Annotated in this window: 220 protein-coding genes and 8 pseudogenes (2 of these 228 running past the window's edge); 123 read left to right on the forward strand and 105 right to left on the reverse strand. The window is 59.2% G+C overall.

All coding sequences use genetic code 11. The features are described 5' to 3' along the window. A protein-coding gene (locus QA644_RS30595; RefSeq protein WP_239603112.1) for an ABC transporter substrate-binding protein crosses the window boundary here: on the reverse strand, positions 1-910 show its 5' portion. Its footprint begins 95 nt before the window's first position; the window shows 910 of its 1,005 coding nt (coding positions 1-910); its start codon is at positions 908-910; the stop codon falls past the left edge of the window. Positions 911-1,061: 151 nt separating this feature from the next. Between QA644_RS30595 and QA644_RS30600 the strand changes: the two genes are divergently transcribed. Next, positions 1,062-1,757, forward strand: a complete 696-nt coding sequence (locus QA644_RS30600; RefSeq protein WP_283072881.1) for a GntR family transcriptional regulator — start codon at positions 1,062-1,064, stop codon at positions 1,755-1,757. A 157-nt stretch (positions 1,758-1,914) separates the two neighbouring features. Here QA644_RS30600 and QA644_RS30605 read toward each other — a convergent pair whose 3' ends face one another. From QA644_RS30605 to QA644_RS30650, 10 genes are all read right to left on the reverse strand, one after another. Next, complete coding sequence (locus QA644_RS30605; protein WP_283072882.1) at positions 1,915-2,988, reverse strand: ABC transporter ATP-binding protein; 1,074 nt, start codon at positions 2,986-2,988, stop codon at positions 1,915-1,917. Then, on the reverse strand, positions 2,985-3,785 hold the full coding sequence (locus QA644_RS30610) for an ABC transporter permease (RefSeq protein ID WP_283072883.1): 801 nt from the start codon (positions 3,783-3,785) through the stop codon (positions 2,985-2,987). The genes QA644_RS30605 and QA644_RS30610 overlap by 4 nt, the downstream gene beginning before the upstream one ends. Position 3,786: 1 nt before the next feature. Beyond that, positions 3,787-4,659 carry an ABC transporter permease gene (locus QA644_RS30615; protein ID WP_283072884.1) on the reverse strand — a complete coding sequence of 291 codons (873 nt, stop codon included), beginning with the start codon at positions 4,657-4,659 and terminating at the stop codon, positions 3,787-3,789. A 117-nt stretch (positions 4,660-4,776) separates the two neighbouring features. Further along, positions 4,777-5,787, reverse strand: a complete 1,011-nt coding sequence (locus QA644_RS30620) for a polyamine ABC transporter substrate-binding protein (RefSeq protein ID WP_283072885.1) — start codon at positions 5,785-5,787, stop codon at positions 4,777-4,779. 39 nt (positions 5,788-5,826) lie between these two features. Then, positions 5,827-6,159, reverse strand: coding sequence for an NIPSNAP family protein (locus tag QA644_RS30625; RefSeq protein WP_194730655.1), 333 nt, complete (start codon positions 6,157-6,159; stop codon positions 5,827-5,829). A 5-nt stretch (positions 6,160-6,164) separates the two neighbouring features. Further along, entirely contained in the window at positions 6,165-7,628 is a 1,464-nt protein-coding gene (locus QA644_RS30630; protein WP_283072886.1) for an aldehyde dehydrogenase, read from the reverse strand. A 5-nt stretch (positions 7,629-7,633) separates the two neighbouring features. Next, positions 7,634-8,674: an LLM class flavin-dependent oxidoreductase gene (locus tag QA644_RS30635; protein WP_283072887.1), complete on the reverse strand. Its 1,041-nt coding sequence runs from the start codon at positions 8,672-8,674 to the stop codon at positions 7,634-7,636. Then, the gene (locus QA644_RS30640) at positions 8,671-9,606 is read right to left on the reverse strand and encodes a flavin reductase family protein (protein ID WP_239603097.1); all 936 of its coding nucleotides are present in this window, start codon (positions 9,604-9,606) and stop codon (positions 8,671-8,673) included. Before QA644_RS30640 ends, QA644_RS30635 begins: the two co-directional genes overlap by 4 nt. Next, positions 9,603-10,400, reverse strand: a complete 798-nt coding sequence (locus QA644_RS30645; protein WP_283072888.1) for an alpha/beta fold hydrolase — start codon at positions 10,398-10,400, stop codon at positions 9,603-9,605. The genes QA644_RS30640 and QA644_RS30645 overlap by 4 nt, the downstream gene beginning before the upstream one ends. Before the next feature lie 57 nt (positions 10,401-10,457). Then, positions 10,458-11,057, reverse strand: coding sequence for an amino acid synthesis family protein (locus QA644_RS30650; protein WP_283072889.1), 600 nt, complete (start codon positions 11,055-11,057; stop codon positions 10,458-10,460). Positions 11,058-11,430: 373 nt separating this feature from the next. On the opposite strand from QA644_RS30650, the pseudogene QA644_RS30655 reads away from it, so the two are divergent. After that, positions 11,431-11,616: pseudogene (locus QA644_RS30655) on the forward strand (addiction module antidote protein, HigA family); the annotation flags it as partial. A 57-nt stretch (positions 11,617-11,673) separates the two neighbouring features. On the opposite strand, the gene QA644_RS30660 reads toward QA644_RS30655, so the two are convergent. The 8 genes from QA644_RS30660 to QA644_RS30695 form a co-directional block, all read right to left on the reverse strand. Further along, positions 11,674-12,369, reverse strand: a complete 696-nt coding sequence (locus QA644_RS30660; protein WP_283072890.1) for a GntR family transcriptional regulator — start codon at positions 12,367-12,369, stop codon at positions 11,674-11,676. A gap of 142 nt (positions 12,370-12,511) precedes the next feature. Then, entirely contained in the window at positions 12,512-13,396 is an 885-nt protein-coding gene (purU, locus tag QA644_RS30665) for a formyltetrahydrofolate deformylase (RefSeq protein WP_074072547.1), read from the reverse strand. Positions 13,397-13,476: 80 nt separating this feature from the next. After that, positions 13,477-14,784, reverse strand: coding sequence for a type III glutamate--ammonia ligase (glnT, locus tag QA644_RS30670; RefSeq protein WP_283072891.1), 1,308 nt, complete (start codon positions 14,782-14,784; stop codon positions 13,477-13,479). Between the two features lie 81 nt (positions 14,785-14,865). Continuing rightward, a complete protein-coding gene (locus QA644_RS30675; protein ID WP_283072892.1) occupies positions 14,866-16,194 on the reverse strand; it encodes an FMN-binding glutamate synthase family protein in 1,329 nt (442 codons plus the stop codon). Positions 16,195-16,208: 14 nt separating this feature from the next. Further along, positions 16,209-16,895: a GXGXG domain-containing protein gene (locus tag QA644_RS30680; protein ID WP_239603091.1), complete on the reverse strand. Its 687-nt coding sequence runs from the start codon at positions 16,893-16,895 to the stop codon at positions 16,209-16,211. A 39-nt stretch (positions 16,896-16,934) separates the two neighbouring features. Beyond that, positions 16,935-17,840 (reverse strand): glutamine amidotransferase family protein, encoded by a 906-nt coding sequence (locus QA644_RS30685; protein WP_283072893.1) that lies wholly within the window; start codon positions 17,838-17,840, stop codon positions 16,935-16,937. Positions 17,841-17,935: 95 nt separating this feature from the next. Next, entirely contained in the window at positions 17,936-18,598 is a 663-nt protein-coding gene (locus tag QA644_RS30690) for an XRE family transcriptional regulator (RefSeq protein ID WP_074072553.1), read from the reverse strand. 223 nt (positions 18,599-18,821) lie between these two features. Then, positions 18,822-19,781 (reverse strand): GlxA family transcriptional regulator, encoded by a 960-nt coding sequence (locus QA644_RS30695; protein WP_283072894.1) that lies wholly within the window; start codon positions 19,779-19,781, stop codon positions 18,822-18,824. A 97-nt stretch (positions 19,782-19,878) separates the two neighbouring features. Here QA644_RS30695 and QA644_RS30700 point away from each other — a divergent pair, with 97 nt between their 5' ends. The 4 genes from QA644_RS30700 to QA644_RS30715 are packed head-to-tail and all read left to right on the forward strand — an operon-like array spanning position 19,879 to position 24,918. Then, entirely contained in the window at positions 19,879-21,129 is a 1,251-nt protein-coding gene (locus tag QA644_RS30700; protein WP_283072895.1) for a sarcosine oxidase subunit beta family protein, read from the forward strand. A 24-nt stretch (positions 21,130-21,153) separates the two neighbouring features. After that, complete coding sequence (locus QA644_RS30705) at positions 21,154-21,432, forward strand: sarcosine oxidase subunit delta (RefSeq protein WP_194730642.1); 279 nt, start codon at positions 21,154-21,156, stop codon at positions 21,430-21,432. Next, positions 21,429-24,392, forward strand: coding sequence for a sarcosine oxidase subunit alpha (locus QA644_RS30710; RefSeq protein WP_283072896.1), 2,964 nt, complete (start codon positions 21,429-21,431; stop codon positions 24,390-24,392). Before QA644_RS30705 ends, QA644_RS30710 begins: the two co-directional genes overlap by 4 nt. Further along, positions 24,385-24,918 (forward strand): sarcosine oxidase subunit gamma, encoded by a 534-nt coding sequence (locus QA644_RS30715; protein ID WP_283072897.1) that lies wholly within the window; start codon positions 24,385-24,387, stop codon positions 24,916-24,918. Before QA644_RS30710 ends, QA644_RS30715 begins: the two co-directional genes overlap by 8 nt. Positions 24,919-25,020: 102 nt before the next feature. On the opposite strand, the gene QA644_RS30720 is transcribed toward QA644_RS30715, so the two are convergent. From QA644_RS30720 to QA644_RS30785, 14 genes are all read right to left on the reverse strand, one after another. Then, positions 25,021-25,779, reverse strand: a complete 759-nt coding sequence (locus tag QA644_RS30720) for a hypothetical protein (protein WP_283072898.1) — start codon at positions 25,777-25,779, stop codon at positions 25,021-25,023. A 955-nt stretch (positions 25,780-26,734) separates the two neighbouring features. Then, positions 26,735-28,375, reverse strand: coding sequence for a phosphoethanolamine--lipid A transferase (locus QA644_RS30725; RefSeq protein ID WP_283072899.1), 1,641 nt, complete (start codon positions 28,373-28,375; stop codon positions 26,735-26,737). 380 nt (positions 28,376-28,755) lie between these two features. Beyond that, positions 28,756-29,484, reverse strand: a complete 729-nt coding sequence (locus QA644_RS30730; protein ID WP_194730638.1) for an SDR family oxidoreductase — start codon at positions 29,482-29,484, stop codon at positions 28,756-28,758. A 53-nt stretch (positions 29,485-29,537) separates the two neighbouring features. After that, positions 29,538-30,554 (reverse strand): carbohydrate kinase family protein, encoded by a 1,017-nt coding sequence (locus QA644_RS30735; protein WP_283072900.1) that lies wholly within the window; start codon positions 30,552-30,554, stop codon positions 29,538-29,540. 20 nt (positions 30,555-30,574) lie between these two features. Further along, a complete protein-coding gene (locus QA644_RS30740) occupies positions 30,575-31,558 on the reverse strand; it encodes a hypothetical protein (protein ID WP_283072901.1) in 984 nt (327 codons plus the stop codon). A gap of 80 nt (positions 31,559-31,638) precedes the next feature. Then, positions 31,639-32,364, reverse strand: a complete 726-nt coding sequence (locus QA644_RS30745) for an SDR family oxidoreductase (protein WP_239603075.1) — start codon at positions 32,362-32,364, stop codon at positions 31,639-31,641. 12 nt (positions 32,365-32,376) lie between these two features. After that, positions 32,377-33,147, reverse strand: coding sequence for a glucose 1-dehydrogenase (locus QA644_RS30750; RefSeq protein ID WP_283072902.1), 771 nt, complete (start codon positions 33,145-33,147; stop codon positions 32,377-32,379). Between the two features lie 24 nt (positions 33,148-33,171). Further along, positions 33,172-34,233: a sn-glycerol-3-phosphate ABC transporter ATP-binding protein UgpC gene (ugpC, locus tag QA644_RS30755; protein WP_283072903.1), complete on the reverse strand. Its 1,062-nt coding sequence runs from the start codon at positions 34,231-34,233 to the stop codon at positions 33,172-33,174. A gap of 10 nt (positions 34,234-34,243) precedes the next feature. Further along, complete coding sequence (locus QA644_RS30760) at positions 34,244-35,287, reverse strand: NAD(P)-dependent alcohol dehydrogenase (protein WP_092585804.1); 1,044 nt, start codon at positions 35,285-35,287, stop codon at positions 34,244-34,246. A 28-nt stretch (positions 35,288-35,315) separates the two neighbouring features. Then, entirely contained in the window at positions 35,316-35,555 is a 240-nt protein-coding gene (locus tag QA644_RS30765; protein ID WP_283072904.1) for a DUF2160 family membrane protein, read from the reverse strand. 4 nt (positions 35,556-35,559) lie between these two features. After that, positions 35,560-36,396, reverse strand: a complete 837-nt coding sequence (locus tag QA644_RS30770; RefSeq protein ID WP_283072905.1) for a carbohydrate ABC transporter permease — start codon at positions 36,394-36,396, stop codon at positions 35,560-35,562. Next, positions 36,396-37,277 (reverse strand): sugar ABC transporter permease, encoded by an 882-nt coding sequence (locus QA644_RS30775; protein WP_183927052.1) that lies wholly within the window; start codon positions 37,275-37,277, stop codon positions 36,396-36,398. The genes QA644_RS30770 and QA644_RS30775 overlap by 1 nt, the downstream gene beginning before the upstream one ends. Before the next feature lie 112 nt (positions 37,278-37,389). Next, positions 37,390-38,823, reverse strand: a complete 1,434-nt coding sequence (locus QA644_RS30780) for an extracellular solute-binding protein (protein ID WP_239603064.1) — start codon at positions 38,821-38,823, stop codon at positions 37,390-37,392. A gap of 238 nt (positions 38,824-39,061) precedes the next feature. After that, entirely contained in the window at positions 39,062-40,015 is a 954-nt protein-coding gene (locus QA644_RS30785) for an AraC family transcriptional regulator (protein ID WP_074072574.1), read from the reverse strand. 408 nt (positions 40,016-40,423) lie between these two features. On the opposite strand from QA644_RS30785, the gene QA644_RS30790 reads away from it, so the two are divergent. The 4 genes from QA644_RS30790 (at position 40,424) to QA644_RS30805 (ending at position 44,855) form a co-directional block, all read left to right on the forward strand. Further along, positions 40,424-41,308 carry a sugar phosphate isomerase/epimerase gene (locus QA644_RS30790; protein ID WP_283072906.1) on the forward strand — a complete coding sequence of 295 codons (885 nt, stop codon included), beginning with the start codon at positions 40,424-40,426 and terminating at the stop codon, positions 41,306-41,308. 102 nt (positions 41,309-41,410) lie between these two features. Further along, a complete protein-coding gene (locus QA644_RS30795; protein ID WP_283072907.1) occupies positions 41,411-42,604 on the forward strand; it encodes an ROK family transcriptional regulator in 1,194 nt (397 codons plus the stop codon). Beyond that, the gene (locus tag QA644_RS30800) at positions 42,601-43,584 is read left to right on the forward strand and encodes a sugar kinase (protein ID WP_283072908.1); all 984 of its coding nucleotides are present in this window, start codon (positions 42,601-42,603) and stop codon (positions 43,582-43,584) included. The genes QA644_RS30795 and QA644_RS30800 overlap by 4 nt, the downstream gene beginning before the upstream one ends. Beyond that, a complete protein-coding gene (locus QA644_RS30805; protein ID WP_283072909.1) occupies positions 43,581-44,855 on the forward strand; it encodes a D-tagatose-bisphosphate aldolase, class II, non-catalytic subunit in 1,275 nt (424 codons plus the stop codon). Before QA644_RS30800 ends, QA644_RS30805 begins: the two co-directional genes overlap by 4 nt. Positions 44,856-45,089: 234 nt before the next feature. Here the strand turns inward: QA644_RS30805 and QA644_RS30810 are convergent, their stop codons facing one another. From QA644_RS30810 to QA644_RS30820, 3 genes are all read right to left on the reverse strand, one after another. Next, positions 45,090-45,998: a hypothetical protein gene (locus tag QA644_RS30810; RefSeq protein ID WP_283072910.1), complete on the reverse strand. Its 909-nt coding sequence runs from the start codon at positions 45,996-45,998 to the stop codon at positions 45,090-45,092. A gap of 388 nt (positions 45,999-46,386) precedes the next feature. Then, positions 46,387-46,497: a hypothetical protein gene (locus QA644_RS30815; protein ID WP_283072911.1), complete on the reverse strand. Its 111-nt coding sequence runs from the start codon at positions 46,495-46,497 to the stop codon at positions 46,387-46,389. A 263-nt stretch (positions 46,498-46,760) separates the two neighbouring features. Beyond that, positions 46,761-47,147, reverse strand: a complete 387-nt coding sequence (locus tag QA644_RS30820; RefSeq protein ID WP_283072912.1) for a low affinity iron permease family protein — start codon at positions 47,145-47,147, stop codon at positions 46,761-46,763. A gap of 476 nt (positions 47,148-47,623) precedes the next feature. Here QA644_RS30820 and QA644_RS30825 point away from each other — a divergent pair, with 476 nt between their 5' ends. From QA644_RS30825 to QA644_RS30835, 3 genes are all read left to right on the forward strand, one after another. Next, a complete protein-coding gene (locus QA644_RS30825) occupies positions 47,624-47,833 on the forward strand; it encodes a hypothetical protein (protein WP_283072913.1) in 210 nt (69 codons plus the stop codon). A 320-nt stretch (positions 47,834-48,153) separates the two neighbouring features. Beyond that, on the forward strand, positions 48,154-48,402 hold the full coding sequence (locus QA644_RS30830; RefSeq protein ID WP_283072914.1) for a hypothetical protein: 249 nt from the start codon (positions 48,154-48,156) through the stop codon (positions 48,400-48,402). Positions 48,403-48,413: 11 nt separating this feature from the next. Beyond that, the gene (locus tag QA644_RS30835) at positions 48,414-48,743 is read left to right on the forward strand and encodes a hypothetical protein (RefSeq protein WP_283072915.1); all 330 of its coding nucleotides are present in this window, start codon (positions 48,414-48,416) and stop codon (positions 48,741-48,743) included. Between the two features lie 540 nt (positions 48,744-49,283). Here QA644_RS30835 and QA644_RS30840 read toward each other — a convergent pair. Next, positions 49,284-49,490: a CsbD family protein gene (locus QA644_RS30840; RefSeq protein ID WP_283072916.1), complete on the reverse strand. Its 207-nt coding sequence runs from the start codon at positions 49,488-49,490 to the stop codon at positions 49,284-49,286. A gap of 263 nt (positions 49,491-49,753) precedes the next feature. Between QA644_RS30840 and QA644_RS30845 the strand changes: the two genes are divergently transcribed. The 9 genes and pseudogenes from QA644_RS30845 (at position 49,754) to QA644_RS30885 (ending at position 55,975) form a co-directional block, all read left to right on the forward strand. Next, positions 49,754-50,686, forward strand: a complete 933-nt coding sequence (locus QA644_RS30845) for a LysR family transcriptional regulator (RefSeq protein WP_283072917.1) — start codon at positions 49,754-49,756, stop codon at positions 50,684-50,686. Between the two features lie 144 nt (positions 50,687-50,830). Further along, positions 50,831-51,544: an SDR family oxidoreductase gene (locus tag QA644_RS30850; RefSeq protein ID WP_283072918.1), complete on the forward strand. Its 714-nt coding sequence runs from the start codon at positions 50,831-50,833 to the stop codon at positions 51,542-51,544. A 21-nt stretch (positions 51,545-51,565) separates the two neighbouring features. After that, positions 51,566-51,805 (forward strand): 4-oxalocrotonate tautomerase family protein, encoded by a 240-nt coding sequence (locus tag QA644_RS30855; protein WP_022712703.1) that lies wholly within the window; start codon positions 51,566-51,568, stop codon positions 51,803-51,805. Between the two features lie 146 nt (positions 51,806-51,951). Then, positions 51,952-52,272, forward strand: a pseudogene (locus QA644_RS30860) (hypothetical protein). Between the two features lie 161 nt (positions 52,273-52,433). Then, on the forward strand, positions 52,434-52,835 hold the full coding sequence (locus QA644_RS30865) for a cupin domain-containing protein (RefSeq protein WP_283072919.1): 402 nt from the start codon (positions 52,434-52,436) through the stop codon (positions 52,833-52,835). Positions 52,836-53,071: 236 nt separating this feature from the next. Continuing rightward, positions 53,072-53,461, forward strand: a complete 390-nt coding sequence (locus QA644_RS30870) for a transposase (protein WP_283069102.1) — start codon at positions 53,072-53,074, stop codon at positions 53,459-53,461. Next, on the forward strand, positions 53,458-53,811 hold the full coding sequence (tnpB, locus tag QA644_RS30875; RefSeq protein ID WP_283069103.1) for an IS66 family insertion sequence element accessory protein TnpB: 354 nt from the start codon (positions 53,458-53,460) through the stop codon (positions 53,809-53,811). Before QA644_RS30870 ends, tnpB begins: the two co-directional genes overlap by 4 nt. Before the next feature lie 68 nt (positions 53,812-53,879). Next, positions 53,880-55,436: pseudogene (locus tag QA644_RS30880) on the forward strand (IS66 family transposase). A 95-nt stretch (positions 55,437-55,531) separates the two neighbouring features. Continuing rightward, entirely contained in the window at positions 55,532-55,975 is a 444-nt protein-coding gene (locus QA644_RS30885; protein ID WP_283069105.1) for a VOC family protein, read from the forward strand. 123 nt (positions 55,976-56,098) lie between these two features. On the opposite strand, the gene QA644_RS30890 is transcribed toward QA644_RS30885, so the two are convergent. From QA644_RS30890 to QA644_RS30900, 3 genes are all read right to left on the reverse strand, one after another. Beyond that, positions 56,099-56,386 carry a hypothetical protein gene (locus QA644_RS30890; protein WP_026616981.1) on the reverse strand — a complete coding sequence of 96 codons (288 nt, stop codon included), beginning with the start codon at positions 56,384-56,386 and terminating at the stop codon, positions 56,099-56,101. Positions 56,387-56,922: 536 nt separating this feature from the next. After that, entirely contained in the window at positions 56,923-58,134 is a 1,212-nt protein-coding gene (locus QA644_RS30895; protein WP_283072920.1) for an IS110 family transposase, read from the reverse strand. Between the two features lie 1,046 nt (positions 58,135-59,180). Continuing rightward, positions 59,181-59,618 carry a response regulator gene (locus QA644_RS30900; RefSeq protein ID WP_239603042.1) on the reverse strand — a complete coding sequence of 146 codons (438 nt, stop codon included), beginning with the start codon at positions 59,616-59,618 and terminating at the stop codon, positions 59,181-59,183. 408 nt (positions 59,619-60,026) lie between these two features. Here QA644_RS30900 and QA644_RS30905 point away from each other — a divergent pair, with 408 nt between their 5' ends. Then, the gene (locus QA644_RS30905) at positions 60,027-61,238 is read left to right on the forward strand and encodes a glycosyltransferase family 4 protein (protein ID WP_283072921.1); all 1,212 of its coding nucleotides are present in this window, start codon (positions 60,027-60,029) and stop codon (positions 61,236-61,238) included. Between the two features lie 8 nt (positions 61,239-61,246). After that, on the forward strand, positions 61,247-62,224 hold the full coding sequence (locus QA644_RS30910; RefSeq protein WP_283072922.1) for an NAD-dependent epimerase/dehydratase family protein: 978 nt from the start codon (positions 61,247-61,249) through the stop codon (positions 62,222-62,224). A gap of 115 nt (positions 62,225-62,339) precedes the next feature. On the opposite strand, the gene aac(6') is transcribed toward QA644_RS30910, so the two are convergent. After that, positions 62,340-62,792 carry an aminoglycoside 6'-N-acetyltransferase gene (aac(6'), locus tag QA644_RS30915; protein WP_239603036.1) on the reverse strand — a complete coding sequence of 151 codons (453 nt, stop codon included), beginning with the start codon at positions 62,790-62,792 and terminating at the stop codon, positions 62,340-62,342. A gap of 219 nt (positions 62,793-63,011) precedes the next feature. On the opposite strand from aac(6'), the gene QA644_RS30920 reads away from it, so the two are divergent. From QA644_RS30920 to QA644_RS30955, 8 genes are all read left to right on the forward strand, one after another. After that, entirely contained in the window at positions 63,012-63,200 is a 189-nt protein-coding gene (locus QA644_RS30920; RefSeq protein ID WP_283072923.1) for a hypothetical protein, read from the forward strand. A 99-nt stretch (positions 63,201-63,299) separates the two neighbouring features. Continuing rightward, positions 63,300-64,181, forward strand: coding sequence for a dihydrodipicolinate synthase family protein (locus QA644_RS30925; protein ID WP_283072924.1), 882 nt, complete (start codon positions 63,300-63,302; stop codon positions 64,179-64,181). A 23-nt stretch (positions 64,182-64,204) separates the two neighbouring features. Then, positions 64,205-64,864 carry a GntR family transcriptional regulator gene (locus QA644_RS30930; RefSeq protein ID WP_194730616.1) on the forward strand — a complete coding sequence of 220 codons (660 nt, stop codon included), beginning with the start codon at positions 64,205-64,207 and terminating at the stop codon, positions 64,862-64,864. 51 nt (positions 64,865-64,915) lie between these two features. Beyond that, entirely contained in the window at positions 64,916-66,247 is a 1,332-nt protein-coding gene (locus QA644_RS30935; RefSeq protein ID WP_283072925.1) for a sugar ABC transporter substrate-binding protein, read from the forward strand. Further along, positions 66,247-67,182 (forward strand): sugar ABC transporter permease, encoded by a 936-nt coding sequence (locus QA644_RS30940; protein ID WP_194731888.1) that lies wholly within the window; start codon positions 66,247-66,249, stop codon positions 67,180-67,182. The genes QA644_RS30935 and QA644_RS30940 overlap by 1 nt, the downstream gene beginning before the upstream one ends. Next, positions 67,182-68,003, forward strand: a complete 822-nt coding sequence (locus tag QA644_RS30945) for a carbohydrate ABC transporter permease (RefSeq protein WP_022712712.1) — start codon at positions 67,182-67,184, stop codon at positions 68,001-68,003. The genes QA644_RS30940 and QA644_RS30945 overlap by 1 nt, the downstream gene beginning before the upstream one ends. Positions 68,004-68,115: 112 nt before the next feature. Next, on the forward strand, positions 68,116-68,982 hold the full coding sequence (locus QA644_RS30950; protein ID WP_283072926.1) for a PfkB family carbohydrate kinase: 867 nt from the start codon (positions 68,116-68,118) through the stop codon (positions 68,980-68,982). A gap of 320 nt (positions 68,983-69,302) precedes the next feature. After that, complete coding sequence (locus QA644_RS30955; protein WP_283072927.1) at positions 69,303-69,749, forward strand: GNAT family N-acetyltransferase; 447 nt, start codon at positions 69,303-69,305, stop codon at positions 69,747-69,749. 45 nt (positions 69,750-69,794) lie between these two features. Here QA644_RS30955 and QA644_RS30960 read toward each other — a convergent pair whose 3' ends face one another. The 6 genes from QA644_RS30960 to QA644_RS30985 form a co-directional block, all read right to left on the reverse strand. Beyond that, the gene (locus QA644_RS30960; RefSeq protein WP_194730612.1) at positions 69,795-70,052 is read right to left on the reverse strand and encodes a hypothetical protein; all 258 of its coding nucleotides are present in this window, start codon (positions 70,050-70,052) and stop codon (positions 69,795-69,797) included. Between the two features lie 103 nt (positions 70,053-70,155). Next, positions 70,156-70,854 (reverse strand): TfuA-like protein, encoded by a 699-nt coding sequence (locus QA644_RS30965; protein ID WP_283072928.1) that lies wholly within the window; start codon positions 70,852-70,854, stop codon positions 70,156-70,158. After that, positions 70,851-72,005 carry a YcaO-like family protein gene (locus QA644_RS30970; protein WP_283074059.1) on the reverse strand — a complete coding sequence of 385 codons (1,155 nt, stop codon included), beginning with the start codon at positions 72,003-72,005 and terminating at the stop codon, positions 70,851-70,853. The genes QA644_RS30965 and QA644_RS30970 overlap by 4 nt, the downstream gene beginning before the upstream one ends. 48 nt (positions 72,006-72,053) lie before the next feature. Beyond that, positions 72,054-72,272, reverse strand: coding sequence for a hypothetical protein (locus QA644_RS30975; RefSeq protein ID WP_283072929.1), 219 nt, complete (start codon positions 72,270-72,272; stop codon positions 72,054-72,056). A gap of 23 nt (positions 72,273-72,295) precedes the next feature. Beyond that, positions 72,296-74,140 (reverse strand): peptide antibiotic resistance protein, encoded by a 1,845-nt coding sequence (locus tag QA644_RS30980; protein WP_283072930.1) that lies wholly within the window; start codon positions 74,138-74,140, stop codon positions 72,296-72,298. 8 nt (positions 74,141-74,148) lie between these two features. Continuing rightward, positions 74,149-74,592 (reverse strand): helix-turn-helix transcriptional regulator, encoded by a 444-nt coding sequence (locus QA644_RS30985; RefSeq protein WP_283072931.1) that lies wholly within the window; start codon positions 74,590-74,592, stop codon positions 74,149-74,151. 402 nt (positions 74,593-74,994) lie between these two features. On the opposite strand from QA644_RS30985, the gene QA644_RS30990 reads away from it, so the two are divergent. Beyond that, positions 74,995-75,192, forward strand: a complete 198-nt coding sequence (locus tag QA644_RS30990) for a hypothetical protein (RefSeq protein ID WP_022712721.1) — start codon at positions 74,995-74,997, stop codon at positions 75,190-75,192. 67 nt (positions 75,193-75,259) lie between these two features. Here QA644_RS30990 and QA644_RS30995 read toward each other — a convergent pair whose 3' ends face one another. The 5 genes from QA644_RS30995 to QA644_RS31015 form a co-directional block, all read right to left on the reverse strand. Beyond that, a complete protein-coding gene (locus QA644_RS30995; RefSeq protein WP_283072932.1) occupies positions 75,260-75,550 on the reverse strand; it encodes an acylphosphatase in 291 nt (96 codons plus the stop codon). A 92-nt stretch (positions 75,551-75,642) separates the two neighbouring features. Beyond that, a complete protein-coding gene (locus QA644_RS31000; RefSeq protein ID WP_283072933.1) occupies positions 75,643-77,385 on the reverse strand; it encodes a TRAP transporter large permease subunit in 1,743 nt (580 codons plus the stop codon). Next, positions 77,382-78,089: a TRAP transporter small permease subunit gene (locus QA644_RS31005; protein WP_283072934.1), complete on the reverse strand. Its 708-nt coding sequence runs from the start codon at positions 78,087-78,089 to the stop codon at positions 77,382-77,384. The genes QA644_RS31000 and QA644_RS31005 overlap by 4 nt, the downstream gene beginning before the upstream one ends. Before the next feature lie 37 nt (positions 78,090-78,126). After that, entirely contained in the window at positions 78,127-79,269 is a 1,143-nt protein-coding gene (locus QA644_RS31010) for a TRAP transporter substrate-binding protein (RefSeq protein ID WP_283072935.1), read from the reverse strand. A 236-nt stretch (positions 79,270-79,505) separates the two neighbouring features. Next, positions 79,506-80,429, reverse strand: coding sequence for a DMT family transporter (locus QA644_RS31015; protein WP_283072936.1), 924 nt, complete (start codon positions 80,427-80,429; stop codon positions 79,506-79,508). A 111-nt stretch (positions 80,430-80,540) separates the two neighbouring features. Between QA644_RS31015 and QA644_RS31020 the strand changes: the two genes are divergently transcribed. After that, the gene (locus QA644_RS31020) at positions 80,541-81,416 is read left to right on the forward strand and encodes a LysR substrate-binding domain-containing protein (RefSeq protein WP_239603014.1); all 876 of its coding nucleotides are present in this window, start codon (positions 80,541-80,543) and stop codon (positions 81,414-81,416) included. Here QA644_RS31020 and QA644_RS31025 read toward each other — a convergent pair. Next, the gene (locus QA644_RS31025; protein WP_239603012.1) at positions 81,391-82,383 is read right to left on the reverse strand and encodes a GlxA family transcriptional regulator; all 993 of its coding nucleotides are present in this window, start codon (positions 82,381-82,383) and stop codon (positions 81,391-81,393) included. The genes QA644_RS31020 and QA644_RS31025 overlap by 26 nt on opposite strands. 101 nt (positions 82,384-82,484) lie before the next feature. Here QA644_RS31025 and QA644_RS31030 point away from each other — a divergent pair, with 101 nt between their 5' ends. The 10 genes from QA644_RS31030 (at position 82,485) to QA644_RS31075 (ending at position 96,215) form a co-directional block, all read left to right on the forward strand. Beyond that, positions 82,485-83,387: a 3-keto-5-aminohexanoate cleavage protein gene (locus QA644_RS31030; RefSeq protein WP_194730601.1), complete on the forward strand. Its 903-nt coding sequence runs from the start codon at positions 82,485-82,487 to the stop codon at positions 83,385-83,387. Between the two features lie 7 nt (positions 83,388-83,394). Beyond that, the gene (locus QA644_RS31035; RefSeq protein WP_283072937.1) at positions 83,395-84,897 is read left to right on the forward strand and encodes a carnitine 3-dehydrogenase; all 1,503 of its coding nucleotides are present in this window, start codon (positions 83,395-83,397) and stop codon (positions 84,895-84,897) included. Then, positions 84,894-86,054, forward strand: a complete 1,161-nt coding sequence (locus tag QA644_RS31040) for an acyl-CoA dehydrogenase family protein (protein WP_074072610.1) — start codon at positions 84,894-84,896, stop codon at positions 86,052-86,054. Before QA644_RS31035 ends, QA644_RS31040 begins: the two co-directional genes overlap by 4 nt. Before the next feature lie 4 nt (positions 86,055-86,058). Beyond that, the gene (locus QA644_RS31045) at positions 86,059-88,113 is read left to right on the forward strand and encodes an acetate--CoA ligase family protein (protein WP_283072938.1); all 2,055 of its coding nucleotides are present in this window, start codon (positions 86,059-86,061) and stop codon (positions 88,111-88,113) included. A 6-nt stretch (positions 88,114-88,119) separates the two neighbouring features. Continuing rightward, entirely contained in the window at positions 88,120-88,902 is a 783-nt protein-coding gene (locus QA644_RS31050) for a carnitinyl-CoA dehydratase (RefSeq protein WP_283072939.1), read from the forward strand. 121 nt (positions 88,903-89,023) lie between these two features. Then, positions 89,024-90,613, forward strand: a complete 1,590-nt coding sequence (locus tag QA644_RS31055) for an ABC transporter substrate-binding protein (RefSeq protein ID WP_283072940.1) — start codon at positions 89,024-89,026, stop codon at positions 90,611-90,613. 96 nt (positions 90,614-90,709) lie between these two features. Beyond that, on the forward strand, positions 90,710-91,717 hold the full coding sequence (locus QA644_RS31060) for an ABC transporter permease (RefSeq protein WP_283072941.1): 1,008 nt from the start codon (positions 90,710-90,712) through the stop codon (positions 91,715-91,717). Beyond that, positions 91,714-92,541, forward strand: a complete 828-nt coding sequence (locus QA644_RS31065; protein ID WP_283072942.1) for an ABC transporter permease — start codon at positions 91,714-91,716, stop codon at positions 92,539-92,541. The genes QA644_RS31060 and QA644_RS31065 overlap by 4 nt, the downstream gene beginning before the upstream one ends. Continuing rightward, the gene (locus tag QA644_RS31070) at positions 92,534-94,165 is read left to right on the forward strand and encodes an ABC transporter ATP-binding protein (RefSeq protein ID WP_283072943.1); all 1,632 of its coding nucleotides are present in this window, start codon (positions 92,534-92,536) and stop codon (positions 94,163-94,165) included. Before QA644_RS31065 ends, QA644_RS31070 begins: the two co-directional genes overlap by 8 nt. A gap of 46 nt (positions 94,166-94,211) precedes the next feature. Then, positions 94,212-96,215 carry a CocE/NonD family hydrolase gene (locus tag QA644_RS31075; RefSeq protein WP_283072944.1) on the forward strand — a complete coding sequence of 668 codons (2,004 nt, stop codon included), beginning with the start codon at positions 94,212-94,214 and terminating at the stop codon, positions 96,213-96,215. A 2-nt stretch (positions 96,216-96,217) separates the two neighbouring features. Here the strand turns inward: QA644_RS31075 and QA644_RS31080 are convergent, their stop codons facing one another. Together QA644_RS31080 and QA644_RS31085 are read right to left on the reverse strand one after the other, a co-directional pair. Next, positions 96,218-97,114 (reverse strand): alpha/beta hydrolase, encoded by an 897-nt coding sequence (locus QA644_RS31080; protein ID WP_283072945.1) that lies wholly within the window; start codon positions 97,112-97,114, stop codon positions 96,218-96,220. Positions 97,115-97,205: 91 nt separating this feature from the next. Next, positions 97,206-97,682 carry an Lrp/AsnC family transcriptional regulator gene (locus QA644_RS31085; protein WP_194730591.1) on the reverse strand — a complete coding sequence of 159 codons (477 nt, stop codon included), beginning with the start codon at positions 97,680-97,682 and terminating at the stop codon, positions 97,206-97,208. 102 nt (positions 97,683-97,784) lie between these two features. On the opposite strand from QA644_RS31085, the gene QA644_RS31090 reads away from it, so the two are divergent. Beyond that, positions 97,785-98,330 carry an alpha/beta hydrolase gene (locus tag QA644_RS31090; RefSeq protein WP_283072946.1) on the forward strand — a complete coding sequence of 182 codons (546 nt, stop codon included), beginning with the start codon at positions 97,785-97,787 and terminating at the stop codon, positions 98,328-98,330. Between the two features lie 88 nt (positions 98,331-98,418). Here the strand turns inward: QA644_RS31090 and QA644_RS31095 are convergent, their stop codons facing one another. After that, positions 98,419-99,123, reverse strand: coding sequence for a transcriptional regulator NanR (locus QA644_RS31095; protein WP_074072620.1), 705 nt, complete (start codon positions 99,121-99,123; stop codon positions 98,419-98,421). A 176-nt stretch (positions 99,124-99,299) separates the two neighbouring features. Between QA644_RS31095 and oiaX the strand changes: the two genes are divergently transcribed. From oiaX to QA644_RS31195, 20 genes and pseudogenes are all read left to right on the forward strand, one after another. After that, positions 99,300-100,556 (forward strand): 3-oxo-isoapionate-4-phosphate decarboxylase OiaX, encoded by a 1,257-nt coding sequence (oiaX, locus tag QA644_RS31100; protein ID WP_283074060.1) that lies wholly within the window; start codon positions 99,300-99,302, stop codon positions 100,554-100,556. A gap of 5 nt (positions 100,557-100,561) precedes the next feature. Continuing rightward, positions 100,562-101,899 (forward strand): four-carbon acid sugar kinase family protein, encoded by a 1,338-nt coding sequence (locus QA644_RS31105; RefSeq protein WP_283072947.1) that lies wholly within the window; start codon positions 100,562-100,564, stop codon positions 101,897-101,899. A 339-nt stretch (positions 101,900-102,238) separates the two neighbouring features. Then, positions 102,239-103,066, forward strand: coding sequence for a phosphogluconate dehydrogenase C-terminal domain-containing protein (locus QA644_RS31110; RefSeq protein ID WP_283072948.1), 828 nt, complete (start codon positions 102,239-102,241; stop codon positions 103,064-103,066). Between the two features lie 82 nt (positions 103,067-103,148). Then, on the forward strand, positions 103,149-104,090 hold the full coding sequence (locus QA644_RS31115) for a D-ribose ABC transporter substrate-binding protein (protein WP_074072624.1): 942 nt from the start codon (positions 103,149-103,151) through the stop codon (positions 104,088-104,090). Between the two features lie 75 nt (positions 104,091-104,165). Next, positions 104,166-104,810, forward strand: coding sequence for a DUF2291 domain-containing protein (locus QA644_RS31120; RefSeq protein WP_283072949.1), 645 nt, complete (start codon positions 104,166-104,168; stop codon positions 104,808-104,810). Further along, positions 104,807-106,357 (forward strand): sugar ABC transporter ATP-binding protein, encoded by a 1,551-nt coding sequence (locus QA644_RS31125; protein WP_283072950.1) that lies wholly within the window; start codon positions 104,807-104,809, stop codon positions 106,355-106,357. The genes QA644_RS31120 and QA644_RS31125 overlap by 4 nt, the downstream gene beginning before the upstream one ends. Beyond that, positions 106,354-107,418, forward strand: coding sequence for an ABC transporter permease (locus QA644_RS31130; RefSeq protein ID WP_074072626.1), 1,065 nt, complete (start codon positions 106,354-106,356; stop codon positions 107,416-107,418). The genes QA644_RS31125 and QA644_RS31130 overlap by 4 nt, the downstream gene beginning before the upstream one ends. Before the next feature lies 1 nt (position 107,419). After that, a complete protein-coding gene (locus tag QA644_RS31135; RefSeq protein WP_194730585.1) occupies positions 107,420-108,454 on the forward strand; it encodes a Gfo/Idh/MocA family oxidoreductase in 1,035 nt (344 codons plus the stop codon). After that, positions 108,451-110,316, forward strand: a complete 1,866-nt coding sequence (locus QA644_RS31140; RefSeq protein ID WP_283072951.1) for a hypothetical protein — start codon at positions 108,451-108,453, stop codon at positions 110,314-110,316. Before QA644_RS31135 ends, QA644_RS31140 begins: the two co-directional genes overlap by 4 nt. A 56-nt stretch (positions 110,317-110,372) precedes the next feature. After that, entirely contained in the window at positions 110,373-111,377 is a 1,005-nt protein-coding gene (locus QA644_RS31145; RefSeq protein WP_074072629.1) for a dihydroxyacetone kinase subunit DhaK, read from the forward strand. A gap of 3 nt (positions 111,378-111,380) precedes the next feature. Then, the gene (dhaL, locus tag QA644_RS31150) at positions 111,381-112,028 is read left to right on the forward strand and encodes a dihydroxyacetone kinase subunit DhaL (RefSeq protein ID WP_283072952.1); all 648 of its coding nucleotides are present in this window, start codon (positions 111,381-111,383) and stop codon (positions 112,026-112,028) included. Positions 112,029-112,154: 126 nt separating this feature from the next. Beyond that, positions 112,155-112,690 (forward strand): annotated as a pseudogene (locus QA644_RS31155) (TOBE domain-containing protein); the annotation flags it as partial. A 283-nt stretch (positions 112,691-112,973) separates the two neighbouring features. Beyond that, positions 112,974-114,029 carry an AraC family transcriptional regulator gene (locus tag QA644_RS31160; RefSeq protein WP_283072953.1) on the forward strand — a complete coding sequence of 352 codons (1,056 nt, stop codon included), beginning with the start codon at positions 112,974-112,976 and terminating at the stop codon, positions 114,027-114,029. A 228-nt stretch (positions 114,030-114,257) separates the two neighbouring features. Continuing rightward, positions 114,258-115,811, forward strand: a complete 1,554-nt coding sequence (locus QA644_RS31165; protein ID WP_283074061.1) for a DUF1254 domain-containing protein — start codon at positions 114,258-114,260, stop codon at positions 115,809-115,811. A 55-nt stretch (positions 115,812-115,866) separates the two neighbouring features. Further along, positions 115,867-116,415 (forward strand): alpha/beta hydrolase, encoded by a 549-nt coding sequence (locus tag QA644_RS31170; protein WP_283072954.1) that lies wholly within the window; start codon positions 115,867-115,869, stop codon positions 116,413-116,415. Between the two features lie 182 nt (positions 116,416-116,597). After that, positions 116,598-118,217 carry a DUF1254 domain-containing protein gene (locus tag QA644_RS31175; protein ID WP_283072955.1) on the forward strand — a complete coding sequence of 540 codons (1,620 nt, stop codon included), beginning with the start codon at positions 116,598-116,600 and terminating at the stop codon, positions 118,215-118,217. Positions 118,218-118,327: 110 nt separating this feature from the next. Then, complete coding sequence (locus tag QA644_RS31180; RefSeq protein ID WP_283074062.1) at positions 118,328-119,107, forward strand: transporter; 780 nt, start codon at positions 118,328-118,330, stop codon at positions 119,105-119,107. 73 nt (positions 119,108-119,180) lie between these two features. Beyond that, complete coding sequence (locus tag QA644_RS31185) at positions 119,181-119,987, forward strand: DUF2092 domain-containing protein (protein WP_283072956.1); 807 nt, start codon at positions 119,181-119,183, stop codon at positions 119,985-119,987. Positions 119,988-120,049: 62 nt separating this feature from the next. Next, positions 120,050-120,274, forward strand: a complete 225-nt coding sequence (locus QA644_RS31190) for a hypothetical protein (RefSeq protein WP_283074063.1) — start codon at positions 120,050-120,052, stop codon at positions 120,272-120,274. Between the two features lie 62 nt (positions 120,275-120,336). Then, positions 120,337-120,792: pseudogene (locus QA644_RS31195) on the forward strand (alpha/beta hydrolase); the annotation flags it as partial. Positions 120,793-121,130: 338 nt separating this feature from the next. Here QA644_RS31195 and QA644_RS31200 read toward each other — a convergent pair. The 5 genes from QA644_RS31200 to QA644_RS31220 all read right to left on the reverse strand — a co-directional run bounded on the left by QA644_RS31200 (position 121,131) and on the right by QA644_RS31220 (position 126,322). After that, complete coding sequence (locus QA644_RS31200) at positions 121,131-122,249, reverse strand: site-2 protease family protein (RefSeq protein ID WP_074072631.1); 1,119 nt, start codon at positions 122,247-122,249, stop codon at positions 121,131-121,133. Positions 122,250-122,252: 3 nt separating this feature from the next. After that, entirely contained in the window at positions 122,253-123,038 is a 786-nt protein-coding gene (locus QA644_RS31205) for a slipin family protein (RefSeq protein ID WP_194730581.1), read from the reverse strand. 28 nt (positions 123,039-123,066) lie between these two features. Further along, positions 123,067-124,425, reverse strand: a complete 1,359-nt coding sequence (locus QA644_RS31210) for a nodulation protein NfeD (protein WP_283072957.1) — start codon at positions 124,423-124,425, stop codon at positions 123,067-123,069. 1,217 nt (positions 124,426-125,642) lie between these two features. Beyond that, positions 125,643-126,065, reverse strand: coding sequence for a DUF2243 domain-containing protein (locus QA644_RS31215; protein WP_335727779.1), 423 nt, complete (start codon positions 126,063-126,065; stop codon positions 125,643-125,645). A 50-nt stretch (positions 126,066-126,115) separates the two neighbouring features. Next, positions 126,116-126,322: a hypothetical protein gene (locus tag QA644_RS31220; RefSeq protein ID WP_074072635.1), complete on the reverse strand. Its 207-nt coding sequence runs from the start codon at positions 126,320-126,322 to the stop codon at positions 126,116-126,118. A gap of 541 nt (positions 126,323-126,863) precedes the next feature. On the opposite strand from QA644_RS31220, the gene QA644_RS31225 reads away from it, so the two are divergent. Further along, entirely contained in the window at positions 126,864-127,214 is a 351-nt protein-coding gene (locus tag QA644_RS31225) for an antitoxin Xre/MbcA/ParS toxin-binding domain-containing protein (RefSeq protein ID WP_074072636.1), read from the forward strand. A 9-nt stretch (positions 127,215-127,223) separates the two neighbouring features. After that, entirely contained in the window at positions 127,224-127,727 is a 504-nt protein-coding gene (locus QA644_RS31230) for an RES domain-containing protein (protein WP_194730576.1), read from the forward strand. Positions 127,728-128,187: 460 nt separating this feature from the next. On the opposite strand, the gene QA644_RS31235 is transcribed toward QA644_RS31230, so the two are convergent. Continuing rightward, a complete protein-coding gene (locus QA644_RS31235) occupies positions 128,188-129,477 on the reverse strand; it encodes an ABC transporter substrate-binding protein (protein ID WP_194730574.1) in 1,290 nt (429 codons plus the stop codon). Positions 129,478-129,603: 126 nt separating this feature from the next. Here QA644_RS31235 and QA644_RS31240 point away from each other — a divergent pair, with 126 nt between their 5' ends. From QA644_RS31240 to QA644_RS31265, 6 genes are read left to right on the forward strand one after another with little or no spacing between them, the layout of a single operon-like run. Beyond that, positions 129,604-132,174, forward strand: coding sequence for a hypothetical protein (locus QA644_RS31240; protein WP_283072958.1), 2,571 nt, complete (start codon positions 129,604-129,606; stop codon positions 132,172-132,174). Between the two features lie 14 nt (positions 132,175-132,188). Then, a complete protein-coding gene (locus tag QA644_RS31245) occupies positions 132,189-133,283 on the forward strand; it encodes a glycoside hydrolase family 88 protein (protein ID WP_283072959.1) in 1,095 nt (364 codons plus the stop codon). Then, complete coding sequence (locus tag QA644_RS31250) at positions 133,280-134,644, forward strand: glycoside hydrolase family 28 protein (RefSeq protein ID WP_283072960.1); 1,365 nt, start codon at positions 133,280-133,282, stop codon at positions 134,642-134,644. The genes QA644_RS31245 and QA644_RS31250 overlap by 4 nt, the downstream gene beginning before the upstream one ends. Continuing rightward, positions 134,632-135,738, forward strand: coding sequence for a sn-glycerol-3-phosphate ABC transporter ATP-binding protein UgpC (ugpC, locus tag QA644_RS31255; protein WP_283072961.1), 1,107 nt, complete (start codon positions 134,632-134,634; stop codon positions 135,736-135,738). Before QA644_RS31250 ends, ugpC (QA644_RS31255) begins: the two co-directional genes overlap by 13 nt. A gap of 1 nt (position 135,739) precedes the next feature. After that, positions 135,740-136,735, forward strand: a complete 996-nt coding sequence (locus QA644_RS31260) for a sugar ABC transporter permease (RefSeq protein ID WP_283072962.1) — start codon at positions 135,740-135,742, stop codon at positions 136,733-136,735. Positions 136,736-136,748: 13 nt separating this feature from the next. Next, positions 136,749-137,795 (forward strand): carbohydrate ABC transporter permease, encoded by a 1,047-nt coding sequence (locus QA644_RS31265; RefSeq protein ID WP_194731884.1) that lies wholly within the window; start codon positions 136,749-136,751, stop codon positions 137,793-137,795. Between the two features lie 6 nt (positions 137,796-137,801). Here the strand turns inward: QA644_RS31265 and QA644_RS31270 are convergent, their stop codons facing one another. The 7 genes from QA644_RS31270 to QA644_RS31300 form a co-directional block, all read right to left on the reverse strand. Then, positions 137,802-138,839: a LacI family DNA-binding transcriptional regulator gene (locus tag QA644_RS31270; protein WP_074072645.1), complete on the reverse strand. Its 1,038-nt coding sequence runs from the start codon at positions 138,837-138,839 to the stop codon at positions 137,802-137,804. 177 nt (positions 138,840-139,016) lie between these two features. After that, complete coding sequence (locus QA644_RS31275) at positions 139,017-139,847, reverse strand: inositol monophosphatase (RefSeq protein WP_283072963.1); 831 nt, start codon at positions 139,845-139,847, stop codon at positions 139,017-139,019. Next, a complete protein-coding gene (locus QA644_RS31280) occupies positions 139,844-140,671 on the reverse strand; it encodes a glycerophosphodiester phosphodiesterase family protein (protein WP_283072964.1) in 828 nt (275 codons plus the stop codon). Before QA644_RS31280 ends, QA644_RS31275 begins: the two co-directional genes overlap by 4 nt. 15 nt (positions 140,672-140,686) lie before the next feature. Beyond that, positions 140,687-141,790 (reverse strand): sn-glycerol-3-phosphate ABC transporter ATP-binding protein UgpC, encoded by a 1,104-nt coding sequence (gene ugpC / locus QA644_RS31285; protein WP_283072965.1) that lies wholly within the window; start codon positions 141,788-141,790, stop codon positions 140,687-140,689. 2 nt (positions 141,791-141,792) lie between these two features. After that, positions 141,793-142,710: an ABC transporter permease subunit gene (locus QA644_RS31290; RefSeq protein ID WP_283072966.1), complete on the reverse strand. Its 918-nt coding sequence runs from the start codon at positions 142,708-142,710 to the stop codon at positions 141,793-141,795. 3 nt (positions 142,711-142,713) lie between these two features. Beyond that, a complete protein-coding gene (locus tag QA644_RS31295; protein WP_283072967.1) occupies positions 142,714-143,604 on the reverse strand; it encodes a sugar ABC transporter permease in 891 nt (296 codons plus the stop codon). Between the two features lie 62 nt (positions 143,605-143,666). Continuing rightward, entirely contained in the window at positions 143,667-144,974 is a 1,308-nt protein-coding gene (locus QA644_RS31300) for an extracellular solute-binding protein (protein WP_239602952.1), read from the reverse strand. 218 nt (positions 144,975-145,192) lie between these two features. Here QA644_RS31300 and QA644_RS31305 point away from each other — a divergent pair, with 218 nt between their 5' ends. After that, the gene (locus QA644_RS31305; RefSeq protein WP_283072968.1) at positions 145,193-146,347 is read left to right on the forward strand and encodes an ROK family transcriptional regulator; all 1,155 of its coding nucleotides are present in this window, start codon (positions 145,193-145,195) and stop codon (positions 146,345-146,347) included. Positions 146,348-146,366: 19 nt separating this feature from the next. Here the strand turns inward: QA644_RS31305 and QA644_RS31310 are convergent, their stop codons facing one another. After that, positions 146,367-147,425, reverse strand: a complete 1,059-nt coding sequence (locus QA644_RS31310; protein WP_283074064.1) for a D-TA family PLP-dependent enzyme — start codon at positions 147,423-147,425, stop codon at positions 146,367-146,369. Positions 147,426-147,633: 208 nt separating this feature from the next. Here QA644_RS31310 and QA644_RS31315 point away from each other — a divergent pair, with 208 nt between their 5' ends. From QA644_RS31315 to QA644_RS31345, 7 genes are all read left to right on the forward strand, one after another. Then, entirely contained in the window at positions 147,634-148,476 is an 843-nt protein-coding gene (locus tag QA644_RS31315) for a transporter substrate-binding domain-containing protein (protein WP_283072969.1), read from the forward strand. 57 nt (positions 148,477-148,533) lie between these two features. Continuing rightward, on the forward strand, positions 148,534-149,196 hold the full coding sequence (locus QA644_RS31320) for an amino acid ABC transporter permease (RefSeq protein WP_194730562.1): 663 nt from the start codon (positions 148,534-148,536) through the stop codon (positions 149,194-149,196). A 6-nt stretch (positions 149,197-149,202) separates the two neighbouring features. After that, a complete protein-coding gene (locus tag QA644_RS31325; RefSeq protein WP_283072970.1) occupies positions 149,203-149,862 on the forward strand; it encodes an amino acid ABC transporter permease in 660 nt (219 codons plus the stop codon). 13 nt (positions 149,863-149,875) lie between these two features. Beyond that, positions 149,876-150,646: an amino acid ABC transporter ATP-binding protein gene (locus tag QA644_RS31330; protein ID WP_283072971.1), complete on the forward strand. Its 771-nt coding sequence runs from the start codon at positions 149,876-149,878 to the stop codon at positions 150,644-150,646. A gap of 12 nt (positions 150,647-150,658) precedes the next feature. Further along, complete coding sequence (locus QA644_RS31335; protein ID WP_074072657.1) at positions 150,659-151,048, forward strand: RidA family protein; 390 nt, start codon at positions 150,659-150,661, stop codon at positions 151,046-151,048. 20 nt (positions 151,049-151,068) lie between these two features. Further along, positions 151,069-151,878, forward strand: coding sequence for an IclR family transcriptional regulator (locus QA644_RS31340; protein WP_283072972.1), 810 nt, complete (start codon positions 151,069-151,071; stop codon positions 151,876-151,878). 232 nt (positions 151,879-152,110) lie between these two features. Then, positions 152,111-152,509 carry a hypothetical protein gene (locus QA644_RS31345; protein WP_283072973.1) on the forward strand — a complete coding sequence of 133 codons (399 nt, stop codon included), beginning with the start codon at positions 152,111-152,113 and terminating at the stop codon, positions 152,507-152,509. Between the two features lie 93 nt (positions 152,510-152,602). Here the strand turns inward: QA644_RS31345 and QA644_RS31350 are convergent, their stop codons facing one another. From QA644_RS31350 to QA644_RS31375, 6 genes are all read right to left on the reverse strand, one after another. After that, positions 152,603-153,277 (reverse strand): 4-carboxy-4-hydroxy-2-oxoadipate aldolase/oxaloacetate decarboxylase, encoded by a 675-nt coding sequence (locus QA644_RS31350; RefSeq protein WP_283072974.1) that lies wholly within the window; start codon positions 153,275-153,277, stop codon positions 152,603-152,605. A gap of 100 nt (positions 153,278-153,377) precedes the next feature. Further along, entirely contained in the window at positions 153,378-154,208 is an 831-nt protein-coding gene (locus QA644_RS31355; protein WP_283072975.1) for an ABC transporter substrate-binding protein, read from the reverse strand. A gap of 29 nt (positions 154,209-154,237) precedes the next feature. Then, positions 154,238-155,005, reverse strand: coding sequence for an amino acid ABC transporter ATP-binding protein (locus QA644_RS31360; RefSeq protein WP_074072661.1), 768 nt, complete (start codon positions 155,003-155,005; stop codon positions 154,238-154,240). Next, positions 155,002-155,760, reverse strand: coding sequence for an amino acid ABC transporter permease (locus tag QA644_RS31365; protein ID WP_283072976.1), 759 nt, complete (start codon positions 155,758-155,760; stop codon positions 155,002-155,004). Before QA644_RS31365 ends, QA644_RS31360 begins: the two co-directional genes overlap by 4 nt. Continuing rightward, positions 155,757-156,464 (reverse strand): amino acid ABC transporter permease, encoded by a 708-nt coding sequence (locus QA644_RS31370; protein WP_283072977.1) that lies wholly within the window; start codon positions 156,462-156,464, stop codon positions 155,757-155,759. The genes QA644_RS31365 and QA644_RS31370 overlap by 4 nt, the downstream gene beginning before the upstream one ends. Beyond that, positions 156,461-157,243 carry an SDR family oxidoreductase gene (locus tag QA644_RS31375; protein WP_283072978.1) on the reverse strand — a complete coding sequence of 261 codons (783 nt, stop codon included), beginning with the start codon at positions 157,241-157,243 and terminating at the stop codon, positions 156,461-156,463. The genes QA644_RS31370 and QA644_RS31375 overlap by 4 nt, the downstream gene beginning before the upstream one ends. Positions 157,244-157,483: 240 nt before the next feature. On the opposite strand from QA644_RS31375, the gene nac reads away from it, so the two are divergent. Beyond that, positions 157,484-158,389 (forward strand): nitrogen assimilation transcriptional regulator NAC, encoded by a 906-nt coding sequence (nac, locus tag QA644_RS31380; RefSeq protein WP_194730551.1) that lies wholly within the window; start codon positions 157,484-157,486, stop codon positions 158,387-158,389. A 63-nt stretch (positions 158,390-158,452) separates the two neighbouring features. Here the strand turns inward: nac and QA644_RS31385 are convergent, their stop codons facing one another. From QA644_RS31385 to QA644_RS31415, 7 genes are read right to left on the reverse strand one after another with little or no spacing between them, the layout of a single operon-like run. Then, entirely contained in the window at positions 158,453-159,664 is a 1,212-nt protein-coding gene (locus QA644_RS31385) for a pyridoxal phosphate-dependent aminotransferase (protein ID WP_283072979.1), read from the reverse strand. 39 nt (positions 159,665-159,703) lie between these two features. Continuing rightward, the gene (locus tag QA644_RS31390) at positions 159,704-160,471 is read right to left on the reverse strand and encodes a 5-oxoprolinase subunit PxpA (RefSeq protein ID WP_283072980.1); all 768 of its coding nucleotides are present in this window, start codon (positions 160,469-160,471) and stop codon (positions 159,704-159,706) included. A 31-nt stretch (positions 160,472-160,502) separates the two neighbouring features. Further along, the gene (locus tag QA644_RS31395; protein ID WP_283072981.1) at positions 160,503-161,498 is read right to left on the reverse strand and encodes a biotin-dependent carboxyltransferase family protein; all 996 of its coding nucleotides are present in this window, start codon (positions 161,496-161,498) and stop codon (positions 160,503-160,505) included. After that, on the reverse strand, positions 161,495-162,202 hold the full coding sequence (gene pxpB / locus QA644_RS31400; RefSeq protein WP_283072982.1) for a 5-oxoprolinase subunit PxpB: 708 nt from the start codon (positions 162,200-162,202) through the stop codon (positions 161,495-161,497). Before pxpB ends, QA644_RS31395 begins: the two co-directional genes overlap by 4 nt. Then, the gene (locus QA644_RS31405; protein ID WP_194730546.1) at positions 162,199-162,627 is read right to left on the reverse strand and encodes an acetyl-CoA carboxylase; all 429 of its coding nucleotides are present in this window, start codon (positions 162,625-162,627) and stop codon (positions 162,199-162,201) included. Before QA644_RS31405 ends, pxpB begins: the two co-directional genes overlap by 4 nt. Then, on the reverse strand, positions 162,624-164,015 hold the full coding sequence (gene accC / locus QA644_RS31410) for an acetyl-CoA carboxylase biotin carboxylase subunit (RefSeq protein WP_283072983.1): 1,392 nt from the start codon (positions 164,013-164,015) through the stop codon (positions 162,624-162,626). Before accC ends, QA644_RS31405 begins: the two co-directional genes overlap by 4 nt. Beyond that, positions 164,015-164,458 carry an acetyl-CoA carboxylase biotin carboxyl carrier protein subunit gene (locus QA644_RS31415; RefSeq protein ID WP_283072984.1) on the reverse strand — a complete coding sequence of 148 codons (444 nt, stop codon included), beginning with the start codon at positions 164,456-164,458 and terminating at the stop codon, positions 164,015-164,017. The genes accC and QA644_RS31415 overlap by 1 nt, the downstream gene beginning before the upstream one ends. Before the next feature lie 671 nt (positions 164,459-165,129). Here QA644_RS31415 and QA644_RS31420 point away from each other — a divergent pair. Both QA644_RS31420 and QA644_RS31425 read left to right on the forward strand, forming a co-directional pair. Further along, positions 165,130-165,330: a type II toxin-antitoxin system VapB family antitoxin gene (locus QA644_RS31420; protein ID WP_028739294.1), complete on the forward strand. Its 201-nt coding sequence runs from the start codon at positions 165,130-165,132 to the stop codon at positions 165,328-165,330. Next, positions 165,327-165,710, forward strand: a complete 384-nt coding sequence (locus QA644_RS31425) for a type II toxin-antitoxin system VapC family toxin (protein WP_283072985.1) — start codon at positions 165,327-165,329, stop codon at positions 165,708-165,710. Before QA644_RS31420 ends, QA644_RS31425 begins: the two co-directional genes overlap by 4 nt. A 123-nt stretch (positions 165,711-165,833) precedes the next feature. Here QA644_RS31425 and QA644_RS31430 read toward each other — a convergent pair whose 3' ends face one another. After that, positions 165,834-166,331 carry a GNAT family N-acetyltransferase gene (locus QA644_RS31430; protein WP_283072986.1) on the reverse strand — a complete coding sequence of 166 codons (498 nt, stop codon included), beginning with the start codon at positions 166,329-166,331 and terminating at the stop codon, positions 165,834-165,836. Continuing rightward, positions 166,328-166,624 carry a DUF1778 domain-containing protein gene (locus QA644_RS31435; protein WP_194730542.1) on the reverse strand — a complete coding sequence of 99 codons (297 nt, stop codon included), beginning with the start codon at positions 166,622-166,624 and terminating at the stop codon, positions 166,328-166,330. Before QA644_RS31435 ends, QA644_RS31430 begins: the two co-directional genes overlap by 4 nt. Positions 166,625-167,069: 445 nt before the next feature. Between QA644_RS31435 and QA644_RS31440 the strand changes: the two genes are divergently transcribed. Beyond that, positions 167,070-167,483, forward strand: coding sequence for a VOC family protein (locus QA644_RS31440; RefSeq protein WP_283072987.1), 414 nt, complete (start codon positions 167,070-167,072; stop codon positions 167,481-167,483). On the opposite strand, the gene istB is transcribed toward QA644_RS31440, so the two are convergent. After that, the gene (gene istB / locus QA644_RS31445; RefSeq protein ID WP_283072988.1) at positions 167,477-168,277 is read right to left on the reverse strand and encodes an IS21-like element ISSme2 family helper ATPase IstB; all 801 of its coding nucleotides are present in this window, start codon (positions 168,275-168,277) and stop codon (positions 167,477-167,479) included. The two genes, QA644_RS31440 and istB, sit on opposite strands and share 7 nt — an antisense overlap. Beyond that, positions 168,277-169,563, reverse strand: coding sequence for an IS21 family transposase (istA, locus tag QA644_RS31450; RefSeq protein WP_283072989.1), 1,287 nt, complete (start codon positions 169,561-169,563; stop codon positions 168,277-168,279). The genes istB and istA overlap by 1 nt, the downstream gene beginning before the upstream one ends. A 665-nt stretch (positions 169,564-170,228) precedes the next feature. Here istA and QA644_RS31455 point away from each other — a divergent pair. After that, positions 170,229-170,966, forward strand: coding sequence for a hypothetical protein (locus tag QA644_RS31455; protein ID WP_349254146.1), 738 nt, complete (start codon positions 170,229-170,231; stop codon positions 170,964-170,966). A 50-nt stretch (positions 170,967-171,016) separates the two neighbouring features. Here QA644_RS31455 and QA644_RS31460 read toward each other — a convergent pair whose 3' ends face one another. Continuing rightward, positions 171,017-171,229 carry a hypothetical protein gene (locus tag QA644_RS31460; RefSeq protein ID WP_194730540.1) on the reverse strand — a complete coding sequence of 71 codons (213 nt, stop codon included), beginning with the start codon at positions 171,227-171,229 and terminating at the stop codon, positions 171,017-171,019. Between the two features lie 179 nt (positions 171,230-171,408). Continuing rightward, the gene (locus QA644_RS31465; RefSeq protein WP_283072991.1) at positions 171,409-171,894 is read right to left on the reverse strand and encodes an AAA family ATPase; all 486 of its coding nucleotides are present in this window, start codon (positions 171,892-171,894) and stop codon (positions 171,409-171,411) included. Between the two features lie 266 nt (positions 171,895-172,160). Between QA644_RS31465 and tauA the strand changes: the two genes are divergently transcribed. The 3 genes from tauA (at position 172,161) to QA644_RS31480 (ending at position 174,878) form a co-directional block, all read left to right on the forward strand. Then, positions 172,161-173,177: a taurine ABC transporter substrate-binding protein gene (gene tauA / locus QA644_RS31470; RefSeq protein ID WP_283072992.1), complete on the forward strand. Its 1,017-nt coding sequence runs from the start codon at positions 172,161-172,163 to the stop codon at positions 173,175-173,177. 61 nt (positions 173,178-173,238) lie between these two features. Continuing rightward, on the forward strand, positions 173,239-174,027 hold the full coding sequence (locus QA644_RS31475; protein ID WP_194730537.1) for an ABC transporter ATP-binding protein: 789 nt from the start codon (positions 173,239-173,241) through the stop codon (positions 174,025-174,027). A gap of 65 nt (positions 174,028-174,092) precedes the next feature. Beyond that, positions 174,093-174,878 (forward strand): ABC transporter permease subunit, encoded by a 786-nt coding sequence (locus tag QA644_RS31480; RefSeq protein WP_349254147.1) that lies wholly within the window; start codon positions 174,093-174,095, stop codon positions 174,876-174,878. A gap of 381 nt (positions 174,879-175,259) precedes the next feature. On the opposite strand, the pseudogene QA644_RS31485 reads toward QA644_RS31480, so the two are convergent. Continuing rightward, a pseudogene (locus QA644_RS31485) lies at positions 175,260-175,406 on the reverse strand (IS110 family transposase); the annotation flags it as partial. A gap of 154 nt (positions 175,407-175,560) precedes the next feature. On the opposite strand from QA644_RS31485, the gene QA644_RS31490 reads away from it, so the two are divergent. Then, positions 175,561-175,794 (forward strand): hypothetical protein, encoded by a 234-nt coding sequence (locus QA644_RS31490; protein ID WP_283072994.1) that lies wholly within the window; start codon positions 175,561-175,563, stop codon positions 175,792-175,794. Positions 175,795-175,943: 149 nt separating this feature from the next. After that, positions 175,944-176,048, forward strand: a pseudogene (locus QA644_RS31495) (DNA polymerase IV); the annotation flags it as partial. Between the two features lie 630 nt (positions 176,049-176,678). Here the strand turns inward: QA644_RS31495 and QA644_RS31500 are convergent. The 3 genes from QA644_RS31500 to QA644_RS31510 all read right to left on the reverse strand — a co-directional run bounded on the left by QA644_RS31500 (position 176,679) and on the right by QA644_RS31510 (position 178,280). After that, positions 176,679-177,260: a BA14K family protein gene (locus QA644_RS31500; protein ID WP_283072995.1), complete on the reverse strand. Its 582-nt coding sequence runs from the start codon at positions 177,258-177,260 to the stop codon at positions 176,679-176,681. Continuing rightward, positions 177,257-177,421 (reverse strand): hypothetical protein, encoded by a 165-nt coding sequence (locus QA644_RS31505; RefSeq protein WP_194730532.1) that lies wholly within the window; start codon positions 177,419-177,421, stop codon positions 177,257-177,259. The genes QA644_RS31500 and QA644_RS31505 overlap by 4 nt, the downstream gene beginning before the upstream one ends. A 454-nt stretch (positions 177,422-177,875) precedes the next feature. After that, entirely contained in the window at positions 177,876-178,280 is a 405-nt protein-coding gene (locus QA644_RS31510; RefSeq protein WP_283072996.1) for a response regulator, read from the reverse strand. A 277-nt stretch (positions 178,281-178,557) separates the two neighbouring features. Here QA644_RS31510 and QA644_RS31515 point away from each other — a divergent pair, with 277 nt between their 5' ends. Then, positions 178,558-179,232, forward strand: a complete 675-nt coding sequence (locus QA644_RS31515) for an HAD family hydrolase (protein ID WP_283072997.1) — start codon at positions 178,558-178,560, stop codon at positions 179,230-179,232. Between the two features lie 351 nt (positions 179,233-179,583). Here QA644_RS31515 and QA644_RS31520 read toward each other — a convergent pair whose 3' ends face one another. The 3 genes from QA644_RS31520 to QA644_RS31530 all read right to left on the reverse strand — a co-directional run bounded on the left by QA644_RS31520 (position 179,584) and on the right by QA644_RS31530 (position 185,649). After that, complete coding sequence (locus QA644_RS31520) at positions 179,584-180,771, reverse strand: IS701 family transposase (protein WP_283072998.1); 1,188 nt, start codon at positions 180,769-180,771, stop codon at positions 179,584-179,586. Positions 180,772-180,849: 78 nt separating this feature from the next. Beyond that, positions 180,850-181,802 (reverse strand): IS630 family transposase gene (locus QA644_RS31525; protein WP_283072999.1). Its coding sequence is split into 2 segments (ribosomal slippage): positions 180,850-181,457 and positions 181,457-181,802, totalling 954 coding nucleotides; the frame shifts between segments, so codons are not numbered across the junction. 967 nt (positions 181,803-182,769) lie between these two features. Next, the gene (locus QA644_RS31530; RefSeq protein WP_283073000.1) at positions 182,770-185,649 is read right to left on the reverse strand and encodes an AAA family ATPase; all 2,880 of its coding nucleotides are present in this window, start codon (positions 185,647-185,649) and stop codon (positions 182,770-182,772) included. 752 nt (positions 185,650-186,401) lie between these two features. Between QA644_RS31530 and QA644_RS31535 the strand changes: the two genes are divergently transcribed. The 3 genes from QA644_RS31535 (at position 186,402) to QA644_RS31545 (ending at position 188,759) form a co-directional block, all read left to right on the forward strand. After that, complete coding sequence (locus tag QA644_RS31535; protein WP_283073001.1) at positions 186,402-187,007, forward strand: glutathione S-transferase N-terminal domain-containing protein; 606 nt, start codon at positions 186,402-186,404, stop codon at positions 187,005-187,007. A gap of 91 nt (positions 187,008-187,098) precedes the next feature. Then, positions 187,099-187,962, forward strand: a complete 864-nt coding sequence (locus QA644_RS31540) for an alpha/beta hydrolase (protein WP_283073002.1) — start codon at positions 187,099-187,101, stop codon at positions 187,960-187,962. Positions 187,963-187,988: 26 nt separating this feature from the next. After that, on the forward strand, positions 187,989-188,759 hold the full coding sequence (locus QA644_RS31545; protein WP_283074065.1) for a class I SAM-dependent methyltransferase: 771 nt from the start codon (positions 187,989-187,991) through the stop codon (positions 188,757-188,759). 88 nt (positions 188,760-188,847) lie between these two features. Here the strand turns inward: QA644_RS31545 and QA644_RS31550 are convergent, their stop codons facing one another. Further along, on the reverse strand, positions 188,848-189,438 hold the full coding sequence (locus tag QA644_RS31550; protein ID WP_283073003.1) for a CGNR zinc finger domain-containing protein: 591 nt from the start codon (positions 189,436-189,438) through the stop codon (positions 188,848-188,850). 119 nt (positions 189,439-189,557) lie between these two features. On the opposite strand from QA644_RS31550, the gene QA644_RS31555 reads away from it, so the two are divergent. From QA644_RS31555 to QA644_RS31570, 4 genes are all read left to right on the forward strand, one after another. Then, positions 189,558-190,448, forward strand: coding sequence for an alpha/beta hydrolase (locus QA644_RS31555; protein WP_283074066.1), 891 nt, complete (start codon positions 189,558-189,560; stop codon positions 190,446-190,448). Positions 190,449-190,667: 219 nt separating this feature from the next. Beyond that, on the forward strand, positions 190,668-191,000 hold the full coding sequence (locus QA644_RS31560) for a YciI family protein (protein WP_283073004.1): 333 nt from the start codon (positions 190,668-190,670) through the stop codon (positions 190,998-191,000). A 46-nt stretch (positions 191,001-191,046) separates the two neighbouring features. Then, positions 191,047-191,907 (forward strand): NAD(P)H-binding protein, encoded by an 861-nt coding sequence (locus QA644_RS31565; protein WP_283073005.1) that lies wholly within the window; start codon positions 191,047-191,049, stop codon positions 191,905-191,907. 355 nt (positions 191,908-192,262) lie between these two features. Continuing rightward, positions 192,263-192,637, forward strand: coding sequence for a VOC family protein (locus tag QA644_RS31570; protein ID WP_283073006.1), 375 nt, complete (start codon positions 192,263-192,265; stop codon positions 192,635-192,637). 153 nt (positions 192,638-192,790) lie between these two features. On the opposite strand, the gene QA644_RS31575 is transcribed toward QA644_RS31570, so the two are convergent. Next, a complete protein-coding gene (locus tag QA644_RS31575) occupies positions 192,791-193,015 on the reverse strand; it encodes a hypothetical protein (RefSeq protein WP_283073007.1) in 225 nt (74 codons plus the stop codon). Between the two features lie 109 nt (positions 193,016-193,124). Here QA644_RS31575 and QA644_RS31580 point away from each other — a divergent pair, with 109 nt between their 5' ends. After that, positions 193,125-195,722, forward strand: a complete 2,598-nt coding sequence (locus QA644_RS31580) for an AMP-binding protein (RefSeq protein WP_283073008.1) — start codon at positions 193,125-193,127, stop codon at positions 195,720-195,722. 79 nt (positions 195,723-195,801) lie between these two features. After that, a protein-coding gene (locus QA644_RS31585; protein ID WP_283073009.1) for an IS630 family transposase occupies positions 195,802-196,756 on the forward strand; the annotation gives its coding sequence in 2 pieces (ribosomal slippage) (positions 195,802-196,137 and positions 196,139-196,756; 954 coding nt in all). A gap of 171 nt (positions 196,757-196,927) precedes the next feature. Here the strand turns inward: QA644_RS31585 and QA644_RS31590 are convergent. Continuing rightward, the gene (locus tag QA644_RS31590) at positions 196,928-197,458 is read right to left on the reverse strand and encodes an AAA family ATPase (protein ID WP_283074067.1); all 531 of its coding nucleotides are present in this window, start codon (positions 197,456-197,458) and stop codon (positions 196,928-196,930) included. Positions 197,459-198,079: 621 nt separating this feature from the next. Here QA644_RS31590 and QA644_RS31595 point away from each other — a divergent pair. Then, entirely contained in the window at positions 198,080-199,051 is a 972-nt protein-coding gene (locus QA644_RS31595; protein ID WP_283073010.1) for an acyltransferase, read from the forward strand. Positions 199,052-199,921: 870 nt separating this feature from the next. On the opposite strand, the gene QA644_RS31600 is transcribed toward QA644_RS31595, so the two are convergent. After that, a complete protein-coding gene (locus QA644_RS31600; RefSeq protein ID WP_239602878.1) occupies positions 199,922-200,143 on the reverse strand; it encodes a hypothetical protein in 222 nt (73 codons plus the stop codon). A 532-nt stretch (positions 200,144-200,675) separates the two neighbouring features. Between QA644_RS31600 and QA644_RS31605 the strand changes: the two genes are divergently transcribed. From QA644_RS31605 to QA644_RS31635, 7 genes and pseudogenes are all read left to right on the forward strand, one after another. Continuing rightward, complete coding sequence (locus tag QA644_RS31605; RefSeq protein ID WP_239602873.1) at positions 200,676-200,906, forward strand: hypothetical protein; 231 nt, start codon at positions 200,676-200,678, stop codon at positions 200,904-200,906. Positions 200,907-201,257: 351 nt separating this feature from the next. Further along, positions 201,258-201,839, forward strand: coding sequence for a dienelactone hydrolase family protein (locus QA644_RS31610; protein ID WP_283073011.1), 582 nt, complete (start codon positions 201,258-201,260; stop codon positions 201,837-201,839). Between the two features lie 750 nt (positions 201,840-202,589). Beyond that, on the forward strand, positions 202,590-202,808 hold the full coding sequence (locus tag QA644_RS31615) for a hypothetical protein (protein WP_283073012.1): 219 nt from the start codon (positions 202,590-202,592) through the stop codon (positions 202,806-202,808). 440 nt (positions 202,809-203,248) lie between these two features. Further along, positions 203,249-203,458 carry a hypothetical protein gene (locus QA644_RS31620; protein WP_283073013.1) on the forward strand — a complete coding sequence of 70 codons (210 nt, stop codon included), beginning with the start codon at positions 203,249-203,251 and terminating at the stop codon, positions 203,456-203,458. Then, positions 203,454-204,047: pseudogene (locus QA644_RS31625) on the forward strand (exodeoxyribonuclease III); the annotation flags it as partial. The gene QA644_RS31620 and the pseudogene QA644_RS31625, both read left to right, overlap by 5 nt. A gap of 157 nt (positions 204,048-204,204) precedes the next feature. Then, positions 204,205-204,690 carry a VOC family protein gene (locus QA644_RS31630; protein WP_283072226.1) on the forward strand — a complete coding sequence of 162 codons (486 nt, stop codon included), beginning with the start codon at positions 204,205-204,207 and terminating at the stop codon, positions 204,688-204,690. Beyond that, complete coding sequence (locus QA644_RS31635) at positions 204,687-204,908, forward strand: DUF4287 domain-containing protein (protein WP_092587333.1); 222 nt, start codon at positions 204,687-204,689, stop codon at positions 204,906-204,908. Before QA644_RS31630 ends, QA644_RS31635 begins: the two co-directional genes overlap by 4 nt. Positions 204,909-205,108: 200 nt before the next feature. On the opposite strand, the gene QA644_RS31640 is transcribed toward QA644_RS31635, so the two are convergent. Both QA644_RS31640 and QA644_RS31645 read right to left on the reverse strand, forming a co-directional pair. Then, entirely contained in the window at positions 205,109-206,263 is a 1,155-nt protein-coding gene (locus QA644_RS31640; protein WP_074072696.1) for a sulfite oxidase, read from the reverse strand. Positions 206,264-206,379: 116 nt separating this feature from the next. After that, positions 206,380-206,868: a cupin domain-containing protein gene (locus tag QA644_RS31645; protein WP_283073014.1), complete on the reverse strand. Its 489-nt coding sequence runs from the start codon at positions 206,866-206,868 to the stop codon at positions 206,380-206,382. A 674-nt stretch (positions 206,869-207,542) separates the two neighbouring features. On the opposite strand from QA644_RS31645, the gene QA644_RS31650 reads away from it, so the two are divergent. The 14 genes from QA644_RS31650 to QA644_RS35270 all read left to right on the forward strand — a co-directional run bounded on the left by QA644_RS31650 (position 207,543) and on the right by QA644_RS35270 (position 224,468). After that, on the forward strand, positions 207,543-208,112 hold the full coding sequence (locus tag QA644_RS31650; protein WP_194730515.1) for a TetR/AcrR family transcriptional regulator: 570 nt from the start codon (positions 207,543-207,545) through the stop codon (positions 208,110-208,112). Positions 208,113-208,124: 12 nt separating this feature from the next. Beyond that, on the forward strand, positions 208,125-208,727 hold the full coding sequence (locus tag QA644_RS31655; RefSeq protein ID WP_283073015.1) for a DsbA family protein: 603 nt from the start codon (positions 208,125-208,127) through the stop codon (positions 208,725-208,727). A gap of 79 nt (positions 208,728-208,806) precedes the next feature. Next, a complete protein-coding gene (gene sseA, locus QA644_RS31660; RefSeq protein ID WP_283073016.1) occupies positions 208,807-209,685 on the forward strand; it encodes a 3-mercaptopyruvate sulfurtransferase in 879 nt (292 codons plus the stop codon). Next, entirely contained in the window at positions 209,682-211,058 is a 1,377-nt protein-coding gene (locus tag QA644_RS31665; protein ID WP_283073017.1) for an FAD-linked oxidase C-terminal domain-containing protein, read from the forward strand. Before sseA ends, QA644_RS31665 begins: the two co-directional genes overlap by 4 nt. Before the next feature lie 44 nt (positions 211,059-211,102). Next, positions 211,103-213,436 carry a molybdopterin guanine dinucleotide-containing S/N-oxide reductase gene (locus tag QA644_RS31670; protein ID WP_283073018.1) on the forward strand — a complete coding sequence of 778 codons (2,334 nt, stop codon included), beginning with the start codon at positions 211,103-211,105 and terminating at the stop codon, positions 213,434-213,436. A gap of 572 nt (positions 213,437-214,008) precedes the next feature. Beyond that, positions 214,009-215,661: an ABC transporter substrate-binding protein gene (locus QA644_RS31675; protein WP_283073019.1), complete on the forward strand. Its 1,653-nt coding sequence runs from the start codon at positions 214,009-214,011 to the stop codon at positions 215,659-215,661. A 25-nt stretch (positions 215,662-215,686) separates the two neighbouring features. Next, positions 215,687-216,691 carry an ABC transporter permease gene (locus QA644_RS31680; protein ID WP_283073020.1) on the forward strand — a complete coding sequence of 335 codons (1,005 nt, stop codon included), beginning with the start codon at positions 215,687-215,689 and terminating at the stop codon, positions 216,689-216,691. Further along, positions 216,691-217,539: an ABC transporter permease gene (locus QA644_RS31685; RefSeq protein ID WP_283073021.1), complete on the forward strand. Its 849-nt coding sequence runs from the start codon at positions 216,691-216,693 to the stop codon at positions 217,537-217,539. The genes QA644_RS31680 and QA644_RS31685 overlap by 1 nt, the downstream gene beginning before the upstream one ends. Beyond that, a complete protein-coding gene (locus QA644_RS31690; RefSeq protein WP_283073022.1) occupies positions 217,518-219,245 on the forward strand; it encodes an ABC transporter ATP-binding protein in 1,728 nt (575 codons plus the stop codon). Before QA644_RS31685 ends, QA644_RS31690 begins: the two co-directional genes overlap by 22 nt. Beyond that, positions 219,242-220,324 carry an LLM class flavin-dependent oxidoreductase gene (locus tag QA644_RS31695; RefSeq protein WP_283073023.1) on the forward strand — a complete coding sequence of 361 codons (1,083 nt, stop codon included), beginning with the start codon at positions 219,242-219,244 and terminating at the stop codon, positions 220,322-220,324. The genes QA644_RS31690 and QA644_RS31695 overlap by 4 nt, the downstream gene beginning before the upstream one ends. 315 nt (positions 220,325-220,639) lie before the next feature. Beyond that, positions 220,640-221,743 carry an LLM class flavin-dependent oxidoreductase gene (locus tag QA644_RS31700; RefSeq protein ID WP_283073024.1) on the forward strand — a complete coding sequence of 368 codons (1,104 nt, stop codon included), beginning with the start codon at positions 220,640-220,642 and terminating at the stop codon, positions 221,741-221,743. Between the two features lie 117 nt (positions 221,744-221,860). Continuing rightward, a complete protein-coding gene (locus QA644_RS31705; RefSeq protein WP_283073025.1) occupies positions 221,861-223,042 on the forward strand; it encodes an acyl-CoA dehydrogenase family protein in 1,182 nt (393 codons plus the stop codon). Positions 223,043-223,179: 137 nt separating this feature from the next. Beyond that, positions 223,180-223,740: an FMN reductase gene (gene msuE, locus QA644_RS31710; protein WP_283073026.1), complete on the forward strand. Its 561-nt coding sequence runs from the start codon at positions 223,180-223,182 to the stop codon at positions 223,738-223,740. A 416-nt stretch (positions 223,741-224,156) separates the two neighbouring features. Beyond that, the gene (locus QA644_RS35270) at positions 224,157-224,468 is read left to right on the forward strand and encodes a hypothetical protein (protein WP_349254128.1); all 312 of its coding nucleotides are present in this window, start codon (positions 224,157-224,159) and stop codon (positions 224,466-224,468) included. Positions 224,469-224,618: 150 nt separating this feature from the next. On the opposite strand, the gene QA644_RS31720 is transcribed toward QA644_RS35270, so the two are convergent. The 3 genes from QA644_RS31720 to QA644_RS31730 form a co-directional block, all read right to left on the reverse strand. Continuing rightward, entirely contained in the window at positions 224,619-225,767 is a 1,149-nt protein-coding gene (locus QA644_RS31720; RefSeq protein ID WP_283073027.1) for a hypothetical protein, read from the reverse strand. A 14-nt stretch (positions 225,768-225,781) separates the two neighbouring features. Then, positions 225,782-227,218, reverse strand: a complete 1,437-nt coding sequence (locus QA644_RS31725) for an MBOAT family protein (protein WP_283073028.1) — start codon at positions 227,216-227,218, stop codon at positions 225,782-225,784. A 235-nt stretch (positions 227,219-227,453) separates the two neighbouring features. Continuing rightward, on the reverse strand, positions 227,454-227,879 hold the final stretch of the coding sequence (locus tag QA644_RS31730; protein WP_239602864.1) for an AGE family epimerase/isomerase. Its footprint extends 765 nt past the window's final position; the window shows 426 of its 1,191 coding nt (coding positions 766-1,191); the start codon falls outside the window, past its right edge; the stop codon is at positions 227,454-227,456.

The raw sequence follows: 227,879 nt of genomic DNA on the forward strand, positions 1-227,879 counted from the left end.
CGAACTTCATCGTCCCCTGCGGCTCGGTTCGGTAGTCGTCGATGAAACCCGGCTCGTTCATGATCGCCATGAGATCGTCGATCGACGTCTTGTCTCCGGTGATGGTCTTGTAGGCTTCGAGGGCGCCCTTTGGATCGTTCTTGATGTAGGCCACTGCTTGCTTGGTTGCCTCACGCACGGCCTTGATGATGACGGGATTGCTTTCAGCAAACCCGGTCGTCGTGAAGAACGTCGCCTGAGTGAGGGAACCTCCGATGATTTCGCGCGAGTCCGTGACGCGATGCACGCCCTTCTGCTTTAGCTCGATGTACTGGAAGGGCGGTGCTGAGAAATGGTTCTTGACTTCGTGATTGGGATTGGCGATGGCCGCGACCGCGTCCGGATGGCCAAGCTGTACGGTATTGCTGTCAAGCTTGCGGACCTGGTCTTCGCCGTACTTTGCGGCGGCGGCCATCTGCAGCAGAATCGCCTGCGTCGAGACGCCGACGGTCGGAACGGCGATCTTGTCGCTCGGGCCGATATCATCAAGTGATTTGATCTTGGGATCATTGGAGACCATGATGACCGGCTGCGCGGAACTCGGAATGATGCCTTTTACGCGGCCCTTTGTACGATCCCAAAGCAGAAGAAGATTACCCGACCCCGTGTTGACGATGTCGACATTGCCTGCGAGCAATGCATCGGTCTGCGCTCCACCGCCGCTGAAGGTTCGCCATTCGATCGTGAGGCCGTCCAGCCCCTCCTTCGCAGCCTGTTTCTCAATGAGCTTTTGCGTTTCCATGACGTGGCTCGCAAGATACAGAATCCCCGGCTGCCGTGTAATGGAGATCGCAGTCTTTTCCTGAGCCGAAGCCGGAAGCGTGGTCGCGAAAAAAGCTGCGATCGCGGCAGCACCCAAAAGTCTCAACATCCTATCCTCCCACTGTAAGTCCCAAACGTACGAAAGTGCCTCCCAGCACCGGCAGAGTGAAACACTAAAATATCAGTTGGTCAACTATGTTAATATATTAGTTTGAGATCAAGATTCTTACCGGCTATAATGCGCGTCAAAGTGAGGTTTCATGGACGCTCTGAACGATCTTTCCCCGACAATTGCGCTCAAACGCACCTCGACCTCGCGCCAGCTCTACGACGTGCTGCGCGGTCGCATCATCTCGCTCGATCTGCCCCCGGGCATGCATCTGTCGCGCAGCGAGATCGCCTTGGCCTACGGCGTCAGCCAGACACCGGTGCGTGACGCTCTGCAAATGCTGGAGGCCGAGGGCCTCGTGGTGGTTTATCCGCAGTCCCGCACGGAAGTCACGCGCATCGATTTGCGCCAGGCGCGCGAGACGCAGTTCCTGCGGCTCTCTCTTGAATTGGAAGTCATTCGGTCTCTGACGGAAACCCAGCCCGAAGCCGTCATCAAACAAGCCGATCGTCTGGTGGCCCTTCAAGAAACGGCGCTCAACGTGGATCATGACCTCGAACGCTTCGCGCTTCTCGATCGCCAGTTCCACCAAACCATGTTCGAAGGTGCGGGCGTTGCGGATCTCTGGGTGCTGGTCCAGTCGCGATCCGGGCATATTGATCGGCTTCGTAAGCTCAACTTGATGGATCCCGGCAAAGCCGGCACGATCTTGTGTTCGCATCGGGAAATAATGGACAATGTGCGAGACGGAGACGTCCCGCGGGCACAGGAAGCCGTACGCCGCCATCTTACAGGCACGCTCGCCACCGTCGACGCAATTCGCGAGGCCCATACTCACTTCTTTTGAGAGGTAGCCCTTCCTGTGGAAGGAGATGTTGGTCTGGGCCTTTAAGGGTCAGACCAACACAAGCTTAGATTGCTCGATACCGAAAGATCACTGTCGAACGACGCGTCGAGACTTCCCTGGAGAGAGCGAACGATCATCGGGCTTCATGTCGGAAACCTCAACAGAACACGTGCGCGGCGCCGGGGTCGAATTCAAGATGAACCCGGTCCCCAGGGCTCAGGCCGGCGATTGCCTCGTGCCCAAAAGGCAGTCGCACCGACAAGGCTTCACCGGCGGCCGTAGCCGTTGCCACATGGACATTATTGCCGAGGAAGGTGATGTCCCTGACTGTTGCACTGAGACCGTTTCCGCCATCATGACGCGATAGCCGAATGCGTTCCGGCCTCAGCATGAGAGCCCCCTTCCCGTTGGAAACCGCCTTGCCATGGACCGGGATCCGGTCAAAAACCGCGGCGCCCAGTGAGATCGTCGCCTTTCCGTCTGCGCATGACAACAGATCGCAGGAAATGAAGTCGCTGTCGCCGATGAATTCAGCGACAAAACGCGTACGCGGGTTGGCATAGAGTTGCGGCCCAGTGCCAATTTGATCGATGATGCCCTTAGAGAATACCGCAATGCGATCGGACAGCCGCAGCGCTTCTTCCTGGTCATGGGTCACGTATAGGATCGTCACTTCCGTTTGCTGGTGGATCCTGCGTATTTCGTGCTGAATTTCCTCCCGCAGCTTCTTGTCCAGGGCCGCGAGCGGCTCGTCCATCAGAAGTACCGGAGGATCGTAGGCAAGCGCCCTGGCGAGGGCGACACGTTGCTGCTGGCCGCCGGACATCTGTACGGGCTTGCGATCCTCGTATCCTTCAAGTCTAACGAGACGCAGCATCTCCTTCACCTTGGTGTCGACCTCGGCCTTGGACTTGCGCCTGACCTTCAGTGGAAAGGCAATGTTTTCACCAACGGTCAGATGCGGAAACAACGTGTAGCGCTGAAAGACCATTCCGATGTTGCGCTTGTGCGAAGGGGTTTCCAGCAGGGTCTTGCCGTCAAGCGTGATGTCGCCTTTTGTCGGAGTTTCAAAACCCGCCAGGATGTAAAGCGTCGTGCTCTTTCCCGACCCCGACGGTCCCAAGAAGGTCAGAAACTCACCGCGCTGAACGTGCAGGTTGACATCGTGAACCGCGACAACAGGACCGTACTCCTTGCGGATACCTTTGATCTGAAGGAAAGCGTCATTCATGATTTCAGTACCTTGCGTGCGAGAGCGACAAGCGCCATCAAGAGGATCGTCAAAAGGATGAGAAGCGTCGACGCGGCAGCCACGACCGGCGTAAGATCCTGCCTGAGCGTGGCCCATACTTTTACCGGCAGGGTCTGTAGCGTTGGGCTCGCCATGAAGATCGCCACAACCACCTCGTCCCAGGATGTCAGGAACGAAAAGACAGCGGCGGAAAATATCCCGTGGCTGATTGCAGGCAGCGTTACTCGGATCCTCGCCTCAAGCGGCGAGGCGCCGCAAAGTATCGCCGCGTCCTCGATGGACTTATCGAAACCTTCAAGCGCACTGGAAATGGACAGAATGGAGAACGGAAGAGCAAGGACGAGATGAGAGATCACGAAGCCCGCCAAGGTTCCACCGAGGCCCACCCTTAGAAAGAATGCGTAGAGTGCGACGGCAAGAACGACGACGGGAAGGATCATCGGCGTCAGGAAAAGCGCCTTGAGCGCGTCACGGAACAGGAACGTTCCTCGAACCAACCCGAACGACGTCACAAGACCGAGCAGAACGGAAAGCACGGTGACGATCGATGCAATCTTAAAGCTCGTCCAGGCCGATTCCAGCCACCGGGGATCGGCCAGAAGTTCCCGGTACCATTGCAGCGTCCAGCCAGGAGGCGGAAAGATCAGCCACTGCGAGGATCCAAAGGAAAGGGCCGCGATAAAGAAGATCGGCAGCAGCAAAAATGCCGCCGCCAGGACGGTGATCGTCAAAAGCGCGTATTTCCACCAGCCGAGACGATCGAAGTTAAGCAGCATGTCAGCGCCCTCCGGTGTTCTGGCTGCCGAAGAAACGCAGCTGAACGACATAGAGCGAAAGCGTTACAACGAGGAGTACCAGGGCAGCCGCTCCCCCCATGCCCCAATTGACCAGCGACTGGACGAACTGGGCAATCAGCTCGGCCAGCATCATGTTCGCCGTACCGCCGAGAAGCGAGGGGGTAACGAAATAGCCAAGCGACATGACGAAAACCATGAGGGCACCGGCAGCCATGCCCGGCACGGCCAGCGGCAGGAGAACGCGCGTGAGACATTGCCACCGGCTGGCACCGCAAAGGGCAGCCGCCTGCAGGATTGCCGGGTCGATCTTCTTGATCACGCCGTAGAGCGGCAGGATGATGAAGGGCAGCATGATATAGGTCATGCCGATCGTCACACCTGTCAGATTGTTGACGAGCGGCAACGGCTGATTGATCAGCCCCATGCCCATCAGCATCTTGTTGATGAGACCCGTCCGTTGCAAAAGCACCATCCAGGCATAGGTCCGCGCCAAGAGATTTGTCCACATCGACAGGAGCAGGACCGCAAAAATCACCGATGCCAGCCTTCCAGGCATGATTGCCAGCGCCCAGGCAACGGGAAAGCCGATCAAGAGCGATATAGCGGTCACCAACCCTGATACGATGAAGGTATTGGCGAAAATCTTGAGATAGGTTGCAGATCCAAGCAGCTCAGCATAGTTGCCGAAGCCGGGAACCGGTTCCAATACACTTCGCAGCAACAGTGCCGCCACCGGCACGATGAAGAAAATGGCGACGAAGGCGAGAGCCGGAACGACCCCGCTGAAACCTGTTGGCCTGAGCGCTCTTGGCACCGGCGCACTCACGCTGGAAGCATCACTATAGGTCGACATGACAGTCCTTCCTGCCGAACGTTCAGACAAGCGCCGCAGGTCCCGGGGCCGACCGAGCACGCTGCCCTTTTAGCACGGCGGGCATGGGCTCGCCGTGCGTTGCGCTGCATTTTCAGCCTATTTTGCCTGCCATGCGTACCACCGCTCGCCGATAGCATCCCGGTTTTCTGCCCAGTAGCTCATGTCCGCATTGACCTGGCTGGCCGTTTGCTGATCCGGCAGTGTCTTGGCCGTCTCGGGATCCATCAACTTGGCCGATTCCAGATTGATCGGCGCGTATCCAGTGGCTTTTGCAAGCGCTGCCTGCGGTTCTGCCGAGGTTGCCAACGCGATGAACTTCATGGCTGCCTCAAGATTCGGAGCGCCTTTCGGAACGACAAGCGAATCCGCGGCGGTAATATTCTGCTCCCAGGAGGTTTCGGCGTTAACGCCGCTTTTGGCGAGCGCTGTCATGCGGCCGTTCCAGAGGCTTCCGAACGGTGCTTCGGCGGATGCCAAAAGCTGCTGCGACTGGGCGCCGCCTGACCACCAGATAATCTCCGACTTGATCGTATCGAGCTTCTTGAATGCGCGATCGAGGTCAAGCGGATAGAGCTTGTCGGCGGCAACACCGTCAGCCAGGAGCGCCGCCTCAATCACACCGGGCGCCGACCATTTATAGAAGGTGCGCTTGCCTGGAAACTTCGCCGTGTCGAACAGATCGGCCCAGGTCTTCGGGCAAGCGGCAACCGCATCCGCATTGCAGCCGATCACAAAGGAATAGTAGAAGCTGCCGACGGAATAATCCGTTACGAAACGCGGATCGAGCTTGGACTTGTCGATGACGGAGAAATCCAGCTTCTCAAGCAGTCCGTTTTTGCCTGCCTGCGCGGCATAGTCACCTTCGACATCGACGACGTCCCAGGTTACCTGGTTCGCCTCGACCATGGCCTTCAGCTTGCCGTAATCAGTGGGGCCATCCTGCACCACTTGCAGTCCGGTCTTTTCCGTATATGGGTTCGCCCAGGCTGCCTTTTGCGCGTCCTGCGTCGTTCCTCCCCAGCTTGAGAAGACGAGCGTTTCGGCTTTTGCGGGAATGGCTACTGCCATGATTGCCGCCAAGGCCGCGAATGCAAATGTGTGTTTCATGTTCCCTTTTCCTTGTTTTGGAGTGTCTTATGCGCATTCCTATGCCGGCAGTCCGTCCCCGCTTTTTGGAGAGAAGCTGGTTGCCTTCATAATCTTGTTTTCCGCCACTTCGATCAGATCGCGAATCTTCGGCAGAAAGGCCTGCCACCGAGGGTCAGCCATAAGGCGCATGCGCCTTGCCTCACGGTCGTCCAGGCTCGAGAACGCCCAGATGTGGACAATCTCGTTGATGGTGCCTATCTCCGAATAGAAATAACCGACGAGGTTGCCGAGATGGCTCTTTTGAATGGCTATCCCCTCCTCTTCTACAACCTTCAGATATTGCGGGATCGCACCGTTCTTCAGTCTGTAAGTCCGGATCTCGTAAAACATCGCCGTCACCGCATTACGAAAGGATCAGGGATCGGGTCGTCCGACGTCCTCAGCCAGATCGTTTTTGTCCGGGTGTAGTCGAGCGCTGCGGCCATGCCGCCTTCCCTGCCATGCCCTGATAGACCGAACCCGCCAAATGGCGCGATCGGCGAGACGGCGCGATAGGTGTTGACCCAGACGATGCCGGCGCGAATACCCTTCATCAGGCGATGAGCGCGCGTCAGGTTTTGGGTGAAGACGCCAGAGGCAAGCCCATAATGCGTATCGTTCGCAAGCGCGAGCGCTTCGGATTCTGTTTCGAACGAGACGACGGATAGAACCGGACCGAAGAATTCGTTGACCAGCGAAGGGGAATTGACGCCATCGCAATCAAGAATTGTCGGCGGGAAGTAGTAGCCTTCACCGCCGGGCCTATGGCCACCGGTGACAAGGCGGGCGCCGCTTTGAAGGGACTTGTCGAGGAGCGCTGCTATGTGCTCCTGCTGGCGCCGCGTTGCAAGCGGACCGACCTCGGTCGCCATGTCCAACGGAGCACCGATACGGATCGCCTCTGCCTTGCCCTTCAAGAGGGTCAGGAACTCATCCTTGATAGACCGCTCGACAATCAGGCGCGAACCGGCGACACAGCTTTGGCCGGTCGCAGCAAAGATACCCGCGACCTGAGCATTGGCAGCACTCTCAAGGTCGGCGTCGGCGAAAACGATGAAGGGTGACTTGCCGCCCAGTTCGAGTGACGTGGAGGCAAGGTTCTCCGCCGAGTTTCGCACGATATGACGCGCCGTTTCGGGGCCACCGGTGAAGGCAACATGCGCGACCTTAGGATGGCGACTAAGTGCTGCCCCGCAGGACGCGCCAAAGCCGGTGATGATATTGACGACGCCCGCAGGAAAGCCTGCCTCGTGAATGAGGCGCGCAAATTCCAGAAGCGGCGCTGGCCCGTCTTCCGAGGCCTTGACGACCATCGTGCAGCCGGCCGCAAGAGCCGGCCCGATCTTGACCGCAGACAAGAACAGCTGGCTATTCCAGGGCACGACCATCGCAACGACGCCGATCGGCTCACGGCGAAGCCAGACATCCATGTCAGGTTTGTCGATGGGAAGATAGGATCCTTCAATCTTGTCGGCGATGCCGGCGTAATAGCGGTAATAGTCCGCGACATAGGCGATCTGCGCCGACGTTTCCCGGATGATCTTTCCGGTGTCGCGAGTCTCGAGCTCTGCCAGCTTCTGTGCGTTGGCTGCGACCAGATCAGCGAGCCGGTAGATGAGCTTGCCGCGTTGCGTGGCCGTCATCTTTGACCAGGCCCCGTTATAGAGTGCCTGTTCAGCGGCGTTGACCGCCCGATCCACATCACCCTCGCGCGCTTCCGGCAAGTCAGCCCATTCCTTCCCGGTGGCCGGATCAACGCTTGGGAAGCGTGCTTCACCGTCTAGGAATTGACCATCGATATAATACTGGAAACGCTGCATAGGCTTCACTCCGCAAATGCCGGCATCACTTCGGCGATAAAGCGCTGAAGCGATGCTTTCTTGCGCTCGAAGCTCATGCCCGTATCGATCCAGAAGGAATATTCGTCATAACCCATGGCCTCATAGGTCTGGAGGCGCGAGATTACGGCTTGTGGACTTCCGACAACGTTGTTGGTGCGCATGACGGCGTCCGACAGCATGGCGTTTGAGTTGATTTCAGCTTCGGGAATTCGCTCAATGAGACCTTGCGTGACCGGCTTCTCGTTCTTGAACCACGCGAAGAAGTAGTTGTAGTAGAGGCTGAGCTCATGAGCCGCCTGCGCGATGTCTGCGTCCGACGAACCGACATAGGTATGACGCAGCAGCATGATCTTGGGCCGCTCGATCGTCGGATGCTTCGCGCAAGCGTCATTGAACCGCCCCATCAGCGCTTCCACCTCGTCATCACCCTGCCAAAGCGGGGTGACCTGGACGTTACAGCCGTTGGCAACGGCGAATTCGTGGGAATTCGGATCACGGGCTGCGACCCAGATCGGCGGATTGGGCTTTTGCAGCGGTTTCGGCGCCGACGTGGTTGACGGAAACTTGTAGAACTCGCCGTCGTGGGCGTAGTCGCCCTTCCAAATACCTTTGACAGCCGGAATGAGCTCGCGCATGCGCTGGCCGGCGGCCCAGGCATCCAGACCGGGAAGCAGACGCTCGTACTCGAACGAATAAGCGCCACGGGCAATTCCGATATCGAGCCTGCCGTCGCAGATGATGTCGGTCATGGCCGCCTCGCCGGCAAGCTTGATCGGATGCCAGAATGGTGCGATCACCGTTCCTGTGCCTAATCTCACTCGCGCCGTCCGACGCGCCAGGTCGGCGATGGTCACGAAGGGGTTGGGCGCGATGGTGAAATCCATGCCGTGATGCTCGCCCGTCCAAATCGCATGCATGCCACCTTTGTCAGCGATCTCGCAGAGAGCCACGAACTCGTCATAAAGGCCTTTGTGGCTCTGGCTTGCGTCGAGGCGTTCCATGTGGACGAAGAGAGAAAACTTCATGCCTGTGCCACCTTCGCTGCAACCGGGCGGACCGTACCAACAGTCTCATCACCGAAATAAACCCCGAAATTGCCGATCGAACTCTCCAGCGCAAAACGCGCGATGATATCGGCCGTCGAACTTGTCTTGAATTGCTCGGCAGTGAGTGTTTTGGGCTTCAGGAAGCGTCCAGCGGCCGGAGCGCCTTCCGATGCAAAGGCACGGTAGACAATGTGCTGCTTTCCCTCGCTCTTGTCTTCATAGACCGAATACAGGAAACCGATCGTAACCTTCAGCCCGGTCAGATCTTCAAGATAATCTCGCAGAATTTCGGTCGGGCTGCCTTCCTTGCCGTCGCAGCCCGGCAGCGAAAGCATGTCATCGCCGAGAAGGAGAACATCGCCGTCGCGCTCCAGAACGGCACCGAGCTCAATATTGCCTTCCGCTGCGGCCGAAACGGCCCGGCTTGTAAGGATTGGGGTGAAGTAACCGCCGCGGGCATAGCCCAATCCGTTGCGGCCGGTATTCTCGAAGGCCGTGATGCGCCCCATCAGGATGACGTGGTCGCCAGCTTCCACCATCTTCTCCATGGCGCACTCGAACCACGCCGCGACATTCGCGAATATTGGACTGCCGGCCTTGCCTTCAGACCATTCGACTGCGGCGAAACGGTCCTCGACTGGCCGCGCAAAGGTGTTCGACACATCTTTCTGACTTTCCGAGAGGACGTTGATTGCAAAGTGCTTCGCACCCGTCATCGTCGCATAGTTGCGTGAGGTCTTTGCCAAGCAGACCAGCAGAAGAGGCGGATCAAGGGAGACCGATGTAAATGAGTTTGCCGTAAAGCCGATCGGCCGGTCGTCGCAATCGCGGGTGGTCACGACCGTTACCCCGGTCGGAAAAGCGCCGAAGGCGTCTCTCAGTGCGCGTGGATCGATGGATTCTGGCGTCATCTCGGCTCCTCCTCTCGATGTTCAAGCCATTCCGCAAGCAGCCTATTCACGGTATGAGGCGCGGTGAGATTGACCATGTGCCGATGGCCGTCGACGATACGAGCCCAGCCATTTTGGGTGATCGCCGCCATTTGCGTCGCCATTTCCGGCGTCGAATTGGGATCGTCAGAGCCTGTCAAGAACAAAGCTGGGCAGCGAACATCTCGCCAGCGGTCCGCATAGGTATCGTCGCCGCCGGCAAAGGCGCAATAGGCGATGGCGTAACCCTCGGGATCGACCATGCCCAGCCAGCCACGCGTGAGATCGCGCGCGGAAAGGCTATTGTCATCGTCGCCGAACCACCGTTTCAGCGGGCCATCGCGGTCGACGCCATTGGCGCGGATCGCAGCTGCGCGAGACACGACCGCTGCTTTCGCCTCGGGATTGCGGCGATAGACGCCGTTAAGATATGCGACCCGCCGGATCCGCCTGCCGAAGGTAGCAGCAGCCCCACCGGAGATCAGAGCTCCCATGGAGTGGCCGGCGACATTGGCGGCATCGATGTTCAACTCGTCGAGAAACCGGTCGAACCAGGCAACGAAGTCTTCAAGTTTGCTTCCGGTCGGCAGCTTGGCGCTTTCTCCGTGTCCAGGCATGTCGACGGCGATGACACGATGCGTCTTTGCAAACAACGCGATCTGCGGGGCCCAAGCCTCGACCCGCATGCCGACGCCATGGATCAGAACCAACGGTTCGCCTTCACCGGCCTCGAAGTATGAGACGCCGTTGATGGTGTGCTGGCGCTGGAACTGCATCGATGCCTCTTCCGACAATCTGGAGTGTCTCGTTTGCATGACGCCAGCTGATCTTTCTCAAACGCCTGCAGGATTGGTGACGTCGTGGCCCAGATCCTTGAGGTCTTGATAGCGGTCGCCGATGCGATGATGCGGACGCCCCCCGACGGACGCACCCAGTGCTACGACGATCTCGTCGGCGGCCGGGGCATCGGGAATGGCTGTCTGAATGGTCAGGTAATGCGAACGGCGGCCCTCGTCGTTTTTGTCCATCAGCGGGATCATGATCGGCGCATTGGCCGGGCCACGGGTATTGCAGAAGGCAAGATAAGACTTGGCGCCGACGGCATTGCGGTAGTGATTGCCAAAACGCAGTGTGTGGATCAGCGCTGAAGCGTGTTCGATTTCGCCGTCGAGACCGACGACCGCGGCCTTGCCATAACCTTCGACGGCTTCGCCCGAACCAACGGCTTCGATGATCATGCGGGTCAGCAATTCTCCGAGCACAGGGGCGCCCGCATGGATCTCCGGCTTGAGGTCCTCGACAAAGCCTTTGCCTGCCCATGGATTCTTAACCACCGCGAAAGCCGAATACAGTTTCAGCGGCAGCGGCGCGGTTTTTCCGCCTTCGATCAAGGTAGTTTCAACTTGCAACAGCGTCTTGCGAATCTGGATCATGCGACGTCCTCAGCAACATATGGTGTTATGGTATGCCATAATATTAATTCGTCAATAGCCTTGTTCGAACAAGCGGCTGCGGCGCCTTCTTCAATCGATTTTGTATTTCGATCAGGTACTTAGAGAATTCTTGCTCGATCCCGACGCCATATGCGGGTTCACAGAGGCGAGCCACTCCGCCTAGTTTAGAGCCGAATGCTCCTCGGCGCGTCTGCATCCGATCTCGAAAGGCGCTTGTTTCGCGAACTCCACATGATTGACAATGAGAGCTTCGGTCGGGGACATGAGGGTCCCGCCGAGCAGTCAATTCGAGACGTTCAAGGCCGATCTCGACCCATAGCTGTCGATGAGGTGACAAAGTGGTGCGTAAACGCTTTGCAACAATCGCCGCACGGTGACGGCTCCGACCTCGCTCATTCTGACGCGTGTTCGGCAATAGTCCTGATTTTTGGAGTCCTGATTTTTGAACCTGCAGCGCCGCACCGATTTGTGGGAGGCGATGTACTCTGCGCGTGAGATTGAGCCAATCGAACGCGTCAAAACTCATGCTTCCGCAGCGTGCGTAAGCAGCGGCGCCCGGCAAAGACCGCTGTGCTTCACGTCGACGACGAAGATGTCAGGCAGCCGGCGATTGGGCAGAAATCACGGCCTCGGCGATGGCTGCCGCACTTGTTACGTGGTCCATCGCAGCACGATAGGCGCCTTCACCATCGCCCCGCCTGATCGCCTCGATGATCCGCTCCATCTGTGCGGGACCCTCGACGTTGCGGTTATCCGTCTTGATCGTCATCGAGCGGAGATGATTGATCCTGACAGTCAGAAGATTGACAATACCCCAGGCAACGTGGCGATCGACCTTGCTGAAGAGTACCTGGTAAAAGGCCGAGGTACTGGCCAGGACGCCCGGCATGTCTTTTTCGCGGTAGCACTGGCGAATATCGTAGAGCGCCCCCTCGAGCGCTTCAACGATTGTAGAATCGTGACGCTCGGCGCACAGGCGCGCCGCCATACCCTCTAGTGCTCCGCGTATTTCATAGATTTGTCGCGCTTCATCAGCATCGAGCCGGGCTACGATCGGGCCCTTGTTCGGAAGATTTGCAACAAGGCCTTCCGACTCAAGATGCCGTAGCACCTCGCGAACAATCGTTCGGCTTACGCCAAGCTGGGCGCAGAGATCTCGCTCCACCAGACGATCACCGGGCTTGAAATGACCGCTGTCGATCGCCTCGCGAACCTTGTCCAGCGCCAGTTCGCGCAGGGTTTTCGCGGGCCGTTCCACTTTGATCGTCGAATCTTTCAAACCAACCACCATTGTCCGCCCCCGTCATGATATGCCATGCTCGCCGGCCTCGCCTGAGTATAAGCCGGCCACACCATATTATGGCGTACCAAATACTTATCGACAGGGTCGGACGATTGCAACTGGCGGCGCAGTTATTCGCGCACGCTGCATTTTACCCCATGCGCTCGGACGCGTAGCTCCCCGGGCTTGGCGGAAAGACGATGGTGCGGTTGCCGTTGATGAAGGTGCGGCGATGGATATGCGCGTGTATGGCGCGCGCCAGAACCTGCGCCTCGACGTCGCGGCCGAGCGAGACATAGTCTTCAGGGCTCTGGGCATGGGTGACGCGCACCGTGTCCTGTTCGATGATAGGGCCTTCATCGAGGTCTGCGGTGACATAATGAGCCGTCGCGCCGATCAGCTTTACGCCGCGACCGTAGGCCTGCTTGTACGGGTTGGCGCCCTTGAAGCTCGGCAGGAAGGAGTGGTGGATATTGATGATCTTGCCTGACATCTCGATGCACATGCGATCAGAGAGGATCTGCATGTAGCGTGCGAGCACGATGAGTTCGGTGCCGGTTCCTTCCACGAGGTCCATGATCCTGGCTTCCGCCTGCGGCTTGTTCTCCTTGGTCACCGGAATATGGTGGAACGGTATATCATGATTGACCACTACTTTCTGGTAGTCGAAATGGTTGGAGACGACGCCGACGATATCGATCGGCAGTGCGCCAATTTTCCAGCGATAGAGAAGATCGTTGAGGCAATGGCCAAAGCGCGAGACCATCAGCATGACCTTCATGCGCCGCGAGCCATCGTGGACCTCAGCTTCCATCCGAAACTTTGCGGCGATCGGCTTTAGACCTTCGGCAAGCTCCGCAAGACCGAGGCCCTCTTCCGACAGGAAGCTGACACGCATGAAGAAGAGACCGGTATCGAGGTCGTCAAATTGCGACGAGTCGACGATGTTGCAGCCGGCGTCCGCCAGGTAACCGGACAAGGCGGCCACGATGCCGCGCGTTGATTTGCAGGTGACCGTCAGGATGAATTGCGTCATGGCAGGCTCTCTTGCAGCGATGTCAAAAAGACACCCGTGCGCAGCGCGGTGGAAGGCCGCGAAGGGCAGCGGGGAAAATATCAGACGTCGAGGGTCGTTTCATGCTCCCAGGCGGTAAACTGCGAGCAATAGGTGTTCCACTCGCCCTGCTTTAGCTTCAGATAGGCCGCCGAGAACTCCGTGCCGAGGGCGGCTTGCAGCTCGGTGTCTTTCTCGTACTCGCGAAGTGCATCCAACAGGTTGAGCGGTAGTTTGGGGGCATCGGTTACAGTATGTCCGTCGCGGTACATGTCGATATCGTGATGCGGCCCCGGATCGGCGTTGCTGCGAAGGCCAGAAAGTCCCGCCGCGATGATGATTGCCTGCAGCAGATAGGGATTGACCGCACCGTCGGGCAGCCGCAACTCGAAGCGGCCGGGGCCGGGCACGCGCACCATATGGGTGCGGTTGTTGCCGGTCCAAGTCACCGTGTTCGGCGCCCAGGTCGCACCGGAGATCGTCCGCGGCGCGTTGATGCGCTTATAGGAATTGACGGTCGGATTGGTCACCGCGGCCAGCGCCGAGGCATGTTTCATGATGCCTCCGAGGAAGGTCTTGCCCTTGGCGGAAAGACCAAACGGCATTGCTTTGTCGGCAAACGCATTGTTTCTACCCTCGAGGTCCCAGACGGAGATATGGGCATGGCAGCCGTTGCCAGTCAGGCCCTTGAAGGGCTTCGGCATGAATGTGGCGCGAAGACCGTGTTTCTCGGCAACCGACTTCACCATGAATTTGAAGAAGGAATGCTTGTCTGCCGTCCGCAGCGCATCGTCATATTCCCAATTCATCTCGAACTGGCCGTTGGCATCCTCATGATCGTTCTGATAGGGCTTCCAGCCCAGTTTCAGCATGCAGTCGCAGATCTCGGCGATGACGTCGTAGCGGCGCATGACAGCCTGCTGGTCATAGCAGGGCTTTTCGGCATTATCGAACTCGTCGGAAATCTTCGAACCATCTGGCGAGATCAGGAAGAATTCCGGCTCGACACCGGTCTTGACGCGCAGGCCCGCCCTTTCAGCTTCGCCAATCAGTCTCTTGAGGAGAACCCGGGGAGCCTGCTCGACCGGTTGGTCTTCCATGACGCAGTCGGCTGCGACCCAGGCCACATCTTTTTTCCAGGGGAGCTGGATGACCGAGGATGCGTCCGGAATGGCGAAAAGATCGGGATGGGCAGGCGTCAGATCGAGCCAGGTGGCAAAACCCGCAAAACCGGCGCCGTCTTTTTGCATGTCTGCGATCGCTTCGGCCGGCACCAGCTTGGCGCGCTGGCCTCCAAACAGATCGGTAAAGCTGATCATGAAATATTTGATGCCGTTGTCCGCGGCATATCTCGAGAGATCCAGTGTCATGTCATTCCCCTTTTTGTATTCAGACACTCAACGGAAACGAGCCGCATCCTCCCAAATGCGGCTCGCTATTTTGATGCGGTTTCACAAACCTCCCTTGCCCGGATACCAGCTCGTCCCAGCGAGCGGGATCTGCGCCATGGCAGCCGCTTCCATGGTCAGCGCGCAAAGATCTTCCGGCTCCAGGTTGTGCAGGTGGTTCTTGCCGCAGGCACGAGCGATGGTCTGGGCTTCAAGCGTCATGACCTTCAGATAGTTGGCGAGGCGGCGGCCCGCGGCGATCGGATCCAGGCGAGCCGCCAGTTCCGGATCCTGTGTCGTAATACCAGCCGGGTCCCTGCCTTCGTGCCAGTCATCATACGCGCCGGCTGTGGTACCGAGCTTTCGGTATTCGTCTTCCCATCTCGGGTCGTTGTCACCCAGTGCAACCAGCGCCGCCGTACCGATGGCAACGGCATCGGCACCGAGTGCCAGAGCCTTTGCGACGTCCGCACCGGAACGGATACCGCCCGATACGATCAGTTGCACCTTGCGATGCATTCCCAGATCCTGCAGGGCTTGGACTGCGGGGCGGATACAGGCCAGAATCGGCATGCCGACATGCTCGATGAAAACGTCCTGCGTGGCCGCAGTGCCGCCCTGCATGCCGTCGAGGACGACGACATCCGCGCCGGCCTTCACCGCCAAAGCCGTATCGTAATAGGGGCGCGCGCCGCCGACCTTCACATAGATGGGCTTTTCCCAGTCGGTGATCTCGCGCAGTTCCATGATCTTGATCTCAAGGTCGTCCGGGCCGGTCCAGTCTGGATGGCGGCACGCCGAACGCTGGTCTATGCCCTTGGGAAGGTTGCGCATGTTGGCGACGCGATCGGAGATCTTCTGGCCAAGCAGCATGCCGCCGCCGCCGGGCTTTGCGCCTTGGCCGACAACCACTTCGATGGCATCGGCGCGACGCAGATCCTTGGGATTCATGCCGTAACGCGACGGCAGATACTGGTAGACCAATATCTGTGAATGGCCGCGCTCTTCATCGGTCATCCCGCCGTCTCCAGTGGTGGTGGAGGTCCCGGCAATCGTCGCACCGCGTCCGAGCGCTTCCTTGGCATTGCCGGACAGGGCGCCGAAGCTCATGCCGGCAATGGTGATCGGCGTCTTCAGGTGAATGGGCTTCTTGGCGAAGCGCGTGCCGAGGACAACCGACGTGTCGCACTTCTCGCGGTAACCTTCGAGCGGATAGCGCGAAATCGACGCGCCGAGAAACAGCAGATCATCGAAATGCGGAACCTTCCGTTTGGTGCCTGCGCCACGAATATCGTAGATCCCGGTCGCCGCAGCGCGGCGGATTTCCGCCAGCGTATAATCGTCGAAGGTCGCGGACTTGCGCGGCGGGGTATAGGGGTTGTGATAGCTCATGATGGTCCCTCGCCTTAATACGCGTCGGCGTTGTCGATATTGAAATTGTAGAGATTGCGGGCCGAGCCGTAACGCTTGAATTCCTCGGGCCTCACTCCGGTCACGCCCGCCTTTTCGAGGAGTTCGGCCAGCTTCGTCAGATGCTCGGGCCGCAGCTCCTTTTCGATGCAGTCGGCACCCAGGCTCTTGACCGAGCCGCGCACGAAAAGCTTCGCCTCGTAGAGCGAATCGCCCAGCGCATCGCCGGCATCGCCGAGCACCACCAGATGGCCGGATTGTCCCATGAAGGCGGACATGTGGCCGATATTGCCATGAACGACAATGTCGATGCCTTTCATCGAAATGCCGCAGCGCGACGCTGCATTGCCCTTGATGACCAGTAGGCCGCCACGGCCCGTTGCGCCCGCATACTGGGAAGCGTCGCCTTCGATCACGACTGTGCCCGACATCATGTTTTCCGCCACGCCCGGGCCTGCCGAACCATGAACGGTAACGGCTCCGCCGTCGTTCATCCCGGCGCAGTAATAGCCGACGGACCCCTTCACATCGACCGTGACAGGCGTATCGATGCCAACGGCAACCGAATGGCTGCCGCGCGGATTGACGACCTCGAAGGAAAGATCGTTCGAACCCTGCTGGATGCTGTGCAGGGCGCTGTTGAGTTCACGCAAAGGGGTGATGGCGAGATCAATGACAGGCATGTTTTCAATAACCCTTGGAGAATGCGCAGGAGGTGCCGCTCAGGCGGCTTTCTGGTGATCCCAGAAATAGACGGTTGCAGGCTCAGGCTCCCAGACGCGCGCCGTTTCGATGCCCGGCAGGTTGACGAGCGCCCGGTATTCGGAACCGAAAGCGACGTACTGGTCCGTTTCGGCCATGACAGCGGGCTTGCAGGCAATCGGATCGCGCACGACGCCGAAGCCGGATTTGGTGCCGACCACGAAGGTGAAGAAGCCGTCGAGGTCGTCGAGCGCACCGGTCAGCGCCTGCCCAAGATCCTTGCCCTTGGCCATTTCGGAGGTGAGGTAGGCAGCTGCAACTTCCGAGTCGTTCTGGGTTTCGAAGGTCATGCCCTCCCGCACCAGCTCGCGGCGCAGGTTGTTGTGGTTCGACAGCGAACCGTTGTGCACCAGGCATTGATCGGAACCGGTCGAAAACGGGTGTGCACCAAGGGTCGTGACAGCCGATTCCGTCGCCATGCGTGTATGGCCGATGCCGTGCGAGCCGCCCATGGAGCGGACGCTGAAACGGGCAACAACATCCTTCGGCAGGCCGGTTTCCTTGTAAATCTCGACGCTGTCGCCGGAGCCCATGATACGCACATCGGGCCGCAGCGCGGTTAGAAGCGGCCGGATCGCCATAAGTTTGTCCGCAGCGATCGCGATGACGGCATGGGTGCTCTTGATGCTGACGTTCGCCGGTATTCCGGCTTCTGCCAAATCATTTTCAAGGCCGGCGAAATCCGCCTCCGGCTTGGCCGACTGGATCGTCACCTTCGCTTTTCCCTCGGCAGCCGAGCCGTAGATTGCGATTCCGGCAGAGTCCGGACCGCGATCCGTCATGGTGATTAACATTTCCGAGAGCAGCTGCCCCAGCTGGGGCTCGAGGCTCCGGTCTTTGAGAAACAGTCCAACAATGCCGCACATGACCTGGCAACCTCCGTTCGTGTCTGAACGAGTGCTACCAGAGGGTTTGGCGATAATCAACTATGAAGAATAATTTTTTCTTTTAAGGCAATAAACTAGTCGCTGACGGCCTTCTGCTGCGGATAGGAAATGATCGAGAGATAGCGGCAGGGGAGCTTGACGAGTTCCTCCGGCCCATGTGGCGCATCCGCGTCGAAGAACAGGCTGTCGCCGGGTTGCATCCGGTAAAGGGCGTCTGAATGGCGGTAGACCACCTCCCCCTCCAGGAGATAGAGAAACTCCATTCCGTCGTGCTGGAAGGTGGGAAAGACGTCGGATTCGACAGTCAGCGTGATCAGATAGGGCTCGACCGTGACGCCGCTGGTATTATTGTCTATATGGCCGAGCAGGCTGTATTGATGTCCGGCGCGCGTGCCGCGACGCTCGATATTCACCCCTTCACCCGCCTTGACGAAGGTTGCACTCCGTGGCTCCTCGAAGCGGCGAAAGAAGGCGGTAATCGGAACGCCGAGCGCCCTGGAGAGCGTTTGCAGTGTCGTCAGCGACGGCGAAATATTGCCGTTTTCGATCTTCGACAGCATACCGAGCGAAATGCCCGTCGCCGCAGACAGGTCGGTGACGGTGATGCCGAGCTTCTTGCGGAAATTGCGGACCTCGTGTCCGATCGCCATCTCGAGATTGTTGACGCGCGGTTCGCGAACCGCGTGCGGATTCTGATCCAGCGCTACGGCGTTTTCGATCTGTGTCTTGGAAGGCATGATGTCTCCGGAGAAAGCAATATTTATCTTCTCAGGAAATCTTTCACGATTCAAAGGAAAAACCCACGCCCTTTTTCAATGCGCATGCGACAGGCCCATGGTTGGATGCGTTCCAAAAACAGGCCGGACTTACAGAGAAAGACGCGGTCGGGTGGGTGTCGGACATTTCGGAGCCGACAGCTTGGGACTGACCGCAATATGCGCGAACCAGTCTCCTGTTGTCCTACCGCCGCGCATCCGTCGGGTTTTCACCGAATGTCGCTTTGAACGATCTGGAGAAATGGCCGGGACTCGAAAAGCCGGTGGCAAAGGCGATCTCCGAAATCGACAGCGGGCTTTGCTCCAGCAGCCGGCGGCTGTGCCGCAAGCGGATCTGCCGGTAAGTGTCGAGGAAGGTCATGCCGCGATGCTTGAGAAAGAGGCGATCGAGATGGCGCGCGCTGATACCGACAAGGCTTGCCATCTCTGCACGGCTGAGCGGATTTTCGATCGCAGTCTCCATTTTCTCCAGCACGGCGAGAAGCGCCGGGTGATTGGTCCCGAAGCGGTTGGCGGCCGATGCCCGCTGCGGATCGCTCGGCTCGGCAACGGCAGTATGCAGGTACCAATCGCTCACTCGGCGGGCAAAATCGGTGCCCATCCGCTCGGAAATCACGGCGTGCATCATGTCGAGCGGTGCCACCCCTCCGCCACAGGTCACGCGTGCACCATCGATGACGAACCGCGCCTGGCGCGGGGAAAGATGCGGGAATGCCTCTTTCAGAACGGGGGCATGTTCCCAGTGGATCGTAAAATCGGTGTTGTCGAGCAGGCCCGCCGATGCCAGCACGTAGGAGCCGCTCGATATGCCGCCGATCCGCACGCCATTGCGCGCGAACTTCCTCAGCGGCGCATGCAGGGAGGCACTTGCGTACCAGTCTTGCGGATCGCCGCCGGCACAGACATAGATCGTATGACAGGTGCCGCCGGCCTCCGAAAGGCTGTTGCAACTGATCGTCAGGCCGGACGAACTGCGGACCGGAAGACCATCTGCCGATAACGGGATCGCTTCGTAAAGGGCACTTCCGGCAATCAGGTTTGCCGCCCGCAACGGCTCGGTCGCCGAGGCGTAGGACATCAGCGCGAAATTCGGCACGAGGACGAAGCCGATCCGCTGAAGGTTCTTCTGGTCGCCAGCGCTCATGTCCTAAAATTACATCATAATGTCCCAAGGATGCAACGCCGGATCACTTCCCCATGCTATGAGACCGGCAACAGGTCTTTCTTGGAAAGCGGCATCGATGCGCTACTCGGCACTGTCCATCTTCTTAAACGGGCTTTTCGGCAACAGGAACTGGGCGCCCGCCTGGCGGCAGCCCGAGCCTAAGCCGCATTACGACGTGATCATTGTCGGCGGTGGCGGACACGGCCTTGCTACGGCCTACTACCTCGCCAAAGAATTCGGCATCACCAATGTGGCGGTGCTGGAGAAGAATTATGTCGGTTCCGGCAATGTCGGCCGCAATACGACGATCATCCGCTCCAACTACCTGCTGGCGGGCAACAATCCGTTCTACGAGCTTTCCATGAAGCTGTGGGAGGGGCTCGAGCGGGATTTCAACTTCAACGCCATGGTGTCGCAGCGCGGCGTGCTCAATCTTTTCCACTCCGATGGGCAGCGCGACGCCTATACCCGCCGCGGCAACGCCATGCGGCTGCATGGCGTCGACGCCGAGCTTCTCGACCGCGCTTCGGTCAAGAAGATGCTGCCCTTTCTCGACTACGACAATGCCCGTTTCCCGATCCAGGGCGGCCTGCTGCAGAAGCGCGGCGGCACCGTTCGCCATGACGCGGTCGCCTGGGGCTATGCGCGCGGCGCCGATCAGCGCGGCGTTGACATCATCCAAGGCTGCGAGGTGACCGGCATCCGGCAAAGCAACGGGCAGGTCATCGGCGTCGAAACCAGTCGCGGCTTCATCGGCTGCGGCAAGCTGGCGCTCGCAGCAGCCGGCAATTCTTCGCAGGTCGCCCGGATGGCTGGCCTGAAGCTGCCGCTCGAAAGCCATGTGCTTCAAGCCTTCGTCTCGGAAGGCCTGAAGCCTTTCATCGACGGAGTGGTCACCTTCGGCGCCGGACACTTCTACGTCTCGCAATCCGACAAGGGCGGCCTCGTCTTTGGCGGCGACATCGACGGCTACAATTCCTATGCCCAGCGCGGCAATCTGGCGACGGTCGAACATGTGGCGGAAGCCGGAAAGGCGATGATCCCGGCGCTGTCGCGCCTCCGGGTGCTGCGCTCCTGGGGCGGCATCATGGACATGTCGATGGACGGTTCGCCGATCATCGACCGGACCCATGTCGACAATCTCTACCTGAATGCCGGCTGGTGTTACGGCGGTTTCAAGGCGACCCCGGCGTCGGGCTTTTGCTTTGCCCATCTTCTCGCCCGCGGCGTGCCCCAGGAGACGGCGACGGCCTTCCGGCTCGACCGCTTTCAGCGCGGCTATCTCATCGACGAAAAAGGCCAGGGCGCCCAGCCCAACCTTCATTGATTTCGCGGATCAAGGACATTCGAAATGGCAAGTCTCGTGCCCTGCCCGCATTGCGGGCGAAGACCCAAAGAGGAATTCACCATCAAGGGCGCTGCCCTTGCGCGACCGACGCCCGATGCCGGTCCTGACGATTGGTTCGACTACGTCTATCTGCGCGACAATCCCCGCGGCGCCTACGAGGAATATTGGCATCACACGTCCGGCTGCCGGCGGTGGCTGGTCGTCGCCCGCGATACGGTGACCCATGAGATCGCCGCATGCCGCGACGCTGCGTCTGGCGAGAAGGAAGGTACAGGCGCATGACATCCTACCGTTTGCCGAAGGGCGGGCTGATCGACCGCTCCAAGTCGCTGTCTTTTACCTTCGACGGCAAGGCGATGCAGGGCCTTGAGGGCGACAGCCTCGCCTCTGCACTGCTTGCCAACGGCCGCCAGTTCGTCGGCCGGAGTTTCAAATATCACCGACCACGCGGCATCCTGACTGCAGGCGCAGCCGAGCCGAATGCGCTGATGACCATCGGCCGCGGCGGCCGCACCGAGCCGAACACGCGCGCCACCATGCAGGAACTCTATGCCGGCCTCGAAGCGAGAAGCCAAAACCGCTGGCCGTCGCTCGACGTCGACATCGGCGCGCTGAACAGCCTTCTGTCGCCCTTCCTCGGCGCCGGTTTCTACTACAAGACCTTCATGTGGCCTGCCTCGTTCTGGGAAAAGATCTACGAACCCTTCATCCGCAAGGCCGCCGGACTGGGCAAGGCAAAATATGAAACCGATCCGGACGCCTATGATAAGTGCTGGGCACATTGCGACCTGCTCGTCATCGGTGCCGGGCCGGCGGGGCTGGCTGCCGCCATCAGTGCCGGCCGTGCCGGCGCCCGCGTCATTCTCATCGACGAGCACTTGGTTGCCGGCGGCGCGCTTTTGAGCGAGACCGCATCGATCGGCAGCAAGGCGGCTGCCGATTTCGCAGCCGACTGCATCGGCGAACTCGAATCCTTGCCGAATGTCACCCTTCTGACCCGCACCACCGTCTTCGGCTGGTATGACGGCAATGTCTTCGGCGCCGTCGAGCGGGTGCAAAAGCATGTGTCCGAACCGCAGCCCAACGCACCTGTGGAACGTCTCTGGCGCATTGTCGCCAAGCGCAGCGTTCTGGCGACGGGAGCGGAAGAGCGTCCGGTCGTGTTCGGCGGCAACGACATTCCGGGCGTGATGATGGCGAGCGCCATGCGCCACTACCTTAACCGTTATGCTGTTGCCCCCGGCAAGGCGACAGCGATCTTCACCACCAATGACAGCGGCTATGCACTGGCCCGCGATCTCGAAGCGCACGGCATTCAGCTTGCCGCCATCGTCGACAGCCGCGAGGACGGCGGCAGCGGCTACTTTGGCCCGGCGCGCATCATCAGGGGTGCCGTGGTATCGGATGCCAAGGGCGGCAAGGCGTTGAACGCAATCGATATCCGCTCAAAGGGCCGCACGGAACGGCTGAATGTTGATGCCCTGGCCATGGCAGGCGGTTTCAGCCCGATCATCCACCTTGCCTGCCATCGCGGCGGCAAACCGGTCTGGTCGGATGACAATGCAGCCTTCCTCGCACCGGGCAATCTGAACGGGATGGCACTCGCCGGCTCCGTTTGCGCCGTTGGCGGCCTCGCCGCCTGCCTTGCGGACGGCGCGCGGCAGGGCGCGACCATGGCAGAAGGGCTTGGCTTCAAGGCGGCAGCCGCTGAGTTCGGCGCGGTGGAGAACGATATCCTCGCCCCGCCTGAAAGGGCGATCTGGTCCATAACCGGCGTCAAGGGCAAGGCCTTCGTCGATTTCCAGAATGACGTGCATCGCAAGGATCTCTGCCTTGCCGTCAGCGAGGGTTATGGCCATGTTGAGCTTGCCAAGCGCTACACCACCAATGGCATGGCGACGGATCAGGGCAAGCTTTCCAATATCAATGCCATCGGGCTTCTGGCTGAAGCGCGCGGCGTCTCGCCGGCAGACGTCGGCACGACGACTTTCCGGCCATTCTATACGCCTGTCTCCTTCGGGGCGTTGACAGGCGCCTATCACGGACATCATTTCCAGCCGGTGCGCAAATCGCCGCTGCACGGCTGGGCGGAAAAGAACGGCGCCGTCTTCGTCGAGACCGGTCTGTGGTATCGCTCCTCCTGGTTCGCGCGAAAGGGCGAACATACATGGCGCGAAAGCGTCGACCGAGAAGTGCTGAACGTGCGGCGGAATGCGGGGCTGTGTGACGTCTCAATGCTCGGCAAGATCGAGATCTGCGGCAAAGACGCGGCACAATTTCTGAACCGGATCTATTCCAATGGCTTCTTGAATTTACCGGTCGGCAAGGCCCGCTATGGCCTGATGCTGCGCGAGGACGGCATGATCTACGACGACGGCACGACGAGCCGCCTTGAAGAAGACCGCTTCTTCATGACGACGACGACGGCCTATGCCGCAGGTGTCATGAACCACCTGGAGTTCTGCGCGCAGGCGCTGTGGCCGGATCTCGACGTTCGCCTCGCATCGGTCACCGACCAGTGGGCGCAGATGGCGATCGCCGGGCCAAAAGCCCGCTCTATTCTCCAGAAGATCGTCGACGACGACATCGCCGACATTGCCTTCCCCTTTCTCGCAGCGAAAGATATCTCACTTTTCAACGGCACGCTTCACGGCCGCCTCTTCCGGATTTCCTTCTCGGGCGAACTTGCCTATGAGCTTGCGGTGCCGGCCGGTTACGGCGAAAGCGTTGCCGATGCCCTGATGGACGCCGGGAAAGGCGATGGCATCATGCCCTATGGCGTCGAAGCGCTCGGCGTCATGCGCATCGAAAAGGGCCATGTCACCCACAACGAGATCAACGGCACCGTCGTTCCGGCCGATCTCGGTTTTGCAAAAATGGTTTCGTCGGTAAAGGTCGATTTCATCGGCAAGGCCATGGTGGGGCGCGACGGCCTTGCGGCCGGCGACCGGCCGCGCCTAGTTGGTGTTGTGCCGCTCGATCCCAACCAATCCTTCCGCACGGGTTCCCACATCCTCACCAAGGATGCGGCTGCAACGCTCGAAAACGACCAGGGCTACGTCACTTCAAGCGCGTTTTCACCTCATGTCGGATCGACCATCGGTCTTGCCCTCGTCAAGCGCGGATCCGAGCGGCACGGCGAAGAGGTGGTGGTTTGGAACGGCCTGCGCAACGAATTCACCCCCGCGCGCCTGTGCAATCCGGTTTTCTTCGATCCGCAGAACGAGAGGCTCCATGTCTGATTTCCGCCCGACCCTTCGCCCGGCGCTCGGCGCCAAACCGGTGATCTCTTCTACTGCCGTCAACCTCTCTCCGCTTCCCGAAGGCGTCATCATTCATGTGCTGGCCCAGCCCGGCGAACGCGATTTCGCGTCCTTCCTCGACGGCCTCGCCGAAGGGGCCACCCTCGCCGTCCGTTCTGTTTCGCCCGGACAGTGGTTCATCGTTGGCGAAGAACCGATGGCATATCAGGACATGAAGGATCTGTTCGACGGGCTCGGACCGCGCGCAACCGGCGTCGACCAGAGCCATGGACGCGTGCGCATCCGGATCAGCGGCAAGTTGGCCAGGCGCGTCCTTTCGAAAGGCACGGCGGTCGATCTTGCGCCCGGCTCATTCCCCGTCGGACAATCCGCAACGACGTTGGTCGGCCATATCGCGGCCCATATCACCTGTGTCGATGCCGACACATTCGAGATTATCGTCCTGCGAGGATTTGCCGAAAGCCTGTGGGACGACCTCGCGCGCATGAGCGCAGAGTTTGGCTGAGCGCAGGTTTGTCGGGAATGCCAAAGGAAGGCATGGCCTACCAGCACCATGCAAACTCCGTTTGAGGCTTCGCCATGGCGGCCGGCAATCAACATCGTCGGCTCAGTCACCCCCTCCACATCCACCTCCACTACATCCGCAGTCACCGTCCCCGAAAGATGATCCTCCGCTTCCGCCTCCACCACACCCGCTTGCGTTTTGCCTGTCCCTTCGAGGCCGGCGGACGGGAAGCAACATCGTGAGAGCAAAGAAGGCGGCGATGCCGGCGAGCACGGGCGCCACCGAAGAAAAGCTTCCTTCAAAACTCCATCCCGCAAACAGCACCAGAATGGCAAGCCAGCCAACGATACCGAGATGGCTCCTGGTGACGCTCAGGGATCGCCACCAACTGCTGCGGCGAGATCGCCGGGCGTCTTTGAAGCGGATCTGCTCGTCCGGCCAGATGTCGAGGGGCGGCGTCATGTTGAACTCCTCCCGATATCGCACCTGCGTGCGTCGGTAGCAGTTGCGATATTTGGCACTTTCAACAGCGCCACCCTCGGTCGGGTCGTGATGGATCGCTCTCCCCAACACGTCACGGCAGAAGTCGATCCAATAGTCGCGCGTATAGATGAGATGCAGGTGCCACACCTCATCGACTTCTTGCGAAGGCGTCAGCGTCTCCTCCGATACGCACATCAGATAGATAAACCTCTTGTATTCTTGAATGACGCGTTGCGTAAATTCGGATGACCAACCAGTTTCGCGCGCAAGCCTGGCCGAGAAGGGCATGCTGACGCCGGGTTGATCGAGGCTGTAAGTTTCAAGGCGGTTCCAGAGATTGGGATCGCTCGTTCTGCTCATGCTGTCCTCATCAGCCATGGTTCGACGACAGAATTATAGCACATCCGTGGATGCACCTGGGTCGGAAGCTGTCGAGGTCTGGCTCCTATCGTATGCGGCAAGGCTCGTTGTCAGATCAACATGCCGGGGCCACACGTCACGCCCTCCTGGAGCTGTCGCTCGACAGGTTCCCAGGAGTTCGGACCTTAGTCCAAGTTGACGGCATTTCAATCGCGGCTAAATTGCCTTGGGCGGAAATGACCGGGGGCGGTTTAAGTGCTGGGGGTATCATTCAAGGAAAGTGACCTGCGCTTGATGTCGGGCGCGGTCCAAGCATGGTACAGACATTTTGGCTTGGCACCAGAGCCGAGATGCTCTGCCTTGCTGTGCAGTTCGGTGATTGATCTCTTCAACCAGGGTCATGGTTCCGTCGAAGATCTGACAGCCCTCTTAATCGCACTTTACGATGGACCGAAATCCATGGAGCGCTCCACGACATCTACCAAAGCTCACTAGCACTTGCTGGCGACCGTCGGTTCGCTCGCGGACAGATCGAAGAGCTTTCGGACCGAGCCAGACGATGTCGTCGCCGTTCCGTCCGAAAGCATGCCCGTTCTCCTGACGCAGGACGAAATCGATTTATTCGTGACGGCTTCACGGCAACCGGCAAGGAGGGTGTAACGCCAGCGGTCCAATGAGCGATGATGCTGCCATTTTAACGGCTCACTGGAAAGGATGGAACTTTTCATCCTCCTCAATGTTTGCTGCAGTGGATGACGTGGCGCGTTCTCCTCCCTTACGCGAGTCGCGTGATCTAAGTGCTACGGGAGATGGTCCCTCCCTCTCCAAGCACACCCAAGTGGACAAGGGCTCGTCTTCCTCCACGACTTGAGGCGAGCCCTTGTCGCATTGCGGTTCTGCCAAATGATCACGAGCCCCGAACCGTTACGCTACGCGCTTGATCCGGATCTCCCTCTTGCCCGGCCATGGAAACCTACCTTGCATCAGCGAGGTTGGTGCCTGGTCGACGACATTTCGCGAATATGTCGAGTGCGGGATCATAAACCTTTGTCGACACGTCCATGAGACCGAGAACACTGTGAAACAAGTTGTCATGGGAGTTGGGGAGCGCTGCATTCCGATCCAGGCATCCCATGTCAAACCCACCCGAGCGCTGCAGGTCATCCGCGATCCAAACGAGGAATGGGACATGGGTTTGCTGCGACGGCGCGAACACATATGGCGCGCCATGCAAATAAAGGCCGTGCTCGCCAAGCGATTCGCCGTGATCTGAAAGGTAGATGACCGATCCGGCAATCGTCGAGGTGCGCGCCTTCAGTCTATCGATCACCTGCGACACGATGTGATCGGTATAGAGGATCGTATTATCATAGGCGTTCTTGATTTCCTGCGCTGAGCAAGCGCCGAAGTCATTTGCCCGGCAATCTGGTAAAAAGTGCCTGAAATCGTTTGGATATCTCGAGAAATAGGCCGGGCCGTGGCTTCCCAGCTGATGCAGGATCAAAACACTATCGCCCTTGACGGTGCTAAGCCACGAATCCATGCGATCGAGAAGAATGGCGTCCAGGCATTCGCCGTCCTTGCAAAACCTGGGGTCGGCAGAACTCGGGAGGAATTGGTAAGCGACGCGGTCGGTCACGTGATAACTGCCGGTATCATTGTCAAACCACGACACTGATACGTTTGCATGGGTTAGGACATCGAGCACGTTCTCTGTCTCAAGGCCCTTGCGATGTGTGTAGGCGCGGCGCGGATAGACCGAAAACATGCACGGTATCGAGACGGCCGTGGACGTGCCGCAGCTCGTCGTGTTTGGAAAGTAGACGACGCCGCGCTCGCGGAGCTCCGGGTTCGTATCCCTGCCATATCCGCCTAGCGAAAAATCGTCTGCCCGAGCGGTTTCTCCTGCAACGATGACCGTCACTCGCGGCTTTGGCCTCACCCCGGTGCGATGTGCGTCCACTCCCAGTGGGTGCGCGGTAACCTCGGCGTTCTGGGTCGCGTCTATTATGAACCGAACGGCGCTCGATATCGGAAAGAAGGGATTGAGTGGATCGAGGATGTCCCGGTGCGCCCGGCCGACCCCGGCAAAGGTTCGATAGTCGCAGGCGGCCGCCAGAGCTAAGATCCCGATGCATCCGACGATTATTGCGCTGTTGTGCGCCAGTTTCGCCAAGAATGGCCGATGCGCGACCCTTACCCAGACAACGACCAGCGATGGAAGGATTCCGGTCATAAGCAGATGGGTGGCGAAGCGCAAGGTTAAGAGGTGCCCCGCTTCAGCACCCGTTGAGACGGCGGCGTTTCGGATCATCTCGCGATCAACGACCACACCGAACTGATCGGTGAACCAGGACGCCGCAGACGCGGTTAGGATAAAGAAGATCAAAAATATCCTGGTTACATATTTCGCAGAAAAGGCCGTGATTATGGCCATGCTCATCGCCGAGATGCCGACGGCAAAAAGAATGAAGGCAAAGTGATCCTTTGCCAAATAACCGAACGCCTTGGTCCAGAATGTCCAGTTCGTGACAAGAAGCAGATACAGGGACGTGACAGCGCAAATTGTCACGCTTCCGACCGTGGGCCGATAGCAATGCAAGACTTTGTTCATCCTAATGCATCCAAAGCGCTCGATGTCCCGGCGCGGCGCAAAAGATTGGAACTTCCGGGCTAAGGATTTCAGGCATGGGCGCTCCAGAGTGGGTAGCGCCTAGGTGGCTGAAGAACCTGACAGAGACCTGAACGGACGTCAGGCGACGGCATTGCCGACGCCGGTCTCCTCCTCAGCGCCCGCCGCGTGCGACGTTTCAACGACGTGTTCGATCCGTTGAGCGATGCACTGGGGCATATCCGCCGTAGCGCGCATCATCGCCAGCAACATTCGAAAGCCCATGGATGGGATTGGAAATCAACCCCAGTCCCGGTTCGAGCTTCAGCATCCTGCGCCTGGTATCATCGCGCGAACTATCTGGCCAAAGATCGACTGCGCAGTCAGATATCGAAATTGGTCGGCAGCACAACGACATCGCGAATTGTGACATTTCGCGGCCTGGTCAGCATGAAGATGATGGCATCGGCCACCTCCGACGGTTCGATGAGGCTTCCGGATTCCTTCGCCTTTTGGAGATTTTCTTCTGGCCAGTCGGCAAGCAGCGCGCTGATCACCGGTCCGGGCGAAACCGAGCCCACGCGGATGCCCTTCTTGTTGACCTGGCGCCGCACGGTCTGAACGAAGCAGGTCATGGCCCATTTCGAAGCCGAATAGACGGGCTCCCATGGAACGGGATAATGCCCCGCCACTGAACTTGTGACGATAATGTCTCCCGAGCCGCGCGCGATCATGTGCGGCAGAACATCATGGACGTTCTTCATGACTGCGTTGACGTTGAGGTTGAGCATTCGGTCAATAACGGCGGTGTCGGCCTCGATCAGGTCACCCCCGATGTAGGTGCCTGCATTGGCGTGAAAAATATCGAGCTGGCCGGTCAGTTTCTCGATAGACGGCATCAGGCTCGCGCAACTGGCGGGATCGAGAAGATCGATCACCAGGGGGATTACGACATTACCGAGCTCGTCGCAAACTGCGTCCAGAGCCTTCTGGTCGCGATCGACGAGCACCACGCGCGCGCCCTCCGCAACCATCGCCCTCGTGCTCGCCAGTCCGATGCCGGAGGCCGCACCCGTAACTGCCGCCACCATACCTTCCAATTGCTTGACCATGCTCGTCTCCTTCTGCGTCAGATCACATTCTGCAAATCCAGCGGCCACCTCACTCAATGGCTTCCCCACTGGCTTGCCGTTTCGAGGCATTGCTTCCACTCAACGACACCGTCAGTCGTGCCCGCGCTCCGCAGCGAACAGGCGGCCGCCGCATGGCCGAGCCAAAGACAGTCCTTGATTGCCCAGTCTTCGTGCAGGCCGTACATGAAGCCTGCCGCGAAGGCATCGCCCGCACCGTTCGGTCCGACAATCGCATTGCGAGGTATCTTGACGGAGGGCACGAAGATCTTCTCTCCTGACCGCGTGACGGTGATCGCGCCTTCCGGAAAGTGGACGGTGATAAGCCGCATCGCGCCCTGCTTGAGAATGACGGCCGAGGCCGCCGCGCACGCATCAACGTCAGTCCTGCCGTCCCGAGTGGTTTCCATCTCTGCAAGCGCCCCGATCTCTTTGTCGTTGACAATGAGCGTATCGAGATGCGGTAGGCAGGGCAGGATCAGGCCGCGCAGACGTTCCGGCGTGACCGTGCAAAGTTCGAGATTGGTCTCAAGACGAGCGGCGCGAGCGGCTTTGAGCACTGTCACCCAGCCGTTGGCATTGTCGCCCCAGGGTGCATCCATCGTGGGATGGATGCCGGGAAGTCCGAGATGCAAGAAGCGCGCGGTGGTTCCAGAAAAATCGAAATGATCCGGCGAAAGCAGCGCCGAAACGCCGATCTCGGAAATATGTGTGCGCAGTCCACTTGCCTGCGAGATGAAGGCCTCGGTCGTATGGGTGCTCGCCTGGTCGCTGACATGCATCTGCCGATGGTCGAGACCAGCTCGCTCGGCTTCGGCGATGAGCTTTCGGCCGGCCTCGTCGTTGCCCACCAATCCAATGGTTTCGACCGGGATTGCCGGGTCGAGCCTCTTGATGTCGATGGCAAGATTGCAGGCCGGGCCGCCGCCGCGTTCCTCGAGCCCCCAGGCGATACCGACGCTGTCTTCCCTTGGCCATGCGTCTATCCTGCGATTTCGGTCGAGGCACCAGGTCCCGCCGGCGATGAAGCCGCGCCTGCTCGTTCCGGCCACGCTCTCCTCCCTTGGCGGTGTCAATTCATCAAAACCTTTTCGGTGACGACCGTGTCGTCGGAGAGTGTCCGCATCGGCTGCTGACCGCTTGCCTGCAGTGCGCCGTGATAGGCCCTGACCGCCTCCTCTGGTCTGAGATCACCATCTGCTACGGCACGCATGAATTTCACCATGGCGAGCGGGTCTTCGGCGAGATTGATCTTGCGACCGAAAAGCGCCACGCGGGCGCCGTATTTCTCCGCCTGGTGGATGAGTTCGAACGTGTCGCGCGCAGTACCCGCCCCGCCGCCTAGCACGCCGACGATCAGGCTCGGGTCGTAGGACGTGAGCTCCTCCAGCGCCTTCGGGCCATTGAACGGAATCTTCAGGAATTGCGGCCGCTGCGCACGTGTCAGCCCGGCCAGCGCCCGGCATATGCAATCATTTACGAAATGTGGTTGGAGGTCAGGGGAAATACCGGTGTCGACGTTCGGATTGAAGACTTCCAGGAAATAGTTGAAGCCGTGGTCGTGCGCGTCCTCTACGAAATCCAGGAAGGCGAGCAGCGAATTGTAGTCCGCGTCGAGATCGTTGTTGAAGGTGATCGAATAGAGGCCGAGATCGGTATGGCGCCGGTTGACCGACAGAGAAGCAGTGCGATAGGGCCGTGACGGCTGAGAGGCATAGGTCGCGCCGCGCCCCACCCAGATATCCGTCGCATCATTGGCGCGAATGGCGGGTTTTACATTGCTGCCTGCGTAAACACCGCTTTCCGTCAGCAGTTCGAGATTGGAGGCGGAGGTCAGCATGATATCGACGATGTCCTGGGTGACCACGGCCTTGATCTGGTCGAGGAATTCCGCCCGCGTCCGGTAGCGCGTGTAGGAGCAGTCCTTCTCGAGCTTCGGGCCGCAGGATGGAATGCTCGGCCCCATGTCGCCATCCTTCGCGTCCGCGATGATGAAATCCGTTCGCTTGTAGTTGCCGGCCCTGATCTTGGCGATTTTTGCGTCAAAGCGTGTCATGCGCTGATCCTTGAAAATCTGAGGCCGCCAGACCGGCGGCGGGAAGGTTCACAATTTGAGGCATCTGCCTCGCAAAACCGTCAGGCGATCATGTAACCACCATCCACAGGCATCGACAGGCCGTTGACCATTGCTGCCTCGTCAGAGAGCAGGAAAAGAATGACCTCGGCAATGTCTTCGGGTTCGGCGAAACGGCCGACCGGAATGCGATTGAGCATGCCGGCTGCCTTTTTTGGATCGCTCCAGGCCTTGATGGCCATGGGGGTGAGCGTCACGGTGGGATGCACGCCGTTGACGCGGATGCCCTTCGGCGCAAGTTCCTTGGCCATTACCCGGGTCAGCCCGTCGAGAGCGGACTTGGAAGCGCAATAGGCCGCGTGATCGGGAATACCGACAAAGGCGGCGACGCTCGATACGTTGACGATTGCGCCTTTCCGGCTGTTCTTCACCATGTCGCGGGCGTATTCCTGGGAAATGATCATCGGTGCCCTCGTATTGACGGCATAGAGCAGATCGAAGTTCTCGACCTTGAGATCGAGAAAGGACTCAAGCTCGGTCGTGCCCGCACAGTTAATCAGAAAATCGGCCGGTAGGGCCTCAAGGGCTGCAGCGCGCGTCGCGTCCGGATCGGCAAGATCGACCGCGATTGGGATACATCCGATTTCATTCTTCAGATCCTCAAGATCGGCCGCCGAGCGCGATAGCGCGGTCACCTTGGCCCCACGCTGCGCCAGCATGACGGCAGTCGCCCGGCCGATGCCCTTGCCGGCGCCGGTCACCACCACATGCCTGTTTGAAAAATCCATCGCCAATACCTCCTACCAGCAAGTGAAGCCGCCGTCAGCCTTGACGGTCGCGCCAGTGATCAGGCTCGATGCGTCGCAGGCGAGAAAATGCACCACCGACGCAATCTCATGGGGCTGGCCCATCCGGCCCATCGGCGTGTCACGGATCCAGATGTCCATCATCTTCTTGTCGACCACAGTCTTCGTCATTTCGGTTTCGATATAGGTTGGTGCGACGGCGTTGACGCGAACGCCACGGTCGGCCCATTCCACGGCGAGTGAGGCGGTCAGATGGTGGACGGCGGCCTTTGAAGCGTTGTAATAAGTCTGCAGCTGTGGACGGTTGACGATATAGCCGGACATCGAACCGATATTGACGATTGCACCACGGCCGGCCTTCAGCATGTAGCGGCCGAAGGCGCGATTGCACCAGAAGACGCCGTTGTAGTTCACGTCGTTGACATTGAGCCAGAGTTCGTCCGGCGTATCCTCTGCGGCCGTACCGGTCCGGGCAATGCCTGCGTTGGCGACCAGCGCGTCGATGCGACCGTACTTTGCGAAGATATCCGCAGCGGCTTTGTCGACGGCTGCGGAATGAGTGACATCGAGGACCAGCGCATCGGCTTCGACACTCTTGCCGGCCAAGGCCTGCCGGCCCGATTCGGCGAGCGCTTCGTCGCGATCGATGATGACGATTCGGGCGCCTGCCTCGGCAAGCGCTTCGGCGCAGGCAAGGCCAATACCGCGTCCGCCGCCGGTCACCACAGCGGTTTGGCCATCCATCCGGAATTTCTCGAAGAACATGTCTTGCTCCGTGGCTATGCAGAATTAGAAACGCCGGCCGCTCTTGGCATCAAACAGATGCACCCGGGCCGGGTCGATCCGCAGCGAGATAGCCGCGCCCGGCAGCGCGGCGATGCGGTCGCGGACGGCCGCCATGATGGCATCGCCGCCGAGATGTGCAAAGATCTGTGTTTCCGAGCCGGTGGGTTCGAGAACCGAGATCGCCGCAGCCATTCCGTCGGGCCGCACATCGATATGTTCTGGACGGATGCCGTAGATGACAGGCTCGCCGTGGCTCGGCGTGCCCTCTGGCACCGGCAGCACGGTGCCCTTGTTGCTGACAAAGGCCAGCCGGCCGCTTTCCATCGACAATCTGCCGGGAACGAAATTCATCGACGGCGAGCCGATGAAACCTGCCACGAAGACATTGGCCGGGCGATCATAGAGATCGAGCGGCGCGCCGATCTGCTCCACCCGTCCGTCGCGCATCACGACGATCTTGTCGGCCATGGTCATGGCCTCGATCTGGTCATGCGTCACATAGATGGTGGTCGTCTTCAGCCGTTGGTGAAGTTCCTTGATCTCGACGCGCATGGTCACGCGCAGCTTGGCGTCGAGATTGGAAAGCGGCTCGTCGAACAGGAAGACCTGCGGATCACGGACGATCGCGCGTCCCATGGCGACGCGCTGGCGCTGGCCGCCCGAGAGCTGCTTCGGGTAGCGATCAAGCAGTTTGCCGAGATCGAGGATTTCGGCCGCCCTGCGGACCTTCGCTTCGATCTCGCTCCTCGGCGCGCCCTTGAGCTTGAGAGGAAAGCCCATATTGTCGGCCACGGTCTTGTGCGGATAGAGCGCGTAGTTCTGAAACACCATGGCGATGTCACGGTCCTTGGGAAGGACGTCGTTGACGACCCTGCCGCCGATGGCGACCGTGCCGCCGGAGATCGTTTCAAGCCCTGCGATCATCCGCAGCAGGGTGGACTTGCCGCAGCCCGACGGCCCGACCAGCACGACGAATTCGCCATCGGCAATGTCTATGCCGACACCGTGGATGACCGGCAGCGCACCATAATTCTTTGTAACGTTCTTGACGGTGACGTGAGCCATATGAGTTCCTCTATTGCGGCAGTGCGATCTGCATCTTGACTTCGCCCTTCGCAGCGGAAGCCGCGATCTCGAAAGCCCGAACGCTTTCGTCGAAATCGAACGTACGGGTGATGAGCGGTTTCACGTCGATCGCCCCCGATGACAGCATGGCCACGCAGCGCGGAAAGACATGGGCATAGCGGAAGACATGCTCCACGCGCGCCTCGCGCACCATGGCCTTGCCGACATCGTAGTGGATCGGATGGACCTGCGAACCGATGAAGACCACACGACCGCCGGGTGCCAGCGGGTCGAATACGCCCTCGGCACCTCCGGGATGGCCCGAGCACTCGAAAACGATCTCCACGCCCCAGCCGCCGGTGGCGGCAAGGATTTCCCTGGCCAGTTCCTGCCGCGCAACGTTGACCGGTGAGATTGGACCGAGCTTGGCGGCAAGCTCCAGCTTGGCGTCATCGATGTCGCTCACGAACACCCGTGCGCAGCCGGCCGCGACAGCCGACAGCGCTGTCACCAGGCCGATCGGACCAGCGCCGATCACCAACGCTATGTCGCCCGGCCTGACCTGCGCCTTGGTGGCCGCATGCACACCCACTGCCAGCGGTTCGACCATGGCGGCTTCGGCGAAGGAAACGTTGTCGGGCAGCTTGTAGGAGAAATCGGCCGGATGGACGACCGTCGGCCTGAGTACGCCATGGATGGGCGGCGTCGCCCAGAAGCGGACTGCCGGATCAATATTGTAGAGGCCAAGGCGCGTCGCGCGGCTATTGGGATCGGGAATGCCCGGCTCCATGCAGACCCGATCGCCCACCTTGAGCGACGTGACCTCGGCACCGGTCTCGATCACGGTGCCGGACGCCTCGTGGCCGAGGATCATCGGTGCTTTCACCTGGAATACGCCGGTGCCGCCATGTGTATAGTAATGCACGTCGGAGCCGCAGATGCCCACGGTGTGGAGCTTGATGCGCACGTCGCGTGGGCCGAGCACCTCGTCACGCTCGATCGGGAAATCGCGCAGCGACAGCTTCATCTTCTCTTCCAGTACCAGCGCTTTCATTGTCTCTGTCCTATTGTCTCAAGAAGCATCAGCCGCGCCATACGATCAGGACCCCGAGCGCGATGGCCAGGACGTGGCAGACCGTCAGCGGAATTGATTGTTCGAGGAACCGCATCCAGAAGAGTTCGAGCGCGACGAACAGGTAGATGCCGACGAAGACGCGGTCGAACCAGTTGGTGATGATCGGCAGAAAGCCTGTCCGCTCGGATTTGCGGCCCGCCACTTCCGGTTCGGCATCGATCTGTCCGGGGTCAAATGGCTCTTGCATCGCTCTACTCCTTGACTGCGCCGAAGGTGAGACCTGCCACGATATGCCGCTGGACCACTGCGAATATGACGAGGGCGGGGATGAGCGTGATCACGGCGATCGCCGCCATCGCCCCCCATTCCGTTCCCGTTGTCGTCACATATTCCGAAAGGCCTGTGGTGATGGTGCGCGCGTTGAAGCTGGTCAGGGTCGCGGCAAGCAGGAACTCGTTCCAGGCGAAGACCCAGGTGAGGATCAGCGTGACGGCAAGGCCAGGCCGTGAAAGCGGGAAGATGACTTCGTGGATAACCTGCCACGTCGAGGCACCATCGACGGTCGCGGCCTCATCGAGTTCCTTGGGAATTCCGTCGATGGTGGGCCTCAGCGTCCAGATCGCGAAAGGCAGGTTGAACGTGCAATAGAGCAGGATCATGCCGATCTTCGTGTCGTAAAGCTTCCAGTCGCCGAACGTGATGATCTGGGTGAAGAGCAGGAAGAACGGCAAAAGGAACACCGCCGCCGGGGCCATGCGGTTGGTGATCGTCCAGAAGAAGATGTTCTCCTTGCCTGCGAGGTCGAAGCGCGAGAGCGCATAGCAAGCCATGAAGGCCAGCACCGTGACCAGCACGGCGTTGCCGCTGGATATGATCATCGAATTGAGCATGTAGCCGCGCAGCGTCTCATTGCCCAAGACGTTGACGTAATTCTTCCAGTAGATCACGTCGAGAAACAGGCTCGGCGTCGTGAAGAGATCGACCGCCGGCTTCACCGAAATGACGAAAAGCCAATAGATCGGGAAAAGCGTCAGCAGGCTCAGCAACAGCCAAAGCGCCACGTAAAGAAGGGGATTGCGGCCCTGCATCAGAATGTCCTCTTCCGTTCGCGTCGAGCCACGAGGGCGACATAGAGCAGCCAGCACATCACCAGGGTGAGGTAAAGGACGATCACCGAGATCGCGGCGCCATAGCCGTAGTCGGTTTTTGGGAAGACGATCTTCCAGATGTGCAGCCCGACATAACGGGTTGCGGCTCCCGGCCCGCCCGAGGTCAGCATCCAGACTTCATCGACAGTGCGCAGCGCATCCATCAGGCGGATAAAGACCGTTGCGAGAATTGCCGGTCGGATCATCGGCAGTGTGACGTGCCAGAAGATCTGGCGGCGGTTGGCGCCATCAATCTGCGCCTGTTCGAACGGCTCTTTCGGCAGGGCGAGCAGTGCGGCAAGCAGTGTCAGCGTCACCAGCGGCGTCCAGTGCCAGATGTCCATGATGACGGTCAGGGTGAAAGCGGTGGTGGCGTCGCGGCCGATGTTGAGATCGTATCCGAACCAGTTTCTCAGGAGATAGGGGATGATGCCGATGCTGGGCGTCGTCATCAGGCGCCAGACCGAGCCGACGACGATGGGCGCGACGATCAGGGGCAGTGTGTGGATCGTGCGGAAGAAGCCTCGTCCAGGAAATTCCCTCATGAAGAGCTGGGCGAGGAGATAGCCCAGCGCGATCTCGCTCAGCACCGCGAAGAATGCGAATTTCATGGTAAAGGCGATGGAGGTCAGGAATTCGGCGTCGAAGACAAGGCGGCGGAAATTGTTGGCGCCGTTGTAGATCATGTCGGGGCTGGCGCCGAACGGGTTCCACTGGTGGAATGCCACGTAAAGCACGTAGATGAAGGGTATGATGCCGAAGATGCCGAGGATCGCGATCGTCGGGGCGAGCATCAGCCAGCCGACAGTGTTTGAACGCATGAATTCCGTGCTCCCGAAAGATATCCGTGCAGATCAACAGCCTGCACTAACGGCAACTGCGCCCGGGTGGCGGTCCTGGGAGAGGCCACCCGGACGCAGGCTCTTGTCGGTGTTATTTGCGATAGCCGAGATTCTTCAGCTCTGCTTCGGCCGCCGCCGCCATCTGGTCGAGGCCTTCATCCGGACCTACTTCGCCTAAGAGGATCTTGTAGAAGATCGGCGCCGTGGCTTCACGCACCTGCGCATGGAAGGGGAAAGGCGGCGCGCCGGCGAAGAGCTTTCCCTGGTCCTTGAGCATGGTGTAGTAGCCATTCAGCTTCTTATCCATGTCGAGGACCTTGGGATCGTCATAGGTCGCCGTATTGGTGATGCGGGGTGCGGCAATCGCCCAATCGGGCTGGACCGAGTCCTGGCCGATGAACTGCAGGAAGAGCAAGGTCGCTTCCTTGTTCTTCGACGTCACCGGCAAGCCGAAGGCACCGCCGTCATAGTAGCCGAGATAGCCTTTGCCGCCCTCGACCTCCTTGAGGACGTCGGGTTCGGTGGGCGGAAGCGCGACGCCGACATTGCCGACCACCTTGGACTTTTCTGCATCCGACGCGATCCAGGCGGCGTTCTCGCCATAAACCAGGCCCTGTGCGACGCGGCCGGCGGCGAATGTCGTCCCGACTTCCGTCCAGGTTGAAGCAGCAGATTCAGGCGGAGCGATGTCCCGCAGATGCAGCCAGTATTTGATGGCGGCCTTGGCCTTGTCGCCATTCATCTGGCCGCCATTCTCGACGGAGGCCGCATAGTTGTTATTGGCGTCGATACCCCAGTTGTAGACGCCGAATGTCGGAGCGATCGACTCGAAGAATTCGTACCAGGAGGCCGCGTGACCGGTGTGCGCCTGGGCCGTCGTTCCCCAGAGCTCCATCCCGTTGTCCTTGCCGTACTTGGTGAAGAACTCGGCAATCTGCGTATATTCCTCATGGGTCTTGGCCGGAGCCAGATCCTTGCCGGTCTCCTTCTTGAAAGCTTCCTGGATTTTTGGATCATTGAAGAGGTCGGTGCGATAGAGATAGACCTTGATGAAGGCTTCCATCGGAATACCGAAGAGATCGCCGTCGGCGTTCTTGAAGTAGTTGGCGAATGTCGTGAAATGGGTTTCATCGAATTCCGGCGCCTTCAGTGACGGATCGTCCTTCAGCGATTTCGAAATGTCGGTCAGGAAGCTGCGCGCCAGATAGGCATAGATGATGTCCTGCTCGATATAGACCATGTCATAGATGCCGGTCTTGGCTTCCATGTCCTTGATGGCCTTGTCGTACATCTGGTCCCAGGAGGTGGTCTCGATCTGGACCTTGATGCCGGTCTTTTTCTCGAATTCCGGCGCAAGCACGTCCTTGATGTAGTTGGACGGCGGCGTGCTTTCGGTCACGCCGTGCAGGACGACACCCTTGTATTTTGCGCCGGCATCCGACCAGAAATCGGCCCTTGCGGGTATTACGCTCGTAAGAACACCGATCGCAAGCGCAGCGATTCCAATTCCACTTTTCCTGATCATAATTCCTCCTCCTTGTGCCTTTGCACCACTTGCGGGCGCTGGCCGGCAAGTACGTTCTCACGACCGACAGGTGTCGGCTCCTCCCAGGTTCCGGCAGCACGGCTCCTCCCGGCTTCCAGATACGGTTCGCCTTCATAGGATCGCGACCTCTGGGCTGCTTTCCCGGCTTCGTTCCTATTGGCGTAAGAAGAGCTTAGTGCGCGGTCTTTTGCTCCGCCACGCGTGGTTTGCCGGCGACCTATACTTTTTCGCCGACTGCCATGGCCGCCGAATAGGCACGAATTTCCCGGAAGGGATCGCTTCGCGCTTGCGTTCCGATCTTGTGTGCGTTGCGCCGGTAATCCGAGGGCGTGCGCCCGCAGATCTTGAAGAACTGCCTGTTGAAATTGGCAATGTTGTTGAACCCGACCTCAAAGCAGATCTCGGTGATCGGCCGATAGGTCTGGGTAAGCAACGAGCAGGCGGCATAGATGCGCGCAAGGATGACGTAGCGCGCGAAGGTATGACCGGTCTGGCGCTTGAAAAAGCGCGAGAAGGCCTGCGGCTCGAGACCGCAGACCTTTGCGACCGAGGCCAGATCGATGTCGTCGCTGTAGTGCTCCAGCACATAGCGCATGGCGACGTCCAGCTCATGGGGCAGTTCCATCTGCGAAGAGGCCGGCGCGAGCCGCGACAGCCTGCGCCGCTCGGCGGGATTGCGTGCCAGTGCGATCATCAGCTGCAGGAAGAGCACGACACGCTCGGCGCCATGGGCGGAGCCCATCTGCGCAAGCAGCCGCCGGCCTTCAAGCGCCGTGGCGCCCAAGAATTGCACGCCGTAGACCGCGTCCTCATAAAGCGGCTTTATCGTGCCGAGCTCAGGACAAAATGAGCCGACGCGATCGGCCCATTCGGGGGTAAACTGGATCAGCACGTCGCGGTTGCGGATCAGCTTGCCGGGCTCGATATCGCTGACCCAATTGTGCGGCACGTTCGGACCAGTCAGCACCAGGCAGCCAGGCTCGAACTCGCCGATATAGTCGCCCACCATCATGACGCCCGAAGTCGTGCGGGTGAGATGCAGTTCGTATTCAGGATGATAGTGCCACTTCGCTCGGAAATAAGGGTAGTCATGCATGTTCCAGCGAAAGGATTCTGCTGGCGGGCAGATGATCATCTCGAAATCGGGTACGATCCGCAAATCGGCTTTCATGGAAATAACCTCCTCCCGACAGGCAGGTCGTGGTTCCCCAGGCGCCTATGTCGGCATGCACGCCAAAAGAGCGTTTCGTCGTTCGGCTCCCTTGGCCAGTCGCAGCTTAAGAGCAAGCGAGCCATTGGTTCCCCCTGCACGTCGGCCTTCCGTTGGCGCTGGTTTGCGCCTTATATGTTGCCTGAAAAAACAAATTAGTTCATTTGGGAAAGCTGTCAACACCAATCTCATAAGCCCAAGTTCCCAAATAACTGCAGGCCACTATTGAGGCATTTGCACGCCGAAAAAAGCATTTGCTCATTTTGACATCGAATGCTCGATCGTCCTCGATCTGGAAATCCGCTTGACAGACGCAACTGAAGCTTTATTTGTTGCGCAATGCAACATACTTTTTGATAGGGGGAGAAGATGGGCCGGTTAGGTATTCATTCTTTCGTGTGGACGGGCGGACAAACCCAGTCGATGCTTGAGGAAGCAATGGAGAAATCCGCCTCCTGCGGTTACAACCTCATTGAGTTCGCCTACCTGCGCCCGGAGAAATTCGATCTCGATGCACTCGCCAAGCGGGCTGCGGCGCTGAAACTCGATATTGCTGTCACCATGGGCCTTCCGGTCAGCCACGACGTGTCGAGCGAAGATGCGCAGGCGGTTCGAGCGGGCGAAGGCATGCTGGCCGACGCCGTGCGCGCCGTGCGCGACATAGGCGGGAGCAAGCTCGGCGGCATCCTTTATTCCGCCCACGCGAAATACGCCCGGATGCCGACCAAAAAGGGATGGGACAGCAGCGTCGCGGCCATCGCCAAGACGGCTGGCCTTGCCCAGTCTGCAGGGATCGACCTTGTTCTTGAAGTGGTGAACCGTTTCGAGACCAATCTTCTCAACACCACCGCCCAGGGTCTCGCCTTCATCGAGCAGGTAGGCTCAAAACATGTGCGGCTGCACCTCGACACGTTCCATATGAACATCGAGGAAGCGAACCCGGCGGCGGCCATCCGGCTTGCGGGCGATCAGATCGGCTATTTTCATATCGGCGAAAGCAATCGCGGCTATCTCGGCGACGGCGTCATCAATTTCGATCTCATGTTCGATGCATTGCTCGACATCGACTACGAGCGCGACATCACCTTCGAATCCTTTTCGAGCGCTGTCGTCGATGAAGGTCTGTCGCTTGCCTGCGCGATCTGGCGCGACACCTGGACCGAAAACATGCCGCTCGCGCAACATGCAAAGCGATTCATCGACCTCAAGATGGACGAAGCGAAACGCCGTCGCGCGACCGTTGCGCGGCCGTGACGGCGAAAGATGGGGGAAAGGTGAAGTCCGGTAGATACCGGGCGTTTGCGGCCCAGTCATGATGTGTCAGTGGTCGGACAAGAGAGGCAAGGAGAATCGCCCGTGAATGAAGTGGGTCCAATCGCGTCTCCGAGCGGGATCCGCCAGCGCAATGAACTCGCGGCGATGCGGGCGCTCTATCGCCACGGCCGCTTGAGCCGGGCGGAGCTTGCGCGCATTCTAGGGCTCAATCGCTCCTCGTCCGGCCATATCATCGCCGGACTAACCGCCGAGGGCCTCGTCCGCGAGGTGGGAACCGCCGAGCAGGCCCAGACGACCCACGCGGGGCGGCCGGGCATCATGCTCGAACTTATGCCCGAAGCCGCCTTTTTTCTCGGCATCGAGATCGGCGTCGAACATATCACGGTGGTTGAGGTCGATCTCGCCTGCCGCATCGTCAACAACCGAATGGAGCCATTCGACGGCCCATCCGTCGATGTCGAGACTGCGGTCTCGCGCGCGATCGCGATCGCCTTCGACACATTGCCGGCCGAACACCGCAGCCGCTGCGAGGGCCTCGGCGTCGCCGTGCCGGCGCAAATGGACCGAAAGGGGCTGATCAACACGGCTCCCCTGCTCGGCTGGCAGAACATACAGCTTGCCGATCTCGTGCGTGCGGCCGTGCCGGCACAAATGCCGGTCATGGTGGAGAATGACGCAAACGCCTTCGCGACCGGCGCGAGCTACGGCGCTCGGGAGGTCCATTCGGGGGTCACGCTCTATCTCGTCATGGAAAGCGGCGTGGGCGGCGGCATCGTCGTCGACGGGACCGTGCTTCGCGGCGCGCGGGGACTTGCCGGCGAAATCGGGCATCTGCGCGTCGATGGTGCCGATGCGCCCGGCCGCAGCCTGGAAAGCGTCCTCGGTCTGGAGTGCATCCTGAGCATCTATCGTTCCGTCTCGACGCAGCCGGAACCGAACTTCGCGACTTTTCTGGCCGATGTGCGCGACCGCGTTCCCGGCGCCGTCGCCATAGCAGAAGACTGGGCGCGTGCGCTGGCTTACGGCCTGATTCAGGCCTGCAGGATCATCGATGCCGACAGGGTCGTCCTTGGCGGTTCGGTCGCCGCGCTCTATCCGTTGATGGCGGCGCGCGTCCTGCATCACATTCGCTCCATGCAGGAGGAGAGCTTTCCGCTGCCCTTGATCGAAACAAATGGCGATGAGACGGTGGGGCCGGCCTTCGGCGCTGCCTGCATGCTTCACCAGCGCTATCTCCTGACCGACAGCGCGCGCCCTGCCGAGGATGCTGCATGACACCGACAGGCTTAGCCCCTGATGCCCTTGGACCAACGATAACGATCGGCGAGATCCTCGTCGAGATCATGGCAACGGATCGCGGCACGGGCTTTCTCGAGCCGATCACTCTCATCGGCCCCTACCCCAGCGGGGCTCCGGCAATCTTCATCGATCAATGCGCCAGAATAGGCGGTTCGGCCGGCATCATCGCCTGCGTGGGCGACGACGACTTCGGCCGCGTCAATGTCGCACGGCTGCGCGCGGACGGCGCCGATGTCTCGGCTATTTCGACCAGCCCAGAGTTTCCAACCGGCACCGCCTTCGTGCGCTACCGGAATGACGGTTCGCGCGATTTCGTGTTCAACATAGCAAGATCCGCCGCCGCCCAGATCGACCTTACCGCCGCGGCGCGCGCGCTCATTGCCCGATCGGGCCACCTGCATGTCATGGGAACCGCGTTTGCTATACCCGGCGCCATCGAGATTATCGAACACGCGATTGCGGCGATCAAGGCTCGCGGCGGCAGCATCTCCTTCGACCCGAACGTCCGCAAGGAGTTGCTCGGGCAATCCGAAACCCGCGCCCGCTTCGCAAGGCTTGTCGATATCGCCGACCTGATCCTCCCGTCTGGAGAAGAGCTGTTCGTCGCGGCTGGCGTCGAGGGTGAAAGTGAGGCGGTCCATGCGCTCTTCGCCCGTAACGCCAGCGAAGTGGCACTCAAGCGCGGCGCAAAGGGCTCGACCGTCTTCACACGGGAAGGCCGACGCATCGACTGCCCGGCCTTCGCAGTCGAAGAAATCGATCCGACCGGCGCCGGAGACTGCTTCGGTGGCGCCTATGTCGCGTGCCGCCGGCTCGGTATGCCAATCGAACAGGCGCTCACCTATGCCAATGCGGCCGGCGCCCGCAATGTCACGGCCAAGGGGCCGATGGAGGGGGCCGGCACCCGCGCCGAACTTGACGCCTTCATCGCCATGACACCGGGGCACAGCCCATGACATTCGTACTCGCCAACCTAGCGTGCAGCCGACGCACGGGCGGCATGGCCGGCATCACTTCCGTTTGCTCGGCTCATCCCATCGTGATGCGCGCGGCCCTTCGACATGCCGTGGCGTGCGATGGTCCGGTATTGATCGAGGCGACCTGCAATCAGGTCAATCAGTTCGGTGGGTACACGGGCTTGAAGCCCCGTGATTTTGTGGCGCTGGTGGAAAAGATCGCCGGCGAAGAGCGCCTGCCGCGAGACAAGGTCATCCTCGGAGGCGATCATCTTGGCCCCAATCCATGGCGCGCAGAACCTGCCGAGGTCGCCATGACCAAAGCGGAAGACATGATCGCCGCCTATGTCGAGGCTGGCTTCCGCAAGCTCCATCTCGATACGTCCATGGGCTGCGCGGGTGAACCGGTCGCGCTCGACGACGCGACGACAGCCGGACGGGCCGTGAGGCTGGCGGCCGTGGCGGAACGGTGCGCGGCCTCTTTACGCGGTGAGCCACCGGTCTATGTCATCGGAACCGAAGTGCCGCCGCCTGGCGGCGCGCATCATGTGATCACCACGCTCGAACCGACGGGCGTCGACGCGGCGCGCAAGACGATTGCGCTGCACCGGACGCGGTTTGACGAAGCGGGCCTCGGCAAGGCCTTCGACCGCGTGCTGGCGCTTGTCGTCCAGCCTGGAGTCGAGTTCGGCAATGAAAACGTCATTGCCTACGACCGGGCGAAAGCACAAACCCTTTCCGCGCTGCTCGACGAGGAGCCCGCGCTTGTCTACGAGGCGCATTCGACTGACTATCAGGGCGCGGAAGCGCTCCGCGAACTCGTCGAGGACGGCTTCGCCATCCTCAAGGTCGGGCCGGAATTGACCTTCGCACTTCGGGAAGCACTCTACGGACTTGACCTGATCGCAAGCGACTCCATCCCCGGTTATCCGAGCCGAAACCTCATGGCCGTGATGGACGCGCTGATGAGGAAGAACCCCGGCCACTGGAAAGGCCACTATCAGGGTTCGCAGGCTAAGCAGCATATCCTGCGACACTACTCCTATTCCGATCGTATTCGCTACTACTGGAACCACCCCGCGGCCGAGGATGCCGTCTCGCGGCTCACGCAAGCACTCGACGGCCGGATCATCCCGGCACCTCTTTTCCGGCAGCATCTGCCCACTTTGGTGAGGTACGCTGGAAAACCCCTTGAACCGCAGGAGTTGCTGATCGACGCGGTGCGGGCAGTTCTCGACGAATACCAAAGCGCTCATCAGCCGGGTCGATAACAACACGCATCGCAATCAACGACGACCCCACCCTAGCGCAACGTTGCGATTGACAGACCAAGCGGTAAGCTCGCAACGAGAAACAAGTGCTTCGTCAGCGAGACGACACCTGCCGACGAGGTCGTCGGCGCCACGGTGATCCTGACGCTATGGTCTCGTCCCCGACTTCTGCCTCAAAGCTGCCGGAGGTCCGGGACTGCAGAGCATTTACAGGACATGCGGCGGATGTCGGTTTCACATGCGATTTAGAATTACGTCTTCTTCCTCGTCTCGCTGTCGGCCTCCGAGTGCTGCGGCAGCAGAGGCAATGAAAGCGCCTATCAGGAGAGACAGAGCGCCGAGCATCGCAGTCGTTGCCGCTGCCTCACGTGCCTCGTCTGCAGCTCTTTGGGCAGCGATCTTGGCATCCTCCACACGCTTTAAGATGGCGTCAACGCGCGTCTTGGCATCGGCCTCCGAAAGACCCGCGTGCGATGCCACGATCGTTGCGAGATAGTTTTTGTCCTCATCTGGGATCCCGCCTTGAGCGGCGCCTTGAAGAAGGATTCTCGAGACTTCAGCCGTGGCTGCACCCTGGTCGGTCGTGGCCTGCGCGCGGTTTCGGTCTGGTCGAAGCAAAGCATCGGTGAAATAGGACGCCGAGAGATCGGTCGCCGGCGACTGTGATGATCCTGCTGCGACAGCGCCAGCAAGACTTGCGTTGGTCGCCGCTTGGCCGACTGCCTGCGCGCCGGCCCCAGCAAGCGAGGTCAAAGATGACGTCAGGAAACCCACCACGAAAATCGTGGCAACCGCCCAACTGATCAAACCATGAGCGGTGTCCCGGAAGAAGACCTCGTCGGTGTGAACAGCCGCCCATCTCGTGCGGAGCCGGCCCGTGAGGTAGCCCCCTAACGCTGCCGACAACCACTGCACGACCACCAGCCAAATCGCGGCCGTCACGCCAATGGCCTCTGCCGAAGCGCTCTGTCCCGTCCAAGGTGACACCATCGTCAGCCCAACACCAGATCCGAGAAGCAAAAGGATCAGGGTAACGCCTGTGGCGGCAAAAGCACCACCGAGGATCGGTCCCCACGACATCGCGGACTTGGACGATTCGACAGGAGTGGCCGCGACGTCTGGACCTGTCATGGACATGGACATGGACACCCCCTATCGCATGAAGAGAACAAGGAGAATGACGATTGGCAGTGGAATGCCGAGAAGCCAAAGAAGAATACCGCGACCCATGGCGTTGCCTCCGATCTTGAGGTTTTGAAGTTATTGCAGAGACTTAACGCTGACGCCTGTTCAATGTTCCGGCGGTCTAACGACCGACCTGCGCTAAATCCTGTCCGTACCGGCAACAGTTCGTGGCCTGGTTTTATCAGTCGATCGTTGCGAACCCGCCGGAGCATGAACGTTTGCATGTGTGAGGCTGCGCCGCTCGGATCCCGGACGATTGAGGCAGGACCGATCCCGGCAAAATGGAATTATGCAGAACTCGTGTGCAACCAATGCTGGCCGGCAGTCTGCGGGGCCGCGACTAGGGTCACCCTCCCACAACCGGGGCGTCCTCGTCCCTCTCCAGCCGTTCCACACCAATCATGTGGTTTCGCGCGCCACTCGACCTGATGAGTTCATCGACTTTCGTGTGAAGCACCCGCGTGTCGCGGTTCTGGGAATGCTGGAAAAGAACGAGGATGTTCCCAGCATATTTGTTGCCAGGAGCGATTGCTTGGTTGGACCCGTCGCCAAACCGAAAATAACCCAGATTGCGATAACTGCGGCAACGGCCATCAGGGCAAGCCTGCTTCCGACGATACGGAGTGATCCGACAGGCGACCAACGAGCTGATGAGCTACTGGGGTGCGCACGATCGCTTTCCTCACCAGACTGGTCAGGCGCGACGCCTGGAGTGTCCTGCTAAACTGCCGTCTTCTCCTCCGCCTTTTGATCGACGCATTCGGCTTTTTCCGCCAGCGTCTTGCTCATTGCTCGAAGCTCGTTCTCGCCGAGTTTTTCAATTCCGACGAACTTATTCTGCGCCTGGGATGTCAAGATGAGTTCATCGAGCTTCGCCTGAAGAGCTTTCCCGTCGCGATTTTGCGAGTTCTGCAGCACGAAGACCATCAGGAAAGTGATTATGGTGGTGGATGTGTTGATGACGAGCTGCCACGTCTCCGAGAAGTTGAAGAACGGGCCGGATATCGCCCAAATCAGAACCAAAGATCCCGCAAGAATGAAGGTCCCCGGTCGGCCGGAAAGGTCGGCCACTCCTGCTGCGAACTTGGAAAAAAACCTGGACGCCATTTGCTACCTCCGCGCTGATCGTTCCCATTAACGGCCGGGAAGCGTAGCGGTTCCTCTGCGCATCGACGTCGGTCCTCTGGCGGGTACGCATGAATATGTCGGCAGTGTTCCTTTTTTGCAGGCGGAAATGTTCACGGCCCGAGGACGAGCTGCAATGCGGCTCACTGTCGGTTGTTGATTGGGGCCTGAAAAGTTGGGCAGCTGCATACCCCCAGATCCGCACTTGGTAGTTCCCGCGCTGACACTCGGGGTTGACGCATCTAGCGCAAACTCTAGCTGCAGTCCGGGCGCATCAACATCGAGAGGATGGCAAGTGCTCCAGCAAGAACGCATGGACCGTGCGAAGCGCACGACGCAGACCGCGAAGAATATCATCGACGAAGAACGTCGCCTTCGTGTCGCGAAGAGCAAACGCCTTCGCGCAGCTCGAATGGCAACACCCCGAGAAAAAACCATCTTTAACAGGGGAGATGAAAATGCCTCAGCTAGATAGAATTCCAGTCATTCCGCTCCACGATGAACATGTCGTCACAGCAAGAGAGGCGCTCGAAGGGCTTTATCTGAAACTTCAGCAGGAGGCCGAAGTGCGCCTGGTTGCCGCAGCACTCCGTGCAGGCTGGTCCGCCGAGGAAGCGATAGATGCCATCGACGACCTTCGGAAGGAAGACGTGCAGGTCGTGAATTGACGCGGCGAGGTTTGTCGCAATGATACCGGCAGATCAGGGTAAGCCCCTCGAGGAAGGGTCGATGGCCAGCGTCATCGGCAATTTTGCCGCATTGTTCGGTTGTTTTGAAGTGGCGCTCCCTCCATTGCACATGCAGGTAGAGGAACTTTTTTATCGCTCTGGTAGTTGAAGCCACCGACCGCGTTAAAATGCTGCAGACTGGAAGGCAACATCTCCTGCAGCACGTGCGGCCAAGGGCTCGCCTCTTCCTTCTTTGGAGGCGAGCCCATGACGACTCCTCCCAGGTAGCCGCTCCTTTTGGCTGGATATCATCGACGAAAGTGGCATTCCTCGCCAAGCCGATGCGCGCCAGCATTCACCGCTTGCCGGGTAGGAGCCGTGAAGCCGAAGATTGGGAATATCCGACGTCGCGGTCAGCCGCCGCCGGTCCTTCGCACCACCTGCTGATCGCCATTATCCCGGACGGCACGCGCTATGATCAGGACTTTTCAAGCCTTGCCGCCCGATCTCCCGTCAGTCAGGGAAAATACCGTGGGAACCTCGAGTGTGCTGCCTCAAAACAACAATAGGAGGAAGCGTCATGAAACTCACTTCGTTTGCTCTGATTGCCGTTGGCATGGCAGCTTTGACATCCCAACCGAGCTTTGCCGACTGCGTGGACATAACCGGGTCCACAACGACGGAGGGTCGTAGCGGCATCGCCAAAGATGGTACTCATGCTCCGATGGAAGGCAGTGAAACCACGCAAGCGCAAAAGAACAAGGCTGGCGCCAATGCACCTCAGAAAGAGGGTGGAACACTGCCGTTGGCCAAGAACCCCAATCTTGCGACGTCTGAACAGGACGTGGTGGCACAGCAGCATGGCGATAAAACCGCTGCTGCGAAGGCTCAGCAAGACAAGTGCGATTAATCAGGCGAACTACATCGTAGATGTGAGGAGGCATTCGCCTGCTAGGGCACCTGGCCGCCCAAAGTCTGCGACGGAACCACAAAGCGTGATTGGCGAGCTGCTCTGTCCTTCGAGATTTTTGGTGTGCAGGATCGAAAGGGCGTAGCTCCGGTGCTTCGGGCATGGACCTAAGCTCCTGCCGCGAGGTGCGGGCAGCTTGGTTGGAGGGCTTTGGCGATTGCCGTTCTGATCTTCTTGATGTTCTGGGCGGTTGCGACCATGAGCTCTGGCATCGGACCCGGATGCGACTTACCGCGGTGCCCATGAGGCCGCCTGGCATCGGGGAAGGAGCGTTCGAACGTCTCCTTTCGTCAGTATATCTCGCCTTGCCCCAACTGCTGAGCCGATGAGCAGTGATCGTTCGGCACCAGCTCATCGAACGGCGCCATCTCGACCGTCTAGTCGGGAGGTTTCTTCACCATGTCCCAGTGAACACAAACCCCCGGCACAGCCAGGGGTTTGTCTTAAGTCTGACCCAGCGTTTACCCGGTTTTTTGTTTCTTAGTGCCATGTCTGGTTTTCATACCAATCATCGACGTCTTGATGGACGCGGTCGCGGGCCATGCCGTAGCGCTCCTGGATCTTTCCCTCCAGCTGCTCGCGCTTGCCGGCGATCTGATCAAGGTCGTCGTCTGTGAGCTTGCCCCATTGTTCCTTGATCTTGCCCTTCAACTGTTTCCAATTACCCTCGACGCGATTCCAATCCATAGTGTTTCCTCCTTTTGTTGTGCCGAGAAAACGGCCCGTGGCATGTTTTGTTCCGAGCAGCCGCGCCACCTGACGACGCAGACAGCGCGGTCGCGCCGGCACTTAATGCCTTTCACAAAGCCGTCGATGACGGCTGCAATGCTGTAACTCCGCCTGTGGTTGACCCGGAGGCTTGTTTAGGTCCGTCGCATGTTTACTTCCTGCTATTTTCGGGTGAACACTTACTGATTGGCCTTCACTATCCCGGAGATCGGCAGAATAAAATGGACCGTATCGATGCAATGAAAGTGTTCGTCACCGCGATCGACGAAGGCAGTCTGGCAGGTGCCGCCCGGCGGCTGAAGCGATCACCGACTGCGGTCAGCCGGGCGCTGAGCTTCCTGGAAGCCCATGTCGGCGTTGAACTGCTGCATCGAACGACCCGCACCCTCAAGCTGAGCGACGCGGGTCAGCGTTACGCCGCAGCCTGCCGGCGGGTCCTCGTCGATCTCGAGGAGGCTGACATGTTCGCCGGCGGTGAGCGTTCCGCCCCTCGTGGGATGCTGACGATTTCGGCGCCGCCAATCGTCGGAGAAGAAGTCGTGCATCCCATTGTGGACGAATTCCTTGACCTACACCCGGCCGTCTCAGTTCGGCTTCTGCTGCTGGATCGGTTCGTCAATCTGGTGGACGAAGGTGTCGACATTGCCCTGCGCATCGGCCATCTCGCCGATTCATCACACATCTCCACCCGGCTCGGCGGCGATGTGCGGCGCGTAGTCGTTGCATCCCCTCACTATCTAGCCACTCATCCCCGCGTCGAAGAACCCGCAGATCTCACGAAGCACAAAATCGTCGCCTTTGCCAATTTCGGTCTCGACTCGTGGAGCTTCACGCCGGCACAGGGCTCATCCATTCCCCGGACAGTCCAGTTCACGCCGAGGTGCATCGTCAACAGCGTGCGGGCTGCAGCCGCTTCGGCCGCTGCCGGGCGCGGTTTGACCAGGCTCTATTCGTATCATGTCGCAGACTATGTGAGGGACGGCCGGCTGACGACCGTGCTCGCAGATGCCGAGCACCCGCCGCTGCCGGTTCATCTCCTCGCACCACAGGGCCGCATGCCCGTCCCGAAGGTCCGCGCCTTTGTCGATTTCGCCACGCCGCGACTGCGCTCGGAATTTGCACGCTTGGCATCGCAGGCAGGTACGCTCGGCTGATTATGCCGATTTCCGGAGGAGTGTCACGCAAACACCGGCAATTCTCTCGGAGCCCGGATGGATCTAAATCAATTGCACCAACGCCGAGGGCGAAGGGCCGGCGCAGATGAAGCGCCCGCTGCAATTGAAAAAGGATCCACGTCCATGAGTACTGAACGAAAAGTCGTCATCATCACCGGGGCATCACAAGGGATTGGCGCTGAATTGGTTCGCGCCTACCGCGACCGGAACTTCCGTGTCATCGCCACGTCCCGCTCGATCAAGCCCAGCACGGACCCGGATGTTCACGCCGTGCCCGGCGACATCAGTCAGCCGGCGACTGCCGAACGGATCGTGCGCGAAGGGATTGAGCGCTTTGGCCGCATCGATTCCCTGGTAAACAATGCCGGCGTCTTCCTCGCCAAGCCCTTCATCGAAATGACCCAGGAAGACTATGACCACAACCTCGGTGTCAATGTGGCCGGCTTCTTTCACATTACCCAGCGCGCAGCCGCCTGGATGCTGAAGCAGGGTTCGGGCCATATCGTCAGCATCACCACGAGCCTTGCCGATCAGCCAATGGTCGGGATGCCCTCGGCGCTCGCCTCCTTGACCAAGGGCGGCCTGAACGCCGTGACCCGGTCTCTGGCGATGGAGTTCTCGAAGAGCGGCGTTCGCGTCAACGCGGTGTCTCCAGGCGTGATCAAGACGCCCATGCATCCGGTGGAGACGCACTCGGCGCTCGCCGAATTGCATCCAGTTGGCCGAATGGGTGAAATCCGCGACATCATCGATGCCGTCCTTTATCTCGAAACCGCTGGTTTCGTGACCGGCGAAATCCTCCACGTCGACGGCGGCCAGAACGCCGGCCGCTGGTGAACTTCTCGAAGGGAGATCACAATGCCTATCGTCACCGTACAGGTTACCCGCGAGGGGACCACTCCTGACCGCAATTCGGTCACCGCCGAGGAAAAGGCCGCCATTATCAAGGGCGTCAGCGAGGTGCTGCTCAACGTGCTGAACAAACCCCTTGAGTCGACCTACGTTGTGATTGAGGAGGTCGATCTCGACAATTGGGGCTGGGGTGGCCTTCCGACCGTACAGTATCGCGGCATGCGTGCCGCGGCAGCAAAATCCTAAGCCGCCGGCAGGAAGCTTCGCACGCGAGGGTCGGGCTTTCGCCCAGGAACTCACGACACGATTGAGATCGCTGCGTTCGTCAATCTGATGATCTACAAAGGGCGCGTGCGAGACGCCGCCCTTTTGCAAACAAAACGAAAAATACCATGACACTCGTATCCAACAGCGAGAGACCGCAAAAGGTCGATCTGAAGCTCGAGGTCGTCATCACTGCTGTTTCGACGTCGAGCGCGCAAAGGATTTCTACGGCAGCCTCGGCTGGAGGCTCGACGCCGACTTTGTTGTTGATGACACCTCGACGGACGTTATGAGATTCCCGTCACCGGCCGACCTCACGAGCGCCTTGCGTCGTGCGATAGGTCGCCCACGGCGCCTACGAAAAGCAGCTCGGCCACAGGCGGGGACTAGCTTACCTGTACGCCGAATACATGGTCCGGGAGCAAGCCGGCGAGCCGTTGCCGTCATGAAGAATGGCGCTGCAGTCCCTCGACATGAAAGCCCTTTATTCCTCTACATGGCGTTACAAAAGCGCAGCCCCGCGGACACATCGACGATACATGCTCTCGGTCAAATTGGCGGTGCCGTCCTCGAAGGTGACGGCTTGGTCTCAGCACGAAAGGATGACCATATGAAAACGATCAAACTCGTAGCAGCTGCCCTGCTGATCGCCGGGAGCGGAGTGACGCTGCACATGGCGCAGGCTCAACAACTGGGAATTCAGCGCACCGATCTTCTGCAGCACGATCTCGACGTGCCCGGACGCGAGCTTGTTCAGGTGCGCGTCGACTTCGAGCCTGGCGCAGTTGCCGCTAAGCATTCTCATCCCGGCGAAGAGATCGCCTATGTCCTTAAAGGCTCGCTGGAATACCAGCTCGGGGATGGGAGGCCCGTCACGCTCAAGGCCGGCGAAACTTTGTTCATTCCCGCCGGAGTGGCCCACACGGCGAAAAACGTCGGCAGCGGCAAGGCCTCGGAACTCGCCACATATATTGTCAAGAAAGGGACCCCACTCGTCGTACCGGTCAAGTAGATTTCAGATGCGGCTCAGCGCACTGTCGATGTCCGGAACGGATGCCCATTCCTCCGGGAAGCAGAACCGAGCCGCATTGGTCTCCCCGCCCCGGCTGCATCAATCACATACCGGGTCGTGGCTTCAATATGGTTTCTGCAAGCAAGGCCGTCGGTAACCGATGTTCCGACCCCACATTGCCGGTATTCGCCTGATCTGGGATGGGCTTCCATGGAAGAGCGACAAGGAGTTTCTCCATGGAGACTACGTTGGAGGTTCTCACGACGCGGCGGGGCCGACGTGAGGCTCATCGCCAATGGCCGGACGAGGTCAAGGCCAGGATTGTTTCGGAGAGCTTGCGACCGGGCGTGACGGTGAACGAAGTCGCGGAACGCTACGGCCTGAAGGCAAACCATCTGTCGTCCTGGCGAACTCTGGCGCGGCAGGGCAAGCTGGTTTTGCCGGAGCCGGAAGAAGCAGTCGAATTCGCGGCCATGGTTATCGAGACGCCCGTGCCGGAGCCGCTGGCTGCCAAGGCGGTTTCCCGCGCTGAGGTTATCGTCGGTCCGGTCACGATCCGCCTTGAAGAAGGTGCGTCTGCTGCCCGGATCGCAGCCATCGCGCGTGCCTTGGCGGCGACGACATGATCTTCCCATCGAACCGCGTGCGGATCATGGTGGCGACCAAACCGGTCGACTTCCGCAAGGGTCACGACGGATTGGCAGCGCTTGTGAAGAACGAGCTGCGCAGGGACCCGTTCACCGGAACGGTCTTCGTGTTCCGGTCTCGCAAGGCGGACCGGCTGAAGCTGATCTACTGGGATGGCTCTGGTATCGTGCTGGCCTACAAGAGGTTGGAAGAGCACACCTTCACCTGGCCCGGCATCAAGGATGGCCTGATGACGCTGAGCCACGCCCAGTTCGAAGCCCTGTTTGCGGGTCTCGATTGGCGGCGGGTTCGTGCGGTCGAGGCGAGAGCACCGGAAGCCATCGAATAGCTGCGGCACGATGACTCGCACGACAGATTCCGAAGGCAAGATCGGTCGGGATTTGATAGGTTCCGGCCATGCTGGACGCCGCCGATCTTCCCGATGATGTTGCCACCCTGAAGGCGTTGCTGGTCGCGGCGCGGGCACGCGAGGCAGGCAAAGACGCCCAGATTGCCCGCAAGGATGAGCGGATCGAACGGCTTGAGAAGCTGGTCGCGGCCTTCAAACAGGCAGCCTTCGGGCGCAAGTCCGAGAAGACTGATCCCGACCAGTTCGATCTGGCGCTGGAAGACCTGGAAACGGCCATGGCAGCGATCCATGCCGAAGAAGAGGCGGACGCTTCTGCCGGGAACAGGGTCACCAGGCCACGCGCGACCAATCGCGGCTCTCTTCCAAAACATCTTCCTCGTGTCGAAGAGGTGATCGAGCCGGAAAGCCTGATCTGCGCCTGCGGCGGTTGCTTGCATTGCATCGGCGAAGATGTCTCAGAGCGGTTGGACGTGGTCCCGGCGCAGTTCCGCGTCATCGTCACCCGTCGCCCCAAATATGCCTGCCGTGCCTGCACCGACGGCGTCGTTCAGGCCCCGGCTCCAGCACGGCTGATCCAGGCAGGGCTGCCGACGGAAGCTACCGTCGCCCATGTGCTGGTCTCCAAATATGCCGATCATCTACCGCTCTATCGGCAGGCCCAGATCATGAGCCGCCAGGGCGTCGATCTCGACCGCTCGACTCTTGCCGATTGGGTCGGCCGGGCAGCGTTCGAATTGCGTCCCGTCTTCGACGCGCTGATTGCCAACCTGAGGCGCTCGTCCAAGCTCTTCATGAACGAGACCCGTGCTCCGGTGCTTGATCCCGGCTCGCGCAAAACCAAGACCGGATACTTCTGGGCGCTGGCGCGAGATGATCGCTCATGGGGCGGCGGTGCTCCACCAGGTGTGGCCTTCACCTACGCTCCCGGTCGCGGGGGCATTCATGCCGAACGGCTATTGCAGGGCTTCTCCGGCATCCTGCAGGTCGATGGCTACGCCGGATACAACAGGCTGATTGCACCAGACCGGATTGGCCCGGACATTCGGCTTGCCTATTGTTGGGCCCACGCTCGCCGCAAGCTCGTGGAGATCACCCGCAACGGAGCAGCACCTATTGCCGAGGACGGCGTCAAACGGATCGGCGAACTGTATCGGATCGAAGCCGAATTGCGCGGCCTTCACCCGGAGGCTCGCCTCGCCAGGCGATAGGAACGATCTGCCCCGCTGATCGCCGACATGCAGGCCTGGCTCGTCCATCAACGTTCGCGCGTCGCGGCCAAGTCCCCGCTCGGTGAGGCTTTGGCCTACATCGCCAAATACTGGGATGGTCTCAAGCTGTTCCTGACCGACGGTCGCATCGAGATCGACAACAACAGCGTCGAGCGGACCATCCGGCCTATCGCCCTCAACCGCAAGAATGCGCTCTTTGCCGGGCACGACACTGGGGCCGAGAACTGGGCAACCATCGCCTCGCTCGTAGAGACCTGCAAACTCAATGCCGTCGATCCGCTGGCCTACCTGACCGCCGTGCTCACTGCCATCGTCAACGGCCACAAGCAGAGCCGGATTGGTGAGCTTTTGCCATGGAATTACCCGGCGGAGTAGATGTGCCCAAAGGCCTGAGTCGACACAAAGGCGACTTCTTCCGTTGCCCTCGACCAATCGATATGGTCGCCTCATAGACGAGGATGACGAACGCCATGACACTTGCTCACATCAACTTGGTAGCTCGCGATGCAGAAGCGCTCGCAGCGTTCTACATAAACGTCATGAAATGCGAATTGCTTCGCGCACCCAAAATGTTGTCCGGGGAAATCGTTTCGCGAGGAAATGGCCTTCCGAACTCTGAGATATACACGATCTGGCTCAAATTCCCCGAACTTGAACGCCCATTTCTGGAAATACACGAGCATACGGTTACCCATCATCGTGATCAGCCAAGGGTCAACGAACCAGGCTTCGGCCACCTATCATTCCAAATGGAGGATATAAGCGACGCACTTTCGAAGATTCTTCAAGCTGGGGGCTCGCAGATCGGCAACATCACGGATTTTGGGACACCAGAGAAGCCATATCTGATCGCGTACGCACGCGATCCAGAGGGAAACGTCCTTGAGCTTGAGCAAACGAGCACTGGCCGCTAATGGCTGCATGGTCGCCATCCCCGTCATGTCCTACAGCACTCGGCACTGCAAAACGCAGCTCGGTCAAAGTGTAAGCTCGACACCTACTGCGCGCCGTGTCCGGCCGGAGGCTCAGCCTACCTCTCAAGTGAGCCCGCGTGGCGCGAAGAAGCAGCGGATCGTCATATGCGGGGCGGACGTGCAAATGTGATACTGGCTGTCTTCGCTCTCCAAAACCCGGTTCTTGGGGATGAAGTATCTTGTCTTGGACCCGGTGCGGATGTTGAAGTTGCCGCCCGGCAGCGGCTCGACATAGCGCGGGCTGATGACCCGGCAGTCCTTGTTGTCGCAGCATTCGTAGCCGGTGACCGGATCATGGTGGCCGGAATACCAGTTATGGGCGACAGCGAGAGCGATGAGGACGAGCTTCATGTCTGCTTGACCTTCTCGGTGCCGAGGGCCCAACGCTCAACTTCGAAAAGACCCCACGGTATGACAATAGCGGACGTTTGCGAGTGCTCCAAGCGTTGCCGATTAACGACGGACCGCGGCGCTCGCCAATGGCCTTCTGATACAACCGCTCGATCTTGTGACCGGTCGACCAAAGCTGTTCGCGACCGATGCCTTCGGAAGCGCCTAAGCCGGATCGTCAGATTGGATCGTCTCCCTATCGTCCGCGCCGACGAAGGTGGACTGATGTCCGTTGTCAACGCTTTGGGCATGAGGAAGCTACCGCTCTCGCGAACGGTCCTCTCATGATGATCGCGCATGGGTGGAGGCGGAACTGAAGGACGTCGGTGATCAAGCTCTGATGCGCGGGTTGGCTACCGCATTCCCGATTGTGCGTGCGGGGCTGTTCCTATCTTACTGCGGGCGTCGGTCGATGCCGGCCACAAAGCGGTGACGGATATTCCCCTGCCGTTGTCCCGCCTCCGCCCATGCGCGAGGTGCAAGTTCGCTGCAGTGACCTATGTTCTGATCGCCTGCGCCTCCCTTGCAACAGCCCACATGAAGCCGGCCAGTTCACGGGCAATTGCAGTGCAAACCACCGTCGTTCGTTTTCCCCGTGCGGCCAGCAAGCGATATCGAGCCGTCAATCGGCTCTGAGCTTTCCACGCGATTTCTCGCACTCTCGGCGGGGCTTCCTCCAAGCGATACAGCTTCCTTACGCCCAGCTTCGGCGGATGGCGATACGTCCACGCACTCTCAACAAGCATGTGTCGAACTCGACCGTTGCCAGCCTTCGTTATTCCGCCTCGTCTCACGGTTTCACCCGTGGATCGCTCGCCAGGAACGAGACCGAGATAGCCCATCAATTGGCGTGGGCTTTCAAATCGGGTTACGTCACCGACCTCCGTGGCGAAGGTGACGGCGACAATTAGATCGACACCACGCAGGGTCTGCAGCGCTCGAACGACCGGGGCGAGAGACCAGTTCGGGACAAATTCCTCGATCACTTTCTCCAGTCGTTCGGCACGCTCCTTCGAAGTGCGCACTGCCTCGACCATTTCCTGCAGTGCTATCTGATGTGCCGGATGATCAAACTGCTGCTCCTGCAGCCAGCGCAGATACCGCATCGTCCAGCCTTTCTTGCGCGGATAGATGCGACCATGCTTGAGCATGAAGGCGCTTACCTGTTGCCGGTGAACCCGTAATGTCTCGATAGCGGCAGAGCGGGCGCGAACGAGATCTCGCATAGCTTCGTGACCTTCGTCGGGAACCCAAACGGCCGTGAGCTCGCCGGCCCTCAATAGCCGGGCGAGCGCAAGCGCGTCTCGACGGTTCGTCTTAACCCGGTCACCAGGCTTCCTCGGGATCAGCGACGGAGCGACAACCATGCAGTCATGGCCAAGCGACTTGATGAGCCGGTGAAGGCCGTAACCGGTGGGGCCGGCCTCGTAGCAGAAATGCACGTGATCAAACTTCGCGACTATTCGCTGGATAATGCGGCGCATGCTGGCATCCGATGCATCAATCTCGCCGAAATAGCGAACTTCTCCGTCCCGGCCGGATTCAGCAATTGCAATCGCATTCTTCAGTTTGGCGACATCGATTCCGACAAAAGCTTCTCTATAATCTGCCACGGCTCGTCCTCCTGTCGTGAGGATCGGCTCGGCCCTTCCGAGCAACCCTCGGAAGACCAGTGTAGGGCGAGCCACCTCAGCCACGAAGACGGACATACGGTCTTACGGCCGTCGGGCGCAGCAATCCGGATTTCCCGGGGATGCTTGACTTCGCTCCGCGTCCCCGCGGCGCCCTGCAGGACGGTAGTAGGCGAGATTGGCCAGTTGGATATTACTGGCTGTCGCCGTCACCGCAACGGCAGGCTTTTTCTTGGATGGATCCGACTTTGAAGTCACTCGGCTACGAGTGCGTAAGATCGCACGGGGTCCCGCATCCCGTTAGCCTTACCGTGCTTCATTCTTTGAGCTGCTTGAGCAGTCTAGTCAATGAGGAGGAGTAAGAACAAGGCCGCCTGCCCGAAGCTGCCGGCTAAGCAATCGCGGGTTGCTCAATGCTGCCTTTGTCCCTATATAGAAACAGCTGCCGCGTGTACCTATTCCTCCCGGTGCCGCCAGCTGTTCCCCTCTGGAGGTTCACACCTTCACATCTCATGGGCCGCAACTACCAGCGGCCCATTTTTTTGCGGCAGTCCCGCTCCATTACCGGCCAGCCTCCAGCAAGCCATTTACTCTTGAGGTGTCGTTTTTGCTCCGCGAGGAAACTGCCCGAGCGGGGTCGGCCGAGTAACGAACGGTGTTTCCGCAAGCCGAACAGGTCCTTCAAGCGAGCCGTTGTCCCCCTTGCCACTCTGTTGGGCGGATACCCCAGTTCATGCGATGCGACAAGGGCTCGTCCCGGAGGGTCTGGGGGTCGAGGCGAGCCCCGTCGCATCTCGCGCCGCAGGAGGTTAATCTACGGCACGTCGGAAGCTTGAGCGGACTGCCGCTGCGGAAGCAGTGGCGTATCCGTCCAAGGCGAAAAATGCCAGATAGCCGCGCCATGGCGATCCCGGAAATAAGGTGCTCCAACCACCTGCGGCAAACTCCAGTGCGACCGCGTAGAAAAATGCCCCGCAAGCGGCGGGGCATTGAGAAATGCGAAATCGCCGCAGAGTGGACGACTAAGCCTAGTTTAGCTTGGAGGGGCTTGCCGTCAACTTGGACTAAGGTCCCAACTCGGCGCAAGGCACTCTCGCTGTACTTGGATTCAGCTGGCCGCGTCATCATAAACCGGTGGTCCGGTTGGTGCCCTTTTTCAACGGGAGCCGCGTAGGTCGACCCTTGCGGGCGGAGTGTTCAAACGACCCGATAGCAGCCCGCGAGAGAGCGGCGATCAGTCTGTCGGGCTCACATGGCTTATAAAGCAGCTGGCCTGCGGAGAAGGCGGGTTCGCTCTCGATCGCCGCATCTGGTTCGCCAGAATAGAGAATGAAGGGGACACTGCGCTCTGCAAGGGTCTTCACCGCAAACGAGCAGACTCCATCGCTGAGACGCGGATCGACGATGGCGATATTCGGGGTGTTGACACCCAGCCACCCGATAGCCTCGGCACAGGTCGACAGGGTGACGACCTTGTCGGCGCCGTTTTCCTGGAGGAGCTTCTCGATGTCGAGAGCGATGATCGGCTCGTCCTCAAGAAGCAGAACAGTTCCAATTGTCATCTTTGCACCCTTTGCTCTCGCAATTGTGCGCTATCAAATAGCGTACATCCGACACGGCTCGGAGTCACTTCACATTGTGAAGCGCCGAATGCGGCGCGCAGTCACAACTTACGTGTCATGTCATTCAGGCTTGCGTCTACGCAACGTTGCTTTTGTCCACCGCTGGCCGCCAGCAATACCCGGTCGGCGCGTTGAAGAAACTTCCAACGGAGGTGATTACTTTATGTGGGTCGCGCACCAGCAGATTGTTTTTAAATAGCAATCCCGCCGGCACTCTTTCCGGACTAATGCCATTGGGTGAATTGCAATCGGGCGTGATACATCGCCTCATTGAAAGCGGGGATTTTGTATTTCCTTTGCCGATGCTGGTCCCCGCTTGGCCCCTGCGTAAATTTGGGCGATTCGACCATGCGTCTCATTGTTGTGAACGACGTTTCCGTTGTCCGAGGTGGAGCCACGAAAGTCGCGATCCAGTGTCTGCAGGCTTGTGTGCAAGCCGCCGTGGATTGCACTTTCTTCGTCGGCGACGACGGGACCGGCCTGGAAGAGTCCGGTCTGCGCGTACCCGCGATCGCGCTTGGCGAGAAGCCGCTTCGAGATGGGCCTGTTATCGCGAATGTCTTCGACCGTCACTTCAACAAGCGGGCATACGAGGCGCTGGCTACGCTGTTGGGCCAATCCCGCGAAGAGACCGTCGTTCATGTGCACGGCTGGAACCAGATCCTATCGCCTTCGATCTTCCATGCATTGGCCGAGAGCCCGGCCCGCGTCATTATAACAGCCCACGACTTTTTCCTGAACTGCCCGAATGGCGGCCGCCTCAATTACAAGAGCGGCGAAATCTGCCCCGTCAAACCGATGTCATTCGAGTGCCTGGCAACCAACTGCGATAAGCGAAACTATCTGCACAAGCTCTGGCGCTTCCGCCGCATGCTGGGGCAGATTGGCGTGGGCGACGCCTTCTGGGAGCGCATCGAGGTGATCCTCGCGCATGAGAAGATGGAAGCCTATTTGACCCCCGGGCCAATCAGGAACTTCCAGACCTTGCGCACTCCCACCGAGCCTCTCACGTGGCGGCCGACGGAACCTTGGCGGCGCCAACGCATCATGTTCCTCGGCCGCATGACCTGGGAAAAGGGCGTGCGTACGCTGGGCGAAGCGCTGCGCATGACCGGTCAGGCAGCAACGCTGATCGGCCGCGGGCCGCTTCTCGAAGAAATGCAGGTGACGCTTCCCCATTGCTGGGTACCCGGCTGGCTCGATGATGCAACCGTGTCCGAGCTTGCCGACCAGGCACGGATATTCGTGATGCCGTCTCGGATGCCGGAGCCTTACGGGCTGGTGGCCGCCGAGGCGATCATGAGCGGAATCCCGGTAATCATAAGCAGCAACGCCCTCATGGCTGACGAGGTTGAGCAAAACGGCGCAGGGCTGGTGTTCAAGAGCGGCGATGCCGCCTCACTCGCCGAAGCGTTGTTGAAGGTCAAGAGCGACAGCCTTGTGCAAAAGCTCGCCGAAGGCGCCCGCGCCTTTGGCAAGAAGATTGCGCCCAGCCGCCCAGAATGGGAACGCCGGATGATCGCGATCTATACAGGGGGGCCTGCATTTCTTGCTGCTTAGGGGGGATCATGACGCGTGCACTCGTAACTGGCGGATGCGGCTTTGTCGGCCGGCATCTCTGTGACCGGCTTTTGGCCGAGGGCTTCGATGTGGTCTGCGTCGATTTGATGAAACCGGGAACGGGCGCAAGGCCACCGGTTTCAAGCCAGCGCCTGCATCGTCAGTTCACCTTGAATGAGCAGGATTGCCGGGCATTTTTCGAAAGCGCTGACGAACATTTCGACTATGTGTTTCACCTCGCGGCGCTCGTCGGTGGGCGCATGACGCTCGAGAACCAGACGCTGCTCGTTGCCGAAGATCTCGCCGTCGACGCAGCGCTCTGGCGGTGGGCAGGCGAATGCCGCCCCGGAACCGTCGTCTATTTCAGCTCCAGTGCGGCCTATCCCGTGGCGTTGCAGACTGAGGCGATGCAGACGAGGCTCTCCGAAGACATGATCTCTTTCGAGCGCCCGCTCGGCGTGCCCGACCTCAGCTACGGCTGGACCAAGCTCACCGGCGAGTACTTGATGAAGCTCTATGTCGAGCGCTATGGCGGCCGGGCCGTTGCCTACCGGCCATTCAGCGGCTACGGCGAGGACCAGGACCTCGCCTATCCCTTCCCCGCCATCTGCAGCAGGCTTCTCAAGGAGCGCGGCGCGCCGGAGGTCTCCGTCTGGGGGAGCGGACACCAATGCCGCGACTTCATCCACATTTCCGATTGCGTCGATTTCATCTGGGAAACGATGGACGCGCTGCCGTCAGGCGCAAGCCTCAACCTCTCGACGGGCAAGGCAACCTCTTTCATTGCGCTTGCCGAGCTTGTCAGCCGCGAGCTCGGCTGGGCACCGCAGGTGCGAGGAACGGCAAACCGTCCAGAGGGCGTATTCTTCCGCTGCGGCGACGTTGCGCTTCAAAAGTCGTTCGGACTCACGCCGAAGATCGGTATCGAGGAAGGCGTGCAGCGCTGCCTTGAGCATCACCACCGCCTCGAAGGTGCCTGCGTGTGACCCCAGCCCCTAACTGAAATGTGGAATACTTTCTGTAGCAAATATCTATCGCGAAACTCCAACTTTTGCGAGTGAGTTTCGCGACAAGCCATCCTCGTGGAAGGGCAACACCGGCCTACAGTGGCTTTCGGAAGAACACGACGCGCTGTGTCTCCTCAAATCCTAAAGCGGTATGGAGCGCATGGCTGGCTGAATTCTCAAGCAGCGCGTCAGAGCCAAACTCAACACACCCAAGCGACTTCCCCCAATCGGCAACGGCATTGCAAAGCAATCGTGCGATACCCTTTCGCCTGTCAACGGGCCGGACATAAATCCCTTCGAGGAATAGAACGGGCGAGCTGCTGCATCCATTCACATAATCATGTCGCAAAGTGGCCTCAGCAAACCCGACAGCTTCATTCGCAGCATTTCGAGCGATGAACGCGACGGCTTCTCCACTTTCTGAAAGAAACGCCCGGCCCAACTCAGCTCGATGATCTTCGAGCGAGTGATGCGGCCACAGCGCAACGCGAAGCTCCGCCCACGACTCAACATCTTTTATGGTCCCAATCTCAATAATCGATTCCATATTGCGGTTCCCTTCTTGTCGCAAAAAATCCCAATTAAAGCGACAGTTTTGCGACAGGTGAGTGCGCAGAATGCTTCACGAAGATAATTCCAGCAAGATAAACCGCCCCAAACACCCATGCCACAAGGGGATTCGGCACCAGTATCTACTTGGATTCCACATTTCGGTTAGGGGCTGGGCGTGTGACCCCGAACCTTATTGCGCAGGCGGGAAACTGACATGAACCTGCAGGCTTGGCAGAATGCAGTTGTCCGCTGTTTCGAAAAGCGCACTGACGGCCGCGCAGCTGAAGGATATCGGCGTCAGGTCACAAGAGGCCCGGGCCGAAGCGTCGAAATCCTGGTTTTGGCAGTAGCGTTCCCGGAACGCCTCACCCATGACGCTGCCTCGAAGCAGACCGCTCTCTGATAGGCCATAGCTCTCCAGAGGCGAGATTCCCACTTGCTCGGCTATAACTAACATGTTAGTCAATCTATACTGAATAGTCAGATCGCGGGATGTAGGTTCGTGGGGCGTTTTGGATTATCGGTCGCGCTGGCGACACCTTTCGACGGCGACGATAACATTGCAGTTTCCGCGATGATCGCTCAGGCAAAGCGCAGCCTTGCGGCCGGCTGCTCCAGCGTCACGCTGTTTGGGACGACCGGCGAAGGATCGTCGATCGGCAGCGCTGAGCGCCAGAGGGTGCTTGCGGCATTCATCGAGGCCGGTATTGATCCCTCCCAAATCGTCGTGGGCGTCCTGGTCGATGCCGCCGAGGATGCTGCCGCCCAGACGGGCTATACCCTGTCCATGGGTGTCCGAAACATTCTCCTCGCCCCGCCTTGCTATTTCAAGAATGTCAGCGACGAAGGCATTTTCCGCTGGTTTTGTGCGGTATTCCGCATTCTCGGGGACCAGGCCCGCGACATCATCGTCTATAACATTCCCTCCGTCACGATGGTGCCCTTGAGCGTTGCGCTGATCGGCCGCCTGCGTCAGGCGTTTCCCGGAATTGTAACGGGCGTCAAGGATTCCTCCGGCGATTGGGCCTTTACCGAAAAGCTGCTCGAGGCCCATCACGATCTCATCATCCTGATCGGCGATGAGCGTCATCTGGCACAAGGCACGCGCCTGGGCGGCCAGGGCGCAATCTCCGGCATGGCGAATTTCATCGCCCCCGAGATCAAGCGGATGGCCGAAGAGGGAAAGGATGATGCGCGCGTGGTCGCTTTCGTAGCCGAGCTGCTGAAGTATCCCGTGACCCCCGCCGTAAAGGTGATGATCGCACATCTGAGCGACGATGAAATGTGGCTTGCGGTCCGCCCGCCGCTCGTTTCAATATCCGGCGAAGGATGCAGCAAGCTTGCCCTCGCCTTTGACGCCCTGTTTCAAAAAAAGGCCGCTTAATCGTCATGTACGAAGGGGGATCCATGGATGGACTGGACGAACAGCCGACGTTGCGGGAAAGAGCTTATGAGAGCTTTACTCGACATCTGCTGGCGCGCGATGTCCGCCCTGGTCAGTTCGTCTCCCAACGCCGTCTCGTCGAACTGACAGGACTGACGCTCGGCGCAATTCGTGAACTCATTCCAAGACTCGAAGCCGAAGGCCTCATCAAGACGGTGCCGCAGCGCGGCCTGCAGATTGCTCATATCGATCTCAACCTGATCCGCGAAGCCTTTCAGCTTCGCGTGTTCCTGGAGAAGGAGGCGGTTGCGCTTTTTACGCGGTCGGCCTCCGACGAAACGATCGCGGGCCTCCTGAAAATGCACCGGGACATCGCCGACGCCATCAATGGCGGCAACAATTCGCATGAACTTGAGCTTCACGCCCAGGCTGTGGACTGGGGAATGCATGACGCCTTCATCGACGCGCTCGGCAACACCATCATCTCGAATGTCTACCGGGTGAATTCAATCAAGATGCGCCTTATAAGCCAGGAACGCTTTCGTATCGACGGCCGTGTCGGGCCGGTCATGGGAGAACATCTGAAGGTTCTCGAAGCCATCGAGCGACGGTCTGCGGAAGATGCGGTCAGCGCGCTCGTCGCACATATCCATCACGCGAGGGACCGCGCACTCAGATTATAGGCAAAGCAAGCCGGCGGTGAGGAGATCTCCGGCAAGAAGAGGAGGAATGGCATGTCATCTTCAATTTGGAATCCAACTCGCCGGGGCTTTCTGGCTGGTTCTGCCGCTCTCGGCGCCGCCGGCTTTCTTGGCGTCCGGGCGGCTTCGGCCGCCGTTGACTGGAAACGGTTTTCCGGCACGACGCTCGAAGTCAATCTCGTCAAGAGCCCACGCAGTGAAATCATCCTCAAATATCTCGGCGAGTTCGAAGAGCTGACCGGTATAAAGGTCAATGCCGAGGCGACGCCCGAACAGCAGCAGCGCCAGAAGACGACGATCGAACTCAGCTCCGGAATGCCGAGCTTCGACGTTGTTCACATGAGCTATCATGTGCAGAAACGACAGTTCGAAAAGGGTGGCTGGCTTGCCGATATAAGCGGATTTCTCAAGGATCCGTCCCTTACCGATCCGTCTCTGGTCGAGGGCGACTTCGCCGATGCGGGCCTGCAGTTCGCCAAGGATTCCGACGGCCTCCTGCGCTCCCTGCCCTTCTCCGTCGACTACTGGATTGTCTACTGGAACAAGCAGCTCTTCGAGAAGAAAGGCCTTTCGTACCCGGCAACCTTCGAAGAGATGGCGAACGCCGCAGAGGCCCTGACCGACGCGTCGAGCAACACTTACGGCTTCGTTGCCCGCGGACTGAAAAACGCCAATGTCCCCGTCTGGACGGCCCTCATGCTCGGTTATGGCATGACCCCCCTCGGGCCCGACGGCAAACTGCGCACCACCTCCGACGAGGCCATCCAGGCGGCAACGCTCTACCAGCGTCTGATGACCAAGGCAGCGCCTGTCGGCGTCTCCGGATTCAATTGGGCAGAAGCGCAATCGGCATTCCTGCAGGGCAAGATCGGCATGTGGCTCGATGGCGTCGGCTTTGCACCGCCGATCGAAAACCCGGAAAAATCCCGCGTCGTCGGCCAGGTGGGTTACGGGATCATGCCGAAGGGCCCGAAAGCGCAGGCAGCCGCAACATTTGGCGACGGTATCGGCGTAACGGCAGCAAGCAAGAACAAGGAAGCGGCCTACCTCTTCTGCCAATGGGTGGTTTCCCATGACATGGGTGCCCGGCTTCTGCAGGCCGGTGCCGGCGTTCCCTTCCGCCCCTCTATCCTTGAAGATCCCAAGGTCCGCGAAGGCGTCACCATGCCGAGCGCATGGGTCGACGCGGTCGTCGGCTCCGGCAAGATTTCGAAGCTCGCCCTGCCGGTCATCATCCCGGTCACTGAATTCCGGGACATCTATGGCGTCGGCCTGACGAACATGATCGGCGGCGCAGATCCGGCCGCCGAACTCAAGTCCGCCACGGCCCAGTTCGAGCCGGTGCTGGCGCGAAGCGAGGGATGATGTCTTCGGTGAGCATTGAAGCCGCCAAAGCGACGGCAACCAGTGCGAGGAGCAAGCCCAGTGGGCTTGCCCCGAACTACTGGCCCTTCGTCGTTCCAGCCCTGATCGTGATCGCGGCCGTCATCGTTTTTCCATGGGTTTTCACCCTGTGGATGAGCGTAAACAGCTGGACGCTTGGCCAGGCACAGGCCTTTTCAGGCTGGGACAACTATCTCCGTCTCGCGACCGACACGCGTTTTTGGGATTCTCTTTGGCATACCGTCCTTTATACGGTGCTTGCGGTGATCGGACCTCTGTTTCTCGGAACGCTCGCCGCCCTCATCTTTGACGCGCAGTTCCCGTTGCGCGGACTCCTGCGCGGCATATTCGTCATGCCGATGATGGCGACGCCTGTTGCCATCGCGCTCGTCTGGACGATGATGTTTCATCCGCAGCTCGGCGTCCTCAATTATCTTCTCTCATTGGTGGGAATTGGGCCTCAGGAATGGATCTACAATCAGACGAGCGTCATTCCCTCGCTGGTTCTGGTGGAAACCTGGCAGTGGACGCCGCTGATCATGCTGATCGTGCTTGGCGGTCTTGCGGCTCTGCCGCGCGAGCCGTATGAAAGCGCGGAAATCGATGGTGCCAATGCCTGGCAGAAGTTCCGTTATCTCACGCTGCCGATGATTGCGCCCTTCCTGATGGTCGGCGTCATCATCCGCAGCATCGATGCCGTAAAGAGCTTCGACATCATCTATGCGATGACGCAAGGCGGACCGGGCACGGCCTCGGAGACGATCAATATCTATCTCTACAATACGGCCTTTTCCTATTACGACATCGGTTACGGATCTGCGATGGCCGTCGTCTTCTTCGTCGTCATCGTCGCGCTCTCCTTCGTTTTAATGATGGTGCGCGCGCGGACGAACTGGTCAAACACGGAGACACGCTGATGAAGCGCAAGACGCTCGATCGCATCGGTCTTTTCTTCGTCGCGCTGGTGATGGTCTCGCCGGTCATCCTCTTCTTTCTGTGGATGATCTCGCTGTCCCTGAAATACGAAATCGACAATGGAGCCTATCCGCCGATCTTCATCCCAGAGCGATTTGCCTGGTCGAACTACGTCAAAGTCTTCGAGGAAAACAATTTCTTCCTGTATTTCTGGAATTCCATTCTTGTGACGGGGGCGGCGACATTTCTGGCGCTTTTGATTGGCGTGCCGGCAGGCTATGGCATTGCCCGGCTCAAAGCCGAGCGTTCGGCAATGGTCATCATGATCGCGCGAATGACACCCGGGCTTTCCTTTCTGATCCCGCTCTTCTTGCTGTTCCAATGGCTGGATCTCCTCGGCACACTCTGGCCACAGATCATCATCCATCTCGTGGTGACTGTGCCGATCGTCGTCTGGATCATGATCGGCTATTTCGAAACGACGCCGATGGAGCTCGAAGAGGCGGCAAGTATCGACGGGGCAACGCCATGGCAGGTCTTCCGCCTGGTGGCGCTGCCGATCGCCAAGCCCGGCATTGTCGTCGCCTTCATCCTCTCCGTCATCTTCTCGTGGAACAATTTCGTGTTCGGTATCGTGCTCGCGAGCCGCGAAACCCGGACGTTGCCGGTGGCAGTCTACAACATGCTTTCCTTCGAGCAGGTCAGTTGGGGACCGCTTGCGGCGGCAGCTCTGATCGTCACGCTGCCGGTGCTGGTGCTGACAATGTTTGCCCAGAAGCAGATCGTTGCTGGTTTGACGGCGGGCGCCGTCAAAGGCAGCTGATGGCGGGCATGCTGTTTTGACGAGGGAGAGGGTTTCAAAGGCAAAGGACCGACAGCCGCACGTCTTGTGCGTCGGCGCAGCTGTGCTGGATACGCTGTTTCGCGTTCGTAAAATGCCGACGGGACAAGGCAAGGTTCTGCCATATGACATGCTGCAGATCGCCGAGGGTATGGCCTCGAGCGCGGCTTACGCTGTTGTCAGGCTTGGGGGCAAGGCAAGCCTGTGGGGTGCTGTTGGGGATGACGAAACAGGCAAGCGCATTATCGCGGATCTCTCTCTAGCCGGCATCGACATAAGCGGAATGCATATCGTGCAAGGCGCGAGATCTGCAGTTTCGACCATCCTGGTTGACGACGACGGCGAGCGCCTCATTGTCCCCTTTTACGACCCCGAACTGCATCGCTCCGTCAAACACATTTCGACAACTGAAATCGCCATTTTCGACGCCGTTTTAGTTGACGTTCGATGGCCAGAGCTTGCTCTCAAGGTCCTGGAAACGGCGCAGAGCCTCGGCAAGCCGGCGATCTTGGATGGCGACGTCGCCGCCGATGGGGTCATCGAGCGGCTGGGGCCGGCAGCGAGCCACATCATCTTTTCGCGCCCTGCAGCAGGCAAGCTGGCAGCGACGGAAGATTGTGCTGCGGCCATTGGCGTGCTCAAGCAGCGTTTCCCGCTGGCATTTATCAGCGTCACGGCGGGTGAAAACGGCGCCTATTGGTATGACGATGTCAACGATTGCGTGATGCATATGACCGCGCGACCCGCCAAAACAGTCGATACGCTTGCGGCGGGCGACATCTTCCACGGCGCGTTTGCCTTTGCCGTCGCACAGCAATTGCAAATCGAAGATGCCATGCGCATGTCATCGGCGGCGGCGGCACTTAAGTGTCAGGTCTTCGGCGGACGCACGGGTGCACCCGACAGCGATCAGCTTGCCGCCTGTCTGGCACAGTGGACGCCGCAGATCTCGCGGGTGTAACTGCGCTTGGAGCGCTGGTTCAGCCGCCATGAAACAGCGTCCTTCCGAATTCACTTCTTTAAATTGTGTATTGTCATTACTATTCCCTCACTGAGGGTGTCACGATAAAGTCACGACATCTTTGTGCAAGCCTGTGCTTAGTTCTCTCGGAGGCGCCATGGAGCGGATCCAACGCAAACAGGATCGCCGATGGAGCGCATCATTTCGCGGTTTGGAGAACATTGCAGGAAATGAGATTGCAGGCAGCCTTGATGCTCTCCAAGCAGGATTTAGTCGACGAGCAGGTTTCTTCTCTGCGAGCGTTTCAATAGCAGGTGCGGATGCCCATCGAATTCAGACGAATAACGCATGTCGAAGCGGCGCAAAGCGCAGCTATTATGGTGCAGGCTTACGCCGAGCCGCCTTGGAATGAAGCGTGGTCGATAGAGAATGCAGCTTGGCGTCTGGATGAACTGGCCGCAACACCTGGCTGCCTTGGTGTGGCAGCGTTCGAGGCGAAAGAAGCCATCGGATTCGCCTTTGCCCTTCCGCATACCTCGGTGATCGGCCGCGGCCTGCACCTTGCTGAAATAGCCGTATTGCCCAAGCATCAAGGAAAGGGAGTTGGCTCGGGTCTGCTGGGCCGCCTCCAAATCGAAGCCCGAACTATGGGTTATCTGCAGATCTGGCTCGTTTCCCAGCAGAGCGGCCGTGTTGCGGACTATTACACGGGTAATGGGTATGAGCCGTCGAACAGGCTTGGCGTTTATTCCAAACGACTTCGCTAGCTGCGATGATGAAGCAATGAGCCATGGCCGAGCTTGTCGGCCGGGCTAGTGCTTGTGCAGATTAATGGCGTCCACCGACAGTGTCAGGTCGGGCAGCCCCGTTTCAGCGCCATCCCCGATCTCGCGGGTAACGGCCTTCAGGGCCAGGTCGAGCCAATGCGTCGCGTTGACAAGCTCAACGTCCTGCGCCGCGTATCTTGCGTAAGTGATCATTCGGGCGAGCGCGATGAGCTCATCCAATTCCTCAATGGATCTTGCATTGTGGCTTGAGCCATCTGGATTACCTGCAGAAGTGGCGCTCATCTCGATCTCCAAAATCTCTGGAGAACATATTGGGGATGACGGCGAAGAGCCCGTGAAAAACGCGTGACACAATCCGTAATTGCACTGAGCGGCGCATACGCTGTTAAATGGGCGAAACAAATGTCTCGTTCATATGCCAGGTAATCTCTCTATCAAGGGGGAAGTCACTGATGGTGCGAACAGCTTCCAGAAGAGCAAGAGCATCAATCCGTTTCTGATCGACGGCGTTTGAGACCAGCAGCGAAAGCAACTCCCGCGGTGCCGCAATGTTGGCCGTGCCACAATTGGCGACGATCGATTGCCAGGTCCGTTCCTTGAAGAAGATTCGAGCAGCATTCTCTTCAAGCCTTACCCGCATTGCAGATGCAAGTTGCTTTTCGCTTTCCAATTTGTCGAGCGTTGCCCTGACATTCACGAGCGGCACCGTCAGGGATTTGTATCCATATTCCATTGGGCCGTGGAGCAAAGCGACGTCAGCGTCATCGACGGTCGCGCCCTTCTCGTATTCACGGAAGATCCGGCCGATGCCAATCATTCCAAAGAGCTGGCATTCTGCAGCGCGCAGTGCTCCCATGCTGGCCGCGCCTAATACAGCCACATTCTGCGATAGCGCGTAGAGGATCTCCTTGTGCCAGACCGGCGCCGTATATTCGAACCCCCCGTCGATTAGCCCGATGACACTCGCGCCACGCCTCACGGCGGCAAGAACATCGCCCTGAACCGCAGGTGGGCAGACGAAGGCCTCATCTCCAGCGAAGGATGCCGCATCTGGAAGGCTCGGACCGACAAAGATCACCTTCATGACATGATAGCCTTTGAAACCGCCCGATTTCCAAAGCGGCGTGCGCGCCCGCCCTCCGGATTTTCAAGGGCAGGGATAAAGATTTTCGCGACGCTAAAAGGAAGTGCGGGATCGCTGAGGGCCAGGACGATGACTTGATCTATTTGCTTTTTGCGCAAGGCACTCAGTGTATAGTCGAGATGTTGAGCGAGAGATTGCGGATACGCCGGCGCAATCGTCGCCGGCATCGCCGGAACGGCCTGGAAAAGAGTGCGCGTCTGCAACGGGAGAGGTGCAAGGAAGGTTTCGGGCAAAATGTCGTCCCGTGCACCGCTGATATAGGTCAACCGGGATTGAGCTGCTTCGGTTACAGCCCGTATGGCCGCCCGAACGGGCGATGGATGAGCGCCGCTTCCTGCCGTCACTTCGACAAAACGGACATTTGCGTCGTCATGAATATCGCCTGGGCCTAAAATTGCGGTGAAGCACGGAACGGCGATATCGCTCATCATGTCGAAGAGCCGAAGTACCAACCCGGCCGTTTCGATCTTTTCGATCAATTGATCCAAGGCCGCGTCCTTAAGACCGCGTGGATCGATGCAACGCGAGTGGCGGTCTCTGTCATTGCCTATCCGCCAAAGGACATAGGCATCCCGTTCTATGCGCTCGAGCATGCCATGTAGCATTGCCTCCTCGAGCGTGTTTCCGGACGCCAAGCCATCGGAGGACATCCAGAAGCGGCAATCGCGTGTCCGGTCGAGGATCGCAGCCTCGAAAGGGATATAGATCTCGGTCCCCGACAAGAGTTCCCTGCCGAGCGCCCATTCGATCTCTTCGTCATTGCCTATGTCGTTCTTGTGGCGACCGATCAGACAGTTCAGCTTTTCGACCCTGTAGCCGGATTCTTGAAGGTGACGCGCGCTTGCCTGGACAGTATCGACGGAAGGATTGCCGGCAACGGCCCGTTCCAGGGCCTCCATGACGGCCGATACCTTCGCATCGTCGTCGCTCAGGCCCTTGCCTTGGGCGACGACGATCGAGCGGGCGTTGGGAGAATAGGCACACCAGACGGGTATCCCGATGCGATCGAGACCGGTGTGACGTGCGACACGGGTAACGCCGAAGTCAACCAGTAACGGCGCGACACGCGTGAGCGTCTCTGACGGCACGATGGTCCGGTCGGAATATGAAAGGACTTGAGCGGCTGTCAGAGCAGCATCTCAACCGTCGACGTGACCGGAAAACACCGTTTGCGCCGAAGAAACCGCGATGGCGAAGTCCACCTTCTTCACAAAGGTGCCTCCTGTCTTGCGGACATCCGAAACAACTTGTGCCAGCTCTCCAACCGGCGATCCAAGCGGCTTCACCGTGCCTGCGTCAAGATCCGCAATCCAGAGATCCGCTTGTCCTGCAACACCGAATACGACAGCTTTTTCCATGAATTTTCTCCATAAGGGTTGTTTTAAAATCCGGCCTTTAAAAGGCCTTCCCGATAAAGGTCCTTCTGCCATTGTTCCTTGAAAGGAACGACGGAGAGCCATTTCTCGACATCGAAAACAGGATTCAGTGCTTCGGCGCGTTGCCGGTAAAACTGTGCCCGCTTTCGATCGCCGATCATCGCACAGCTCGCCGCCGCGATCCGGTGAGCCGGTGCTTTGTCTTTCATTGCCTCCACGTAATCGATTGCGTCTTCATACTGCTCAAGAAAGTAACATGCCCCTGCGGCGCACCAGAGATAAGCGTCGGGCGATATCGGGTTGAGCGAGATCGCCTTTTTGATCTTCGACAGCGCGTCCCCCGGGCGAGACGCATGTACGAGCGTGTCAGCATGGCTATAGATGACGTCGGCAAAATGCGGACTCAATTCCTCCGCCAGGCTGAGGGCGGAAACGCTGTGATCGACGTCGCCGAGATAAAGCTTGGCGACCCCCAATTCTCGATGTCCGCCGGCAAATATCGAATCCCCTTCGATGGCCTTCTCAGCGCTCGTTTCCGCAAGGCGCAGCAGCTCTTCGTTTCCCTGCGCGGTCACAAGCCACTCGCTCGTATAGGTGCGGGCAAGACCGGCAAATGCTGGCGAGAAGTTGGGATTGTACCGAAGGGCCTCCTTGAAGGCGCCACGTGCCTTGCGGATATGAGGCAACGTCAGTTTGCCCATCAAGCTCGCGCCAACGAGATAGGAATGATACGCTTGAGGATCGGCCTCGATGTTCAATCTGGCCTGCTCGTTCTTCGCCAGCTCCCGCACAAGGGAAAAGGTCAGCCTCTGAGCAATGAGCCGCCTTTGTGTCGGCAGTGCATCCGATGTCATCGTAAAGCGCGTTGCCCAGATGACCTCGTCGGTGGGAAAATAGATAAGCTGGGCATAGAGCCCCTCAGCCGAAAGCCGCGTTTCAAGGAGATAAGAGATCGAATGCCGCGTAACGACCTGGGCTTTGTCGGAGTCGCGACGAATTTGCTCGGCCGTGTGCGGTGCGACAATAGAAATGTTGCGAAGCGCGCAAAGCTCGATGGTGACGTCTTCGATCAGGGCGTTGGCAATAGCGAGCCCGGCAACATGTCCCTGTGGGATTGGCGGAAGCAGCACGACTCGAGGAAGGACTGACGACGAAGGCTTGCCAGGCTCGATGCGAACGAGCGCGTCTTGCGGGCTCGACGGCAGGGCGTCGATTTTTAGCCTGCTTGCCTTTTCACGCCTATCCCCGTCAGCCAGACTGGTTCCAGATAGTTGGCGAAGCATTTCCCTGATTTCTTCATCGCCCGGATCTTTCTCCAGAAGATAAAGGCCCGCGGTGGATATTGCCCGGACATCATCGTTGCTTTGGGCATGTGGCAGGGCGTCAAAGAGCACTTCGCGCAGCTTCAATCTGTGATTCCGACGCTCTCCCGTGATCCAGTTGTCGATCGACCTGGTTGAAGGTTTCACGCTTGCCATGAAATCCCGCTGAAGCAGGTCGCTGATCGCTCTCAATCGCGCCAACGGGGACATTGCGCTGTCGAGAGCCTGAAGATCGACGGCAAGAGCCTCCGTGCGAAGCCGGATCGAACTGGAGGTGATCTGAAGCAGCGCCGCGTTCGTATCGTCGTCGATCTGTCGAATACGTGAGATCAATTTGCGCAGGTTAAGTCCCGACAGCTCGGCCTCCGCGTCGGCCCACAGAAACTCCGAGAGCTCATGACGGCTCAGTTCATGGGTCTTGCGGCTGAAGAGATAGGCGACCATCACCAGGCCTTTGGCCGGATAGCGAATGGCGTTGCCATTCGCATCGGTCAGTCGCAGATCGCCAAATGTCTGCAGATACAGCATCAAAGTGTTTATCCTCGCTCGGGCTCTATCTGACTGGAACTGTCGCGATGGTTCTCGACCGGGTTTGCAGAGCCAAGGCTCCTGGTAAGGGCAAGCAATTTTTGACGGACGTTAGGATCTTCGATTGCCAGAAATGCCCTGCTGAGTGCCACTCCCTCCTTCGACGTCATAAACAGCGTGACATCATCCGTCTCGCGCCGCGGCTCGACATCGGGTGACGCGCTCGCATTGTTTTCGAAAAAGTACCCGACGGGGACTCTGAGAATTTCCGCAATCCTCTGGAGCCTGCTGGCACCAATTCGGTTCATACCCTTCTCGTATTTTTGCACCTGCTGAAATGTAATACCCAAGGCTTCCGCTAAACTGCCCTGGCTCAAGCCAAGAACCTTGCGCCGGAGCCGCAGACGCCCGCCTACATATACATCAATAGCATTTGGAGATTTCGCCTTCATGGGGCCCCTCATGGCTCATGCGACGTGCATCATGATGCATTCCGTCAAAAATGCAACTAAAGGTGATCTTTTATCGAACGATATTCTTGGTGTCCCACCACGGATCGTCTTAATGTTATGCAACCAAGTCTAACTGGTTTCAATTTAAGGTACCTGACTTGGGAATAAACCTGCGACGAGTCCCGGGGGCAGCGTGTTTTAGCATGAAATACTATACTGCTATTTAAAATTGTGTCACGTCGATTTCACGCATCCCCGGCAATTTTTACAGTTATGCTTCCTCCGTCAATATTGGGGGCTTTCGGCCGATCGTGGCGAGCAATCGCAGTGTCAGCGAGCTTTTCTATTGGGTCGATGCGTCGTCGGTGATCACCACCGCTAAGGATCGGAGTTATGAGAACTATGGAATTACCTTCTATACAGGTCAATCATGCCGATCGTCTTTTTGCCTGCCGGCAGAAGATCGAAGAGGCCGTGCACGAGATCATTTTCAGCGAGAGGCTAATGGAGTTTTCGGCAGCAGAGATCGCCATGGCGGTCGCTGATATAGCCGACGATTATATCCTGACGATTGCCAAGCAGAAATCGGCAACGCACTAGCCGGGCTTGTCATCGGATCCAGCGTTTGACGTCTGGGGCGCCATAACAAATGCCTCTCCGAAGGCCGTCAGCCTGAGCTCGTGATTCGGAAGTCCGATGGCGCCTCATCCAAGGAGGCCTGTTCGGTCACGACACTGGAAACGGACGCGCCGACGGGTCCGTTCCAAAACTGTTTCAACATTGCGGAAACCGCCGCATCCTGTCCGGCGATCAACGCGGTCACAGATCCGTCATCTTCGTTTCGCACCCAGCCGGTCAAGCCGAACCGCTGTGCCTGGGTCTTTGTCCATATGCGGAAGCTGACGCCCTGGACCCTTCCCGATATGTGCACGAGCGTCGCCTTGCGATCATCCGTCATGACCACCTCCCTCAATGCCTTTTCGTGAATGTGAAGTGCATGAAAGGAAATGCAAGCACCTTCTGTGCACGCAGTACGGCGCAAAGCATCTTTCAGCCGTAGAGATAGTTCGGAAGCCAAAGTGCCATTCCCGGCCAAACATACATGATGACCATGCAAAGGATGACGATCAGCATGTAGGGCATCATACCTGCGAAGATCTGGTTGAGCGTGACGTGCGGCGGTGAAACGCCCTTGAGATAGTAAGCCGACATCGCCACCGGCGGCGACAGGAAGGCTGCCTGCAGATTGACGAAGACGAGGACGCCCCAAAGGATGGGGTCGATATCGAAGTGTCTCAGCATCGGCAGGAAGATCGGCACGAAGATAATGATGATCTCGGTCCATTCCAGCGGCCAACCAAGAATGAAGATGATCGCCTGCGACAGGATCATGAACTTCACCGGTGTCAACTCAAGCGCCAGCACCCATTCTTCGATCAGCGCCTGCCCTCCCAGGATGGCGAAAACGGCGGAGAAAAGCGCGGAGCCGACGAAGAGCCAACAGACCATCGCCGTCGTCTTCGCCGTCAGGAATACTGCCTCCTTGGTGCGTTTCCAGTTGAGCGTTCTGGCCTGGAATGCCAACAGGAAGGCGCCGGCCGCGCCGACTGCGGCAGACTCGGTTGCCGTCGTGATACCGAACAGGATGACGGCGAGCACGACGATAGTGAGGACCGCAAGCGGCATGACGGAGGACACCAGAAGCTTTATCACCTGAAGCCGCTCCGCACCCATGTTGTAGTAGTAGCGGGAAAGGGCCGCAGCAGCGATTGCTGCAACGAGTGCGAACGACACGTAGAAGCTCGTCGCCGGGCCATTGACCATGGCAGCGCTCGCATCCGCCGCAGGCGCTCCGAGCTGCTCCAGCCCTTCCGGGGCTTCCGCCTCGCCTAAGGCCTGCGGATGGATAACAACATACCACCACACCAGCAGCAGCGTGAATGCAGTCAAGGAGAAGGGCACGAGGGCTGCACAGAAATTCTTGAGGAGCGTCCAGTAGGTGAGCCGTCCCTCAGCCGTTTCGAGTGCCATCGCCTTCGATGGCGAGGTCAATGCACGCAGAAGACCGAGCATCATGTTTTGCGAATAGGCCGCCTGAAGACTGCGCATCCAGCTTGCCACCGGAACCCGCGTCTGCTCCTCCGGCAAGGCGGGCGCGACTTTCGGGTTGATCGCCGCCCAGGTGAGAATATAGGCGAGATAGAGGAACGCGAGGAAGAAACCTGGAAACATCGTCGCAGCGTAGAGCTTGACCACGGACTGCCCGGCAACCGCCGCATAGACAATGATCATCACCGAGGGCGGGATCAGGATGCCCAGCGTACCGCCCGCGGTTATGACGCCGGAGGCAAGCTTCACGTCATAGCCCGCTCGCAACATCGGGCTCATGGCGATCACCCCCATCAGCACGACGACGGCGCCGACGAGACCGCTCGCAATCCCCCAGAACGTGCACACGATCAGGGTTGCCACGGCAAGCGACGCAGGGACGCGCCGGAACGACAGCTGGATGCTGTAGAACATCTTGTCGACCAGCGCGCCGCGCTCCATCACGTAGCCCATCAATACGAAGAGCGGGATGGAGATCAAGACGTCGTTGGTCATTGCTCCGTAGGTGCGCTGAACCATCAGGTCGAAGACGCGATTGTCGATCCAGTGCTCGGCGGGATTATAGAAGGCGTAGAAGCCGAAGAGCATGCCGAGCCCCATCAGCGTGAAGGCGGTCGGGAACCCCATCATGATGACGACCACGATGAGAAGCAGCATCATCAGCCCGAGGAACGGATCGCTCACGTTTCGATATCTCCCCCCATTCCCCGTTGACGCGCGGCCCTGTCTAGGTCGTGGGCGCGCTCGATGGCTGCCTCGCGCGTCTTTGCGTCTACGTGCTCGCTTTGCGCAAGCTGCTCGGCAACAACGTCAATCTCCTCCACGTCCTTGAGCCGGGCCGGCCACGCGCCGGTCCTCAGGCAGACGATGCAGCGAAGGATTTCGGCAAGCCCCTGCAGCATGACGAGCGCGCCCGCCACCGGAATGACCGTCTTGAAGTAATAGATCGGCGGGCCTTCTGCGGTCACCGTCGAATGCTCGCCGATCCGCCAGGAAAGCGCCGCATAGTCATAGCCGGCGTAAACAAGGGCGGCGACGCCAGGCAGGAAGAAGAGGACGTAAAGGACGAGATCGAGACCAGCCTGGATCCGGGGCCTTAGCGAGCTATAAAGGAAATCGCCGCGCACATGCGCATTCTGCGCCAGCGCGTAGGCTCCGGCGAGCATGAACAGGGTACCATAGAACATGTTGCTGGCGTCGAAGATCCACGCCGTGGGCATGTTCAGGATGTAACGCTTGAACACCTCGATGCAAACCAGCGTCATCAGGCCGATGATGAGCCAGGCCGAAGCTTTTCCGACCCACACGCTGACGGCATCCACCCTGAGCAGAAAATGCTGAACGTTCACGCGTGCCCCCGGGAAAGAGCATATCCTCACTGCAAGCATCACCGGGGCTCCTGCCCGGTGATGCTTGAATCATACGTCAGAGTTCCTTTGCCACCCCGTTTGGTCCGAAGTAGTGATCAAAGGCGAGCCGCCGGCCGACGACGGTGTCCTGCTCCCATCGCGTTGCCCGCTCTGCGAAGGCGATCTGCGATTGAAGAATCTCCTTGAACAGCGGGTTTTCGCCGGCCTTCTTCTTCACCACCTCGTCGTAGACCTCCAGTTGCCTTTTCAGGATCGCCTCAGGAGTCTTATAGAACTTCACCTTGTCGGTCGTCTGCATCTCGACATAGTCTTTCGAATAGCGGTCGATCGCCTTCCAGGCCATGTCCTGAGACGCCGCCTCGACGGCATTGATGATGATTGCCTTCATCTGTTCGGGCAGGCCGTCATACTTGGTCTTGTTGAACATGATTTCGAATTGCTCGGCATTCTGGTGATAGCCTTGCAGCATGCAGATCTTCGAAACGTCTGGAAAACCGAGGACCCGGTCGGATGAGGCATTGTTGAACTCGGCCGCATCAAGCAGCCCGCGGTCGAGCGCCGCAACGATTTCTCCAGCGGGCAGCGCGTTGACCGCGGCCCCAAGAGCCGTGAAGACGTCGATCGAAATGCCGACGGTGCGGAACTTCAGGCCCTGGATATCCTCGATTTTGGCGACCGGCTTCTTGAACCAGCCGAGCGGTTGTGTCGGCATTGGGCCATAGGGGAACGAGACGACGTTCGCGCCGATCGATTCGTAAAGCTTGGCGAGCAGCTCCTTGCCGCCGCCATATTTATGCCAGGCAAGCAGCATGTTGGCATCCATCGCAAAGCCTGGACCCGAGCCCCAGAGCGCCAGCGCCGTCTGTTTGCCGTAATGATAGACAAGCACGCCGTGGCCGCCGTCGAGCGTCCCCTGGGAGACCGCATCGAGCAGGCCGAAGGCCGGCACAACGGCACCCGCCGGCAATACCTCGATCTTGAGATCACCGCCGGTCATGTCGTTGACCTTCTGTGCAAAATCGAGTGCGAACTCGTGAAAGATATCCTTGGAAGGCCAGGTGCTCTGCCAGCGCATGTTGACCGGCCCCTGCGCCTTGACGACGCTTGGCGCCGCCATCATCGCCGCGCCGGCCATGGCTGCGCCGCTTAGGAATTTACGGCGCGACGTTTTCCCCTCGACCTGGGTTCTGCGTTTCATTTCTTCCTCCCGAAAGCATGGGCTTTCTCGCCCTTTGATGGGCGGGATGAGGAAAGGGCATGCCGTGTCCGCCCGCATCCCGCTCATGATCTAGGTTCTTAACTTCAGATGATACTCCTCAACGAGCCCCAAGCAAAGATTGCAAAAATGGACACTTGAGCATTTCCTTAAATCCGCACGACTCATCGAAGGAAAACAGGCGATCGGGAAGGTGGTTTGTGAATATTCGCCCAATTCTAGAAAGGAGAATTCTCAGCCTTTGCGAGCATCCGGCGGCAACGGCGGAAGTCGATGATCGTATGCCAGAGCACGGCAGCCAGGATGATTGCACCGCCCAAGAACGTGGCGGCCGGCGGTTGTTCGGCAAAGAACAGCCAGACCCAGAAAGGTGTCAGAACGATTTCCATGGTGCCGAGAAGGGCAGCTTCCGCCGGCGCCATACGTCGTGCACCCGCAAGGAACAGAACCAGCGCAATGGAGAAATTCGTAGCCCCGAATGCCGCAAGCACGACCCAGTTGTGAAGATCAAGGGAACCGATCGAACCAAAAGGTGCAAAGAGGATAAGGGTGAGAAACGCACTGACGATAGTCGGGGGAAGGCTTGGCACATCGGGGTTGATGCGGGGAATGATGATGACAAGGGCAAATGAGACGGTCATTCCGAGCGCCAGAAGGTCGCCAGTTCCTGTGCCGCCGCCGATTGAAGAGGCCACGATGACCGCCACTCCCGAGAAACAGACGCCTCCGGCAACGAGGGTTCGCCTTGCGACTTTCTCCTTCAGGATCAGCCAGCCGAAGAGGGCGGCAATGAAGGGGGCGGTGGCGTAGATCATCGTGACGTTCGCAACGCTGGTCATATAGAGTGCGCCGATGAAGCAGGCCTGACTGAAGGTCTGACATCCAATCATCGCAAGACCCGAGGGATGGAAGACCGAGCGCCATTGACGGCTGGAAAAGCCGCCTTCCAGGAAGAGGCTCGGAACCAGGAGAAAAAGACCGCCGAAAAGCGAGCGCCAGGCGATCGTCGTCCACACATCGACAGTCAAGAGCCGCGAATAGAGGCCACTGGCGCTCCAGGCAAGAGTTGCGGCGACCACAAGAGCAATGCCTTTTTCGTGCTCGCTGAGCGCGAAGGAACGTGCCTGAAGATGGATGGTCATGCGGGCTGCCTTGGGACAAGACTGAAGCGACACGATCTGTGTGCGCCCGTAATTGACATCAGGCAAACGAATAGTAGAGATGTCTGCCATCGGATTTCTTTGTGGCTGCCCATGCGTGAACCAATTGAAAGCGACCTGCTGAGGACCTTTCTGGTTGTGACCGAAACGTCGAACTTTTCGGCCGCCGCCCAGCGCATCGGCCGAACCCAGTCGGCTGTCAGCGCTCAGGTGAAACGACTAGAGGACACGATCGGCGAAACGCTTTTCGAAAGAGGCGCGCGCGGCGTTGCTCTGACAGGCGCTGGAACGCAGCTCCTTCCCTATGCCCGACGGGTGATCGACCTTCTGAACGAGGCAACGGCGACGATCCGGACCAAGCCGCTGGACGGGCCTGTTCGCATCGGTATCCCCGAAGAATATAGTCAGACCGTATTGCCGGCCGCACTTGCTGCATTCTCCGTGCGCCACCCGGCCGTCGAGGTGACGATCTCTTGCGATTACACATCCCATAATCTCGCAGCGCTCGAACGCGACGAACTGGACCTCGCCGTCGTCTTCGACTGGAGCAATCAGATCAACGGCGAGGTACTTTGCATCGACCCTACGGTTTGGGTGACCTCGCTGGTGCATCGGTTACACGACGCCGATCCGCTGCCGATCGCAATTTACAGAAATTCAACCTGGTGCCGCGATTTTGCACTTCGTTCGCTGGAGCAGCACGGCCGCAGATATCGCATTGCCTTCATTGCCGATACGAGTTCCGGACTGAAGAACGCGGTCGCCGCCGGGCTTGCGGTGACCACGCTCTCCCGCAGCAACATCCCGCCCGGATGCCGGGAACTGACGAGTGCTGATGGCTTTCCGCTGGTCGATTCATCCCGGGTCGTATTGCGCCGCAGCCGGCATCATTCCACCGCGGCGATCCAGGAACTGGCCGAAAGGGTGCGGGAGGCCTTCCAGCCTATGGCCGCTCTTGCGCCAACATGATGCGACGGCGAAGGCGTCGCCGGGTGTCGGAGGGGCTCTCGGAGAAGCTTGCCCGGTAGCTCCGGGCAAAGGCGGAAGCCGAATTGAAGCCGGTTGCGGCAGCGATATCGGCAAAAGATGCCTTGGTCTCGATCACCTTGCGACGGGCAGCATTCAACCGCAACGCCAGATAGTGCACATGCGGCGGCGCCCCAATGCTCTCCTGAAAGAGCCCCTGCAGGTGGCGCGGGCTGATGCCGACGCGGCGCGCAAGCCTGGCCAGAACCAAAGGCTGCTCGATGTTGTCTTCCATCAACCGGATCGCGTGAGCGACACGCGGATCGCGCATCCGCAAACTGACAGTCGATGGAGAAAGCTCGTGCTCGGAATGGAAATTTGCTTGTTCGTAGCTGAAGAGCCGGCTCACCTCCAGCGCCAGCGAATAACCTTGCCGCTGCCGGATCACCTCGAGCATCAGATCGACGGTCGGCAATGAGCCGGCAGTGGTCAGCCGCTTGCCATCGATGACGAAGCGGTCCCTTGAGGCACGAACTTGCGGGTAGGCGAGTGCGAAATCTTCGAAATCCTCCCAATGGATAGTCGCAGAATACCCATCAAGAAGGCTTGCTTCGGCAAGCAGCCACGTGCCGGATTCGATGCCGGCAATCATCCTTCGGTAGCGAGCAGCCTGCGAAAGCTGCATCTTCAGGGCCGGAGTGGCACTTTGCCGCCAGTTGTAGCTCGCAAGCACGAAGAGTGGCGCCGTATCGGCCGAAGCCTTGAAGGGCGCGCAGGCGGGAACCGGGATGTCGCTGGTGGTAGGAGCCGGATCGCCATCCGGGGTCAATAGACGCCAGCGATAGATCTCGCTGCCGGCAATGCGGTTGGCGCCTCGCAACGGCTCGATCACCGAGGCGATCAGGATCAGGTTCGTTTCCGGCAATATCAGAAGGTCTATATCGAGCCGTTCTGTCGATCGCGTCAGCATTGACCCTCCACGATTTCCAAAACTGTATCACCTAGTTCCGTTAATGCAAAGCAATGGCCGGAGCTTTGCCGCGTAATGGTTTCAATACGAGGGAGAACAAAATGCCTCTTGTGATGAACCGCGATGTCTTCATCACCTGTGCCGTGACCGGCGCCGGCGATACGGTCTCGAAATCCAGCCACGTTCCCGTTACTCCCAAGCAGATCGCGGATTCCGCGATCGACGCCGCCAAGGCTGGGGCGGCAGTCGTTCACTGCCATGTCCGCGATCCGGACACCGGTGCCGCAAGCCGGCGCAACGACCTCTACAGGGAAGTCACCGATCGCATCCGCTCCGCCGAGATCGATGTCGTGCTCAATCTGACGGCCGGCATGGGCGGCGACCTGATTTTCGGCAATGTCGAAACGCCTCTGCCCCTCAACCCAAAAGGGACCGACATGGCGGGCGCCAGCGAGCGTGTCAGCCATGTCGGCGAATGCCTGCCGGAAATCTGCACGCTCGACTGCGGTACCATGAACTTCAGTCTCGGCGACTATGTCATGACCAATACGCCAGGCATGCTGCGCGCGATGGCGAAGAAGATGACCGATCTCGGTGTGCGGCCAGAAATCGAGGCGTTCGATACCGGCCATCTCTGGTTCGCCAAACAGCTTGCCGAAGAACGCCTGATCGAGGACCCGGTGCTGATCCAGCTCTGCATGGGTATCCCGTGGGGGGCGCCGGACGATCTCAATACCTTCATGGCGATGGTCAACAACGTGCCGCAGAGCTGGACCTTTTCGGCCTTCTCGATCGGCCGCAACGCCATGGCCTATCCGGCAGCGGCTATTCTCGCCGGCGGAAACGTCCGTGTCGGCCTGGAGGACAATCTCTATGCCGGCAAGGGCACGCTTGCCACCAATGCCCAGCTTGTCGAAAAGGCAGTCCAGGTGGTCGAAGGCATGGGCGCGCGCATCATCGGACCGGAAGAGGTCCGAAAGAAGCTGAAACTGACGAAGCGCTGAGGGCCGGATGATCAAGATCAACAAGGCAGCCTGCATAGGCGGCGGCGTCATCGGCGGCGGATGGATTGCTCGCTTCCTTCTGGCCGGTATCGACGTTGACGTCTTCGATCCACATCCTGACGCGCGCCGCATCATCGGCGAGGTCCTCACCAATGCCGAACGGGCCTATGCGATGCTGACAGGCGCACCGCTGCCAAAACGCGGCAAGTTGACCTTCTGCGGCAGCTTGGAAGAAGCCGTCGTCGATGCCGACTGGATCCAGGAAAGCGTGCCCGAACGGCTCGACTTGAAGCGTAGCGTGTTAGCCCAGATCGACGCGGCAGCGCGACCGGATGCCTTAATTGGCTCCTCGACGTCGGGCCTGCTGCCGACCGATCTTCAGCAGGACATGCAGTATCCGGAACGCCTCTTCGTCGCCCATCCCTATAATCCGGTCTATCTCCTGCCGCTGGTCGAGATCGTCGGCGGCGAGAAGACGGCGATGGCGACGATCAAGGCCGCGATGGAAAAATTGCCGCCGATTGGCATGAAGGGCGTTCACATCGCCAAGGAGATCGAGGCTTTTGTCGGCGACCGCCTTCTCGAGGCGCTCTGGCGCGAAGCCCTCTGGTTGATCCATGACGATATCTGCACAGTCGAGACGCTTGACGACGTGATCCGCTATTCCTTCGGCCTGCGCTGGGCACAGATGGGTCTCTTCGAGACCTATCGGATTGCAGGTGGCGAGGCTGGCATGCGCCACTTCCTCCAACAGTTCGGTCCCTGCCTCGCATGGCCCTGGACGAAGCTCACCAATGTGGTCGATCTTGACGACGCGCTCGTCGAAAAGATCGGCCAGCAGTCCGATGAGCAGGCAGCCGGCCGTTCCATTCGTGAGCTCGAACGAATTCGCGACGAGAATCTCGTCGGTATCCTTCAGGCCCTGAAGGGGTCCAATGGCGGCAAGGGCTGGGGTGCTGGAAAGCTGCTTAAGGATTTCGAGCACTCGCTTTGGGCAGCGAGCGGAAAGACGAAGGCATCATCGGATCTCTCGCAACCGCTGCGACTGGTCGAAACCAAGGTCAGCCCCGCCTGGGTCGACTATAATGGCCATATGACCGAGCACCGCTACCTGCAGGTTTTCGGCGACACTTCGGATGCCCTCTTGCGCCTCATCGGTGTTGATCTCGCTTATGTTGAGGCGGGGCAAAGCTATTATACGGTGGAGACCCATATCCGCCATCTCGGAGAGGCCAAGCTCGGTCAGGCGATCCACGCAACCTGTCAGGTGCTTTGCGTCGATGAAAAGCGGTTGCAGCTGTTCCACACGATCCATGACACGGCGGCTGGCGAGGCGATTGCGACCGCCGAGCACATGTTGCTGCATGTCGACACAAGGGCCGGCAAAGCGATACCCGCCGCATCTGGAGTGCTTGAGAAAGCCGGGTCCATCGCCGCTGCCCATGCGGCTCTCCCCCGTCCTGAAGGAGCCGGCCGCCACGTCGGTCAGAAGCGTTGGGGTTCGTCATGAATTTTGCTCTCAACGAAGAACAGGAGATGATCGTCAAAACGGTCCGCGGCTTCGTCGAAACGGAAATCTATCCGCACGAAAACGCCGTCGAGCGCACCGGCGTCGTCGCGCCTGAACTTGGCCAGGCGATCCGGCGCAAGTGTATCGAACTCGGCTTTTACGCCTGCAATTTCCCTGAAGAGGTTGGCGGCGCCGGGCTCGACCATACCACTTTTACTCTGGTGGAGCGGGAGCTTGGCCGCGGCTCGATGGCCCTGACGGTCTTCTTCGGTCGTCCCTCGGGTATTCTCATGGCCTGCGAAGGTGACCAACGGGACCGGTATCTGCTGCCGGCTGTGCGCGGCGAGCGGATCGACGCGCTTGCAATTACTGAGCCGGATGCCGGCTCGGACATGCGCGGCATGAAGTGTGCGGCCCGCCGCCATGGGAGCGATTTCATTCTCAATGGCACGAAGCATTTCATCTCGCATGCCGACGTCGCCGATTTCGTCATCGTCTTTGCCGCCACCGGCGAGGAGGCGACACAGAAGGGAACGAAGAAGAAAATTACGGCCTTCCTCGTCGACCGCGGCACGCCGGGCTTCGAGATCCTCAAGGGATATGATTCCATATCGCACCGCGGCTACCACAATTGCATCTTGAACTTCACCGATTGCCGGCTTCCCGAGAGCCAGGTGCTGGGCGGGATCCATCGCGGTTTCGATATTGCCAATGAATGGCTCTACGGCACGCGACTGACAGTTGCCGCCACCTGCGTCGGACGGGCCCGGCGCGTCTTCGACATGGCCCTTCCCTACGCTGCCGAGCGCAGGCAGTTCGGCAAGCCGATCGGGGCCAATCAGGGCGTTTCTTTCAAGCTCGCGGATATGATCACCGAGATCGATGCGGCCGATTGGCTGACGCTTGCTGCAGCCTGGCGGCTCGATCAAGGTATTGGCGCCAACCGCGAGATCGCCTCGGCAAAGCTCTACGCTTCAGAAATGCTTGCGCGCGTAACTGACGAGGCGATCCAGATCTTCGGCGGGATGGGTCTGATGGACGATCTGCCGATTGCCCGTTTCTGGCGGGATGCGCGGGTCGAGCGCATCTGGGACGGCACTTCCGAGATCCAGCGCCACATCATCAGCCGTGAGCTGCTGCGGCCATTCGGAGCATGAAACGATGACCCAGCGCTCGCTCGACCGCCTGCTCAGACCTCAAACGATCGCTGTCTTCGGCGGTCGCGAGGCGCATCGGGTTATCGAGCAGTGCGACCGAATGGGGTTCGGTGGAGACGTCTGGCCCGTCCATCCAAAACTCGAAGAGGTTCATGGACGGCGCTGTTATCGTTCGATCCTGGAACTGCCCGCCGCGCCAGATGCCGCTTTCGTCGGCGTCAACAGGATGCTGACACTCGACATCGTCAGAGATCTTGCTGCAAGAGGAGCAGGCGGTGCGGTCTGTTACGCATCGGGCTTTAGCGAGGCGGCCGGCGAATTGGCCGACGGTGCCGATCTTCAAAGGCGCCTGCTGGACGCGGCGGGCGACATGCCGATCCTTGGGCCGAACTGCTATGGTTTGATCAACGGTCTTGATGGCGCATTGCTCTGGCCCGACCAGCATGGGATGCAACGTGTCGACCGCGGCGTTGCAATCCTTACCCAGTCCTCAAATATCGCGCTCAACCTGACCATGCAGACGCGCGGCCTGCCCATCGCCTATCTGGTCACGGTCGGCAACCAGGCGCAGACGTCACTTTCAGACGTCGCCTACGCGCTGCTCGAGGACCCTCGCGTCACCGCAGTCGGGCTTCACGTAGAGGGTTTCGGAAACCTGCCGGCGCTCCAGGAGCTCGCGCTACGAGCACGCGAGCTGAAAAAGCCGGTCGTTGCGCTAAAGGTCGGGAAATCCGAGCAGGCGAAACGAGCGACGGTTTCTCATACGGCCTCGCTTTCCGGCAGCGACGCGGTCTGCGATGCCGTTCTTGGCCGTCTGGGGATCGGCCGTGTCGGCTCATTACCGGAGTTGCTGGAAACGCTAAAACTCCTGCATGTTGCCGGACCGCTTACCGGCAATGCGATTTCCTCGATGAGCTGTTCAGGTGGTGAAGCGTCGCTGATGGCGGATGCCGCCGTCGGTCGCGCCGTAGAATTTCGCACCTTGCGGCCTGGGCAGCTGGCGCCCCTTCGCCTCGCGCTCGGGCAAATGGTCACCCTTTCCAATCCCTTGGACTACCATACGTTTGCGTGGGGCGATCTCGGTCGCCAGACGGACGCTTTTACGGCAATGTTTGAGGGCGGCTATGCGCTCAACCTCGTCGTGCTTGATTTCCCGCGGACCGACCGATGCGATGCTGCCGACTGGACGACGACGGTCGATGCGATCGTTGCCGCTTCAGCCTCCACCGGTGGGCTTGCAGGCGTTGTCGCGACGCTGCCCGAAAACATGCCTGAAGATCGTGCCGTCAGCCTGATGAAGAGAGGCGTCGTACCTTTTTGCGGCATTTTCGAAACGCTTGCAGCAACCGAAATCGCAAGCCGCATCGGTCGGGAATGGAGCGTTCCACCAGAGCTACGCCTTCTCGACGTGCCACAAGTCGAAGGCGAGATCGAAACGTTGGATGAGGCCGATGCAAAGGCAGCGCTCTCGGCCTTTGGCGTTCCCGTCCCTGCCGGTTTCGTTGCGAATTCTCCGCAAGAGGCGATGGAGGGCTCGGACGAGCTCGGCTATCCCGTCGTGCTCAAGGGGCTCGCCATTGAGCACAAGACCGAGGCGGGTGCTGTGGCGCTCAACTTAAAGGACGCAACGGCGGTATTCGACGCAGCCACATCGATGAACGGCACCAAGGCATTCCTGGTCGAAAAGATGGTGGAGCACAGCGTCGCAGAGCTGATCATTGGAGCAGCACGCGATCCTGTCTTCGGATTGACACTCACAGTCGGTTCGGGCGGAATTTTGGTGGAATTGCTTGACGATTCCGCCATTTTGTCGCTTCCAACGACCAGAACGGCGATAACGGAGACGATTTCGCGTCTGAGGATCGGAAAATTGATCAACGGCTATCGTGGCCGTCCAAAAGGCGACCTCGAAGCGGTTGTCTTCGCTGTCGCAGCAGCGGCAGATTATGTCGTAAAGAATGCCGCGCGTCTGGAGGAACTGGACATTAATCCATTGATGGTTCTTCCTGAAAACAAGGGCGTTGTCGCAGTCGACGCCCTTATACGGCGAAGGAGGTAGCAGAAGTTGAGCAGCTCCATTCGCACGAGACGCGACGGCGGCATTTTCGAGGTCATCATAGACCGGCCGAAAGCGAACGCCATCGATCTTGCAACGAGCCGCGAGATGGGCGTTCTTTTCCGCGACTTTCGAGACGATTCAGCCCTGCGAGTAGCAATCATTTCCGGAGCCGGCGAAAAATTCTTTTCCGCAGGCTGGGATCTCAAGGCGGCAGCGGCAGGCGATGCCGTCGATGGCGACTACGGCATCGGAGGCTTCGGCGGGATGCAGGAACTGCGCGATCTTAACAAGCCGATCATCTGTGCTGTCAACGGCATCTGTTGCGGCGGCGGACTGGAGATTGCCCTTTCGGCGGATTTGATCGTCGCGGCTGAACATGCGACCTTCGCGCTGCCGGAAATCCGCTCGGGAACGGTTGCGGATGCAGCTTCCGTCAAGCTTCCCAAGCGCATCCCCTACCATATCGCAATGGACATGCTTCTGACGGGACGCTGGCTCGACGTCCACGAGGCCCATCGCTGGGGCTTCGTAAACGAGGTCGTCGCGGCCGGCAAATTGATGGACCGTGCATGGGAAATTGGCCGGCTGCTCGAAAGCGGACCGCCGCTTGTCTATGCCGCAATCAAGGAAATCGTGCGCGAAGCGGAGGGAACAACGTTTCAGACTGCCATGAACAAGATCACGAAACGGCAGCTGGCAACCGTCGATACCCTCTATTCGAGCGAAGACCAATTGGAAGGCGCGCGGGCTTTCGCGGAGAAGCGAACCCCAATGTGGAAAGGAAAGTGACGAGGCGGCGGCAACCGCCATTTTTCCCGCATGATCTCGGGCGGCGCAGGCGGAAGAGGAAACCGCATGCCGCCAATTGCCCGAAAGTTCTGTCAACGCATCAAGAAGAAGGAACAGGGGAATGAACGGCTATACGAAATATCTCACAAGTCGCGTAACTGCCGGTGGACTGAGCCGCCGTGAATTCATCGGACGTGCCATGGCAGCAGGCATCACGCTGGCGGTTGCCGATAAACTCTTTACTGAAAGCGCACAGGCGGCGGAGCCGAAGCGTGGCGGTCATCTGAAGCTCGGCCTCGAAGGTGGGGCGGCAACCGATTCCAAGGATCCGGCAAAATTCCTGTCGCAGTTCATGTTCTGCGTCGGCCGCTGCTGGGGCGATATGCTCGTTGAATCCGATCCGCTGACGGGGGCTGCAGTCCCTGCGCTTGCCGAATCCTGGGAGCCGTCGAAGGATGCGGGGACCTGGACCTTCAAGATCCGCAAGGGCGTCAAATTCCACGACGGCAAGGAAATGACAATCGACGACGTCGTCGCGACGCTGAAGCGCCACACGGACGCCAAGTCCGAATCCGGCGCCCTTGGCGTGCTGGGATCGATCAAGGACATCAAGGCGGATGGCGGCAATCTCGTATTGACGCTGAGCGAAGGCAATGCCGATATGCCACTTTTGCTCACCGACTATCACCTGGTGATCCAGCCCAATGGCGGCAATGACGATCCGCTCGCCTCGATCGGCACCGGCCCCTACCGGCTCACGAGCTTCGAACCGGGTGTTCGCGCAACTTTCGAGAAGAACAAGGAGGACTGGCGTTCCGACCGCGGTTATGTCGATTCTATCGAAATCATCGGCATGAATGATGCTACCGCCCGTATCGCAGCGCTGTCATCCGGCCAGGTGCACTACATCAATCGCGTCGATCCGAAGACGGTCGATCTTTTGAAGCGCGCACCGAACGTGGAGATTCTGTCCACCTCCGGCCGCGGCCACTACGTCTTCATCATGCATTGCGATACCGCGCCGTTCGACAACAATGACCTGCGCCTTGCCCTGAAATACGCCATGGATCGTGAAGCCATGGTCAAGAAGATCCTTGGCGGTTATGGCAAGGTCGGCAACGATTTCCCGATCAACAATACCTATGCGCTGTTTCCCGAGGGCATCGAGCAACGTGCGTATGATCCCGACAAGGCGGCATTCCATTACAAGAAGTCCGGTCACAGCGGCTCTGTGCTGTTGCGCACCTCCGAGGTGGCCTTCCCGGGTGGAGTCGATGCGGCCGTTCTCTATCAGGAAAGCTGCAAGAAGGCGGGCATCGAGATCGAGGTCAAGCGCGAGCCCGGCGACGGTTATTGGACCAACGTCTGGAACGTCCAGCCCTTCTCGACGTCCTATTGGGGCGGGCGGCCGACGCAGGACCAGATGTATTCCACCGCCTATCTGTCGACAGCCGACTGGAACGACACACGCTTCAAGCGACCGGATTTCGACAAGCTGCTGTTACAGGCGCGCGCCGAACTCGATGAGACCAAGCGCAAGGACATGTACCGGACGATGGCGATGATGGTGCGTGACGAAGGCGGGCTCATCCTGCCGATGTTCAACGACTTCGTGAATGCTTCCACCAAGCAGGTAAAAGGCTATGTTCACGATATCGGCAACGACATGTCGAACGGTTACGTCGCGACCCGCGTCTGGCTGGACGCCTAGCACGTGAAGGGGTTAACGCCCCTCATCTCTAACGCAGCCAGGACCGTGGGAATGCACCCCACGGTCCTCCCGACGTTTCAGCACGAGGCCTTTGCCATGTCCAATCCTTTGTCAGGTCACATCTTGCCCGGCCTGAGGTTCAAGCAGCGTTTTCCTCTGCTTGCCCTTATTCTCGAGCGCTTCGTGCTCAGCATCATCCTGCTCTTTGCCGTCTCCGTCGTGATCTTCGGAGGCCTGGAAGCACTGCCCGGCGATTTCGCGACAACCTATCTCGGCCAGTCCGCAACCCCTCAAGCCGTCGCCAATATCCGTCAGGAACTCGGGCTGAACCGTCCGGTAACGACGCGCTATTTCGAATGGCTCGGAGATGCCCTACGGGGTGACTTCGGCTCGTCGTGGGCCAGTAAAAATTCCGTCGGCGAGCAGATCGGCAAGCGTCTTGGCAATTCACTCTTCCTTGCGGGCTTCGCTGCGGTCATCTCGGTACCGCTTGCCGTCGGTTTCGGTATGCTCGCCGTCCATTTCCGCAACCGTCTGCCGGACAAGATCATCAACATCATCTCGCTGGCGGCGATTTCGCTGCCTGAATTCTTCATCGGCTATCTCCTGATCCTTTTCTTCGCCGTCAAACTCGGTGTCGCGACCTTTCCAGCGACCGTCTATGAAAGCATGGGCCTCGTCGACCGACTGAAGGCGATCGCCCTGCCCACGGCAACCCTCGTTCTCGTCGTCCTGGCGCATATGATGCGAATGACGCGCGCTGCCATCCTTTCCGTTATGTCTTCAGCCTATATGGAAACTGCCGAGCTCAAGGGGCTCGGTGCCTTCCGATCAATCGTCAAGCACGCAGCCCCCAACGCGCTGGCGCCGATCATCAATGTGGTGGCGCTCAACCTTGCCTATCTCGTCGTCGGCGTCGTAGTTGTCGAGGTCGTCTTCGTCTATCCCGGCATGGGTCAGTATATGGTCGACGCTGTCACGGTTCGCGACATGCCGGTCGTGCAGGCCTGCGGTCTCATCTTCGCTGCCGTCTATATCTTCCTGAACATGGTGGCCGACATCCTCGCCATCATCGCCAATCCGCGACTGAGGCACCCGCGATGAGATTGCGAAATGTTCCCATCACGGCCTGGATCGGTATGTTCGGCATTGCAGCCGCCTTCATCTGCGCGATCTTTGCGCCCTTGCTTGCCCCCTATGGCGAAACGGAAGTGGTCGGCAACGTCTGGCAGATAGCCGATGGCGAGTATTTCTTTGGGCTCGACAATCTCGGACGCGACATCCTCTCACGTCTGATCTTTGGCGCCCGCACGACGCTGTTTGTCGCCCTTGCCGCGACGATCATCTCCTTTTCGCTCGGCATCATCTTGAGCTTCACAGCGGCCGTCTCGCGCGGATGGATCGATATGGTCTTCTCACGATTCAACGATCTGATGATGTCGATCCCGACGCTGATCTTCGCGCTCGTCGTTCTCGCCGTGTTGCCACAAAACCTGATCGTGCTGATTCTCGTGATGGCGATTCTCGATTCCACCCGCGTTTACCGTCTCGGTCGGGCGGTCGCGCTCGATGTCGCCGTCATGGAGTTCGTCGAAGCCGCGAAACTGCGCGGCGAAGGCAAGACCTGGATCATCTTCCGCGAGATCCTGCCAAATACGCTGACACCACTGCTTGCCGAATTTGGCTTGCGCTTCGCCTTCTCGATCCTGTTCTTGTCGACGCTTTCTTTCCTCGGTCTCGGCATTCAGCCGCCAGCCGCCGACTGGGGCGGCATGGTCAAGGATAACAAGGACGGCATCATCTTCGGAATTTCCGCAGCCCTTGTTCCCGGTTCGGCGATCGCAGCCCTTGCCGTTTGCGTCAATCTCGTGGTGGACTGGCTGTTGAAACGTACGTCCAGCCTCAAGGGAGGGCGCGGCGATGCCTGAGCTTCTTTGCGTCCGCAATCTGAAAATCGAAGCGACCAGCTATCCCCCCGGCGAGCCGCCGAAGCGCGTGACGATCGTCGATGACGTGTCCTTCGACCTGAAAAGGGGCAAGGTTCTTGGCCTCATCGGCGAATCCGGCGCAGGCAAATCGACGATCGGGCTTTCTGCCCTGGCCTATGGTCGAGGCGGTGCCGAAATTACAGGCGGCGAGGTTCGTCTCGACGGCCAGAATATTCTCGCACTCAACAGGGACGGTATCCGCCGGATCCGCGGTGCGCGCGTCTGCTATGTCGCGCAGTCGGCGGCAGCCGCTTTCAATCCCGCACACCGGCTTGGCGATCAGGTCATCGAGGCCTCGGTGAAACATGGGCTCATGACCAAAGAGGAAGCGAAGGAAAGGGCAACGTACCTGTTTCGGGTGCTTGGCCTGCCGAACCCCGAGACCTTTGGAGATCGCTTTCCCCATCAGGTCTCCGGCGGCCAGCTGCAGCGCGCCATGACGGCCATGGCGCTCTGCCCCAATCCCGAACTCATCGTCTTTGACGAGCCGACGACAGCGCTTGACGTCACGACCCAGATCGATGTCCTTGCCGCTATCAAGCATGCGATCGAAAAGACACGCACGGCAGCACTCTATATCACCCACGACCTCGCCGTGGTTGCTCAGATTTCCGACGACATCATGGTGCTGCGCTACGGAAAGCAGGTTGAGTATGGCAGCGTGCAGCAGATCATCGAGGCGCCGCGGCAAGAGTATACGCGTGCCCTCGTCAATGTGCGTCAGGCTGTTCGAGAAGAAGCACCCGACCAGTCCGATACGCTCTTGAAGGTCGACCATGTCAGCGCTGAATATTCCAACGGCTTCAAGGTACTGCACGATGTCTCGCTGCATGTTCCTAGGGGCCAGACGCTTGCCGTCGTCGGCGAATCCGGTTCCGGAAAGTCGACGCTTGCGCGCGTCATCACCGGTCTTCTGCCGCCGAGCGAGGGCAAGGTGTTTTTCAACGGCAATCCTTTGACGTCGAATGTCAAAAGTCGCTCGCATGACGATCTGAGGCGCATCCAGCTAATCTACCAGATGGCCGACACGGCGATGAACCCGCGCCAGACCGTGCGCGACATCATCGGCCGGCCACTTACGTTCTATTACGGCCTGCGCGGGGCAGCCAAGACCGCTCGGGTCAAGGAACTGCTCGATCAGATCGAGATGGGCAACGGCTTCATCGATCGCTACCCGGCGGAGCTTTCAGGGGGGCAGAAGCAACGTGTCGCCATTGCGCGGGCACTTGCCGCAAAACCGCAACTCATTCTCTGTGACGAACCCACTTCAGCGCTCGATCCACTGGTCGCAGAAGGCATCTTGAACCTTCTTCTGCGGCTGCAGGAAGATACGCAGCTTTCCTACATCTTCATCACCCACGATATCGCCATCGTGCGGGCGATCGCCGACAGCGTTGCAGTGATGCATCGCGGCAAGCTCGTCCGCTTCGGACCAAAATCCAAGGTGCTCTCCCCGCCATTCGACGACTATACCGATCTCTTGCTCAAATCCGTACCCGAGATGGAGATCGGCTGGCTTGAGCGGGTGCTCACCACACGTAGGATGGAGAGCGCCGGCAACTGAATTCCCATCGGTTCGCTATTCCTCCGCATTTGCTGACCAGGACACCATGACCGAACGCGGCTTCACGACCATCGAAAACCATTGGATCGCCCTGAAAGACGGTACGCAGCTTGCAGCGCGCATCTGGATGCCTGACGACGCGGTGGCCGATCCCGTCCCGGCGGTCTTCGAGTTCTTGCCTTACCGCAAGCGCGACGGAACCAGCCTTCGTGATGAATCGACCTATCCCGTCTTCGCCGCTGCGGGGATTGCAGGGGTGCGCGTCGACATCAGAGGGTCAGGCGAATCCGACGATGTCATTGACGGCGAATATACCGAGCTCGAACTCGCCAACGCCTGCGAACTGATCGCCTGGATCGCTGCTCAGCCCTGGTCCAACGGTTCTGTCGGCATGATGGGTATCTCCTGGGGCGGTTTCAACAGTCTTCAGGTCGCAGCCCTTCGCCCGCCGGCTCTTAAAGCGATCATCTCCATCGCTTCGACGGTCGATCGTTTTAACGATGACATCCATTACAAAAACGGATGCCATCTTTCGGCTCAGCTTTCCTGGGCTGCAACCATGCTCGGTTATCAATCACGCCCGCCGGACCCTGCAATCGTCGGCGACCGCTGGAAGGAAATGTGGCTGCAGCGCCTTAAGCGCGAACCCTTCTTCATGGAAGAGTGGCTCAAGCATCAGCGCAAGGATGACTTCTGGCGTCATGGCTCGATTTCGGAAGATTTTTCCCGCGTCGACATTCCCGTACTTGTCATCGCCGGTTGGGCCGATGGCTACCGCAATACGCCGCTGATGGCGGTGGAAGGTCTTGGCGGCAAGGCGAAGGCGCTCATCGGGCCTTGGGTTCACAAATACCCGCATTTCGCCTGGCCAAAGCCACGCACCGACTTTCACGGGGAGGCAATCACCTGGTGGAACCGCTGGCTGCGTGGCGACAAAAACGGCGCCGATGCGCTGCCGCAGGTGCGCGCCTATATCCTCGACGCCATCCGGCCGGCACCGCGCCGCGATTTCGACCCCGGCTTCTGGATCGCCAAGGATGTCTGGGAGCCGCCGAAGATGCAGTGCTTTTATGTCGAGCAGTTCGGCCGGCTGACTGAGGGGATGCCGATCCCCCAGGCGCCGGAGCATCGCCTCTATCTCCGTTCACCGCTCGATACCGGCACTGCGTCGGGCGAATATTTCACGCTGAAGCCGGATGCGGAGATGGCTCTCGACCAGCGCGGCGACGATGCGGGGTCTCTCGTTTTCGAGACCGTGCCGATTGCCGAAGACCATGACTATCTCGGCCGGCCGGAACTCACTCTCTCTCTTCGCTCAGAGGCGGCGACCGCCAATCTTTGCGTGCGCCTTGTCGATGTTCATCCCGATGGGACAGCGACACGCATCTCCTTCGGCGTGCTCAACCTTGCTCATCGCGACAGCAATGCCGCGCCGGAACCGCTGAAGACGGGAGAACGGACCCCGGTGCGCATCGTCCTTGATGCCTGCGGCTATCGCGTCCGCCTCGGTCACCGCATCCGCCTTTCACTCTCGACTGCCTATTGGCCGCTGATACTGCCGCCTCCGGAAGACGCTGGCGTGAGCATCGATATAGCCTCGATCGGCCTTGCGCTTCCCAAACTCGGCGACCATCAACAGATCGAGATGAAGGCGCCTGAGCATCCTGATCCTCTGCCGAAGTATATCGAGCACGCTCCTGCTGCCACGAAAAGACAGGTCGTCCGTGATCTGTGCGGCAATTTTACCCATTATCAGATCCATGAGGACACCGGTCTTTTCGAGCATCCCGAGACTGGGCTTTCGACACGGCAGCTGAGGCAAGAAGTCTGGTCGATCGCACCCGACGATCCTCTCTCGATGACCGGCACTTCCACGTGGACATGCGACATGCAGCGCCCCGGCTGGTCTATCCGCACCGTGTCGACGGCCAGGATCTCCTGCACTAAGACGAGTTGGATGATCAGCGCCGTTGTCACGGCCTATGAAGGCGAGACTCAGGTCTTTGAAAAGATCTTCGCAGAAAAGCAGATCCCGCGGGACCTGATGTAATGTCATGGTCCAGCAAAACGGCTGGCGGCCTCGCACACTGCCCGAAAGCCGATGCGAGCTCCATCGCTCATATGACGCGCTCTTAGCCAGGCGTGCACCAATTGCGGCTCTTCGCGGAACCAGACCTCCACACCGGCCTTCGCAAGCTTGGCCGCGTAGTGGCGGCCATCGTCGCGCAGCGGATCGAAATGAGCGACGGTGATGAAGGCGGGCGGCAGCTCCGCAAATGAGGCGGCGGCAAGGGGTTCGGCAACGGGATCGCCTGGCGGAGCCTTCAGGCTTGCGCGGTAATAGGCGACGTCCGACGTTTTCAACCCCGGTGCATTTTCCATTTCACTGTAGGACCCGGATACAAGATCTCCACCAAGCGTCGGATAGATCAGCACCTGGCCAGCAATGCCGAGCAATCGCTGCTGCTGCGCTCTGATCGCCAATCCAGCGGCAAGATTGCCGCCAGCACTGTCGCCGATCAGCACGACCTGCCTGCCTGAGACGAGCAGGTGTTTCAACACGTCGAAACAATCATCCGTTTGCGCCGGCCATCGATATTCGGGCGCAAGGCGATAATCGACCGAAATGAGCTCGGCACCGGCAAAATCGGCAATCTCGGCGCAGATCGCGTGATGGCTCTCAAGCGATCCCACGACAAAGCCGCCGCCATGCAGATAAAGCAGGACAGTTTCTGTCCTGATCGCCTTCGGCCGATAATGCCGTGTTGCTATCCTGTCGAGAACGAGGGCGTCCTCAGTCGTCAGTCCCTGCGGCAGGGGCTGGTCGAAACGCGCACAAAGAGCATCGTACCATTGCCTTTGCCGGGAAATGGGAGCAGCCACCGCATCAGCGGGATAGAAGCTGTCACAAATTGCAAGGAACTGCAGAATCCCTGTCTCTGTCGGCATCGGATGATGCACAGGCGTACCTCTTTTTGGTCGACGTTGCGTCCGTTTTTTTCCTCGTAAAATCCGCTGGGTCGGCTTTGTTCTGGAATTCCTAAACCTGCTGGATCAGCGTGCGCCCGATGAATTTCGGCGGCTCACCGCGCAAAACGAGGGACGTTGTTACGGCCCCGAACCTCGCGATCGAATCCACGATCGTCTCGAGGTCTCCCGGTGACGGGACCAGAACCTTCAAGAAAAAGCAGTCCTCTCCCGTCAGCCGCAGCACTTCTATGACATGCGGCATTTCGGAAAATTGCTTCAAACATGCACGGATGTGCTCGTGCGTCGTGCGAAGGCGCACGACCGCCATCATTCCCAATCCTAGTCGGGTGGCATCGATACGTGCTCCGTATCCGGCGATGATGCCACGTTCTTCCAGCCGCTTTACCCTCTCCGACGTCGCCGGTTGAGACAATCCAATCTTGCGCCCAAGTTCCGAAATCGCAATCCGTCCGTCCTCCTGCAATGCTTCAATGATGGCGATATCGGTCGGATCGAGCAGGAAGCGGCCGTTTTGGGCAGGTGTCATGCTTTGACCTTTAGTTCATCGGAAATCGGATGTGTTTTCCGATGATTGCCTATTCCAGAGACAGATGGAAGACGCCATCTTCCCGACGTGAAAGGAGAAAGCATGGCCGACATTATCATTCTGCCCGGTATTGGAGGATCAGGGGAGACACATTGGCAAACGCATTGGGAGCGGACAAATCCCCGAGCGACCCGTTTTCAACCGAAGAGCTGGGATAGGCCGGATTTACCGGACTGGGCTGCAGCGCTGGAGCGAACCGTCGCCGCCACGAAAAATGCGCCGCTGCTGGTGGCGCACAGCCTGGCGTGCCTTCTGGTCGTCCATTGGCAGCGCGTTTCTTCTCTTCCCGTAGCAGGCGCCTTCCTTGTGGCGGTGCCCGATCCGCAGTCCGATGCCTATCCGCCGGAGGCTGCCGGTTTCACCGACCCGCCGGAAGGCAAGCTCCGTTTTCCCTCTCTCGTCATTGCAAGTTCCGACGATCCTTATGGCAAGATTGAATATGCCCGCATGCGGGCGGCCGAATGGGGCAGCCACATTGTCGAGGTCGGAGCACTCGGCCATATCAACGGCCGCAGTGGGCTTGAGGACTGGCCGAGTGGGCTAACCCTGTTCCAGGCCTTTGCCGAAAGCATTTCCAAGGGAGCATGAGCAAGCGACTGCTGCCGATCGGCGGCTCGAACGAACCGTCATCCGGAAAGCCACTCGGTATCCGTAGTGATAAAGCCGCGTGAGTGAACTACTTCGTGTAGAGCGCCCGCGAGCGTTCGAGATGCTTCAGAACCGCTGCCTCGGCACCATCGGCGTCGTTTGCGGCAAGCCGCTCAAGAATTTCCTCGTGCTCGACCAGTGTAAGCTTTTCCTTGCCGGTCCAGATGAGCATTTCGGTGTGATATTCCTTCAGCCATGCGAGCATTGCCTCACTCACTGCGACGAATATCGGATTGCCGGAAATCTGAGCGATGCGCGTATGAAACTGCATATCCGCGGCGATGAATTCTTCTGCGTGTCCCAATGCGCGGCGCTGGCGGTCGATAATGTCGCGAAGCGCGTCGACGTCGCTCTGCTTGGTACGTTGGGCGGCCTCCCGCGCCATGCCCCGTTCGAAGAAAATTCGGGCGCTCTTCAGATGCTCCAGAGAATCGGCCGACTGGGACAGCATGATCTTCGCTGTCAAATCGACCTGACGGAAGATCGATTGAGCCGTCAGTTGCAGTACCTTGGCTCGTTCACCATGGGAAATGTTCACGAGCCCCTTATTGGCAAGTGACTGCATCGCTTCGCGGATTGCAGGACGACCAACGCCAAAGCGCTCCATGAGAACGCGTTCGGACGGCATTTCATCGCCAGGCTGAAGTTCGCCTGACGTAATCATCCGCTCGAGTCGATCGAACACTTCGTCGGACAGTTTCCGGCGGACGATTTGTTCGATGGGTTGTGTCATAAGATCTCGCTGGCTCAAAATGTCTCCTCCTACCATCTTCCATGCCGAGAACAAAGCTCAGCCCGAAATGCGCGTATCGAAAGATTCCACTTTTCATCGATTGGAATACTGATTATACCAGATCATAAGTTGACGCCATGACAATCTTTCGTGGCGACAGGAGCAACCTGCACGTCATGATGATTACGCTGACCTACCGCATCGAGACGCCTGGGAGCGTCGAATCAATGGCGGACAAGATCGCAAGCGACCAGTCGACCGGAACCTTCGTGCCCGTTCCGGGTGAAACCGAGGAGCTGAAATCGCGTGTCGCCGCCCGAGTGCTGGCGATCCGCCGCCTCGGCGATGCAGGCCGTCCAACATGGCCGGAGGTTGGTCCCGGCACTCTGCTCCACCGCGCCGATGTCGACATCGCCTTTCCGCTGGACGCGATCGGCACAGATCTTTCGGCCCTGATGACCATCGCGATCGGCGGCGTCTATTCCATCAAGGGCATGACCGGCATTCGCATCGTCGACATGAAGCTGCCGGACGCCTTCAAGGGTGCCCATCCGGGACCGCAGTTCGGCATTCCCGGAAGTCGCCGCCTGACCGGGGTAGAGGCCCGTCCGATCATCGGAACGATCGTCAAGCCGGCCCTTGGCCTGCGGCCGCATGAAACGGCGGAGCTTGTCGGCGAACTCATTAAGTCCGGCGTCGACTTCATCAAGGATGACGAGAAGCTGATGAGCCCTTCCTATTCGCCGCTCGAGGAGCGTGTCGCAGCGATCATGCCGCGCATTCTGGACCACGAACAAAAGACCGGCAAGAAGGTCATGTATGCGTTCGGCATCTCGCATGCCGACCCCGACGAAATGATGCGCAACCACGACATCGTCGCCAAGGCCGGCGGCAACTGCGCCGTCGTCAACATCAACTCGATCGGCTTCGGCGGTATGAGTTTTCTTCGAAAGCGTTCCAATCTGGTGCTGCATGCGCATCGCAACGGTTGGGACCTGCTGACGCGCGACCCTGGCGCCGGCATGGACTTCAAGGTCTATCAGCAATTTTGGCGACTGCTCGGCGTCGACCAGTTCCAGATCAACGGCATCCGGGTAAAATACTGGGAACCGGACGAAAGCTTCATCGCATCGTTCAAGGCCGTCACCACGCCGCTCTTCGACGCCTCCGACTGCCCGCTTCCGGTTGCTGGATCCGGTCAGTGGGGAGGACAGGCCCCGGAGACCTACCAACGAACCGGCCGTACCACCGACCTTCTCTACCTTTGCGGCGGCGGCATCGTCAGTCATCCCGGCGGACCGGCCGCCGGCGTTCGGGCAGTCCAGCAGGCCTGGCAGGCCGCAGTCGCCGGCATACCATTGGAGGCCTACGCTAAGGATCATCCGGAGCTTGCGGCTTCCATTGCAAAGTTCAGCGACGGAAAAGGCGCCTGATCGCGATGGACAAGCTTCTCGTCAGCTACTACGGCGATGACTTTACCGGCTCCACCGATGTCATGGAGGCCTTGGCGTCGAACGGCATTGCGACTGCGCTCTTTCTCGACATCCCTACGCCCGAAATTCTCGCCCGCTTCAAGGGTTGCCAGGCGATCGGTATTGCGGGAACAAGCCGCAGCGAGACACCCGCATGGATGCAACAGCACCTGACGCCCGCTTTCGAATGGCTGAAGTCGCTGGGCGCCGAGATATGCCACTACAAGGTCTGCTCGACCTTCGATTCCAGTGCTGAGATCGGCAGCATCGGCAAGGCGATCGAAATCGGCCGGACGACGTTCGCTCAGTCCATTGTGCCTGTCATCGTTGGTGCGCCGCAATTGAAGCGTTATACCGCCTTCGGCAACCTCTTTGCCGCCTACCAGGGCCGTATCTATCGCATCGACCGGCACCCGGTGATGCGCTGCCATCCGGTAACTCCGATGGATGAGGCCGACCTTGCCGTCCACCTGGCAAAGCAGACCCGCGTTCCCGTTGCAGTCGCCGACCTTGTTGCGCTCACATCCGCAAACGCCGACGCGCGTATCGACGAACTCGCGTCGATTTCAGATGGGATTGTGCTCATCGATGTCGAATCCAAGGCGACGCAGGTGGCTGCAGGTAAACAGCTACTCCGTCTTACCAGCAAATCCTCGAGTTTCGTTGCCGGCTCGTCGGGGGTCGAATACGCGCTTCTCAGTGCCTGGCGGCGAAACGGCATTATCGGCGAAAGCAGCATCGAGTTTGCCGATGTCGGCCCGGTTGACCGCCTCGCCGTCGTCTCCGGCAGCGTATCTCCGACGACCGAGCGTCAAATCCGAAATGCGGTCCATGACGGCTTTGAAAGCATTGCACTCGACCCTCTTGCACTGGTGTCGGAGGATAGCGAACGCTCGGCGGATGAGGCGGTACAGGCCGGCACCCGAAAGCTGAAGGAGGGAAAGAGCATCATTTTCTATACCGCCCTTGGCCCATCGGCGGACGTTGGCGTCCACATCGACATGGTCCCGGGCGCTCGTCACAAGCTCGGAAGCGTGCTCGGCTCGGTCTTGCGCCGTTTGATCGAGAGCGAAAGGCTTTCGCGTGCCGTCATTGCCGGTGGCGATACCTCCAGTCATGCACTCAGGCAGTTGAAGATCGACGCTCTGACGACGCTGCTTCCGCTTCCCCACACACCGGGTTCTCCGCTTTGCCTGGCGCATGGCAGCTACGAGCCGACGAATGGCCTGCAGATCGCTCTTAAGGGCGGCCAGGTTGGATCCGACGGCTATTTCGCGCAGATCCGCGATGGAAGGAAGAACTGAGTTAACATCTTCCCCCGCGTGAAAGCGGGGGATTTCCGATGAACAAGACCGTCGACGAAGCGCTCGCCTTCGCGCATCCTTCGCGGATGCCGACCGTGAACGTGACATTCGCATCCAGCGGTCCGTCATCCCTTCCTTCATCGCCATTCGCAAAGTCGGCGCTGGCGAAATCTTGCGCCAATGATGTTGAAGAACAGCCAACGCGAGCATTTCGGGAAGACGGGCGATTGATCGGCTTGACGAAGAAAACCATGCATCGTGATCTTTATTAGTGATATAGTGATTGACTCATCATACCAGCATGTGATCCTATCGGACTGAGAAAAGGTGAGGTAAATTATGACTAGAATTGCCCTATTCGGCGCAGGCGGAAAAATGGGATATCGGCTTGCCAAGAATCTCAAGGGTTCGCGTTTCGACGTGCGCCATGTCGAGGTTAGCGACGCCGGCAAAGTCCGACTGAAGAATGACCTCAACCTCGAATGCATGCCGGTCGATGCCGCCCTTGATGGCGCGGAAGTGGTCATCCTTGCCGTGCCGGACACGGCGATCGGAAAAGTCGCGGCAGGCATCGTCGACAAGCTCAAGCCCGCCACCATGGTCGTGGCCCTGGACGCTGCGGCTCCCTTTGCCGGTCATCTGCCAAAGCGCGACGATCTCACCTATTTTGTCACCCATCCCTGCCATCCGCCAATCTTCAATGACGAGACGGAGATGCAGGCGAAGAAGGACCATTTCGGGGGGTTGTTCGCCAAGCAGCACATTGTTTCGGCGCTGATGCAAGGACCAGAAAGCGCATACCCGCTCGGCGAGGAGATCGCCAAGGTCATCTGGGCGCCCGTCATGCGCTCGCACCGGGTCACGGTCGACCAACTTGCAATGCTCGAACCTGGCTTGTCGGAAACCGTCTGCGCATCGCTCCTCGTCGTCATGCGACAGGCCATGGACGAATGCGTCGCGCGCGGCGTGCCTGAGGAAGCGGCCCGCGACTTCCTGCTCGGGCATATGAACGTGCTTGGCGCGGTCATCTTCAAGGAAGTTGACGGCGTGTTTTCGGATGCCTGCAACAAGGCGATCGAGTTCGGCATCCCTGCGCTGATGCGCGAAGATTGGAAGAAGGTATTCGAACCACAGGAGATCGCCGAAAGCATCCGGCGTATCACCTGAACTGACCTGGGGAGGCAACGCCTCCCCTCAACCGCCCCAAGGGAGACGGGGCGCTATTCACATTCACACCCGGGAGGAGAAAATGAGACTAACACGTAAATTGACAATTGCGGCCTTCGCCGGCGCAATGGCGCTCGCAACGGCCATTCCGGCATATTCGGCCGACCTTATCGCCATCATCACGCCGGCCCATGACAATCCCTTCTTCAAGGCCGAAGCCGTCGGTGCTGAGGCCAAGGCGAAGGAACTTGGCTACGAAGCGCTCGTCATGACGCATGACGATGACGCCAACAAGCAGTCCGAAATGATCGACACCGCAATCGGAAGGGGCGCCAAGGCCATCATCCTCGATAATGCCGGTGCAGACGCCTCTGTCGCGGCCGTCAAGAAGGCCAAGGATGCGGGCATCCCCTCTTTCCTGATTGACCGCGAAATCAATGCGACGGGGGTCGCCGTTGCCCAGATCGTTTCCAACAACTACCAGGGTGCCCAGCTTGGTGCGCAGGAGTTCGTCAAGTTGATGGGTGAAAAGGGCAATTATGTCGAGCTAGTGGGCAAGGAGTCCGACACCAATGCCGGCATCCGCTCCCAGGGATACCATGACGTTATCGACGACTATCCGGACCTGAAACTGGTCGCCAAGCAGTCGGCGAACTGGAGCCAGACCGAAGCCTATTCGAAGATGGAGACAATCCTCCAGGCCAATCCCGACATCAAGGGCGTGATTTCGGGCAACGACACGATGGCCATGGGCGCGATCGCAGCCCTCCAGGCTGCCGGTCGCAAGGACGTGATCGTCGTCGGCTTTGACGGTTCCAACGATGTCCGCGACTCCATCAAATCCGGCGGCATCAAGGCGACCGTCCTGCAGCCGGCCTATGCCCAGGCGCAATTGGCCGTCGAACAGGCAGACGCCTACATCAAGAACAAGACGACACCCAAAGAAGAAAAGCAGCTCATGGACTGCGTTCTCGTTAACGCCGACAATGCTGACAAGCTCGAGACCTTCGCGCTCACGAACTAACCGCAGCCGTGTCTTGCAGAGGGCGCAGCACTGCGCCCTCTGCAGTGCATATTGTATGACGTCGAGGTTCATTGCATGTTGAGAATGAAGGGCGCTCTGCTCGCTGCAGTCGTGGCGGCGGCCTTGCCCGGTTGCAAGATCATCAAGACACCGACCGCAGAGGAAAAGGCGGCGGCAGCGGCCAAGACCGCCTTCGACCCGAATGCAAAGGTCGAGGCAATCTGGCAGCCCCAGGTCGTACCCTATTTCGAGAAGCGCGCAGGCGAGCTGAAAGAAGTCTTGCAGCTGGCCACCTCCAGCCCAGACCAGGCAGGAGAGAGATATGGCAACCCGCGCAAGCAGAGCAGCTCGCCGTGGACCTATGCGGTGAAATTCACCGGCAAGGTCATTGCGGCCGACACGGCATCGCGTGCAGCAACGCTCGATGTCGACGCCGATGGCGACGGAAAAGCCGATGCAAAGGTCCAGATCGGGCCGGCTCTACGCGGCACGGCGTTGCGCGACACGCTCGACTTCGTCAATTTCAACGAATTCAAGAACCAGATCGAGTGGGCGCAGTTTGGCAAGGCGTTCAACGAGAAGGCCAATACCGCCTTCCTGTCCGCTATCTTCCGCGACGGCCTAGCCGGCAAAACAGTGACCGTCATCGGGGCCTTCCCTCTGCCAAACAGCGGACAGCTTCCACTTGTTACGCCTTGCCAACTGACGGTGGCATCATGACGGCGATCGCCACACCGAAGGACGACATTATCCTGCGCCTCGACGACGTGTCGAAGGTCTATTCCGGCATCGTCGCGGTCAAGCGCGCCAATCTCGAGCTGCACCGAGGTGCCGTTAACGTCCTGGTCGGCGAAAACGGCGCGGGCAAATCGACGCTCATGAAGATTATCGCCGGGGTCGAGCGCCCGACACTCGGCCGCATCATCCTGGATGGTGAGCCGGTCTCGTTCGCCAGCCCGGCCGATGCGCAAGCCTACGGAATCGGCATGATCTTTCAAGAGCTCAATCTCTTCGCCAACATGTCGGTCGCGGAGAACATCTTCGCCACTCGCGAGATCACACGCGGCCTGTTCGGCATCGACCACAAGGCACAGGCCGCGAAAGCCAATGAATTTCTGAAGCGTCTGGATGCCGGAATCGAGGCCGAAGCGATGGTCGAGGATCTGCCGATTGGCCAGCAGCAGCTCGTCGAAATCGCCAAGGCGATGTCGCTGAATGCACGCATCCTGATCATGGACGAACCAACCTCTGCCCTCTCGGCCGCCGAAGTCGAAGTCCTCTTTAAGGTGATTGCGGAGTTGAAGGCTCAGGGGGTGGCGATCGTCTACATTTCACACCGGCTTGAAGAGCTGATGCGCATCGGCGATTACATCACGGTGCTGCGCGACGGCCAGATTACCGGCCAGGCGATGGTTCGCGATATCGATACACGCTGGATCGTGCGCTCCATGATCGGCTCTGATGCTAAGGATTTCGCAAAATCGGCAGATCACGCCGTCGGAGACGAGGTCTTCCGTGCCGAAAACATCAGCCTGCCGCGACCGACGGGCGGGCTTGCGGTCGACAATGTCTCGCTTTCCGTCAAAGCGGGCGAAATTCTCGGCATCTATGGTCTCATGGGCGCCGGGCGCAGCGAATTCTTCGAATGCGTGATCGGACGTCACCTGCACTCGACGGGCAAGATCTTCATCGAAGGCAAGGAAGTACGCGCCCGCGATACCACCAGGCGTATCCGCCGCGGGCTTGCGCTCATTCCGGAAGACCGGCAGCGGGAGGGACTGGTCCAGGTGCTCTCCATCGCCTCCAACCTGACCTTGGCAAGCCTTGGTCGCTTTACCCGCCTCTTCCATATCGACAGCGGCGCCGAGAAGAACGCCATTCGCGATGCGATCCGGGACCTCTCGATCAAGGCGCCCAACCCGGATTTTGAAGTGACCTCGATGTCGGGCGGCAACCAGCAGAAGGTGGTCATCGGCAAGGCGCTGATGACCAACCCAAAAGTGCTTTTGATGGACGAGCCAAGCCGCGGCATCGATGTAGGCGCCAAGGCCGATGTCTTCCGTACCATGCGCCGGCTGGCGGCAAACGGGCTCGCCATTCTGTTTTCGACTTCTGACCTCGAAGAGGTCATGGCGCTTTCCGATCGCATCGCGGTCTTGAGCAACGGCCAACTGGTGGCCGTTTTCGATCGCAGCGAGGCAAAGGAAGAAGCCATTGTCCAGGCTTCAGCCAAGGGACATGGACATCAAGGGAAACACGCGTCATGACGGCCGCTACTTCATCCACCTCATCGCCGGCGAGCGCGAACGGCTCTTTCCTCCTGACGCTGATGAAGCTCAGAACCTTCATCGCGCTCTTCGCCGTCATCGTGTTCTTCGCGATCTTCGCACCGAACTTCACCTCGACTGCGAACATGATCCTGATGTCAAAACACGTCGCGCTCAATGCCTTCCTGGCGATGGGCATGACGTTCGTCATCATCACCGGCGGCATCGACCTGTCGGTCGGATCGATCGTCGGGCTTTGCGGCATGGTCGCCGGCGGTTTGATCCTTTACGGCATCGAGCTGCCAATCGGCTACACCATCTATTTCAACCTGTTCGAGATCGTTTTGATCACGCTCTCGATTGGCCTGATCATCGGGCTGATCAACGGGCTGCTCATTACGAAGCTCAATGTTGCCCCGTTCATTGCGACGCTCGGCACCCTGTATATCGCCCGCGGTCTCGCGCTGCTTTCCTCAGACGGTCAGACCTTTCCGAACCTTGTCGGCCGGCCTGAATATGCCACGACCGGCTTCGACTTCTTTGGCGCAGGTCGGGTGCTCGGCTTGCCGGTATCGATCTGGATCCTCATCGCGCTCGCCTTGCTTGCAGCTTATGTCGCGCGCTCGACGCCGATCGGCCGTCATATCTTCGCCGTCGGTGGCAACGAGCGCGCAGCGCGCATGTCGGGGATCCGCGTCGATCTCGTGAAGATCTTCGTTTATATGTTCTCCGGCCTTTGCGCGGCCATCGTCGGCGTCATCATCTCATCGGAACTTATGGCCTCGCACCCGGCGACGGGTGAGAGCTTCGAACTCAACGCGATCGCTGCAGCGGTTCTTGGCGGAACATCGATGTCGGGCGGCCGCGGGACGATCGGCGGAACGATTATTGGCGCCTTCGTCATAGGCATCCTGTCGGACGGGCTGGTGATGATGGGAGTCTCGTCCTTCTGGCAGATGGTCATCAAGGGACTGGTGATTATCATTGCCGTGGTTGTCGATCAGGCCCAGCGTCGACTGCAGCAACGCGTTACTCTCATGCAGATGGCAAAGGCGGGTTGAAATGACCGAATTGAAAGGTGCATTGATCGGCTGCGGCTTTTTCGCGATCAACCAGATGCACGCATGGAACGATGTCGAAGGCGCCAGGATCGTCGCGATCTGTGACCGCGATCCGGCAAGGTTGAGGGTCGTCGGAGATCAGTTCGGCATCGATCGTCGCTATAGCGATGCCGAAGCACTGTTTGCAGACGGCGGTTTCGATTTCGTCGATATTGCCACGACGGTAGAGAGCCACCGCGCCCTGGTGGAAATGGCGGCCCGGCACAAGGTGCCGGCCATCTGCCAGAAGCCGTTTGCCAAGACGCTGTCGGATGCAAAGATCATGGTCGAGACGTGCCGCAATGCCGGCGTTGCGCTGATGGTGCACGAGAATTTCCGCTGGCAGACGCCGATCCAGGCGGTTCGAAAGGCGCTGGAGGCGGGCGCAATCGGCACACCCTTCTGGGGACGTTTCTCCTTCCGTTCCGGCTATGACGTCTTCTCGGGACAGCCGTATCTGGCAGAAGGTGAGCGGTTCATCATCGAGGACCTCGGCATCCATGCACTCGACATTGCGCGCTACATCCTCGGCGACGTCTCGGCAGTCACGGCCCGCACGACGCGGATCAACCCCAAGATCAAGGGCGAGGACGTCGCGACTATCCTGCTTGACCACAAAAACGGCGCCACATCGGTCGTCGACGTCAGCTATGCCACGAAACTTTCGACCGAACCGTTCCCCGAGACGTTGGTCGAGCTTGATGGATCCGAGGGCACGATCCGGCTCACCCAAGGTTACGGCCTCAAAGTGACCAACGCGCAGGGCACCACCACCACGAACGTGTCTCCGAAGCTGCTGCCATGGGCGTCACGGCCCTGGCATAACATTCAGGAGAGCGTGTACGCGATCCAGCAGCACTGGGTCGACCAGTTGAAGCGCGGCATGGAACACTCGACCTCCGGCGCCGACAATCTGAGGACATTCGCACTCGTCGAGGGAGCCTATGAAAGCGCGGCGAAGGGTCAGACGATCGATGTCGGAGCGATGCTGCAATGACGGTCGATCCATTTCTGCTCTACGGCACCCGCCTCGTCGAACCGAAGCCGGTCCGACTGCGTGCCGGAAAACTGGAGGCCGATCTTGCCAATGGCAGCCTCCGCACCATTACCTATGACGGAAGCGAGGTGCTGAGAGCAATCTCCTACCTTGTGCGCGACCGGGACTGGGGCACCTTGAGCCCGGAGATCTCCGACCTCAAGATCAGCCAGAAGGACGATCGTTTCGAGGTCGGCTACCGGGCTCTGTGCGACGGACCGCAGCACACGACGCTCGTCATCGACGTTCGCATCGTTGGAAGCACCGACCGGCTCGACTTCGAGGCCGAAGCTGTCTCGGAAACAGGCTTCGAGACCAACCGTTGCGGCTTCTGTATCCTGCATCCGATCGTTGGAATAGCCGGAACGCGGGCTGCCGTCGAGCACGTCGACGGCAGGATCGTCGCGACAAGGTTTCCTGATTTGATCGAGCCGTGGCAACCGTTCAAGGAGATGCGCGCCATCAGCCATGACGTCATGCCTGCCGTCAAGGCCGAATGCAGGATGGAGGGCGACAGCTTTGAAATGGAAGACCAGAGAAACTGGTCGGATGCCTCATTCAAGACTTACGTCAGACCACTCGCCCTTCCGTGGCCTTATGCAATTCCAAAAAATCAGCCCGTCCGGCAGAAAGCATCGCTCATCATCAGGGATGGCCGCCGCGGCCAACGCCCCTCGGCTGCGGCCTTCGGCAAAACTATAAAACTCAACCTCGGGGCGCGGACCGGTACCATGCCGGCAATCGGTCTAATCATTACACCCGAGGAAGCCGATGCGACGCTGTCGGCAAAGACGATACTATCGGAAATCGCTCCCCAGGAACTCCTCTTCCATTTCGATCCTGGTTCTGGACATGGCGTCGAAGCACTCAACCGGTTCGCCGCAATCGCCGCCATTCACCGCGGACGCTCGACGCTGGAGATCGCACTTCCCTGCAAGCAATCCCCATTCTTCGAGGCGGCCGAGGTTGCCCGACAGATGCAGTCGGCGGAATTCAAACCGGATGCGATCATGATCTCGCCCTCGGTCGACCGGCAATCAACACCGCCCGGCAGCAAATGGCCCGACTGCCCACCTCTTGAAGAGGTCTACGCGGGAGCCCGCTCGGCCTTTTCGGGCATTCGCATCGGCGGCGGCATGCTGAGCTATTTTACTGAACTCAACCGCAAACAGGTACCGGACGGACCCCTTGACTTCATCAGCCACTGCACCAACCCCATCGTGCATGCGGCCGACGATCTCAGCGTCATGCAGTCATTGGAGGCCCTGCCTTTCATCACGCGCTCCGTGCGTGCCATCTACGGCCGGAAGCCCTACCGGATCGGCCCGTCGACCATCGCAATGCGACAGAACCCCTATGGCAGCCGCACGATGGATAATCCGTCGGGTGCACGCATCCCCATGGCCAACCGCGACCCGCGCCATAACGGACGTTTCGCGGAGGCCTTTGCACTTGGTTACGCCATCCGAGTGCTGGATGCCGATCTCGAATGCCTGACGCTATCGGCGTTGACCGGTCCGTTTGGTTTGATCGCCGGTCCGACTGAACCGATCCAGGAAGGTGGCCGGCGCCCGCTGTTCAATACGGTGCGGACGCTGTCTGCATTGGCTGGTTCATCCTGGCAGGAGTGCCTGTCCTCCTCCCCCGCCGAGGTCCTGGCATTTGTCGTTAACGGCACCAGAGCGGCAAGGCTTCACATTGTCAACCTGACGGGCAGCGAACAAACCATCGATCGTGGCGCGTGCACGACAGTGTCAGGAGATGCGAGCGCAATCCTTCAACTCGCCCCGCTCGCGACAACGGTCTTGCCACTTGCGGATTGACCTTCAGCGTCGCAACTGCATCTATGACATCGTGCCTGGATCAGGGGAGGATCGGCGTGAAGACCAAGAAGCTTATCAATTCCGGTGCAAACGTCGTCGATGAGATGCTGCAAGGTGTCCTGGCGGCTCATCCGGACCATCTTTATGCGGCCGAGGACATGCCACGGGCGATCATTGCCAAAAACGGGCCTCGCAAAGGCAAGGTCGGGCTGGTCATCGGCGGCGGATCCGGGCACGAACCGACATTCCTCGGTTTTGTCGGCAAGGGGCTCGCAGACGCTGCTGCTGTAGGCAATGTATTCGCATCGCCGCCGCCCGATCCCATTATCGCGTCCGCCAAAGCCGTCGACGGCGGTGCCGGTGTTCTTTTCATGTATGGCAATTATGCCGGCGACGTCATGAACTTCGATATGGCCGCCGAAATGCTTGCCCTGGACGACATAGAAGTGCGGACCGTTCTGACGACGGACGACGTTGCCTCGGCCCCTTCGGATCAAATGCACAAGCGACGCGGCGTGGCGGGCAACGTTTTCATATTCAAGGCCGCTGGTGCGGCATGCGATCTTCTGTATTCCCTCGACGACGTCGAGCGCGCCGCCCGGCACGCCAATTCGCGGACCTACACGATGGGCGTCGCGCTCTCGCCGTGCTCGCTGCCTCAGACGCTCAGACCGAACTTCCTGATCGGCGAAGACGAGATGGAGATCGGGATGGGAATTCACGGAGAGCCCGGCGTGGCTCGCGGGCCGCTGAAAACGGCCGACGAGGTGACCGACGAACTCATGGACAGCATTCTTCGGGAGATGAATGCCAGTCCCGGCGATCGTGTCGCAGTCCTGGTCAACTCTTTGGGTTCGACTCCGATGATGGAACTCTACATCATGATGCGTCGCGTGAAGTCCCGGCTTGATGATACCGGACTTGTCATCCACACGTCACTCGTCGGAAATTACTGCACGTCGCTTGAGATGGCCGGCGCGTCGATCACCGTCATGCACCTCGATGGGGAGCTTCAGCGCTTGATCGACCACCCCTGCGATTGCGCCATGTTTACGAGGTGAACGATGGCGATCACAACCAGGGATCTTCAGCACCTGTTTGCGCTCATCGCCGAGGAGATGGCAAATAACCGCGACCGTCTTTGCGAGTTGGACGGTGTCATCGGCGATGGGGACCATGGCCTCGCGATGGACACTGGTTGCCAGGCAGTCGCGAAGGCCGTTGGCGAACTCGACTCCACCCAGACTGCGCCGACGCCTGTGTTCAACACCGCCGCCAAGGCATTTTTGAACGCGGTCGGCGCTTCCTCGGGGCCTTTGTATGCCACGGCATTCATGCGCGCCGGAACTGCCGCGAAGGAAAAGCAGGCATTGAGCGACGACGACTTCCTATCTGTTGTCGCGGCGATGGTTCAAGGCATCCATGAGCGCGGCAAGGCAGAGCTCGGCGAGAAAACAATGATGGACGCCTGGGGGCCGGCGGCCAACGCTGCGCTGGATGCCCGGCGTCAAGGAGCTTCCCTTTCCCAATGCTTGGCGGCGGCCGTTCAAGCGGCGCGCGAAGGCTGTGAGGCGACGAGCGGCATGATCGCCGGCAAGGGTCGCGCGGCCCGGCTGGGTGATCGGGCGGTGGGACACGTCGACCCGGGCGCGGCGTCGGCCGTCATTATGATTGAAGCGATGGCGCGGTTCGCGGCTACGCGTGATGGTTAGCTCATCATTCCAATTGACATCTGCAAATAAGAGGGCGGCTGTTTGATTACAGGCTGACCCGCCCTCCGAGGACATCGAGTAGGATGTCCGTGTTCTGAGGAATAAGGAGCTGATCCATAATCAACAGCTTTGCACCAGCGCCTGAAGACCACGATCGTCTACGTCACTCACGATCAGATCGAAGCCATGACCATGGCCGACAAGATCGTCGTGCTTGAAGGTGGCCGCGTCGAACAGATCAGCAGCCCGCTTGAGCTCTACGACAGGCCCGCAACATCTTTGTTGCAGGCTTCCTGGGTTCCCCGCGATGAATTTTCTCGAGGGAACCCTGCAGGAGACCGGAGGTCCTGCATTGTCGCGATCTGGTGGTTCACGCGTGAAGCTGTCGCAGGCCCCGGCCAGCTCTGCACATCGATCTCTAACGTTGGGCATTCGCCCGGAGGACATCGCCTTGGGCGGTGAGAACGGCGTGGACGCGGTGGTCAAGGTCGTCGAACCTACGGGGTCGGAAACGCATGTCGCGGTAGAGATCGAAGGCAAGGAACTGACCTGGGTCGTCCGCCAACGCGTGGAGCTAATTCCGGAACAGCACGTGAAGCTGTCTTTCGTCGGCCAAGGTCCATTTCTTCGACAGGCAGACCCAGCAGCGCCTTGAAGCTTAGGCCCGGTTAATCGGCGGCGGCCTACTGCAAATAGACCTAAATCGCAGGGCAAGAGGTCATCTCGCGGGGTGTGCTCGTCTCCCGCACGAACTCAGACTTGCCGGGGACTCGGATCGAAGCCTGCGCAGACGGCCGAAGCGAAAGCCGTCTGCTGCTGCACGAACCATCAATCTCCCCGATCGTCTCGCGGTATATTAACAAACGGTCATATTCGTCGTATATTGCATGCACTGAACTTTCTGATTGCGCCTTTTCTCAAGTGACATTGTAAGGTGTGCAGTATATGCCGGCCACATTTGGTACGCCCCTGGTTCGCGGCAGCGCGTACCTTCCCTTCGTGGAGTTCATGGAAAAAATCGGTGCGCCGGTCGAGCGCGTGCTCGAAAAGGCGCTCGTCCCGGCCCTTGTGCAAAGAGATCCGGAAGCGCCCGTTCCCGTTCAATTGGCCCACTCGTTTCTGGACAGAAGTGCTCGCGCCGTGGGCTTGCCCGATTTTGGCTTCGCCGTTGGCGAGCAGGCGCGGATTGAAAGCCTGGGCGCCTTCGGAAGGAGCCTGCGACGGTCATTGACCCTTCACGATGCGCTCGGCAAGCTCCACTCGAAATTCCCGCTCTACAGTTCGGCTGAACGCATCTGGTGGTCCCGCACCGGGAACGACGTGCACATCTTTCATGCCTATACTTGCGAGACGGCAGCCGGCAGCCGATACGCGCAGCAGTGCGCGCTGCTGCTCTTGCGGGATCTCGTGCGGCTGACCGCCGGACCTTCCTGGCAGCCGGGTGAAGTGCTCTCGCCCAATCCGGCCCTTGACCTCGGGCCGGTGCGGAAGGTCTTTGACGGCGCACGTCTAAGGCAGTCGGAATTTACGGGTATTGTCTTTCCGGCGGAACTTTTGAACCGGCCCATGCGCTGGTTCTGGTCCGGAAACGAGTGTGGCGACAACTACGATCAGACGGCCTTCGAGTCCTCGGCGCCTGCGGGCGATTTTGCGGGTTCGATCAAGCAGGTGATATCGGCGCTGATGAACCAGGGGCGCTGTCAGCTCAGTGATGTTGCCGAGGCTGTGGGCCTGCATCCCCGCACCCTGCAACGGTACCTGTCCGAATCCCAGGAGGAATATTCAGATCTCCTGGCCGAGGTTCGCTTCGAGACCGCATTGAGGTTGATGTCTGATCCGAGCGTTCGGGTGATCGATGTCGCCTATGAGCTTGGCTACACCGACCCGGCGAATTTCACGCGGGCGTTTCGCCACTGGACCGGGCTCAAGCCCTCGGAGTTCCGTCGATCGCAAGCTCCTCAGAGGAAGTCCGGCAGCCGCACGAATACCGGCCATTCCTGAATTTTTATTTTGTCGCGAAATGACAGGACGGACAACAACCTGGAGCATAGCATTGAGCCAATTTCTGGCAGCTTGAAGGCGGGCGAGCTGGCACACGCATGACTGCGGCCGCGGCCGACGTCAGCTATCGGGGGATGGGAACAGCCAAAAAAGGGGGGAAATGCAATGAAGAGACCGTCCATTGTCACCGGGTTCGCAGCATTCCTTGTGGCACAAACCGGTATTGCCATGGCCCAGGTTCCCGACGACGTTCTGCGGTCGCTTTCCGCGCCGGATAAGGTCGAGACGCACCTTGGAGCGCTTGAGTTCAAGGACGGGGCACCGAGCAAGGAAACTATCGAGAAGGTCCGCGACACGCTGGACTTCACGCGCGCCCTCGACGCCTATCTCAACAGCTACAGCGGGGCCTCCGCCTATGCAATCCGCGAAGGTTTCAGAAGCATCGGCGCGGAGGACAACTCGATCGTCATCTTCTCCGACCTGATGGATTCGAATTCGCTCTTTCTCACCGCCAACGCCGATACGATCTATACCGTCGGGACGCTCGACCTGACGAAGGGCCCGCTGGTGGTCGAAGTTCCACCCAAGGCGCTCGGCACGATCAACGACATGTGGTTCGGCTGGGTGATCGACATCGGCTTTCCGGGTCCTGACCGCGGCGAAGGGGGCAGGTATCTGTTCTTGCCGCCAGGCTATGACGGCCCGCTTCCCGACAGTGGCTTCCATGTCGGCCGCTCGAAAACAAATCATCTTCTTTATGCCGTTCGCGCCTTTATGGAGAAAAGCGATCCAAAGCCGAGCGTCGACCTGATCAAGAAGAACCTCAAAATCTATCCTTACACGCCCGGCGGATACGGTACCAGCATCGCCACGGCCTTCGAAGGCAAGGTCAGGCTCGCAACCAATCCGCCCCCTCCCGAAACGAAGTTCGTCGAGGGCAGCGGCAAGGCGTTCAACACCATCCCGCCGAGCGACTATTCCTTTTTCGAAATGGTCGACAAGCTGGTTCAGATGGAGCCGGCCGGCTCGTTCAGTCCCGAACTCTCGGGTCAATTGGCCGCCATCGGCATCGTGAAGGGAAAGCCTTTCAATCCCGACGAGCGGATGAAGAAGATACTCGCCGAAGCGGCCGCCATGGGCAACGCTGCTGGCCGGACGCTGAACTGGCGCTCGAACGAATATCCCGGTTGGGCATACTATCCGGATTCAGGATGGTCCAACATGCTGTGGCAGGGGGGCTACACCTTTGAAACGCCACCGCCGAGCATCACCAAGGAGGGCTTCTTCGATCCGGTGCCGTCAACCGGCGCGCGCACGCTCGATTCCAGGGCCGCGTTTTACTACGCCTACACGATGGATTCCCCCGGAATGATCATGCGACTTCCCAATGTCGGGTCGCAGTATCTCATGGGCTTCGTGGATGCCGACAAGAACTATTTCGACGGCGCCAAGACCTACAAGGTGACGTTGCCGCCGAACATTCCGGAGGCGAATTTCTGGTCGTTCACGGTTTACGACAACCAGACCCGCTCGATGCTGCAGACGCCGCAGAAATATCCGCGTGCCGGGAGCCAGACTTATCCCTCGCCTGCCGCCGAAGCCGCCGCGGACGGCACGACTACCGTCTGGTTTAGCCCCGAGCAGCCGGAAGGAGTGCCGCGCGGCAACTGGATCCAGACCATGCCCGGCAAGGGATGGTGGACGATCCTTCGCCTCTACAGCCCGCTGGAGCCTTTCTTCGACAAGTCATGGCGGCTGAGCGAGATCGAACTCGTGCAGTGATAGTCGCTGGTATTGAAAGATCATGTCACCCAACCCCGCACAGGAGTGTGCGCACATGAACCCGACAAAGCTCGTAGCTATGCTTGCCCTGTTCATCGCTTGGCTGGCGCTACCGATTCCGGCAACGGTTGCCCTGGCTCAGACTGTCGAGACGGGTCTCGTCGAACTGACGGACTCCAAAATCGAATACTTCAGCCGTGGAGAAGGCGAACCCATAGTCTTGCTGCCGGGTGGAACTCTGACGGTCGGCTACTTAGATGGCTTGGCCGCCGCCCTTGCCAAAGCCGGCCATCGGGTAGTCAGCATCAACTTCCGCGGTTCGGGCAAGAGCACGGGTCCAAGCGAGGGCGTTACGCTTGCGACGATGGCGGACGACGTCGCGGGAGTGATCAAGGCCTTGAACATTGGTTCGGCAAACGTGGCGGGCAACTCCTGCAGATTCCGCCCGCATCTGGAAGCTTTTCAAACCTTCTCTCGATCCGAGAGCGGCTGCTATCGAACAGGCGGCAGCGGAAAGCACTCCCCTCGACGCTTGGTGGGCACCTCCGGGAGAGACCAAATATCTGATCTTGCAAGGTGCGGAGGACCAGATCGCGCCACCTGAGAACGGCGAGATTCTAAAGAAGGAACTCGGCGATCGGGCAACGCTGGTCAACGTGCCGGGCGCAGCGCATCTGATGCCCTTGGAACAGCCGGCAACGGCTGCCTCGCACGTTGCCGACTTTATCCGAAAGCTTGGCGATAGGCAGTGACCTGCAGAGGGAAAGCAGAAAGAAGGGAACAAGCATGAAGCCTATCCAGCACAAGCTTGCAGCATTGGCGTTGTTGCTCGCGGCGACGAGTAGTCTCATCCTCGGCGGAGTGTCCGCCGCGGAAATTCCCGCTTCGCTCATCACGCCCGACAAGGTCGAGACCTCCATCGGCGCGCTCGAATTCAAGGACGGCGCGCCGAGCCCGGAGACCATGAAGAGAGTCTATGATCACCTGGACTTCACGCACGCCTTCAACGCCTTCATGAACACCATGCAAGGGGTCAGCATCGAAGCACTGCATCAAGGTTTTCAGGATGCCGGCGTCAAGGACAATGAAGTTATCGTGTTCTCGAAGCTGATGGACGCCAAGTCGCTGTTCCTGACGCCGAATGCAGACACGGTTTACGTCATGTCCATGCTCGACCTCAGCAAGGGTCCTATAGTCCTGGAAGTGCCGCCAGGCGTGCTGGGCGGTGTCGATGACGCTTGGTTCCGCTGGGTGACGGACACGGGCGTTTCCGGCCCGGACCGCGGCCAGGGCGGCAAGTACCTGATCGTGCCACCGGACTACCAAGGAGAATTGCCGGCCGGCGGGTTCTACGTCGCCCATTCGCCGAGCTACATCCACTGGTGGTTCGGCCGGATGTTCATTGAGAACAAGAGCGATCCCAAGCCTGCTGTCGACGCGATCCACAAGCTTCTCAAGATCTATGCCTACGAGTCTGGCGGTGTCGGCACACCTGTCGCCGACTTCCTCGCCGGCAAGGCCAAGCTCGGAAAAATCACTTCCCCGCCGCCCACCGTCTTCCACGAAGGGACCGGCAAGGTGATGAACACTGTGATGCCAAACGACTGGAGCTACTTCGAGATGCTCAACGAGGTCGTTCAGCGGGAACCGAGCGGTTCGCTCAACCCCGAACTGATGGGCCCGATAGCTGCGATCGGGATCGTCAAGGGCAAGCCGTTCGCGCCGGACGAACGAATGAAGAAGATCATGACCGACGCGCTCGCCGTTGCCAACGCCACGGCCCGCACTTTGGTGATGAACGGGCGCGATCCGAGCTGGCAGTACTATCCCGGCTCCGCCTGGCTCAATCCGCTGTTTGTTTCCGGCTACGAGTTCGAGACGCCGATCCCGGACGTCACGCCGGAGGGCGTCAAGCCCTTCCCCCCCACCGGGTACCGTCAGTTGGATGCGCGCACGACATTCTTTTACGGCTATACCGGTATCACGCCTGCCATGGCCATGCGCGTGCCCGGCATCGGTTCGCAGTATCTGCTGGCGACGCTCGACGCCGACAAGAACTACTTCGACGGCGCCAAAACCTACAAGGTGACGCTGCCGCCAAACATCCCGGAGGCGAACTTCTGGTCGTTCACGCTGTACGACAACATGACCCGCTCGGAACTTGATACGCCGCAAGGCTATCCACGTGCCGGCAGCCAGAGCTTTCCATCTCCGAAAGCCGAAGCCAATGCCGATGGCTCAACGACCATCTGGTTTGCGCCGGAGCAGCCCGAGGGCGTGGCTCGAGGCAACTGGATCCAGACCGTGCCGGGAAAAGGCTGGTGGACGGTTCTGCGGCTCTACAGCCCGCTCGAACCTTTCTTCACGAAGGAGTGGAGGCCGGGCGAGATCGAACTGGCGAAGTGATCAGGAGGCTCGGGGTGACCGAAACCCGAACGGATAACGGCGAAAATGCAATTAGGTTGGAGATCGTGATCATGAAGTGTGAGCCTGTCAGGCGGCTGCTGTCCGGCGCGATGCTCGGAACAAGCCTGTTTCTCGCATCTGTAGCCGGTGCGCAGGAGCAGGATGCCGATCTCGCCAAGCAGCTATCCAACCCGATCGCCTCTCTGATCAGCGTTCCCTTCCAGTTCAATTACGATTCCGGCTATGGGCCCGCCGAGGGCGACAAGGCGTTCGTCAATGTCCAGCCGGTTGTCCCCATCTCGCTGAACGAGGATTGGAACCTCATATCGCGTACGATTCTGCCAATTGCATGGCAAAACGACGTGGTCGGCGCTTCGGGGACCCAGTTCGGCCTCGGCGACATCACCCAGAGCCTGTTCTTCTCGCCCAAGACTCCTGGCCCAGGCGGAATAATCTGGGGCGTCGGGCCAGTCTTCCTGTTGCCGACGGCGACCGATTCAGAGCTTGGCGGCGGGAAATGGGGCGCTGGCCCGACCGGTGTCGCTTTGAAGCAGGATGGCCCCTGGACGGTGGGATTTCTCGCCAACCATATCTGGTCCTTCGCTGGCAACGACGATCGCGCCGATATCAACTCGACGTTTCTGCAGCCCTTCGTCTCTTACACGACGGCCGATGCCTGGACGTTCACGCTCAATACGGAAAGTACATACAACTGGGAATCCGACGAATGGTCTGTGCCGATCAACGCCACCTTATCGAAGCTGGTGAAGTTCGGGAAGCAGCCGGTCAGCCTGAGCGCCGGCGTGCGCTATTGGGTCGATAGCCCGCCGGGCGGTCCCGACGGCTTCGGCGTCCGTGTCGGCGTGACCTTCCTGTTCCCCGCGAAATAGGGGATCGGCAATGGCGCAGCAAAGAGGTGCGGTGTTCCGGGCTTTGGCCCGAGCTTGCAAAGAGGAGGCAAGGATGGACAGCTTAACGAATGACAGATCAGGCCGCGTTCGAACCTTGGCACGACTGGCGCCCCTGACATTTCTGCTCGCACTTGCGGTCTCGCAGCCGGCGCGCGCCGAGGGTGAGGACGCGAAGAAAATCCTGAAAGCGATGTCCGACTACGTGACTGGACAGAAACACGTCGTGTTGAAGTACGACGTCGATATCGAGGTGATCACACCTGAGCTCGAGAAACTGCAGTTCAACTCTTCAGGCGAAGCAGCCTTGCACCGGCCGGACAAGCTGCGGGTTACGCGCACGGGCGGCTATACCGACATCGAACTCGTTTATGACGGAAAGACGGCCACTGTGCTTGGAAAGCACAGCAACACCTTCGCGCAGCTTAAATTGCCTGGATCGCTCGACCAGATGATCGATCGTCTGAGAGCCGAGCATAACATTGAAATGCCGGGCGCCGATCTGCTGCTCTCCAATATGTATGATGAGCTGGTTGCCGGCGTAATCGAAGCAAAGCACATCGGTCACGGCGTTGTCGACGGTGTTGAATGCGAACATCTGGCATTCCGCAATCAGGAAACGGATTGGCAGCTCTGGGTCGAGCTCGGCGCCACTCCGATCCCGCGGAAATATGTCATTACCAGCAAGACCCTGGCGGCCGCTCCGCAATACACGCTACGGATCAAGTCTTGGGACACCAGCACGGAACCCGACGCAAAGAGTTTTACCTTCGCCGCGCCTCAGGGCGCGAAATCGATCGAATTCACCGCATTGGCTGATGTCGGCGAACTGCCGGCTCCGGCAGAAGCGCAGAAGGAGTAGTGGAGATGGCCATTCGTCGAACTGCAACATACATGCTCGCCGCCGCCATCGGGGTCCTTGAGATGTTCTGGAGTGGCGCGCTCCTTCCGGAGCGCCCGGCTGATCTGATTTCGCAGGCGCAAGCAAGGATTGGGCGGCCATTGACGCCAGTCAGCTACGCGGGCGTCGCACGCCGGACGACCCGTCGCGCCGTTTACGCCGGGGCGGCAGCTTCGACTTATTATGCCCCGCAATGCGTGCCGGTCCGGGATTCCTATGGCAATATCGTTGGCTACCGATGCCCGTAGTCCGACATCCACACAAATCGTGCTGGAGGCATTTGCCCGTTACTGCAGGCGTCCTTGCGACAATGCTGGTGGCGTGCGCCAGCTGCCCGACGGGTGTCTTGCAACCAGTCGCCCCATCGCCATCCGCCAGTCAGGTCGCAATGCTGGTCGCAACGACGCGGGGTCGTGCCGATAAGCCGGGCGAGATGTTCAGCGGCGAACGAGCGTTCACTCCAAACTTCGCCGCGATCACGGTATCCGTGCCGCCCGATAGCGCCCGTAAAGCGGGCGAGGTCTCCTGGCCACGGAAGCTTCCCCCGAACCCGGCAACGGATTTTGCGACAGTCAAGGCGCAGGAAATCGATCGGCCGGCGGCCGAAAACTGGTTGAGCCGTTCCGTGCGCAAAAGCCCGGACCGCAGCGTCCTTGTCTTCATCCACGGGTTCAACAATCATTTCGAGGACGCGGTCTTCCGTTTCGCACAGATCGTTCACGATTCCGGTGCACATAGCGTCCCGGTTCTTGCGACATGGCCCTCCTGTGAGAAATCTGTTGAATGCGACGCGACTCGGATTGTTCGACCAAGGCGGTCTTGAGGAGATTTTCGCCAAGCACGCAACCTCGTCTCACGACCCTTGTCGTGGCGGCTCGAACTCACACCATAGACAATGCGTCGTCCATGAGTGCGCCGAGGGTCATCGATTTTCACGTCGCGGGCGATGTCGTAGCCCTTAGAACCATCTAACTGCGTCAGCAGGCGCGTCGGCAACGGGCGCTACTTGGCTTGCAAGATTATCGGCGCGATGTCAGGGCTGCCTCACAATCAAAGCGGCGCAAGACGTTGGGTTTGCCCGGACTGCGTCTTCTTGCGCGGGACCTACAAGGACTTGGATCTGCGCAGGCGGCCGAAGCGAAAACCGTCAGCTACGGCCGCACGAACCATCATCATTTCTCCGATCGTTTCATGCGTCAGAAGACCGATGAGATGATCAGCACCGTCCACGACCGCGATCGCCGGCACATTTCCCTGCTGCATCAAACGCAAGCTATCTTCAAGGCTTTTGCGATGATGGATTCTCGGAATGTCGGTACGCATCGCGCTTGCAACCGGCGTGTCCGGACCTTTGTCCTTCAAGGCGCGTATCATGTCGTCGCGCGTCAGCAGCCCTTCAAAGCGGCCGGCGGAATCGGTTACCGGAAACTCGCGCTGGGTTGTCGCAAGCAGCATCTCGATCGCCTCGTCGATACTCGCCGAGCGTTCAAGTTCTACGAATTTGGTGACCATCACGTCGCTGATTAGTACTCTGCTGGAGAGCTCGCGGATCTGCGCATTCTGCGCTTCCGCCGTTGCTGCGAGGTAGACGAAGATGCCGATGAAAATCAGCAGTGGATTGTAAAGAAGGCCGACGAAACCAAAAACAAAGGCAAGGCCTTGGCCGATCGTAGCGGCTATCTGCGTCGCGCGTGACCAGGTGAAGCGCGATGCGAGGGCAGCCCGCAGCACCCGGCCCCCATCCATCGGGAAGGCGGGGATCATGTTGAAAAGTACGAGGAAGATATTGACGCCGGCAAGCCTAGCCAGGAAACCGCCCCCAGGATCCTCGACATCGGCCATCTGCTCGATGCCCGCTGACGCGCCGATGGCAAGAATGATCAGCGCCGCAATCGCGACGTTGACGAGTGGGCCGGCGATGGCAATCAGCAGCTCCTGATGAGGCACCTCGGGCATGCGTTCAAGACGGGCGACGCCGCCGATCGGTAGCAGTGTGATATCAGGCGTCTTGATCCCGAAGTAGCGCGCAACGGCAATGTGACCGAACTCGTGCAGCACGACGCAGACGAAGACGGCGATGATGAAGGCGATGCCGCCCCAGGCCGCCTGCATGCCTCCGATCCGGTAATGCGTCATCCAAATCCAGACGAGCAGCAGCGCAAAGGTAATGTGAACCCGTACGGCCGTGCCGGCGATCGTACCCATCTTGAAGGACCAACCCATCGATCATCCCCTTGAGCTTTGCGAAGCTTGGGCCGATTTTAACGGCATGAGATTGCCGAGCTCCATCGGAAAAGGAAATATGATCGTCGAGGTCTTCTCGCCAGCGATCACGTTCAGCGTACTTAGATAGCGAAGCTGCATGGCCTCCGGCTGCCTGGCGAGGATTTCGGCGGCTTCAAGCAGCTTTGCTGCAGCCTGCTGCTCACCTTCGGCATTGATGACCTTGGCGCGCCGTTCGCGTTCGGCCTCCGCCTGCCGGGCGATCGCGCGGACCATGGATTCATTGATGTCCACATGCTTGATCTCGACATTGGCGACCTTGATGCCCCATGCGTCGGTCTGGGCATCCAGGATTTCCTGAATGTCGCTGTTGAGCTTGTCGCGTTCAGCCAGCATCTCGTCAAGATCATGCTTGCCGAGAACCGAACGCAGCGTTGTTTGAGCGAGCTGGCTCGTTGCCGCCATGAAGTCCTCGACCTGGATCGTCGATCTTTCCGGATCGATGACCCTGAAATAAATGACAGCGCTGACGCGGACAGAGACATTGTCATGTGAGATAACGTCCTGACCGGGCACATCGAGCACCCGCGTGCGCAAGTCCACCCGGATCATTTGCTGGACATAGGGGATCAACAGGATCAAGCCGGGGCCTTTGACGCCGGTGAAGCGGCCGAGCGTGAACACGACGCCGCGCTCATATTCGCGCAGGATTTTGATCGCCGATGCGATGACGAGCAGCAAAACGAGGATGACCACAAGATAAAATGCGAGTTCTGCAAAAATGCCCATGACGCTTCCTCCTGCTTTCTGAAAGCCGCTAAGTCTCCTGCGCCCGGCGGACGACGTCTAAAGTCAGCCCGTTTCGACCGGTCACCCTAACGCTATCGCCGGCGACGAGCGGTTCGCTGGAGGTTGCCCTCCAGCGTTCGCCATGCGCGATGACATATCCCGAGGCGCCCTTCCAACTGTCGACTTTGCCCGAAATACCGATCATCTGCTCGGTGCCGGTGCCGACTCTGCGCCCATGCGAAACGATTGCGAGCCGGGCAACGATGAGACTGAAAGCGAAACAGGCAATGGCGATGCCGGCCAGTACGGACGAGGAGACTTCGAGCTCGGGGAGATCCGTGTCGAACAGAAGAGCCGCACCGAGCACCAGCGCAATCCCGCCGCTGATGCCGAGGGCGCCAAAAGAGGGCGCATGCGCCTCGGCCACTGTCAAGCCGGCACCAAGGGCGAGCAATCCAACGCCGGCGTAGCTGACCGGCAGCAATGCCAGGGCATAGAGTCCAAGTAGCAGGCAGATACTGCCGATTGTACCGGGCATCAGTGTTCCCGGGGCAAGAAATTCGAAGATCAGCCCGTATATGCCAACCACCATGAGGATAAGGGCAATGTTCGGATCGGTAATCACGGAAAGCAGACGCGTTCGCCAATCCGGTTCGAGTACGTGAACAGCAAGCCCGGCGGTTTCGAGCAGGATATCCCTTTGGCCGACCCGCACCATGCGCCCTTGAGCCTGCCTCAGGAGATCCTCGATGGTGGCTGCGGTATAGTCGATGACATGCTCTCGTGCGGCGGCGGCTGATGAAAGGCTTGCAGCTTCGCGCACGGCGCGCTCTGCCCAGTCGGCATTGCGATTGCGCAGTTCGGCAAGTCCGCGAATATAGGCGACAGCATCGTTGACGGCTTTCGCTTCACTGGCATTACGTGGTGACTGCGGCTGCCTGCCCGGCTCCTTCGGTTCATCCTTGCCCGGTTCCGTGTCGCCATCGAAAGGGCTTCCACCAAGCGAAATCGGTGTCGCTGCGCCCAGATTGGTGCCCGGGGCCATGGCTGCAATGTGGCTGGCGTAGAGAATATAAGTACCGGCACTGGCAGCACGTGCGCCACTCGGTGCCACAAAACTTGCCACAGGCACTGGCGAGGCGATGACCGCGCGGATGATGTCCCGCATCGAAGTGTCGAGGCCGCCCGGCGTGTCCATCTGCAGGACGACCAGGCTCGCACTGGTTTCATCGGCATGTTGAAGACCGCGTTTCACATAGTCAGCCATCGCTGGTCCGACAGCACCGTTCAACTTCAGCACGATGGCAACGCGCTCTGCTGCAAACGCAGAAGCTGCGGAAGCGAACGGCGAAATCAGGATCAACGACAAGGCGAGTATCGGCGACATTCGCCGCCAAATCCCTGAGCGCCTTGGCCTCTTCCATAGGATATTCATATTCGAGAATATATGGCGCGGCGGCCAAATGGTAAGGCGATCCTCTTTTCCGCCGCGCACGAGGCTAACGACGGGTCCTAGGCTCCCGTTCGTCTCATTTTGCTTAGCTGAACTCGCTTGCGACAGAACAGTATCGACACAAAAGCTCCGCGAAGTCATTTCGGCGCCTCTGTTGTTATTCCAGCTGACACAGCATTGACAGCTATATTGCCCGATCTTAGCCGTCCTGGGTCCTGGGACGTCGGACACCGAACGATGAAAGCCAAGATATCGCTGGAAACTCACGGCGCGCGTAAGGGTGGACGGGCTGGTCCATGTCGGGAGCGTCAGGGGCGGCTTCAAGGAGGGCGTGGCATGGCAAATTGCAGGCTGGGTTCGACCGCTTTACGGTGAGAAAACCACCCATCGAATACACCGATCGGCTCAAGGGCATTGTCTGGGTGAGGCCGACGCCGATTTGCCGAAATCGAATCTCGGGCATGGACGCATGATGGGAAGCTACGGCAACCGCCATCAAGGGACTGCGCGAGATGCAGGAAACGCCGCATCATCCAACGGGCGCGTTGAAGCCATACGCCTCACGCACATTAGGTTCCCATATTTGGACGTTCATGCAACTTTTCTAAAGCATTAAATATGGCGTCAAACAACGCCCAACAGTAGGGAGCGCGAATAATTGAGCGAGTTCGAGTGTACGCGTGGCAACAGTGCGTTGCGAACCTTATCGAGCAAAATTTGTTACCTGATCATTGCTGTCATTTTGCTGGCCTTGTGGGGAGGGACGGCTAAAAGGCACGAGGCGCATCAGTCGGCAGTTGCTGAGATTAACGGTCAACGGAACTAGGGGGCGGATCATTCGGTCCGGTCGAGAACGTTGAAAGGCAGAAGTACCTTCGTCGATCATCTTGCTGATATCGGCGTAGACCGCGTCCTGATTGGCGGAGAGTCATCCGGTGCGCATCTCGGATGTGAAGCGCTCCTTCATCTGCGGTTGGTCGGGAAGATCAGCCGCGTTGCCGGGTTCTACCTAATGTGCGGCGGTTTTGACCTGGATGCTGCGCGGAGTCTGCGCAAGGCGTCTCGCTCTGTTGCGAAAACCACACCGAAACCTAATGCTACCCATGTCAGCGCGGTTAGGATGTCTCCCAGAAATGCTTTGTCGCGCTCCGTCATGGGCGCCTTGCCATGACCAAACCCGCAGCCACCATCGCCGCGCCCCACGCCAAAAAGCCGATATCCCAGTATAGCCATGTTTCCCGGTCGACCGTCTCGTTGACGTGATGAATGCCTAGGACCTGGTGGTTCACAAGCCCCTCGATCACGTTGAACAGTCCGAAGCCGATCAACATTGTTGCGATCAGCACCTTCGTCGACCAGCGGAAGTGCGCGAGCCGGGCCGATCGCCATAGGATGAACAGTGCGCTGAGCACGAAAAGGTAGGTCGCCGAGTGGAAGACGCCGTCCCACAAAGTATTCAGCTCGAGGTTCTCAATCGAAGTGATCGGATACCAGGAGCTGAGCATGTGATGCCATTGCAGGATTTGATGTAGGACGATGCCGTCAAAGAATCCACCAAGGCCGAGGCCGAACATAATGCCTGCCGTCCAGGGGAAGCTTTGGCCGGCTTTTGAACTGACCATCGTCATGCGGCTAGCAGGATAGCAGCCATCGCGACCGCGGAGATGACGCCAACAAGATTGAGGCCCAGCGAGACGAGCTCGCTTATTCGCTGCTTATCGTGCTGGCCAAGTCCATCGCCTGTACCCAAGACGGCCACTGCGCCTGCAACGATCCAACATGTCAACGTCAGCGAGCCGAGAAGGAGCGCCAAATTTGTCGCGTCATTCATTCGAGCTTCCTCATTTGGTGCTTCCCCAACCGCATCAGCATCCAATTGTTCCGGCCCCCTCAAAGAAAGAGTCACCGGCGGCACTGGCCTCGCGAGTTGCCTTGAATGCCGCAATCTCGTGCTGCACGATGCCGACCGCCTTGATGGCCGCTAGCAGCAGCGCATTGGCCTTTCGTCTGGCGTGACTTATCGGGAGTTTCCTTCAAGGCACGCCGATCATCACATACACGGTGCGGTGCTTCGAGGACTGCGGACGCGGCCTTGTGCCGGTCGTTGTCTTCTTTCGCCAAGACTTCCCCCACGTCCGCGGAACGGGCGGACCGGTGCAACTGGGGCCGAGCATCCCTGTGCGGGCTGACCAAGCAGGGCTTGAAGCTCTGGGTCGGGATCGCGGTTGGGCGAAAGGGCCCGGCCGGTCTGACCGATTTGACGACCAGCCCTTCCCTTCCGTTTCCCTGCTTCTATTATCGGATTGAAAGCCACAATTTCTGACGCTATATATTGTCAGTAAGTTTGGCAGTGTGGAACGGAGGTGAGAGAAATGGGTCTTGCCCAATATGCGGATAACGGGCTGTTTGCACCGCGAAAAATCGCGGACGCTTTCCACACGACCAGAGAAGAGATCGCCCGCACGGCCGGACTCGGCAAGGACGCAATCCAGCGCAAGGACCGTATCCGCTCCGGCAAGACGCAGCGGCGTCTGCGCGAGATGATCGAGGTCGTCAACAAGGTCGAGCCGCGTTTCGGCTCGGCTCTGATGGCCTATGCCTGGTACCGCTCCGAGCCCCTGTCCGGCTTCTCGGGCCAGACGGCCATGCAGCTGGTGCGAGACGGCCGTTCGGATGAGGTGCTCGACTATATTGACGCGGTCGACGCTGGCATACATGCATAGTCCCAGCCGATGCAATATGAAGGTAAGCTCTACCGGGCGCTGAACCCGATCTATGCTCGCCAGCCACTCTCGGGTCGGGGAGCTGAACTCTATGGCGGCCGGTTCAATCCAAAGCGGATGCCGGCGCTCTACACGTCGCTATCAGTGATGACCGCGTTGCGCGAGGCCAATCAGGTCGGCAACCTGCAGCCGACGTTGCTCGTCTCCTATGACGCTTCTTTCGAGCGCGTCTTCGATGGTCGCGACGAAGATGCGCTCCAGGCCGAAGGGATGGACGCCGCCGCGATTTCAGACCCGACATGGCGCGACCAGATGAAGGCAAGCGGCGAGGCCAGAACACAGAGCTTCGCCAGGCGGCTCGCCGCCGCCGGCTATCATGGTCTGCTCGTCCGAAGCTTCGCCCCGGGCGCGACCTGGGAGGATCTGAACCTCGTCCTTTGGGAATGGACTGAGAGCGCGCCAGCGCGACTGATCCTGATCGACGATGAGCACCGCCTAGGTCGTCCGGAATAGCTCGCCCAACTCATGGGAAGCGAAGCTCACGGACCGCCACTGAGCCAGCGCCTTCGATGTCTGCTGCGAACGCCTTTCGATATCCGCCAACTGCCTGCGTTGCCTAACATGTGGCCCAACAGCAACGTTGACCGCTGAGATTCGGGAAAACGATCTGGAACGACTGCAGAAACAGAGAAAAACAGCAGGGCGATCGGCGCCGGTCGTTGCCTCTTCTTAGGTGGAACTTCGTTTCGGATTCAGCAGGTTGCGCTTCGGCAGCTCTTTGGGCAATTGCTCGAAGAACGTCGTGGTGAACAGCATGATGAACAACGAAAGGCCGAACGCAGTCTTTAGAAGGATCACCTCCAAAAACTGTCGAGTATTCGCACAGCCTGCACCGACCGCGTGGACGCTGCTATCCACGGCCTTCGGTCAAGGCCGTGGATGGTTGGCATTCTGCCGAGATAAGTGTGGCCAGCTATTTGGCAGCGATTGCCTGGTTGGTCTTGTCGACATCGGCGCTCATCGCCGCATAGGTTTCGTCGAGCGAGAGTTCGCCGACGATCAACTGGCTCATTCTCTGGACGATCAACTGGTAGATCGCTGAGGATCCCTTCATGCGCTCCATGTCGCGCGCTGCCTGCGGCACGTTCTTGCGGCTCGCCAGGAAGACGGCCATCGCATCCTTGGCATTGTTGCTCGCGAGCTTGTACTGCGGGTCCTTGATGTCGGCGCCTGTCAGAATGACGTAATTCTCGGCGACCTCACGCTGGATTTTTTCGGAACCCAGAAACTCGATGAAGGCGGCGACGGCCTCCGGATACTTGGTGCGCTTGAAGCCAACAATCGCGGTGCCGCCCGGCATGGCGTAGCAGCCGGCATCGCCGCACGGCGCGCTGATCGCCGTCCAATCGAAAGCATCGCCAATCTTCTGCTGGAACGGGTTCACCATCCAGTTGCCGGCAAGATAGGTCACGACGTTACCGTTGACGAATTCGTCGCCCATGTTCTTGTACTGAGATCCGCCGGCCGCTCCCCACATTTCCTTCGGGAAGGAACCGTCCTGTGTCCAGCTGTAAAGATCTGCAATGTAACGCTTGGCGGCATCGTCCGGAAACGAGAACTTGCCGTCCTTGACGTAGGTCGCTCCATACGAGAATGCGGCGCCGGAAAAGCGATGCCCCGATCGATCCATCGTGAAGGGAATTTGAGCACCTGTGGCCTTGGCAACACGCGCGGACGCTTCCACAATTTCCTTCAACGTCGCGTCGGACTTCGGGAGCGGTTCGCCTGCCTGTTCGAAAAGCGTTTTGTTTACAAACGGCAGATTGAATGTCTGCGACGCGACATATCCGTTGATCGACTGCGGATCATTGACGCCCTGGAAGCGAAGAATGTTGAGACTGTCGCCATGCAGCTTGGCGAAGCCTTCGGGGTCTTTCATGTAAGGACGCATGTCGAGGTAATATGGCGCAAGCTGCCAGTCGGAAATCTTGGCGACATCCGGCCCCTCGCCGACGGCAAGCTGCACAGGCAGTTGCTTGGAAACGGCGTCATAGCCGGACGACACAAAGTTGACCTTGACGTCGGGATGTGCGGCCTCGAATTCCTTGCTGAGTGCTTCCATTCGCTCGACGTAAGCCTGGTCGTCGTCGGTGAACAGGAAAGTAATCGTCTTGGTTTGCGCCATGGCCATGCTGGACCACGCGAAGGAACCGGCCGTCAGAGCGAGCGCGAATGCTGCCGAAAGAGAGTGCTTCATTTTCATCCTCCCATGAAAACATTTTCATAAATCGCGATTGAGATCGTCGATAAACGAATTTCATATACTTGACATTCCTGCCGTCAAGCTATTTTCTGCGGCAGTTTCGCGGATATTTGAGCAAAACTCGAAATGAATTCGCACAAAACCGGAAATGAAAAATTTTTCATTCGATTGCGGAGGAGGCGATCTGTGAACGAAGGGCCGGGCCTCGAGGCGGCTGCATACTATGTTGGCCAAGGTCAGACCGTGACGGCCTGGGCGGTTTCTGACCTCATCGCCAGCTATTTTCCTGGCATCGCTGCGCCGGCGGAAGATCGCGTCGACTATCGTTTCATCAATGGATTTGTCGACGTTGGGGATCTGCCGTGCCGCAAGGCTTTCTGGTCAACAATGGTTGGGCGGGAACTCGTTGCCGATACGTCGTGGCCGACAAAGAGCCTCTACCTACCTGGCTCAAACCGCCGCGTCGAGTTCACCGGTTTCTGGCACGTGCCGACCCATCTGCGTCGATGGCTGAGGGGCACCTTCAGGACGGCGTCGCCCCGTCTCCTGCATCTCAGGCTCAAGACCTGCGGCGGGGTTCGCATATGGGTCAATGGGCAGGAAGCGGTGCGTTTCGAACCGTTCAGGCGCAATCTGGAAAGTTCAACGGACATCGCGCTGTCGCTGAAAGCCGGCGACAACCAGATTCTCGTTCACTCCGAGGACCTTGCCGAACGCGACACGACCTGGTTCTTCGAACTTGAAGTGCTGGACAAGGAGCCGCTATGCGTGCTGTTGCCTGTGGCGCTGGATCAGGACGAAGTCCGCGAACTGGAAAACCTTGCGCGCGGCGTGCGCCCTGCACGCGACGTCTTCGTCAACCAGCCATTGGAACTGGTATTCGATACGGCGCCCCAGCGCGACGTGCCGGTGGAGCTGAAGGTCATCGGCCACGGCCATGAGCGGCCTGTTCTCGCACACTCTCTCTTGACCCTGCGTGCCCATCAAAGCCGTCTGATAGCCGAAAATGTGTGTCGCATTGCAGACGGCTATCATGGCGTGCATCTGACGATCGGCAGCGGGCCGGGATCGGTCACGCGCGTCATCGATGCCGGCTTTCTTGCAAACATTTCTCCATCGTCACTCAAGGCGACACTGAAGGATCGCAAGCGGCAAGCGCTCGAATACAGCGCCCGCTTCGGTGCTGATCGTGTGGCGCGCATCATTGCAATGATGGAAACCGGCTGCCAAGACCAGGCGAGCTTTGACCGCATCATGGAAGCAACGCTCGCCTCTATCGATGCGCGTGAAGATTGCTCGGATTTCATCATGGTGCCGCTTCTTTGGCTGCTTGGCGCCTATGCCGCTCAAATGCCGGCCGGCACCGTCGATCGCATAAAGCACTCCGTTCTGTCTTACCGCTATTGGGTCGACGAGCCGGGCAATGACGCAATGTGGTTTTGGAGCGAAAACCACGTGCTGTGCTTTCACACAAGCCAACTGTTGGCGGGGCTTTTCTTGCCGGAGAAGATCTTTTCAGCTTCGGGCAGGACAGGAAGACAGCAGGCAGAGCTCGCCGCCGCGCGCCTGGCGCACTGGTTCGACAGTGTGGAAGCACACGGCCTTGCGGAATGGAATTCGGCTGCATACTACCCGGTCGACTTCATCGGGCTGCTGGCGCTGGAGCGCTGGGCTGAGGCGTCCATTGCCGAGCGCGCGCGTGCGCAGCTCGATCTCATTTTCCGGATGATCGCTCTGCACACGCTTTCAGGTGTTCCGGCCGGATCGCAGGGCCGCGCCTATGACAAAGAGCTGCGCGCCGGCCCTCTGACCGAGCTCGCACCCTTCGCACAAGTCGCTTTCGGAACCGGTTGGCTCAACAGTGGGGTGGCGTCGTTACCGCTGTTTTGCGCGGGCAGCTACGAACCGCCTGCTGATCTCGCCGATCTTGCAAACCTGGTTCCGGGCAGAAGCGTGGAGGCTCGCTATAGTCAGGGCCTGGAGAGCGCAAAGCTCGTCCTCTTCAAGAACGAAGCGGCACAGCTTTCGACCGTCATCGATCACAAGACCGGGCAGAAGGGACATCAGCAGCATGTCATCGATGTGCGCCTGGCTGGCCATCCCATGGCAAGGCTCTGGATCAACCATCCTGGCGAGGATGATCCATGGGGCAATCAAAGGCCGTCCTATTGGGCCGGCAACGGCATTCTGCCGCGCGTCGCCCAGCATCGTGACGTCGCCCTTCTGATCGAGGAAACCCGCGACGCACGGCATGCATGGACGCACGCCTATATCGGCCGCGACGGTCTGGACGATCTCGTCATCGACGCCAATTGGCTGATGGCGCGCTCTGGCAACGGTTTTTCTGCCATCTACGCATCAAACGGTCTGGACCTGATCTCGGACGGTCCAACGGCTGGCCGCGAAGTGCGTTCCTATGGGTCGCTTTGTGGCTGGGCAGCAATTGTCGGATGCGGCGATGGCGACGCGTTCACCACCTTCGTCGAGCGCATCCGTCAGACGGCGGTCTCCTTCGACCGCGAGCGTCGACGTCTTGTGCTGACGCCAGGGGGCGGTCCGGCCATCAGTTTGTCTTATGCCGACGGGCTGTCGCTCGGTGGGCAGGCCCGGCCCTTCGCTTACGATCAACCGCACCCAATCCTTACCTACGACAGTGCAGCATCCGACGCTGACACTGAAAGACCGTTCTACTCTTGAATATAGGTGCCAGCATGAACCCAACCTCTGTCGACAATACCGCCCTTCTTTCGACCATCGATCGGGTCGCGATGGCTTTCAGCCGTCTCAAGGGCATCAGGGAAGGCCTGGCGACCGCCGAGTCCACCTCGGGGATCCAGTTCGACGAATGGGATTGGGAAGTTGGCGTTGGTCTTTACGGCTTCCTAAGACGCGCGATTTCCACCAATGATCAAAAAGCGCTTCAGGACCTTGTGGCCTGGTACAGCAGCCAGATCGAGCGGGGCCCACCGCCACGCCAGATCAACAGCACGGCTCCGATGCTGCCGCTTGCCATCCTCGTTCAGCATGTCGATCGTCCCGATTTTCTCGCCCTTGTCGAAGACTGGGCCGAATGGTTGGTAAAGGAACTGCCCAAAACCGAGGACGGTGGCTTTCAACACGTTGTCAAAGAACGCCTCAACGAGGGCGAGCTTTGGGACGACACGCTGTTCATGGCCTGCCTCTTTCTCGCGCGCGCTGGCGTGCTTTGCAAACGCGACGAATGGATCGACGAAGCTGTCTATCAGTTCGTGATCCACACGCGCTACCTGTCGGATCCGGTGAGTGGGCTATGGTATCATGGTTGGACTTTCAATGGACGGCACAATTTTGCCAATGCCTTTTGGGCTCGCGGCAATGCCTGGATCACGGTGGCCATCCCGGAGCTGTTCGAGCTTGTGCCGATGCTGGGGGAGAAGGACCGGCGTTACCTTTCCAATGTTCTTGCGAGCCAGGTACGCTCGCTCAAGGCGTGCCAGAGGCCGGACGGAATGTTCACAACCTTGTTGGACGACCCCTCGTCGCCACTGGAGACGTCAGCCACCGCCGGAATTGCCTACGGCATCCTGCGTGGCGTAGATGCCGGCATTCTGGATAGCAGCGACCGGATCTACGCCGAGCGGGCGCTTTCGGCCGTGCTGGCACGCATCGACGAGGAAGGCGTGGTCCATGGTGTTTCGGACGGCACACCGATGGGCCACGACCTCGATTTCTATAGGCGCATACCGAATGTGCCGACGCCTTACGGCCAGGCGCTCACCATGCTGCTCCTGACGGAAGTCCTTCTGGAGCGCGGTCACCTGCAATGAGCGCGGCGTCTCCAATCTCGATCGATGCGGCCGGCAGCGACGATACCGCTCGATTGCAAGCAGCGATCGACCAAGCGTCGGCTTCAGGCGGCGGGCGCGTGGTACTTGAGGCGGGTATCCACATTTGCCGGGGGCTCCAGCTCAAATCCGACGTCGATCTTCATCTGGCCGCCGGCGCGATCCTGCGTCCGGTCCCGGACTATGACGCGTATGCACATACGACCGTTTCGGTCATTGCCGAAAAATCAAACCGCGGCATGATCGTCGCCAAAAATGCGCGGCGGATAAGCCTGACGGGCTTCGGCCGCCTCGAAGCCGGTTGCGACGACTTCATCGTCGGTGACGACAAGACGGTAGGGACATTCATCCCGGCCGATTTTCGACCGCGCGTTGTCGTTTTCGAGGCGTGTGACGGGGTTGAGATCAGTTCCATCCATATATCCCGCTCGCCGATGTGGACGCTGCATTTTGTCGACTGCACGGATGTTGCGGTCAGGGGAGTGAGGATCGAGAACGACCATCGTCTTCCCAATACGGACGGTATCGTTCTCGATGCATGCCGCGGCGCCATCATCGAAGATTGCCTGATATCGACCGCTGACGACGGCGTTTGCCTGAAGACGAGTATGGGTCCGGCGGGTGGCGCCATAGGGCAATGCGAAAATATTCTCGTCCGCCGATGCTCGATCCAAAGCTTGAGTTGCGCCCTTAAGATCGGAACGGAAACGCATGGCGATATCACAAATGCCGTATTCGAGGATTGCAATGTCTCGGCCTCCAACCGTGCGCTCGGAGTTTTCTCGCGCGACGGCGGTCGGATATCGAACGTCAGATTTTCGAGAATTGGAGTAGAGTGCCACGAAACGCTCGACGGCTTCTGGGGTTCGGGAGAAGCGTTGACGATCAATGTCGTCGACCGCGTCGCGGCGCGGACTGCCGGGGCGATCGAGAACCTGATCGTCGAAGACATAACCGGCCGAATGGAGGGGGCGATCAGTTTGATTTCGACGTCTTCCGCCGGCATTCGAAACATCCGGATGGCGCGCATAAACCTGGTCCAGCAGCCCGGGCAACTGGGCACAGGACAATTCTATGACCTGCGCCCGACGAATGCGGATTTGGCGCCGCGTGCCGATGGAGGCGGCCGCGCCAATGCCTGGACGCGCGGTTCAGACGGACGGGTGATCGGTCTTGAGCGCTATCCGGGAGGAATGCCAGCCGCCTACGTGGCCGGGGTCACGGGTATCTTTCTGGAAGAGGTGCTGATCAAAAGGCCAGCACCCCTGCCGCAGGGATGGAACAAGATAGACGTCGCCTTCGAAACGGCGACACCTGATGGGAGCAGGGCATGGCAGAACTGAAGCTTTCCACCGTCAACAAGTCATATGGCGCCATCAAGGTCCTGCATGATGTCGAACTTGATATCAAGGATGGCGAGTTCGTCGTTTTTGTTGGTCCCTCCGGATGCGGCAAGTCGACCTTGCTGCGCATCATCGCGGGTCTCGAAGACATAACATCCGGCGCAATCTCTATCGGAGGGCGGGATGTAGGCCAGCTTTCGCCCGCCGAACGCAAGATCGCCATGGTCTTCCAGTCCTACGCGCTTTATCCGCATATGAGCGTTCGCAAGAACCTCGCTTTCGGCTTGGAGAACCTCAAGTTCAAGCGCGCCGAGATCGAGGCGCGGATTGCCGAAGCGGCCAGGATGCTGGCAATCGAGCCCTATCTCGACCGGCGTCCGAAGCAACTTTCAGGCGGGCAGCGCCAGCGCGTGGCGATCGGCCGGGCAATCGTGCGCGAACCGGATATCTTTCTCTTCGACGAGCCGCTTTCGAACCTCGACGCCGCACTGCGCGTCCAGACGCGAGCCGAAATCACAAAACTCCATCGTGAGATCAAAACCACGATGATCTACGTCACCCATGACCAGGTCGAGGCGATGACAATGGCCGACAAGATCGTCGTGCTGCGCAGCGGACAGGTAGAGCAGGTGGGCGCTCCGCTGGAATTGTTTGATTACCCGCGAAATCTTTTTGTGGCAGGCTTTCTCGGTTCTCCACGCATGAACATCATAAAGGGTAAAGTCGCCGGTATCGGTGAAAGCGGCGTTATCGTCGATGTCGGCAACGGCGGCAAGCTGATCAGTGACGTGGATCTTTCCGGGATTCAGGTTGGCCAGGCAGTGCTTGCCGGCGTCAGGCCTGCGCACTTTTCACGCTCCGGTCAAGATGGGTTGCCGTTCGTCGTCCAGTATCATGAGGGGCTTGGAACCGAAACCTATGTCTACGGCAACCTGGAGGGACAGGACGAGCAGATGATCATTCACGAGCCAGGTCATTTCGCGCCGTCACCAGGTGACCGCGTCCTGATCAACTCTATGCCTGTGCGCGTTCATCTCTTCGATCCCGAAAGCGGCCTGGCGTTTGGCCGGCGGCAAGGCCAAGGGAGGCTCTGATATGACGACGCTCAGGAAAGGTGCGGTCCTTTATCAGGCAGGCGAAACGATCATGCGAGTGGTCGAGGCCCCCGTGAACGGGATGGAGCGCGTCCTCGGCCGGAAACGCATGCCATGGCTGTTTCTGGCACCGAATTTGGTTCTGTTCGGCATATTCACGTTCCTCCCCATCGCAATCGCCGTGGGTTACGCCTTTACGGGCGGGACGAACCTTTTCGTGTCGGACCGGCCGTTTGTCGGCTTGGACAATTTTCGCACCCTGCTTGCCTGCGATGACTATCTGAGGCCCGGAACTTGTCAGGAATCGCTTTTCTGGACGGCTGTGTGGAATACGCTTTGGTTCGTGGCATTCAACGTCGTCGTCACATTGCTCGTCGCCCTGATCACCGCACTGATACTTAATCGAGCAATTGCCGCACGAGGCTTCTTCAGAGCAATCTTCTTCTATCCGGTATTGCTGTCTCCCGTCGTCATCGGCCTGATCTGGAAATGGTTCCTTGATCGAAATGGTCTGCTTAACGCCTTCCTGCAGATGCTCGGCGTACCCCCGGAAATCTTCCTTCTGGATGTCGGTTGGTCGCGCTTCTTCGTCGTGGTCGTCTCCGTCTGGTTTCACATGGGTTTTTACACGCTCATCCTCCTGGCCGGTCTCCAGGCCATCCCGAAGGAGCTTTATGAAGCCGCGTCAATCGATGCAGCCTCACCTCGCCGCACGCTTTTCAGGATCACGCTGCCCCTGTTGGGGCCGAACCTTCTGGTCGTTCTGATTCTTCTGATGATCCGGTCCGTCCAGATCTTCGACGAAGCCTGGGTTCTTACGAACGGCGGTGGCCCGGGCACAGCCAACAGCTTTATCGTGCAATACATCTACCAGATGGCTTTCAGCAGCGATCTGCGTCTCTTCGGCCTTGCATCCGCGGCATCGGTTCTCATGGGATTGGTGCTCTTGGTACTGACGCTGATACAGCTGCGCCTTGGCAGGCGAATGGAGTCATAAAATGAATAACCTTATGAACCCCATCAGGTTTCTCACGCGCACGCGCCGGGCCGGACGCATCGATATGACCGACATATTGTCATGGATCTGGCTATTTGCCGGAACCCTTGCGGTGCTTGTTCCCGTTGTCTGGGCGGGCCTTTCCTCGCTGAAGCCGGCGGCTGAAATCACCCGGTTTCCGCCGACGCTGCTTCCCCGCGCTGCCGTCGAGCAGACTGTACCCGGATTCGACAAGCCGCTTAGCCTTTGGCAGGTCACCATTGATGGTGAGAAGCGCGAAATGGCGATGGTCCGCCGTATCGGCCTCAAAGCCCAAATGGTTGACCCTGTCAGTCCGGAAAAGCCCGTCAGCGTCGATGTAAAGAGTATCACACCCGTGCAGCGGTTGACCGTGGCCACACAAAACTACGCCGATCCATTGACGCGTTTCAACTTCCTGACCTTCCTCAAGAACTCGGTGTTTGTCACGTTCGTCGCAACGGTTTTGACACTCCTGGTCAATGCCATGGCAGCTTTCGCATTGTCGAAATACCGGTTTCGCGGCGACAAGACGGTTTTCGTGATCATCATTTCAACCTTGATGATCCCGCTCGCCGTCGTCATGGTCCCGGCATATCTGGTGGTCGTTGGCGTTGGTCTTGCCGACAACCTCTGGGGCGTCATCCTTCCGACGATCGCCTCTCCGACAGCCGTGTTTTTGCTGCGACAATATATGCTGACGATTCCCGACGAACTCATTGAGGCTGCACGCGTTGATGCGGCCAGCGAATTTTGCATCTTCTGGCGTATCATTCTGCCGCTGACGGCGCCTGCCTTGGCGGTGCTGGCGATCTTCTCCGTCCTTTGGCGTTGGAATGATTTCCTCTGGCCGCTTATCGTCCTCAACAGCCGCGAGAATTTTACGCTGCAGGTCGGCCTGAATGCATTTCAGGGAGAATTCTCGGTGCAGTGGCATTACATCCTTGCGATGACTTTTCTCAGCCTGCTCCCTGTGACGATCGTGTTCGTGTTTCTGCAGAAATACATCACCACAGGTATTGCCGGAACCGGGATGAAGTGATCCCGGTCAGCGTGGCGGCGCAATGCTGCCACGCAAAACGAGATGGCATCCCAGTTCCAGGCGGTGGGCCGGCCGGTGCGGATCATTGGCGATCAGCCGCTGTTCGATCAGGGACAAGGCAGCAGCGCCGAGCCTGTCGGCCGGAACACTGATTGTCGACAATGGTGGACGGCTGAACTCGCCTCGGACGATATCATCGAATCCCAGCACGGAAATCGCCTCCGGCACGCGAATGTCGCGATCAGCCAATGCCTTCAGGCATCCAAGCGCCAGGTTGTCGGCGGCGCAAAAGATGGCGGTCGCCCCTCGCATTTCAGGATCCTGATCAAGCAGCGCATTGATGGCAGCCTCGCCATGTCTGGGTTCATATCCTTCAGCCTCGAGGATCATGCCGTCCAGAACAGGAAGCTGCGCGGCAAGAAACGCGTCGGAAAAGCCGTCATATCGGCGCTGGATCGTCGTTCGGCCCTTCCAGGTCAGGTGCAGAATTTGACGATGTCCGAGCGCCAGCAGATGTTCGATACCCAACCGCGCTCCGAAGCGGTTTTCCGGCGTCACCGTATCGACCAGCATGGCCGGATCTTCGCCGTTTATGATGACGACGGGCATGCCGGCAGAAGCAAGACTTCGGATGAGTTCCGGCTGATCGTCATTCAAGATCACGATACCATCAGCGCGCTCCGAAAGCGCAATCTGCCTTACCTGATTACCATCGATTCTCCGGCCGGTGCTGACGAAGGGTACGGTTCTTATCCCGCGTCGCTCACATTCCTTCCGAAGGCCGTTGAGGATCGTCCAGCTCACCAAGTTGAGGTCACTTTGCGGAGCGGCATCGTCGGGAATTGCAAGCAGCAAGACACGCAACGCCGCAATTGTCGCCCTCTTCCTTCGGCGCTCGAGATAACCCAGACGTTTTGCTGAATTCAAAACCCTCTCACGCACTTCGATCGTAAGTGGGGCGGTTCCGTTCAGGGCGTGCGAGGCCGTGCTGAGGGACACATCCGCATCGCGCGCGACATCTTTGAGATTGACTTTGCGTTCCACTTTTCCGTCACGAGTTCTAATCGCGCCTTCGAAGGCATGTGAGCTAACTCAATGTTTTTACATAAAAACTTTCAAAACGCCATGTGTATTATGCCTAATTTGCGAGATCTTCGCCGAAGATCGACCGCAAAGCTGCTGCAACGGATCTCTGGTCGCGGCGGCCTTTGCGAAAAGACCTCATTCCGTCGACAAGACTGCCCTGATTTCCTCCCAGCTGCTCAGGTCCGGCGCCAGCAGCAGCCGACCCTTCGACATCCCCGGTCGATACGGCTCGCGGTTCAGCAAAGCCCCATAGCCGCCCGCTTCGCGGTGGATCAGAACGCCTGCCGCATGGTCCCAGGGCTTCAATTCCGCATTCAGGGAAAAGCTCATCGCGCCAGTGGCGACCATCCGGTATTCGAAAGCCGAGCAGCGCCACGTGGTCGTGCGGCCGAAATGGCGCAGGCGCGGAGCCAAAGCCCCCTGCTCCTCAGGCAAGAACACATGCAGCGGCACGAATCCATGCATTTCGCCGACAGGACCGGGCGCGGCAACGCTGAGGCGGGTCGGCCTTCCGTTCCGAGCGACATGCCAGGCACCTTTGCCTGGCCGCGCGACAAGAAAGTCGCCGGTCAGGGGATAGTGGATCAGCCCGGCCACGGTTTCGCCGCCGGAAACGATGGCAACGATCATGCCGAACAAAGGGACGCCATGGGCGAAATTCCATGTTCCGTCGACAGGGTCGATGATCACGGCGAGATCAGTATTCGTCAGGCGCGCAAGCAGCTCCGGATCGGCCGAAACCGCCTCTTCGCCCACCAGCAGTGCCTCAGGGAAGTGTGCCGAAAGCGCCTCGGACAATCGGCGTTCCGCACCGATATCGGCATCTGTTACCAGATCGTCCGGTGCAGTCTTCGTGCGGATGCCATCTGCGGTCACGCCGAGAAACCTGGGCAGGATCTCCGCCTCGCCTGCCTGGCGCATATCCTCCATCAGAACGGAGATCACGGCATCGGAAATCATGGTCATGCCTTGCGAACTTCCAGGTAAGATTTCAGGGCGGCGGGCTGGTCGGTCTGGATAACGCTGATGCCGGCGTCGATCAACCGGCCCCAGATAGAATCCGGATCGGCAAGCGCAGCGCTATCGGTCCATTCGCCGCTACCCGGCTGATCGAGGGTGTTGACCCAAAGCGCCATGCCCGCTTTGACGAAGGATTCGCGGTTGCGTGCGATCGTCTCCAGGCTGTCGAAGCGGATCTCGCACATGAAGGGCGAAAGTTCGGCGAGCACAGCAAGCGTGTCTTTCGTGCCTTCGGCGGTAAAGAGCGCCATGCCCATGAACGGTACGCCGTCGAGATTTTGGGCACGAACCCATGCGACATCGGCGCTGGTGTGTATCGTGGTCTTCAGATCGACATCGTTAATCGCAGCCTCTGCGCGCGCCAAGGCCGCGACTTCCGGAAAAAGCGCCCTGTCCTTGAGGTCGAGGTCGGCGAAGATGCGGCCGCGGATAACCTCCAAAGCCTGTTTCAGCGTGGGAATGCGCTGATCCGTGAGCGCACGGGTCTCACCGCCGTCTCCATCACGCAAGGCAATCGACCTGAGTTCCGCCATCGTGAGACTCTCGGCCACCCGGTCGATACCGGCCATGCGCCCGAGGGTATCGTCATGCATCAGGAAAAGCTCGCCATCAGCACTTTTGCGGACATCGAGTTCCACTATTTCGCAGCCGAGCGCGATGGCCTTTTCGATGGCAGCCAGACTGTTTTCCGGCGCACCATGCCAGGCACCGCGGTGAGCAACGACGGCACAGGAACGCGCCGGATCGGCGATAAAGTCTTTGTAGGTCATGAGGCTTTTCTTTCTTTAGGCGCCGAAGGCACCGGCTATGGCCCGGCCTGTGTGCGCATCGAAGAGATGCAGCCGGGAAGGAGGGAAATTCAGGGAGAGCTCAACGAGGTCGGCAGTGTCGACGCCGAAGGGTGTCGCGATGCGGACTACCAATCCGGCCAGCTCGGCCGCCAGTACCGAATGGGAGCCAAGGTCTTCGCGAAAACGCAGCATTGCCTTGCAAAGCCGTCCGGCGCCGTGGCCACTGGCGACGATGTCTTCTGGACGAATGCCAAGCTGATAATTGCCGGTCAAAGAGGCTTCGGCCACGACTTGCCCGTCAGCCAGCCGCAATGCGGAACCATCGCCGGTCACCGGCAGAATATTCATTGGCGGAGCGCCGATGAATTTTGCGACAAAGACCGAAGCTGGATGGTGGTAAATAGCCTTCGGTGTATCAAATTGTTCGATGCGCCCTCTGTTGAGGATCAGGATGCGGTCGGCGAGTGTCATCGCTTCCACCTGGTCATGGGTGACGAAAATGGTTGTGGCGCCGATGCGCCGATGGAGTTCGGCAAGTTCGACTCGCATATCGTGCCTGAGCTGCGCATCGAGGTTTGAAAGCGGCTCGTCGAAGAGCAGTACGCCTGGTTCGCGCACGATGGCGCGGCCGATCGCAACGCGCTGGCGCTGGCCGCCCGACAATTGCCCCGGCTTGCGATGAAGATAATCAGAAAGGCCGAGCATCTTCGCGACCGCCTCTACCCGCTCGGCACGCTCCACCTTCGATAGGCCTGCGACTTTAAGGCTATAGGCCATATTCTCGAGCACGGTCATATGTGGATAGAGCGCGTAATTCTGGAAGACCATGGCACAGCCGCGCTGCTTCGGCTCCAGGTCCTGCACTTCCCGATCGCCGATGACGATCTTCCCTCCACTGACGCGTTCAAGCCCGGCGATCATCTGCAGAAGCGTGGATTTGCCGCAGCCGGAAGGGCCAAGCACGACGGTGAATTCGCCTGCCTTGAGTTGCACATCCATCGACGGAATAACGACGGTCTGGGCGTCATAGGCCTTCGCAACGCCTGCGAGCTTGATATCGGCAGCTGCGGCTCGGATGGCCGTATCGATGGCGTTCATTGCTATTTCTCCGAAAGGACGAGACCCTGCACGAGATAGCGTTGCAGAAGCGCGATCATTGCGAGGGGAATGATGGAAACGATCACGGCACCGGCCATGATCATCGGAAAGTCCGGCACGGTGCCCTCGGCGTCCGGGACGAGCCGCGCAAGCCCCACCACGGCAGTCTGCATGTCAGGTGTCGATGCACCGACGAGCGGCCACAGATATTGCGTCCAGCCGCTGAGGAACGTCAGTACGAAAAGTGCTGCGAAGCTGGTGCGTGATAGAGGCAGAATAATATCGAAGAGAAACCGGATCGGCCCGGCGCCGTCCATGCGTGCAGCCTTGAACAGATCCGTCGGCAACGTGCGGAAGAACTGCCGGAAGAGGAAGGTTCCTGTGCCATGGGCGACAAGCGGCGCGATCAGGCCAAAATGTGTGTTGAGCACGCTCCATTCGAGATGAACGGGAGCTCCGGCGATTTGTGCGATCAGATCGTTGAGACCGGTGACGTCAAGCAACCCGTTCAGCGGGGAAAAGACGTTCGACGCCACCTGATAGGTGGTGATGACGCGGATCTCCAGCGGCAGCATGATTGTGGCAAGGATCAGCGCGAAGGCAACACCGGCCCATCGCACCCGGAAATAGACGATCGCATAGGCAGACAGAAGCGACAGGACACAGGTCGCCGCCGCATTGCCGAGCGCCACCAGAAAGCTGTTGAGCATCTGGATCGGAATGTGCGTCTCCGAAAAGACGCGCGCCATATTGGCAAGAAGCTCGTCGCCCGGGTACCAGGCAAGTCCGTTGCGCAGCATGAATTCGTAGGAATGCGAGGCTGTCGCAAGCGTCAGATAGAGCGGCCCGGATATATAGAGTATGCCGATCAAAAGGATGAGGCTGGCAGCGAAATTGAGCGAACGCGCGTCTTCAACCATGGCTCACCTCTCGTAATTGATGCGCCGGCCGACAAACATGAACTGGGCGGCAGTAAGGGCGATGACGAAGACCATCAGGATCGCGGTCTGCGTCGAGGCGCCGGAAAGATCGTATCCACTGAAACCGTCCACATAGATCTTGTAGACGAGCAGCGTGGTCGCCCCGCCCGGACCGCCATCGGTGATCGTATCGATGAGTGCGAAGGCAGACGTTACGCTTTCGGTGAACTCCAGAACCAGCGTCAGGAAAAGCTGCGGCATGATCAGGGGCAGTTGCACGTCAAGGATGCGCCGCCAGGGCCCTGCCCCGTCCATCGCCGCAGCCTGGTGCATGGTGCGTGGGATTGATTGCAATCCTGCCAGGATGATGACGAAGTTGAACGGAATGCCGCCCCAGACATGCGCGGCGACAAGCGTGATGAAGGCGTCCGTACCGTCTATGCCGGGCGCCCAGATGCCTGGAAAAGCATGGTTGAGCGGCGCGAGGACACCGACGAACGGATTGAATATGAAGGCGAAGACCACGCCGATAGAGGCACCCGCTATCCCTTTCGGCCAGACCAGCACGTTGCGGGCCGGCAGCGCCAGGCGGATTTTCCGGTCGGCGGCGACGGCCAGGATCAACGGAACGAGCACGGCCGATGACGAGGCGGTCACCATGAAGACGATGGTGCGCCAACCGGCTTCCCAGAATTCCGGGTCGGAAAGCACCCGGGCAAAATTCTCCCAGCCGACGAATATCGAACCACCGCCGAAGGGCTGTTCCAGGAAGAAGGACCAGTAGAACGCCTGAAAGACCGGCGCATAAAAGAAGACGGCGATCAACAGCATGAACGGTGCCACCAGGAGTACCGGCAGCCAGCGATTGCTGAAAAGATTGGAATCCGAGGACATGGGGAAGCCTGCAATGATGAGGGCCGGCACAGGGGTCGACCGCCGCGCCGGCGGTGGCCGGATCAGGGCAGTTTTGCGCCTTTGTAGGTCTTCTCGAAGCGGCGCAGCAGCTCGTCGCCGCGAGCCTTGGTACGATCAAGCGCGGCCTGCATGGTTTGCTCGCCGGCAAAGGCCTTTTGGGTTTCTTCCATGAAAACCTCGCGGAACTGGACGTAGAAGCCAAGGCGGATGCCGCGGCTGTCTTCGGTGCGCGGCTGGTTCATCGAACCAATGCCGATCGCGGCAGTCGCATATTTGGGCGAGCTCGCCGCGCCGCTTCTGGCGATGGCATCAAGCACGTCGTTGGTGACAGGCACGTAACCGGTAGCGGCGGTGAAGGCCATCTGCTGCTCTGGCTGGCGAAGGAAGTCGAGGAAAGCCTTGGCGCCTTCGACCTCTGATTGGTCACGACCCTTCATGACATAGATCGAAGCGCCGCCGACCAGCGTGTTGTGGCGCTCGTAGCCCCGATACATTGGCGCCATGCCGACGGTGATTTCGTATTTCCCTTCGAAAGCCTTGGCCGAGGCGGCATAGGAGCCGGAGGAGCCTTCCATCATCGCGCATTCGCCGGCATTGAAGGCTGCCGTGTAATTGCCGGCCTTGGTATCGGCATTGAGCTTCACCAGCCCGTCCTTGCGCCATTCGACCAGATTGGCGAGGTGCGTGGCAGCGAAGGTCGTGTTGAAGACATATTCTGCGTCGAGGCCGTCATAGCCATTGTGCTTCGAAGCGATCGGCAGGCCGTGGCGGGCGGAGAACTGCTCGAGCACACGCCAGGTGTCGCCATCGGTGACGAACGGGCAGGCATGACCTGCGGCCTTCAGCTTACGCGCTGCATCGATGATTTCTTCCCAGGTTGTGGGAGGTTCGGCAATGCCGGCTTTCTCGAGTTCCGTCTTGTTGGTGTAAAAAAGCAGCGTCGAGGCATTGTAGGGCTGTGAATAGAGCCGGCCGTCGGAGGTTTCGTAGTAGGCGCGGGCGCCGGCGATATAGTTGTCCCACGTGACGTCGGGAAGAATGTCCTGGACGGGGACGACAGCATCCGACAGCATCAAGTCGAGCGTGCCGGCATCGAAGAACTGGATCAACACCGGATGGTTGTGCGCGCGATAGGCGGCGATCGCTTTTTGCATCGACACTTCGTAGCTGCCCTGGCCAACGCAGGTGACGCGGTGTTTTTTCTGGGCCGCGTTGAATGCATCGCATTCAGCCTTGATTGCGGTTTCGACATTGCCCGTGTTGCCGTACCAGAATTCTATATCGGCCGCCTGTGCAGCATGGGCACCTGCCATCAAGGCGGCCGCAGCCGCCAGCGTCGAAATCTTCATAATCGCTCTCACCTGTCCTGAAAAATACGGTCGAACTTAATCCTAGACCATGAACGTGGCGATTTCTACACTTTATGTGTAACAATTAGATGACGGTTTTGAAGAGCTTGCCGCGGCCGATATTTCGCGATATTGCAAGATGCAACTGAGCCATTTCGACGTTGAGACAGGCAAGATTTATTACACTTGCATAGTAATTACCGACCGGTGTGTAAGAGATGCCCTATTTCCCCGAAGCGATCATTGCCCGCCGATTTCTAAGGGCCACTGAGGAAGGCGTCGTCTCGCCCAACGAGCGCAATCTCCTGCGACTTATCTGGCGCCATCCTGGACTGTCGCGCTCGGAAGTGACAGCTCATACCGATCTCACCCAGCAATCGGTATACCGCATCATCGACCAGCTGGCAGAACGCGGTATCGTCGGCTTCGGCTCTCCGAAACCCGGTGTCGGCCGCGGTCAGCCGAGCCCCACACTGAGGCTGGAAGGCCGCTATGCCTATTCGTGCGGGATATCCGTCAATACCGACGTCATCGGCCTCTGTTTGATGGATCTGGCAGGCAATATCCTCGCCGAGACCAGCGTGACGCTGCGCGAACACACGATGGCGCAGTCTCTCGACCTGATCCGTGAGCAGCTTGCCGAACAGCAGAAAATCAAGGAATTGTCGCCGGACGCATTCTTCGGCATCGGTTTTGCCATTGCCGGCTATCACGTGGGGGGAACCCGTTATAATGCGCCGCTGCCGCTCCACGAATGGTCGCTGATCGAACTTGGGCCGCTGCTTGCCGAATTCTTCGGTAAGCCGGTCTGGGCGCATAACGGCGCCAATACCGGTGCTGTCGCCGAATCCATGTTCGGCGTCGGCCGTTACATCAAGCACTTCGCCTATCTAAGCTTCAACTACGGCTTCGGCGGCGGATTGATCAGCGACGGAGAACTGCTTCTGGGCGGAAATGGCAATGCCGGAGAGTTCTCCGGCATCTATGACAATCAAGAAAACCAGCGCCGGCCGGCTCTGCAGCTTCTGATCGAACGGCTCAGCCGGAACGGCATCCATGTCCCTTCCATCACCTACATGCGCAAATATTTCAATCCGCAATGGCCGGGCGTCGTCGAATGGGTGGATGAGATTACCCCGGCCTACAACCGCCTCGTCAACGCAATATGGGCGATCTTCGACCCCCAGGCGATCGTCTTCGGCGGACAGGTCCCCTCGGACCTGGCCCAGATGATGATCGATCGCACCGAGTTGTTTGGCCGCCCGCGTTATGGTGTGGATCGTCCGCGCCCAAAACTCATTGTTTCTGAGATCGGCAGCGACGCCTCGGCCATGGGGGCTGCGATTACGCCTTTTCGATCAACCTTTTACTAGACAATAGGCAACTTCATCGTCAAACAATTTTTCCACGCGCGACGACGGGCCAGATTTCCGCTCCAGTCCGATCGCCACTCGTCACCATGACCGCGTCAACCATATTGGTGACGACGCAGACATGATTTGGCACGATCCGCACCTTGTCCCCGACCGTAAGGCCGATCGCGCCCGTGCTGACCAGCCTTCCATGCTCTTCCGAAAGCTGGTCGATCGTAACGTCGTCGCGTCCGAGCACATGACCGTAACCCACAAGGCCGAGCAAGTCTGAGGTCAGCGTCTTGGATCCGGCGTCGATCACAGCTCGATCCGGTGCGGGAACGGAGACGACGGTGGCGAGCACGTTCAGTGCACAGTCCTCCCAGCCGCAGACGCCGCGTGCCACGAGCGATCGGTCATTGTAGACATAGGTTCCGGGACGATACTCCGTCGTTATCGGGGACTCGGCCGCATGCATCATGGACGGCGTACCGCCTGAGGAAACAACCGGAACGGTGAGTCCCCGCGCATTGATGCGGGTAGTGGCCTGCCTCATGAAACGTTCGACCTGCGCCTCGCCGCCTGCCGGCGGATAAGTCATTAGCCCGCCGAAAACGAGGCCGGGTGCTGCCTGGATCGCGACAGCCAAGTTCTCGGCCTCCTCGACCGTCGCGACGCCGCAGCGGTTCGCGCCCGTATTACATTCCACGAGCACCGCCAACGGCGCAGGCGCGGCATGGAAGGCCGCCGACAGCCCGTCGACGACCGCGCGGCTATCGGCGACGACCGACAGATTTACTTTTGCGGCCAACGCCTTTAGGCGCTCCAGCTTGGCAGCACCCATAATGTTGTAGGTGATCAGTACGTCGCGTATGGCGTTGCTGCCGGAAACCATCGCCTCGGCTTCCGAAACCTTCTGGCAGGTGACGCCGATTGCACCCGCTGCAAGCTGCATCTCTGCGACGGCTGGCAGCTTGTGTGTCTTGATGTGCGGGCGCACACGGAGACCGTGCCTGTCTGCATAATCCTGGAAGCGCTGGATGTTCCGCTTCGCGATGTCGAGATCGATAAGCACCGCCGGCGTGTCGATCGCCGTCAAATCTTTAGATGAGAAGGGCATGGGAGCCTCTGAAAACGGTATGGGGAATGCTGCACCGCCGGAAACCTGTCGTCAATCGACGCTGCATCTTTATGGCAGAGCCTATTGACAAGTCATTCCTCATAGCTCTTGATATGTCAATCCAATAACACAGACACATGTCCGCTATATTGGATTATCAGAAAAACGGTCAATCAAGGGGAACACGATGACCAATTCCTTCCTCGCCGGCACGATGTCGCTGGCCGTCGCCACAGCTCTGTTTTCTACGCCCGGCCTCGCCGATGGCAGCAAGCTCGACGAAGTGCTTGCCCGCGGCCATCTTGTCCTTGGCACAGGCAGCACCAATGCGCCCTGGCACTTCAAGAGCGCAGACGACAAGCTTCAGGGCTTCGACGTCGATATGGGTCATATCATCGCCAAGGCACTCTTCGGCGATCCCGAAAAAATTGAGTATGTGAACCAGTCCTCCGACGCCCGCATCCCAAACATAACGACGGGCAAGGTCGACATCACCTGCCAATTCATGACCGTTACTGGCGAACGCGCTCAGCAGGTTGCCTTCACCATTCCTTACTATCGCGAAGGTGTGGGTCTGATGCTCAAAGCGGACGGAAAATATGCCGATTATGCCGCACTGAAGGCGGCTGGCTCGTCCGTCACCGTCTCGGTCCTGCAAAATGTCTATGCCGAGGCCATGGTGCATGCTGCTCTGCCGGAGGCGAAGGTGGACCAGTATGAATCCGTGGACCTCATTTATCAGGCGCTGGAATCTGGACGCGCTGATACAGTTGCGACAGACCAGTCGTCGCTCGCCTGGTACATGACGCAGAGCCCGGGCCGCTACAAGGATGCCGGCTACGGCTGGAACCCGCAAACCTACGCCTGCGGCGTCAAGCGCGGCGATCAGGATTGGCTGAACTTCGTCAACACCGCTCTGCACGAAGCCATGACCGGCGTTGAGTTCGACACCTACGCCAAATCTTTCAAAACCTGGTTCGGCAAGGATCTAACCCCGCCTCAGATCGGCTTCCCGGTCGAATTCAAATAACAGCCGTGTGGAGCGGGACCTGTTTCCCGCTCCCTCAGCCTCAGGGGAAGGCACGCCATGGGTTACACTCTGAATTTCGCGGCCGTTTGGCGTAATTTCGATTTCCTGTTGAGCGGGCTCGCGCTTAGCCTTGGCCTTGCGGTGATCTCGATCCTGATTGGAGCGGTGATCGGACTTTTTTCGGCCTTCGCACTGACGTCGAAGAACCGCTACGGGGTCGCAGCAGCGCAGCTCTATGTCACGGTGATCCGCAACCTGCCGATCCTCGTTCTGGTGCTATTTGCCTATTTCGCGCTGCCGCAGATGGGCGTCCGCCTCGATAAATTGGAAAGCTTCGTGCTGGTTTTGTCCCTATATTCGGGTGCTTATCTCGCCGAAGTGTTTCGGGCCGGATTATTGTCAATTCCGGGAGGTCTGACGGAAGCCGGGCTCGCCATCGGCCTGACGGGGATGCAAATCCGCAGCTCCATCATCGCTCCACTGATGCTGCGTAACGTGCTGCCGTCGCTGTCTTCAACGATCATTTCGCTTTTCAAGGACACTTCGCTCGCCGCCGCCATCGCCGTGCCTGAGCTGACATTTGCGGCCCGCAAGATCAACGTCGAGAGCTTCCGCGTCGTAGAGACCTGGATGGTCACGTCCGCCCTCTATGTCGCAACCTGTTTCCTCATCGCCGCCTTGATGCGTTTCGTCGAGGGCCGTCTGGCCCTGCCGAGGTAAGCCCGGATGTCCCACACCTTTCTCGAACAACTCTGGATCGCCCGATACGTCATCATGAACGGCCTCGCCATGACTGTATCGATCTCTCTGCTGGCCATCCTCGCGGGTTCCGTACTCGGCGTTTTCGTCGGCTTGGCGCTCGTCTACGGCGGCGCAGTTTTGCGCTTAACGGTCCGCGCCTATACGGACGTTATTCGCGGCACGCCGGTGCTCGTGCTCGTACTGGCGAGCTATTACGTCTCCTCCGCCGCCGGAGTTGATCTCGGGCCGTTTTCGGCAGGTGTCCTCGCACTTGCGATCTTCTGCTCCTCGCATGTCGGCGAAATCGTGCGCGGAGCCCTTCAGGCAATCCCCAAGGGACAGACCGAAGCCGCCAAGGCGATCGGCCTGACCTTCATCCAGACCTTCACTTCCGTGCTATGGCCGCAGGCCATGCGCCAGTGCTTGCCGTCGTGGGTGAACACGGCGGCCGAGATGGTAAAGGCCTCAACCCTGCTCTCTGTCATCGGTGTGGCGGAGCTTCTCCTGCGCACGCAGGAGATCATCTCCCGCAATTTCATGAGCCTGCAGTTCTATTTCCTGGCTGGCGCTCTTTATTTCATTGTCAACTACGGCATCGAGCAGTTCGGCAAATATGTCGAGCGCAAGACCGCCCTGCCGTCCTGAAGAGGCTCCCCCAATGGTCAAGACCATTCTCGACATCAAGGGTCTGCGTAAGACCTACGGCATCCACGAAGTCCTCAAGGGCGTCGATTGTAGCGTCCAGGAAGGTGAAGTCATTTCTATCATCGGCTCGTCCGGCTCTGGCAAGACGACTTTGCTTCGCTGCATCAACATGCTCGAAGAATTCCAGAGCGGCACGATTAGCCTGGACGGTGAGGAGATCGGCTATCGCGTCGAAGGCCTGACCCGGCGCCGCAAGAGCGAGAAAGAAATTGCACGCCAGCGTGCGCTGACCGGCATGGCGTTTCAGCAGTTCAATCTCTTCCCCCACATGAGTGCGGCTGAAAACATTATGCTTGGCCTCGTCAAGGTGAAGAAAATGACGAAGCCGGAAGCCCGCGCCATTGCCGAAAAATGGCTCGACCGCGTTGGCCTCGCCGCTCGCATGGACCAATATCCCGGTCAGCTTTCCGGCGGCCAGCAGCAGCGCGTCGCGATCGCCCGTGCCATCGCCATGTCGCCGCGGCTGATGCTGTTTGATGAAGTGACCTCTGCGCTCGACCCCGAACTCGTGGGTGAAGTGCTCCAGGTCATCAAGGGGCTTGCCGCCGACGGCATGACGATGCTGCTCGTCACCCACGAGATGCGCTTTGCCTACGAAGTTTCGTCGCGTGTCATCTTCATGAACCAAGGCGTCATCTGCGAGGAAGGCGACCCGAAGAAAATGTTCGTCAGTCCGAAGACAGAACGGCTCGCTGAGTTTCTCAAAACCTCAAGTTTCAACTAGAAGAGAGATCCCATGACAATCAAGCGTTACGGTGCTGGCGAAACCGGGGCCGGCGGACAGCCGCTGCCCTTTGCCCGGGCGACGGAAGCAGCAGGCTGGCTCTATGTCTCGGGCCAGGTTCCTATGGAAAAGGGTGAAATCGTGTCCGGCGGTATTGTCGCACAGAGTCGCAAGGCGATCGAGAACATGATCAGTATTCTCGACGAAGCCGGCTACGGTCTGGAAGATGTCGTGCGCGTTGGGGTATGGCTCGATGACCCCCGCGATTTCTGGAGCTTCAATGGCGTCTATGCTGAATTTTTTGGCGGGAATGCACCGGCACGTGCTTGTGTTCAGTCGCGGATGATGGTCGATTGCAAGGTGGAAGTCGATTGCGTGGCCTATCGCGCCGATCGCGCCTGACAGCAACTCCGGAGAAGAACATGACCGAAGCCTCCGGCGACACGGTATCACGACGAACGCGAGGACTGGATCGCGCCTTCGAGATTCTTGAGTTCCTGCGTGTGAAGCGTCGGCCGATGCGCCCGAATGAGATCGCTGCGGAAATCGGCGCGCCGCGCTCCTCAATCTACGAACTCGTCAACCTGCTGCTCAACCACGGAATGTTGGATTATCAGGGCGGCGACGGCCGGGTCTTTCTCGGCCGCCGCCTCTATTTCCTCGGCACCGCATATGCCGAGCAGTTCGACCTTATGCGCGAGTGCGATCGTATGCTGGTCCATCTCGCCGAGGAAACGCGTGAGACGGCGCAGATGTGTCTGCTCGAGGGCAACAAATATACGGTTGCGATGATGCGCGAGGGCATCCGACCGTTCCGAATCTCCTCGAATGTCGGTGAACTCGTTTCCATTCCCTGGACCGCGTCAGGCCGCCTCCTCGTGTCAAACCTTTCGGATCAGGAAATCCTTGAACTTATCCCGCCGGAGGATTTCGTTTTGCCAAACGGCCGGCGCCTGGAGCCGGCGGATTTCATCGCCCAAGCAAGGCAGGCAGCACGCGATGGATATTTCACCTTCAATAGTGAAGTGGAGAATTTTACCCATTGTTTGGCTGTCCCGATTTATCAGGCTGATGGTGCCTGCATCGCCACGCTGTGCCTGGTTGCCCCGCGCGAGGACGGGCTGCGCAATCGCGCTGCCTATCTCGATAGCCTGTTGAACGCGGCACAAGAGATTTCCGAAAAGCTCGGATTCAATTCACTTTCAAGACGCGCTTCCACATCGCGCCTTTGAAGAGTAACAGCACTCCGGCCTCGATTTCGCGAAGGCCGCACCGGTTGCGCTGAAGAGTGTGATACCTCAGCCCGGGTTCCTAACCCTTGCGGATGAGATGGAAGATGGGCTAGAGACTGCAATGCGTTTCGACCACAAACGTGCCGATTGCGCATGAATTGGGCAAGCGCGGCACCCGCCCGCCCGCGAAAGAAACCTGGGGCGAGGAAGACCTCGCTGACATGTAGATTTGTTGCAGATCGAAAAGCTGTTTTACCGAGCGGAAGTGGCCTTGTGGCGCATTAAGGCCGTCTTGGGGCGGGACGGCACGGCTTGGCCCATGACGGTGGAAGTATCGCATCACATCGATGCATCCGAGCCTGACGCTGATGGGTTTTGCGACTACCATTACGAGTACGATGTGTTTGAGTTCACAGATGGGTCCGTGACCTTTCTGGCGCGTGCATATAGCGACGAGCCTGAAAAGGCGGCAATGATGGCGCGGATCGAAGGGCAGGACCATCATCTTCTGACAAAGCGGGATCTGCGTCATCCGCTGTTTCTTGAGGCCGCAGCCTATCTGCGCGCAGGCGGCAAAACCGACCTCGATTGGCTTGACAGAAGGAGCCGCGCCTATGTCCCGTTGACGTAGGAGATTGGGGTGTGTCGCGGCAATAATTGTATCCGCCGCGGCACTACAAAATAAAGCCAGCAACAAGCAGCTGGACTTCGGCGCGGGCCGGTTTCAGATGTCGACGACCAGCCCCTTGGCTTTCAAAACGGGTTCAAGCTTGCTGACTTCGATCACCGACTTGCCCTGCTTGTAGGCGTCGATATAGCCGGCTTCGGCATCCTCGCGGGCCTTCGATAGCCGGGCTGCATCCTGGACTTCAGCGCGCCGGACAACGACCAGGCCATCGGCATCCCCCACGATGATATCGCCGGGATTAATGATCTCCCCACCGACGATGATCGGATCATTCACGGCGGCGATCGTTTCTTTGACAGTGCCCTTGATGCAAACGCTGAGCGAGAAAACCGGGAAGCCGAGTTCCCTCAGCTGAAGCGTATCGCGCACTCCGGTATCGGTCACCAGTCCACCGATGCCCTTGGCAAGGCAGGCATTGGCCAGAACGTCGCCGAAAGAGCCGGCCTCCTCGTATTCGCCGGCCGACACGACGATGATATCGCCTGGCTTTGCGTAGTTGATGGCGAGCTGCAGCATGATGTTGTCACGCGGCGCGCATTTTACGGTGAAGGCCGGACCGCACAGCTTCATGCGATAATCAACCGGCTTAAGGCGAGAGGAAAGCGCTCCCCTGCGTCCTTGAGCTTCGTGGATAGTTGCCGGCGAGAATTTGGAAAGTGCCTCGACATCAGCCTTGCTTGGCCGTTCAGCGATGTCTCTGATGTGGATCATAAAAAACCCCCTAGGTAAGACCGACGGCGAGCATGTCCTCGCCGCCTGCAGTCTTCAGTGTTTTGAGATTAAGTTTTGGCCGCACCGAGCGAGTGGTGACTTACGGAATCGGATCGAACTTCAGCTCGGAGAGCGATACGACCTTGTCGGTCCGCGTCATCTTGTATTCGGTGTTCTGACCAAGCCACTTGTCCCAGATCTTGTTGAGCTCGCCCGACGTATCGAGCTTGCGAAGCACCTCGTTGATCTTGGCGGTCAGGTCCGGATTGTCCTTGGCCATACCGATGCCGATCGGCTGGTACAACATCGGTTCCTCGATCATCCGCATTTCTTTGCCCTTGGTCTTCGATTCGTTGACGAACTTGGTCGTCGTCATGGTATTGGCCACCATGCCCCTCGCCTTGCCCTGCTGAACGGCAAGATAGGCCGAAGCCGTGTCCTGGAATGTCAGGGGCTCGGACTTGTTGAGCTTGATCGACATTTCGGATGTGGAGCCCTTGGTCGAGGCAATTCTCTGACCCGCGAAATCCGCCTTGCTTTTGCCAGGATCGGAGGCCGGGACGATGAGCATTTCCTTCGCGAGATAGTAGGGATCACTGAACTGAATCTGCTCGGCCCGGCTCAATGTATAAGCGAGATTGGCAACCGTAATGTCGACACGGCCAAGCTTGACCTCCGGCACGCGCGCTTCAACCGAGACCGGCTTAATCTCGGCCTTGACGCCCAGTTCCTTGGCGATGGCGTTGCAAAGATCGACGTCGAAGCCGGCCATTTGACGCGTCTTCAGATCGGGGGACGCAAAGGGTGGGACGTCGGCAAAGGTCGCGCAGCGCAAAGTTCCTGCGGATTTGATTTTCTCCAGCTGATCCGCTTTCACCGGCGAGATCGCGCCAGCTAGGACGACACCCAGGATAAGGTATTTCCAGTTCATTGCTGTTCTCCTTTGTTATGATGATTAGGTCAATGCCGTAGATCGGCCAGGAAGCGTTGGGCACGAGGATGGCGCGGGCTCTTGAAGAAGTCTTCGGGAGACGCCGTTTCAAGGATCTGCCCCGCATCGATAAACCAGATGCGGTCTGCGACATCGCGGGCGAAGCCCATTTCGTGGGTGACGCAGAGCATGGTCATGCCCTCGGCCGCCAGGCTTTTCATCACGCTGAGCACTTCGCCAACCATTTCCGGATCGAGCGCGCTCGTGGGTTCATCGAAGAGCATCACCGGCGGCTCCATGGCGAGTGCGCGGGCAATGGCGACGCGCTGCTGCTGTCCGCCAGACAACTGACCTGGATAGGAATGGGCCTTGTCGGCCAGACCAACGCGGTCGAGAAGCTTGTTCGCCTTGTCGCGCGCCGCGTCGGGCGCAACACCCTTCACTCTGATCGGCGACATCGACACGTTGTCGAGCACCGACAGATGCGGAAAAAGATTGAAGCTCTGGAACACGAAGCCGATGCGGCTACGAAGAAGATTGAGTTCTTTCGCACGCATTGGCGCGTGAATATTGTGGCCGTCGAGTGTTATCGATCCACTGCTGATCTCCTCAAGCCGGTTGATGGTGCGGATCAGTGTGGACTTTCCCGAACCGGACGGTCCGCATATGACCACGACCTCTCCCTGGGACACTTCGGCATCAATGTCCTTCAAGACCGGATAGTCGCCATAGCTCTTGTAGACATTCGACAGGCGGATCGTCTGCAATTCCTGCGTCGATGGAATTGAAGTGCTCATAGCTGCTCCGATACGATTTTTGAGGTCGCAACCAAGGGTGTTGCGCGCAGGCTGGATGGACCGGCGCGCCGGCGCGCGATGCGCCGCTCGAGACGATTTGCGACGTGGGTCAGGCTCCAGCAGATTGCGTAGTAGACAATCGCGAGAATGAGGAACACCTGGAAAGGCTGCGTCAGAAGCTGGTTGTTGACCTGACTGGCCGCGAAGGTGAGATCCGGCACGTTGATCACATATCCGAGCGTCGTGTCCTTGATTGTCGAGACAAACGTCGAGATGATGCTCGGTATCATATTGTAGAGCGCCTGCGGCAGGATGATGTAGCGCATCGCACCAAGGTAACTGTGTCCGAGCGCTCGAGCGGCTTCCATTTGGCCGTGCCCGAGCGCGACAATCCCCGCACGGACCACTTCACTTAAGAAAGCGCTCTGATAGACCACCAGCGTCGTGAGCATGGTCACGAAACTCGGAACATCCGCCCCAGTCCAGAGCGGGACGAGGAAATAGCTCCAAAGGATGAGCATCAACAAAGGTACGCCGCGGGTGACATAGACAAGAGCGGTGACTGACCAGCGCAGCAGTGGCCATTTCGACAACCTGGCCAATGCGAAAAGGATGCTGACAGGAAAAGCGAGAGCGATACTGAGTGCCGAAAGGATGAGTGTATTGGCGAGCCCGCCCAGCGGCCCGTTTGGATACTGGCCGATCAACAGCAGCAGCCAGTAGTCTTTGATGATCGTGATGATGTCGTTGATCATGCGCGTGCACTCCTTGCCGGGTCTGCGCGCATCGAGAGGTAGGCGCCGCCGGTCATGATCAGGAGCGAGAAAAAGAGATAGAGGACTGTGCCGACCAGGTAGATTTCGAAGGTCCTGAAGCTCAAGTTCTCGATTTCCTTCACGGCATGCGTGAGTTCCGATGCGCCGATGACGAGAGCAAGGCTGCTATTCTTGAAGAGGGAAACGCTGTGGTTTATGAGCGGCGGCAGCGCATTGCGAACGCCCTGCGGCATGATCACGAAACGCATCGCCGAGATATAACTGTGCCCAAGGGCCTTGGCGGCTTCCATCTGACCAGGATTGACGGAGCGCAGGCCCGAGCGCAGATCCTCGCTGAAATAGGCGGCCTGGCAAAGTCCCAGTCCGATAATCGCAAAGATGGCTTCGGCATTGTGGCCGGCGAGCCAGGTCGTCCACCCCTGCGGCATCAGCGTGAATATGCCGAAGTACCAAAGCATGAGCTGGACAAGGGTAGGAACGTTCCGATGATACGAAACATAGGCGGCGACAATCGGATTACCGAAACGCAGCGGGGAAAAACGCAGACCCAGGAACACAAGCGCGAGCGTCATCGCCAGCAGCCACGAACCTATATAGATGACAAACGTCATTTCGATGCCGTGCAGAAGCATCTCGACGTATTCCGGATTGCTCAAGATTGCCGAGAGATCGAAGCCGCTCACCGCTTCGGCTCCCCCGATTGGCCGGCCTCGGAAAAAGTCTTCTCCGGCTTGGTCGTCTGCAAGCCGCCCATCACCTGAAGCGTCGGCGTGATCTCCATGTGGCCGATATTCACCGCGACAGGCGCGGCGATTGCGAATGCGATTGCCTCCGCGATGTCAGCGGCCTGAGGCAATTCGAAACCGTCGATGAAGCGTTCGCGGACGCTCGGATCATTGCCGTGGACGTGGTTAAAGATATCCGTTGCGACGCGGCCGGGACAGATTTCCGTCACCCGCACGTGCTTGCCGAACACGTCGATCCGCAACTGGTTCGACAACATGGCAACACCTGCCTTGACGGCATGATACGTTGAATTGCCGCCAAAATTGTAGTTGCCGGCGATCGAGGAGATGTTGATGACGTGTCCGCAATCGCGCGCCACCATTCCAGGCACGATCAGACGGCACAGGTGCAGGACGGCACGAAGATTGACGTCGACCAGGAGATCGATATCTCCTTCGTCCGCTTCGAGGAACTTCTTCGGCCGGTCGACGCCGGCATTGTTGACCAGAATGTCGAATTGCACGCGGTTCGCGAGATCGGCAATTGCCGCGCGATCAGTCACATCAATGACGTGCGCAATGCAGCCCGTACGCTCGGCCAGCTCCTTCAGGGCGCCGGTGCTGCGAGCGATCGCATGCACTTCGAGATTCTCTCGGCAAAGCCGCTCTACGACTGCGGCACCGATGCCGGAAGAAGCGCCGGTGACCATTGCGGTCTTGTAATCGGAGAATGGCATATTGATCCCCTTGTTGTTGCTGTGGACAATAACGGAGCTTTAACGCTCTGCCTAAGACCGATTACTTTTGGAGTAATAAGCAACTTTTATGGAGATTGGCGGGCGACGGACGGACGGTCCAAAACCCAGGAATTCTCGCCTTTATTGAGGGTGAAGACGGCTTTCGGCCAGGGTCGCTTTGCAAAACAGGGGCGCGTCTGTAAACATGCTCCAGCGAAGATCACATAATGCCAATTCCCCATGGATATAAGACGTCTCAAATCCTTCATCGTCATCGTGGACAGCGGCAGCATCACGCGTGCGGCGGACATCCTGCATCTTGCCCAGCCGGCACTGAGCCAGCAACTGGCGGCACTTGAGGAACATTTCGGCCAGAAACTGCTGATCCGCAGCCAGCAGGGTGTCACCATGACCGACGCAGGACATGCGGTCTACCGGCATGCCCAGATCATCCTGCGCCAGATGGAGCAGGCGCAGGCAGACGCCGCGGCCGCCGGTAATTCGCTTGCAGGGCGTGTTTCCGTGGGGCTCGTGCCGTTCAGCAGCGCCGCCACGCTGTCTGTCGAACTCCTGGCCGAGACAAGAAAACGGCATCCCGGTATTCTGCTTCACCTGACCGAAAGCGTCGGCCAGACCTATAGTCAGATGATCATGAACGGCAGGCTGGAAATGGCCCTGATCCACGGCGTCGGCCCGATCAAGGGCGTCCGGTTCGAACCGATTCTGAGTGAAGAATTCTACCTCGTGGCACATCGCGACTTCGCCATCGAAGCGGATTCCAAACCCATTCCGGTTGGAGCGCTCGACGGATTACCGATGCTGTTGCCGCCGACCTACAATTTCGTGCGCCGCGCCGTGGATACCGCATTCACGCGCAGTCGAATCAATCTCAAGGTCGTGGCGGAAGTCGAAATCGTGCGGACGCTCGCCCGCGCTGTAGGAACGGGCCTCGGAGCGACCATCATGCCGAAGGCCATTGCCGATCGCATCGTGTCAGAATCGAGCGAGCCTCTCGTTTGCCGGCTGCTCTCCCCCAGGCTCGAGGAAACGCTGTCACTTTGCACGTCCGATCAGAGTTCGCTGTCAGAGCCGGCATTCGCCGTCAAGGACATTCTCGTCGAACTGACCGAGCGGCTGAAACTTTAGAGCCTGCGAGCAGGTCGAATGCCCTCCGGCGCGGCAACCGGACCGGAAGGCTGCGGTCATGAGTTAGCGCATATCCCCGCAGAACTGGGCGATGCGTGCGCAGCCCTCGTTGAGCATTTCCATGCTTGTCGCGTAGGAAATGCGGAAATAGGGGCTCATGCCATAGGCGGCACCCTGTACCGTCGCGACGTGATGCTCGTCCACGAGCGCCATGACGAAATCGACGTCGGTCTCGATCTTGCGCCCACCCTTCGTGGTCTTGCCGATCAGGCCGGAGATGTTGGGATAGATGTAGAAGGCGCCGTCGGGCTTGTGGCAGCGCAGCCCTTCGACCTTCGCCAGCTGGCCGAGGACGAAATCGCGCCTTTCCCTGTAGATTGCCGCCCGCTCCTTGAGGAGATCTTGAGGCCCGTCCAGCGCCGCAATGGCCGCGGCCTGCGTGACGGTGGTGATGCCGCCACCATTCTGACCGTTGACGTTGCTGATCGCGGCGATCAGTTCCTTCGAACCGCTGGCGCAATACCCCAACCGCCAGCCTGTCATAGCATAGGCCTTGGAAACACCATTCATCGTCAGGACGCGATCGTAGAGCCTGGGGTCAGCATCGGCGATCGTGCAAAACTCGAACCCATCATAGACCAGGTGCTCGTAGATGTCGTCGGTTAGAATCCAGACGTGCGGATGACGGTGCATGACCTCCGCGATCGCGGCCATGTCTGCACGCGAGCAGGCCGCCCCCGTCGGATTGTTCGGGAAGTTCAGGATAAGCCACTTGGTGCGCGGCGTGATCGCCGCTTCGAGATCTTCGGGGCGCAGCTTGAAACCGGCCTGTTCGAAACACGGCACGGCCACCGGAACACCGCCGGCGAACTTGACGATATCGGCGTAGCTGACCCACGACGGTGTGGGAATGACGACTTCATCGCCCGGATTGCAGGTCGCGAGCATCGCATTGAAGATCACCTGCTTGCCGCCGCCGGAAACGACGATCTGGCTGGCACTGTAATCGAGATTGTTGTCCCGCTTGAACTTCCTGCTGACCGCGGCCTTGAGCGCCGGCGTTCCATCCATCGGTGGATACTTGGTGTCGCCGCCGAGTGCTGCTGCATGGGCCGCCTCGACCGCATGAGCCGGCGTCGGAAAGTCCGGCTCTCCGGAAGAAAGGCTGACAACCTTGATGCCCTTGGCGGCCAGTTCCCTGGCACGTTGGGTCATGGCTGCGGAAGCGGAGATGGAAACGTTTTTCAGACGGTCGGCTATGGAAGACATCGACATGATCTTTCGGTGAGATGAACCGTGACGGTTAGGGCTCAATCAGGAAGCAAGTTCGGCCGCAGGCGCGAGGGTGGCGCCGGAAGCCTCGATTTCGCTGCGGACGATGCGGGCAAGCTCCAGCGCGCCGGGCGTATCGCTATGGACGAGGATCGACCGGGCCGGAATCGCGATGACAGTGCCGTCGATGGCCTCGACGGTACCGTCGGTCAGGAACTGGCGAACGCGCACCCGCACCGAGGCCTCGTCCTTGACCAGGGCGCCCGGCAGACCGCGCGCCACCAGCTTGCCACCGCGGTCATAGGCGCGGTCTGCCAAAAACAGCGCCAGCGTCTTGAGCCCGGCACGTTTCGCCGCCCTTTCGATTTCGCTCTCAGGAGAAACGAATACCACGAGGCCTGGGTCTACAGTGGAAATGGCATCCATCATCAGATCGGCGAGCACGGGATCGCGATTGACCATATTGCCCATGGCTGCATGAAAGCTGAAATGGCCGACGGTCACGCCCTCGCTCTTGGCGATCGCGATCAGCGCACCGAGCTGGTAGAGCATCTGCTGGCGAAGTTCATCCGGATGGAATGGAATCTCGCGCCGGCCGAAACCGGCCCGATCCGGCAGGCCTGGATGCGCACCGATGCCGACGCCGTTTTGTTTCGCAAGACGCACCATGCGTGCCATCGTGTCCGGGTCACCGCCATGAAAGCCGCAGGCGATGTTGGCGGATGATACGATCTTCATCATCGCCTCGTCATCGCATAGCCGGTAAGGACCGAAACCTTCGCCCATGTCGGAATTCAGATCGAACTTCACCGCCGCCTCCTTTTGAGCCGTTGAACTATCGTCATGCCATCGCCCTCAAAGCGCGCTTGACCATTTGTGACGTTCGCTGGACATCCTCGACATATCGGGCAACGGCCTGCTCAACGGCACGCGCTTCAGCATGCGTCGAGCGCACGAACCGCAGCCGGCTGCCAACGCGCGCCTGGCCGAGCCGCCACAGATCGCATTCGATGACTCCGGCGATTTTCGGATAGCCACCCGCCGTGTTGGCGTCGCTCATCTGAATGATCGGCTCCCCTCCAGGCGGCACCTGGATCACGCCCGGAACGACGCCGTGGGAGCGCATCTCGATCGTCCTCGTGGGCTTGATTGGCTCCCCGGACAGACGATAGCCGGTGCGGTCGCTGCGAGATGAAACACGCCAGATCTGGCTCCAGAAGGCGTCGCCATCTGAGACAAACAGCTCTTGCTCGCCGGCGGCTATGGCACGGACCGGCAACGCGCCGTCGATGGGGGCGGGAAAGACATCGCCGAGCGCGACGGCCGGCTCGACGACGGCGATACTGTTGGCCGGCAGCGGGAGTTCATCATGTGTTGAGCCGATTTCTATCCTGTCCCCGTTGATGAGAGGACGCCCGGCATTGCCGCCGAATCCGCCGCGAAGCGCAGTGCTTCGCGAGCCCATGAGAACCGGCACATCCAGCCCTCCCCCGAGCGCGATATAAGCGCGCGCCAGCGTCGGCGGTTGCTTCAGTTCGAGAACCTGGCCCGCCTCAGCGACATGCGTGCACCACGCAAGCAGTTCCCTGCCATCGAGCACCGGTTGGCCGTCGGCGCCTGTTACGGCGAAGACAGTTTGCATGTCGAAGCGCAATTTGAATGGAAAGGTCTGCACCTCTATTGCCGCCGCATCTTCATCGTTGCCAACGAGGATGTTGCCGATCCTGACAGCGAACGGATCCATGGCGCCGCCGGCAGACACACCGATATCGCGATAGCCGGGGCGGCCAAGATCCTGCACCGTATTGAATGGGCCGGTTTCGACGATCTCGATCATAGCTCGATCCTTGCCGGCACGAAGCGCACGGTATCGCCGGGCGCCATCAGGGCCGGTATCGAGGAAGCCGGATCGAACATCTGCAGTTCCGCATAGCCTATGGAGTTCCATCCATTCGGTCCGGTCAGCATCGCAACGCCCGTCTGCATTCCGCCAATCGTCACGCAGCCTTTCTCCATCCTCAGCGATGGGACTGTCTTTCTGGGCATGTATATCCGGGGATCGAGGCCATGCAGATAGCCAAAGCCCGGGGCGCTGCCCAAGGCGAATACGCGATAGGTCGCTTCATAGTGAATGCGTACGACGTCCCGGTCGCTTAGTCCGGAAAGCTCGCAGAGGGCGGGAAGATCAGTCGCATATGGCCCGCCGTAGTGGACCGGAATTTCGATCGTCTTCCCTGCCAGATCGAGGCTTTGGGCGTTATTCCATGCCTCCAGCAATCGGCTGACGACGATTTCGGGATCCTCGGGCGTCTCCTTGCAGATAGCCAGCAGATTGGTCATGCCGGGTATCACTTCCGCGATGTCCGCCCAACCCTTTACTGTTTGCGACAAGGCCCAGATCCATCGCTGGGAGGGAAGATCGAAATCGCCTGAGGTTTCAAGCAGGAAGGACCGCGCCCCAATGAAGGAGACCCGCGCCCGGCCTTTGGCGGCCGGGACGATTTCGCGTTGCGGCGCAAGGATGTTCAAAGTGGCAATCATGATTGCTGCTCGATTTCAAACAGGGGATCACCGAATCCGACCAGGGCATCGCGCTCTGCCAGCAGCCTAGTCAGCAAACCAGAGCGGCCAGCGGTAATGGGAAGCAGGACGGAACCGATGCGGATGAAACCGATCACGTCCTTGTCGGAAACCTCATGCGGTAGCTGTTTGACGTCGACCGGTGCTGCGGGATGCGAGACGCAAAAGCGGCCCGCCATCGGCGCTTTCACGATCGCTGACAGTGCCGCCATCAAACCCGGCTGCGCGTTTCGGCTCCGGGCGACTTGGGCACCCCCTTCCTTCGAAACGACGATGCGCAGCTGTCCGCCCGGCCTGGAGATTTCCAAGCCGTCCACGCCGGCTGCCGCCAGCGCGTCCGTCAGGACTGCAATGGTCGCAGGATCGCTGAAGTCGATCGCGCTCATGCCGCCCTCCGCTGCTTGAGCCATTGCTCGAGATAGTGGATATCCGTCTCGCCACGGACGAAGGTTTCGTCCTCGAACAGCGCGCACAGGAGTGGAAGGTTTGTAGCAATCCCTTCTACGCGTGTGGCAGCCAGCGCCTCTCGCATTTTCGCCATCGCTTCCTCCCGGATCGGCGCATGAACGATGAGTTTGGCGATCAACGAGTCGTAATAGGGCGAAACCCGGTAGCCGGCATGGATATGGGTGTCGACGCGAATGCCCGGTCCTTCAGGCAACGCGAGATCAGCGATAATGCCGGCCGAAGGCAGGAAGCTGTCGGGATTCTCGGCGTTGATGCGGCATTCGAAGGAATGCCCCTCGCATCTCATGTCGTCCTGAAGCAAATCCAGGGGTTCACCCTGCGCGACCCTTATCTGGGCATGGACGATATCGATGCCGCTGGTCATTTCTGTGACCGGATGTTCCACCTGCAGGCGCGTATTCATCTCGATGAAATAGAAGGCGCCATTTTCGTAGAGGAATTCGAAGGTTCCGATGCCTCGGTAGCCGATCTGCCGACAGGCTTCCGCGCAAGCCATCCCGACAGGCCGGATCGCATCCGGCGAAATCCCTGGCGCCGGCGCCTCCTCCACCACCTTCTGGTGACGGCGCTGCATCGAACAATCGCGGTGCCCGAGCCAGACAGCATTGCCATGGGTGTCGCAAAGCACCTGTATCTCGATATGGCGCGGATGCTGGAGGTACTTCTCCATGTAGAGCACTGGGGATCCGAAGGCCTGACGGGCTTCCTCCCTGGTCAAGGTGATCGCCTCGTGCAGCGAGCAGGCCCCCGGTACGACGCGCATGCCTCTTCCGCCTCCGCCGCCGGCGGCCTTGATGATCACGGGATATCCGATCTCCTGCGCAATGCGCTCGATGGAAGCGGGATCGTCGGGAAGCGACGCATCCGGACCGGGCACGCAGGGCACGCCGGCGGCGATCATCGCCCGCTTAGCCGATATCTTGTCGCCCATGGTGGCAATCGATGAAGCTTCCGGACCGATGAAAACAAAGCCCGCCTTCTCGATAGCTTCGGAGAACGCAGCGTTTTCCGACAGGAAGCCATAGCCCGGATGGATGGCCCCCGCGCCGGTCAGACGCGCTGCCAGGAGGATCGCATCCTGATTGAGATAGCTCTTGGCCGCATTCGCGGGACCGATGCATAGAAAGCTCTCGGCAGTCTTGCCGTAAAGCGCCTGCCTGTCTGCCTCGGAACAGATGGCCACAGTCTTTAGGCCGAGTTCACGGCAGGCGCGCTGGATCCGTGCGGCGATCTCGCCCCGATTGGCGATCAGAACCGTATCGAAACGTTGCTTAGGCGATGCAATGTTATCGAGAGGCTCGGCCATTATGCAATCTCCGCCAGCACGTCGCCTGTCTCGACGTCTCCGCCGTCGACTTCGGTCAGTCGCGCAATGCGGCCGGCATGCGGCGCGGCAATTTTGTTGAAGACCTTCATCGCTTCGATGATGAAAAGGGTTTGTCCTTCCTCCACCACGTCGCCGACTTTGACGAACGGCTCCTGGCCTGGTGCAGGCGCCCGATGCAGGACGCCGAAGACAGGCGCCTTCACGGGGAAAGCCGGCCTCTCGACAGTTGCCGAAGACGCATCGCGAGCGGACTCGATGGAACCAGCTGCTACCGCCTTCGGCGCTTGCGCCGCGCCCTGTGATGCTGCCTGATCGGGCGTTCGGAAGATCCGAACCGTGACGCCCTTTTCCATCACCGTCAGCTCGCTAATGTTCGATCGCCCGACAAAAGCGATTAGCGTCTTTATCTTCGACAGGTCCATAAGCACACTCGGTATTCGAATTGCCTTATCACGGTCCGGACAATTCGGACCGCGTTCGGCTGAATTCTCCGTAACACGATGACCTGCACGATGGGGTCAGAAGAACTTTTGATGGACGGCCTCAATTCGCAAAGAAAGGCATTCGAGAGTGCTTCCGCGTCACGACCGACCTGTCGGCGTTATTGCCGTTCTTTACGTGCGGCTGACGGCATTTAGCTCGGCCGGACAGCCGCCTGGGGGAACGTCGAGCGACCGTCGATCGATGAGCACGCCAACACGGACATTTTTGCGTGCCACCAACACGGGATTCCCGATGTAGATGCAGGCACATGGATCAAGGCCAAAGCCCGAAATCAGCAAGGGAGGCGGCCGACCGCCATACCCTTGCGCAAAAGGCCATCGCATCCTTCTGGAATCGTGGCTCGAAGTATTCGCCTTGAACAGATTCGGACCGTGGGCCCGCAATTTATTCGGGTTGATAGGCATCATTTCATACGCATATGGCAGGCCAAATAGCGCTCGCTTCAGCTTCGGGCGGGCACCCGGCTGTCCAAGAACTAAAGTGGAGTGCTGCTTCAGTTATAGGACTGCGTTGGAATATGGGGGCGAAAACGGGGCGTGGATTTGCTCACCGAATGGTGCTAGTTGGCATGCTGCCAAGGAGCCAGATCATGCGATCGACTATTAACCTCGACGACACGCTTTTGGAAAAGGCTAGGTCCTTAACCGGCACGAAGGAGACCGCTGCGCTCGTCCGCCAGGCGTTGGAGACGCTTGTTCGTGTGGAGTCCGGAAAACGCCTCATCGCGCTCGGAGGAACCATGCCCGATGCCGAGGCAGCGCCGCGCCGCCGGAGCACAGCAGCCAAGTGATCCTAGCGGACACCTCGATCTGGATTCATCATTTCCGCCATGTCGATGCCGAGCTGCGCAGGATTATTGAGGACGATCGCCTTCTTTGCGACCCGACCGTGATCGGCGAGCTTGCGCTCGGCAGTCTTCGGGATCGCGGCAGTGTAATTGCTTTTCTGGCGGCGCAGCGCGGAGCGGTTGTCGCCACCCACGACGAAGTCATGACAATGATCGATCGCCACGGCATTTTCAGCATGGGCATTGGCTACACGGATGCGCACTTGCTGGCGTCGGTCCTTGTTGACCAGCGAGCGGCCTTATGGACGAGAAACAAGCGCCTGCAGGGAGCGGCCGAAAAGGCGGGCGCTTCACTTTATATACCGGTCAACCTGTCCCACTAAATTCTGAAACAATACTGCTACGAGGTTTTGGACAGGCTTTCGATCCCTACCGCCTTGATGGGAATAGAAACCGACGACCATCAGATGAAGTGGGCCGCCAATTCAGCGGCACCGACGATGATGTCAAGGATTGAGCGCGTTGTTCAAATCACGCAGCCCAACCATCAGCATCATGGGGTCGGACGGCGAAGGCAGAAAACCGACTGCCTCGTAGAAGGCTCGCGCATCATCGGAAATCGCATGTACCAGCACGCCGCGGATACCGAGGATTTCAGCGGCATTGAGCAGACGCAGGCCCGCATCGCGCACCAATGCCCTGCCGAGACCGGGGCCCTGAAAGGTCCGGTCGATGGCGAGGCGGCCGAGAACGGCAACCGGAATCGGGTCGGGCATGTTGCGTCGGAAACGGCCAGGTGCTTCCGGCTGCTTAACGGCGCCGGAGGCAAGCGCATAATAGGCGATCACGCGGTTGCCCTCGCACACGACGAATGTGCGCGATGCGCCGCCTGCCTGATTGGCGCGGGCGCGGCGACGCAGCCAATCGTCCAGTTCAACGACGCCGGAAATGAATTCCGCCAGTTCGTGATGGTCGGCCAGTGGTGTCGGTGCGCTGAGGGTCACGCCTCATCCCACGGCGCCTTGGTCGTCATAGTACGTTTCAGTCGCTCATTGGGTTGCGCGGGCGCATCGAGCCGGGCAAGGTACTCGGCATAGAGTTCGGGACTAACCGTGAATATCGTACGGTCGAGCAGAACTTCCTCGGCGCGGCGCTCGGAAGCCTCCAGCATGAAATCCGTGCGCGTCTTGCCAAGCAGCTCGGCGGCGCGATCGATAAGGTTTCGGGTCGCCGGCTTGATGCGGATATTCAGCGGCACGCTGGCATCTGCGCTTTTACTGGTGTGGGATGTGGGCATGGAGAACTCCTTTACCTACCCATTATAATGTAACGACATCGTCGTTACAAGAGCCATAACGACGATGTCGTTACAGGCGCTACTCCATCGCGTGCTCGATAGAGCTCTAAACTGCGACGCGTTTGAGCCGATAACGCTCTTGAGCGGAATCGAACCGCGGACCCGTTAATCAAGCAGCACCGTGACGCGCATTCTGGCATAAAGATTCCCTGCCAAATTTTGCCTTTAAAGCCAGCTGCCGACTACCGGAGAAGCTCAGGGAATCCCTTCTCACGAAGTTACTCTATCGCCTTTTTCGACGATTTCCATGGCTCTCCGTTGAGCAGCGGAAGGGTTTCTTTCCGCGCATGCGGCTATGAAAACCACTCATCAATGTATCGCCATCGACGATTCCAAGGGCGCGGAACGGATATCCTGTCATATGGCCCCTTGACCTCGACTATAGTTGAGGTCTTATGAACGCAATCAACCCACCAAGCAAGCCTTCCAGCGCATGGCGCTTCGGATTGCCGATACGGAGTTGATATCCATGATCTCAATCACAGGCCTGTACGAAAGCCACCTGACCGTTTCCGATCTTGATCGGTCGATTGACTTCTATCGCGATGTCGTCGGCCTAGAGCTTGCCCACACAATACCAGATCGGCATGTCGTGTTTTTCTGGGTCGGTGGCCGTGATCGCTCGATGCTTGGATTATGGTCAATTCATCGCTCGCCAATAAACACGAGAATGCATGTCGCTTTTCAGACGACGCTCGATCAGATTATCCGTTCTCCGCAATATCTCCGTTCGAAAGGTGTCAAGCGAAGCGAGGAATTGACCCCTTGGGCGAAACGAAGATTTGACCCCCTTCATTGATTGGTCGTTTCGTTTGTTTCAAGCGCCGCTCCGGCTTTCTGCAGAAGGCCGGAGCGGCGCTTTTCGCGAAGCCGGTAGCTGTCGCCGCGGATGGTGATCACCGTTGAATGATGAAGCAGGCGGTCCAATATCGCGGTGGCGACCACCAGGTCGCCGAAGACGCTCCCCCATTCTCCGACCGAGCGGTTGGAGGTGATCAGGATCGATCCCTTCTCGTAGCGCCGGGAGACCAATTGGAAGAACAGGTGGGCGGCGTTGGCCTCGAAGGGCAGATATCCCAACTCGTCGATGATCAGCAATTTTGGACGCGACAGGATCGTCAACTGTTTGTCCAACGAGCCGTCGTTGTGAGCCTTGGCCAGCATCGCCACCAGCGTGGCCGCCGTGACGAATTGCACGTTATAATTCTGACGGATCGCCTCGCGGCCAAGACTGACGGCAAGATGGGTTTTACCCGTACCTGGAGGACCGAGGAATAGCACGGTGTCGCCGTGAGCGATCCAGCGGCAGGTCGCCAATTCCCTGATCTGTCCCTGATCCAGCGATGGCTGTGCCTCGAAGTCGAAGCCGTCGAGTTCGCGCACGAAGGGGAATTGAGCCAGCTTGCTCGACATGGAAATGCGCCGTTCATCACGCCGGGCAATCTCGCGCGATACCAGGAAAGCCAGAGCTTCGCGCAAATTCATCTTCGAGCGGGCTGCCTCGTCCAGCAGCGTGTCGAGCTGGTCGCGGATCGCCGTCAGCTTCAGTCGATCGAGCGTTGCGATGAGTAAGTCGTGATCCACGTTCGTCATCACCAGCCTCCTCCAACAACCGCCTCGTATTCCGCAAGCGGCCGCAGCAAGGCGGCTGGCGCTATCTCAACTGGAGCTTTGCTTACCGGTCCCTCGCTACCTGCCACGCCAACAAAATGGCCCCGATCCACGATTCGTTGTCGTCGTCCCTGGCAGAGAGCATGATCGGCCACTACCTGGCCCGCGTGACGGATGATCACACGGCCTGCCAGCACAACGACTTGAACGCTTTCGCCGATTAGACGCCAGGGCACCGAATAGCTGTTCGTGTCGAGATCGATGGCGCAGTCAGCCTGAACTTTGCGCACGAGGTCGCGCAATTGTCCGAACGGTGCGCGGCCGGCTAGCGGCCGAAGGGCATCAGACTCTGCAGCGAAGCGTTCCATTGGCGCTACGCCGGTCGTCCCGTGTTCACGCTGGTCGGCAACCTCGCGTATCCACCGGTCCGGATGCGCCTCAAAGGACGCCCAGCTCTCGAAGCGGCGACCGGCGATCGCATTCTTCTTGACGTAGCCGACCCCGCGCTCGTCTTTCCCTTTCGTTCGTGCCCGGTAGGGAGCGCAAGCTCGCGGTATAAAGCCCCAGTAACGTGCGAAGGCCCATAGCCGCGCGTTGAAGCGAACTTCCCGGCTGACCGCGTCGTGGTGTTCAACCAGCGGCTTCGCATTATCCAGCAGTACCTCATGGGGTACGCCGCCAAAGCGAAGGAACGCGCCTTCCATTCCTTCGAACCAGTCGGTTTGCCCCTCTCGCAACGAGGCTCGGATATGGATGCGTCTGGAATAACCCAACGTTGCGACAAACACGTACACCCGAAGCCGCTCGCCGCCGATCCACACCCGCGTTTGGCCAAAATCGATTTGTAATTGACGGCCTGGCGGCGTCTCGAACCGAACTGTCGCGCGCTTCTGTGCCTTCAGCTCACGCCGCCACTGCCGGACTCGAAGTTCTACAGAGCGCAAACCGATGACAATTCCGTGCTCGCTCGCCAACTCCTGGCGGATCACGTCGGCATTGCCATCATGCCGGAAAAACCGCTCTCGTAGCCAATCGTCAAGCCCGTCGAACGCACTGCGCCGATCAGGCTTTTTAAACGGTGCAGCTCCGCCCTCTCGAAGATATCGGCGAACCGTGTTACGCGCGCATCCAAATTCCTTGGATAGACGCTTGGCACCCCAACCAAGCTCATGCAGCCGCAACATCGCCACCACCTCATCAGCCTGAAGCATATCCCCGCCCTGCATCGTTCGCGACAATGCAGGATGCGCTGAAATCTCGTTCGTCATCCATCTCTCCTCGTTTGGCACGAGGGGGTCAGTTCTTCGCTTCGTTAGGGGGTCAGTTTCTCATTTCGCCCGACAAAAGGTATCACTCCCCGTGGTTTTGGAGGTAAACCGGAGATCGATGAACCGGTTGTTTTTCCATGGATGCCAGAGCAAGCGTCTACTTCGATGATCCGGACGGACACTCGCTGGAATACATCTCGATTTTGCCGGAGGCGGCAAGGCCAGATATCCCAGGAGTTACAAGTTGGACTGAATGGCAGCGATCAACCGGAATTCTGACGTAAGTCAAGCTCGCAAAGTGGGCAGCCCCTCCATCGGGTAGTGCGAGGAAGGCCTCAAAGGATTTCCGACGAAGTTATTTGAGCGAGCGATCCTGAGATGGACGGGAACGTTGTTGTAGAGGAGACCCAATGCCGGTCGGTTTCACGGAAGGGCTCTCATTCGACCACACCAGGACGAACTGGACTGGTGACGGCCCTCGTCCGCTCTCCTGGACTGTGTGGTAACCGGCCGTCGACAGCGCCAACGAAACGCATGCGATAGAACAACCGATTTTCCGGCTGCATCCCATCGCTCCGGATGCTGCACTGAAGAATGCCGGGAAGGCTCGTCCTCTCGTCCTGCTGTCGCACGGCAGTGGCGGCGTCACCTTCGGTCTTGAATGGCTGGCACATCGCCTCGCGCAAAGCGGATACGTCGCTCTGGCCGTAAATCATCACGGACATACGGGCGTCGAAGCATACCGCCCAGAAGGCTTCCTTTGCCTTTGGGAGCGAGCGGCTGATCTGACAGCGCTCCTGAATGATCGGACCTGGCGTGTGAAGCTCGGCGGTCAAGTTACCGATCACGCTTTCGTCGCAGGGTTTTCAGCCGGTGCCCACACTGCAATGCTGATTGCGGGGGCGCGTGTCTTGTACTCGCATTTCGAACCGGAAAATCCGGTCAAAAGTCCAATCCGGGGACCGCGTGAATTTCCTGATGTGGCTGACCATCTTCCTCGCCTCATTCAGGAAAACGAAGTCTTCAGAACGTCATGGAACCGCAGACGTGATGACTTCAGAGATGATCGGGTCAAGGCCGCCCTCGTTCTTGCACCGGCCAGATCAGTGGTGGGATTTTCGCACGACAGTTTGCGTTCTATCTCCAGGCCCATCCATGTTGTCTCAAGAGATGCAGACTTGATTGCCCCTGCAGCTGAATTCAGCGCGTGGCTTCATAGGCATGTACCTGACAGCAAGTTCAGTATCCTCAAGGGAGGCGTCGATCACTATGCTTTCCTCTCGGAGCCGACAGAGCAAGGCCTGCGATTGATCCCTGATTTCGAAATGGCAGAAGGGCTTGATCGACGGACGTTGCACCATGAAGTGGCGCATCTCGCTATCGAATTTTTCGAATCGGTATGAATTTGGTGAGGCTCTCAGAAATAGTGTCGAGGGCGACATCAACGCGCGCCCTATGGTTTTGTGTTTTTTCCTAATTGCCACTCACCTGTCGCATCCGCCTCGACGCGCTTGTTGCCGCGATAGAAGATTGGTAGTCCGGTCTTCTTGTCCATCGAGAAGCGGCTGGGCGCATATTTTTCGTGCTCACGGCCATGGATGGCAAGGCCGAGCGCTTCCCTAAATTTACCGGCCTTGCACAGGCTGATGAAGAGAGTTTGATCCATCGTCTGCTCCAGTTCCTTTCACATCTCATGGATTGCCTGACAGCGTCAGGTGATTGGGTCAACCGCTAATGAAGATTCCTATCAACACCGTTTTGCCCACACTGGGCGGCCGTTTTGCGCCGCTAGTGGCGGACATGCCTGAGAGCGCGTCGGCCTCCGGATGAATCGTCGAGACGAGTTCAGACCGTCGCCAAGAAAGTTGCAATATCCGACCGGCTCGACAGCCTTAACTTTTGAAACGGATGATCCTCGAAAAACCGTTCATGGCCGTCGAAGGAATTCATGTGGTTTTTCCTGAGGCGGTAACCGCGCGTGTATTCCAACAATTCCTCGAACTGCACCTCCGTCCCACCACCGGTTTGTCCTCGTTGCAAGAGGTTTGAAGTGCACTCGCTATCAGAAACATCGAGCCAGATAAGAGTATTCACACGCGGAAGTACCTGCCTGAGGATCGACCCGTAAATGCCCTCCATAACCCAAGAGGTGCTATCCGCAGCCTCTGCCACCAATCGGTCACGTTCATCGCGCGGACGCTCTCCGGCAAAATTCGGCATCCAATGGAGATCATCGAGATGAACCGCTGGGATTTGAAGTCTATCGGCTAGCTGCTCGGCCAGCCAGGTCTTGCCGCTTCCGCCATTACCCATGATGAAAATTCTGTCCATCACTCGTTCCATTTCACTGAAGGGTAGATTGGTGATGAGCTATGCCGCCATTGATGTGGCTGGATTGGCCGATTGCAAGCGGTCGCGGCATGGCCCCAAGGCGCAACTCACATGAAGAATGTTAGCAGGTGCCAAAACGACGATAAACATTTATCCCCATAATCTATAATTATAGTTTGGTATTTCTCTTCCTTGCCTTTCTCCGACGCTACGCTTTGAGCGTGAATTTCTTCGGCGCGAAGGCCAGGGCAAAAAGGGGCATCACCATGAATATCAAAAATCTACTGACCGCAGTCGTGATCGGCGTCGGCAGCCTGACCATCGCAGCTGCCGCTGCTGATGCAGCGGACAGGAAGGTTGTCGTCGCTTATCAGACCGACGCCCTTCCCTCGTCCGTGGCCATCGCCAATGGCGACTTTGCGAAGGAGACCGGATACGATATCGACTTCCGCAAATTCAATTCCGGCGCCGAGATCTTCGCCGCCATCGCCTCCGGTGACGTACAGATCGGCTATGTCGGCTCGAGCCCGTTTGCAGCTGCGGCCTCACGCGGGCTGGAGGTCAAGGCCTTCTACCTCTCGTCGATCTCGGGCATCGACGAAGCGCTGGTCGTGCGCAACGACGCGGGCATTGAAAGCCTTGATGATCTGAGGGGCAAGAAGCTTGCAGCAGCGCCGGTTTCCACCGACCATTATCAACTGCTCGCGCTGATCAAGTCACTCGGCCTGTCCGAGAGGGATGTTCAGGTCTTCGCAATTCCCCAGCCTGAGATCGTTGCGAGCTATAACCGCCGCGACATCGACGGCGGCTTCGTCTGGGATCCGGCGCTGACCGAACTCAAGAAGAACGGCAAGGTGCTCGTCACATCCAAGGATGTCGCCGACAAGGGCGCGCCGACTTTCTCCGCATGGGTGGCGACATCGCAATTTGCGGCAGACAATCCCAAATTCCTGAAGAGCTTCGCTTCGGTCATCACTAAGAACTACGCGTCGTTCGCAGCCGACAAGGCGGCATGGGGTCCAGATAGCGACAATGCCAAGTCGCTTGCCAAGCTCCTGGGCGGCACCGCTGAACAGCAGGCTGCGGCTCTCAAGAACCTGACGCTTTTGACGCCAGAGGTGCAGGCGTCCGACGCCTGGCTTGGCGGCGGCGAGAAGTCTGGCGCGGCGAAGATCCTCAAGGACACCGCAGCCTTCCTGAAAGAACAGGGCAAAGTGTCGGAGGTCCTGCCGAACTACGGCCACTTTGTTACCGCCGACGCGCTGAACAACGCCACGAACTGATCCCTCCCTGACGCTGGCGCGCAATCCGGTGCGCCGGCGTCGAACCTTATGGAAATGACAGATGCTGAAAGTCGATCGTGCCAGCGTTTTCTTTGCGGCCCGCGATGGCCGAACCGTTCATGCGCTGGATCGGGTATCGTTCGATATCCCCGAGAGCGGTTTCGTCGTCGCGCTCGGCGCTTCGGGGTGCGGCAAGTCCACCCTTCTCAACGCCATCGCAGGGTTCCTTCCGCTCTCGGAAGGAGCGATCACACTCGATGGCCGCGCCGTCCAGCGCCCTGGCGCCGATCGCGGCGTCGTATTCCAAAAGGATTCGCTTCTTCCATGGACGTCCGTCGTCGAAAACGTGGCTCTCGGTTTGAAGTTCGCTGGCGTCAAGAGGCAGGCGCGAAATGACCTAGCATTGGAATTGCTCCGCCTCGTCGGCCTTGCCGAATTCGCCAAATCCTTTCCCTACGAGCTTTCCGGCGGCATGCGCCAGCGCGTCGGAATCGCGCGTGCTCTCGCGACCGATCCGGACATCCTGTTGATGGACGAGCCCTTCGGCGCGCTCGACAGCCTGACGCGGGAGCAGATGCAGGAACTATTGGTTTCTGTCTGGGCGAAAACGGCCAAAAAAGTCTTCTTCATCACCCATTCGATCGAAGAAGCGTTGTTTCTCGGCACTCAGGTCCTGTTGATGTCGCCGCGGCCGGGCCGCGTCATAGCTCATTTCGATCTCGACTTCGTAAAGCGCTTTGCCGAAACCGGCGATGCCCGCTCCATCAAGGCCTCGCCGGAGTTCGCGGAGTTACGCGAGGAGATCCGCAGCATTCTTCATCGAGGCGACGATTTCAGGAGCGCCGCGTGAGCGAGGTAACAGATACATCATCACTCGCCACGGCGCTTGCGAGCCCGCAGGCCAAGGTCGTGAAAATGGCGAGTTTCGGCGTCGGCGAACAGCCGACGGTTTCGATCAGCATCGCAACTGGGGTGGCGATTGTCGGTCTCTGGTGGCTCGTCTCAGAACTCGGTCTCGTTCCAAATCTTTTCCTTCCGCGGCCTGACGAGGTCCTCACTCAGATCAGCGTCGTCTATCGCGATGGTTATGCGGGTGCGTCCCTGTTCGAGCATATTCGCGCCAGCCTGTTCCGCATCGTCGTTGCCGGGATCGTCGCGGTTGCCGCGGGTATTCCGCTGGGGCTGCTGATGGGGCTCAATCGTTGGGCAAAGGGCATTCTCGATACGCCCATCGAGTTCTACTGGCCGCTTCCTCCCCTCTCCTATCTACCTTTAATGATCATCTGGCTCGGCATTGGCGAGACATCGAAAATCACATTGCTGGTGCTTGCGATGTTCGCTCCCATCTGCCTATCGGCCCAGGCCGGTGTCCGCTCCTTGCCGATCGAGCGCGTCAACGCGGCCCGCTCGCTCGGTGCAAGCCGCCTGCAGCTTTTCATAGATATCGTACTGCCATCGGCACTCCCTGAAATTTTGACTGGAGTGCGAATCGCCGTCGGCATCGGCTGGGGAACCCTTGTCGCTGCCGAGTTGATCGCCTCCACACGCGGTATCGGCTTCATGATCATGTCGGCCTCCCAATTCCTCGCAACCGACGTCGTCTTCGTTGGCATCGGCATTATCGCCATCTGCGCTTTCGCATTTTCCGCCGCGATCCGGTTTTTGGAGGCTCTGCTGGTGCCTTGGAAGGGGAAACTTTGATGAAGCATAGACGGACAGCGGGTGAGAAAGCCACGGAATGACAGACGATATTCCGGATCATTCTGACCACCCGTCACAAAAGCGCTGGCCACGAGCGTTCTGGCTCGCTTGGGCGGCATTGGTTGCGCTGCCGGTCGTTATCATCTGGATTTGGGCGGATTAGTTTTCAGAGAGCTTACTGCCTTGGCGGCACTCCCACCTTAACCGACCTCAAAAACGCAGGAATTGACTGATGGTTCACAGGGGTCAGATTGTATCCGCCGAGAGCTGCCGCAGGACGCTTGCGGGGTCTGCATCGCTCACGCTGCCGCTGGAAATATGGATGCGGATAACCGGAGCTTGTGGGCAATCGTCGCAAGGAACGCCGGTGGTCGCCGGATCGACGGTGCTGCGCAGCCGCACGTAACATCCGCACAGAGCGCGGCGCGAAGCTCTCGGGCCTTCGCTCGGTGCCCAGGCTTCCGGGACCAGGCCGGCTCCAAGCAGATGCGCCAGCACCGCAGCATCGATCTTGTCCGTCTTTGATCTTGGCGTTGGCGATCGCCCAGGCATCAACGCCGATGACAGCCGAGGGATCCTCATGTATGGTCACCGCCCGGTGGGGTACCGGCACTCAGTAGGACTTCGGCCCGGTGCACGGTTCAATGGTAGCATGCGAGTTGGGCAATGTGGGAGTTCGCGGATGCTTGAGTTGTTGGCCTTGGAGCCCGAATGCTTCTACTGGGCGAGACGCAGGGAAACCGGAGGCGCCTGGGAAGTCGTGCAAATTTCAACAGTTTTCGGCGCCGGCCGCGACTATTGGACCGTTGCCAGAACCGGATCGGATGTCCACCACATGATGGACGACTTCGAATTTCTGGCGCGGGTTGCCTTACCGGAAGCCGATATCATTTCTCTATCGCAGGCCGCCGAGTGAGCATCGAATCGTAGCAAGGCGACGGCGGCCGGCGTTGGCTCCATCCGAATTTCGTCCGCCCCCCAGCGTCTATAGCATGCCGAGCCTACCGAACTGGCCGGCCGGCGCTTGGCTGCGATCGGCGACGTGAGCGATGATGGGCAACGAAACCGATCTTCCCGCCGCGAAAAAGGGTACGCTTGCTTGGCGTATCGCTGTCCTCGCCGGAACGGCGGGCTTCTAGAACGGAACCGCAGTTGCGGCTGGCGCTTTAGACCGCCAGCATTGGCTGAACAGGAGAGGGCGAAGGACGCCTAACCCGGAAAGTCCCTGCCGGTGAGCGCAGATTTCGTCTTCCGGTACCAATTCATCGAGCCGGGCCATGCGTTGACCGCGGGTGAGAAACACCTAATGGCATCAACTGAAAAGAAGCAGGGAAGTAGCTCAGGCAAGGGCGAAAAGAGCGCATCCAGCTCCTCGCCCTCGAAGTCTTCTTCGTCCGGAAAGCAGGGCGGTTCTCACGAACAGCACGTCAAAGCGGGTCAGCAGAGCCACAAGACCTCAAAGTAGCCACTCACCCGATGGAGTGGAGCCCGCGGTTGATCCGCGGGCTCCCAGCGCCAGCCTGCAACAATTTCTATACCGACGATAGGCACGCGGCGGCGACTTCACCATGTCGCCGGTTGAGGTGAGCGGCTCGACCATCGCCCAGTTGAACGGCACCTGCGGCAACACATTCGTCGAACGGCTGCACGTTCCAGCCACCGTAAAGATTTGGCTTTCAGGCTGCATTTTACAGCAGCTCTTCGACGCCGGATCGACTGACCCCATGACGAGCAGGCCTCTGGACCTCTTTATTATCGTGCACGCAACCGCCCTCCACACCCCGCTATCACCGCCGGTGATCAGTTGCTCGTCGCGACGAGGTCCGACGCGTCGCAGCTGCGCCGCGGCCCTTCCCATGGTTGATACGTATTGTCTTCCGGTCGATACGACTTGTATCGAGCGGCGCACCGGGCTGCCGCCTGTGTATTCATTTTCGTGCCGACGCGTTCATTAGCTTCGGCGACAATTCGATGGAACGGCGAAAAGCACTCGCGGGTCTCACCGCTATAGGATCGATAGCTATTGGTCGCGGGATTGAAGGAGCGGTAGCGTTCCGCACACCAAGCAAGGTGTTCGGTCGAAAGTTTTGGTTGCGTTGTCTGACGTTCGGTTGACGGGCGAGCGGAATCCGGCCTCGATCTTGAGGTCATAGTCGCCGAGGCTTCGGTGACATAGCTCGAATAGAGAGGCGGAATTCGTTCATAGCGCTGCTGCCGAGGATCGACTTTCACCGGCCTCGTCGTCCATAGATCACCGGCTGCAAGGTCATTGAAAGCATGAGGTTCGGCACCCCCCACGACGTGTGACGCGACAGATGCGGCGGCTACGCACGCCCCGACCGAGCTGACGATTCCGAAAACAATGGATGCGATGGCTTTCATCTTCCCGACCCCCTGCTATTGAGTCTGTGGAACCAGACGCGCCCGGCGGTACTCCTATGTCGGCCGCTGGTGGCGAAAGGCGCCGCCGGAATGCCGGCACTTGCCAGCAGGATGGCGAGCGGCACGGTCAGATCACTGGATTTCTCTTCGGAATAGATCATTGTTCCTTCTCCTCGGCCCTGGCGGCGGAGGGCACCGCCGGGGGCGGCCTTTCGTGACCGCTGCCAACGAACGACCTGGGTAAGGGGTCGTTCCACGCCCCAGGACCTCAGTCTGATAGACCCCGGCCTTTGGTCTGAAACCCACTTCAATGTGCGTTGCTGGCGCTATTTGCGGATCGTAAGGCGCTGCGGTCGCGGACACAGGCAGGAGATCGAAGGAGATGGCATGATCCAACCGCCGGGAAGCTGGACGCAGGCGCCTGGCGATGCGTCTGCCGCAGATGCGGAAAGCTGATAATGGGAGCTCGCGACCTGTGGAAGTTCGAGCTCTTCGAGCCCTCCAGATGGAGTCGAGTCGCGCGACTCTCTTCCGGGGCGAGCATTCAAATTCGAACCTGGTGCGCACTGGATCCTTCTGTTGGGTTTGACGCAACCGAACTCTATGACACGACGATCATTCCTCGAGCCCTTTGTCGACAGGCGCCATCGAGCTTTCGTTGAGCAATTGCGAGATCGCGGTGACCAGCTGCGCGAGGGCGAATGGCTTCTGAAGCATGACACTCTTCGGAACACCTTTTGATGCCCACTCGGCGGAACTGTCCCCACTCGTGTAAACGACAGGCATCCCCGGCGCGATTTCGCGCGCAGCGCGGGCCACCTCCCAGCCGTCCGGCCCGTCTCCCAACCGGATATCGGAGATCAACCCTTGCACGGGCCGATCGGCCGCGCCCAGATACTGTATGGCCTTCCTTCCGTCAGATACCGTATGCACCTCGAATCCCGCGTCGGTGAGCACGTGTTGGAAGACCTGCAGCACCGAAGCGTCATCATCGACGAGCAATATTGTGATCGGCTGCATCTGGCATCCCTCGGAAAGCAAAGACTCGCTCGGCAACGCGCGATAGATGAAACGGTTCCACTGAACTGTCGTATCGAAATGCGAGCGCAGGGCGGCGTTTGCTGCCCTGCGCTCGCATCCATCCGCGATATTCGGTCAGAGCGCCTTTAGCGGGTGTCCGTGGCGACAAGAAGCCCCGCGACTCTTGCCAATTTATCGGCGCTTGCCGAACAATCGAGTCTGTCCATCTAAGTTCACGGCTCGAAATCGAACAAGAACAATGGAAGAGGTATGGAAAATGCGGATAGAGCACGCTTTCCTTTTCGATCTCGACGGCACTCTAGTCGACAGCGTTTACCAACACGTCCTGGCCTGGAAAGAAGCACTCGAGGCCGAGAGCATCGAACTATCCATCTGGCGGATCCATAGAAAGATCGGGATGAGCGGGGGACTATTCACCAATCAGTTGCTTCGAGAAACCGGGATCGAGATTACTGACGAGAAGAACGAACGGTTGCGTCAGCTTCATGCGGCCGCGTATCGCCGACTGGGAGCGCAAATAAAACCGCTGCCTGGGGCGAGCGAACTGCTTCAATGGCTTTCGAGTGAGAATATCCCCTACGCGATTGCAACAAGCGGCCGTATGGAGACGGCCGCAGTCAATCTAGCGGCACTTGGCGTCGATCCGGGATCGTTTCCCGTGATCACACGCGATCAGGTGAAATATGCCAAGCCGGATCCGGATCTATTTGTCGCTGCGGCCGAGGCCTTAGGGGTTGCGATCGAAAAATCCATTGTTGTCGGGGACAGTATCTGGGACATGCTGGCGGCTACCCGATGCAGGGCGCTCGGCGTCGGGTTGTTGAGTGGAGGCTACGGTCGCGAGGAACTCCGGGATGCTGGAGCGATCCGGGTATACGAGGATCCTGCCGATCTGCTCTATCATGTCGACGAAGTGGGAGGACGGCGATAGGTAGATCTTCCGCCGCCGTTGGCACCTCACCTAGGCAGATCGCAACAGCTATTATGTTGGCGATGTTAGTGGATACACGGACGCCGGACATATCAGGACGAAGCGCTCATCGCCTGATTTCCCCCGGCGCAATCAATGTTTGTCATCCGGCGCTTTGACGTCGAGGAAGCTAATACTACAGTTGCGTTTTATGCCTGTTTTTGTAGTGCGCGCTCATTGCGGAGGCTTGATGTTTTCGTCTCCAGAGTGACCATGCGAGAACGAAGGCTGTCTTGATCGGGGGTCGCAGTAGGAGCCGTGTGATCAGATAGCGGATCTCTGCGACGCTTGGTAGAAGCGCGAGTTTGTTGGTCAGGCGGCGATTGGCTGGTTTGGACTCGTTTCGTTCGGTTTGCCACCGGCGCTTCGGCGCAGATCGGAACCCAACTTGGCGAGGAAGGCTGCAGCCGCCATGACGAGCGTCATGTGACGGTGCCAGGCATGCCAGGAACGGGCCTCGCAATGGTCAAGGCCGAGATCATCCTTGGCGCGCTGGAAGCATTCCTCGATCGTCCAACGCAGCCCAGCAGCACCTGCCAACTCGCAAAGCTCGGTCCCGGCAGGCGCAAAGACAAAATAATAAGCGCGGTCATTTGGCTCGCGCCGGTTGCGGCGGATCAAGAGCCAGCGCTCCCATTGTGGATCAGGGCGAGCGCTGAGAGGAATGCGAGCCCAGTCATAGAGCCTCAAGCCTTTAGCCCCTTCGCCGGCGGCATGGCTGTGCCAAGCTTCTGGTTTCAACTCATCGGCCATGGTTTCAGGATCGGTTTGCTCTATCCCCTGGTCGCGAACGAAGCGCAGGCGATGATTGGAGCGCACCGCCAAAACATAAGGCTGGCCGCGGCCTTCCAGCATCCTGCGTAGCCGTGAATCCGAACCATAAAGTGCATCGGCCAGCACCCAGGCACAGGGTACGCCGGCATCGAGTGCCGCCGCGATCAGATCACAGGCGATCTCCGGCTTGGTGGCAAAATGCTGCTCTTGTGGGATCTGCGCAGAAGCACGCCGCACCTCATCGTCAGCCCAGGCTTTCGGCAGATACAGCTGCCGGTCGACCAGGGTTTGGCCATAGCGGCTTGCATAGGCAAGGAAGACACCCACCTGACTGTTCTCAATTCGGCCGGCAGTCCCGGAATATTGCCTTGCCACCCCCACCGAATGCTCGCCCTTTTTCAGGAACCCAGTCTCGTCCACCACCAGAACGCCGTCTGCATCCCCCAGAGCCTCCACCGCATAAGCCCGAACGACATCGCGCAAAGCGTCAGCATTCCAATGGCTGCGCCCCAATAGCGATTGCATCCGATAAGGACGCTCCAGGCCAGCCTGCTCGGCCATCAGCCAACCGGTCTTGCGCTCCACCCCCGACAGCACGCCATCAAGAAAGGCACCACTCGATAAGCGCAATTCACGGCGACGAAAAACCGGCCCCAGTCGCTCCTTCAATGCATCGAGCTCGCGTTGCCATGCCAGTACCGATCCAGACCAGCTTGCGACGGACATGAAAATTCCCTCCAGCTAAATGCCAAGAGTGAATCATGATTTCATGTCAAACGCAACTGTAGTTAAAGCGTGTCGCACTTATTCCGCCTCATAACCTGCTGCTCTGAAGAAATTCAGGCATTCCTCGACGGAGAAGATGCCGACAATCTCACCCAGGGCTTTTGTTATTGCATCGAAGCTTCGTGCGGCGCGTTTTCGCAGCAAGGTCTTGAGCTTGGAGAATGCCATCTCGATGGGGTTGAGGTCGGGTGAATAGGCCGGCAGGAACAGCAGCCATGCCCCTCGCTCCTTGACCAGTTGCGCAGCGCGCTCGCTCTTGTGAAAGCCGACATTGTCGAGAACGACGACATCGCCCTTCGACAATGTCGGGGCGAGTTGGGTTTCGATCCAGGCTTCGAAGATCCGCCGGTTCATCGGTGCATCGACGATAAACGGCGCGGTCAAGCCGTGGCATCGCAGTCCGGCGATGAAGGTCTGTGTTCTCCATTTGCCGAATGGCGCATGGGTCCGATAGCGCTGGCCTTTGGGGCACCATCCGGTGCGCTTGGTCAGTTTGGTGCTGGTCGAAGTCTCGTCGATAAAGATGAGCCGGGCCAATGCTTTGTTGAAGAAGCGCCGGCGTCGCTTGATCCACAGGTCACGGGCGCGCGCGATATCCGGTCGCAGTTGTTCGCTGGCCATGAGCCTTTTTTATTGCTCAGCCCAAGCCGTTGGAGAAACCGGCCAATCGTGGCACGATGGACCATCACACCGCGTCCGGCCAGTTCGACACACAATTCGTCCAGCGTCACATCGCCATTGCCGGCAACACGCGCGGCAATCCACTCGCTATGCGCCGTCAATTTACCGCCGCCTGGTGCATGACCCTGCCTGGCTGGCGCGACAGAGCCCTGGGACCGGTGCAGAATCATCATATTGTTGACGAACCGCGGCGAAACCCGGAAATGCCGGGCTGCTTCACGATGGCTATTGCCTTCCTCTACAAACGCAACCACTCGCACACGCAACTCTATTGGATGCGGCTTGCCCATGGTCGCCCTCCTTCCATGGCCAAGTGAATCACAATTCAGCCTTCAATGGAATCCTGAATCACGTAAGCTGCGACACGCTTTAGCCAGACCATCGTATTCTCGTTCATCAGGCAAGACCCGTTTGGTTCTCGCCCGTCGTACATCTCATTGCAGCCTAAGTGGCTGTCATCGACGGGACCGCCGGTCCCGTGATCAAGGGATTTTCTGGATTCCACCCGAAGACTTTCGAGGATTTCCTTGCGGGAGTGGCCGTGAGTATAGAGGTCTACGACCCGCGTCACAAAGCCTTGATGATCTGGAGAAATTTTCAGCTCATTGAATGCATCGGTGATGATCGCCTGGAGTGCTCGAGGTCGTCAACATCAATCGCGAAATCACAAAGCACGCCCAATTCCCACTCCGCAGACAAAGGCAGGGAGTGTCAGTCATCTCCCAGCCGGCCCTAAGCGGCTACACCGAGCCATGATAGCGCGAATGCGTCCAGGATCTAATGAAATTCCGGGTACCTCAAACCAAGGGGCGACGCTCCTCCAAGCGGCCTCTCGGAACACAGGGCGAGGTATTTAACGGCATAAATATCGGAACTCCGAGCTGCTTTGCACATTTATGAAGCAAGTACGCCGAGCAAATACGCGAATACGCCGCTCACTCTCGCTCGGTTTCGGGCGGCAAAATCTGTGACGTCCTCCCAAACCCGCCCGTAACTCGGGCGGGTTTGGTTTGGCAAGCGACATTGCCAGGACGAAACAATCGTTCAGCGGGTGCGTTTGTTTCGTCATCCCGTGGGTGCGGTTCAGATTGGTACACCGGCCGGCCATTCGCCCGCGCAGCCTCGGTGCTCGGTGTATGTATCAAGCGTCATCGTGAACTGCTCCGTTGGCGACACGCAAATCTGGTCCGCCAAGGGTTGTTAGTTATTCTCCATACTAACGTCGGGCGGGCCACCTTCACCCCGCGAACATACGGTCTAGCCCGGACCAACGATGCGGAGCCGGTGCGCCATCGCAGCCGCGGCGCCGCGGCTGGGGACGGAGAGTTTGCTCAAGATGTTGGAGACATGAACGCTCGCCGTTTTCGAGGAAATGAATAGATTGTTGGCGATCTCGCGATTGCTCTGTCCCGCGGCGACAAGCCGGAGCACCTCGAGTTCTCGATCCGTCAGGCCGAGGGGTGCCTTCCACATACCGCCGTCCTCCCCATCTCGTAGCTCAACGCGGGCCTTCGCGGCGAGGGCCGCGATCTGGCTGCCCAGGAGGCGCGCGCCGATCAAATGGGCAAGATCCGCTCCTCGCCGGAAATGGCTCGCCCCCTTCGCGCGCTTGCCGGCATTCACTGCAGCACGACCGGCCTGCATAAGGGCATATGCCTGCCGGAAGCGTTGGCTCAAATCAGCCCAGCTTTGGGCGACCGCTTCCCAGGCATCGACGTCGGAAACCGTCGCGCGTGACATCTCGGCTGCTATGCCCAGCTTCTCAGCTTGCTCCACCGCGTTACGACACTGTGTCCGGGCGGCAAGGTCCGCGAACTGCAGGGCGACATCATTCTGGTTCGTATCAATGGCCACGCGCATGGCCGAGGCCAGGAGCGGCCAAGAGACGCCTCCTTGCTTCTCCAAATGTGTCGGAGCGGATCTTATCAAGATCGCAGACTGATCCATGTCGCCCGCTAGCGCTCGGCTTTCGATATCAAACCTTAGAAGATTGGCGGCCATGCGGCTCGCAACCTGGGGCCCCGGTGGCAGACTGCGTAAGGATCTTGCCGCAGCGGCAATTCGATCCGCATCGCCCAATACCAAGGCGATTTCCGCTTGGCACTCGAAGACATGAACAAGTCCCAGCGGCAACGGATCCAAGGCCGCCATCCGTTCGCACGTCTCAATGGCTTCGGAAACGCGGCCCATGGCGAGGTAGGCGCGGCACAAAGGCGAAGCCATCATCGCCCCGATATATCGGGCCTGGCCGAACTCGACGGTCCGCGCAAAGATCGCCGGTCCGACCTCGATAACCTGAGCGTATTTTCCTGTGTCAAGCAGAGCTTGAAGCAGTGCCGCGCCCGCCAGCACCTCGACCCGGCCGATGGAGACCTGCCCTGCGCGCGCAGCCACGCTCCAATGGGCATCGATGCGAGAACTGTCCGACGCCAAGTCCGACGACGCTTCGACGATCAGTGCCTCAATGCGGTACTCCTCGTCATCGAGCCTCTCCGACAGATCCTTCAGTTCGTCGCCTAAGCGCCTGGCGCGATCGAACTCTCCCCGCAATATCAGCGCGCGGGATAGCTGTCCCAGCCCGTCCGCGCGCAGCCTTGTGGGATCGAGCGCATGATCAAGCGCTCGCTCAAGATCGGCGATCTCGCCTGGGATGAGCGCGTGTTGACGCATCACAGCGCGCTGCAGAAGAAGCGCCGCCAGCTGCTCGCCGTCGCGGTCGGCATCCACTTCGGCGAGTGCGCGTTCTACAAAGGCCAGGCCCTGTTCCGCTTCCGCTGCCCAGCAGGCGGCATCGGCAGCGAGTTCCAACACCTTGCAGTGATCCGCGCCGATCAATTCAGTCGCCTGATCGACCTCGGGCCACGCTGCCAGCACGAGCTTCAGCATCTCCATCTGGTCTGAATAGGCGAAAGCGGCAGCGGCTTCCGCCGCAGCATGCCAGGCCCATCTCAGGCAATTTTCGGCTTGGCCGGCGCCGTACCAGTGCCGTGCGAGCGCAACGGAATGCCAAATACGATAGCTTGGAACCGGACCACGCTCGAGCACGTCGGCATAGGCGCGATGGATGGCCACCTTTTCGCCGGCGATCAAGTCACCCCGCACCGCTTCGTGGATCAGTGCATGGCGGAACCCATATCCATCCCCATCAGGCACCAGGATCCCCGCCAAAATCGCAGGACGCAGCAGTGCGGCCAACTCAAGGTCAGGTTTGTTGGCCACGTTGCGAAGGAGCGCATGGGTCATGTGCGGGCCGCCGAGCGCCACCACCTTTAACAGTTCGGCCGTCGACGCCGGCATGTCCCTGACGGCTCTCAGCAGGTAGTCGTTGAGCGAACCAGGAAAATCTGTCCGCAAGCTTCCACTCGCATCGATGAGTGCCTCTGTGAACAGCGGGATTCCGCAGCCCCGCGCGTGGACCTCGCTGATCATGGCAGGTGTCGGCGGGCGACCGAGGAGCCCCTCAAGCTGCGAGGAAACCTCCGCGCGGGTAAGGCGGGGAAGCTTCAACACTTCAGCACACTCGTGAAGGGAGAGGTCCGCGATGGTCGTCCGCAGTGCGTTGATGCCGCTCGTCTCCTCGGGTCGATAGGTGACGATCAGCATGAGCCGAATTTTCTTCAGCCGCGTCGTGAGGAAGCGAAGCAAATCGCAGGTGGCCTGGTCGGCCCAGTGAATGTCTTCGATGACCACGACGAGTGGCATCTCCCGTGCCAAATCCTCGAACAACCTTCGCAGCGCCTCGAACAGCCGCGCTCTTGCGATGCCCGCATCAAACCTTTCAGCGGTCTCGCCAAATTCGGGAAGAAGCCACGCCAGTTCTCGCGCACCCTCGGCGCCGACAAGCGACCTGGCCGCCGGCCCGCCGCGCAGATGAACCAGTTCATGCAGCACAGCCGTTACCGGCGCATAGGGCAATGCCGATTCCCGCTGCTCAATGCACCCGCCCTTCAGGATCAGGGCACGGCCTGCGAGCCGGTCGGCGAACTCTTCTACCAGCCGGCTTTTTCCGCCGCCTGCTTCTGCCCCGAGAAGAAAGCAACGTTGCCGCCCGCCAGAGACATCTCGAAAAACGGATTCCATCGAATCGAGTTCTGCTGCACGGCCTGCGAACCGCGACCTTCTGAGGGATGTCGACACAAAATTCTCCGATACGTGGAGTTCGAGATTAGCAGAGATGGAGACATAGTCATCCGGTGTGCCACGGACATCAGCAGAGTAGCGATGTGCCGATCTGCAAGCGCCGGCGATGTTAAGGCCCGCCGAAACTCCTACCAGAAGATGCCGACGCGCGGGCGGGCCAGCTTTCAAAGCCAGAAGGGCGATCTGATGCAGAACGCTCCGCCAACTCGCTACCGCTCAACACCGAAGAATAAGTCGGTCCGACCGAATCATCCTCCTATCCTCCCAAAAGTGTGTTTCAAGCCAGTCGTACTCAAAATGCCCGATGCGGCACCCCCTACCTTAGCCACAATATGGGGAACATGCGGACGTCGAGTGATGTTCGCGAGAGTTTCTGAAGCGTCCAATGCGAGCAAATTAGGAAGTCGTCTATGACATGCGTCAGCAACGCACCTGAAAGCGTACATCCCGACCACCGCAACCTGATTTGCTCTGCCGTGGCGAGACGCTTGCTGAGCTTACGGCTTTCGCCGTCAGCCAATAAAAATGGACATTGGAGCGGAGGCATAGGCCGGCGCCTTCCGCAACGGAAGTCCTGTCTCTGCGCGACGGCGGGATTGTCGCGGCCGAGGTCTATGTCGGCAAGTCGTTCCGCATGAGGCACTGGCCGGTGGCTTCCTCAACGCAACCCAACGGGAGTGATCGAGTAGGCTCCTAACCGGCAGGCTTTTTGGACCATGGCCATATGAAACGAAGGAAGGATCGGTTCGATGAAACTCTTCTATGCACCCGGATTTAGCAGCATCGCCGACCACATCGCGATGCTAGAGGCCGGGCTTCGGTTTGATCTCGTCAAAGTGGATATCTTGACCAAGCAGATCGAAGGCGGCGGCAGCTACACAGACATCAATCCCAAAGGGTACATCCCGGCCTTGATGTTTGATGATGGAGAACTCTTGACGGAGAATGCCGCGATCCTTGCCTGGGTGGCGGATCGTGCTCCGAACCTGGCGCCGCGCGGCGAACTCGGCCGGTACAGGCTGATCGAGATGCTGAGCTTCCTCGCCAGCGAGATTCACAAGCGCTTTCCCATCTATTTCTCAGTGTCCGAGGATCCGAAGGCGGTCCTCCGCGAAGAGATTCTTCAGCGCTTCGGCCTTCTGGCCGGCAGGGTGGAGCGCGAGAACTATCTCTTTGGCGAGAGCTTCAGCGTGGCGGATCCCTACCTCTTTATGCTGGCGCGTGGCGCACAAGAACTCGACTTCCCGCTTGCCAAGTGCTTTCGCGATTATGTGGGCCGCATCGAGACGCGTCCCTCCGTACAGGAGGCAGAACGACATGAAGGTCTCACCGAAGCTACTTTCCCTCGATCGTGATTCAGGAGGAGCGGAAATGAATCGGTCGGACCTCGCTTGGCGAGAGAAACCCGCGTCATCACCACAGAGTTCAAACCAATGGGAGGACAGGATGCAAAAAGGTCAGCGCGTGATCCGCTGCAGCGGACTGGAAATCGCCACGGAAGCGTTCGGCGACCCGGCGCACCCGCCCGTAGTTCTGATTATGGGCGGGATGGCGTCGATGTTGTGGTGGCATGAGAGCTTCTGTGTGCGCTTGGCCGAGCAAGGTCGCTTCGTCGTCCGCTATGACCAGCGCGACTCCGGTCTTTCGACGAAATATCCCCCCGGTCGGCCGGGCTACACCTTCGACGACGCCGTCGATGACGTCTTCCGCGTACTCGACGGCTACGGGATTTCGACCGTCAATCTCGTCGGCTTTTCCCTCGGGGGTATGGTCGGCCAGGTCGCCGCACTGAAGAATCCGGAGCGCGTGCTTTCCCTGACGGCGATCAGCAGCTCGCCCGTCGGGGTGGACCAATCGCACTTCCCTCCGAGCGGCGAGGCCTGGATGGAACACATGACCGTGGAGGCGGACTGGTCGGACCGGGCAGACGCGGTCGCGTACCTGGTCGAGGACGCGCGCCTGACCGCGGGGACGGCACATCCGTTCGACGAAGCCGGGACCCGAGCCTTCCTCGAACGGGATTTCGACCGGTCCGGAGGCTATCTCAGCGCCACCAACCACAGCGTCCTCTTTGAGGTGGGCGACACATGGCAGGGCCGGCTGAACGAGATGAAAGTGCCGCTTCTCGTCGTTCATGGCACGGCCGATCCGGTTTTCCCGCTGGCGCACGGCGAGGCACTCGCGGGAGCTGTAGCGGATGCGAAGTTCGTGACGGTCGAAGGTGGCGGCCACGAAATTCATCCCCATGATTGGGACGAGATCATTTCTGCCATCGACGAACATGTCAGAAGGCGAACGTCCGTCAAGTGACCGAGACAAAACCAAGTGAGGTGGAGATGTTGGATCGTGCTGACTTCTATGACGCAGAATTAAAGCGGCACAATGGGCATTTGCGCGCCGCCGCGAGCGTTGGCGTACGTGACCGCGTGCTCGATATCGGTTGCGGGGCAGGACAATCGACTCGTGAGGCCGCCCGTGTCGCGGTGCAAGGCGACGCGCTCGGCGTGGATACGTCCCTGGAGATGATCGAGGTTGCGCGACGACGTTCCAACGAAGCGGGGTTGCGAAATGTTACGTTTGAGCAGGGTGATGCCCAGCACCACGCATTTCCCGCTGCCAGCTTCGACCTCTGCATCAGCCGGTTTGGCGTCATGTTCTTTGCTGATCCGGCGGCGGCGTTTGCCAATGTCGCCCGCGCGATGCGTCCGGGCGCGCGCCTTGTATGGATGGTGTGGCAGAGCCAGGAGCGCAACGAGTGGTCTGGTGCCATCAGGCGAACCCTGGCCCCGGCAACCGTGGTTTCCGCAGATGCTTCCATGCCGTTTTCACTTGGCGATCCCACCATCACCACAGAACTTCTGAGCACGGCCGGCTTTGTTTCGATCGATTTTACCGACGTGCGCGAACCGGTCTTCTATGGGCCAGACGTCGATAGGGCGTTCGACGCGCTCATCGAGCTCTATCTTGTGAAGGACGCGCTCGCGCGAACCGATGAAGCGCCCGACAAGGCATTGCAGCGACTGCGCGATTTACTGGAGGCGCATATGACCACGGAGGGCGTACTCTTTGACTCGCGCGCGTGGATCGTAACCGCCCGCAGGGTGTGAATCGGAGCCGAAGGTTGACTGACGAATGGGCGTCCTCGTCGCTGCATGTGCGTTTTGGCCGCCACGCCTCGTCGCGGACGAAGCCGTTCTATTCATGCTCCCTGTGGCGCGAGACCTTCTCGCGGTTTCCGCAGGTCCGCATGCTGCACCAGCGGCGCTTGCCGCCGCGCGACGTGTCCAGGAACAACCAGCCGCAACGGGGGCAGGAATGCAGCCTTTCGCGCGGCAAGGTGAAGTAGCCTTCGATCGAGAGCATGGCCAGAAGGGCGGTGACGGCTTCGGGGTCCCGCCACCGGGCAAGGGCGAGGTCGGGTCTTGTGCCGTTCAGTCCGACTGCGCCGCCGGCAAGTCCGCTTGCTGCGCATTCGAACAGGAAGCCCAACGCTTCCGTCGCGGGCGGCTCTTTCGCGGCAATCGATCCGAAGATCCGAGCCGATGCCTCCCTTATCGCATGGATCCCTTCCACGAAAGGCTCGCCTCCTATCCCGGCGACCGCTTCGGCCTTGCGAGCGCCGGCAAGCCCGGACGCCTTGAACCAGTTTCCGACATCCCGGGCGGATTTGAGCAGCTCGTTGTCGGGCTCGGGCACCCTCCGGTTGAACACGGCGTTCGCTAGGTCGAGGGCGGGATGCCCGCCGATAAAGTGCTCTTCTACCCATTTCGTCTGCGTGCTCGCCACGGAACATAACCTCTTTTTGCGTGTTATCCGGTTACAAGGTTCGTAACCGCTATTATAGCGTTATCCGGTTTCGAGGCCAGACTATGCTCCTGTCAAAGCGTGAGAAGGAGAAATGAGAGATTCGAAACCATCGCCACAAGACCCGCCATGAAACCGTCAATGTCCAAGGCTTGGACATCTTCTACCGACATGCTGGAGACCCGGACATGCCGGCGATCCTGATGCTGCATGGCTACCCGACTTCGTCCTACATGTATCGCAACCTCATCGAGCCATTGGCAGAAACCGCCTATGTCGTCGCCCCGGACCTGCCCGGTTTCGGCTACTCCTCCGCGCCATCCGCCGATGCTTACGACTACACGTTCGAGAACATTGCCGACACGATCGACGCGTTCCTCGCTGCCCTAAACCTCCAGAGGTTCTTCCTGTTTGTCCACGATTTCGGCACGCCCGTGGGCTATCATCTCGCGACGCGCCGGCCGGACCGCATCCGTGGCCTGATCGTCCAGAACGGCAATGCCCATGACGAGGGGCTGGGGCCAGGTTGGGACGCTCCGAAGGCGTTCTTTGCCGATCCCACCGAGGAAAATAGGGCCAAGCTGCCCGACTGGATGAATTTCGAGACAACCCGCTACCAGTATATCGGAGAACAGCCGGAGCGCCTGATGCGTCTCTATCCTCCAGAGGGCTGGCATCTCGACTGGGAGCGCCTGTCACGGCCCGGAAACATCGACATCCAATTTAAGATCTTCTCCGACTACGGGTCGCACATCGCGCGTTTCCCGGCCATCCGGGCCTACCACCGCGAGCACCAGCCGCCGTGCCTTCTGCTTTGGGGCAGGCACGACCCCTTCTTTGATATCAACGAGATCATGGCATACAACCGCATCCTTGATGCGCTGGAAATCCACGTCTTCGAAAGCGGACACCAGCTGTTGGAAACCCATCACAGAGAATGCGCGGCTCTTGTGAGCCGCTTCATGCTCGACGTGGACGCGGCGCGAGCTTAGATTCCTCCAAGTGACGTCATCGCGAGCATGACCGTGGCGCGCATCATCGGTTTTTCTGGATTGGCCTACCTGCCGCTCCAGATGGCCGAACCAGCGCTTGATGACCCCCGCCAGTGTGAGACCGGTGCAGCTTTGAGGGGAGCGGTGCGTGATCGATCTGCGGAACATCAGCGAGCGTGCCGTCTTTAGCTGGCATCCACGATCCAGGAGGATATCCGCATGCCCAAATTCATCACCATCGGATATGGCGATCAAGCGGGATATGACCGCACTGAACCGGCTGTCCGCGACAAGGCTCACGCGCATGACAAGGAACTTCAAGCCAGAGGGGTCCTGATGGGGATCGCCGGCTCCCCGGTTCAGGTCCGAAACCACGATGGCGCGAAAATCGAAACGACCCAAGGGCCGTTTCTGCAATCGCCCCTGCCACTCGCCGGCTTTGCCGTCATCGAAGCGGACAGCCTTCAAGACGCAATCGACATGGTTTCGTGGACGCCCTGCGCTGTCGCGCAAGGGGTCGTGGAAGTATGGCCGTTGGAGCAACCGAAGTAAGCCGCGGGTCAAGCTGACTGCACATCGCTATTGGGAGGCAGGAAGAATGTTCGTTGTTCTGGGCGCAACAGGTCACATCGGATCGGTCGTTGCCGAAACCCTTTTGAACGAAGGGCATGAGGTTACCGCCGTCATGCGGGACACCGCAAAGGCGGCCTCTCTGACGTCAAAAGGCGCGCAGATCGCCGTGATTGACGTAGGCGATACGCCAGGACTTCGCGCTATGTTTCGCCGCGGTCGTCGCGCATTTCTTCTCAATCCCCCGGCGCCCATCGATATGGACACCGATGCCGAGGAAAATCGCACCGCGGCAAGTATCGCCGAAGCCGTCGAGGGATCGGGTCTGGAGAAGGTCCTTGTCGAGTCCACCTACGGTGCACAGCCCGGCGACGCGATCGGCGATCTTTCCGTGCTCTGGAACTTCGAAACAAGTGTCGGCTCCTCCAAAAGTCCGATGGCAATCAATCGAGGCGCGTATTATTTCACCAATCTCGACATGCTTCTCGACGGCGCCCGGGAAGGCACGATCACGACGATGTTTCCGCCCGACCTCAAGATTCCGATGGTCGCGCCTTGCGATCTAGCTGCCGCCGCCGTCAGGCGTCTGACAACCGGCCTCGATGACACCGGCATTCGATATGTCGAAGGACCGGAGCGGTATTCGTTCGACGACATAGCGATCGCCTTCGCCAACGCTCTCGGTCATGCCGTCACCGCAAAAACGATCGAGCGAGCGGACTGGGAGACGAGTTTCCGGGGGATGGGCTTTTCAGAGACCGCCGCGCGAGCCTATGCCAGGATGACGGCCGCGACGGTGGATCGTCTCGAACTGCCCCAATCTCCTTCGCGAGGATCAATCGGTCTCCAGACCTACATTTCTGAACTGGTAAGATCGCCGGTCTCTTGAGGGCAACTAATGTCTCAGATGACGGGAAGGGGTTTGATGCGATCCTCTCAAGGACGTCATGTGTTGCCGGATCACTCAACATCGCAACCCGTCATACCCACCCAGACATGACCAAAATTTTAGAGGGAGGACTTAGTCGACACCGGCGTTATGCCGTTAATAACCAAAGAGGCGCTGCCCTGATCCCGCACCTCTGTTCCTTGCCATTAATGGCTGACGCATGGCATTCAAGTCCGAGAAGCAAAGCGGCCGCGAAGGACCGCTTGCCGCGCAAGCAGACATTGCAACGCGCGGAGCATGGCGCATGCTCCGATTGCTCGTCTGTCAGGCAGGCTCACACACTTCAGGAGGACTCATGTTCGACCACGTTAAATTCGGAGCCACCGACTATGCGGCGAGCAAAGCGTTCTTCCTCAAGGCACTTGAACCGCTCGGCGTTGCGGTTGTCTCGGAAGGACCGCCGACCTACGGTGTCGAGCTCAGCTCAAAGGGCAAGGCTTCATTGTGCATATTCAAAACCGAGGAAACGCCGGCGCATCTTCACTTGGCATTCACTGCCGATAATCGCCAGCAAGTCGAAGCTTTCTATCGCGCGGCTCTGGAGGCGGGTGGCAAAGACAATGGTGCGCCTGGTCTGCGCCCGCACTACCACGCTAACTACTATGCAGCTTTCGTTATCGGTCCGGACGGGCACAACATTGAAGTGGTTTGCCACAAACCCGAGGCCTAGCCCTTCCATCGAGAGCGCTCATGACCGGGCTTTGCTGACTTGCGACCGCCCCCTACACCTCGTCGACGGCGTCGCGGTAGCGTGACCATTCACCTATCTCTCGCCCATCCCGCGCCTGCATCGCCTCACGGCAGGTGACGATGCTGCGTTTCGTCAGATCGACGCGCAGTCGACCGACGGCGAAGTGCTCAACATCCCCTCCGGCTGGATACGGTCACAGATACCGAGCATTCCGGCATCGAGCACGAGACGCACACCGTCATGCGGCTCGCGGGCAGAGGCAATAGACGTTGGAGCTTGCGTACCGTGGCCAAAGCAACCGTGAAGCTTCCGCATTTCGCGGCTCATATCCGTTTTCCGCACTATTTCGGCAGCCATTCATGCCTCGATGCTGCAATCGCCAGCAAGCGGTTACCGGATTAGTTGACTCCAATACTCAAGGAATGTAGGCGCTTGCGCCTCTAGTCTCACAATCCGAAGCGCAATCATGCTCCTGACCGCCATTGTTTCCGAAATCGCTCGCAGAAAAGATCACGCGGCGCTTCTTTTCGGCAGCGGACGGACCCTTTCCTACGCGGAACTCGACGAGCAAACGCTCCGTTTCGCAAGCCGGCTGGGACAGGGACAAAAGCGGCTCGTGGCGATTGCTGCCGAAGCCTCGGAGCATGCGATCGTCGCCTATCTCGCAGCACTGCGGGCGGGACACGCGGTCGCCATGCTGCCACCCTGTGATGAGAGGCTGTGGGATGATTTTCTTAACGCCTTCCAACCGGATTTCATCTTTCGTCCAGCCAATGGCCACTGGCGTCTGACCGAGGAGGTCCGGCCTGGAAAAGGCAGTCAGGCGATCCACCCTGATCTCGCCCTGCTGCTCATGACATCAGGCAGTTCGGGCGCTGCCAAAGCAGTGCGTCTTTCCTATGCCAATCTCGACGCCAACTCACGCTCGATCGCGGCCTACCTCGAACTCTCATCCACCGACCGTGCCGCGTTGGTCCTGCCCCTCCACTATTCTTACGGACTGTCGGTTCTGAATTCCCATCTAATTGCGGGCGGCAGCGTTTTCTTTCCCGGCATTTCTGTAATGGACGGCGACTTCGCCCGCATCATCGACGAGAGCGGCTGCACAAATCTCTCCGGCATACCCTATTCCTATGAACTCCTGGAAAGGTCGAATTTCCGCACCTCACAGAGCAAGGCACTGCGTGTCATGACCGTAGCAGGCGGCAAGCTCAACGCCGATCTGATCCGCCTTTACCGTGACCATATGCGTACGAAAGGCGGTCGCTTCTTCGTCATGTATGGCCAAACCGAGGCGACGGCACGCATCGCTTTCGTTCCACCGGAAAGCTTATCCGACAAGGAGGAGCGCATCGGGACTGCCATACCCGGGGGTAGCCTCACGCTCGTCGATGACGAAGGAGCGCCAATTACCCAATCAGGCACGGCCGGAGAACTCGTCTATCGGGGGCCGAACGTGATGATGGGCTACGGGATGCAGCGCAGCGACCTTTCGCGCGGCGCCGAGATCGAAGCGCTGAATACTGGCGACATCGCCGTGCAAGACGAACATGGCTTCTTCCGTATTGTCGGGCGAAAGAGCCGTTTTGCCAAGATTGCTGGCCTCAGGATCGGCTTCGACATCATGGAACAGGCGCTGCTGCGCGAGGGCATTGCGGCCGCGGTAATCGGCGACGATGCGGGGCTGCAGGCCTACGTGATCGGTGCGGACTCTGTGGAAAGAGCACAACGCATCCTCGCGCAGGCCAGCCGCCTGCCGGCCAATCTGATTTCCGCGACAGCTCGCGACAGTTTTCCAAGGCTGGCTTCGGGCAAGATTGACTATGCCTGCCTCCAGGACGAGACGCGGAAAAGGCGGGCGGAACCCCGCGTGGTGTCTGGCAATGTGCTTGATGCTTATGCCCGTGTATTCTATCCGCTCGCCGTCAGTCGCAAGGACAGCTTCGTTTCACTCGGCGGAGATTCACTCCGTTTCCTGCAGTTGGTCATGGAACTCGAACAGCTCGGCGTCGATGTTCCTGACGGCTGGGAACGCATGACAATCGCCGAGCTCGGCACGCACCATCCGGCGGTGTTTTCGTCGAAGCGCGACGGAGCAAGGGGGTTGCCGACCCACTTGGTGCTGAGAGCAATTGCGATCCTGCTGGTGGTCATTCAGCATGAGACGCTCTGGCCTGTTCCCGGCGGCTCCGGCGTAATGATGCTGCTGGTCGGCTTTAGCCTGGCGCGCTTTCAATCGACCCATTTGCTTGCCGGTCGGCTTAGCCTGGCGCTGAGACCCGCAATCAATGTCCTGATCCCATATTTCCTGATCGTCGCCGCTTATGCAGTTATCTGGCAGACAATTCCCTGGGCTTCGATCACGCTGACCGGCAATTTCGGCTACGCCGAACCGGAGCGCCACGAGATGATCCCCTATCTTTACTGGTTCATCGAAGCCTATGTGCAGGCGCTTATTGCCTTCGCGCTTCTCTTCGCCATACCGGCTGTGCGCAGGTTCGCGCAGACGCGACCTTTCACTTTCTCAATCGGGCTATTGGGTTTTGCCATTGTGGCGCGCTTTTCGCTGCCGCTGTTCATTGAAATCGGTGGACGTCAGATCTTCGCAATCTATTGGGTCTTCCACCTCTGTGTTTTCGGCTGGTGCGCGGGCTTCGCCGACAGCCCGGTAAAGAAGCTGGTTTTGAAAGCGTTAGTTGCCCTAGTCCTAGGCTATCTCGCCTTCTGGGAGACCGTCTGGATCGGAACGACGGTCAAGTATTTGACGATCTTTGCAGCGCTTCTTGCTCTTGTTTATATGCCGCGCATTCGATTACCGGCGGATACCGGACGGCTCGTGACATTGATTGCCACATCAGCCTTTCCGATCTACCTGTTGCACCGTTTTGTCCCGGAATTGCTGATGGCGCCTGCGGCAGGCATTCTACCTGTTGCGGCCTTTCATCTCATGGCGATCGCAGGCGGCGTCGTGGCCGGTATCGCTGCCAACTACGCGGTGGCGGGGCTTCGCAACCTGCTCAGCAGATACTCGATCGAGCGCCGGACGGAGTTGCGTTCCGCCTAAAGCGTGTCGCAGCTTACGTGATTCAGGATTCCATTGAAGGCTGAATTGTGATTCACTTGGCCATGGAAGGAGGGCGACCATGGGCAAGCCGCATCCAATAGAGTTGCGTGTGCGAGTGGTTGCGTTTGTAGAGGAAGGCAATAGCCATCGTGAAGCAGCCCGGCATTTCCGGGTTTCGCCGCGGTTCGTCAACAATATGATGATTCTGCACCGGTCCCAGGGCTCTGTCGCGCCAGCCAGGCAGGGTCATGCACCAGGCGGCGGTAAATTGACGGCGCATAGCGAGTGGATTGCCGCGCGTGTTGCCGGCAATGGCGATGTGACGCTGGACGAATTGTGTGTCGAACTGGCCGGACGCGGTGTGATGGTCCATCGTGCCACGATTGGCCGGTTTCTCCAACGGCTTGGGCTGAGCAATAAAAAAAAGGCTCATGGCCAGCGAACAACTGCGACCGGATATCGCGCGCGCCCGTGACCTGTGGATCAAGCGACGCCGGCGCTTCTTCAACAAAGCATTGGCCCGGCTCATCTTTATCGACGAGACTTCGACCAGCACCAAACTGACCAAGCGCACCGGATGGTGCCCCAAAGGCCAGCGCTATCGGACCCATGCGCCATTCGGCAAATGGAGAACACAGACCTTCATCGCCGGACTGCGATGCCACGGCTTGACCGCGCCGTTTATCGTCGATGCACCGATGAACCGGCGGATCTTCGAAGCCTGGATCGAAACCCAACTCGCCCCGACATTGTCGAAGGGCGATGTCGTCGTTCTCGACAATGTCGGCTTTCACAAGAGCGAGCGCGCTGCGCAACTGGTCAAGGAGCGAGGGGCATGGCTGCTGTTCCTGCCGGCCTATTCACCCGACCTCAACCCCATCGAGATGGCATTCTCCAAGCTCAAGACCTTGCTGCGAAAACGCGCCGCACGAAGCTTCGATGCAATAACAAAAGCCCTGGGTGAGATTGTCGGCATCTTCTCCGTCGAGGAATGCCTGAATTTCTTCAGAGCAGCAGGTTATGAGGCGGAATAAGTGCGACACGCTTTAGCTTCCGACTGGCTTTAGCCAAGCTCATCTTGTCGCAGCGCTGCCGCAAGCGATTTGTCCGTGACAATCGCGTAAAGGTCATTGTGGGCCGACCGCTTATACCAAAGCTGACATCCGCCGGCCACGCGATCGAACTAGACTACGGCGCGCCGGCCCTTAGTCGGCCTCTCGGCATTTCGATAGAATATCGTCGACGACGGAGGTGAGCGGCGCAGTGGCGTCAATGGTCGTCGCGTTCTTGGGATTGTCTTCTTTCGTTGCATGCAGTCGCACAACCACTTCTCGTTCGGCTGGTTTTCCGCCAAACTCGTCTTCAGGTCTGCTGGCAAGCCGCCTCTTCAACGTGTCCAAATCGACGTCGAGAACGAAAACCCCGTCAAACAAATCAATAAAGTGATGGAAATTCCTTGAGCCGCCGCAGAAGAAGGAAATCGGGTGGCTTCGATCGGCCACCAGGGATTTGACTTTGTCGACATCCCAAAGGTGGTGCTCGTGCCAAAAGGCCACATCCAGACTGTTCTGCCTATGCGCAGAGCGATCCAGCGGTTTACCCGTCTGGGGATCGCCTTGATAAGCCAACTCACGGTCACCGTGGATGGCGTGGTAACCGCGCTGCTGCAGTTCAGTGGCGACTGAGGTCTTGCCAGTCCCGGAAACGCCTTCGATCAAATAGTTCCTGACGCCCATTTTGCTCTCGTTCGATGAACCGCACTTCTTGGCAATAGCCACCCCTGTCGCCTTATGGCGCAGGACGGATACGGTGTACAAATCAATATTATGCACAGATTTCCGGCACTTCCATTCCAACGGGCTTGCACGGTGACCGTGTCACCGGACGATAATGCTGCAGGAAGTTGTTGGCGACGAAGAGGAACGTCGGAAGACATTCAAAAGATGAATGCCTGATAGGGATCATGGTTTCTGTACACCAACATACCGATGCGCGAAGAATTGAGGCGGACCGCACGGCCACGTGCAGGGGCTAAAGCACGGTTACAGGAGAAATTGGCCGCACGATCCATTCCGCCGAACATCCGAGGCGGTCGGATGTTCCTAGTCCTCCGGCGCCTTAATTTTCATCAACCGGCACGAAAGCCGCCTGCGCTGCAAAGATCGCCTCAGCGTTGTAGCCGCGCTCGACACGTCTGCGGCATTCCGGTAGTTATTGCGCCTGCGAACTGAAGGTTTCCCGCGGCATCGGGGCGCCGACCGAGACCAAGCAAATGCGCTGCAATTGATCGCAACTTTGATGTTTTGACCGGGCCGATTGCGGGCGATGCGATATCGGCTTCCAAGGAGCTTCTGCTGATGAGCCTGCCAACGGATGCTTTGAGTCCAAAACGCCATATGGGCATCGACCTGTTTCGGGTCGTCTCCTTCGTTGCTGTTGTCGCAGTTCACGCGCGCGGCTTTTACCTCGGGCCGCGGGCAACAGAGTTTTTCTTGCTCGTTCCACGTTTCGCAGTGCCCTATTTCTTTCTTGTCGCCGGATATTTTCTCAGCCGGAAACGCTTGTCCCTGGTTTCCACGGCCAAGCTTTATCTTACTCGGCTTTTCCCTGTGTTTGCCGGATGGCTGCTCATATACCTTTTGGCGCATGAACTAATTTTTGGCGATAGCGGGATTTTGGGCGACCGACAGCTTCTCGTTGAAGGAGTTCCCGCTTACCATCTTTGGTTCCTGCCGTCTTTGGGTGTGAGCGCCGTTACCTTCGCCCTGTGTCTGAAGGTCTCAGGCATAAGAGGAGCACTCGTCGCCGGGATATTGCTCTACTGCCTGGGAGTGCCTTTCGTGGAACTGAATGTGGAGGGGCCTTTACACTGGAACTTCCGCGACGGACCGTTTTTTGGCTGCATCTTCATCGCGATCGGCTATTGGATCGGCAAGTCCGGCCTATCGCTGACGATAAAGCAGTCTGTCGCCATCGCATCGGCCGGATTTCTGCTTCAGTGCCTCGAGAGCTTTTTATTGTGGCGCTTTTTCCAGGTGCCGCCCACACGTGACATCGATTATTTCATATCGACCGTCCCTTACGCCGTCGGGATTTTTTTCCTTGCTCTTGGTTGTCAAAGCCACGTGCCGGGCACCGTCGCGAAGCTTGGCGAGAAGACGCTCGGATCGTACTGTATCCACCTTTTGTTCCTGTGGATGGTTCAGACCGTGTTTGTGCCGTCTTCCATCCCACGCGTGTTGATCACCATTGTCATCGTCAGCATCGCTTCGCTCATTGCTAGCAACTTGATGTCAAAGATAAAGCTTTTGTCCCTGCTCGTGGAGTGATTAACGTTCAATGCAGCCAAGGCCACCGTCGCCTGTCGGCCCTCGCGGCGACAATAAGCGCAGGAGGCGCGAGAGCTGATTATTGGTGCTCGCTACTGAATGAAATGAAAACCCGACGGAAGCGGGGTATAACGCCTTCACGCGGCAAGGACTCGTCTAAGAGAGGTCAAAGGCGAGCCCAAGCCATGAGTACCAGGGGGATAACCCGATGGCACTTGGGATCACGCAGTTTCAGTAGCTGTGGAAGCCCGAAACGCGTGACCTCAATAAACGCCCGGTGGAAGGGAAGGTTCCCTGCGATCGACCAGAGAAGAAAAATCCTCTCTTGCGAAAATCTACGACACTCTACGATATCATCAGGGGCCGGTGCATCCTATCATCTCCGTGCGCCGGCGAACGGCTGATAACCGCGGCGCAGGGGGAATCCTCCTTGGCCGGGGTAACGTGGGAAATAGCCCCGGCCTTCACATCCTAAGCTGAATCTCGAAATCGTTGAGGGTGCAACTGCCCCGACGAGTACGATGCGGGCCCGCGCGCATCGGTTCAACGCGACCCTTTTCGCACCGCGCGACAGGGAACTCTGCCTCCCCCGCCACGCACCAGTAGAATGACGGACCAGCAAAAGGGAGCAAACTAGCTAAAACGGTTTAGACCGTCCCCGTGCGCCTTCGGCGGAGGTGCCGGGCCCTTCGGAAGCCGAATGCCTCTTAAGGGCATCGATAATCTCCATGGCGGTGACTTCATCAAGGCGTTTGAGCGGCAGAGTTTCAGCTATGACAGCGACCCTGTGCGTTTGCGTATCGACAATCGACCAGCTGCCATCCCCGTCGCGTCTGGCGTAATACTACGGGCATGTTCGAATAGTCACGCCTACCTCTGCTTCTCGGCAATGCTGGCGAGTAGCTGTTCCAAGCTGTCTTCGTTCGTGACGCCGTGCTGATAGAAATAGATGATCTGGATTGCGAGCTCGTCGCAGGCGTCGTCACCCGTTATGTGCCCGGTCGCGCAGATATGATCGAAGACTCTTTTGCAGATCACAATATCTTCGTTCTGCAATGGTGCATCGTTCGCAGCGAAATCATCTCTGGTCATGGTTCAACACTCCCTAAGAAGATCGTTTATTTTCGAAGATCGATCCTGAACGCAGGATGAAAAGTGAATCGCTTACCGTCCATGCAGCGCTTTGATCTGCATAGCTGTTCGACCTTCCTCGATGCCTCTCGCGCATTGGACGCCCAGATGCCCAGCCGTTGCAAGGCAGGATGTTCTGCCTCTGCCAAGGGATGGTATTGATCGCCCATCGCCACTGGCGGGCGCGCGGTCCGCTGGTAAGGTCGAGATAAATGCGCCCGAATTGCAAATCGCCATCCAAGGAGACAACGTCCTGGTGGTCCTCGCCCGGCCATGTCTCCCGCCATTTGTATTTCGGCTGGTATTCGGGGTGCATCCGGCTTTCGCATGCAGTTCATTTCCGGCCCGACTTGTGGGTACTTATTGTGTAGTCAATCGCGGTTTCCCATTGCCCTTGACGGTGTCCGGCGTACACTGCCCATGCCGGCCCCGATTAACGGCTGAGACCGGTTGGGAGATTATACGTGCTCTTGCCATCACAGAGGAGCACGAGATGTCTCTTCAGGATTTACTTCCCCTCGATGAAAGCCAGATCGACACGGTCACGACGGTGGTTCACCAGTGGTGCAAATTTCATCGTGTTCCGATAGAGAGCGGCCGTGGCCGTGTGGCGATGACGACCGCCGTTAGTCTCGCAATCGGAGGCGAGCATTCATCTCAAGCGCTCGCCGAGGCCCTCGGCCGCGCTATGCGGATCGAGCAGTTCAAGCGGCCGGTAGACTAGCATCCTCGTAGATTTCGCGGTGGATATTTGCGCATTGCGCGATTTAATTGTTGGATGCAAAGCTCCCGCGTTCCTGGCCTCTTCAGGCCACCGACCAACCATTGCGAACGCGACCGCGAAAGCCTCGCGATCCGGCGTAGGCCGAACCTTCCCCTCGATCCCTTGGGTTACGCCTCAAGCACGAAGCCCAGGGGCGCGGCCTGAGAGTTCCGCTTATTCGAGGCGAACCTTGGCGGCCGTTACTGGAGTCGCCGACGTTACTTCTGTGGCGTGTCCGCACTCTTCCCAGCGAGGCGATGCCGCTGTAGGGTGGCCGAACGTGCGCCTGACCATCCCACCCGGAGGCTCTGTATGGCCGAGATCTTGTTGTTCCACCACGCACAAGGGCTGACCCCGGGTGTGCGCGCGTTCGCCGACGACTTGCGGGCTAGCGGTCACATCGTGCATACGCCGGACCTGTTCGACGGACGCACGTTCCAGAGCATCGATGAGGGTCTCGCCTATATCGGTGAGATCGGATTCGACGACATGCGGGAGCGCGGCGTCCACGTCGTCGACGAACTGCCTCCCGAACTCGTCTATGCCGGGTTCTCGTTCGGTGTGCTGCCGGCGCAGAAGCTGGCACAGACACGGCCGGGAGCCCGCGGAGCCCTGCTCTTCTACTCTTGCCTGCCGATCAGTGGCGAGTGGGCCTTCGGGCCCTGGCCAGACGGCGTCGCGGTCCAGATTCACGGTAAGGAAAACGACCCGATCTTCGTCGGCGAGGGCGACATCGACGCCGCCCGCGAGATCGTGGAGAAGGTCGAGGACGCGGAGCTTTTCCTGTACCCCGGCGATCAGCACTACTTCGCCGACAGTTCGCTCCCATCGTATGACGCGGATGCGACCGCAGTACTCACCATTCGAGTGCTTCAGTTCCTGGATCGCGTTTGATCCATGCCGGCGTCTTGGCTTGAGCTCAGTCCCGAAAGGTCGTCCCGCAACAGTGCCTACTTTCCAGCCGCGATAGCGATCGATCCTTGTAACATCGTCGTTCTTCGATAGGCGAGAAAGGCAATCCGCAATCGATCCATTTCAAAATCCGCTTTCGGCAATACCACGATTGCAGCCAACCGAACCCTTTAAAGAACAACTACTTGAGATTTTCAATGTCCGGTGTTGGCGGGCGCAATCCGGCCGACCGCAGAATGGGTATTGTTATGCCGAGCTTGCCATCCCGCCCTATCGGAAATCTCGAGCTTTAGGGAACTGGCTCGGCATAGTATCCGGCTCGGGATAAATTCCGTTTCTCCACATCGATACGCTGAAGGTGAAGAGCCGAAACTTCCACCGACATAGGGGGTGCCGGAGTGCGAGCGCCTAGAGCCGGTCCAAAAAGTGGTTCGAACGATCCAGAATCTGGATCGTTCTGCTCGGAGGTTCGACGCCTCGTCGTTAGCGCGCCGGAACTTGCCGACCGGTTCAGCGTTGCCGTCGTTGAGGAGGAGTTCCAATGTCAGTCCCTTTCGAGCCTATTGTACCGCGGCCGGCCCCGCCGTCGGATCCTGACCGTATTCCCGGCGATGAGTCGCTTCCCGATCCCGAACCCGATGAGGGCGCCGCGCCAGTCGACCGGATGTCGGCACACTGCCCAACAGGGGAACTCCATTTTCGAGGCGTCCGTCTGCAATCCGAGGGTCGGCCATGAGCGAAGATTGGAGAGCTGATCTCAAGGTAGCGCTCGAGGACTTCGTAGATACCTATGTGGTTAGGGGCGCGAAACAGGCTAACGTCTACGATGCTATCATCGAGGAGATCGGAAATCTTCGAACGGCATACGACCGCGATCCTGATCCAGCCGAAGATCGTGCGCGAGCCGATGTCGAGGAACCGTCGAACGACTGGCCCGGCGCTCAGCGCTGAGCACCAGGCAATAAAAAAGGCCGGGGCGAAACCGCACCGACCTTCTCGACATCGCTCTTCACACCAGTGCCAGTACATCCGTGGTCAAAAGCAGATAAGCGACTTCGGCAGTCGCGAACGCTCGCGTGGAGCGCTCACCAGCAACGCCGATGAGCTGTAGATAGCCGATGATTGTGTTGGTTTCAAGGGCGCGGAGGGGATGCGACGTCGATCTTCTAGCCGGCATCTCCGCGAAACGGGGCCGGGATCGCTATTATAGTCTCTACTGGAACCTTCGCTAGGAATCGAGGTTAATTGCGCGAGGTCGCGGTGTGTTAATCGGACACGACGGAGATGATGAACGCACCGGTTTTTCCGATTTCTCGGTGCGGGCAACGAAACGCCAGGCGAGCATCTAACCCGTCCGCCGCGACCTTATCCTTCTGAAAGGCAACCTCGCCATGATCAATCCACCGAGCACCCAGCCAGATAGTCCGGAACGAAAGGTCGAGCTCGACCAAACTGTCGACTACGCCGTCCAGATCCTCGTGGAGGAGGCCCACCTCGTCGGTTGGACCCGCGTCGAGTTCCTGACCGCAATCCTCGACGCCGCGAACGTCCGGTTGTCGGCGATCGAAGAGGAACGCGAACTTGAAGCAGGCGGCAATTGAAGATCGCGACCTACACGTCAACGGGGTGAACGGTCGTCTCGAGGTTCTTCTTGGGTGGCTCGCTGAGGCATCGCCCGACGTCGTATGTTTGCAAGAATTGAAAGCGCCTCAAGAGAAGTTTCCGATCAAAGCGATCGAAGACGCGGGATAAGGCGCGGTCTGGCAGGGTCAGAAATCTTGGAACGGCGTGGCCCTGCTTGCCAAGGATCAGGAGCCACACCTGAGACGGAAAGGACTTCCGGGCGATCCGGACGACCTTCACAGCCGATATATCGAGGCGATCGTCAAAGGAATCGTCATCGGCGGCCTGCATCTTCCGAATGGCAACCCTCATCCGGGGCCCAAGTTCGACTACAAGCTACGTTGGTTTGAGCGGCTCCATGACTACGCTGCCGAGTTGCTGGCGCTTGAGGTGGCCGTTGTGCTTGCCGGCGATTATAACGTCATGCCCAGGGAGTTCGACGTCTACAAGCCCGAGCGCTGGGTGAACCACGCATTGTTCCGCGTCGAGGTCCGTGATGCCTTCAAAAACCTCGTCGCCCAAGGTCGGACGGATGCACTTCGCAAACTGCACCCGGACGAGCGTATTTGCCTGTCGGCCCGAGGCGTTTGGTCTGCGCAAGACGAGAGGGGTTAAAAGAGAGCAGCGATTTTGATCATGATGTCGGATCGGGGGCGGCTGGTGCGTCATCGTATCATCAGGTCGGGCTCTCGATCTGAAGGACAACGACCAGGAGAACGACGCGATGTCTAAGAACACCATTTGTCTATGGTACAACAAGGACGCTGAGGAAGCCGCCCGCTTCTATGCCGACACCTTCCCAGACAGCAAGATCGGAGCCATCATCCGCGCGCCCGGCAAATACCCCGACGGAGAAGAGGCAGACGTGTTGGTCGTCGAGTTCACGGTGGCGGGTGTCGCGTGCATCGGATTGAACGGCGGCCCCACATTCAAGCACAGCGAAGCCTTCTCATTCCAGATCAGCACCGAGGATCAGGAAGAAACAGATCGCTATTGGAACGCCATCGTCGGCAATGGCGGTCAGGAAAGCGAATGCGGCTGGTGCAAGGATAAGTGGGGAGTATCCTGGCAGATCACACCTCGCATTCTAATGGACGCGCTTGTAGCAGGTGGCGAACAAGCAAAGCGCGCATTCGACGCGATGATGACGATGAGGAAAATCGACGTAGCTGTGATCGATGCGGCACGAAAAGGGGATGACGCGCTATGACCACCGAGAAGATCAAAGGACCTGCTTCCTATTTTCCATCAATCGAGAAGAAATACGGCCGTCCTATCGATGACTGGCAAGAACTCGTGCGAAAGCACTATCCTGCGAAGCACATGGAACTTGTCGGTATGCTGAAGAGCGAACACGGAATGGGCCACGGTCATGCAAATGCGGTCGTGGCGCACACTCTCGCGGAAGACAAGCAGCCAGCCTCTTAAACGGAGTGTGGTGCGAGGCGAAACGTCTTGTCTGCTTCCGGGCCCAATGCGGACCTCTATGTCGATCGCCGGAAGGTCCCCGCGGCGGGGGGAAGCTGCCCTTGCCCTGCCGCGAAAGCCGGCCGCCGAACACCGACTTTCGCGAGGGAGTTAATGCTGAGGGCGGTCTCCGCAGCCGGCGTACGTGGCAGCAACGTTTCTCAAACGATCCGGATGCGGCGGGTCACCTGGCCGTTGCTTTCCCAGTATGTGTGCTTTTTGGCGATCAAGGGATCGTCCATTGCCGGTTGAATTTGGCCTGCCGTACTGATCGCGCGCGAGGTCACCGTGTGTTCTCCAGGCGAGGGATTTTCCCAATCCAGTGACCAAATCTTCCAGGCGTATTCGGCCTCCTCGCTGTGATCTATGACTGCCGGCATCCAGGGCCCTTGATCGATTTTCACTTCGACCCGGGCGATCGGCGCACCCCAAGCTGCGCCGACGATCCGGTGACCCGAGTCGTTGCGCGTGACCTTCGCGGGCGCGGATTTCAGCAAGGCCCGGCCGACCGAGGTCTCGGCCCACACGGTCTCGCCGTTGTGCTCTTCCTCTCGGATGGTGACATAGTCGCGACCCATCAGCAGGCTCATGAAGCGGGTGTCGCGAACCTCGATGCTCTTCAGCCACTTGACGTTGGCGATCCCGTACCAGCCCGGAGTTATCAGCCGCAGCGGGAAACCGTTGGGCGCCGGCAGGGTCGCGCCGTTCATTTCGTAGCAGAGCAGATTGTCGGGGTTCATCGCGTCTGCGAGCGACATGCTGCGAGCGAAGTTCTGTTGCATCTTGATATCGCGAATTGTGACCTCGCCTTTGTCGGTACCGAAGAAGACGACCTCGATGCCCTTTTCAAGGACCCCGGCTTCCTGGAGGATCGGGGCAAGCGGCGTGCCTGCCCAGCGGGCATTGCCGATGCCGCCGGTGAAGAAGGGGAAGCCGTGGTTGCCGGAGCATTCCACGGTGAAAACAACCTCCTGCCTCGGCCGCGCCTTGATGTCGGCGAGCGTCATTTTCAAGGGCTTCTTGACCAGGCCCCCGATCTCGAGGGACCACGTCTTCTCGTCAATCGTTGGTCGATTGAAATGCGAGATGCTGAAGAACTTGTCGTTTGGCGTAATCCAGGAGTCCATATCCTCCCAGACAAGCTGGGTCTGAATCCCCACCGGATCGGGATTTTCGGCCGGCTGATCGAGCCAAGGAATGACTTCCTCGCCCGGTCGCGTCGGAAAAGCGTGGGCCAGCGAAGCATAGAGGCCCGCGATTCCGGCGAGAGCCGCACTTCCTTGAACGATGAATTCCCTGCGTTGAAGATCAGGCATGTTTTTCCCTCCCTGATCGCATCCGGAGCGGGCTGCAACGGCCCGAGCCCGGATATGCGCACAATGTCTATCCCACCTGGTATGTTCGGAGCGAGGTCAAGCGATTGACCCGCATTTCACTTCTTGCGCGGATCGTCAGCCGGGTTGATGTAAGTGATCCCTCCCGGTCCGACAAAATGGACTTCGATGATGGCCTCTTGGTCTCCTGTCCAGCCATAGTGGGCGTGATTTGCTGGCTGCGCGAAAAACGCTCCTGGTTTGAGCAAGTCGCCAGTCTTTTCAACCTTTTCGCCAATACCAAAGCCAATGTTACCGCTGATCAGGGTGACGGTCTCGGCATGCGGATGAGTATGGGGCGGAACCTGATAGTTGGGCGGAAACTTGGCGCGCAAAACGACGGTGTCGCCAGCTTTCGACGGATCGCCCACCAAGACAGCAATTTGAGCCCCTTTCGGCAGGCCCTGATCATCCTGCCATACCAGCTTGTCAGGCCTAAGCAGTATCACGTCCGTATGTTGTCCGAACGCCGAACCTCCACATACGGTCAGAACTGCCGCAACGGCAGTACCGAAGGTAAGTGTCGGTCTGCGATTCATAGCTTTCATCGCTTCCTCCATCTAGGCGATGAGTATGATCAATCACTAAATCAACCTATGAGCGATCAAGGAGGTTGTCAAATCAACTTTCTGGAAATTATGCACTTGCCGCTTCCTTTGGAGAGGTCAGGCCAATTCGATCATGCGGCGGCCGTTAGTGAGCGGCCGCAATGGGGCATCAGTGAGCGTTCGGCCGGATCAGATGGACTTCCGCAATTGGGCGCATAGGAGACCTCAGCAAAGGGGCTCAAGTTAGCCCGAAGCAGCCCGCATCCCGGCGATCCGGAAGGATCGGGATCGAAGGCGTTCCACTCCACGTCAGAACTTCTGCGGGAGCGAAGCCAACGGTATTGGATCCTCGCGCACCGGGGACATTCAAATGGATGGCCGTTCCGTGCATAAATAAGGTTGCTGCCTGTGCCACGAAAAAGTCGGCTGTCTGCAAGAGCCGTGGACGAAACATTTTCTACAAAGACAATGGAAAAAGAACGACCTGTCTTTCTCGCCATTTGTTGATCCTCTAGCCTTTCCACAAGTCGACGGAATCGTCTGTCAACGGTGGCTAGGAAGTGCGGCTTGAAAGGAAGAAACATAAAATGGCCTGCTGCTGAAGGGATCCAATCAGCCGGAGGCAGCCCAGCGAGCCTTCCGAAAATAAAACATTCTCAACCCGAAGCAGTCCAATGAGAGAAGCCATATCAGATCAGATCCTCACCGCCGCCGGCGCGCTGTTTTACAGCGAAGGTATTCGGGCCGTTGGGATAGATCGCATTATCGAAGAAGCGAACGTTGCAAAGGCAACGCTGTATCGACACTTCCCGTCCAAAGATCATCTCGTTGCAGCCTATCTTCAGGATCGCCATGATCGTGTAATCGGCTCCTTGCAGGAGGTCTTGGACGCGACGGGCGATCCGAGAGATCAGATCAGAGTTATTTTCGAGCGTCTATATGAAAAGGCCGATAGCCCGGAGTTCCGCGGCTGCGCATTTGCTCTTGCAGTGGCCGAGCACGGCGATTCCGAACGCGTCGTGTCGGTCGCCCGAACACATAAGAAAGCAGTGAGGGACATCTTCCGCGCCGTCATGTCCAAGGCCGAGGTGGGGCTTGATCAGGCTGCTGCTCATCTATCGCTTCTTTATGAAGGAGCGCTTGCAACGGTGGCAGTCGGACGTGATCCAACAGCGGTTCTCGTCGCCCGAGACTGCGCACTCTCCGTATTCGACGCTGCGATCCCCCATGACCGGACATCTTGAGAGCACCATCAAATGACAAAGACCATCGACTACTTCTTCGGCGTCGGCTCGCCCTGGGCCTTCATCGGCCTGGAGCCGTTCGCCGCACTTGCTTCCGAGCAGGATGCCACGATCCGTCCTTACGTCATCCCGCTGATCGAGGATAACGGCGCGATCTACTCTCGCAACCGGCCGGAGGCCCGTCGGGCTTACTGGACGAAGGACCTCAAGCGTTGGGCGGCGGTCCGTGGAAAAGTACTGAACTTTGAAAATCGTGCCGCCCTTTCGGACCCGACGCCGGCAGGCTTCATGATCATCGCGGCCATCGATCGGGGCGACGACTGGCTCAAGCTGACAAAAGCCCTGCAGGAAGCTTTCTGGTCAGGCGGGAAAAATATCGGCGACGCAGAAGTCCGCCGCACGATCGCGGATACCGCCGGCTTTGATGGCGCGGCGTTGGATGAGCGTGCCCAGAGCGACGCCGTGCAGTCGATATGGAAGGCCAATTACGAGACCGCTAAGCACGCCGGTGTCTTTGGGCTCCCGACATTCCGCTACGAAGACGAGCTTTATTGGGGACAGGACAGTCTGCCCTTCCTCGAACGTCATCTGAAGGACGAAAAACTGATCGCCTGAACCTGTCGCAGAATCGAGCTGCGCGCCGCGCGAACGCAGCCTGGTTGCGAATCTCCAGACCGTACTTACGGGGTTTCTCATGCCTCTTTCCCTGCCGGGTTCCCTCGTCTCCACCGAATGGCTGGCGGCGCATTTCGATCATCCTGGCCTCGTCATTCTTGACGGCTCTTTCAAGCTTCCCGGCGTAACACCCATTGCCGCCGACGATTTTGCTGCCCGGCACATTCCCCAAGCGCGCTTTTTCGATATCGACGACATCGCCGATCACGACACGGTCCTGCCGCACATGCTTCCGTCTCCCGGGGCCTTCGAAACCTACGCCTCCGATCTCGGCATCTCGAATGACAGCATTGTCGTGGTCTACGATACGCCCGGCCTGATGTCGGCCGGCCGCGTCTGGTGGACATTGCGGACTTTCGGTCATGATAAAGTCGCCATTCTTGATGGCGGTTTGCGCAAATGGATGGCGGAAGGACGAGCGGTCACTGGTGAGGCCACGCCTGCGCCAAAGGCTACCTTTCACGCCACCTTCCATCCTGACGCTGTGCGTTCAAAGGCGCAGGTTCTCGACAATCTGGGAAGCCGGGCGGAGCAGGTCATCGATGCGCGCTCAGCCGGTCGGTTCACGGCAGAGGAAAAGGAGGCGCGGCCGGGCCTGCGCTCCGGCCATATTCCCGGCAGCCTCAATCTTCCATTTAACGCGCTGACCGATCCGCAATCCGGCGAACTCCTCCAGGTGGCGGACCTCCGCACGGCATTCGAGACTGCCGGCCTCGATTTCTCAAAACCCGTCATCGCGAGCTGCGGCTCGGGCGTGATCGCCGCCGCACTTGCTTTTGGACTGCATCTGACCGGCAAGGACGACGTCGCCATCTATGACGGCGCCTGGACCGAATGGGGCCAGCCGGGCGACACACCTGTCGAGACTGGTGCGGGCAAGCGTGATGACCGCAAATGAGCGCGCTGTCTCCCGCTCTTTGTGAAGCGCTTCGCACCCGTTTCGGCAATCGCTTTTCCAAATCGCAGGCCTTGCCCGAACAGCACGGCCACGGTGAATCCCACCACACGCCCGCAATCCCGGATGCGGTGGTGTTTGCGGAAAGCACCGAGGAAGTGGCCGAGACCGTCCGGCTCTGCGCGGCCGAAGGCGCGCCGGTGATCGCGTTTGGCGCCGGCACCTCGCTCGAAGGCCATCTGACGGCGGTGCGCGGCGGCGTCTCCATCGATCTTTCACGCATGACGCAGATCATCCGCGTCAATGCCGAGGACCTCGATTGTACGGTCGAGGCCGGCGTGACCCGCGAACAACTGAACAGCCGCCTGCGCGACATGGGCCTGTTCTTCCCGATCGATCCCGGCGCCAACGCCTCAATCGGCGGCATGGCTGCGACGCGGGCATCGGGGACCAACGCCGTGCGCTACGGCACCATGCGCGAAAACGTGCTGTCGCTGACCGTCGTGCTGCCCAGCGGCCAGATCATCCACACCGGTGGGCGCGCGCGCAAGTCATCTGCCGGCTACGATCTGGCCCGGCTCTTCGTCGGCTCTGAAGGTACGCTTGGGATCATCACCGAGGTGACGATCAGGCTCTACGGCATCCCCGAGACGATTTCCGCAGCACTCTGCTCGTTCGAAAGCGTCGAGCAGGCGGTCAATGCCGCGATTGCGGTCGTACAGCTCGGCATTCCGGTTGCCCGCATGGAGTTGATGGACCGCGGCCTGATTATGGCCGTCAACACCTATTCCAATCTATCGCTGAAGATCGAGGATACGCTCGCCTTCGAATTCCACGGCTCTCCCGCCGGCGTGCAGGAGCAGGTCGAGATGGTGGCGGCGATTGTCGCGGACAATGGCGGTAAGGATTTCGAATGGGCAAACGCACCAGAAGAGCGCAACCGGCTGTGGAAGGCGCGTCATAATGCCTTTTACGCGGTCGTCTCCCAGCGGCAAAACGCCAAAGGCTGGTCATCCGACGTTTGTGTACCTGTCTCACAGCTCAGCAGCTGCATCCTAAAGACGCGTGGGCTTTTGCGCGACTGCAGTGTCCCCGCCGCCATTCTTGGCCATGTCGGCGATGGCAACTACCACGTCGTCTTCGCCGTCGATCCAGAAAACCGGGCCGAACTCGATGAGGTCGCGGCCATCAACAAAAAGATGGTGCAATATGCGATTTCGGTTGGCGGTACCTCTACCGGCGAACACGGTGTTGGCACTGGCAAGATCGCCTATCTGCGCGAAGAACATGGCGACGCCGTCGACCTCATGGCCGTCATCAAGCATGCCATCGATCCGACAGGCATTATGAACCCGGGCAAAGTCTTGCCCGATTAGCTTCAGTGCCCTGTTGAAACGCCTTGATAGATTGGAGCTTGCAAATGAGTTCGTTTCAGACCCATAGCTCCCACTGGGGCGCCTTTTCGGGCCGCTACGAAGACGGGAAGCTCGAAATCCGTCCCCATCCAGCCGACCCGCATCCGTCGCCCCTTTTGGGCAACTTGCCGGCGATTGCCCATAGCCCCGCGCGCATCAGGCGCCCGGCAGTCAGGCGCGGCTGGCTAGACGGCACCCCCGGCAACGCGCTCAATCGTGGGGCGGATGACTATGTGGAAGTCGGCTGGCCGCAGGCGGTGGACCTCGTTGCGAACGAATTGCGGCGGGTTTACCGAGACTTCGGCCCCAAGGCCGTGTTCGGGGGATCCTACGGCTGGTCGAGTGCCGGACGCTTCCATCATGCGCAAAGCCAGATCCACCGCTTTTTGAATATGCTGGGCGGATACGTGCGATCCGTCAACACCTACAGCTCCGGTGCTGCAATGGTCATCATACCGCATGTATTGGGACCATACGACCATTTCGACCGCAAGAGCGTCACCTGGGAGGCCATCGAACGGAGCAGCGAACTGGTCGTCGCCTTCGGCGGAATGGCGATCAAGAACGCGGACGTGCATGGCGGCGGCATCAGCGCGCATATCGTGCGCCAGTCGCTGAACGGCGCGAGCGCGCGCGGTGCGCGCTTTGTCCTCGTTAGTCCGCTGAAAGATGATTTCCCCGCCGAGCTGAATGCACAGTGGCTGCCGATCGTGCCGGGCACCGATGTCGCGCTGATGCTCGGCCTTGCCCATGCGCTCGTCACCGAGGGATTGCACGACCGCGAATTTCTCGACCGCTATACGGTCGGTTATGAACGATTTGAAGACTACCTGCTTGGCCGGAGCGATGGCGTCGAAAAGAGCCCGGAATGGGCTTCCGGCATCTGCGGCATCAGCGTCGACGCCATCAGGAATCTAGCGCGGACCATGGCTCGCGCCCGGACATTGATTACCGTCAGCCATTCCCTCCAGCGAGCCGACCATGGCGAGCAGCCCGTCTGGATGGGCATCGTGCTCGCTGCAATGCTCGGGCAGATGGGACTGGATGGCGGCGGCTATGCCTATTCACTCGGCGCGCTGGGGAATATCGGCAAGGGCCAGCTTGCCGTTCCACTGCCGACCCTTAGCCAGTTTAAGAATTCTGTGCCGGATTTCATTCCCGTCGCGCGGATCGCCGACATGCTCCTCAATCCGGGCAACGAGTTCCACTATAACGGCCAGGCGATGCGTTATCCCAATATCCGCCTCGTCTATTGGGCGGGAGGCAACCCGTTTCATCACCACCAGGATCTCAACAGACTGCGGGCGGCGTTCAAGAGGCCGGAGACCATCATCGTGCACGAGACGGCCTGGACGTCTTCGGCGCGTCACGCGGATATCGTGCTGCCTGCGACCACCACGCTCGAGCGTGACGATATCGGCGCGGCGGACCGCGATCCGTTGATGATCGCGATGAAGAAGCTGATCGAGCCGGTCGGCGAAGCGCGGGACGATTATGAGATCTTCTCCAAGATAGCACGCCGTCTCGGTAAGTTCGAAGAGTTCACGGAAAACCGGACCAGCAAGGAATGGCTCGCGTTTCTTTTCGAGACGACGCAAAAGGCGCTTGCCGCCGCCGGGCACGAGGCTCCCGATTTCGAGGCGTTCTGGAAACGCGGAGAGATACGCCTGCCGCTAAAGCCCGACGACGGTGGACCAGCGCGCGCCTTTCGAGATGATCCGTCCGGATCTCCGCTGCAGACGCCATCCGGAAAGATCGAGATCTTTTCGCAAACAATCGAAAGCTTCGGCTACGACGACTGCCGAGGGCATCCGCGATGGTATCCTCCTGGGGCGAAGGCAGAGACTGACGAGAGCCGCTACCCGCTGCATCTGGTCTGCAACCAGCCACATTCGCGGCTGCATAGCCAGCTGGACTATGGTGATTTCAGCCGCTCCACCAAGATCAAGGGCCGCGAGCCGGTTCGCATCAACCCAGCCGATGCGGCCGCGCGCGGCATTTCGGATGGCGATATCGTGCGGTTGTTCAACACCCGCGGCAGCTGCCTCGCCGCAGCGGTGATAAGCCAGGACGTGCGTAAGGGGGTCATGCAGCTGGCGACAGGCGCGTGGTTCGAGCCCGATAATCGTTGCGCGGAGAAAGCCATGTGCATTCATGGCAATCCGAACATTCTCACTCGTGATGTCGGCACCTCCCAACTGGCCCAGGGCTCGACCGGACAGCTCACCAGAGTGGAGGTGGAACGTTTTGTCGGCGAGCCGCCTCGTGTGCGGATATTCGAGGCGATGAAATTTATGGACGGCGCTGCCGGGCCAAGCAGGGTCGCTGATCGATCGTGAATCTTGGTGGCACCCGCCCCCCCCGAAACCACCACCTGAGGAAGCCATTGCCTACGAGCGTCACCGAACAAGAATGACCTGAAAATCCTTGGTCCGAAATCGCCGCGGCGTTGAAAACACGCCGCCACGCCGGCCACCGCGAGACGCCCGAAAAAGCTGATCCTTACCAGGGCCAGAAACTGAACAAAAAAATCTATAAATTCTATAGAAAAAGAACAACTAGTCTTTCTCGGTTGATGCGTGTTGCCTAGGCTGTCCCTCATGATTTTTGTCAAAGCTACTCAGAAACGCAGCATATGCTGAGAGGTAAACAACGCCAGCAAACGCATTCCGTGACGCAAATAATGATCAGGGAGTGAGCCTTGGCCGCAGCGCCGCGACAACCATCAGGCCTCTTAACCCAGTCATAGGCACCTCGCTGTCAGGGCGAGCGCTTCGCCGATTAATAAGTCTGGCGGCGGCTGATATCGCGCGCCTGCCGTCGCGATATCAGGATCAAAACACATTTGCGGAACGGTAACAGCCCGCGCCACGACCGTATCAGACTCAACCCGAACCATCAGGATTTCCTCATGATCGAACGTTCTACGTTGCTCTCTCTTTCCCGACGCCGTCTGCTGATAGCAACGTCCGCGGCAGCGACTGCTATTTTGGTGGCAACGGCAGGGTTCACTCCGGCTCTGAGCGCTGACAGCCCGCGCAATGGCGGCGACATCACATTCCTCATTGATTCGCTGGGCGATACCTGGATCCCGAACAATAGCGCAATCTCCAGCTTCCAGGGCCACATCTGGGGTCACGTGGCCGACAAGCTCCTCTACGTCGACGCTGACGGCAAGGTCAGCCCCTGGCTTGCCGAGCGCTGGGAGCAGAACGACGACGCCACCGAGTTCACCTTGCATCTTAAGAGCGGCGTGACCTTTTCCGACGGCACCCCGCTCGATGCGGCGGCCGTCGTCGCCAATCTCGACATCTGGTACGCCGGCCTCAAGAACGAGGGCATCAATCCGATTGGCCTCTTCCCGAAAACCTACGATCATGCCGAAGCGGTTGACGCGACCACAGTAAAGGTCTTCTTCAAGAAGCCGACGCTCGGCTTCATTCCAACGCTCGGCTACCACGGCTCGATCCTGATCTCTCCAAAGACCATCGCGCAGCCCGCAACCCAGCAGGCCGACTTGAGCAAGACTTCCGGCAGCGGCCCGTACGTGGTCGATTCCTGGAAGGAGGGTGACTTCGTCAAGCTGGTCAAGCGCAAGGACTACAATTGGGGTCCTCCTGCAGTTGGCCACACCGGCCCGGCCTTTCTCGACTCTATCACCTATAAGCTAGTGTCCGAGCCGTCGCTCAGGGTCGCCTCGGTTCAGTCCGGCCAAGCAGACGTCGCCTACAACGCCTCCCCCCAGGAGCTGAAGTCCCTCAAGGAGGAGGGCTTCACCATCGCCACCCCGCGCTATCTCGGCTTCGTCAATGGCTGGGCGGTCAACACTAAGCTGGCACCATATGACGACGTTAAGGTCCGCCAAGCGCTGCAGGCCGGGATCAACCGCCAGGAAATCATCGACACCGTTTACACCCCCGACTGGAAACTCGCGACGTCCTTCATCCAGAGCAATGTGCCCGGAGTGACCGACCACAGCGACCTGCTAGCGTATAATCCCGATAGGGCCGAAAAGCTCCTCGACGAGGCGGGCTGGACGAAGGGTGCGGACGGCGTCCGCACGAAGGACGGCAAGCCGCTATCGCTGACGATCCACTCCAACCCTTACCTTGCGACCTCGAAGTCGGTCGACGAGCTCATTGCTCAGCAGCTCGGCAAGATCGGTTGGAAAGTTGTTATACGAGCTTACGACGTCGTGACGTTCGGAGAGAAGGTCAAGTTCGGGGGCGCGGCTGTTCCAACCTATGAGGTGACGCGCAGCTTCATCGATGCTGGCACCGTTGCGAGCATCCTGACAAACGCAAGCAACGGCGAGAACTGGTTCGCCCTCGGGGAAAGCGATAACAAGCTCAACGAACTGCGCGACAAGATCGCCGGCGCTGGCTCTGCCGAAATTCGAAAGCCGCTTCTCGACGAGCTGCAGAAATACGTCCTCGAGCAGGGCTATTTCATCCCGCGCACACAGATCGTCCAGCGCATCTATGTGCAATCGCCGACGCTCAAGGGCGAGACATATAACGGCGTCGCCTACGCCAGCTATTACACGGCCACCAAGAGCGATTGACGCGCAACGTGAGGAGGTAACCGGCATGAGCAATGCCTACCTAACCTACGCCGCAAAGCGGCTCGGCCAGGCTGTCGTCGTTATACTGCTGGCCTATGTCTTCACCTTCGTGGTCGTCAGCATTCTGCCGGGCGACCCGATCACAAGCGTCCTTCGCAACCCCCAGAACGGGTTCACGGAGGAAGAGATTGCCGAAATCATCGCGGCTCAGGGCTTGGACAGGCCAGTCCTGGTGCAACTGTGGACGTCCCTTTGCGGCTTTCTGACTGGCGACCTAGGCATGTCGATGCGGTCCAATCGGCCCGTGGCAACGTTGATTGCCGAGGTGCTTCCCTCAACGTTGATTCTCGCAACGACAGGTCTCGCTGTCGCATTGCTGCTGGCAATGGCGGTTTCGTATGGGGCTCGGTTCGTTCCAAAACGGTTCGGACAGGGCTTGCTGCGGGGCTTCCCATCGTTGTTCCTGTCGGTACCCAATTTCGTGATCGGCCTGGTCCTGATTCACGTCTTCGGCTTCCAGATCGGGCTCTTCCGCGTCATCGAACCCAATAGCTTTTGGGCGACCCTGTTTGCGGCAATCGCGCTCGGAATTCCTGTTTCAGCGCAGATCGCCGAGGTGCTTATTGCAAACCTTGATCACGAGGCAGAGCAGGAATACGCCGCAGTCGCGCGTGGTCGCGGTATCGGGCAAATGCGTCTTTTTGCAAAACACCTGCTCAAGCCGGCCTCGCTGCCGGTCGTCACCGTCATCGCACTCACCATCGGCGAACTGCTCGGCGGCTCGCTGATCACCGAGACCGTCTTCGGACGCACTGGTGTCGGCAGTCTGGTGCAGCGTTCGGTGAGCACTCAGGACCTTCCCGTCCTGCAAGCTGTCGTTTCGTTGGGGGCAGTGGTCTTCGTGCTCGTCAACCTGATCGCTGACCTGGTCTACCCGTTGCTCGACCCGCGTGTGAAGCTCATCGGCGGCTCCAAGTACCGACCGGCTACCGCCGACGACTCCATTGATCTCAGCAAGGCGGTGACTTGATGACCCTCGCCTCCACTTCCTCCCCCTCGACCGTGAAGGCCTCCCAGTGGGTCACGGCCCATCGGGTGCCGCCGACCGTCGCGCTCGCCTTCGCGGTTATCGCGCTGGTGATCGCCTGGTCGCTCTTCCCCGGACTGTTCGCGAGCCATAGCCCCGTCGTCGGGGTGCCGGCCGACAAATTGCTTGGCCCCGGCATCGGGCACTGGTTCGGTACCGATCACCTCGGACGAGACGTCTATACCCGCGTCGTATATGGTACGGCCTCTTCTGTGTCGAGCGCGCTCATCGCCGTTGTGATAGGCGTCGTCGCTGGCGGTCTCATCGGCCTTCTGGCCGGCTTTCTCGGAGGTTGGGTGGACATCGTATTCGCCCGTCTGGTCGACGTACTGCTGGCCATCCCAAAATTCCTGCTTGCGGTCATCGTTGTTACTGCGATCGGTTTCGAGACCATAAACGCCGCAATCGCCACCGGCGTCTCAGCGGTGGCGATCTTCGCCCGGGTCATGCGCTCGGAAGTCATCAAGACGAGGCAGGCGACATTCGTTGAGGCGTCGTTCCTGATGGGCGGCTCGCGCCGATACATTCTTTTGCGCCACGTGCTGCCGAACGCCTCACGTTCGGTACTGCCGCTTGCAGTGTTGCAGTTCGGCGAGTCGATCCTGGTGATCGCCAGTCTTGCCTTCCTTGGCTATGGCGACCCGCCGCCCGCCTCCGACTGGGGTCTGCTGATCTCCATCGGCAAGGACTACCTCAAATGGCCGTGGCTCGTGTACGCGCCGGCCCTTGTCACAATCGCGACCGTCCTCTCTGTGAACAGGATCAGCCGATGGCTCCGCAAGACAGACTGACTGCCAATTTCTTAAGCGTTGAAAACGACGCATCCAAGCCGCAGCGATTAGGTCCGCTGCTTCGAGCCGAGGGACTTTCGGTATCTTACGGGCCACACCAAGTCGTTAGCAACGTCGGCTTCGAGCTAGGGCGCGGCAAGAGCCTCGCGCTCATAGGCGAGTCGGGTTCGGGCAAATCGACCATCGCACGCGCGGTCCTGCGGCTGCTCCCGAGTGAAGGGCGCGCGACCGGGCGCGTTGAATTCGATGGTCAGGACGTGCTCGCGCTTTCCGAGCGTCATTTCCGGCCACTACGGGGACGGGCGATCGGTTTCGTTCCGCAGGATCCCGGCAACTCGCTCAACCCGGTCAGGACGATCGGTGCGCAAGCGATGGAGGCGGCCGCGCTTCTCGACGAGCCTAATGCGGCCATCCGCAAGGCGCTCATTCTGGAAACATTCGCCCAGGTCGGGCTCGACAACCCCCAGCGGGTCTACGAGTCTTACCCCCACCAGTTGTCAGGGGGCATGCTGCAGCGCGTACTGATCGGCCTTGCGGTCCTGCCGCGGCCCGCGCTCCTGGTCGCAGACGAGCCGACCTCCGCGCTCGACGTCACGATCCAGAAGCGGATCCTCGACTTGCTTTCGCGTCTCCAGCACGAGCTCAATATCAGCCTGCTTCTCATTACCCATGACCTTGCGATCGCCGCCGAGCGAGCGAACTCGCTCGTGGTACTCAAAGAGGGCGCCGTCCAGGAAGCCGGCAAAACCGCCTCCGTCTTCTCATCGCCCACTTCGGCATACGCAAAGAAGTTGCACGCCGATGTTCCAGCCCTCAACCCCAATCGCTACGCCACATTGCGCGATCCCGGCTTTCGTCTCCTTGATGCCGCCGGCAAGGCACCGAAGATCGAGGTCAGCGCCGTCACGAAGGCATTCAAAGTCGATGGCAAAGTATTGACAGCCGTCAACGACGTGTCGTTCAGCGTCCCGGCCGGCACGACCCATGCGCTGGTGGGCGAGTCCGGCTCGGGCAAGACGACGACGATCCGACTGCTCGTCGGACTCGAGGTGCCCGACACCGGCGACATTTCGGTCGCCGGCGAGCAGCTCACCGGTCGCTCGCATGGATCGCTGCGCATGGCTTGGCGCCATCTCCAGCTTGTCTATCAGAACCCGTTTACCTCGCTCGACCCGACCTGGAAGGTCGAGCAACTGGTGCGCGAGCCGCTCGACCGGTTCAAGATCGGAACGCCCAAGGAGCGGGTCGAACAGGTCAGAGAGGCGCTAGCCAATGTGGGGCTGGGCGAGCAGCTCCTTTCCCGTAAGCCGGCAGCCCTTTCAGGCGGCCAGCGCCAGCGCGTGGCGATCGCACGCTCCTTGGTGCTGCGGCCGGATGTGATCGTACTCGACGAGCCGACCTCCGCGCTCGATGTCAGCGTCCAGGCCGATATCGTGGAGGTATTGCTATCGCTGCAGGCCAAGCTTGGCCTGACCTATGTGTTCGTGTCCCATGATCTGGCTCTCGTTCGCCAACTTGCGCACACCGTCTCTGTGATGCAGCGGGGTCGCATCGTCGAATGCGGAACAGTCAGTGACATCTTCGACAACCCGCAACACCCCTATACCGCGTCGTTGCTGGAATCGATCCCGTCCGGCATTGCCGGTGTTGCCCGCGTGCCACGCCTGCAACCCCGGCGGATCATCAGCAGGGAAAAGATCGCATGACCATCGCTGCGCCTGTCAGTACCCTGCCTGCGTCCTTCCGCCCAAAGCGGCGGCTCGGCTTTAATACCAGGGTGTCGTTCAACGACGAAGCCGGACCGGCGCGGGGCCTGCGCGAGGGGATCGAGTTGTTCAAGGAAGCTGAACGGCTGGGCTACCAATCAGGCTGGGCCTATCAGCGACACTTCGACCACTACCTGTCCTCTCCGCTTCCGTTCTTCGCCGCCGCCGGTCAGCACACCAAGCGTATCAAGCTGGGATCGGCGGTCATCCCAATGCGCTACCAGGACCCTATCCTGCTCGCCGAGGCGGCCGGCACGACCGACTTGCTCATCGATGGCCGGCTCGAACTTGCCATATCGACCGGTGCCAACGCGGCGTTCGACGCAGTCTTCGGTGCTGTCGACACCGACGCCCGGACGGAGGCCAAGCGCCGCCAGGCGCGCTTCCTCGCAGCGATTGGCGGCGAAGTCCTCCACACTGTCGCCGGAGCGGGCCAAGGTGTCCCGGAGGGCACCGAGCTGCGCGTGACACCGCACAGCCCGACCCTGCGTTCCAGGATTCGCCAGGGCTCGGCTAGCTTGGGCAGCGCGGTGCAGGCGGCCGAGCTTGGGATCGGACTCATCTGCGGAACCGTGCAACACGACCAGGCCGAGGGCGAGACCTTCGGGCAGTATCAGGCTCGCATTATCGAGGCGTTTCGTGCCACCTGGCGCAAGACGTGGGCAACCGAACCACCGCCGGTCGCCGTCGCCGCCTCCATCCTGGTTGGGACCACCGCTGAGCTCCGAGAGAAGTATGCGGCCTATGACCTTGAGCGTCGCACCAAGGGAATTGCCGCGTCGCGTCCCAAAGGTGCCCTCGAGCCCGCCCGCCAACCCCCCCGGGTTCAGATTTCGCCTGTCTTTCAAGGCACGCCCGATCGAGTGATTGAGGCAGTGTTCAATGATCCGGGCCTCGCAGCCGCGGACGAGGTGGTGCTCTTCCTGCCTCCTGCCTTCGGCCTGGCCGAAAACGTCCGCTTGCTGACCGATCTGGCCGAGACAGTCGCTCCAGCACTTGGCTGGTCGCCTGCCTCGTAACCGTTCACAAGCCATACGATTGCATACTAGGTCTGGAAGACGTCCATTAAGATGCAGGCTTGTCGCCGCAACAATGATTACTCTGCGCCGTCCTCGGATGAAAGCGCATGTTGTGCCCAGCGGTCAGCCAATTTTCTTATTTCGTCGGGAGCCGGGGCCTGCTTGAGCGGCATGGCGGTGACCGTGAGTCCTATTTCAAAAGCCGCAATAGAGAATATTTTCTACAGAATCGATAGAAAAAGAAAGACCTGTCTTCCTCATGGCGTTGTCGCACCTTACCGTCAGTGCATTGGTCGGCAACCTGAAGGAGCTCACATGGCCGCGGAATTTATTAGTGTAAGCTTTCCTAACGCGTCGAACGACCTGAACCCCATACCTGACGCGCCTGTGGATCCACGTTTCCTGGAGCGCTATGCGCGCGCGCTCGACGACTATGGCTTCAACTATACGCTGATCCCCTACTCCTCCTCGTCTTTCGATCCCTTCACGCTCGGCGCTACGGTCCTCGCACACACGAAGAATATCAAGATCATCGTGGCCTTGCGCCCTAACACCATCTATCCAACGGTCGCAGCCAAATCACTTGCAACACTCGACCAGTTGAGCGGTGGGCGTGTAGTCGTTCACTTCATCGCAGGCGGCAGCGACGAAGAACAGGCTCGTGAAGGCGACTTCCTCAACAAAGAGCAGCGCTACGAGCGTCAGGAAGAATACATCCGGATCCTACGTCAAGCCTGGACGTCCACAGAACCTTTCGACTTCGGTGGGAAATACTACCAATTTAAGCAATTCCGCAGCTCGGTGCGCCCAACCAATGGACTGATCCCGATTTCGCTCGGCGGTTCGTCGGATGCCGCTTATCGGATCGGTGGTTCACTGTGCGACATTTTCGGGCTCTGGGGGGAGCCGCTTGCAGAAACAAAACAGCAGATCGAACGGATCTACGCGGAAGCGGCAAGGGCGGGTCGGACGGATCGCCCGCGCATCTGGGTCACCTTCCGGCCGATCGTGGCGGAAACCGACGAGTTGGCGTGGCAAAAGGCGCACAGAGTTCTAGACCAGTTGAACGAAAACCGTCAGAAAGGCTTGGCACGTGCGCCACTCAATGCTGCGCCCCCGGCCAATGTCGGTTCACAGCGGCTTCTGGACATTGCGGCACGCGGTGATGTGCATGACCGCGCCTTATGGTATCCGACGGTAACAGCAACCAATGCCAGCGGCGCCACCACCGCGCTTGTGGGCTCGCCGCGCACCATTGCAGATTCCATCCTCGATTACATCGATCTTGGCGCCGATCTGATCTCGATCCGCGGCTATGACAACTACAATGATGCGGTCGATTATGGCCGTTACATCCTGCCGCTTGTGCGTGAAGGCATTCGCGAACGGGAAGATGCGATGAAAAGGACTGCCGCGTGATGCGTGCCGCCTGGCCTGAACGCCAGACCGCACGTCCCTTTTTGTCAACGCAGCCGGATCTGCTCGTTCTTTGCCGAGGGATGTCGCTCCCTCACCAGCCAGAAAGCTTCGACCCGCATGTCCCATGATACAATCGTCCCAGATGAAACCGTGCGCGTTCTCGCAGAAGCCGCACCGGATGCGGATCGAACCGGTCAATTTCCCTGGACGGGTATCCGTGCTGTTCATCAGAGTGGCCTCCTTGAGAGCACTGTTGCTACTCGCTATGGCGGCGAAGGCGCTACGCTCGGTGATGCGGCCCACATTCTGGCGGCGCTGGGGCGGGGTGATCCCTCGGTAGCGCTGATCAGCGCCATGACGATCTTCAATCATCTCGGCCAGGCCGCAAAGAACCATTGGCCGGACGATCTATACAGGCGCCTACTGGCAGAGGGGAAGCAGCGACCGCTGCTGCTCAACGCCGCGCGCGTCGAGCCGGAACTGGGGTCTCCGGCGCGCGGCGGTTTACCCGCGACTCTCGCTCGCCGCACTGGAAACGGCTGGTCTATTACGGGTCGCAAGCGCTTCGTGACGGGCGCCCACGGCCTTACCCATTTCCTTGTCTGGGCGCATACGGACGAAACGCCTGCGCGCGTCGGAACGTTCGTCGTACCAAACGGACTGCCCGGCATCCAGGTGATTGAGAACTGGAACAGCCTGGGCATGCGCGCCACAGGTTCGCATGACGTCGAATTTATCGACGTCGAGATCCCGAGGGAAGACGTTCTGGAACTCGTCGACCCATCGGTGGCGCAGCAGGACAATCGCGCCCATGCGGCGATCACGTTGGCGCTGACTGCGATCTATCTCGGCGCGGCCGAAGCCGCGCAAGCGGCCTTCATTCGGTTCGCGCATGAGCGCGTGCCGGCCAATCTGGGCCGTCCCATTGCCCAAACAGAGCGGTTTGTGGCACTTTCAGGTGAGATCGACCTACTCGTCTCCGGTGCCCGGCAGATCATTTTCGGGGCGCTCGAAGCCAACCATGGTGACGCGGAAAGGCTGATAAGGGCCCGGATCATCGCGGGTCGGCAACTGCGCGACGCGGTGCAGATCGCAGTACGCGGCATCGGCAATCCGGGCCTCAACGCCGACCTGGGACTTGAACGGCATTTCAGGGATGTTCAGTCCGTACTCGTCCATGCGCCGCAGGAAGATACATCGATTTCGATATTGGGCCGTGCCGCGTTTGATCGATGGAATCGGGAGGAAACCACGCGCTCGAGCTATCCGACAGGGCTCACCGTCCTGAGAACAGCCTAACGAAACAGGAGGCCCGCCCGATGACATCCCTTAGATATCAGGCCCTTCTGGAACGTTTCCACATGGGGGCTCCCGCCCTTCCCCGTGGTCTGCAACCTGCGTTGCATGATCGAGACGAACTCGCAAAAGGAATTTAGATGAGCAACGATCTGATCGTCGGCTTTTCGGGCAATATCTCCCGCCCGTCGAGCACCAGGCGTTTCGTGGAGAGCGTAACAGGTTCGCTGGCGAAGCAGGCAGGCCTGCAGCATGCTGTCTTCGACGTGGAAGACCTCGGCACGTCACTGGCGGCCGCAAGATCGGTCGCGGACCTCGATCCTGCAGCAAGAAAGGTGATCCAAACAATCGTCGAGGCCGAAGCGCTCGTCATCGGGTCGCCAACCTACAAAGGGAGCTACACGGGCCTGTTCAAGCACGTCTTCGATCTACTTGATCCCGCAGACTTGCGCGGTAAACCCGTCATCCTGACGGCGACCGGCGGGGGCGATCGACACTCCCTCGTTGTCGAGCATCAACTTCGCCCACTGTTCGCTTTTTTCGAGGCTTTTGTTTTGCCGACAGCAATCTACGCCTCGAGCCGCGATTTCACCGATGGCAAGCCGTCAACGGCTATTCTCGGTCGCGTAAACCAGGCGCTGGTAGAGGCTTCCGTCCTTGTGAAGTCCCGCTCGACAGCCGACGCAATTGCCGCGGAATAAGTACTCAAAGGCTGATCGCCGCCGAGCATGTTCGGTGCCTCTTCCGGCTGGGTTGATACGTATTCCAAAACAGCAACGAGCTCCACACCCACAGGCTTTTCGCCGGGCTTATCATGGTGACCCTGTTTCGGCCCTCTGCTGGAGAACGTTATGGTCCGTCAATCGGAGCACCGGACCGCGGTAGAATGGGGAATGACCTGCTGACGCGGCAATATCGGCAGAACGGGAATGACAGCACATAAGAAATACGTGGTCGGGATTACCGATCACATGATCGGCGCGCCTGATCTTGAAGCGACGGTGCTCGGCGACGATGTCGAGATCGACTTCTTCGCCAGCACTGACGAAGCATCTTTCGATCCAGATCGGCTAGCAAGACTCGATGCCCTGATGGTCTGGGGCGCGCGGCTTGGACCGTGCAGTATCGCGCATCTGACGCGTTGTCGTGGCGTCGTGCGGTATGGCGTCGGTTACGAGAGATCGATATTTCGGCACTCGCGAGTGCCGGCATCCCGTTTGCCAACAATCCCGATTACGGCACGGAGGAAGTCGCCGACCATGCTCTTGCGATGATCCTGTCCTTGCACCGGCGACCCTGGGAGCATGACGCCCGCGCCCGCGGATACACGTCTGGATGGCAGGTCCATAGCTTGAAGCCGCGTTCCCGCTCGAACCGGACCACGGTGGGTGTCGTCGGCGTTGGGCGGATCGGCACGGCGGTCTACTAGATGCCCGCCTTGATGGGGATCGAACCGCGGAGAAGCAAGCCAGGCGATCGATCCAAAACCTTGCATTTGTCGCCACTTGCCAGAGTAATTTTGCAGTAGAACTCGTACCTTCACGGCAAAGTCAATATCGACCATTCAACCACATCCGCTTCAGTACGCCACCTCATCGAAATAGCGAAGTGGCATTTCCCATATGACATATTTGAGTTGCTTCTGCTCGTGGAGCTTCTCTTTGAGGAAGGTTTCCATCGGGGCGAACGGCCCTTTACCTTCCTCAGCGAAATTGATGACGTCGACGCTGGCCTCCGCCTTTAACTGGGCTTCGAAGCTCCATTTGGCATTGGCGCTGTAGCTGGAGCCCACCATCGCCACCTCCGGCGCCTCATTCTCGTCAGATAGCAGGTCGTCGAGGCTGGCATCCGCGCTCATGGCGGCAAGCGACGTGAGAGGATCGCCGGGCATGGGAACGAAAGGCTCAAAGATCGAGAACTTGGCAAACTTGTAGAGGTCACCCATATGCACAATCTCTTCTTCTGGCTTCAAAGTAAATTCCTTGTGCTTCAGCTCTGGATGATGTGCTAGCACCTGAGCGACGGAACCGGCGGCCACACCAGCGCCCTGCACAGTCCAGTGAGTGTCGGACTTCAGGAAGACCGGCTTTTGTTCACGAGCCTGTAGGAACGCCTCCCGCAGATCGGGAACCGGTGCACCCATAGTGATCAGCCGGAGCCGTACGTTTTCATAATAGTGCTCACGTGACGACGGCATGGCAACATCGCCGAGCTTATCGCGATAAATGTCAGCCTTTTCCGGGATCAAAAGTAGAATAGGCTCAATACCGGCCTCCATTAGCGTGGAAAGCGTCTCCTCGACGAAATTCAGATGCTTCTCAAGCATGCTCAAGGACTTGCGATTCCAGCTGAATTCCTCATCACTGAAGAACCAGCCGTCGCTCCCCTTGATCAGCCCTTTGCGCGCTTCGCCAAATATCTTGAAGCTTATGAGGTTCAACAGGCCGGTGGAGACGTCCCGAATCGGGAATACGTCTTTGTATATCCTCTCGACCGCCAATGCCTCACGCCCCTGGATGACGTCTGCGAGGGAACGCTTCGACTGCCGATGATCCGCCATCTCCTTGCTGTTCCAGAAGTGGTCGAGAACGGCAACGCCGCAGGCAAACAGGATGAAAATCGACAGAGCTGGTAGATAAGCCAGTTTCGCTTTCAGCCTGAGCCCGTCTTTTTTTGACGTCAGAGCATCTATTTCGCCGGAAGCGACGACCTGAGTGATCTCGTCCATACCTGGCACTCTCCTTAGAACTGAAAATAGAGGAAAGGTGTATCGCTATCGGCCACGAGCTTGACGATCGCAGCCAAGCCGAGAACGGTCGCGGTAGCCCCCAGCACGGGGTTGACATGCGGATAATCGATCCCTCCGACGTACACCAGTTCCTTGGTCGTTTTCAGTCCGAAGAACCGGCGCAATTGCGGCTCGCCAAGCGCCGTGAGAACGCCGACAACCATCAGCAGAAATCCAAAGTTGGGAAACTCCCAGGCATAGTCGCTGCGCAATCCAAATCCATTCAGCCCGACCATGCCGGCGAGCATGCTCATCGCTTCGGTCATATTGGCCGCCCGGAAGAAAACCCAGCCGATCACTACTAGCAGCATGGTGAAGAGCCAGGAGGAAATGCGAAAGGGCGAATTGGCCGAGACGTTGAAATAGCGCTCCAGCGCGAGCCAGAAGCCGTGCCAAGCCCCCCAAACAAGGAAGGTCGTGTTTGCTCCGTGCCACAGTCCTCCAAGAACCATGGTGGCCGCCAGGTTGAAATAGGTACGCCCAACGCCTTTCCGGTTGCCGCCCAGCGAAATGTAGAGGTAGTCGCGTAGCCAGCTCGAGAGAGAAATATGCCAGCGGCGCCAGAAATCCGTAATGTTGACGGACCTGTAGGGCGCGTCGAAGTTCTCGATAAAATGGAAGCCTACCATCATGCCGAGTCCGATCGCCATGGACGAATAGCCGGAGAAATCGAAATAGAGCTGGAGCGTGTATGCTATCGCGCCCAGCCAGCTCTCCGCCATGGTCGGATTTGGGATCGAAAAGGCCGCGTCGGCGACCGGCGCGATCGAGTCGGCGATGAGCACCTTTTTCGCAAGTCCCGTCAGGAAGCGCATCGCACCGTAGTTGAACTTCGTCCAGTTGTGCTCACGGCCATAGAATTGCTCGGCAAGATCGGAAAAGCGCAGCACCGGACCGGCGATCTGATGCGGAAAGAAGGCGATGAACGCCGCATAATCAACGAAGGTCCGCGACGGTTCGAGATCGCGCCGATAGACGTCGACGACGTAGCTGATGTTGTGGAAGATATAAAAGGAGATGCCGATCGGCAGGATGACGTGCGGCAAGGACCAGCTGTAGGGCTCGCCCTGATTGAACAGATAGGCGCTGCTATCGGCGAAGAAGTTGAAATATTTGAAATAGAAGAGCAGAGCGAGATCGCCGACGACGGTCGCGACGAGGAACAGTTTTCGCCTTTGCGGCGTTCGTGCCCCGTGGACCGCCAGCGCCGCGCAATAGTTGAACGCTGTTGTGGCCAGCATCAGCAGAGAAAGATCCACCCGCCACCAGGCATAGAAGCAGTAGGAGCCGATCAGGATGAAATAGGACCTGTATCGGGCCGGGCAGGCGTAATAGAGCGCGAGGAACAGCGGCAGATAGACGAAAATGAAGATGACCGACGAAAAGACCATGTCCGAAACTCCTAGTCCTGGCGCGAACTCGGGCGGCAACCCGCGCGGCTCGATGCGTCCGGCGCACCCTCCCGCGACGACGAGTAAACCGCGCATCCGGGCAAAGCTGCGACCTCATGGTCGGAAGCAAGATCAGTGGCCAAGTTGATGTCCTCATTCGTGATTGCAGACCGGCGGCGAACCATGCCGCTCGGGGCGTCGGGTCGAAACAGACCGGCAAAGAAAAGGGCGGAATTCACTGCAACAGTTTCAGGGTGTCGTCGACTTCGTAGATCGAGCAAAGGATGTGATAGAAACTGCTGGCAGGCGCAGGTTCGTTAACAAACTGCCCGCTCACGGGGAGCTTGTCGTACCAGAGCCCGGGAATGTCTGTGGCGAGGAACTTGCGTAACGCCGCCCCGGCCTTCACTGCCTGGCGCAGATAATAGGTCCGCTGCTCGCCACGGCTGATCTGGGCCAGCAGGGCGGAGGCCTTCAGCCATTCGGTCTGCGGCCAGAGCCTTGCGACAGGGTCAGAAATCGAAAAATCGTCATACAGCCCCATGAAGGCCACCTGCCGCTCGTCGCAGACACCATGTTCGACGCCGATTTCGAAGAGCCGCTCGGCGACCGCAATTGCCTTCGGGACGTTGCGCGCAATCCCCCAGCGTGCCAGGAGCCA

Source organism: Rhizobium sp. CC1099, from assembly GCF_029714385.1.
GTDB lineage: Bacteria > Pseudomonadota > Alphaproteobacteria > Rhizobiales > Rhizobiaceae > Rhizobium.

What these genes read in the sequence shown, in the direction of transcription:
- QA644_RS31365 (WP_283072976.1), bottom strand. Translation starts at nt 155,760, where the DNA reads ATGATCAACGACATCATCACGATCATCAAAGACTACTGGCTGCTGCTG.
- QA644_RS31300 (WP_239602952.1), bottom strand. Translation starts at nt 144,974, where the DNA reads ATGAAGATTTCGACGCTGGCGGCTGCGGCCGCCTTGATGGCAGGTGCC.
- QA644_RS30720 (WP_283072898.1), bottom strand. Translation starts at nt 25,779, where the DNA reads ATGGCTGATGAGGACAGCATGAGCAGAACGAGCGATCCCAATCTCTGG.
- QA644_RS31180 (WP_283074062.1), top strand. Translation starts at nt 118,328, where the DNA reads ATGCTCGGAACAAGCCTGTTTCTCGCATCTGTAGCCGGTGCGCAGGAG.
- QA644_RS31385 (WP_283072979.1), bottom strand. Translation starts at nt 159,664, where the DNA reads ATGTCGATGTCTTCCATAGCCGACCGTCTGAAAAACGTTTCCATCTCC.
- QA644_RS31355 (WP_283072975.1), bottom strand. Translation starts at nt 154,208, where the DNA reads ATGAACTGGAAATACCTTATCCTGGGTGTCGTCCTAGCTGGCGCGATC.
- QA644_RS31055 (WP_283072940.1), top strand. Translation starts at nt 89,024, where the DNA reads ATGAACGGCTATACGAAATATCTCACAAGTCGCGTAACTGCCGGTGGA.
- QA644_RS31615 (WP_283073012.1), top strand. Translation starts at nt 202,590, where the DNA reads ATGAGCGAAGATTGGAGAGCTGATCTCAAGGTAGCGCTCGAGGACTTC.
- QA644_RS31635 (WP_092587333.1), top strand. Translation starts at nt 204,687, where the DNA reads ATGACCACCGAGAAGATCAAAGGACCTGCTTCCTATTTTCCATCAATC.
- QA644_RS31135 (WP_194730585.1), top strand. Translation starts at nt 107,420, where the DNA reads ATGACCGAATTGAAAGGTGCATTGATCGGCTGCGGCTTTTTCGCGATC.
- QA644_RS31040 (WP_074072610.1), top strand. Translation starts at nt 84,894, where the DNA reads ATGAATTTTGCTCTCAACGAAGAACAGGAGATGATCGTCAAAACGGTC.
- QA644_RS31575 (WP_283073007.1), bottom strand. Translation starts at nt 193,015, where the DNA reads ATGGCTGCCGAAATAGTGCGGAAAACGGATATGAGCCGCGAAATGCGG.
- QA644_RS31600 (WP_239602878.1), bottom strand. Translation starts at nt 200,143, where the DNA reads ATGACCAGAGATGATTTCGCTGCGAACGATGCACCATTGCAGAACGAA.
- QA644_RS31705 (WP_283073025.1), top strand. Translation starts at nt 221,861, where the DNA reads ATGTCCCATGATACAATCGTCCCAGATGAAACCGTGCGCGTTCTCGCA.
- QA644_RS31725 (WP_283073028.1), bottom strand. Translation starts at nt 227,218, where the DNA reads ATGGTCTTTTCGTCGGTCATCTTCATTTTCGTCTATCTGCCGCTGTTC.
- QA644_RS31535 (WP_283073001.1), top strand. Translation starts at nt 186,402, where the DNA reads ATGAAACTCTTCTATGCACCCGGATTTAGCAGCATCGCCGACCACATC.
- QA644_RS31165 (WP_283074061.1), top strand. Translation starts at nt 114,258, where the DNA reads ATGGCCCAGGTTCCCGACGACGTTCTGCGGTCGCTTTCCGCGCCGGAT.
- QA644_RS31670 (WP_283073018.1), top strand. Translation starts at nt 211,103, where the DNA reads ATGAGTTCGTTTCAGACCCATAGCTCCCACTGGGGCGCCTTTTCGGGC.
- QA644_RS31320 (WP_194730562.1), top strand. Translation starts at nt 148,534, where the DNA reads ATGGGTTACACTCTGAATTTCGCGGCCGTTTGGCGTAATTTCGATTTC.
- QA644_RS31080 (WP_283072945.1), bottom strand. Translation starts at nt 97,114, where the DNA reads ATGCCGACAGAGACAGGGATTCTGCAGTTCCTTGCAATTTGTGACAGC.
- QA644_RS31540 (WP_283073002.1), top strand. Translation starts at nt 187,099, where the DNA reads ATGCAAAAAGGTCAGCGCGTGATCCGCTGCAGCGGACTGGAAATCGCC.
- QA644_RS30945 (WP_022712712.1), top strand. Translation starts at nt 67,182, where the DNA reads ATGAAGCGCAAGACGCTCGATCGCATCGGTCTTTTCTTCGTCGCGCTG.
- QA644_RS31395 (WP_283072981.1), bottom strand. Translation starts at nt 161,498, where the DNA reads ATGATCGAGATCGTCGAAACCGGCCCATTCAATACGGTGCAGGATCTT.
- QA644_RS31085 (WP_194730591.1), bottom strand. Translation starts at nt 97,682, where the DNA reads ATGACACCTGCCCAAAACGGCCGCTTCCTGCTCGATCCGACCGATATC.
- QA644_RS30745 (WP_239603075.1), bottom strand. Translation starts at nt 32,364, where the DNA reads ATGGATTTTTCAAACAGGCATGTGGTGGTGACCGGCGCCGGCAAGGGC.
- QA644_RS31650 (WP_194730515.1), top strand. Translation starts at nt 207,543, where the DNA reads ATGAGAGAAGCCATATCAGATCAGATCCTCACCGCCGCCGGCGCGCTG.
- QA644_RS30705 (WP_194730642.1), top strand. Translation starts at nt 21,154, where the DNA reads ATGGCAAGTCTCGTGCCCTGCCCGCATTGCGGGCGAAGACCCAAAGAG.
- QA644_RS31190 (WP_283074063.1), top strand. Translation starts at nt 120,050, where the DNA reads ATGTTCTGGAGTGGCGCGCTCCTTCCGGAGCGCCCGGCTGATCTGATT.
- QA644_RS31515 (WP_283072997.1), top strand. Translation starts at nt 178,558, where the DNA reads ATGCGGATAGAGCACGCTTTCCTTTTCGATCTCGACGGCACTCTAGTC.
- QA644_RS31160 (WP_283072953.1), top strand. Translation starts at nt 112,974, where the DNA reads ATGCCGGCCACATTTGGTACGCCCCTGGTTCGCGGCAGCGCGTACCTT.
- QA644_RS30950 (WP_283072926.1), top strand. Translation starts at nt 68,116, where the DNA reads ATGCCGACGGGACAAGGCAAGGTTCTGCCATATGACATGCTGCAGATC.
- QA644_RS30605 (WP_283072882.1), bottom strand. Translation starts at nt 2,988, where the DNA reads ATGAATGACGCTTTCCTTCAGATCAAAGGTATCCGCAAGGAGTACGGT.
- QA644_RS30920 (WP_283072923.1), top strand. Translation starts at nt 63,012, where the DNA reads ATGAACCTGCAGGCTTGGCAGAATGCAGTTGTCCGCTGTTTCGAAAAG.
- QA644_RS31435 (WP_194730542.1), bottom strand. Translation starts at nt 166,624, where the DNA reads ATGCCCACATCCCACACCAGTAAAAGCGCAGATGCCAGCGTGCCGCTG.
- QA644_RS31505 (WP_194730532.1), bottom strand. Translation starts at nt 177,421, where the DNA reads ATGATCTATTCCGAAGAGAAATCCAGTGATCTGACCGTGCCGCTCGCC.
- QA644_RS31175 (WP_283072955.1), top strand. Translation starts at nt 116,598, where the DNA reads ATGAAGCCTATCCAGCACAAGCTTGCAGCATTGGCGTTGTTGCTCGCG.
- QA644_RS30955 (WP_283072927.1), top strand. Translation starts at nt 69,303, where the DNA reads ATGCCCATCGAATTCAGACGAATAACGCATGTCGAAGCGGCGCAAAGC.
- QA644_RS30785 (WP_074072574.1), bottom strand. Translation starts at nt 40,015, where the DNA reads ATGAAAGCCGATTTGCGGATCGTACCCGATTTCGAGATGATCATCTGC.
- QA644_RS30940 (WP_194731888.1), top strand. Translation starts at nt 66,247, where the DNA reads ATGTCTTCGGTGAGCATTGAAGCCGCCAAAGCGACGGCAACCAGTGCG.
- QA644_RS31025 (WP_239603012.1), bottom strand. Translation starts at nt 82,383, where the DNA reads ATGCTGACGCGATCGACAGAACGGCTCGATATAGACCTTCTGATATTG.
- QA644_RS30895 (WP_283072920.1), bottom strand. Translation starts at nt 58,134, where the DNA reads ATGTCCGTCTTCGTGGCTGAGGTGGCTCGCCCTACACTGGTCTTCCGA.
- glnT (WP_283072891.1), bottom strand. Translation starts at nt 14,784, where the DNA reads ATGACACTGGATCTCTCGAGATATGCCGCGGACAACGGCATCAAATAT.
- QA644_RS31060 (WP_283072941.1), top strand. Translation starts at nt 90,710, where the DNA reads ATGTCCAATCCTTTGTCAGGTCACATCTTGCCCGGCCTGAGGTTCAAG.
- QA644_RS31275 (WP_283072963.1), bottom strand. Translation starts at nt 139,847, where the DNA reads ATGACCATGATTTCCGATGCCGTGATCTCCGTTCTGATGGAGGATATG.
- QA644_RS30620 (WP_283072885.1), bottom strand. Translation starts at nt 5,787, where the DNA reads ATGAAACACACATTTGCATTCGCGGCCTTGGCGGCAATCATGGCAGTA.
- QA644_RS31215 (WP_335727779.1), bottom strand. Translation starts at nt 126,065, where the DNA reads ATGTTCGGCCTCGGCCTTGGTGGATTCTTTGACGGCATCGTCCTACAT.
- QA644_RS31200 (WP_074072631.1), bottom strand. Translation starts at nt 122,249, where the DNA reads ATGGGTTGGTCCTTCAAGATGGGTACGATCGCCGGCACGGCCGTACGG.
- QA644_RS31315 (WP_283072969.1), top strand. Translation starts at nt 147,634, where the DNA reads ATGACCAATTCCTTCCTCGCCGGCACGATGTCGCTGGCCGTCGCCACA.
- QA644_RS31170 (WP_283072954.1), top strand. Translation starts at nt 115,867, where the DNA reads ATGAACCCGACAAAGCTCGTAGCTATGCTTGCCCTGTTCATCGCTTGG.
- QA644_RS31030 (WP_194730601.1), top strand. Translation starts at nt 82,485, where the DNA reads ATGCCTCTTGTGATGAACCGCGATGTCTTCATCACCTGTGCCGTGACC.
- QA644_RS30765 (WP_283072904.1), bottom strand. Translation starts at nt 35,555, where the DNA reads ATGCAAGAGCCATTTGACCCCGGACAGATCGATGCCGAACCGGAAGTG.
- QA644_RS31665 (WP_283073017.1), top strand. Translation starts at nt 209,682, where the DNA reads ATGAGCGCGCTGTCTCCCGCTCTTTGTGAAGCGCTTCGCACCCGTTTC.
- QA644_RS31245 (WP_283072959.1), top strand. Translation starts at nt 132,189, where the DNA reads ATGAACCCAACCTCTGTCGACAATACCGCCCTTCTTTCGACCATCGAT.
- QA644_RS31035 (WP_283072937.1), top strand. Translation starts at nt 83,395, where the DNA reads ATGATCAAGATCAACAAGGCAGCCTGCATAGGCGGCGGCGTCATCGGC.
- QA644_RS30690 (WP_074072553.1), bottom strand. Translation starts at nt 18,598, where the DNA reads ATGCCTTCCAAGACACAGATCGAAAACGCCGTAGCGCTGGATCAGAAT.
- QA644_RS30750 (WP_283072902.1), bottom strand. Translation starts at nt 33,147, where the DNA reads ATGTTCTTCGAGAAATTCCGGATGGATGGCCAAACCGCTGTGGTGACC.
- purU (WP_074072547.1), bottom strand. Translation starts at nt 13,396, where the DNA reads ATGACGCAATTCATCCTGACGGTCACCTGCAAATCAACGCGCGGCATC.
- QA644_RS31090 (WP_283072946.1), top strand. Translation starts at nt 97,785, where the DNA reads ATGGCCGACATTATCATTCTGCCCGGTATTGGAGGATCAGGGGAGACA.
- QA644_RS31630 (WP_283072226.1), top strand. Translation starts at nt 204,205, where the DNA reads ATGTCTAAGAACACCATTTGTCTATGGTACAACAAGGACGCTGAGGAA.
- QA644_RS30645 (WP_283072888.1), bottom strand. Translation starts at nt 10,400, where the DNA reads ATGCAGTTCCAGCGCCAGCACACCATCAACGGCGTCTCATACTTCGAG.
- QA644_RS31375 (WP_283072978.1), bottom strand. Translation starts at nt 157,243, where the DNA reads ATGCCATTCTCCGATTACAAGACCGCAATGGTCACCGGCGCTTCTTCC.
- QA644_RS31500 (WP_283072995.1), bottom strand. Translation starts at nt 177,260, where the DNA reads ATGAAAGCCATCGCATCCATTGTTTTCGGAATCGTCAGCTCGGTCGGG.
- QA644_RS30775 (WP_183927052.1), bottom strand. Translation starts at nt 37,277, where the DNA reads ATGCGTTCAAACACTGTCGGCTGGCTGATGCTCGCCCCGACGATCGCG.
- QA644_RS31510 (WP_283072996.1), bottom strand. Translation starts at nt 178,280, where the DNA reads ATGCAGCCGATCACAATATTGCTCGTCGATGATGACGCTTCGGTGCTG.
- istA (WP_283072989.1), bottom strand. Translation starts at nt 169,563, where the DNA reads ATGACGAACGAGATTTCAGCGCATCCTGCATTGTCGCGAACGATGCAG.
- QA644_RS31095 (WP_074072620.1), bottom strand. Translation starts at nt 99,123, where the DNA reads ATGACACAACCCATCGAACAAATCGTCCGCCGGAAACTGTCCGACGAA.
- QA644_RS30615 (WP_283072884.1), bottom strand. Translation starts at nt 4,659, where the DNA reads ATGTCGACCTATAGTGATGCTTCCAGCGTGAGTGCGCCGGTGCCAAGA.
- QA644_RS31490 (WP_283072994.1), top strand. Translation starts at nt 175,561, where the DNA reads ATGCTTGAGTTGTTGGCCTTGGAGCCCGAATGCTTCTACTGGGCGAGA.
- QA644_RS30900 (WP_239603042.1), bottom strand. Translation starts at nt 59,618, where the DNA reads ATGACAATTGGAACTGTTCTGCTTCTTGAGGACGAGCCGATCATCGCT.
- tauA (WP_283072992.1), top strand. Translation starts at nt 172,161, where the DNA reads ATGAATATCAAAAATCTACTGACCGCAGTCGTGATCGGCGTCGGCAGC.
- QA644_RS31620 (WP_283073013.1), top strand. Translation starts at nt 203,249, where the DNA reads ATGATCAATCCACCGAGCACCCAGCCAGATAGTCCGGAACGAAAGGTC.
- QA644_RS30985 (WP_283072931.1), bottom strand. Translation starts at nt 74,592, where the DNA reads ATGAAGGCGAAATCTCCAAATGCTATTGATGTATATGTAGGCGGGCGT.
- QA644_RS31305 (WP_283072968.1), top strand. Translation starts at nt 145,193, where the DNA reads ATGCCCTATTTCCCCGAAGCGATCATTGCCCGCCGATTTCTAAGGGCC.
- QA644_RS30965 (WP_283072928.1), bottom strand. Translation starts at nt 70,854, where the DNA reads ATGAAGGTGATCTTTGTCGGTCCGAGCCTTCCAGATGCGGCATCCTTC.
- QA644_RS31465 (WP_283072991.1), bottom strand. Translation starts at nt 171,894, where the DNA reads ATGGACAGAATTTTCATCATGGGTAATGGCGGAAGCGGCAAGACCTGG.
- nac (WP_194730551.1), top strand. Translation starts at nt 157,484, where the DNA reads ATGGATATAAGACGTCTCAAATCCTTCATCGTCATCGTGGACAGCGGC.
- QA644_RS31220 (WP_074072635.1), bottom strand. Translation starts at nt 126,322, where the DNA reads ATGAATGACGCGACAAATTTGGCGCTCCTTCTCGGCTCGCTGACGTTG.
- QA644_RS31075 (WP_283072944.1), top strand. Translation starts at nt 94,212, where the DNA reads ATGACCGAACGCGGCTTCACGACCATCGAAAACCATTGGATCGCCCTG.
- QA644_RS31520 (WP_283072998.1), bottom strand. Translation starts at nt 180,771, where the DNA reads ATGTCCGTCGCAAGCTGGTCTGGATCGGTACTGGCATGGCAACGCGAG.
- QA644_RS30865 (WP_283072919.1), top strand. Translation starts at nt 52,434, where the DNA reads ATGAAAACGATCAAACTCGTAGCAGCTGCCCTGCTGATCGCCGGGAGC.
- QA644_RS31250 (WP_283072960.1), top strand. Translation starts at nt 133,280, where the DNA reads ATGAGCGCGGCGTCTCCAATCTCGATCGATGCGGCCGGCAGCGACGAT.
- oiaX (WP_283074060.1), top strand. Translation starts at nt 99,300, where the DNA reads ATGATGATTACGCTGACCTACCGCATCGAGACGCCTGGGAGCGTCGAA.
- QA644_RS30885 (WP_283069105.1), top strand. Translation starts at nt 55,532, where the DNA reads ATGACACTTGCTCACATCAACTTGGTAGCTCGCGATGCAGAAGCGCTC.
- QA644_RS31210 (WP_283072957.1), bottom strand. Translation starts at nt 124,425, where the DNA reads ATGTCGCCGATACTCGCCTTGTCGTTGATCCTGATTTCGCCGTTCGCT.
- QA644_RS31120 (WP_283072949.1), top strand. Translation starts at nt 104,166, where the DNA reads ATGTTGAGAATGAAGGGCGCTCTGCTCGCTGCAGTCGTGGCGGCGGCC.
- QA644_RS31260 (WP_283072962.1), top strand. Translation starts at nt 135,740, where the DNA reads ATGACGACGCTCAGGAAAGGTGCGGTCCTTTATCAGGCAGGCGAAACG.
- QA644_RS30710 (WP_283072896.1), top strand. Translation starts at nt 21,429, where the DNA reads ATGACATCCTACCGTTTGCCGAAGGGCGGGCTGATCGACCGCTCCAAG.
- QA644_RS30845 (WP_283072917.1), top strand. Translation starts at nt 49,754, where the DNA reads ATGGACCGTATCGATGCAATGAAAGTGTTCGTCACCGCGATCGACGAA.
- QA644_RS31690 (WP_283073022.1), top strand. Translation starts at nt 217,518, where the DNA reads ATGGCTCCGCAAGACAGACTGACTGCCAATTTCTTAAGCGTTGAAAAC.
- QA644_RS31115 (WP_074072624.1), top strand. Translation starts at nt 103,149, where the DNA reads ATGAGACTAACACGTAAATTGACAATTGCGGCCTTCGCCGGCGCAATG.
- QA644_RS30680 (WP_239603091.1), bottom strand. Translation starts at nt 16,895, where the DNA reads ATGCCTGTCATTGATCTCGCCATCACCCCTTTGCGTGAACTCAACAGC.
- QA644_RS31230 (WP_194730576.1), top strand. Translation starts at nt 127,224, where the DNA reads ATGCAATATGAAGGTAAGCTCTACCGGGCGCTGAACCCGATCTATGCT.
- QA644_RS31640 (WP_074072696.1), bottom strand. Translation starts at nt 206,263, where the DNA reads ATGCCTGATCTTCAACGCAGGGAATTCATCGTTCAAGGAAGTGCGGCT.
- QA644_RS31335 (WP_074072657.1), top strand. Translation starts at nt 150,659, where the DNA reads ATGACAATCAAGCGTTACGGTGCTGGCGAAACCGGGGCCGGCGGACAG.
- QA644_RS31110 (WP_283072948.1), top strand. Translation starts at nt 102,239, where the DNA reads ATGACTAGAATTGCCCTATTCGGCGCAGGCGGAAAAATGGGATATCGG.
- pxpB (WP_283072982.1), bottom strand. Translation starts at nt 162,202, where the DNA reads ATGATTGCCACTTTGAACATCCTTGCGCCGCAACGCGAAATCGTCCCG.
- QA644_RS31655 (WP_283073015.1), top strand. Translation starts at nt 208,125, where the DNA reads ATGACAAAGACCATCGACTACTTCTTCGGCGTCGGCTCGCCCTGGGCC.
- msuE (WP_283073026.1), top strand. Translation starts at nt 223,180, where the DNA reads ATGAGCAACGATCTGATCGTCGGCTTTTCGGGCAATATCTCCCGCCCG.
- QA644_RS31415 (WP_283072984.1), bottom strand. Translation starts at nt 164,458, where the DNA reads ATGGACCTGTCGAAGATAAAGACGCTAATCGCTTTTGTCGGGCGATCG.
- QA644_RS30850 (WP_283072918.1), top strand. Translation starts at nt 50,831, where the DNA reads ATGAGTACTGAACGAAAAGTCGTCATCATCACCGGGGCATCACAAGGG.
- QA644_RS31070 (WP_283072943.1), top strand. Translation starts at nt 92,534, where the DNA reads ATGCCTGAGCTTCTTTGCGTCCGCAATCTGAAAATCGAAGCGACCAGC.
- QA644_RS30840 (WP_283072916.1), bottom strand. Translation starts at nt 49,490, where the DNA reads ATGGATTGGAATCGCGTCGAGGGTAATTGGAAACAGTTGAAGGGCAAG.
- QA644_RS30640 (WP_239603097.1), bottom strand. Translation starts at nt 9,606, where the DNA reads ATGACGCCAGAATCCATCGATCCACGCGCACTGAGAGACGCCTTCGGC.
- QA644_RS31280 (WP_283072964.1), bottom strand. Translation starts at nt 140,671, where the DNA reads ATGACCTACAAAGACTTTATCGCCGATCCGGCGCGTTCCTGTGCCGTC.
- QA644_RS31685 (WP_283073021.1), top strand. Translation starts at nt 216,691, where the DNA reads ATGACCCTCGCCTCCACTTCCTCCCCCTCGACCGTGAAGGCCTCCCAG.
- ugpC (WP_283072961.1), top strand. Translation starts at nt 134,632, where the DNA reads ATGGCAGAACTGAAGCTTTCCACCGTCAACAAGTCATATGGCGCCATC.
- QA644_RS31015 (WP_283072936.1), bottom strand. Translation starts at nt 80,429, where the DNA reads ATGACCATCCATCTTCAGGCACGTTCCTTCGCGCTCAGCGAGCACGAA.
- QA644_RS30975 (WP_283072929.1), bottom strand. Translation starts at nt 72,272, where the DNA reads ATGGAAAAAGCTGTCGTATTCGGTGTTGCAGGACAAGCGGATCTCTGG.
- QA644_RS30725 (WP_283072899.1), bottom strand. Translation starts at nt 28,375, where the DNA reads ATGAACAAAGTCTTGCATTGCTATCGGCCCACGGTCGGAAGCGTGACA.
- QA644_RS31140 (WP_283072951.1), top strand. Translation starts at nt 108,451, where the DNA reads ATGACGGTCGATCCATTTCTGCTCTACGGCACCCGCCTCGTCGAACCG.
- QA644_RS31340 (WP_283072972.1), top strand. Translation starts at nt 151,069, where the DNA reads ATGACCGAAGCCTCCGGCGACACGGTATCACGACGAACGCGAGGACTG.
- QA644_RS31675 (WP_283073019.1), top strand. Translation starts at nt 214,009, where the DNA reads ATGATCGAACGTTCTACGTTGCTCTCTCTTTCCCGACGCCGTCTGCTG.
- QA644_RS31235 (WP_194730574.1), bottom strand. Translation starts at nt 129,477, where the DNA reads ATGAAAATGAAGCACTCTCTTTCGGCAGCATTCGCGCTCGCTCTGACG.
- QA644_RS31290 (WP_283072966.1), bottom strand. Translation starts at nt 142,710, where the DNA reads ATGGTTGAAGACGCGCGTTCGCTCAATTTCGCTGCCAGCCTCATCCTT.
- istB (WP_283072988.1), bottom strand. Translation starts at nt 168,277, where the DNA reads ATGACGAACGTGGATCACGACTTACTCATCGCAACGCTCGATCGACTG.
- QA644_RS31605 (WP_239602873.1), top strand. Translation starts at nt 200,676, where the DNA reads ATGTCTCTTCAGGATTTACTTCCCCTCGATGAAAGCCAGATCGACACG.
- QA644_RS30935 (WP_283072925.1), top strand. Translation starts at nt 64,916, where the DNA reads ATGTCATCTTCAATTTGGAATCCAACTCGCCGGGGCTTTCTGGCTGGT.
- QA644_RS30825 (WP_283072913.1), top strand. Translation starts at nt 47,624, where the DNA reads ATGCCTCAGCTAGATAGAATTCCAGTCATTCCGCTCCACGATGAACAT.
- QA644_RS31420 (WP_028739294.1), top strand. Translation starts at nt 165,130, where the DNA reads ATGCGATCGACTATTAACCTCGACGACACGCTTTTGGAAAAGGCTAGG.
- tnpB (WP_283069103.1), top strand. Translation starts at nt 53,458, where the DNA reads ATGATCTTCCCATCGAACCGCGTGCGGATCATGGTGGCGACCAAACCG.
- QA644_RS31325 (WP_283072970.1), top strand. Translation starts at nt 149,203, where the DNA reads ATGTCCCACACCTTTCTCGAACAACTCTGGATCGCCCGATACGTCATC.
- QA644_RS31720 (WP_283073027.1), bottom strand. Translation starts at nt 225,767, where the DNA reads ATGGACGAGATCACTCAGGTCGTCGCTTCCGGCGAAATAGATGCTCTG.
- accC (WP_283072983.1), bottom strand. Translation starts at nt 164,015, where the DNA reads ATGGCCGAGCCTCTCGATAACATTGCATCGCCTAAGCAACGTTTCGAT.
- QA644_RS31265 (WP_194731884.1), top strand. Translation starts at nt 136,749, where the DNA reads ATGAACCCCATCAGGTTTCTCACGCGCACGCGCCGGGCCGGACGCATC.
- QA644_RS30820 (WP_283072912.1), bottom strand. Translation starts at nt 47,147, where the DNA reads ATGGCGTCCAGGTTTTTTTCCAAGTTCGCAGCAGGAGTGGCCGACCTT.
- QA644_RS30910 (WP_283072922.1), top strand. Translation starts at nt 61,247, where the DNA reads ATGACGCGTGCACTCGTAACTGGCGGATGCGGCTTTGTCGGCCGGCAT.
- ugpC (WP_283072965.1), bottom strand. Translation starts at nt 141,790, where the DNA reads ATGAACGCCATCGATACGGCCATCCGAGCCGCAGCTGCCGATATCAAG.
- QA644_RS31595 (WP_283073010.1), top strand. Translation starts at nt 198,080, where the DNA reads ATGAGCCTGCCAACGGATGCTTTGAGTCCAAAACGCCATATGGGCATC.
- QA644_RS31695 (WP_283073023.1), top strand. Translation starts at nt 219,242, where the DNA reads ATGACCATCGCTGCGCCTGTCAGTACCCTGCCTGCGTCCTTCCGCCCA.
- QA644_RS31580 (WP_283073008.1), top strand. Translation starts at nt 193,125, where the DNA reads ATGCTCCTGACCGCCATTGTTTCCGAAATCGCTCGCAGAAAAGATCAC.
- QA644_RS31590 (WP_283074067.1), bottom strand. Translation starts at nt 197,458, where the DNA reads ATGGGCGTCAGGAACTATTTGATCGAAGGCGTTTCCGGGACTGGCAAG.
- QA644_RS31330 (WP_283072971.1), top strand. Translation starts at nt 149,876, where the DNA reads ATGGTCAAGACCATTCTCGACATCAAGGGTCTGCGTAAGACCTACGGC.
- QA644_RS30805 (WP_283072909.1), top strand. Translation starts at nt 43,581, where the DNA reads ATGACATTCGTACTCGCCAACCTAGCGTGCAGCCGACGCACGGGCGGC.
- QA644_RS31645 (WP_283073014.1), bottom strand. Translation starts at nt 206,868, where the DNA reads ATGAAAGCTATGAATCGCAGACCGACACTTACCTTCGGTACTGCCGTT.
- QA644_RS31480 (WP_349254147.1), top strand. Translation starts at nt 174,093, where the DNA reads ATGGCGAGTTTCGGCGTCGGCGAACAGCCGACGGTTTCGATCAGCATC.
- QA644_RS30870 (WP_283069102.1), top strand. Translation starts at nt 53,072, where the DNA reads ATGGAGACTACGTTGGAGGTTCTCACGACGCGGCGGGGCCGACGTGAG.
- QA644_RS31560 (WP_283073004.1), top strand. Translation starts at nt 190,668, where the DNA reads ATGCCCAAATTCATCACCATCGGATATGGCGATCAAGCGGGATATGAC.
- QA644_RS31225 (WP_074072636.1), top strand. Translation starts at nt 126,864, where the DNA reads ATGGGTCTTGCCCAATATGCGGATAACGGGCTGTTTGCACCGCGAAAA.
- QA644_RS31125 (WP_283072950.1), top strand. Translation starts at nt 104,807, where the DNA reads ATGACGGCGATCGCCACACCGAAGGACGACATTATCCTGCGCCTCGAC.
- QA644_RS31405 (WP_194730546.1), bottom strand. Translation starts at nt 162,627, where the DNA reads ATGAGCGCGATCGACTTCAGCGATCCTGCGACCATTGCAGTCCTGACG.
- QA644_RS30770 (WP_283072905.1), bottom strand. Translation starts at nt 36,396, where the DNA reads ATGCAGGGCCGCAATCCCCTTCTTTACGTGGCGCTTTGGCTGTTGCTG.
- QA644_RS31105 (WP_283072947.1), top strand. Translation starts at nt 100,562, where the DNA reads ATGGACAAGCTTCTCGTCAGCTACTACGGCGATGACTTTACCGGCTCC.
- QA644_RS31680 (WP_283073020.1), top strand. Translation starts at nt 215,687, where the DNA reads ATGAGCAATGCCTACCTAACCTACGCCGCAAAGCGGCTCGGCCAGGCT.
- QA644_RS30740 (WP_283072901.1), bottom strand. Translation starts at nt 31,558, where the DNA reads ATGACACGCTTTGACGCAAAAATCGCCAAGATCAGGGCCGGCAACTAC.
- QA644_RS30660 (WP_283072890.1), bottom strand. Translation starts at nt 12,369, where the DNA reads ATGGTGGTTGGTTTGAAAGATTCGACGATCAAAGTGGAACGGCCCGCG.
- QA644_RS30790 (WP_283072906.1), top strand. Translation starts at nt 40,424, where the DNA reads ATGGGCCGGTTAGGTATTCATTCTTTCGTGTGGACGGGCGGACAAACC.
- QA644_RS31065 (WP_283072942.1), top strand. Translation starts at nt 91,714, where the DNA reads ATGAGATTGCGAAATGTTCCCATCACGGCCTGGATCGGTATGTTCGGC.
- QA644_RS30715 (WP_283072897.1), top strand. Translation starts at nt 24,385, where the DNA reads ATGTCTGATTTCCGCCCGACCCTTCGCCCGGCGCTCGGCGCCAAACCG.
- QA644_RS30980 (WP_283072930.1), bottom strand. Translation starts at nt 74,140, where the DNA reads ATGCTGTATCTGCAGACATTTGGCGATCTGCGACTGACCGATGCGAAT.
- QA644_RS31045 (WP_283072938.1), top strand. Translation starts at nt 86,059, where the DNA reads ATGACCCAGCGCTCGCTCGACCGCCTGCTCAGACCTCAAACGATCGCT.
- QA644_RS30810 (WP_283072910.1), bottom strand. Translation starts at nt 45,998, where the DNA reads ATGTCCATGTCCATGACAGGTCCAGACGTCGCGGCCACTCCTGTCGAA.
- QA644_RS31350 (WP_283072974.1), bottom strand. Translation starts at nt 153,277, where the DNA reads ATGATCCACATCAGAGACATCGCTGAACGGCCAAGCAAGGCTGATGTC.
- QA644_RS30855 (WP_022712703.1), top strand. Translation starts at nt 51,566, where the DNA reads ATGCCTATCGTCACCGTACAGGTTACCCGCGAGGGGACCACTCCTGAC.
- QA644_RS30905 (WP_283072921.1), top strand. Translation starts at nt 60,027, where the DNA reads ATGCGTCTCATTGTTGTGAACGACGTTTCCGTTGTCCGAGGTGGAGCC.
- dhaL (WP_283072952.1), top strand. Translation starts at nt 111,381, where the DNA reads ATGGCGATCACAACCAGGGATCTTCAGCACCTGTTTGCGCTCATCGCC.
- QA644_RS30800 (WP_283072908.1), top strand. Translation starts at nt 42,601, where the DNA reads ATGACACCGACAGGCTTAGCCCCTGATGCCCTTGGACCAACGATAACG.
- QA644_RS30835 (WP_283072915.1), top strand. Translation starts at nt 48,414, where the DNA reads ATGAAACTCACTTCGTTTGCTCTGATTGCCGTTGGCATGGCAGCTTTG.
- QA644_RS30730 (WP_194730638.1), bottom strand. Translation starts at nt 29,484, where the DNA reads ATGGTCAAGCAATTGGAAGGTATGGTGGCGGCAGTTACGGGTGCGGCC.
- QA644_RS31185 (WP_283072956.1), top strand. Translation starts at nt 119,181, where the DNA reads ATGGACAGCTTAACGAATGACAGATCAGGCCGCGTTCGAACCTTGGCA.
- QA644_RS30625 (WP_194730655.1), bottom strand. Translation starts at nt 6,159, where the DNA reads ATGTTTTACGAGATCCGGACTTACAGACTGAAGAACGGTGCGATCCCG.
- QA644_RS31460 (WP_194730540.1), bottom strand. Translation starts at nt 171,229, where the DNA reads ATGGATCAAACTCTCTTCATCAGCCTGTGCAAGGCCGGTAAATTTAGG.
- QA644_RS30930 (WP_194730616.1), top strand. Translation starts at nt 64,205, where the DNA reads ATGGATGGACTGGACGAACAGCCGACGTTGCGGGAAAGAGCTTATGAG.
- QA644_RS30695 (WP_283072894.1), bottom strand. Translation starts at nt 19,781, where the DNA reads ATGAGCGCTGGCGACCAGAAGAACCTTCAGCGGATCGGCTTCGTCCTC.
- QA644_RS30990 (WP_022712721.1), top strand. Translation starts at nt 74,995, where the DNA reads ATGGAATTACCTTCTATACAGGTCAATCATGCCGATCGTCTTTTTGCC.
- QA644_RS31475 (WP_194730537.1), top strand. Translation starts at nt 173,239, where the DNA reads ATGCTGAAAGTCGATCGTGCCAGCGTTTTCTTTGCGGCCCGCGATGGC.
- QA644_RS31005 (WP_283072934.1), bottom strand. Translation starts at nt 78,089, where the DNA reads ATGCTTGCAGTGAGGATATGCTCTTTCCCGGGGGCACGCGTGAACGTT.
- QA644_RS30630 (WP_283072886.1), bottom strand. Translation starts at nt 7,628, where the DNA reads ATGCAGCGTTTCCAGTATTATATCGATGGTCAATTCCTAGACGGTGAA.
- QA644_RS31020 (WP_239603014.1), top strand. Translation starts at nt 80,541, where the DNA reads ATGCGTGAACCAATTGAAAGCGACCTGCTGAGGACCTTTCTGGTTGTG.
- QA644_RS31360 (WP_074072661.1), bottom strand. Translation starts at nt 155,005, where the DNA reads ATGAGCACTTCAATTCCATCGACGCAGGAATTGCAGACGATCCGCCTG.
- QA644_RS31240 (WP_283072958.1), top strand. Translation starts at nt 129,604, where the DNA reads ATGAATTCGCACAAAACCGGAAATGAAAAATTTTTCATTCGATTGCGG.
- QA644_RS31130 (WP_074072626.1), top strand. Translation starts at nt 106,354, where the DNA reads ATGACGGCCGCTACTTCATCCACCTCATCGCCGGCGAGCGCGAACGGC.
- QA644_RS31205 (WP_194730581.1), bottom strand. Translation starts at nt 123,038, where the DNA reads ATGGGCATTTTTGCAGAACTCGCATTTTATCTTGTGGTCATCCTCGTT.
- QA644_RS30685 (WP_283072893.1), bottom strand. Translation starts at nt 17,840, where the DNA reads ATGTGCGGCATTGTTGGACTGTTTCTCAAAGACCGGAGCCTCGAGCCC.
- QA644_RS30700 (WP_283072895.1), top strand. Translation starts at nt 19,879, where the DNA reads ATGCGCTACTCGGCACTGTCCATCTTCTTAAACGGGCTTTTCGGCAAC.
- sseA (WP_283073016.1), top strand. Translation starts at nt 208,807, where the DNA reads ATGCCTCTTTCCCTGCCGGGTTCCCTCGTCTCCACCGAATGGCTGGCG.
- QA644_RS31610 (WP_283073011.1), top strand. Translation starts at nt 201,258, where the DNA reads ATGGCCGAGATCTTGTTGTTCCACCACGCACAAGGGCTGACCCCGGGT.
- QA644_RS31570 (WP_283073006.1), top strand. Translation starts at nt 192,263, where the DNA reads ATGTTCGACCACGTTAAATTCGGAGCCACCGACTATGCGGCGAGCAAA.
- QA644_RS30650 (WP_283072889.1), bottom strand. Translation starts at nt 11,057, where the DNA reads ATGATCCAGATTCGCAAGACGCTGTTGCAAGTTGAAACTACCTTGATC.
- QA644_RS31545 (WP_283074065.1), top strand. Translation starts at nt 187,989, where the DNA reads ATGTTGGATCGTGCTGACTTCTATGACGCAGAATTAAAGCGGCACAAT.
- ugpC (WP_283072903.1), bottom strand. Translation starts at nt 34,233, where the DNA reads ATGGCTCACGTCACCGTCAAGAACGTTACAAAGAATTATGGTGCGCTG.
- QA644_RS30635 (WP_283072887.1), bottom strand. Translation starts at nt 8,674, where the DNA reads ATGAAGTTTTCTCTCTTCGTCCACATGGAACGCCTCGACGCAAGCCAG.
- QA644_RS31010 (WP_283072935.1), bottom strand. Translation starts at nt 79,269, where the DNA reads ATGAAACGCAGAACCCAGGTCGAGGGGAAAACGTCGCGCCGTAAATTC.
- QA644_RS30675 (WP_283072892.1), bottom strand. Translation starts at nt 16,194, where the DNA reads ATGAGCTATCACAACCCCTATACCCCGCCGCGCAAGTCCGCGACCTTC.
- QA644_RS30600 (WP_283072881.1), top strand. Translation starts at nt 1,062, where the DNA reads ATGGACGCTCTGAACGATCTTTCCCCGACAATTGCGCTCAAACGCACC.
- QA644_RS30780 (WP_239603064.1), bottom strand. Translation starts at nt 38,823, where the DNA reads ATGATCAGGAAAAGTGGAATTGGAATCGCTGCGCTTGCGATCGGTGTT.
- QA644_RS30960 (WP_194730612.1), bottom strand. Translation starts at nt 70,052, where the DNA reads ATGAGCGCCACTTCTGCAGGTAATCCAGATGGCTCAAGCCACAATGCA.
- QA644_RS31700 (WP_283073024.1), top strand. Translation starts at nt 220,640, where the DNA reads ATGGCCGCGGAATTTATTAGTGTAAGCTTTCCTAACGCGTCGAACGAC.
- QA644_RS30995 (WP_283072932.1), bottom strand. Translation starts at nt 75,550, where the DNA reads ATGACGGATGATCGCAAGGCGACGCTCGTGCACATATCGGGAAGGGTC.
- QA644_RS30610 (WP_283072883.1), bottom strand. Translation starts at nt 3,785, where the DNA reads ATGCTGCTTAACTTCGATCGTCTCGGCTGGTGGAAATACGCGCTTTTG.
- QA644_RS30890 (WP_026616981.1), bottom strand. Translation starts at nt 56,386, where the DNA reads ATGAAGCTCGTCCTCATCGCTCTCGCTGTCGCCCATAACTGGTATTCC.
- QA644_RS31565 (WP_283073005.1), top strand. Translation starts at nt 191,047, where the DNA reads ATGTTCGTTGTTCTGGGCGCAACAGGTCACATCGGATCGGTCGTTGCC.
- QA644_RS30760 (WP_092585804.1), bottom strand. Translation starts at nt 35,287, where the DNA reads ATGAAAGCGCTGGTACTGGAAGAGAAGATGAAGCTGTCGCTGCGCGAT.
- QA644_RS31295 (WP_283072967.1), bottom strand. Translation starts at nt 143,604, where the DNA reads ATGTCCTCGGATTCCAATCTTTTCAGCAATCGCTGGCTGCCGGTACTC.